Origin of the sequence: Salinicoccus halitifaciens, from assembly GCF_021026095.1 — a bacterium.
Lineage (GTDB): Bacteria > Bacillota > Bacilli > Staphylococcales > Salinicoccaceae > Lacicoccus > Lacicoccus halitifaciens.
Window position 1 is genome coordinate 57,672 of sequence record NZ_JAJNCU010000003.1, and the last position, 230,686, is coordinate 288,357.

General features: G+C 47.0%; 213 protein-coding genes, 1 tRNA gene, 1 pseudogene and 6 riboswitches (1 of these 221 running past the window's edge). Of the genes and pseudogenes, 82 read left to right on the forward strand and 133 right to left on the reverse strand.

All coding sequences use genetic code 11. The features are described 5' to 3' along the window. The first annotated feature begins 146 nt into the window (after positions 1-146). The 4 genes from LPW40_RS06835 to LPW40_RS06850 are packed head-to-tail and all read left to right on the forward strand — an operon-like array spanning position 147 to position 5,203. Positions 147-1,622: a PTS mannitol transporter subunit IICB gene (locus tag LPW40_RS06835; protein WP_230821491.1), complete on the forward strand. Its 1,476-nt coding sequence runs from the start codon at positions 147-149 to the stop codon at positions 1,620-1,622. Positions 1,623-1,668: 46 nt separating this feature from the next. Then, on the forward strand, positions 1,669-3,669 hold the full coding sequence (locus LPW40_RS06840) for a BglG family transcription antiterminator (protein WP_230821492.1): 2,001 nt from the start codon (positions 1,669-1,671) through the stop codon (positions 3,667-3,669). Positions 3,670-3,675: 6 nt separating this feature from the next. Continuing rightward, a complete protein-coding gene (locus tag LPW40_RS06845; RefSeq protein ID WP_230821493.1) occupies positions 3,676-4,101 on the forward strand; it encodes a PTS sugar transporter subunit IIA in 426 nt (141 codons plus the stop codon). A 1-nt stretch (position 4,102) separates the two neighbouring features. Further along, positions 4,103-5,203, forward strand: coding sequence for a mannitol-1-phosphate 5-dehydrogenase (locus LPW40_RS06850; protein WP_230821494.1), 1,101 nt, complete (start codon positions 4,103-4,105; stop codon positions 5,201-5,203). A gap of 247 nt (positions 5,204-5,450) precedes the next feature. On the opposite strand, the gene LPW40_RS06855 is transcribed toward LPW40_RS06850, so the two are convergent. The 3 genes from LPW40_RS06855 to LPW40_RS06865 all read right to left on the reverse strand — a co-directional run bounded on the left by LPW40_RS06855 (position 5,451) and on the right by LPW40_RS06865 (position 7,855). Then, positions 5,451-6,983 carry a BCCT family transporter gene (locus tag LPW40_RS06855; RefSeq protein ID WP_230821495.1) on the reverse strand — a complete coding sequence of 511 codons (1,533 nt, stop codon included), beginning with the start codon at positions 6,981-6,983 and terminating at the stop codon, positions 5,451-5,453. Between the two features lie 129 nt (positions 6,984-7,112). Then, positions 7,113-7,478, reverse strand: coding sequence for a fluoride efflux transporter FluC (locus tag LPW40_RS06860; protein WP_230821496.1), 366 nt, complete (start codon positions 7,476-7,478; stop codon positions 7,113-7,115). Next, positions 7,475-7,855 carry a fluoride efflux transporter FluC gene (locus LPW40_RS06865; protein ID WP_230821497.1) on the reverse strand — a complete coding sequence of 127 codons (381 nt, stop codon included), beginning with the start codon at positions 7,853-7,855 and terminating at the stop codon, positions 7,475-7,477. The genes LPW40_RS06860 and LPW40_RS06865 overlap by 4 nt, the downstream gene beginning before the upstream one ends. A 320-nt stretch (positions 7,856-8,175) precedes the next feature. Between LPW40_RS06865 and LPW40_RS06870 the strand changes: the two genes are divergently transcribed. Together LPW40_RS06870 and mgtE (LPW40_RS06875) are read left to right on the forward strand one after the other, a co-directional pair. Further along, positions 8,176-8,793, forward strand: a complete 618-nt coding sequence (locus tag LPW40_RS06870) for a phosphatase PAP2 family protein (RefSeq protein WP_230821498.1) — start codon at positions 8,176-8,178, stop codon at positions 8,791-8,793. A 56-nt stretch (positions 8,794-8,849) separates the two neighbouring features. Next, positions 8,850-9,016, forward strand: a riboswitch (M-box (ykoK) riboswitch). Positions 9,017-9,233: 217 nt separating this feature from the next. Continuing rightward, positions 9,234-10,595 (forward strand): magnesium transporter, encoded by a 1,362-nt coding sequence (gene mgtE / locus LPW40_RS06875; protein WP_230821499.1) that lies wholly within the window; start codon positions 9,234-9,236, stop codon positions 10,593-10,595. A 34-nt stretch (positions 10,596-10,629) separates the two neighbouring features. Here mgtE (LPW40_RS06875) and LPW40_RS06880 read toward each other — a convergent pair whose 3' ends face one another. Further along, on the reverse strand, positions 10,630-11,139 hold the full coding sequence (locus LPW40_RS06880) for an O-acetyl-ADP-ribose deacetylase (protein ID WP_230821500.1): 510 nt from the start codon (positions 11,137-11,139) through the stop codon (positions 10,630-10,632). A gap of 155 nt (positions 11,140-11,294) precedes the next feature. On the opposite strand from LPW40_RS06880, the gene LPW40_RS06885 reads away from it, so the two are divergent. After that, on the forward strand, positions 11,295-11,840 hold the full coding sequence (locus LPW40_RS06885; protein WP_230821501.1) for an NADPH-dependent FMN reductase: 546 nt from the start codon (positions 11,295-11,297) through the stop codon (positions 11,838-11,840). A gap of 56 nt (positions 11,841-11,896) precedes the next feature. Here the strand turns inward: LPW40_RS06885 and LPW40_RS06890 are convergent, their stop codons facing one another. From LPW40_RS06890 to LPW40_RS06905, 4 genes are all read right to left on the reverse strand, one after another. Next, a complete protein-coding gene (locus LPW40_RS06890; protein WP_330166178.1) occupies positions 11,897-12,232 on the reverse strand; it encodes an FmdB family zinc ribbon protein in 336 nt (111 codons plus the stop codon). Further along, a complete protein-coding gene (gene fmdA, locus LPW40_RS06895) occupies positions 12,165-13,349 on the reverse strand; it encodes a formamidase (RefSeq protein WP_230821503.1) in 1,185 nt (394 codons plus the stop codon). Before fmdA ends, LPW40_RS06890 begins: the two co-directional genes overlap by 68 nt. A 163-nt stretch (positions 13,350-13,512) precedes the next feature. Beyond that, on the reverse strand, positions 13,513-14,682 hold the full coding sequence (locus LPW40_RS06900; RefSeq protein ID WP_230821504.1) for a serine hydrolase domain-containing protein: 1,170 nt from the start codon (positions 14,680-14,682) through the stop codon (positions 13,513-13,515). 116 nt (positions 14,683-14,798) lie between these two features. Further along, positions 14,799-16,358 (reverse strand): ABC transporter substrate-binding protein, encoded by a 1,560-nt coding sequence (locus LPW40_RS06905; protein WP_230821505.1) that lies wholly within the window; start codon positions 16,356-16,358, stop codon positions 14,799-14,801. 190 nt (positions 16,359-16,548) lie between these two features. On the opposite strand from LPW40_RS06905, the gene LPW40_RS06910 reads away from it, so the two are divergent. Then, a complete protein-coding gene (locus LPW40_RS06910; RefSeq protein ID WP_230821506.1) occupies positions 16,549-17,151 on the forward strand; it encodes a pyridoxamine 5'-phosphate oxidase family protein in 603 nt (200 codons plus the stop codon). Positions 17,152-17,192: 41 nt separating this feature from the next. Here LPW40_RS06910 and LPW40_RS06915 read toward each other — a convergent pair whose 3' ends face one another. Further along, the gene (locus tag LPW40_RS06915; RefSeq protein ID WP_230821507.1) at positions 17,193-17,972 is read right to left on the reverse strand and encodes a formate/nitrite transporter family protein; all 780 of its coding nucleotides are present in this window, start codon (positions 17,970-17,972) and stop codon (positions 17,193-17,195) included. Between the two features lie 162 nt (positions 17,973-18,134). Between LPW40_RS06915 and LPW40_RS06920 the strand changes: the two genes are divergently transcribed. Both LPW40_RS06920 and LPW40_RS06925 read left to right on the forward strand, forming a co-directional pair. Then, positions 18,135-19,418 carry an MFS transporter gene (locus tag LPW40_RS06920; protein ID WP_230821508.1) on the forward strand — a complete coding sequence of 428 codons (1,284 nt, stop codon included), beginning with the start codon at positions 18,135-18,137 and terminating at the stop codon, positions 19,416-19,418. A 45-nt stretch (positions 19,419-19,463) separates the two neighbouring features. Then, positions 19,464-19,536: transfer RNA gene (locus LPW40_RS06925), tRNA-Ala, on the forward strand. A gap of 76 nt (positions 19,537-19,612) precedes the next feature. On the opposite strand, the gene LPW40_RS06930 is transcribed toward LPW40_RS06925, so the two are convergent. The 5 genes from LPW40_RS06930 to LPW40_RS06950 all read right to left on the reverse strand — a co-directional run bounded on the left by LPW40_RS06930 (position 19,613) and on the right by LPW40_RS06950 (position 23,321). After that, a complete protein-coding gene (locus tag LPW40_RS06930) occupies positions 19,613-20,296 on the reverse strand; it encodes a phosphoribosylaminoimidazolesuccinocarboxamide synthase (RefSeq protein ID WP_230821509.1) in 684 nt (227 codons plus the stop codon). Between the two features lie 87 nt (positions 20,297-20,383). Further along, positions 20,384-21,151 (reverse strand): ABC transporter permease, encoded by a 768-nt coding sequence (locus tag LPW40_RS06935; RefSeq protein ID WP_230821510.1) that lies wholly within the window; start codon positions 21,149-21,151, stop codon positions 20,384-20,386. Then, the gene (locus LPW40_RS06940) at positions 21,148-22,026 is read right to left on the reverse strand and encodes an ABC transporter ATP-binding protein (RefSeq protein ID WP_230821511.1); all 879 of its coding nucleotides are present in this window, start codon (positions 22,024-22,026) and stop codon (positions 21,148-21,150) included. Before LPW40_RS06940 ends, LPW40_RS06935 begins: the two co-directional genes overlap by 4 nt. A 1-nt stretch (position 22,027) precedes the next feature. Then, positions 22,028-22,225, reverse strand: coding sequence for a PLDc N-terminal domain-containing protein (locus LPW40_RS06945; protein ID WP_230821512.1), 198 nt, complete (start codon positions 22,223-22,225; stop codon positions 22,028-22,030). Next, positions 22,218-23,321 (reverse strand): helix-turn-helix domain-containing protein, encoded by a 1,104-nt coding sequence (locus tag LPW40_RS06950; RefSeq protein ID WP_230821513.1) that lies wholly within the window; start codon positions 23,319-23,321, stop codon positions 22,218-22,220. The genes LPW40_RS06945 and LPW40_RS06950 overlap by 8 nt, the downstream gene beginning before the upstream one ends. Before the next feature lie 269 nt (positions 23,322-23,590). On the opposite strand from LPW40_RS06950, the gene LPW40_RS06955 reads away from it, so the two are divergent. Then, the gene (locus LPW40_RS06955) at positions 23,591-24,070 is read left to right on the forward strand and encodes a DUF1189 family protein (RefSeq protein ID WP_230821514.1); all 480 of its coding nucleotides are present in this window, start codon (positions 23,591-23,593) and stop codon (positions 24,068-24,070) included. Positions 24,071-24,133: 63 nt separating this feature from the next. On the opposite strand, the gene LPW40_RS06960 is transcribed toward LPW40_RS06955, so the two are convergent. Further along, positions 24,134-25,639, reverse strand: a complete 1,506-nt coding sequence (locus tag LPW40_RS06960) for an FAD-dependent monooxygenase (protein WP_230821515.1) — start codon at positions 25,637-25,639, stop codon at positions 24,134-24,136. A 198-nt stretch (positions 25,640-25,837) separates the two neighbouring features. On the opposite strand from LPW40_RS06960, the gene LPW40_RS06965 reads away from it, so the two are divergent. Then, entirely contained in the window at positions 25,838-26,620 is a 783-nt protein-coding gene (locus LPW40_RS06965; protein ID WP_230821516.1) for a gluconate 2-dehydrogenase subunit 3 family protein, read from the forward strand. Beyond that, the gene (locus LPW40_RS06970; RefSeq protein ID WP_230821517.1) at positions 26,621-28,378 is read left to right on the forward strand and encodes a GMC family oxidoreductase; all 1,758 of its coding nucleotides are present in this window, start codon (positions 26,621-26,623) and stop codon (positions 28,376-28,378) included. 27 nt (positions 28,379-28,405) lie between these two features. On the opposite strand, the gene LPW40_RS06975 is transcribed toward LPW40_RS06970, so the two are convergent. From LPW40_RS06975 to LPW40_RS07030, 12 genes are all read right to left on the reverse strand, one after another. Then, positions 28,406-28,891, reverse strand: coding sequence for a peptide-methionine (S)-S-oxide reductase (locus tag LPW40_RS06975; protein WP_230821518.1), 486 nt, complete (start codon positions 28,889-28,891; stop codon positions 28,406-28,408). 19 nt (positions 28,892-28,910) lie between these two features. Further along, positions 28,911-29,576, reverse strand: a complete 666-nt coding sequence (locus LPW40_RS06980) for a YoaK family protein (RefSeq protein WP_230821519.1) — start codon at positions 29,574-29,576, stop codon at positions 28,911-28,913. Between the two features lie 133 nt (positions 29,577-29,709). Beyond that, positions 29,710-31,395 (reverse strand): acetate--CoA ligase, encoded by a 1,686-nt coding sequence (gene acsA / locus LPW40_RS06985; protein ID WP_230821520.1) that lies wholly within the window; start codon positions 31,393-31,395, stop codon positions 29,710-29,712. Positions 31,396-31,432: 37 nt separating this feature from the next. Further along, positions 31,433-32,161 (reverse strand): ABC transporter ATP-binding protein, encoded by a 729-nt coding sequence (locus tag LPW40_RS06990; RefSeq protein WP_230821521.1) that lies wholly within the window; start codon positions 32,159-32,161, stop codon positions 31,433-31,435. A 10-nt stretch (positions 32,162-32,171) separates the two neighbouring features. Continuing rightward, positions 32,172-32,951, reverse strand: a complete 780-nt coding sequence (locus LPW40_RS06995; RefSeq protein ID WP_413775999.1) for an ABC transporter permease — start codon at positions 32,949-32,951, stop codon at positions 32,172-32,174. An 86-nt stretch (positions 32,952-33,037) separates the two neighbouring features. After that, the gene (locus LPW40_RS07000) at positions 33,038-34,048 is read right to left on the reverse strand and encodes an aliphatic sulfonate ABC transporter substrate-binding protein (RefSeq protein WP_230821522.1); all 1,011 of its coding nucleotides are present in this window, start codon (positions 34,046-34,048) and stop codon (positions 33,038-33,040) included. 16 nt (positions 34,049-34,064) lie between these two features. Beyond that, positions 34,065-35,861 (reverse strand): PLP-dependent aspartate aminotransferase family protein, encoded by a 1,797-nt coding sequence (locus LPW40_RS07005; RefSeq protein ID WP_230821523.1) that lies wholly within the window; start codon positions 35,859-35,861, stop codon positions 34,065-34,067. A 71-nt stretch (positions 35,862-35,932) separates the two neighbouring features. Beyond that, positions 35,933-36,043: riboswitch (SAM riboswitch) on the reverse strand. 173 nt (positions 36,044-36,216) lie between these two features. Beyond that, complete coding sequence (locus tag LPW40_RS07010) at positions 36,217-37,602, reverse strand: flavin monoamine oxidase family protein (RefSeq protein WP_230821524.1); 1,386 nt, start codon at positions 37,600-37,602, stop codon at positions 36,217-36,219. Positions 37,603-37,875: 273 nt separating this feature from the next. Further along, entirely contained in the window at positions 37,876-38,883 is a 1,008-nt protein-coding gene (locus LPW40_RS07015; protein ID WP_230821525.1) for an aminomethyltransferase family protein, read from the reverse strand. 353 nt (positions 38,884-39,236) lie between these two features. Then, a complete protein-coding gene (locus tag LPW40_RS07020) occupies positions 39,237-40,904 on the reverse strand; it encodes a glutathione ABC transporter substrate-binding protein (protein WP_230821526.1) in 1,668 nt (555 codons plus the stop codon). Between the two features lie 192 nt (positions 40,905-41,096). Further along, positions 41,097-42,617 carry a cardiolipin synthase gene (cls, locus tag LPW40_RS07025; protein WP_230821527.1) on the reverse strand — a complete coding sequence of 507 codons (1,521 nt, stop codon included), beginning with the start codon at positions 42,615-42,617 and terminating at the stop codon, positions 41,097-41,099. Between the two features lie 190 nt (positions 42,618-42,807). Then, positions 42,808-43,218 (reverse strand): RDD family protein, encoded by a 411-nt coding sequence (locus LPW40_RS07030; RefSeq protein ID WP_230821528.1) that lies wholly within the window; start codon positions 43,216-43,218, stop codon positions 42,808-42,810. A 247-nt stretch (positions 43,219-43,465) separates the two neighbouring features. On the opposite strand from LPW40_RS07030, the gene LPW40_RS07035 reads away from it, so the two are divergent. The 5 genes from LPW40_RS07035 (at position 43,466) to plsX (ending at position 48,881) form a co-directional block, all read left to right on the forward strand. Then, positions 43,466-44,611 (forward strand): CAP domain-containing protein, encoded by a 1,146-nt coding sequence (locus LPW40_RS07035; protein ID WP_230821529.1) that lies wholly within the window; start codon positions 43,466-43,468, stop codon positions 44,609-44,611. Between the two features lie 149 nt (positions 44,612-44,760). Continuing rightward, positions 44,761-45,552, forward strand: coding sequence for a hypothetical protein (locus LPW40_RS07040; protein ID WP_230821530.1), 792 nt, complete (start codon positions 44,761-44,763; stop codon positions 45,550-45,552). A gap of 198 nt (positions 45,553-45,750) precedes the next feature. Continuing rightward, a complete protein-coding gene (gene fabF / locus LPW40_RS07045) occupies positions 45,751-46,986 on the forward strand; it encodes a beta-ketoacyl-ACP synthase II (protein ID WP_230821531.1) in 1,236 nt (411 codons plus the stop codon). A 26-nt stretch (positions 46,987-47,012) separates the two neighbouring features. After that, the gene (locus LPW40_RS07050) at positions 47,013-47,891 is read left to right on the forward strand and encodes a DegV family protein (RefSeq protein ID WP_230821532.1); all 879 of its coding nucleotides are present in this window, start codon (positions 47,013-47,015) and stop codon (positions 47,889-47,891) included. Next, complete coding sequence (plsX, locus tag LPW40_RS07055; RefSeq protein ID WP_230821533.1) at positions 47,892-48,881, forward strand: phosphate acyltransferase PlsX; 990 nt, start codon at positions 47,892-47,894, stop codon at positions 48,879-48,881. Between the two features lie 157 nt (positions 48,882-49,038). On the opposite strand, the gene LPW40_RS07060 is transcribed toward plsX, so the two are convergent. After that, positions 49,039-49,974, reverse strand: a complete 936-nt coding sequence (locus LPW40_RS07060; protein WP_230821534.1) for an NADP-dependent oxidoreductase — start codon at positions 49,972-49,974, stop codon at positions 49,039-49,041. Positions 49,975-50,485: 511 nt separating this feature from the next. On the opposite strand from LPW40_RS07060, the gene LPW40_RS07065 reads away from it, so the two are divergent. The 7 genes and pseudogenes from LPW40_RS07065 (at position 50,486) to LPW40_RS07100 (ending at position 55,784) form a co-directional block, all read left to right on the forward strand. Further along, on the forward strand, positions 50,486-50,722 hold the full coding sequence (locus tag LPW40_RS07065) for a hypothetical protein (RefSeq protein ID WP_230821535.1): 237 nt from the start codon (positions 50,486-50,488) through the stop codon (positions 50,720-50,722). Continuing rightward, positions 50,706-51,128, forward strand: coding sequence for a hypothetical protein (locus LPW40_RS07070; RefSeq protein ID WP_230821536.1), 423 nt, complete (start codon positions 50,706-50,708; stop codon positions 51,126-51,128). The genes LPW40_RS07065 and LPW40_RS07070 overlap by 17 nt, the downstream gene beginning before the upstream one ends. A 493-nt stretch (positions 51,129-51,621) precedes the next feature. Next, complete coding sequence (locus LPW40_RS07075) at positions 51,622-51,936, forward strand: YdcP family protein (RefSeq protein ID WP_230821537.1); 315 nt, start codon at positions 51,622-51,624, stop codon at positions 51,934-51,936. A gap of 14 nt (positions 51,937-51,950) precedes the next feature. After that, positions 51,951-52,328 (forward strand): YdcP family protein, encoded by a 378-nt coding sequence (locus LPW40_RS07080; protein ID WP_230821538.1) that lies wholly within the window; start codon positions 51,951-51,953, stop codon positions 52,326-52,328. A gap of 9 nt (positions 52,329-52,337) precedes the next feature. Continuing rightward, positions 52,338-53,113: pseudogene (locus LPW40_RS07085) on the forward strand (Mom family adenine methylcarbamoylation protein). Between the two features lie 24 nt (positions 53,114-53,137). After that, positions 53,138-54,826 carry a lysozyme family protein gene (locus tag LPW40_RS07090; RefSeq protein ID WP_330166179.1) on the forward strand — a complete coding sequence of 563 codons (1,689 nt, stop codon included), beginning with the start codon at positions 53,138-53,140 and terminating at the stop codon, positions 54,824-54,826. A 46-nt stretch (positions 54,827-54,872) separates the two neighbouring features. Then, positions 54,873-55,784 carry a conjugal transfer protein gene (locus tag LPW40_RS07100; protein WP_230821539.1) on the forward strand — a complete coding sequence of 304 codons (912 nt, stop codon included), beginning with the start codon at positions 54,873-54,875 and terminating at the stop codon, positions 55,782-55,784. A gap of 182 nt (positions 55,785-55,966) precedes the next feature. Here the strand turns inward: LPW40_RS07100 and LPW40_RS07105 are convergent, their stop codons facing one another. Then, entirely contained in the window at positions 55,967-58,069 is a 2,103-nt protein-coding gene (locus LPW40_RS07105) for a heavy metal translocating P-type ATPase (protein WP_230821540.1), read from the reverse strand. Positions 58,070-58,184: 115 nt separating this feature from the next. Further along, complete coding sequence (locus LPW40_RS07110; protein WP_230821541.1) at positions 58,185-58,628, reverse strand: CopY/TcrY family copper transport repressor; 444 nt, start codon at positions 58,626-58,628, stop codon at positions 58,185-58,187. Between the two features lie 253 nt (positions 58,629-58,881). Here LPW40_RS07110 and LPW40_RS07115 point away from each other — a divergent pair, with 253 nt between their 5' ends. Continuing rightward, positions 58,882-59,211, forward strand: coding sequence for a four-helix bundle copper-binding protein (locus LPW40_RS07115; RefSeq protein ID WP_230821542.1), 330 nt, complete (start codon positions 58,882-58,884; stop codon positions 59,209-59,211). 55 nt (positions 59,212-59,266) lie between these two features. On the opposite strand, the gene LPW40_RS07120 is transcribed toward LPW40_RS07115, so the two are convergent. The 3 genes from LPW40_RS07120 to LPW40_RS07130 all read right to left on the reverse strand — a co-directional run bounded on the left by LPW40_RS07120 (position 59,267) and on the right by LPW40_RS07130 (position 62,347). Then, positions 59,267-59,938 (reverse strand): response regulator transcription factor, encoded by a 672-nt coding sequence (locus LPW40_RS07120; RefSeq protein ID WP_230821543.1) that lies wholly within the window; start codon positions 59,936-59,938, stop codon positions 59,267-59,269. Continuing rightward, the gene (locus LPW40_RS07125; protein WP_230821544.1) at positions 59,931-61,319 is read right to left on the reverse strand and encodes a HAMP domain-containing sensor histidine kinase; all 1,389 of its coding nucleotides are present in this window, start codon (positions 61,317-61,319) and stop codon (positions 59,931-59,933) included. Before LPW40_RS07125 ends, LPW40_RS07120 begins: the two co-directional genes overlap by 8 nt. Positions 61,320-61,435: 116 nt before the next feature. After that, positions 61,436-62,347, reverse strand: coding sequence for a F510_1955 family glycosylhydrolase (locus LPW40_RS07130; protein WP_230821545.1), 912 nt, complete (start codon positions 62,345-62,347; stop codon positions 61,436-61,438). Positions 62,348-62,914: 567 nt separating this feature from the next. Between LPW40_RS07130 and LPW40_RS07135 the strand changes: the two genes are divergently transcribed. Next, positions 62,915-63,451 (forward strand): YdhK family protein, encoded by a 537-nt coding sequence (locus LPW40_RS07135; protein WP_435532274.1) that lies wholly within the window; start codon positions 62,915-62,917, stop codon positions 63,449-63,451. 169 nt (positions 63,452-63,620) lie between these two features. Here LPW40_RS07135 and gap read toward each other — a convergent pair whose 3' ends face one another. The 7 genes from gap to LPW40_RS07170 form a co-directional block, all read right to left on the reverse strand. Beyond that, positions 63,621-64,619: a type I glyceraldehyde-3-phosphate dehydrogenase gene (gene gap / locus LPW40_RS07140; RefSeq protein ID WP_230821546.1), complete on the reverse strand. Its 999-nt coding sequence runs from the start codon at positions 64,617-64,619 to the stop codon at positions 63,621-63,623. Between the two features lie 196 nt (positions 64,620-64,815). Continuing rightward, positions 64,816-65,337: a CueP family metal-binding protein gene (locus tag LPW40_RS07145; protein ID WP_230821547.1), complete on the reverse strand. Its 522-nt coding sequence runs from the start codon at positions 65,335-65,337 to the stop codon at positions 64,816-64,818. A 192-nt stretch (positions 65,338-65,529) separates the two neighbouring features. Further along, positions 65,530-66,234: a cytochrome c biogenesis CcdA family protein gene (locus tag LPW40_RS07150; RefSeq protein ID WP_230821548.1), complete on the reverse strand. Its 705-nt coding sequence runs from the start codon at positions 66,232-66,234 to the stop codon at positions 65,530-65,532. Positions 66,235-66,404: 170 nt separating this feature from the next. Beyond that, complete coding sequence (locus LPW40_RS07155; protein ID WP_230821549.1) at positions 66,405-67,316, reverse strand: cation diffusion facilitator family transporter; 912 nt, start codon at positions 67,314-67,316, stop codon at positions 66,405-66,407. Between the two features lie 163 nt (positions 67,317-67,479). Further along, on the reverse strand, positions 67,480-68,679 hold the full coding sequence (gene ccsB / locus LPW40_RS07160; protein ID WP_230821550.1) for a c-type cytochrome biogenesis protein CcsB: 1,200 nt from the start codon (positions 68,677-68,679) through the stop codon (positions 67,480-67,482). 2 nt (positions 68,680-68,681) lie between these two features. Continuing rightward, positions 68,682-70,325 carry a cytochrome c biogenesis protein ResB gene (locus LPW40_RS07165; RefSeq protein WP_230821551.1) on the reverse strand — a complete coding sequence of 548 codons (1,644 nt, stop codon included), beginning with the start codon at positions 70,323-70,325 and terminating at the stop codon, positions 68,682-68,684. Positions 70,326-70,336: 11 nt separating this feature from the next. Then, on the reverse strand, positions 70,337-70,870 hold the full coding sequence (locus LPW40_RS07170; RefSeq protein ID WP_230821552.1) for a redoxin domain-containing protein: 534 nt from the start codon (positions 70,868-70,870) through the stop codon (positions 70,337-70,339). A 467-nt stretch (positions 70,871-71,337) separates the two neighbouring features. Here LPW40_RS07170 and LPW40_RS07175 point away from each other — a divergent pair, with 467 nt between their 5' ends. Then, a complete protein-coding gene (locus LPW40_RS07175; protein ID WP_230821553.1) occupies positions 71,338-72,879 on the forward strand; it encodes a multicopper oxidase family protein in 1,542 nt (513 codons plus the stop codon). 274 nt (positions 72,880-73,153) lie between these two features. Here LPW40_RS07175 and LPW40_RS07180 read toward each other — a convergent pair whose 3' ends face one another. From LPW40_RS07180 to LPW40_RS13690, 4 genes are all read right to left on the reverse strand, one after another. Continuing rightward, complete coding sequence (locus LPW40_RS07180) at positions 73,154-73,402, reverse strand: copper ion binding protein (RefSeq protein ID WP_230821554.1); 249 nt, start codon at positions 73,400-73,402, stop codon at positions 73,154-73,156. 221 nt (positions 73,403-73,623) lie between these two features. Next, a complete protein-coding gene (locus tag LPW40_RS07185; protein ID WP_230821555.1) occupies positions 73,624-76,131 on the reverse strand; it encodes a heavy metal translocating P-type ATPase in 2,508 nt (835 codons plus the stop codon). A 70-nt stretch (positions 76,132-76,201) separates the two neighbouring features. After that, entirely contained in the window at positions 76,202-76,336 is a 135-nt protein-coding gene (locus LPW40_RS07190; protein ID WP_230821556.1) for a cation transporter, read from the reverse strand. Between the two features lie 169 nt (positions 76,337-76,505). Next, complete coding sequence (locus LPW40_RS13690) at positions 76,506-76,568, reverse strand: hypothetical protein (RefSeq protein WP_330166185.1); 63 nt, start codon at positions 76,566-76,568, stop codon at positions 76,506-76,508. 1,069 nt (positions 76,569-77,637) lie between these two features. Here LPW40_RS13690 and LPW40_RS13615 point away from each other — a divergent pair. After that, a complete protein-coding gene (locus LPW40_RS13615) occupies positions 77,638-78,438 on the forward strand; it encodes a tyrosine-type recombinase/integrase (protein WP_413775995.1) in 801 nt (266 codons plus the stop codon). A gap of 66 nt (positions 78,439-78,504) precedes the next feature. Here LPW40_RS13615 and guaA read toward each other — a convergent pair whose 3' ends face one another. Both guaA and guaB read right to left on the reverse strand, forming a co-directional pair. Beyond that, positions 78,505-80,049 carry a glutamine-hydrolyzing GMP synthase gene (gene guaA, locus LPW40_RS07205; RefSeq protein WP_230821557.1) on the reverse strand — a complete coding sequence of 515 codons (1,545 nt, stop codon included), beginning with the start codon at positions 80,047-80,049 and terminating at the stop codon, positions 78,505-78,507. Between the two features lie 17 nt (positions 80,050-80,066). Next, complete coding sequence (gene guaB / locus LPW40_RS07210; protein ID WP_230821558.1) at positions 80,067-81,536, reverse strand: IMP dehydrogenase; 1,470 nt, start codon at positions 81,534-81,536, stop codon at positions 80,067-80,069. Between the two features lie 66 nt (positions 81,537-81,602). Then, a riboswitch (purine riboswitch) is annotated at positions 81,603-81,703 on the reverse strand. Between the two features lie 130 nt (positions 81,704-81,833). Between guaB and LPW40_RS07215 the strand changes: the two genes are divergently transcribed. Beyond that, positions 81,834-82,214, forward strand: a complete 381-nt coding sequence (locus tag LPW40_RS07215) for a general stress protein (RefSeq protein ID WP_230821559.1) — start codon at positions 81,834-81,836, stop codon at positions 82,212-82,214. Positions 82,215-82,229: 15 nt separating this feature from the next. Here LPW40_RS07215 and LPW40_RS07220 read toward each other — a convergent pair whose 3' ends face one another. Next, positions 82,230-82,835: a YfbU family protein gene (locus LPW40_RS07220; RefSeq protein ID WP_230821560.1), complete on the reverse strand. Its 606-nt coding sequence runs from the start codon at positions 82,833-82,835 to the stop codon at positions 82,230-82,232. Positions 82,836-83,004: 169 nt separating this feature from the next. Beyond that, positions 83,005-83,841, reverse strand: coding sequence for a helix-turn-helix domain-containing protein (locus tag LPW40_RS07225; RefSeq protein ID WP_230821561.1), 837 nt, complete (start codon positions 83,839-83,841; stop codon positions 83,005-83,007). 169 nt (positions 83,842-84,010) lie between these two features. Here LPW40_RS07225 and LPW40_RS07230 point away from each other — a divergent pair, with 169 nt between their 5' ends. Together LPW40_RS07230 and LPW40_RS07235 are read left to right on the forward strand one after the other, a co-directional pair. Further along, a complete protein-coding gene (locus LPW40_RS07230; RefSeq protein WP_230821562.1) occupies positions 84,011-85,063 on the forward strand; it encodes a DUF2382 domain-containing protein in 1,053 nt (350 codons plus the stop codon). Positions 85,064-85,224: 161 nt separating this feature from the next. Continuing rightward, positions 85,225-86,625, forward strand: a complete 1,401-nt coding sequence (locus LPW40_RS07235; RefSeq protein ID WP_230821563.1) for a general stress protein — start codon at positions 85,225-85,227, stop codon at positions 86,623-86,625. Positions 86,626-86,675: 50 nt separating this feature from the next. Here LPW40_RS07235 and dmpG read toward each other — a convergent pair whose 3' ends face one another. Both dmpG and LPW40_RS07245 read right to left on the reverse strand, forming a co-directional pair. Further along, the gene (gene dmpG / locus LPW40_RS07240; protein ID WP_230821564.1) at positions 86,676-87,686 is read right to left on the reverse strand and encodes a 4-hydroxy-2-oxovalerate aldolase; all 1,011 of its coding nucleotides are present in this window, start codon (positions 87,684-87,686) and stop codon (positions 86,676-86,678) included. After that, positions 87,686-88,579, reverse strand: coding sequence for an acetaldehyde dehydrogenase (acetylating) (locus LPW40_RS07245; protein WP_230821565.1), 894 nt, complete (start codon positions 88,577-88,579; stop codon positions 87,686-87,688). The genes dmpG and LPW40_RS07245 overlap by 1 nt, the downstream gene beginning before the upstream one ends. Before the next feature lie 336 nt (positions 88,580-88,915). On the opposite strand from LPW40_RS07245, the gene LPW40_RS07250 reads away from it, so the two are divergent. The 4 genes from LPW40_RS07250 (at position 88,916) to LPW40_RS07265 (ending at position 93,223) form a co-directional block, all read left to right on the forward strand. Next, positions 88,916-89,881, forward strand: a complete 966-nt coding sequence (locus LPW40_RS07250) for a fumarylacetoacetate hydrolase family protein (RefSeq protein WP_230821566.1) — start codon at positions 88,916-88,918, stop codon at positions 89,879-89,881. Between the two features lie 189 nt (positions 89,882-90,070). Next, positions 90,071-91,282 carry an acyl-CoA dehydrogenase family protein gene (locus LPW40_RS07255; RefSeq protein WP_230821567.1) on the forward strand — a complete coding sequence of 404 codons (1,212 nt, stop codon included), beginning with the start codon at positions 90,071-90,073 and terminating at the stop codon, positions 91,280-91,282. 51 nt (positions 91,283-91,333) lie between these two features. Continuing rightward, positions 91,334-92,332 carry a catechol 2,3-dioxygenase gene (locus LPW40_RS07260; RefSeq protein ID WP_230821568.1) on the forward strand — a complete coding sequence of 333 codons (999 nt, stop codon included), beginning with the start codon at positions 91,334-91,336 and terminating at the stop codon, positions 92,330-92,332. 84 nt (positions 92,333-92,416) lie between these two features. Then, complete coding sequence (locus LPW40_RS07265) at positions 92,417-93,223, forward strand: alpha/beta fold hydrolase (RefSeq protein ID WP_230821864.1); 807 nt, start codon at positions 92,417-92,419, stop codon at positions 93,221-93,223. A 48-nt stretch (positions 93,224-93,271) separates the two neighbouring features. Here the strand turns inward: LPW40_RS07265 and LPW40_RS07270 are convergent, their stop codons facing one another. Further along, positions 93,272-95,119 carry a XylR N-terminal domain-containing protein gene (locus tag LPW40_RS07270; protein WP_230821569.1) on the reverse strand — a complete coding sequence of 616 codons (1,848 nt, stop codon included), beginning with the start codon at positions 95,117-95,119 and terminating at the stop codon, positions 93,272-93,274. Between the two features lie 268 nt (positions 95,120-95,387). Here LPW40_RS07270 and LPW40_RS07275 point away from each other — a divergent pair, with 268 nt between their 5' ends. From LPW40_RS07275 to LPW40_RS07285, 3 genes are read left to right on the forward strand one after another with little or no spacing between them, the layout of a single operon-like run. Then, on the forward strand, positions 95,388-95,870 hold the full coding sequence (locus LPW40_RS07275; RefSeq protein WP_230821570.1) for a flavin reductase family protein: 483 nt from the start codon (positions 95,388-95,390) through the stop codon (positions 95,868-95,870). A gap of 31 nt (positions 95,871-95,901) precedes the next feature. Beyond that, on the forward strand, positions 95,902-96,729 hold the full coding sequence (locus tag LPW40_RS07280) for an FAD synthetase family protein (RefSeq protein WP_230821571.1): 828 nt from the start codon (positions 95,902-95,904) through the stop codon (positions 96,727-96,729). 15 nt (positions 96,730-96,744) lie between these two features. Continuing rightward, positions 96,745-97,518 (forward strand): 2-keto-4-pentenoate hydratase, encoded by a 774-nt coding sequence (locus tag LPW40_RS07285; protein ID WP_230821572.1) that lies wholly within the window; start codon positions 96,745-96,747, stop codon positions 97,516-97,518. A gap of 22 nt (positions 97,519-97,540) precedes the next feature. Here LPW40_RS07285 and LPW40_RS07290 read toward each other — a convergent pair whose 3' ends face one another. After that, a complete protein-coding gene (locus tag LPW40_RS07290; RefSeq protein ID WP_230821573.1) occupies positions 97,541-98,767 on the reverse strand; it encodes an iron-containing alcohol dehydrogenase in 1,227 nt (408 codons plus the stop codon). Positions 98,768-98,891: 124 nt separating this feature from the next. Between LPW40_RS07290 and LPW40_RS07295 the strand changes: the two genes are divergently transcribed. Further along, complete coding sequence (locus LPW40_RS07295; RefSeq protein ID WP_230821574.1) at positions 98,892-99,065, forward strand: hypothetical protein; 174 nt, start codon at positions 98,892-98,894, stop codon at positions 99,063-99,065. Between the two features lie 1,303 nt (positions 99,066-100,368). On the opposite strand, the gene LPW40_RS07300 is transcribed toward LPW40_RS07295, so the two are convergent. After that, positions 100,369-101,019 (reverse strand): hypothetical protein, encoded by a 651-nt coding sequence (locus LPW40_RS07300; protein WP_230821575.1) that lies wholly within the window; start codon positions 101,017-101,019, stop codon positions 100,369-100,371. A 1,765-nt stretch (positions 101,020-102,784) separates the two neighbouring features. Next, a complete protein-coding gene (locus LPW40_RS07305) occupies positions 102,785-103,102 on the reverse strand; it encodes a hypothetical protein (protein ID WP_230821576.1) in 318 nt (105 codons plus the stop codon). A gap of 207 nt (positions 103,103-103,309) precedes the next feature. Here LPW40_RS07305 and LPW40_RS07310 point away from each other — a divergent pair, with 207 nt between their 5' ends. Next, positions 103,310-103,846: a hypothetical protein gene (locus LPW40_RS07310; RefSeq protein ID WP_230821577.1), complete on the forward strand. Its 537-nt coding sequence runs from the start codon at positions 103,310-103,312 to the stop codon at positions 103,844-103,846. Between the two features lie 418 nt (positions 103,847-104,264). After that, entirely contained in the window at positions 104,265-104,930 is a 666-nt protein-coding gene (locus LPW40_RS07315) for a hypothetical protein (RefSeq protein ID WP_230821578.1), read from the forward strand. Between the two features lie 133 nt (positions 104,931-105,063). On the opposite strand, the gene rpsR is transcribed toward LPW40_RS07315, so the two are convergent. From rpsR to modA, 3 genes are all read right to left on the reverse strand, one after another. Continuing rightward, a complete protein-coding gene (rpsR, locus tag LPW40_RS07320; RefSeq protein WP_097041737.1) occupies positions 105,064-105,303 on the reverse strand; it encodes a 30S ribosomal protein S18 in 240 nt (79 codons plus the stop codon). A 163-nt stretch (positions 105,304-105,466) separates the two neighbouring features. Then, on the reverse strand, positions 105,467-106,153 hold the full coding sequence (gene modB / locus LPW40_RS07325) for a molybdate ABC transporter permease subunit (protein WP_230821865.1): 687 nt from the start codon (positions 106,151-106,153) through the stop codon (positions 105,467-105,469). After that, positions 106,134-106,985, reverse strand: coding sequence for a molybdate ABC transporter substrate-binding protein (gene modA, locus LPW40_RS07330; protein ID WP_230821579.1), 852 nt, complete (start codon positions 106,983-106,985; stop codon positions 106,134-106,136). Before modA ends, modB begins: the two co-directional genes overlap by 20 nt. Before the next feature lie 170 nt (positions 106,986-107,155). Here modA and LPW40_RS07335 point away from each other — a divergent pair, with 170 nt between their 5' ends. Continuing rightward, positions 107,156-107,737 carry a Ykof family thiamine-binding protein gene (locus LPW40_RS07335; protein WP_230821580.1) on the forward strand — a complete coding sequence of 194 codons (582 nt, stop codon included), beginning with the start codon at positions 107,156-107,158 and terminating at the stop codon, positions 107,735-107,737. Positions 107,738-107,778: 41 nt separating this feature from the next. Here the strand turns inward: LPW40_RS07335 and nadA are convergent, their stop codons facing one another. From nadA to LPW40_RS07350, 3 genes are read right to left on the reverse strand one after another with little or no spacing between them, the layout of a single operon-like run. Then, a complete protein-coding gene (nadA, locus tag LPW40_RS07340; RefSeq protein ID WP_230821581.1) occupies positions 107,779-108,873 on the reverse strand; it encodes a quinolinate synthase NadA in 1,095 nt (364 codons plus the stop codon). A 1-nt stretch (position 108,874) separates the two neighbouring features. Then, the gene (gene nadC, locus LPW40_RS07345) at positions 108,875-109,708 is read right to left on the reverse strand and encodes a carboxylating nicotinate-nucleotide diphosphorylase (RefSeq protein WP_230821582.1); all 834 of its coding nucleotides are present in this window, start codon (positions 109,706-109,708) and stop codon (positions 108,875-108,877) included. Beyond that, entirely contained in the window at positions 109,659-111,224 is a 1,566-nt protein-coding gene (locus tag LPW40_RS07350) for an FAD-binding protein (protein WP_230821583.1), read from the reverse strand. Before LPW40_RS07350 ends, nadC begins: the two co-directional genes overlap by 50 nt. A gap of 80 nt (positions 111,225-111,304) precedes the next feature. Between LPW40_RS07350 and LPW40_RS07355 the strand changes: the two genes are divergently transcribed. The 9 genes from LPW40_RS07355 to LPW40_RS07395 all read left to right on the forward strand — a co-directional run bounded on the left by LPW40_RS07355 (position 111,305) and on the right by LPW40_RS07395 (position 120,474). Further along, a complete protein-coding gene (locus LPW40_RS07355; protein WP_230821584.1) occupies positions 111,305-112,387 on the forward strand; it encodes a cysteine desulfurase family protein in 1,083 nt (360 codons plus the stop codon). 2 nt (positions 112,388-112,389) lie between these two features. After that, positions 112,390-112,911: a transcription repressor NadR gene (locus LPW40_RS07360; protein WP_230821585.1), complete on the forward strand. Its 522-nt coding sequence runs from the start codon at positions 112,390-112,392 to the stop codon at positions 112,909-112,911. Between the two features lie 150 nt (positions 112,912-113,061). Beyond that, positions 113,062-114,000 (forward strand): aldo/keto reductase, encoded by a 939-nt coding sequence (locus tag LPW40_RS07365; protein ID WP_413775996.1) that lies wholly within the window; start codon positions 113,062-113,064, stop codon positions 113,998-114,000. A 170-nt stretch (positions 114,001-114,170) separates the two neighbouring features. Beyond that, positions 114,171-115,322: an aminotransferase class I/II-fold pyridoxal phosphate-dependent enzyme gene (locus LPW40_RS07370; protein ID WP_269063278.1), complete on the forward strand. Its 1,152-nt coding sequence runs from the start codon at positions 114,171-114,173 to the stop codon at positions 115,320-115,322. Positions 115,323-115,341: 19 nt separating this feature from the next. After that, complete coding sequence (locus tag LPW40_RS07375; protein WP_230821587.1) at positions 115,342-116,025, forward strand: GntR family transcriptional regulator; 684 nt, start codon at positions 115,342-115,344, stop codon at positions 116,023-116,025. Then, positions 116,009-117,619, forward strand: a complete 1,611-nt coding sequence (locus LPW40_RS07380; protein WP_230821588.1) for a M20/M25/M40 family metallo-hydrolase — start codon at positions 116,009-116,011, stop codon at positions 117,617-117,619. The genes LPW40_RS07375 and LPW40_RS07380 overlap by 17 nt, the downstream gene beginning before the upstream one ends. A 29-nt stretch (positions 117,620-117,648) precedes the next feature. Continuing rightward, positions 117,649-118,659: a DctP family TRAP transporter solute-binding subunit gene (locus LPW40_RS07385; RefSeq protein WP_230821589.1), complete on the forward strand. Its 1,011-nt coding sequence runs from the start codon at positions 117,649-117,651 to the stop codon at positions 118,657-118,659. A gap of 28 nt (positions 118,660-118,687) precedes the next feature. Beyond that, a complete protein-coding gene (locus tag LPW40_RS07390; protein WP_230821590.1) occupies positions 118,688-119,188 on the forward strand; it encodes a TRAP transporter small permease in 501 nt (166 codons plus the stop codon). Then, positions 119,185-120,474 carry a TRAP transporter large permease gene (locus tag LPW40_RS07395; protein WP_230821591.1) on the forward strand — a complete coding sequence of 430 codons (1,290 nt, stop codon included), beginning with the start codon at positions 119,185-119,187 and terminating at the stop codon, positions 120,472-120,474. Before LPW40_RS07390 ends, LPW40_RS07395 begins: the two co-directional genes overlap by 4 nt. Before the next feature lie 75 nt (positions 120,475-120,549). On the opposite strand, the gene LPW40_RS07400 is transcribed toward LPW40_RS07395, so the two are convergent. The 3 genes from LPW40_RS07400 to LPW40_RS07405 all read right to left on the reverse strand — a co-directional run bounded on the left by LPW40_RS07400 (position 120,550) and on the right by LPW40_RS07405 (position 122,633). Next, complete coding sequence (locus tag LPW40_RS07400; protein ID WP_230821592.1) at positions 120,550-120,930, reverse strand: VOC family protein; 381 nt, start codon at positions 120,928-120,930, stop codon at positions 120,550-120,552. Between the two features lie 121 nt (positions 120,931-121,051). Beyond that, a complete protein-coding gene (locus tag LPW40_RS13620) occupies positions 121,052-121,180 on the reverse strand; it encodes a hypothetical protein (protein WP_269063301.1) in 129 nt (42 codons plus the stop codon). A 52-nt stretch (positions 121,181-121,232) separates the two neighbouring features. Continuing rightward, positions 121,233-122,633, reverse strand: coding sequence for a YfcC family protein (locus tag LPW40_RS07405; RefSeq protein WP_230821593.1), 1,401 nt, complete (start codon positions 122,631-122,633; stop codon positions 121,233-121,235). A 223-nt stretch (positions 122,634-122,856) separates the two neighbouring features. On the opposite strand from LPW40_RS07405, the gene mgtE (LPW40_RS07410) reads away from it, so the two are divergent. After that, entirely contained in the window at positions 122,857-124,209 is a 1,353-nt protein-coding gene (gene mgtE / locus LPW40_RS07410; protein ID WP_230821594.1) for a magnesium transporter, read from the forward strand. Between the two features lie 351 nt (positions 124,210-124,560). Here the strand turns inward: mgtE (LPW40_RS07410) and LPW40_RS07415 are convergent, their stop codons facing one another. After that, entirely contained in the window at positions 124,561-126,231 is a 1,671-nt protein-coding gene (locus LPW40_RS07415) for a glutathione ABC transporter substrate-binding protein (protein ID WP_230821595.1), read from the reverse strand. A 187-nt stretch (positions 126,232-126,418) separates the two neighbouring features. Continuing rightward, positions 126,419-127,552, reverse strand: a complete 1,134-nt coding sequence (locus LPW40_RS07420; RefSeq protein ID WP_230821596.1) for a 5-methyltetrahydropteroyltriglutamate--homocysteine S-methyltransferase — start codon at positions 127,550-127,552, stop codon at positions 126,419-126,421. 149 nt (positions 127,553-127,701) lie between these two features. Here LPW40_RS07420 and LPW40_RS07425 point away from each other — a divergent pair, with 149 nt between their 5' ends. Further along, positions 127,702-128,616 (forward strand): LysR family transcriptional regulator, encoded by a 915-nt coding sequence (locus LPW40_RS07425; protein WP_230821597.1) that lies wholly within the window; start codon positions 127,702-127,704, stop codon positions 128,614-128,616. Here the strand turns inward: LPW40_RS07425 and LPW40_RS07430 are convergent. The 11 genes from LPW40_RS07430 to LPW40_RS07480 all read right to left on the reverse strand — a co-directional run bounded on the left by LPW40_RS07430 (position 128,611) and on the right by LPW40_RS07480 (position 140,570). Next, positions 128,611-129,060 carry a GNAT family N-acetyltransferase gene (locus tag LPW40_RS07430; protein ID WP_230821598.1) on the reverse strand — a complete coding sequence of 150 codons (450 nt, stop codon included), beginning with the start codon at positions 129,058-129,060 and terminating at the stop codon, positions 128,611-128,613. The genes LPW40_RS07425 and LPW40_RS07430 overlap by 6 nt on opposite strands. A gap of 385 nt (positions 129,061-129,445) precedes the next feature. Next, on the reverse strand, positions 129,446-130,282 hold the full coding sequence (locus tag LPW40_RS07435) for a dihydrodipicolinate synthase family protein (RefSeq protein ID WP_230821599.1): 837 nt from the start codon (positions 130,280-130,282) through the stop codon (positions 129,446-129,448). A gap of 89 nt (positions 130,283-130,371) precedes the next feature. Further along, positions 130,372-131,628: an ArgE/DapE family deacylase gene (locus LPW40_RS07440; protein ID WP_230821600.1), complete on the reverse strand. Its 1,257-nt coding sequence runs from the start codon at positions 131,626-131,628 to the stop codon at positions 130,372-130,374. A 27-nt stretch (positions 131,629-131,655) separates the two neighbouring features. Further along, positions 131,656-132,891, reverse strand: coding sequence for a M20 family metallo-hydrolase (locus LPW40_RS07445; protein WP_230821601.1), 1,236 nt, complete (start codon positions 132,889-132,891; stop codon positions 131,656-131,658). An 18-nt stretch (positions 132,892-132,909) separates the two neighbouring features. Beyond that, positions 132,910-134,502: a sodium:solute symporter family protein gene (locus LPW40_RS07450; RefSeq protein WP_230821602.1), complete on the reverse strand. Its 1,593-nt coding sequence runs from the start codon at positions 134,500-134,502 to the stop codon at positions 132,910-132,912. Next, on the reverse strand, positions 134,499-134,684 hold the full coding sequence (locus tag LPW40_RS07455) for a hypothetical protein (protein WP_230821603.1): 186 nt from the start codon (positions 134,682-134,684) through the stop codon (positions 134,499-134,501). The genes LPW40_RS07450 and LPW40_RS07455 overlap by 4 nt, the downstream gene beginning before the upstream one ends. A gap of 259 nt (positions 134,685-134,943) precedes the next feature. Continuing rightward, positions 134,944-136,257 carry a 4-aminobutyrate--2-oxoglutarate transaminase gene (gene gabT, locus LPW40_RS07460; protein ID WP_230821604.1) on the reverse strand — a complete coding sequence of 438 codons (1,314 nt, stop codon included), beginning with the start codon at positions 136,255-136,257 and terminating at the stop codon, positions 134,944-134,946. Between the two features lie 36 nt (positions 136,258-136,293). Beyond that, complete coding sequence (locus tag LPW40_RS07465) at positions 136,294-137,361, reverse strand: tartrate dehydrogenase (RefSeq protein ID WP_230821605.1); 1,068 nt, start codon at positions 137,359-137,361, stop codon at positions 136,294-136,296. Between the two features lie 24 nt (positions 137,362-137,385). Next, entirely contained in the window at positions 137,386-138,807 is a 1,422-nt protein-coding gene (locus LPW40_RS07470; RefSeq protein WP_230821606.1) for an NAD-dependent succinate-semialdehyde dehydrogenase, read from the reverse strand. Between the two features lie 26 nt (positions 138,808-138,833). Further along, positions 138,834-139,475, reverse strand: a complete 642-nt coding sequence (locus LPW40_RS07475; RefSeq protein WP_230821607.1) for a GntR family transcriptional regulator — start codon at positions 139,473-139,475, stop codon at positions 138,834-138,836. A 111-nt stretch (positions 139,476-139,586) separates the two neighbouring features. Further along, a complete protein-coding gene (locus LPW40_RS07480; protein WP_230821608.1) occupies positions 139,587-140,570 on the reverse strand; it encodes a 2-hydroxyacid dehydrogenase in 984 nt (327 codons plus the stop codon). 257 nt (positions 140,571-140,827) lie between these two features. Between LPW40_RS07480 and LPW40_RS07485 the strand changes: the two genes are divergently transcribed. The 4 genes from LPW40_RS07485 to LPW40_RS07500 all read left to right on the forward strand — a co-directional run bounded on the left by LPW40_RS07485 (position 140,828) and on the right by LPW40_RS07500 (position 145,118). Then, the gene (locus LPW40_RS07485) at positions 140,828-142,096 is read left to right on the forward strand and encodes a peptidase (RefSeq protein WP_230821609.1); all 1,269 of its coding nucleotides are present in this window, start codon (positions 140,828-140,830) and stop codon (positions 142,094-142,096) included. Positions 142,097-142,126: 30 nt separating this feature from the next. Further along, on the forward strand, positions 142,127-143,200 hold the full coding sequence (locus tag LPW40_RS07490; protein ID WP_230821610.1) for a DctP family TRAP transporter solute-binding subunit: 1,074 nt from the start codon (positions 142,127-142,129) through the stop codon (positions 143,198-143,200). 140 nt (positions 143,201-143,340) lie between these two features. Next, the gene (locus LPW40_RS07495) at positions 143,341-143,841 is read left to right on the forward strand and encodes a TRAP transporter small permease (RefSeq protein ID WP_230821611.1); all 501 of its coding nucleotides are present in this window, start codon (positions 143,341-143,343) and stop codon (positions 143,839-143,841) included. Next, a complete protein-coding gene (locus LPW40_RS07500; RefSeq protein ID WP_230821612.1) occupies positions 143,838-145,118 on the forward strand; it encodes a TRAP transporter large permease in 1,281 nt (426 codons plus the stop codon). The genes LPW40_RS07495 and LPW40_RS07500 overlap by 4 nt, the downstream gene beginning before the upstream one ends. A 272-nt stretch (positions 145,119-145,390) precedes the next feature. On the opposite strand, the gene LPW40_RS07505 is transcribed toward LPW40_RS07500, so the two are convergent. Genes LPW40_RS07505 through gabT (LPW40_RS07520) form a run of 4 tightly spaced genes read right to left on the reverse strand, consistent with a single transcriptional unit; the run spans position 145,391 to position 150,491 of the window. Next, positions 145,391-146,794 (reverse strand): sodium:solute symporter family protein, encoded by a 1,404-nt coding sequence (locus LPW40_RS07505; RefSeq protein ID WP_230821613.1) that lies wholly within the window; start codon positions 146,792-146,794, stop codon positions 145,391-145,393. Between the two features lie 38 nt (positions 146,795-146,832). After that, positions 146,833-147,780 (reverse strand): agmatinase, encoded by a 948-nt coding sequence (gene speB, locus LPW40_RS07510; RefSeq protein ID WP_230821614.1) that lies wholly within the window; start codon positions 147,778-147,780, stop codon positions 146,833-146,835. Positions 147,781-147,798: 18 nt separating this feature from the next. After that, positions 147,799-149,193 (reverse strand): NAD-dependent succinate-semialdehyde dehydrogenase, encoded by a 1,395-nt coding sequence (locus tag LPW40_RS07515; protein WP_230821615.1) that lies wholly within the window; start codon positions 149,191-149,193, stop codon positions 147,799-147,801. Next, positions 149,190-150,491: a 4-aminobutyrate--2-oxoglutarate transaminase gene (gabT, locus tag LPW40_RS07520; protein WP_230821616.1), complete on the reverse strand. Its 1,302-nt coding sequence runs from the start codon at positions 150,489-150,491 to the stop codon at positions 149,190-149,192. The genes LPW40_RS07515 and gabT (LPW40_RS07520) overlap by 4 nt, the downstream gene beginning before the upstream one ends. A gap of 113 nt (positions 150,492-150,604) precedes the next feature. Between gabT (LPW40_RS07520) and gabR the strand changes: the two genes are divergently transcribed. Next, a complete protein-coding gene (gene gabR / locus LPW40_RS07525) occupies positions 150,605-152,014 on the forward strand; it encodes a MocR-like transcriptional regulator GabR (RefSeq protein ID WP_230821617.1) in 1,410 nt (469 codons plus the stop codon). A 46-nt stretch (positions 152,015-152,060) separates the two neighbouring features. Here gabR and LPW40_RS07530 read toward each other — a convergent pair whose 3' ends face one another. The 3 genes from LPW40_RS07530 to LPW40_RS07540 form a co-directional block, all read right to left on the reverse strand. Further along, the gene (locus LPW40_RS07530) at positions 152,061-152,699 is read right to left on the reverse strand and encodes an alpha/beta hydrolase (RefSeq protein WP_230821618.1); all 639 of its coding nucleotides are present in this window, start codon (positions 152,697-152,699) and stop codon (positions 152,061-152,063) included. Between the two features lie 62 nt (positions 152,700-152,761). Beyond that, entirely contained in the window at positions 152,762-153,199 is a 438-nt protein-coding gene (locus tag LPW40_RS07535) for a VOC family protein (protein ID WP_230821619.1), read from the reverse strand. Positions 153,200-153,282: 83 nt separating this feature from the next. Next, the gene (locus tag LPW40_RS07540; RefSeq protein WP_230821620.1) at positions 153,283-153,990 is read right to left on the reverse strand and encodes a sirohydrochlorin chelatase; all 708 of its coding nucleotides are present in this window, start codon (positions 153,988-153,990) and stop codon (positions 153,283-153,285) included. Positions 153,991-154,162: 172 nt separating this feature from the next. Here LPW40_RS07540 and LPW40_RS07545 point away from each other — a divergent pair, with 172 nt between their 5' ends. Further along, the gene (locus LPW40_RS07545; RefSeq protein ID WP_413776001.1) at positions 154,163-155,278 is read left to right on the forward strand and encodes an acyl-CoA dehydrogenase family protein; all 1,116 of its coding nucleotides are present in this window, start codon (positions 154,163-154,165) and stop codon (positions 155,276-155,278) included. Continuing rightward, positions 155,278-156,204 carry a nucleoside hydrolase gene (locus tag LPW40_RS07550; protein ID WP_230821622.1) on the forward strand — a complete coding sequence of 309 codons (927 nt, stop codon included), beginning with the start codon at positions 155,278-155,280 and terminating at the stop codon, positions 156,202-156,204. Before LPW40_RS07545 ends, LPW40_RS07550 begins: the two co-directional genes overlap by 1 nt. A gap of 261 nt (positions 156,205-156,465) precedes the next feature. Here the strand turns inward: LPW40_RS07550 and LPW40_RS07555 are convergent, their stop codons facing one another. Both LPW40_RS07555 and LPW40_RS07560 read right to left on the reverse strand, forming a co-directional pair. After that, the gene (locus LPW40_RS07555) at positions 156,466-156,984 is read right to left on the reverse strand and encodes a hypothetical protein (RefSeq protein ID WP_230821623.1); all 519 of its coding nucleotides are present in this window, start codon (positions 156,982-156,984) and stop codon (positions 156,466-156,468) included. 640 nt (positions 156,985-157,624) lie between these two features. Continuing rightward, the gene (locus tag LPW40_RS07560) at positions 157,625-157,816 is read right to left on the reverse strand and encodes a hypothetical protein (RefSeq protein ID WP_230821624.1); all 192 of its coding nucleotides are present in this window, start codon (positions 157,814-157,816) and stop codon (positions 157,625-157,627) included. Between the two features lie 591 nt (positions 157,817-158,407). Between LPW40_RS07560 and LPW40_RS07565 the strand changes: the two genes are divergently transcribed. Then, positions 158,408-158,686 carry a nucleoside hydrolase gene (locus tag LPW40_RS07565; protein ID WP_230821625.1) on the forward strand — a complete coding sequence of 93 codons (279 nt, stop codon included), beginning with the start codon at positions 158,408-158,410 and terminating at the stop codon, positions 158,684-158,686. A gap of 34 nt (positions 158,687-158,720) precedes the next feature. On the opposite strand, the gene LPW40_RS07570 is transcribed toward LPW40_RS07565, so the two are convergent. From LPW40_RS07570 to LPW40_RS07600, 7 genes are all read right to left on the reverse strand, one after another. Beyond that, positions 158,721-160,127 (reverse strand): bifunctional 2-methylcitrate dehydratase/aconitate hydratase, encoded by a 1,407-nt coding sequence (locus LPW40_RS07570; protein ID WP_230821626.1) that lies wholly within the window; start codon positions 160,125-160,127, stop codon positions 158,721-158,723. Between the two features lie 8 nt (positions 160,128-160,135). After that, a complete protein-coding gene (gene prpB, locus LPW40_RS07575) occupies positions 160,136-161,047 on the reverse strand; it encodes a methylisocitrate lyase (protein WP_230821627.1) in 912 nt (303 codons plus the stop codon). Between the two features lie 18 nt (positions 161,048-161,065). Beyond that, positions 161,066-162,559, reverse strand: coding sequence for a tripartite tricarboxylate transporter permease (locus tag LPW40_RS07580; protein ID WP_230821628.1), 1,494 nt, complete (start codon positions 162,557-162,559; stop codon positions 161,066-161,068). A gap of 13 nt (positions 162,560-162,572) precedes the next feature. Then, positions 162,573-163,025: a tripartite tricarboxylate transporter TctB family protein gene (locus tag LPW40_RS07585; RefSeq protein WP_230821629.1), complete on the reverse strand. Its 453-nt coding sequence runs from the start codon at positions 163,023-163,025 to the stop codon at positions 162,573-162,575. Positions 163,026-163,047: 22 nt separating this feature from the next. Then, positions 163,048-164,031 carry a tripartite tricarboxylate transporter substrate binding protein gene (locus tag LPW40_RS07590; RefSeq protein ID WP_230821630.1) on the reverse strand — a complete coding sequence of 328 codons (984 nt, stop codon included), beginning with the start codon at positions 164,029-164,031 and terminating at the stop codon, positions 163,048-163,050. 134 nt (positions 164,032-164,165) lie between these two features. Continuing rightward, positions 164,166-164,831, reverse strand: coding sequence for a response regulator (locus LPW40_RS07595; protein WP_230821631.1), 666 nt, complete (start codon positions 164,829-164,831; stop codon positions 164,166-164,168). Continuing rightward, complete coding sequence (locus LPW40_RS07600) at positions 164,831-166,426, reverse strand: ATP-binding protein (protein WP_230821632.1); 1,596 nt, start codon at positions 166,424-166,426, stop codon at positions 164,831-164,833. Before LPW40_RS07600 ends, LPW40_RS07595 begins: the two co-directional genes overlap by 1 nt. A gap of 271 nt (positions 166,427-166,697) precedes the next feature. On the opposite strand from LPW40_RS07600, the gene LPW40_RS07605 reads away from it, so the two are divergent. Continuing rightward, a complete protein-coding gene (locus tag LPW40_RS07605) occupies positions 166,698-167,474 on the forward strand; it encodes an SDR family NAD(P)-dependent oxidoreductase (RefSeq protein WP_230821633.1) in 777 nt (258 codons plus the stop codon). A 50-nt stretch (positions 167,475-167,524) separates the two neighbouring features. Here the strand turns inward: LPW40_RS07605 and LPW40_RS07610 are convergent, their stop codons facing one another. Beyond that, positions 167,525-168,058, reverse strand: coding sequence for a DUF6241 domain-containing protein (locus LPW40_RS07610; RefSeq protein ID WP_230821634.1), 534 nt, complete (start codon positions 168,056-168,058; stop codon positions 167,525-167,527). Positions 168,059-168,261: 203 nt separating this feature from the next. Here LPW40_RS07610 and LPW40_RS07615 point away from each other — a divergent pair, with 203 nt between their 5' ends. Next, positions 168,262-170,031 (forward strand): solute:sodium symporter family transporter, encoded by a 1,770-nt coding sequence (locus LPW40_RS07615; protein WP_230821635.1) that lies wholly within the window; start codon positions 168,262-168,264, stop codon positions 170,029-170,031. Positions 170,032-170,079: 48 nt separating this feature from the next. On the opposite strand, the gene LPW40_RS07620 is transcribed toward LPW40_RS07615, so the two are convergent. The 4 genes from LPW40_RS07620 to LPW40_RS07635 are packed head-to-tail and all read right to left on the reverse strand — an operon-like array spanning position 170,080 to position 173,693. Next, positions 170,080-171,168 (reverse strand): acyl-CoA dehydrogenase family protein, encoded by a 1,089-nt coding sequence (locus LPW40_RS07620; protein WP_230821636.1) that lies wholly within the window; start codon positions 171,166-171,168, stop codon positions 170,080-170,082. After that, positions 171,161-171,919, reverse strand: coding sequence for an ABC transporter ATP-binding protein (locus tag LPW40_RS07625; protein ID WP_230821637.1), 759 nt, complete (start codon positions 171,917-171,919; stop codon positions 171,161-171,163). The genes LPW40_RS07620 and LPW40_RS07625 overlap by 8 nt, the downstream gene beginning before the upstream one ends. Continuing rightward, positions 171,912-172,691 carry an ABC transporter permease gene (locus LPW40_RS07630; RefSeq protein WP_230821638.1) on the reverse strand — a complete coding sequence of 260 codons (780 nt, stop codon included), beginning with the start codon at positions 172,689-172,691 and terminating at the stop codon, positions 171,912-171,914. Before LPW40_RS07630 ends, LPW40_RS07625 begins: the two co-directional genes overlap by 8 nt. A gap of 3 nt (positions 172,692-172,694) precedes the next feature. Further along, entirely contained in the window at positions 172,695-173,693 is a 999-nt protein-coding gene (locus LPW40_RS07635; RefSeq protein WP_230821639.1) for an ABC transporter substrate-binding protein, read from the reverse strand. An 86-nt stretch (positions 173,694-173,779) separates the two neighbouring features. Continuing rightward, positions 173,780-173,877: riboswitch (TPP riboswitch) on the reverse strand. A 167-nt stretch (positions 173,878-174,044) separates the two neighbouring features. Here LPW40_RS07635 and LPW40_RS07640 point away from each other — a divergent pair. The 3 genes from LPW40_RS07640 to LPW40_RS07650 are packed head-to-tail and all read left to right on the forward strand — an operon-like array spanning position 174,045 to position 176,281. After that, a complete protein-coding gene (locus LPW40_RS07640) occupies positions 174,045-174,254 on the forward strand; it encodes a hypothetical protein (protein WP_230821640.1) in 210 nt (69 codons plus the stop codon). 12 nt (positions 174,255-174,266) lie between these two features. After that, positions 174,267-175,706 carry a sodium:solute symporter family protein gene (locus LPW40_RS07645; RefSeq protein ID WP_230821641.1) on the forward strand — a complete coding sequence of 480 codons (1,440 nt, stop codon included), beginning with the start codon at positions 174,267-174,269 and terminating at the stop codon, positions 175,704-175,706. After that, positions 175,706-176,281 carry a hypothetical protein gene (locus tag LPW40_RS07650; RefSeq protein ID WP_230821642.1) on the forward strand — a complete coding sequence of 192 codons (576 nt, stop codon included), beginning with the start codon at positions 175,706-175,708 and terminating at the stop codon, positions 176,279-176,281. The genes LPW40_RS07645 and LPW40_RS07650 overlap by 1 nt, the downstream gene beginning before the upstream one ends. A 44-nt stretch (positions 176,282-176,325) precedes the next feature. Here LPW40_RS07650 and LPW40_RS07655 read toward each other — a convergent pair whose 3' ends face one another. After that, positions 176,326-177,132: a creatininase family protein gene (locus LPW40_RS07655; protein WP_230821643.1), complete on the reverse strand. Its 807-nt coding sequence runs from the start codon at positions 177,130-177,132 to the stop codon at positions 176,326-176,328. Next, positions 177,132-178,517, reverse strand: a complete 1,386-nt coding sequence (locus LPW40_RS07660) for an APC family permease (RefSeq protein ID WP_230821644.1) — start codon at positions 178,515-178,517, stop codon at positions 177,132-177,134. Before LPW40_RS07660 ends, LPW40_RS07655 begins: the two co-directional genes overlap by 1 nt. Positions 178,518-178,898: 381 nt before the next feature. Here LPW40_RS07660 and LPW40_RS07665 point away from each other — a divergent pair, with 381 nt between their 5' ends. Further along, positions 178,899-179,744, forward strand: coding sequence for a glycine betaine ABC transporter substrate-binding protein (locus LPW40_RS07665; RefSeq protein ID WP_230821645.1), 846 nt, complete (start codon positions 178,899-178,901; stop codon positions 179,742-179,744). Between the two features lie 59 nt (positions 179,745-179,803). Here the strand turns inward: LPW40_RS07665 and mcrC are convergent, their stop codons facing one another. From mcrC to speB (LPW40_RS07685), 4 genes are all read right to left on the reverse strand, one after another. Further along, positions 179,804-180,856: a 5-methylcytosine-specific restriction endonuclease system specificity protein McrC gene (mcrC, locus tag LPW40_RS07670; RefSeq protein WP_230821646.1), complete on the reverse strand. Its 1,053-nt coding sequence runs from the start codon at positions 180,854-180,856 to the stop codon at positions 179,804-179,806. Then, positions 180,853-183,261: an AAA family ATPase gene (locus LPW40_RS07675; protein ID WP_230821647.1), complete on the reverse strand. Its 2,409-nt coding sequence runs from the start codon at positions 183,259-183,261 to the stop codon at positions 180,853-180,855. The genes mcrC and LPW40_RS07675 overlap by 4 nt, the downstream gene beginning before the upstream one ends. Positions 183,262-183,442: 181 nt before the next feature. Beyond that, positions 183,443-184,876, reverse strand: coding sequence for an NAD-dependent epimerase/dehydratase family protein (locus tag LPW40_RS07680; RefSeq protein ID WP_230821648.1), 1,434 nt, complete (start codon positions 184,874-184,876; stop codon positions 183,443-183,445). Positions 184,877-185,013: 137 nt separating this feature from the next. Next, on the reverse strand, positions 185,014-186,051 hold the full coding sequence (gene speB, locus LPW40_RS07685; protein ID WP_230821649.1) for an agmatinase: 1,038 nt from the start codon (positions 186,049-186,051) through the stop codon (positions 185,014-185,016). A gap of 378 nt (positions 186,052-186,429) precedes the next feature. On the opposite strand from speB (LPW40_RS07685), the gene LPW40_RS07690 reads away from it, so the two are divergent. After that, entirely contained in the window at positions 186,430-187,830 is a 1,401-nt protein-coding gene (locus LPW40_RS07690) for a YjiH family protein (protein ID WP_230821650.1), read from the forward strand. A 59-nt stretch (positions 187,831-187,889) separates the two neighbouring features. On the opposite strand, the gene LPW40_RS07695 is transcribed toward LPW40_RS07690, so the two are convergent. After that, entirely contained in the window at positions 187,890-189,260 is a 1,371-nt protein-coding gene (locus LPW40_RS07695; RefSeq protein ID WP_230821651.1) for a sigma-54 interaction domain-containing protein, read from the reverse strand. 181 nt (positions 189,261-189,441) lie between these two features. Beyond that, a riboswitch (SAM riboswitch) is annotated at positions 189,442-189,543 on the forward strand. 109 nt (positions 189,544-189,652) lie between these two features. Here LPW40_RS07695 and LPW40_RS07700 point away from each other — a divergent pair. The 5 genes from LPW40_RS07700 (at position 189,653) to LPW40_RS07720 (ending at position 195,149) form a co-directional block, all read left to right on the forward strand. Beyond that, entirely contained in the window at positions 189,653-190,774 is a 1,122-nt protein-coding gene (locus tag LPW40_RS07700) for a mandelate racemase/muconate lactonizing enzyme family protein (protein WP_230821652.1), read from the forward strand. A gap of 46 nt (positions 190,775-190,820) precedes the next feature. Beyond that, positions 190,821-191,831 carry a tripartite tricarboxylate transporter substrate binding protein gene (locus LPW40_RS07705; RefSeq protein WP_230821653.1) on the forward strand — a complete coding sequence of 337 codons (1,011 nt, stop codon included), beginning with the start codon at positions 190,821-190,823 and terminating at the stop codon, positions 191,829-191,831. A 77-nt stretch (positions 191,832-191,908) separates the two neighbouring features. After that, positions 191,909-192,382 carry a tripartite tricarboxylate transporter TctB family protein gene (locus tag LPW40_RS07710; RefSeq protein WP_230821654.1) on the forward strand — a complete coding sequence of 158 codons (474 nt, stop codon included), beginning with the start codon at positions 191,909-191,911 and terminating at the stop codon, positions 192,380-192,382. Between the two features lie 49 nt (positions 192,383-192,431). After that, positions 192,432-193,940, forward strand: a complete 1,509-nt coding sequence (locus LPW40_RS07715; protein WP_230821655.1) for a tripartite tricarboxylate transporter permease — start codon at positions 192,432-192,434, stop codon at positions 193,938-193,940. 33 nt (positions 193,941-193,973) lie between these two features. After that, a complete protein-coding gene (locus tag LPW40_RS07720; RefSeq protein WP_230821656.1) occupies positions 193,974-195,149 on the forward strand; it encodes a M20 metallopeptidase family protein in 1,176 nt (391 codons plus the stop codon). A gap of 130 nt (positions 195,150-195,279) precedes the next feature. On the opposite strand, the gene LPW40_RS07725 is transcribed toward LPW40_RS07720, so the two are convergent. The 4 genes from LPW40_RS07725 to LPW40_RS07740 all read right to left on the reverse strand — a co-directional run bounded on the left by LPW40_RS07725 (position 195,280) and on the right by LPW40_RS07740 (position 202,015). Further along, complete coding sequence (locus LPW40_RS07725; protein WP_230821657.1) at positions 195,280-196,467, reverse strand: PDDEXK-like family protein; 1,188 nt, start codon at positions 196,465-196,467, stop codon at positions 195,280-195,282. Positions 196,468-196,606: 139 nt separating this feature from the next. Further along, positions 196,607-198,421 (reverse strand): DUF262 domain-containing protein, encoded by a 1,815-nt coding sequence (locus tag LPW40_RS07730; protein ID WP_230821658.1) that lies wholly within the window; start codon positions 198,419-198,421, stop codon positions 196,607-196,609. Then, positions 198,418-201,315, reverse strand: coding sequence for a DUF3427 domain-containing protein (locus LPW40_RS07735; protein ID WP_230821659.1), 2,898 nt, complete (start codon positions 201,313-201,315; stop codon positions 198,418-198,420). The genes LPW40_RS07730 and LPW40_RS07735 overlap by 4 nt, the downstream gene beginning before the upstream one ends. Before the next feature lie 49 nt (positions 201,316-201,364). Next, positions 201,365-202,015, reverse strand: coding sequence for a hypothetical protein (locus LPW40_RS07740; protein ID WP_230821660.1), 651 nt, complete (start codon positions 202,013-202,015; stop codon positions 201,365-201,367). A gap of 223 nt (positions 202,016-202,238) precedes the next feature. Between LPW40_RS07740 and LPW40_RS07745 the strand changes: the two genes are divergently transcribed. Beyond that, positions 202,239-202,418, forward strand: coding sequence for a hypothetical protein (locus LPW40_RS07745; RefSeq protein ID WP_072710960.1), 180 nt, complete (start codon positions 202,239-202,241; stop codon positions 202,416-202,418). Positions 202,419-202,485: 67 nt separating this feature from the next. Here LPW40_RS07745 and LPW40_RS07750 read toward each other — a convergent pair whose 3' ends face one another. Then, positions 202,486-203,382 carry a formylglycine-generating enzyme family protein gene (locus tag LPW40_RS07750; protein ID WP_230821661.1) on the reverse strand — a complete coding sequence of 299 codons (897 nt, stop codon included), beginning with the start codon at positions 203,380-203,382 and terminating at the stop codon, positions 202,486-202,488. Between the two features lie 111 nt (positions 203,383-203,493). Between LPW40_RS07750 and LPW40_RS07755 the strand changes: the two genes are divergently transcribed. From LPW40_RS07755 to LPW40_RS07780, 6 genes are all read left to right on the forward strand, one after another. Then, positions 203,494-205,110 carry a sulfatase family protein gene (locus LPW40_RS07755; protein ID WP_230821662.1) on the forward strand — a complete coding sequence of 539 codons (1,617 nt, stop codon included), beginning with the start codon at positions 203,494-203,496 and terminating at the stop codon, positions 205,108-205,110. 68 nt (positions 205,111-205,178) lie between these two features. Then, positions 205,179-205,284, forward strand: a riboswitch (SAM riboswitch). Positions 205,285-205,353: 69 nt separating this feature from the next. Further along, positions 205,354-205,539 carry a hypothetical protein gene (locus LPW40_RS07760; RefSeq protein ID WP_230821664.1) on the forward strand — a complete coding sequence of 62 codons (186 nt, stop codon included), beginning with the start codon at positions 205,354-205,356 and terminating at the stop codon, positions 205,537-205,539. 187 nt (positions 205,540-205,726) lie between these two features. Next, positions 205,727-205,936, forward strand: coding sequence for a hypothetical protein (locus LPW40_RS07765; protein WP_230821665.1), 210 nt, complete (start codon positions 205,727-205,729; stop codon positions 205,934-205,936). A 13-nt stretch (positions 205,937-205,949) separates the two neighbouring features. Continuing rightward, positions 205,950-206,228 (forward strand): hypothetical protein, encoded by a 279-nt coding sequence (locus tag LPW40_RS07770; protein WP_230821667.1) that lies wholly within the window; start codon positions 205,950-205,952, stop codon positions 206,226-206,228. A 74-nt stretch (positions 206,229-206,302) separates the two neighbouring features. Continuing rightward, on the forward strand, positions 206,303-206,959 hold the full coding sequence (locus LPW40_RS07775; RefSeq protein ID WP_230821668.1) for a general stress protein: 657 nt from the start codon (positions 206,303-206,305) through the stop codon (positions 206,957-206,959). 54 nt (positions 206,960-207,013) lie between these two features. Beyond that, positions 207,014-207,859 carry an SAP domain-containing protein gene (locus tag LPW40_RS07780; protein ID WP_230821669.1) on the forward strand — a complete coding sequence of 282 codons (846 nt, stop codon included), beginning with the start codon at positions 207,014-207,016 and terminating at the stop codon, positions 207,857-207,859. Here LPW40_RS07780 and LPW40_RS07785 read toward each other — a convergent pair. From LPW40_RS07785 to LPW40_RS07800, 4 genes are all read right to left on the reverse strand, one after another. Beyond that, positions 207,856-208,797 (reverse strand): cation diffusion facilitator family transporter, encoded by a 942-nt coding sequence (locus LPW40_RS07785; protein WP_230821670.1) that lies wholly within the window; start codon positions 208,795-208,797, stop codon positions 207,856-207,858. The two genes, LPW40_RS07780 and LPW40_RS07785, sit on opposite strands and share 4 nt — an antisense overlap. 12 nt (positions 208,798-208,809) lie before the next feature. Further along, positions 208,810-209,109, reverse strand: a complete 300-nt coding sequence (locus LPW40_RS07790) for an ArsR/SmtB family transcription factor (RefSeq protein WP_230821671.1) — start codon at positions 209,107-209,109, stop codon at positions 208,810-208,812. Between the two features lie 100 nt (positions 209,110-209,209). Continuing rightward, a complete protein-coding gene (locus LPW40_RS07795; RefSeq protein ID WP_230821672.1) occupies positions 209,210-210,442 on the reverse strand; it encodes an MFS transporter in 1,233 nt (410 codons plus the stop codon). Beyond that, entirely contained in the window at positions 210,439-210,768 is a 330-nt protein-coding gene (locus LPW40_RS07800) for an ArsR/SmtB family transcription factor (RefSeq protein ID WP_330166181.1), read from the reverse strand. The genes LPW40_RS07795 and LPW40_RS07800 overlap by 4 nt, the downstream gene beginning before the upstream one ends. 190 nt (positions 210,769-210,958) lie before the next feature. On the opposite strand from LPW40_RS07800, the gene pruA reads away from it, so the two are divergent. After that, complete coding sequence (gene pruA, locus LPW40_RS07805) at positions 210,959-212,503, forward strand: L-glutamate gamma-semialdehyde dehydrogenase (RefSeq protein ID WP_230821673.1); 1,545 nt, start codon at positions 210,959-210,961, stop codon at positions 212,501-212,503. Between the two features lie 453 nt (positions 212,504-212,956). On the opposite strand, the gene LPW40_RS07810 is transcribed toward pruA, so the two are convergent. The 20 genes from LPW40_RS07810 to LPW40_RS07905 form a co-directional block, all read right to left on the reverse strand. After that, entirely contained in the window at positions 212,957-214,123 is a 1,167-nt protein-coding gene (locus tag LPW40_RS07810; protein ID WP_230821674.1) for a M24 family metallopeptidase, read from the reverse strand. Positions 214,124-214,146: 23 nt separating this feature from the next. Then, complete coding sequence (locus LPW40_RS07815) at positions 214,147-214,593, reverse strand: hypothetical protein (RefSeq protein WP_230821675.1); 447 nt, start codon at positions 214,591-214,593, stop codon at positions 214,147-214,149. A 14-nt stretch (positions 214,594-214,607) separates the two neighbouring features. Beyond that, the gene (locus tag LPW40_RS07820) at positions 214,608-216,230 is read right to left on the reverse strand and encodes a sodium/proline symporter (RefSeq protein ID WP_230821676.1); all 1,623 of its coding nucleotides are present in this window, start codon (positions 216,228-216,230) and stop codon (positions 214,608-214,610) included. A 354-nt stretch (positions 216,231-216,584) separates the two neighbouring features. Continuing rightward, a complete protein-coding gene (locus LPW40_RS07825) occupies positions 216,585-218,594 on the reverse strand; it encodes a penicillin-binding transpeptidase domain-containing protein (RefSeq protein ID WP_230821677.1) in 2,010 nt (669 codons plus the stop codon). Positions 218,595-218,680: 86 nt separating this feature from the next. Continuing rightward, entirely contained in the window at positions 218,681-219,688 is a 1,008-nt protein-coding gene (locus LPW40_RS07830; RefSeq protein WP_230821678.1) for a CapA family protein, read from the reverse strand. After that, the gene (locus LPW40_RS07835; RefSeq protein ID WP_230821679.1) at positions 219,610-219,942 is read right to left on the reverse strand and encodes a hypothetical protein; all 333 of its coding nucleotides are present in this window, start codon (positions 219,940-219,942) and stop codon (positions 219,610-219,612) included. The genes LPW40_RS07830 and LPW40_RS07835 overlap by 79 nt, the downstream gene beginning before the upstream one ends. Before the next feature lie 13 nt (positions 219,943-219,955). Continuing rightward, the gene (locus LPW40_RS07840; protein ID WP_230821680.1) at positions 219,956-220,753 is read right to left on the reverse strand and encodes a M15 family metallopeptidase; all 798 of its coding nucleotides are present in this window, start codon (positions 220,751-220,753) and stop codon (positions 219,956-219,958) included. A gap of 102 nt (positions 220,754-220,855) precedes the next feature. Further along, on the reverse strand, positions 220,856-221,536 hold the full coding sequence (locus tag LPW40_RS07845; RefSeq protein WP_230821681.1) for a DUF421 domain-containing protein: 681 nt from the start codon (positions 221,534-221,536) through the stop codon (positions 220,856-220,858). A gap of 37 nt (positions 221,537-221,573) precedes the next feature. Then, positions 221,574-221,930 (reverse strand): SpoIIAA family protein, encoded by a 357-nt coding sequence (locus LPW40_RS07850; RefSeq protein WP_230821682.1) that lies wholly within the window; start codon positions 221,928-221,930, stop codon positions 221,574-221,576. A gap of 97 nt (positions 221,931-222,027) precedes the next feature. Beyond that, entirely contained in the window at positions 222,028-222,918 is an 891-nt protein-coding gene (locus tag LPW40_RS07855; RefSeq protein WP_230821683.1) for a VOC family protein, read from the reverse strand. 98 nt (positions 222,919-223,016) lie between these two features. Next, entirely contained in the window at positions 223,017-223,871 is an 855-nt protein-coding gene (locus LPW40_RS07860; protein ID WP_230821684.1) for an MBL fold metallo-hydrolase, read from the reverse strand. Between the two features lie 75 nt (positions 223,872-223,946). Further along, positions 223,947-224,780, reverse strand: a complete 834-nt coding sequence (locus tag LPW40_RS07865) for a manganese catalase (RefSeq protein ID WP_230821686.1) — start codon at positions 224,778-224,780, stop codon at positions 223,947-223,949. 161 nt (positions 224,781-224,941) lie between these two features. Beyond that, on the reverse strand, positions 224,942-225,319 hold the full coding sequence (panD, locus tag LPW40_RS07870) for an aspartate 1-decarboxylase (protein ID WP_230821687.1): 378 nt from the start codon (positions 225,317-225,319) through the stop codon (positions 224,942-224,944). A gap of 249 nt (positions 225,320-225,568) precedes the next feature. Beyond that, positions 225,569-226,111 (reverse strand): single-stranded DNA-binding protein, encoded by a 543-nt coding sequence (gene ssb, locus LPW40_RS07875; RefSeq protein WP_230821688.1) that lies wholly within the window; start codon positions 226,109-226,111, stop codon positions 225,569-225,571. A gap of 31 nt (positions 226,112-226,142) precedes the next feature. Beyond that, the gene (gene rpsF, locus LPW40_RS07880) at positions 226,143-226,451 is read right to left on the reverse strand and encodes a 30S ribosomal protein S6 (RefSeq protein WP_230821689.1); all 309 of its coding nucleotides are present in this window, start codon (positions 226,449-226,451) and stop codon (positions 226,143-226,145) included. A gap of 496 nt (positions 226,452-226,947) precedes the next feature. Further along, positions 226,948-228,048, reverse strand: coding sequence for a redox-regulated ATPase YchF (gene ychF / locus LPW40_RS07885; protein ID WP_230821691.1), 1,101 nt, complete (start codon positions 228,046-228,048; stop codon positions 226,948-226,950). A gap of 19 nt (positions 228,049-228,067) precedes the next feature. Then, positions 228,068-228,259, reverse strand: a complete 192-nt coding sequence (locus LPW40_RS07890) for a DUF951 domain-containing protein (protein WP_230821693.1) — start codon at positions 228,257-228,259, stop codon at positions 228,068-228,070. After that, positions 228,259-229,239 (reverse strand): mechanosensitive ion channel family protein, encoded by a 981-nt coding sequence (locus LPW40_RS07895; protein ID WP_230821694.1) that lies wholly within the window; start codon positions 229,237-229,239, stop codon positions 228,259-228,261. Before LPW40_RS07895 ends, LPW40_RS07890 begins: the two co-directional genes overlap by 1 nt. A gap of 12 nt (positions 229,240-229,251) precedes the next feature. Continuing rightward, entirely contained in the window at positions 229,252-230,091 is an 840-nt protein-coding gene (locus LPW40_RS07900; protein ID WP_230821696.1) for a ParB/RepB/Spo0J family partition protein, read from the reverse strand. Next, positions 230,081-230,686, reverse strand: the 3' portion of a protein-coding gene (locus LPW40_RS07905) for a ParA family protein (RefSeq protein WP_230821697.1). Its footprint extends 153 nt past the window's final position; 606 of the gene's 759 nt are visible here — the last part of the coding sequence; its start codon lies beyond the right edge, outside the window; it ends in the stop codon at positions 230,081-230,083. Before LPW40_RS07905 ends, LPW40_RS07900 begins: the two co-directional genes overlap by 11 nt.

Sequence of the window (230,686 nt, forward strand, 5' to 3'; positions counted from 1 at the left end):
GCAGGGAGCGGCTCCGGGAGGGGTGCGCTCCTTTTATTTTTGTCACGGACTTTGTGACAAAGCCGATGCGGGATTTGATTGTTTATGCGGACGATTCACCTTAAAATTGAATCAACAATAAATATCAATCTGAAGGGGTGACGCATATGGCAGAAGAAACAGCTCGAAAGAGCGGCATTCAACGTAAAGCGCAGGCGTTCGGATCATTCCTGAGCAGCATGATCATGCCGAACATCGCAGCATTCATCGCATGGGGCCTGATTACGGCATTATTCATCGAAGCCGGATTTTTCCCGAATGAGAACATCGCCGGCATGGTCGATCCGATGATCATCTACCTTTTACCGCTCCTCATCGCATTCACGGGCGGACGTCTCGTCCATGATACACGTGGAGGGGTCGTCGGTGCGACGGCGACGATGGGTATCATCGCAGCAGCGGATTCGCCGATGCTCCTCGGCGCCATGATCATGGGTCCGCTCGGTGGTTACCTGATGAAGAAAGTCGATGAGTTCCTGATCCCGAGGACGAAGCAGGGGCTTGAGATGCTGGTGAACAACTTCTCGGCCGGTATACTCGCATTCCTGCTTGCCCTCCTCGGCATGTACGGGTTGGGGCCGCTTGTGCTTGGACTGACGGAACTGCTTGGACAGGGCGTCGATCTGATCATCGGCTGGGGTGTGCTGCCGCTGGTCAGCATATTCATTGAACCGGCGAAAGTCCTGTTCCTGAACAACGCGATCAACCACGGTGTACTGACGCCGCTCGCAACAATCGAAGCGTCGGAGATGGGCCGTTCCATCCTGTTCACTCTCGAATCCAATCCGGGACCGGGCTTCGGCGTACTGCTCGCCTACATGTTCTTCGGCAAAGGCACGGCACGTGCCACAGCGCCGGGGGCGGCATTCATCCAGTTCATCGGCGGTATCCATGAAATCTACTTCCCGTACATCCTGATGAAGCCGATGCTCCTGATCGCAGTGATCCTCGGCGGCGCATCCGGCATACTGACCTACAGCATTCTCGGTTTCGGCCTGGCAGCACCGCCGGCACCCGGCAGCATCATCGCCTACGTGCTGACGACACCGGGCGGGGAATACATCCAGATGATTGCAGGTGTCGCCATCGCGACAGCCGTCTCATTCACGGTTTCCGCATTCATACTGAGGTATACGAAACAGCCTGAAGGCGACCTGACGCAGGCGACTGCACAGATGGAAGCGCAGAAAGGCAAAAAATCCTCCGTTGCAGGCACGCTCTCCGCCGCCGACGGGGAATCCGAAGCGATGAAGGCACTGAAGGAAGAGAGCACCGATGTGGATTCCAGCATCGATTATGCGAACGTCGAGAAAATCGTCTTTGCATGCGACGCCGGAATGGGCTCGAGTGCGATGGGCGCAGGCATGCTGAAGAACAAGTTCAAAAAAGCGGGCCTCGACATCGATGTCACGAACTCGGCCATCAACCAGCTGAAAGGTGATGAAGACATCATCATCACGCAGAAGACGCTGACAGAACGCGCCGAGAATAAAGTGCCCGATGCCCATCATATTTCGGTCGACAACTTCCTGAACAGCCCGAAATACGACGAATTGCTTGAAGAATTGAAAAAACATCAATAAACTGGATTTAAATCAACAGAATAAATGAATCCGGGAGGACGCCATTATGATCAGTTCAAGGGAAAAGAAAATCATCACTGAACTCATATATCATAATGGCGCCTTTTTATTGATCAACGAAATCGCTTCAAAGCTCGGCGTCTCCTCGCGCACCGTCCACCGTGAACTCGTCAATGTCAGAAAAACGCTCGATGCATTGAATATCCCGCTCGAAAGCGAGTACAGGCGCGGCATCCGCATCGACATCACACCCCTTGAGCGGGATGCGCTGACGCGCTACATCGCTGAGAACTCCGCAAAAGACTTGAGTGCGGAGGAGAAGCAGGTCGCACTGATCTACAACCTGATGCTCCGGCCGGAAGGCACGAAGAAGAGTGCCCTCGCTTTTGAACTCGGGTCGAGCGAACACGCACTGGATGAGCTGATCAGCGACTTGAACCGGGAACTATCCCCTTATGATCTTTCGATCACAAAGGACCGGCGGGCAGGCGTCCACCTGAATGGCGACACTTTGAACAAGCAGAATTTCCTCACCAACATGATGGTCGATGAACTGAATTCCAACAGCATCTACTCGGTCATCGAGAACAACTTCGTGTTCAGTTCCCTCATCAACGATAAACTGCTCGGCGTCCTTGAAGTCGACCATATCTTCAAAGTCGAGCGGCTCTTGATGGATGAACTGGTGATCCTGCCCTATCAGCTCACCGAAAACGCCTATCTGAACTTGACGCTCCATATCGTCCTCGCGATCGAGCGGACAGTCAACACCCAGGCCGTGGAAATAAGCCCCGCAATCAAGGAAGAGCTCGCGGACACCGAGGAATACGAAGTCTCAAAAGCGCTGACGCTGAAGATCGAAGAAGCGTTCGGCATCACATTCCCGGATGAAGAAGTTTATTTCATCACGATGCATCTCCGGGGCAGCAAAAGGAAGTCCCAGGCGGAGGCGGGCTCCGGCAGGACGGAGGCACAGACCAAAAAGTTCATCCGCAAGGTCGGTGAAAAGATGGATTACCCTTTTCATGCATACCCGGAGCTGCAGGAAGGCCTTGTGCTCCATATCGAGCCGATGCTGCACCGCCTGGAATCCAACATCATCACGGCGAACCCGCTGCTTGAAGTGATCAAGGACCAGTACCCCGCCCTGTTCCGGGCGAGCGGGGAGGCATTCAGGGAAGTCTTCGGCATTGAAAAGGTGGATGAATCGGAAATCGGGTTTTTAACCATCCATTTCGGGGGTATCCTGAAAGCGAACCCTCCTGTTGAAATCACGACGGTGTGTTCGTCCGGAATCGGCACGAGCCGCATCCTCTCCAATCAGCTGCGGACGCATTTCCAGAACATTCATATCAAGCGTGAACTGTCGATTTCCGAACTCGCAGACACGCAGTTCGGCGAAGATGAACTCGTGCTCAGCACCGTACCGCTCGATATCGACAATTATATACTGGTGACCCCGCTGCTCGACGACTACAGCGTGAAGAAAATTTCCGAAGCCATCCAGGAGAGCGGCACCGCGGGAGTTTACACGGCCAAAAAGTCACGGCAACAGGAAAATAAAGATATCGACATCGACAAGATCCTGCAGGCGACGGAGCTGTTCCATTTCAAAAAGCACATTGAACTGGATGAAAAGATGGAAGCACCCGCTGCAGCGGGAGCGGTTCTGGCAGAACATTCAAGCATTCAGGACATTGAGGCGATTATGAGCATTTTAAATGAGCGGTACAGGATGACTGGTTTCATCATCGGGGAATCCGGATTTTCATTCCCGCACGTCAAATCCGGATCCATTACTAAACATGAAATGCTGATCGTTAAAAATCGTGAAGGGTTCATTGATAAGAACTACCGCGGCGAACAAGTCACGGTGGAGCATCAGATCCTCCTGCTCGTGCCGGAGGCCACAAAGATCAACGAGCTGATCAGCGATATCAGCGTGCTGCTCGGTGAATATCATGAAGACATCGCTTCGCTCATCGACAGCGGAAAAATCGAAGAGACGATTAAAGACCATATCAAATACAATTACGGAAAGGACTAATGTTTTATGATCAAAAAAGAGAACATCAAACTGAACCAGAGTGCAGCTACAAAAGAAGAGGCAGTCAAGGCGGCAGGCCAGATTTTAGTGGATGCAGGTGCTGTGGAACCGGCGTATATCGATTCCATGCTTGAACGTGAATCCGTCGTATCGACGTTCATGGGCAACGGCCTTGCGATTCCCCACGGCACGGAGGACGGCAAGTCTTCAGTCAAAGAAAGCGGACTGTCACTGATCCAGATTCCGGAAGGCGTCGATTTCGACGGCAACGAGGCGAAAGTCGTGCTCGGAATTGCAGGCAAGGGGAATGAACACCTAGAACTGCTCCAAAGGATTGCGATCATCTTCTCCGAAGAGGAAAACGCCGAGAAAGTGATCAATGCATCTTCCGCCGAAGAAATCATCGAGATTTTCGAGAGCGAGGAAGATTAGGATGAAAGCAGTCCATTTCGGCGCAGGCAACATTGGCCGGGGGTTCATCGGAAAGGTCCTGCATGACAACGACTATTCCGTGACGTTCGCCGATGTCAATTTGGACATCATAGAGGCACTCAATCAGGACCGCGCCTACACTGTCCATATCGCAGAGGAAAATGGTGCCTCGTATACGATCGATGATGTGGCAGGGATCAACACCGCCCAGCATCCTGAGGCGCTGAGAGCAGCAATCATGGAAGCGGACATCATCACGACCGCCGTCGGCGTGAACATCCTGCCCGTCATCGCGAACGCCATCGCGCCCCATCTGGAAGCACGCGCAGCAACCGGGCGGCCGCTCAATATCATCGCATGCGAGAACGCGGTGATGGCGACGGATGCTTTAAAGGAAGCGATCCTCAACACCACCGGCAGCATCGATCCAGACATCGTCAGCTTTCCGAACTCCGCTGTCGACCGCATCGTGCCGATGCAGACCAACGACAATATACTGGATGTCAAAGTCGAACCGTTCTTCGAATGGGTGATCGAGGAAGACGCCTGGGCCGGTGAAGAAAAGCTTGAAGGCGTCACTTATGTATCGGACCTCATGCCCTATATTGAAAGGAAGCTTTTCACCGTGAATACCGGCCACGCCGCCATCGCCTATTACGGCCGCACGCTCGGACTTGATACGGTGTCGGAAGCAATGGGCGATGAAAGAATAGAATCATTTTTAAGGGACGTGCTGTCGGAAACCGCCGTCTACCTGACGGAAGTCTATGACTTCAGCCGGGCGGAGCAGGATGAATATATAGAGAAAATCATCGGCCGTTTTAAAAATGCGCACCTTTCCGATGACTTGAACAGGGTTGGACGCGGCGTACTCAGGAAACTCGGCCCGGACGACCGCATCATCAAACCGCTCACCTGGCTCCATGAGCACGGGTTGAAGCATGATGCACTGGCAAGACTGGTGTCTTTTGCACTGCAGTTTGATAATACTGAAGATCCCGAGCAGACCAGGATGAACACTCTGATAAGAGAGTCAGGCATCGCCGCCTTCCTCAAAAAACACAGCCGGCTGTCCGAAAAGCTGATCAGGGAAATCACCTGACATGAATATTGCCGTAGAATGAAACCCGTACATCAAAATGATGTACGGGTTTTTATTGTGTTCATCCAGGTTAATTATGTAAACTGTACCGCCGAAAACGGCACTGATTGCGAGGACCGCAACCGAAATGAGGGTTTCTGTAATGACCATGGCAGTTCCTTTCAGTTCGAATTCAGCTTTCCTCTATACTATACGTTGTCCGGCAACAATAAAAGCCCTCACTCGGAGGGCTTTCAGATAAAGAGTATCAGTCCTGCTTCTTTACAAACAATCTTCTGGTGCCTTGATTCTTGTACCTCGGCCGTTCTTCATTCAGTGATATGAACAGTGACCAGGTCATCAGTATGATGACGACCGAGAAAGGCAGTGCTGCGACGATGAGCATGTTCTGTATGGACTGCACGCCGCCGGTATAGATCATGATGACCGCAAATGCCGATAATATCACGCCCCAGCTCACTTTCACAAAGCCCGCCGGATAGTTATTGCCGTTTGTCGACAGCATACCGAGGACAAACGTCGCGGAATCCGCGGATGTCACGAAGAATATCACGACGATCGTCACCGTGAATAAACTCATCAGGTAGCCGAACGGATACTGTTCCAGCATGGCGAAGGTGGCCGTTTCAGTGGCATATTCCGAAATCTGCGCGATGCCGTTCGCCTCCAGGTTGATGGCTGAAGCGCCAAAAACGGTAAAGAAGATGAACATGACAAGTGAAGGGACGGCGAGCACACCGATGATGAATTCCTTGATCGTCCGGCCTCTTGAAACCCGGGCGATGAAGATGCCGACGAACGGTGCCCATGAAATCCACCAGGCCCAGTAGAATATCGTCCAGTCGATCACCCAGTTCATCTGCGCCTCATCATTCATCGGAAGACGGAGACCCATCTCAAAGAAATTCGCAATATAATTCCCGATCGAATGTGTGAACATGTTCAGGATATACAGCGTCGGACCGATGATGAAAAGCGCGAGTAAAACGATCGCCGCAAGCGACATATTCAAGTTGCTCAGCCGCTTGATGCCCTTGTTGATCCCCGCCCAGGCGGACCATGTGAAGAGCACTGTGGATGCCGCAATGATCGCAAACTGGACCGGGAAGTTCGACGGGATGTTGAACAGATAGCCGAGTCCCTCATTGATTTGCATCGCACCGAAACCAAGCGTTGCCGCAACCCCGGTCACCGTCGCGATGACCGCAAGGATATCAATCATCTTACCGAAGATCCCCTGCGCCCGCTCCTCGCCGATGAGCGGCGTCAGCGTGGCACTGACAAGACCCGGGTACCCTTTATGGAAATTGAAGTAAGCAAAAGTCAGCGCGACGATTGCGTAAACGGCCCAGGCATGGATACCCCAGTGGAAAAACGAATACTGCAGCGCTTCCTCGATCGCCTGATCCGAACCAGGCTGTGATACAGGAGCCGAGTTGAATGCATGGCTGATCGGTTCCGCCGTCGTCCAGAATACAAGGCCGATGCCCATTCCTGCACTGAACAGCATTGCAAACCAGGAAGGCAGTGAGAATTCAGGATCCTCATCCTCCTTGCCGAGCCTGATGCTGCTGTAACGGGAAAACAGCAGGTATACGCTGATGGCCAGTATGACCATGATCAGGAGTAAATAGTACCAGCTGAAATATGTAGAGATGAAGGCTGTAATGTCCCCCGTGACCTGTTCGGTCTGCTCCGGCACGAAGGCACCAAATCCGACAAAGATCACACAAATGGCGAGCGCAACCCAGAACACCGAAGAAACTGATTTTAAATTCATAAAAAGCTCCTCTGTTCATTTTTTAAGTACATAAGAAAACAAAGTGAAGTTATTTACATTTTTCCACTATAGACCAGATGCCGGGCTTTCTCAAGAGGACGAAGGCAGAAAACAGTGACACGGAATGGATCAGAGCGTGAAAATCCCGCCTGTAAGGAAGCCCAGGTAAACAAACAATAACCCTCCGCCATAGGTGAAGAGCATATATATCAGCAATTCCTTTTTATGCTTTTTTAAATGCAACTGAAGCACCTCATAATTCAAGGTGGAAAATGTCGTGAATGCCCCGAAAAAACCGACCCCGAACAAAAACATCACCATTCCGCCGACCCCCGCCCCTGTCAGGAGACCAATCAGAAATGAGCCGGATAAATTTACAAAAAGCGTACCTGCAGGTATTTTTAATGAACCATCTCTGTTCCACCTGCGACTGATGGCATAGCGGGCAATGGCCCCGAAAAAACCGCCGGTCCCGACCAGCATTAAGGATATCATCTCAACCGCCGCCTCCCCGTCCCAATGTAATAACCTGCATAACTCAATAAGACCCCTCCGAAGAGGCTCGCGAATATATACAGCCCGCCTGCCATTATCCTTTCCTCCTGGAACATTTCAAGTGTTTCGATGCTGAATGCCGAAAATGTCGTGAACGATCCGATGAACCCTGAGGTTACTGCAGTTTTTATATTTTCGGGAACTGAAATTTTTGTAAACATCCCGGCAGCCAGCCAGGCCATCAAAAAACTTCCGAGGAGATTCACACTCAAAGTCACTGCCGGAAAAAAAGCCCCTTCCGTGTATAACAGCACTCCGGCCGAATACCTGCTTGCCGCACCGAAAGCCCCCGCAATGCCCACTAATACATAAATCAATCGCTCTCCTCCTCACCGTTCTTTCCGAGACTCAATCATTACCATCGTCCCATACGATCCTCCGTATCATTTTAACATTTAAAGTGTGTTTTCTGCTGAGGGGCCAGTGGTTTTTTATATTTCAGCCATGCTCGGGCCGTGTCACCGGACAGACAAAAAATTGAAAAATACTACTATAAAAGCGGCTCATGTTATTGTAGAATATAAAACGTAGTAATTACGATTAATGCAGGTTATCGTCATCCAACGTCGCTTGAACCGGATGACTTTCTGCATGGATTGGACGCTTTATGATTTCAAATCGTTACAGAAACGGCATAATGATGATTTCACTCGGTATTTTCATCGTGATCACCTTTCTTTCATTACAACATCATATGGTGACGTTCGACCGCAGATTAATGCACTGGCTCACCGAAGTCACACCTGGATATGTATCCCAGTTGGTGTCCGCCTTGACGATTCTCGGGTCCGGTGAAGTCATTGTCATATTGACCTTCATCATCTTTTTAGCATTGATGCTGTATAAAAGGTTCGAGTATGCACTGATGCTCCTGATGGTCAGCATTGGGGGCATCGTGCTCAACTTTCTGCTGAAAATCCTCTTTCAGCGTGAACGGCCCGGGGATATGACGGTGATCGAAATGTTCGGCTTCTCACTTGAAGTGGCATCCTACAGCTTTCCAAGCGGGCATACGATGAGGAGCGTACTGCTCATCTCATTTCTGATCCTTTTGTCTCTGCGCCATGCAGGAGGCAAGGTCATGAAAGTCGTGCTCACATTAATGCTGCTCTGCTTGATGCTGCTCATCGCAATCAGCAGAATTCTTGTGGATATGCACTTTCCGACTGACATCCTGGCTGCTGTGAGCATTTCCGTCTTCTGGTTCTTTGCCTGTCTGGGAGTGACCGAAAGACTCATGCCGCAAAAGCGATGACTTTGATTCAGGCTTCCTGCATGCATAATCGGAAAATCATTGATTCAACCAAATGCATACATCCTCGTTAGGTGAGGCTCCTGTGCCGGAGATATGCTGCTGCCCAAAAATGTCCAAAGACGCCAATGGGTCAACAGGAACCATCGATATAAGGTGGTTTTTAATGCAGCTGGTCCATACCCTATGCCGCACAGTGCTAAAGCTCTACGAATGGAGGGGTTGCCGTCTTTCCAACGGCCTCATCAAGCATGCGCACCTTCCTTTCAGGAGAGGTGTGCTTTTTATTATGGAGGTGAGATGGATGAAGAAAAAAAGTGCCGCAGACCCTGACCCCCGACCCATAACGACGGAAAATACGAACGCTGAAAAATATGACGGCCTTCCACCATCTCACTTTCTTGTGACTTGATGGGGGCGGGCTGAAAAACCCGGGAGGATATATGACAAATACAAAAGCAAAAAATTTCGGACACTTTGAAAAACTTTTGGCAAAGCGCGCGGAGGAGGTTGATCATGCCCAATTCAGAGAGGAGTTCCTCGCTCTCCATCCTACCGATCAGGCTGCCATCTTCATCAGGTTTGATGCGGGGGAAAGACAGTCAGTCTATGACATCTTGCCCCCGGAAGAGTTCTCATATATTTTCGAAGCACTTGATGAATACCAGCAGAATGTCATATTCGATGAATTGCCCGGTGACTATGGAACATTGATGCTGAACGAGATGTTCACCGATAATGTAGCCACTTTCCTCAATGAGATGGATGATGATGGTGCTGAAAAGATACTTCTGGAGATGGATCCGGATGAAGCCGCAGCAGCAAGGGAAGTCATGGGCTATGCACCTGAAACCGCCGGTGCCGTGATGACAAAAGAAGTCGTGAGCATTTCCGCAGATGACTCTGTTGCCGAAGTTCTGGAACAGCTGCGCAGGGTCGCACCAGACGCCGAAACGATCTACTACCTTTATGTGATCGATGCCGAAAACCGGCTGGCCGGTGTCATTTCCTTGAGGGATCTGATCACTGCGCAGCCTGAAGAATTGATAAAAGATATAATGAGCAAAAATCTTGTATCCGTGAGAGAGGACGTCGACCAGGAGGATGTGGCGAGAATGATCGGTGACTATGACTTCCTCGCTGTGCCCGTCGTCTCCAAAGATGGTCAGCTTCTGGGCATCGTCACAGTCGATGATGTCATCGACATACTCGAGGAAGAAGCAACTGAAGACCTTGGTGAGCTTTCAGCCGTGAAAGGGGCCACCGATATCAACATCAGCCCCTTCAGAGCCGCGGGCAAACGCGCCCCGTGGATTGTCCTCCTCATGTTTTTCGGTTTGATCACCGCCGGAGTGATCGGCCAGTTCGAAGAGACTTTGGAGGAAATCGTACTTCTTGCCATCTTCATACCTTTGATCATGGATTCTGCCGGCAATACAGGCACCCAGTCACTCGGGGTGGCAGTCCGCGGCCTGGCGCTCGGCACCATCCAAAAGAAGACCATCGGAAAGATGCTGAGGCGCGAGCTTGGCACAGGCGTCATACTCGGGATGATTTGTATGGCCGTACTCGGCATCACCATCACTTTACTGTATGACCAGTGGCTGCTTGCCCTGGTGGTCGGCTTCTCGATTTTCTGCACACTCAGTATAGCTACCGTAATCGGGGCGACCGTACCGCTGATCATCAACAAAATCAAACTCGATCCGGCCATCGCTTCCGGTCCTTTCATCACCACCATCAATGATATACTCGGTCTCCTCATATATTTCTCCATCGCAACTTCGCTCCTCGATTTCTTTTAAGATGCAAGATAAAAATCCATCATATGGTGGATTTTTATCTTGCATTCAATTTAGCATCATATGCGGCTTTCGTCTCCTCATCAAACAGCACCCATTTGATCAGGTCGAAAGCCTCCGGCTGCGCCTCAATCACTTTCCGCACCTCATCCACCGCGATGGATGCCGCCTGATCCACCGGGAAGTGATAGACCCCGGTTGAAATGGAGGGGAATGCGATTTTCTTTATGCCATTGTCCATCGCGACTTCCAAAGACCTGCGGTAACAGCGGGCGAGAAGCGCCGCCTCCTCCGAATTGCCCCCGTTCCAAATCGGTCCGACCGTGTGGATGACGTGATCGACCGGTAAGTTGTAACCTCCGGATATTTTCGCATCTCCCGTCTCACAGCCGCCGAGCTTCTTCGTTTCCTCAAGCAGTTCCGGGCCGGCCGCCCTGTGGATTGCACCGTCCACACCACCGCCGCCCATCAGACTCTTATTGGCCGCGTTGACGATTGCCTCCACATCATTAATTTTTGTGATATCTCCAAGCTCCGTCTGAAGCATATGATCACTCCTTTAGTACAAATGTACCCGGAATCAAATATTATAATTAAATATTTCCATACAAAAAACTAACAGAAAGATGGTGATTTGTTTATGATTTCCATTTAACGTCTATAGGACTAATGCAAGCAATAATCTAAGAGGTGATTTTCAATATGGTAAAAGTTGCAGTTGTCGTGGGCAGTCTGCGCAAGGGATCTTATTCGAAAAAACTCGCTGAAAATATGGCAGCACTCCTGCCGGAAGACTTTGAAGCTGAGTTTGTGGATATCGGCAACCTCCCGTTGTATAACGAAGATTATGACGGCAATGAACCTCAGGAGTATCTTGATTTCCGTGAACAGATCAAAAGCAGTGATGCAGTCATGTTCGTCACCCCTGAATACAACCGGTCGGTGCCGGGCGTGCTGATGAATGCCATCGATGTGGCTTCAAGACCGTACGGCCACAGCGTATGGGACGGCAAACCCGCACTCGTTGCGAGCCAGTCCATCAGCAACTTGAGCGGATTCGGTGCAAACCACCATCTGCGCCAGTCACTGGTTTTTCTGAACATGCCGGTGCTCCAGCAGCCGGAAGTCTATATCGCGAACAGCCCGGAACTGTTTGATGAAAACGACAAGATCAAATCTGAAGATACAGTCGCATTCCTCCAGTCCGCAATGGATGCATTCGTGGACCATGTCAAAAAATATGTATAGATGATGAATGAAATCCCTGCCTATCAATCATCGATAAGCGGGGATTTTTCTTAATATCAAACCATCCACGGTCTTGGGTTCTTTTCCTTTTTGCGGATGTTGCTCTTCGGCAGTTCCTCCCTTTTTACAACTTTAGGCACCATGCCTTCATCAATCTTCTTAACCAGCTTCGCATCCATCTGGCTGACATTGAAAAGTGTGAAGACGCGGTATGTTTCCGAACTGCATCCCGGGCACCGGTCCCTTGCCAGATCATCGCTCATGGACTTCCAAACATCATACTCTCCGCAATTGTTACATTTAAATGTATACTGTGGCATCTGATCACTCCAGCCTCGGGATGATATTTTCATTGAAGATTTCTTTAGGCAGCGACAATGTACAGCATGCATTCGGTATATCCACGATGCCGGCGATGTGCCCCTGTACAGGTGCAGTGCCGAGCAGCATATACGCCTGTTCACCTGTAAAGCCGCATGTCTTCAGGAATTCAATTGCATTAAGGCAGGCATTCCTGTATGCGACGTGCGCATCAAGATAATTCTGGTCCCCTGAGAATTCGTTGACTGAAATGCCTTCAAAGACCAGGTACTCATTATAGTGCGGCATGACCGGTCCGGGCTGGAAGGCAGGATTCCTTTCAATCTTATGTTTCTTCATACCGCCTTTGATGACATCCACTTTAAGCTCGATCCATCCCGGGATTTCGATACCGCCGCAGAACGTTATTTCCCCGTCACCCTGGGAGAAGTGCAGATCCCCGACCGATAATTTGGCACCTTCCACGAACACCGGGAAATAAATTCTCGAACCTTTCGATAAATTCTTGATATCACAGTTTCCGCCATTCTCACGAGGCGGGACAGTCCTTGCGCCTTCTTTCGCCACCCGGTCGAAATCGTCACCTTTCAAAGTACCTGCGACGACGGAGTCCGGATCCGGCAATTCTGCCAGGGGCGGCACTCTGTCCGGATTTGTATCCACCAATGCCCGTTCACGTCTGTTCCATTCATCCAGCAATTCCTGGGAAGGCGCCACACCGATCAACCCGGGATGGATGATTCCCGCAAATTTCACATTCGGTACATGCCGGCTTGTCGTAAAGATGCCTTCAAAATCCCAAATGGATTTAGCCGCTTCAGGATAGTGGTCGACTAAGAAACTTCCGCCGTTCTCCTTTGCAAAAATTCCATTAAAACCCCATTCATGCGCACTGAAGGTGCCGATGTCCAAAATGTCCACGACGAGCAGGTCACCGGGTTCCACTCCATTTACGTGCACAGGCCCGCTCAATACATGTACACGTTTCAAGTTCACTTTCGCAATATCCGAAGGGTCATCATTATTCGAAATCTGACCGTCCGTCCAGTCGAGGCACTCCATCTTGAATGCCTCACCGGGTTCCACCGAAAAAGCTGCGGGAATATCAGGATGCCAACGATTGTGTCCGGGATGCTTCTGCTCGTGCATTTTCTTGTTCAAATCTACTTCGAAAATCTTCTTAGACATTAAATCATCCTCCTTGGTGTTAAAATACACTTATATCATACTGCTGAAAATGAAAATTTACAATAAAAAAATAAAGCGCTTTCATATTATTTTAAGAAGCCCCGAAATTTATATATAAAAAACCCATCAGCCGACAGGTATAAGTCAGCTGATGGGTTTTCTTTTACTCAATGTTCTCAATCAGATTTTCAAGAAATGACATGTCATCAACCGGCTGGGTGCCCATCGGTTTCGGGCGCGCAGATGAAATCGCAATGACGACTTCTTCCTTCGGGTCGATATGGATGACCTGTCCATGGATGCCGACTGCCTGGAAGGCTTTATTTTCTTTTGACTTCTCCGTCCATGCCGGCCACCACATCAGACCGTAATTTACTGTCTCCCCATTTTCAAGGGTCACCGGCTGCCCTGCCATCTCCGTCCAGCCTTCGGGCAAGACCTGCCTGCCGCCTGCTTTTCCGCCTTCGAGGAAAAACTGGCCGAAGCGTGCATAATCTCTCAATACGGCGGAAAAGCCGCTGCCTCCGATTTCATTACCATCCGGGGAATCCAGCCACCATCCTGCTTCACTTTCCATCCCGTACGGCTCCCATATCTTCTCATGGAGGTAATCAGACATCTTCTTACCCGTGGCACCAATGACGATTTCACCGGCCACCGTTGTCTCCCCTGTGGAATAGTTGTGGAGGTATCCGGGCTCCCCCGCACTTGGAAGACCCGCCATCACTTCAAGCAGTGCGCCCGGTTCCTGGGAGAGCTGAGCTTTCAAAAACGCCCGGCGGTCCGATTCCGGGTCGGTGTACGTCTCGTCCCACTTCACGCCGGAGTTCATCCCCAAAATATGACGGACGGTCGTGTTTTCGTAGGCACTGCCCTTCAATGCCGGTACATATTTTACCGTCGGGTCATCGATGCTTGCAATATATCCATCTTCGATGGCGGCCCCGACCAAAGTGGAAGTGATCGATTTTGCGACCGAGATCGACATCCAGCGCGTATCCGGCCCGTTGCCGCGGAGGTAGTTCTCATAAACCAGCCGCCCTCCCTTCAGCACGACGATGCCGGTCACTGAATTCAAAGTCAGGTAGTCGTATAAATCATAATTTTGATCGACCTTATCCGTCGTCCTGTCCTTGATTTTCGATTTGAAAGGCTGGAGAGACAGCCTTGACTGTTCAAAAGGCTCCGGAGTGGTTGAAGCGGGAATTTTGCGTGTCGGAAAAAGCCGTTCAATATTCCGAAATGTGTTGATAGCCAGGTCAGGGAACATATCCCCGTTATAGATATTTTCAATGGTTCCGATTTTCTCATTTGCATGTCTGTAGGAACTCATCTTCATCCTCCTTATCATTAAATATATTTTACCCTCTGCAATCTAATATAAGCACTCGAAATGGGTTGAAGATAAAGACGCTTCCAGTCATGACTGGAAGCGTCTTATACGAACTTTTACTCCTCAATGCTCACTTCATATAAGAAAAAGCTCGTGTTTGGGGAGATGATCAAATCATTCACCGATTCGTGGTATGCAACACTCACATTTGCATGATGCATCGGAATCCAGACTGCATCATTCGTCGCATATTCATTTGTCTCGTGAAGCAGCTCCAGACGCTCTTCCTGGTCAATGGTTGTGCGTGACTGTTCCACAAGTTCGTCAAATTCCTCGTTATTGTATCTCGCACGGTTGGTGGAACCTATATTGTCAGAATGCAGGTTCGGGTAGAATAATTCACTGCCGTCAGCGGTGCTGTTCGCCCAGCTGACAAATGCCATTTCAAAGTTTCCATTGGCCGCCTGCTCGAGGAAGGCGCCCCATTCCATCATTTCGATGCTTACATCGAATCCCGCTTCCATCAACTGTGCCTGGACGATTTCACTCATGAGAACGAAATGACCTTCATTTGCCACAAGCAGAGTGATCGGGGTCTCATCAAAATTATTCTCTTCTATAATTCTTTGGGCCTCTTCCAAATCATAATCGTATCCGAACTCCTGAGCGGCTTCATCATAACCGAACACTTCCGGGCCAATGATACTGTTGTTCTGAATGCCGGCGCCGTTCAGCTGCTCCACATATTCATCGCGGTCGATCGCATGGGAAACCGCCTTCCTGAATTCAAGATCATTGAAAGGCGCCTTCTCCATGTTGAAGGTCAAGTAGTTTATGCCGGTGCCGGACGTCAAATCCAGTTCAACACCATCCATCTCTTCTATCCTTGGGATATGCTCCGAAGGAATATTCGGAAGGAAATCCACCTGGCCGGTTTCCAGCATTCCTACAGCAGAAGCGTACTCAGGAATGACGTGCATGGTGACTGTATCCAATGAAGGTGCGCCTTTGAAATAATTTTCGTTCTTTGTGAGGACGATATTATCCCCGCTCGCCCAGGATTCGAATTTGAAAGGGCCGGAGCCGACAGGTTCAGTCATGATATCACCGGCTTCATCCGCTTCAGGCGATACGATTGAAGCATTGACATGGGAAAGTGCCGCAAGCAATGGACCATACGGTTCTTCCGTATTAATCACGACGGTATATTCATCCACCGCTTCAATGGATTCAACCGGCTCGAGCAGGGATGCCCTTGGTGCGGCCCTCTCTTCATCCAGCAGCTGTTCGAATGTATACTTTACAGCTTCCGCATTCAAAGGTGTACCATCATGGAACTCCACACCTTCCAGCAGCTTAAATTCCCATGTGGTATCGTCCACAGCTTCATAGGACTCCACCAGATGCGGTTCGATTTCCATCGTTTCCGGGTTATGTATAAACAGCGTATCATACAGCTGCTCAAGCATATAGGCAGACACGGAATCGTTAGTGTCTATTGGAGACAGACCCACTGCATCCGATGAGGTGGCAAATGAGATTTCCTGTGCGGATTCTCCTTCATTCCCTGCTTCACCCGACGTCTGCTGCTCCACGTTTGAATCATCATTGCAGGCTGCCAGAAATACGGAGATGATTGTAACCAGTATAATACTCTTAAAAAATTTGTTCTTCATAAAATGTCCCCTTTATATTAATAAGTTTTAGAATATTTATAATTATAATTTATATTTAATATTCATACAATATTTATTTTAGTCATCAACATTATTCAGTTCTCGTTTGTCATAAAATATCTGTTTTTCAACAGTAATTTTATACTGTTCCAATGATAGAATGGACGTTATGTATACAGGGAGTGGTTATATGTCACAAGGTGAACGGATTTTACAGGAACGTTTCAACACAACCAAACGTGCGAACGCGTTTTATAATAATCAGATGATCGACTTTCTGAATGAGGATATGCAGGAATTCATCAAACAGCAGTCTTTCATATTCATGTCGACAAGTGACGCTGCCGGCAACTGCGACTCCACCTTCAAAGCCGGGGAGCCGGGGTTCGTCCATATCATTGATGAGAAGCGCCTCATGTATCCAGAGTACCGCGGAAACGGCGTGATGGCTTCCATCGGCAACATCACCGAGAACCCGCATATCGGTTTGCTTTTCATGGACTTTACAGAACATCATATCGGCCTCCACGTGAACGGCGGGGCTGAAATCATTGAAAACGATGAGCTGCACACCGTCGTTGATGAAGGTACTGTTGAAGCATTGACGGCGCAGCATGCCGGCCGTGCAGAACGCTGGGTGCTGATTTCGGTGCATGAAGCCTACATCCATTGTTCGAAGCATATCCCGCATTTCGTGGATAAGAACGCTTCGAATGACTGGGGAACCGATGACGTGAAGAAAAAAGGCGGGGACTTCTTCAACGTCAAGGCCAATAAACACAGTGGGAATTAAAAAAGGAAGCAGTGGGATATCCCCACTGCTTCCTTTTCTTATCATGAAGTTGTCTTCGCCCTGCTCAAATAATAATATGCGCAGGCAACGAACAGTCCGCCGCCGATGATGTTGCCGATCGTCACGGGGATCAGGTTGTAGATGAACCCGCCGATGGTCACACTTTCCACGCTGCTGTGCAGAAGTGCGATGCCGAGTATCGACATGTTCGCAATGCTGTGTTCGAATCCTGTCGCAACGAATGCGAATATCAACACAAATACAAGCGCAAGCTTCGCCGCGTCGCCTTTTGCGCGTGTCGATGTCCAGATCGCAAGGCAGACGAGCCAGTTACACATGATTCCCTGGAACAGCAGATTCACAAAGCCGTCATTCATCTTATCCGCTGCGGTCGCCACAGTGAATCCATCCATTTGGATTTCGGCGAGTATACCGCTGAAGTAGATCAGATAGGAGAATATGATTGCTCCGATCAGGTTGCCGACGTAGCACCAGAACCAGATGACGAACGTATCTTTCCATGATGTGACTCTCGACAGGGCGCTGAAGGTCAGCGTCATCACATTACTCGTGAACAGTTCCGAGCCGCCCCATATCACGATTGCGAGCGCCACCCCGAATGTGATCCCGGTAATCAGGTTCAAGTATGGTGAATCGGCTGCGTACAGCGGCCCGCCCATGAAGAAGAGCACTATTACGCCGACACCGATATAGGCGCCGGCCAGTATGGAAGCCATCAGATATCTCATCCGATCGTTTTTGTATATGCTCACTTTATTCATAGCCTGGTTGTTCAATTCATCAATCGTATCTCTATACATGTCAGGACCTCCCGGTTCTCATATATGCGATAGTCATTTATCCAAGAGACATTGTAACATAACCTGCCGTTCCGCCGCCAAACATTGATAGGCAAAACCTTCTCGAGTATAGTAGAGTTGTAAGATGTTACAAAATACATAAGAAACTCGGGGGTTGTAATCATGGCATCATCAGATCGTTCGGTACAAAGCTATATTGATTCTCCTGAAAAGCAGGGGAAGCTGTACAGGCGCACGCTGATCATCATCGTCATTACACAGATATTCGGCGGGGCAGGCCTTGCTGCGGGCATCACCGTCGGGGCGCTGCTGGCCGAGGATATGCTCGGTACGAATGCGCTCGCCGGGCTTCCTGCTGCACTGTTCACACTGGGGTCGGCGGGTGCCGCATTTCTCGTCGGCAGGCTTTCCAACCGCTTCGGCAGAAGGCTTGGGCTTTCTTCAGGCTTCATCGCCGGGGGACTCGGTTCCGCCGGGGTCGTCCTGGCCGCAGTGACAGGCAGCGTATTCCTGCTCTTCCTGTCCCTGTTCATCTACGGTGCAGGGACCGCAACCAATCTGCAGGCGCGGTATGCAGGGACTGACCTCGCCACTAAGGAGCAGCGGGGTACGGCGGTCAGCCTCGCCCTCTTCTCCACCACATTCGGTGCCGTCGCCGGCCCGAACCTTGTCGATGTGATGGGCGGCTTTGCGCTGTCGGTGGGAGTGCCTGCACTTGCCGGACCGTTCATACTGGCGGCTGCCGCCTATCTGCTTGCCGGGCTGTTTTTATTCGCCTTCCTGCGCCCGGACCCTTTCATCATTGCGCGCAAGATTTCAGATCTGAGGGAGGCATCGCAGACCGAACAGGCGCCGGAGCCTTTCCAGTCCAATAGACGTCTGATCATAACCGGGGCATTCATCATGATTATGACGCAGATCGTCATGGTGACCGTCATGACGATGACGCCTGTTCATATGGGCGACTACGGCCATACGCTCGGTGCGATCGGGTTTGTCATCGGACTGCATATTGCAGCGATGTATCTGCCTTCGCCCCTGACCGGCATCCTGGTGGATAAGCTCGGCCGTTATACGATGGCCATCGCCGCCGGTGTGACACTGCTCGCCGCCGGCGTGGTCGCAGCAACCGCTCCTGGGGAGTCGTTCCTCATGATGAACGTCGCACTGATCCTGCTCGGCCTCGGCTGGAACTTCGGCCTGATCAGCGGTACTGCCCTGATCGTCGATTCGACCAATCCGGCCACCCGTCCGAAGACCCAGGGGACGGTCGATGTCTTCATCGCGCTCGGCGGTGCCGGGGGCGGCGCCATGTCCGGCATGATCGTCGCCGGATTCAGCTTTGAAGTGCTTTCGCTCGCCGGCGGGCTTTTATCTCTCCTCGTCGTCCCGATGGTCATCTGGGCCATCCAGGAGAATAAGGGAAAAGTTGAAAAACACACTTGAGTTAAGTGCCGATATATCATATAATATTATTCATGTACAGATTGAGGGGCCATAGCTCAGCTGGGAGAGCGTTGCGCTGGCAGTGCAAAGGTCAGGGGTTCGAGCCCCCTTGGCTCCATTACATGAATGATCCTTTCCACCCTTTTCATTTTGAAAATGAAAAAAGGGTGGATTTTTTTATCCACCCTTCTTCATCAATTCAACAGATATTCACCGATCTCAAGAGGGCCCACGGCTTCCCCGTCCTTGAAGACACGCATGTTGCCGCCTGAAAGTTCATCAATCAGGAGTATTTCACCGGTTTCGGCATCACGGCCGAATTCCAGTTTGATGTCGTAAAGCTCGAGGCCTTTTCTGCTGAGCTCATCCTTGACCAGTTCGCTGATCTTCACCGTCATATCGGAGATTTTTTCGTATTCGCCGGGCTCGAGTATCCCGAGCGCTTCAAGTGCCGCTTCATTGATCAGCGGGTCCTGGCGTGCATCATCCTTCAATGTGGTCTCCACATAAGCCGGAAGCGCCGCCCCTTCTTCGATATAGTTCCCGTAGCGGCGGATGAAGCTGCCGACGGCACGGTATCGGCATATCACTTCCAGCCCTTCGCCGAACACCGATATTTTTTTGACGCGCATTTCGCGTGCTTCGATATCGGCACTGATGTAATGGGTCCGGATGCCTGCTGCATTGATCTTCTCGAAGAAGAAGCTCGTCATCTCAAGGCCCGCCCTGCCGGAACCTTCCACCGTGAGCCCGACCTGGTTTTCACCCGGGTCGAACACCCCGTCCTTACCGGTCATATCGTCTTTGAAGTAGAGGATGATCTCCCCTGATTGATCCTGATACACATCTTTCGTTTTGCCCTTATAAAGCAATTCCATAAATGCCACCTCGTCTGATAAGTTATCTCCTATTATAATCATTTTCATGAAAAATGGGAAAATAAAAATGCAGGCAGCAGGACATCTTTACATTTCCGTCTTATTGAAGATGAGTATCGACAAAACAATCATCAAAACAGATGAAATGATAGTCACGATCACAGCCGGGATGATATCCCCTATTTCGAGCTCGCCGTGCACCAGCGCCATATTGCTGCCGATCAGATACTGAGGCAGGAATTCTGCGATATCCGGATGGATGCCCGCAATCATCATGATGATCACTGCGGTGAGCACCGTGATGAGCACACCCGGAAAACTCGACCTGAACACTGCGGATGCCGCCATGATCAAAGTGATGAGGAATACCCCGAACAGCCACGTCAAACCGAAGGCCCAGAAGAGATTAAGAACTTCGTCATCCCAGTAATAGATCGTGTACAAATACGTAATCAAGGCACTGATCACAAATGCCACAGTCCATGCCAGTGCAGCAAATACAGCCTTCACGAGTATGATGTTATATTTCTTGAGCCCCTTGGTGATGAGGTTGATCAGCGTATTCCTGCTGAACTCATGGGTCAGTATGCTGCCGAAGATGATGACAAGTATGACGAGCCCCATCTGATTAGCATTGCTGAAGAACTGGCTGTAGGAATCGAAGGCGGATACCGGCGGCAGTTCAAATGCGATGCCGGAATCCTCCATGACGGCTTCCAGTATATCCGGCATGAGCAGCGCCGTCAGCGGACTTACGACCCCGATGATCATGAAGACGATGATAAGGGCGAACAGCTTGAAGTTTCTGATGGACTCTATGGCCTCTTTTTTGAAGAGCGCCTTCACCTGGCTCATGACGTCACCTCCAGGTATACATCCTCAAGTGTCTTCCTCTCCCTGACGAGTTGATCCGGGTAGACATGATGACTGTTGAGCAGCTGGTAGACCTCTTCAAGTGTGCAGCCGGTGATGCGGTACATGTTATCAGCCATCCGCTCCAGAATGAGGTCACCGGCGAGCCTGTTGCGTTCTTCCGGGGTGAGTTTCACTACGATGCCTTTGTCACCAAAATTCCCATCCTTCAGGTCGATTTCCTGTACAAGTTTCCCTTCATACAAAATACCGGCCTTATCACAGATGCGCTCCACATCGGATAATATATGCGTTGAAAAGACGACCGTCGTTTCGCCTTTGACCTGGTGCAGTATATTCAGTATTTCTTTCCGGCCTTTCGGATCGAGCGCACTCGTCGGCTCGTCACAGATCAGCAGCTTCGGCCGGTTGATCAGCGCCTGGGCGATCCCGAGCCGCTGCTTCATGCCGCGTGAATAGGCCTTGATTCTTTTTTCCACGCCCTGCAGACCGACGAGTTCAAGCAGATGGTCGATGCGCGCTTTCCTATCGGCTTTTTTAATACCTGTGATTTCAGCACACAATTCCAAGTATTCCCCTGCATTCATATAAGCATAAAATTCGGGTACATCCGGCAGAAAGCCGATATGCCTGTTCGTTGACGTGTTCCCGAAGACGACCTTTTCACCGTTGACATGAATCTCCCCCGAATCCTGCTTCAGCAGGCCGAGAACCATCTTCATCGTCGTTGTTTTTCCGGAACCGTTGTTGCCGATGAAGCCGTAAATCGTATTCTCCTCGACCACGAGGTCCAGGCCGCCTATCACTTTATTGTCCCTGAAGGATTTGTGCAGATCATCAATTTTCAGGATGCTCATATCACCGGCGCTCCAGGACGAAGTAGAGTATCGGGCCGATCAGATTGAACAGGATGATGATGAGCACCCAGACCGGTTTGTTCAAGTATCTGAAAGTCTGCTGCCTGATCGCCATCACAAGGGCTGTGATCATGAGGATCAGCTGGAGCGCTGCAAGCGGGATGAGGAATGGCAGAAGCTCATTGATTTCATTATTCATTTTTTTCGCCTCCGATATATTTTTTAAGGTTATGGACGATGTTTTTAAAGCTGATGTCATCTTTGTATGCTGAAAAGACTGCACTGTTTTCGACGACATCGATCAGCTGCTCTTTGGCCAGGCCGATTTTAACCGGGGCGTCCCTGCCCGTGTCGATATCCGCGATCCACTGATCCACTTCGGAGAAGAATTCATCCCCGTGGATATAGTATTCTTTGAATAGATTCTTCACACATTCCTGAAATTCCCTCAAATAAAACAGGCATTGCTCTTTATCATGAACGTATTTCATCGCAGCAGCCAGGTAGAAGTTCAAAATGGAATTCGGATGCAGGGACTTCATGTTGAAAGTCCGGTCAAGCCCCGAACCTCTTTCAATCACTCCATCCAGATCATCATAGAGGCCGGAGTGCAGAAGCATCGTCAAATCATTCATCATATATATGACGCCCTCATATATTTGGATCTGCAGCGTCGATTTCGCTTTTTCAGGCTCGTTCATCAGCAGATATGATTGTGCCAGCACCGAACTGACCGGCAGCTTTGGAAGATTGAAGTCCTTCAGCAGTTCGCTCGCCTCCCCTGGCTGCTCTTTCATGATCAGGATCACGGCCTTGTAGAAGACCATCTCCTCCTTCAGGTGGAGCGACTCTGAAAACTCAAGCACTCTTCCGATGTAAGTTTCGGCAAGTTCGAGGACCGGATCTTTATCTTCAGTGAAATTGACATGGTTGATCAGCAGTTTGATCATTGCGGAAAGGAATGGATAACAGTTATAATACCTTTTTGAATAGCTCCGCACCCTGCCGAGCACAGCCTCGAAATCTTCACTGCTGAAAGCTTCCGCAAACTCATTGTAGATCTGCCTGATCTGCGATTTGTTGAGGTCCGGGGAAAAACCGACCAGCTCATCGAGCGAGATATCAAACAGCACCGAGAGCTCGCCGAGGTAACCGATATCGGGGATCGAGTGCCCCTTCTCCCATTTCGAGACCGCCGCCTTGCTGATATTCAGGAATTCCGCAAGTTCATTTTGGGTGAAGCCGATCCTCTTCCTGTGTGAAAGTATATTTTGACTGATGTTCATCTCTGACATACCGCACCCCCTTTAAGTCCATTTTATATCGGATGTCTTTGATTATATATTACTTCTTTAGTTACTTTTATGCATAAAAGTCAACTGTTGGTTGATTCGTTCCATGGATGATTTAAAAGTTTTAATATCACTGTCATGGTTAAAGCAAACCGCCGGTTGGAATAAAATATCCCGGAGATGTTATAATCAAAAAGCTTACATACCGGAAGGTTGTTATAACTGATTCCGCTGATACAGATTTCAATATACAATAACGGAGGATCGAACACATGGGTATTCTGCATGTACTGAAGCTGAGCCTCGCGGCACCGTCCCGGCGGGCCGTTTTTCAATTGAACCGTGTGAAGACAAAACATTTTTTCGGATACATACTTTTCCTGCTTCTGCTGATATTTCTGCCGAACGGCATCCAGCTGATCGCTGATTCCGTCAGCCGCGGCAGATTCGCACAGGAATATCTGATCATCCTGATACTGTACCCGTCGCTCGTCATACTTTTCGGCATTCTTGCGATATCATTCCTGGCATCGCTCGGCCTGCTGTTCAGGTGGCTGACAGGCAGAAAACTGGTCTATCCTCTCCTTTGGAGGATGACGGTCTATGCCCTGACGTATCCGGTCATCATCTTCACCATACTGGAGTTGTTTGATATCACATTCCCCTACATGGGGCTTCTATTGCTCATATTATTCATCATCATTTATTTCGGGATGATCCTTGCCTATCCCAAGGCCAGGAAAAGAACTTGAACATTTGAATGCGCCTGCCCCGTATTACCGGGACAGGCGCATTTTTTATTGGGAATTCAAAGATCAATGCAGGCGCCGGATGCTGTATTTCTCGACCATGGCGCGTATATCTTCAATATTTTCAGGTTTTACGGCAACTGAAATGTGGCCGTCCGGACGGATCAGATATACCGAATCCTCCTCTATCCCCGCGTCTTCGAAGGATTCTTCCCAAGGCAGATGAAAGAGCTCAAAGCCCGTCTCTTCTGCAAGGGCTGCAACTTCCTCACTCATTTCCCCATATACATGGAGCTGCCAGTCGAGGGAATTTAAGGGCCGGAAGTTGTTCACTTCACCGCGGCCGGTCCACGGCAGGCGGTCGCCGCCCTTCACTTTGACGGCTGCGCCTTCACTGAGGTCACTTTCCCGGTATTCGACATGTATTTGTGAAATCGTCCGGAAAAGCCGGTCCTTCATATTGCTGAAACGGAGGATCCGGGGGATGAACACGGGGATTACAAAATTCCTCAGGCGCTGCTTGTTCACTATGAAGTTGAACATCCGGTCGGTCGTCTGCAGAAGCGTATGTGCGAATTTGATGCGCTCTGCTTCGTACGTATCAAGGATTTCTTCTGCAGCCCGCCCTTTCAGGACCGCGCTCAGCTTCCAAGATAAATTCACTGCATCGCCGATTCCGGTGTTCATCCCCTGCCCGCCGGCGGGGCTGTGTATATGGCCGGCATCCCCGACGAGGAATACCCGCCCCTTCCTGAAGGACTCCGCCACGCGGTGATGCGATCGGTAGGAGGAATACCAGTTCACCTGTTCAATCTTGACCGGGAGGACGCTCTCTGCATAAGCAGTCATACCGGAAAAATCTTCAGGTGCCTTACCATCCTCCATATATTCATCGGGGATCAGGCCGATCAGCCTGACCTGATCCATCGTCCTGATCGGGAAACCGAGGCAGAAGTTCTCTTCGTGGAAACCGACTGCCGGATTCTCAAGAAATGTCCCATTTTCCACATCCGCCACAAAGAACACAGGGTCGTATGTGCCTCCGGTGAAATCGATGTCCAGCGCTTTCCTTACAGTGCTGGATGCACCGTCGCAGCCGCACAGATAGGCAAAATTTTCGGTCACTGTACCTTCCGGTGTCTCCATTTCAACCTCAACCGTCTCCCCATCATCTTTGAAGTTTTTCAATTCATGCTGCCATTTCACTTCATGCCCCGCCTCATGCAGGGCATCCACAAGAATCTCCTCATGGAGATCCTGCGGCAGTATCAGGATATATGGAAATTCGCTGAGGTCCTGCCCGATCAGCCCGAGCGGGATATCAGCCAGATGGTTTTTATTCCTGAAAAAATTGACTTTGTTGACGATCATGCCGTTGATGACGATTTTGTTGGCGATGCCCAGCTGTTCATAGAACTCGAGCGTCCTGGCATGGACGGCCATCGCGCGCGAAGTCGTCCCGGGCCCATCATCTTTGTCTATGATGGTGAACGGGATGCCCTGCCTGGCGAAAGACAGTGCGAGTACAAGCCCGCTCGGTCCGGCCCCGGATATCAAAACCTTTTCTTCCATATCAATACCTCCCTGTATCACTCATTCCTTCTCTCTGATTTCTTACTACATCCATACCCGTCATATGAAAAGTTAACAGTACAGGATTTCCAGGCGCCGAAATTGCTGAAACATTTTGACAATTATATGCAACAACTATACAATTCAAGTATACTAAGTTTTTTATTTTCACTATATAAGCATGAAGGAGGAATTCCAATGGCTGATCAGGAAAAAAAGTTTTCAAGACGTGATTTCCTTAAGACTTCCGGGGTCGCGGCAGGCGGTATCGTCGGCGGTGCCATGTTCGGAGGTGTAGTCGGCAGCCTCTACAGCTCCCAGGATGACACCCAGACGGCTGAACCCGGCACAGAGACTGAAGGCGAAACTGCATCGTCCGACGGTGAACCCCTGGATGACGCACGGACTTACTTCAGCAGACGTGAAGATTTTGAAACTCTTGCAGCGGCGACGGAAAGGATTTACCCGGAAGATGATAATGGGCCCGGCGCCATCGAACTCGGTGCACCTTATTTCATCGACAGGCAATGCAATGAATTCTGGGGCAGGAATGCCAGGGAATATATGATGGGGCCTTTCGACTATACGGCTTCGGCGACGCACGGCTATCAGGCGAAGATCACACGCGCCGAAATGCTGCTGAACGGTGTGCGCCGCATGCGTGAACTCAGTCTGGAAGACCACGACGATGAATTTTACAACCTGGATGAAGATACGCAGATCAGTATTCTGGAAGATTTTGAATCCGGTGATGTGGATGTGCCGGGCGCGGCTCCTGGCGACTTCTTCAATCTGCTCCGCAGCATGACGATCCAGGGTGTCTACGCGGATCCCGTCTACGGCGGCAACCGGGACTATGGCGGCTGGCGCATGATACAGTTCCCTGGACCACGCATGGGCTGGACGAATGAAATCGAATCGGAGGAATTTCAGGAGATAGAACCTGAAGGCCTGCGCACTTATCAAGGAGGAGGAATGTAGATGGCTGAAGAACTGGACAGAGTCGACGTTGTCGTCGTCGGTACCGGATGGGCCGGCGGCGTGGTCAGTGCAGAACTCGCGAAAGCAGGAAAGAATGTCGTCGCCCTTGAAAAGGGGGAGGAAAAAGTCCGCAGCGACTATATCGGTGTGAAGGATGAACTGAGGTTCGACAACCGTTACGACATCATGCAGAACTTAAAAGGTGACACGGTGACTTCAAGGAATGAAATCGATGAGACCGCACTCCCGATCCGCTCACCGCAGACGATGCAGATTGGCATCGACACAGGTGGTGCAAGCGTGCACTGGGCAGGTGCGACATACCGCTACTGGCCGTATGAATTTGAAATGCGCAGCCAGACCATCGAACGTTACGGGGAGGATAAGATTCCTGAAGATATGAACCTGCAGGACTGGGGCATTACATACGAAGAGATGGAGCCCTATTATGAGCAGTGGGAATATATGGCGGGCATCGGCGGTGAGCAGGATCCGCTCGCACCCGAGCGCAACCGTCCTTGGCCGAACCCGCCGATGAAAGAAACGCCGTCACTCAGGCTCTTCAAGGACGCGGCGACCAACCTCGGGCTGCACCCTTATCAGCTTGCCGCAGGGAACATGACGGAGAACTATGAAAATCCGGACGGTGAACAGCTCAATGCCTGCATGTACTGCTCCTACTGTACAAGGCACGGCTGCGACTTTGATGCGAAGTCGGATCCGATCGCGACGGTGATCAAGACGGCCAACCGCCATGACAACTTTGAATTGAGGCACAAGGCGAACGTGAGACGTGTGCTGTATGACGAGGATGAAAATATGGCGACAGGCGTCCTTTATGTGGATGAAAACACCGGCCTTGAATATGAACAGCCTGCGGATGTGGTCGTGCTTGCAGCATTCGCATTCGCGAACAACCGCCTTCTGATGCTGTCAGGCATCGGGGAACAATACGATCCTGAGACAAGGGAAGGCACGCTCGGCCGCAACTTCAACGGCCAGTACAACCATGCGTTCCACGGGGCGACCGGTTATTTCGAGAATGAAAAGTTCAACCTGTACATGGGGGCAGGTGCGCTTGGTGCGACATTGAGCGATTATGCCGCGGACAACTTCGACCACACGGATCTCGACTTCCTCGGCGGCGGGGCAATCGAGCTCAGGCAGTACGGCTACGCCGCCATCACCAGCAGCGGCAACCTGCCGGAAGGCACACCGAGCTGGGGCAGGGAGTATAAGGATACATCGCTGAAATATGCATACCGTACCTTGACCATCTGGTATACGGCGAATGCGATGTCCTACTGGCACAACTATGTGGACCTCGACCCGACCTACACCGACGAGTACGGTGATCCGCTGCTCCGCGTCACATATAAATTCGGTGACAACGAGAGGAATATCGGGGAGTTCGGCATCGAGAGATGCACAGAGATCATGGAAGAGATGGGTGCAGACATCGTCGAGCCCGGAACCATGCCCGAGGAGTTCAACCACGTCTATACGGGCGGACATTACACCGGCGGTGTCGTGATGGGCGACGACCCTGAAACTTCGGTCGTCAACAGCTACCTTCAGATGTGGGATGTCGACAACCTGTTTGTAGTGGGCGGCTCGGCATTCCCTCAGCACGGCGGACACCATCCGACGCCGACGATCGGGGCACTCGCCTACCGTGCCGCTGAAGGCATCCTGATGTATATGGATGAAGAAGAGGGCCAGCTGGTTCAGGCGAACAGAAAAAGCAACCTGATATGATAAAATAAGAAAATCCTTTGACTCGAGTCAAAGGATTTTTTCATTTCTATATTTATTTAACAGTCCCGCAGGTATATGGCAATAATCATCAGGATGCTTATCGAGCCTGTCCTGATGTTCTTCTGCACTTCTTACATAATTTTTAAGCGGCAGGACCTCCACCGCGATCCTCGCATGGTCTTCACGCATTTTGATGAAAACTTCCGCCCGCTTCAAGTGCGCCGGATCTTTACTGTAAAGCCCCGTCCTGTACTTCTCTCCGATATCCTCACCCTGCCGGTTAACACTGTAAGGGTCGATGATCTCGAACAGGTGATCCATGAGTGCCTCGATTGAGATGAGCGACGGATCAAACACAGTTTTCACACATTCCGCGTAACCGTCATATTCACCTTCAAGTGAGCTTGTACTGCCGTTCGCCCTGCCGGCTTCCGTCGACACGACCCCGGGCAGTGTCTTTACGAAAGCCTGGACACCCCAAAGGCATCCCCCGGCGAGATATACTGTCTCCACGTCTTCCACCCCTTCGAAATTAATCTTTTTTGATCAGCAGCCATACATAAAAAATAACATTGAGTAAAAATGCTGCCCATAGGTTCCACTGCTCACCGAAAAGCAGGATAAATGCCCCTGCACCGGCACCGACCATGAATACAAGGAGCCCTGCAAGCAGTGTCACAAAGGTGGACAGGGCTGCTCTATCATTATGGAATATGGCAAGATAGAGGTTATTCATCATGTTTTTCGCATTGCCTGTCATGATGCCGTTGTTGATGCTCGTCGTCTGGATCTTACGGAAGACGGTCAGTTCATACCCGGCAAGCAGCCCCAGCAGAAAACCGAGCGCATAGGCACCGATGACATCCTGGAACAGTGCGACAAACATCAGGAAGACCATCTGGAGAAAGAGGTAAGTGCGGTACTTCCGCCATCCATGATCCTTAAAGCGCATGACGATGCCCTGGGCCAGGAATGCACCGACGGCAAAACCGGCGAAGGATGCCACATGGACGACCGCTTCAAGAAAATCCCCTGAAAACAGCCTTGCCGACATGACGACGATGTTGCCCGTCTGGGCGCTGGCGAAGAGGCCGTCCTGGGTGATGAAGGTGAAGGCATCAATGAACCCCATCAGAAAAATGGAAAAGACGGTGAGAACCGTCAATGTCTTATCATATTCGGTCCTTTCCTGTTTCATGATCATCCTCCTGACTGGAAAAATGAGCGGGATTATACAATCAGTATACTTTGCCCTCCGATGCTGTACAACTTCATACCTTCCTTTTCCTGCGAAAAATAAAACACCCCTCCTTTGAGGAGGGGCGCTTCATTTATGCATTCTGGTCCACGGCGGATTTTTCTATTTCCATCCGTTTCAGTTCACGCCTCAGTATTTTACCGCTGATGGTCGTCTTCGGCAGTTCATCCATCACTTCAATCTCTTTCGGCGCAAGGTGTGCTGCAAGGTTGTTTCTGACGAATACACGGATCTCTTCCAGCAGTTCAGGAGATTCCACGTATCCTTCGCGGAGGACGATGAAAGCCTTCACGATCTCGCCGCGGACTTCATGCGGCTTCCCTATGACGCCCGCTTCCTGGATCGCCGGATGTTCGATGAGCTTGCTTTCCACCTCGAACGGGCCGATCCGCTCTCCTGAAGAGTTGATCATATCATCATCACGGCTCTGGAAGAACACATAGTCCTCCTCATCCTGATAAGCGAGGTCACCGGATACATACCATCCTTCATATTTGAAGTAGGAGTCGAATTTATCCTTGTTCCCCCATATCTCCTTCATGAGTCCCGGCCACGGCGTCTTCACTGCAAGCTGCCCGACCGTGCCGCGCGGCACGACTTCACCGGCCTCATCCAATATGCCGACTTCGATGCCCGGGAAAGGCCGTCCCATCGAGCCGGGCTTGATCTTCTCGCCCGGCAGGTTGACCACGAGATGCGCGCCCGTCTCCGTCATCCACCATGTATCATGGATCCTCACGCCGAGTTCTTCCCATGCCCAGTAGATGACTTCCGGGTTGAGCGGTTCACCGACGCTGAGTATGTGCCGCAGGGAGGACAGGTCATAATCCTTCAGTACATCGCCCTGGGATAAAAGCATCCTGAAGGCGGTCGGTGCGCTGTACCAGATGGTGACACCGAGTTCTGCGATCAGTTTGTACCAGTGCTCCGCTTTGAAGCGTCCGCCCTGGATGACGACCGTTGCACGGTTCAGCCACGGTGTGAACAATCCGTAGACGCTGCCCGTCACCCATCCCGGGTGCGAGGTGCACCAGTAGACGTCGTCGTCCTTGATGTCGAGCACCCACTTTCCGGACTGGTATTGATGCGTCACGACACGGTGCGCATGCAGCACACCTTTCGGCTTGCCCGTCGACCCGCTCGTATAGTGGATCAGCATGCCGTCTTCAGCATCCATCCACTCCGTATATTGTTTCCCGTCATCAATGAACGGTTCAGCCTCGATATCTTCTGCGTAAAGGATTGTCTCAAGTGTCGGAATATCCTTCTCCGGCACCCGCTTCACCATTTCCTTATCCGTGATGAGGAGTTTCGCCCCGCAGTCGTTCATCCTGTCACGTACTGCATCTTCCATGAACGCTTCGAATAAAGGTCCCGCAATCGCCCCGATCTTGATCGCAGAAAGGATCGCTATGTAGCACTCCGGGGTCTTCGGCAGGAAGATGAACACCCTGTCACCTTTTTCTATGCCGTTCTCCTTCAAAATACGTGCATAATGATCGGTCTTCTCCTTCACTTCTTTGAAGGTGTAGCTGACCCTTTCATCCCCGTTCACATAATGGAGCGCCGTCTTATGGCCGTATCCGTCCTCGACGTGCCTGTCGATCGCCTCATGGGCCATGTTCAAGCGTCCGGTCTTATTGAAGCTCAAGTCTTCACCGGCATCCTCCCATTTAAAACTTCTGCGTACTTCCGAATAATTGGGGAGGTTGTAATCCCCGGCCACCGGTTCGATGATTTTCAACTGATTCAAAGTCACAATAAAAACTCCTTTACTGAGGTTATGCATCCATCCCTTAAACCCTGCTCAAATCCAGGCTGTTCAAAATGTCCGTTTTATAATTCGCCAGTGCATTGCTGCCCCTGCGGCGCGGCCGCGGCTCATCCAAAATGATTTCCTGCCCGACCCTGCCCGGCCGGTCTTTCAAAATGACGATTTTATCGCATAAATATGTCGCTTCTTCTATGTCGTGGGTGACCAGGACGATCGTGGTCCTGTATTCCTCCCAAATTTCCAGGAGCAGGTCCTGAAGCTGCATTTTAGTGAAAGCATCCAGTGCACTGAACGGCTCATCCAGCAGAAGCACTTCGGGAGAAGTGATCAGCGCACGGGCGATGGCGACACGCTGGGCCATACCGCCGGATAATTCCTTCGGGTAAAGATGCTCACTGCCCGCAAGACCAACATCCCTCAAATATTTTCTCCCAATTTCATCCTTCGATTCCTTTTTGCCTTTCAAACCGAACGTGACGTTCTCCATCACATTCAGCCATGGCATGAGACGGGGTTCCTGGAATATGAATCCTGTGGACGCCTCGACTTTCCTCGATGCTTTTCCGTTGATTTCAACCTCGCCGCGGTACCCTGTATCCAGGCCGGAAATCGCCCTGAGGACAGTACTTTTACCGCATCCGCTTGTCCCGAGTAACCCGACGATTTCACCCGGATCTGCTTCGAAAGAAACATTTTTCACGACTTCTTTGCCGTTGAAGGACCGGGAAATATTATTGATGTTCAGACTCATCTGATCCCTCCTAAGCTTTCACAGCATTATCCTGCCAATGCAGGGATTTCTGTTCCACAATTTTTAAAAGCCAGTCGGTTGACTTGCCGACCACCGCAAAAAGAATGATGCTTGCCAAAATGGTCTCAGGGGACAATGTATTCTGGCCGAGCACAAGCAGATAACCGAGACCTGAACTCGCACCCATGAGCTCGGCTGCCACCACAAACATCCAACCGAGGCCGAGGCCGCTTCGGATCCCCGTCAGGAACGACGGCAGGGATGCCGGGAGGATCACACGTCTGATCAGCTCGAATGTATTCAGGCCGTACATCTTCCCCACCTCGATCAATTTCCGGTCCACACCGTTGATGCCGCTGACGACATTCAGATACACCGGGAAAAAGACACCGACAGCAATCATCGTGACTTTTGAAGGTTCTCCGATGCCCATCCACAGGATGAACAGAGGCACCCATGCAAGGGAAGGGATTGAACGGAATGCCTGTATCATCGGGTCGAACAACTGCTCCGCCTTCTTATAGAAGCCGACGATCGAACCGAGTATCACCGCAAATGCCGTACCGATCAGGAACCCTATCAACACCCTGTACAATGTGATGCCGACATGGCCCCACAGGCTGCCGTCGGCGGCGAGGCCGGCGATGGTATCCAAAATGACCGTCGGTGCCGGCAATTGATAAGAAGGGAAAACCTCTGCACGGCTCAGCAATTCCCATGCAATGATGAGGATGATCGGCAGTATGCTCCCGAGTATGACGGTCTGCACCCTGCTCTTTTGAGATTTCAACCCGCCCCTGCCCTGTGGTTTGGTGCCATGCAGCTCACCTGCGGTCAATTCCGAACTTTTTTTCACTAAAATCACTCCGTTCCACTCTAATTCGAAGATTCTATCGTTTCTTCTGCGTATGACGGGTCAATCAGGTCATCCGTCAGCTGTTCCACATCAATATCCGGTCCGATGGCATCCGAATCCTGGAGTATCCTGCCCGCTTCCAGCACCGACTCATGCTGGGCAGCGCCCGGGACGGGGCTTGAAAAATCGTTTCTTTCAAGCTGCTTTTCAGCAACAGCCTGATCAATTTGAGCCTCTTCCATCAGTATTTCAGCTGCTTCTTCGGGGTTTTCCTGTATCCATTCCCTCGCTTTTTCATACACTTCAATCACGCGTCCGACATGTTCAGGGTAGTCTTCTGCGAATGCTTCCCTCACATTCAAGAAGCCGTAAGTGTTGAAGTCAGGATTCCTGTAAAACAGCTCCGCGCCTGAGTCGACCTCAAGGCGTGCCATATGCGGATCAAGCCCCGCCCATGCATCCACGCCGCCATTATTCAGCGTTGTTGCGCCATCGCTGTGCTGCACGTTGACGATTTCCACGTCATCCTGGCTCAGCCCTTCCTCGGCCATGGCTCTCAATAAGAATATGTAGGGGTCTGTTCCGAGGGTCGCCGCCACCCTCTTACCTTTCAGGTCTCCAATCGATTCAATGTCCGACTCTGCACTTTTGACGAGCGCCGTCCATTCCGGCTGGGAATATATATACACGTTTTTAATCGGTGCGCCATTCGCTTTGGACATCAGTGCAGCAGCCCCGGCGGAAGAACCAAAGTCGACGCTGTTGCTGTTCAGAAATTCGAGCGCTTTATTGCTCCCGTGGCTGAGTGTCCATGAAACATCGATGCCGTCTTCTTCAAATTCCTCTTCGGCCCAGCCGAACTCCTTAAGTACGAGGCTCGTTGGTGAGTAATAAGCATAGTCCAGGCGTATCTCTTCCGGTCCTTCCGCTGAATCCGAAGATTCAGCGGCGCCGGAGGCGCATCCCGCAAGGAGCGCAAGTGAAATCAGTACGGCCGGCAACCTGTATTTACCGTTCAATATCTTCTTCATTCCGGTTCCCCCTCAATTAAATCTCGCATGCATATGTTGATATCGTGCCGCGGAGGCGCTGCGCCTCCTTATATGTGCAGCGGTTGTGGACGACCTGGAGGCCGCCGTCTTTTGCGATATCTGCAGCTTCAGGCGAAATCACGCCCTCCTGCAGCCAGAATACTTCAGGCTTCACTTCGACCGCCTCTTTGGCAATGCCCACCGCCGCTTCAGGGCTTCTGAACACCTGGACAACATCGATATGTTCTGGCACACTCTTCAGATCCGGATATGCCTTTTCACCGAGTATCTCGGTTTCCCTCGGGTTGACCGGGATGATTTTATAGCCGAGCCTCTGCATCTTCCGGGCGAGCCTGTAGCTCGGGCGTGATTCCTTGCCGCTCAGGCCGACGACCGCCAATGTCTTCTGGCGGGTCTTCTCCTCGCCGTCCTCCGTCACTTTCTCAGTCGCTGCGTTCAATATCCTCTTGATCACGCCTTCATCGTTGATGACGATCTCTTCCGCTTCGCCTGTATCAATTCCTGTCGCTTTCGACAGTGCCTGGCTCAGGTCGTTCTGGATGTCCCTTACGGATTCGATGCCGACCGACAGGCGCACAAGTTCCTCGTATACGCCCGTTTCATCGAGCTGTTCTTTCGTCATCTGCTGGTGCGTCGTAGAAGCCGGATGGATGATCAGTGATTTCGCATCACCGACGTTCGCGACATGTGACCACAGTGCCACACTGTCGATCAGCTTCTTGCCGGCCGCTTTGCCGCCTTTGATGCCGAATGTGATGATGGAGCCGTAGCCGTTTTTGAAGTACTTCTTCGCAAGGTCGTGGGAAGGATGCGTTTCAAGGCCCGGGTAGTTGACCCATTCCACTGCCGGATGTTCCGTCAAAAACTTCGCCAGCTTTTCAGCGTTTTCATTATGGCGTTCCACACGGACGTGCAGTGTCTCAAGCCCCTGGATCAGATTGAATGCGTTCTGCGGGCTCAGTGTCGCACCGAAGTCCCTGAGGAGCTGCACACGGATCTTTGTGCTGAATGCAAGCGTGCCGAAGTCCGCTGCATAGCTTAGGCCGTTGTAGCTTGGATCCGGCTCCGTGAATTCCGGGAATTTCTCCGTATTCCAGTTGAAGCGTCCGCCGTCGACGACGACCCCGCCGATCGAGGTGCCATGCCCGCCGATCCATTTTGTTGCGGAATGGACGACGATGTCTGCGCCGAGCGTGATCGGCTTACATGTATGCGGTGTTGCGAATGTATTGTCGATGATGAACGGCACGCCCGCCTCATGTGCGATATCCGCCACAGCCTCTATATCGAGGACCTGCAGCCCCGGGTTGCCGATGGTCTCACCGAAGACCGCTTTCGTCTTGTCCGTGATGGCTGCCCTGAAATTCTCAGGATCCGTCGGATCGACGAACTTCACATTGATGCCGTAGCGCGGCAGCGTCACTGCGAACAGGTTGTATGTACCGCCGTACAGGTTCGCACCGGCGACGATTTCATCCCCTGCACTTGCCAGGTTAAGGATGGACAGTGTGATTGCCGCCATGCCGGAGGAAGTCGCCACTGCCGCCACCCCTTCTTCAAGCAGTGCCATGCGCTTTTCAAACACTTCCACCGTCGGGTTTCCGATGCGGGAGTAGATGTTGCCCGGCTCATCCAGCGAGAACAGGCTTTCCGCATGATCCGTATCCTGGAATACGTAAGAAGTCGTCTGGTAGATCGGCACCGCCCGCGAGCCCGTCGTCGGGTCCGGCGCCTGGCCTCCGTGCAGTGATATGGTTTCGAGATCGTATGTTGAGTTATGTGAATTTGACATGTCCATTCCTCCAATTTTTTATGTAATGAAAAAGCCCTCTTCTTTTGTGTATAAGAAGAGAGCCTTTACTCCTCTTATCTTCCAGGATGAAAATCCTGCAGGAATTAGCACCTTTTTAAGCAATGCTGCCTAATGGTTGCCGGGCGTCACAGGGCCAGTCCCTCTGCCTCTCTTGATAAGCTGGTTCATTATTTTATTAATGCATATTACAATACTATGATTATATGGATTTGTCAAAGTATTTTTTAAATATTTCGTTTATATGAACAATTGGGACAACCGGACATCAAAAATCTTACAGCAAAAAACAAACCCTCCGGGACAGACCCGGAGGGTTTGGAAAGTTCATTCAGGTTCAGTCATCCACCTGGGCAAGGTTTTCATCTTCCAGGTTTCCATCTTCCAGATTTTCATTGAAAGTCTGTGCCACCTGCAGGAACTTGGACACTTCCCTGCTGGTCGTGAGTCCGGTCTCGATGGCGCCGTCCATATAGCCGGCCCAGCCGTTCGCAAAGTCGGAGCCCGCCAGGAACACGCCGCCTTCCGGCCGTTTCACTTCCTGGCCGTACTTGGTCAGCTGCTCTTTTTTGATGACACCCCACGTGCCTTTGGCGAATTCGTCCTCCACCCAGTTATGGCCGGCACTTTCAATGACTTCGAGGTCCGGAATCCAGACCCTGAGCGCCTTCTCGACTGCTTTCGGGTCGTTCATATCAAGCGTGGAATCCGAGCCGAAGCCCATGATGATCCCCTCATCCCCTGCTTCATTGATGAATTCCGTGTGGGCAAGGTTGACCGGGAATTCGGCCGTCGCCTTGAAGGTGGACGGTCCTTTCAGCCCGCGGACTTTGGCCCATACTTTGATGCCCTCGCTCGCCTGCTTCTCTTCGGAAAACGCACGTTTTTCCTCCGAAAGTTCCGGTGTGAACTTGATATCGTTCAGCACGTTCACCGGCACGGCAACGACCACCGCCTTACAGGTGAATTCCTCACCTTCCCTTGAGACGACTTTATAACCCTCGGTCGTCTTAACGACGGAGTCCACCGGTGTGGACAGCCTGAGTTCCGACTTGCTGTCGGCCATCATGCTCTCAATCAGTGATTTCGTTCCCGTCTTCATGCTGTACTGCTCGAATGTCGCCTGGAACTCCTGCATATCATGCCCCGTGAGCGCAGCCCAGCGGTAGGCATGGGCAAGCCCCGGCGCCTCCAGATTGGAGGTGCTCGTATAGCCGCTCCACAATGAATTCAGTAGACCGTTCATTTCAGGCGTGACTGCATGCTGGATTTCCCTGAGCTTATCCGCCACCGAATACTGGTCGACCGCTTTCAAGGAATCGTCATGATAAGGATTGAAAGGACGTTCGAAGTACCGGTTTGCAGCCGCATCCGCCAGGAACACCTCCATGCCTTCCATCAGTTTCTGAGTCATGAATTCCTGTGTATCGACGATGACCTTGTCTTTCGTCGCAAGATACGCATGCTCTGCCGACGGTGACTCCTTGACCTCAATGCCGTAACGTGTGATCTCAGCCCACATATGCGGCTGGTTCCAGTGGATGTAGGTGCCGCCCATCTCAATTTCCTTGCCCAGTCTTTTATCAAACCATGTCCGTCCGCCAATGCGGTCCCTCGCCTCCAGGGTCAAAGTGTCATACCCCTTGTTGCTCAACTCCCTTGACGCGGTCACTCCTGCAAAACCGGCACCGACAACGATTACATCATAGTTATTTTTAGTCATTGAATATCTTCCCCTCAGATATTGGATTGGAGTGATTAATATAGTCCAAAATTACTTCGTTCTAAATTAACCAATGTGCGATATATGCTTCTGCATCTCAACATTTCGTGTTAATTCCCAATTTTGATTTCACTCTGACTTTATTGTGTTGTCGTTTGAATTGTACCTTCATCATCAATGCAGGAATGCCCCTTATACATAAACAGTCCCCCGGGACATCAAATGTTCTGCATAAGGGTCATCAGGCAAGGGAACCGGATCATCGCTCTTCGTTTAGTGCGTTCCGGCAGTGCTTGAAGCTGTGTGGAATACTCTATCCTGTAAGGTCGTCTTCACTTCACCGTCTGCTGATTTGATGGTGATTTCGTCACCTTTTTGGACCTTGCTGTCCACCAGTGCATAGCCGATATATTTCCCCACGGAGAAGCCATATGTGTAATTGGTCACTTTACCGACCTCTTCACCGTTCGCTTCCACAACATCATCTTTTTCAATGTTCACACCGTCTTCTTCCACCGAGAAGCCGAGCAGGCATCTCTCAGGCCCATCGTTCTTATAAGAACATGTTCTTTCTTTCCCGATGAAATCCTTTTCACAGTTCACAGTCCAGCCGAGCCCGAGTTCAACAGGATTTGCACCGATGAATTCACTGTCTGCGATGAAGCCTTTTTCAACAGGCAGACTGCCCAGTGTGACCTCTTCAGCCGTGATTTCTTCAACGCCTTTTCCTCGCAGTTCCTCTGCGATCTTCTCCATGTTTTCCGGGTTGAAATGCAGCTCATATCCGAGCTCACCTGTGAAGCCGACCCTTGCCGCCATGACTTCGATGCCGCCCGCAACCGTCGTGTTTTTGAACTTGAAAGTGTCAAGATCGTTCAAATTGTCCTCCAGAATACCGTTCAGGATCTCTTTTGACTGAGGTCCCTGTACCGCATAGATGCCCTTCTCTTCAGTGATGTCATTGAACTCGACTTCTTTGTCCCCGACATGTTTACCGACCCAGTCCTTCATCTGGTCGATCATGCCGGTGGTGATCCAGAACGTGTCCGATGAACGGCAGAACATGATGAAATCATCCAGTGTATAACCGTCTTCATCCAGCATGGATGTATATAGAGCATCCCCTTCGTTCATATTGGCAACATCATTCACAAAGATGTAGTCCAAAAATTCCCTTGCATCTTTGCCGGTCACTTCCAACGTCTCCAGTGTGAAATCGTAGAAAGCCACCTTTTCCCTTACCAATTCATGTTCTTTCCTTAAAGTTTCTGAGTTTCTCATTTCCATCCCCCTAAATAAATTGAGCCGGCTTACAATATTTATATCTTTTTCTAATATCAGTAATCCAGCTTTCTTACCATCATTGTATATGAAAGCGTTTCCCTGTCCAAGATAAAAGACGCAAATTTTTGAATTTTCAATTATATAAAATGTCATTTTAATATTAAAGGGTAATATTAAACTATTATATGTAAAAAATTATTACAATATACTTTATCACTGGGTTAAAATAAGCTCTTCGCCTTAAAAGTCAGTACCTTCACACATTCACGGAATGACAAAAAACCTGCCGGGTTCATCCGACAGGTTCCTGAATATTATTATTAATATTTGCTAACCCTCTCCTGTAAAAACTATTCTGAAATGGTGACATTCCGGAAGTCCGGCCTGTTGAAGCTGTCGATATACAGCCCTTCCACTTCCTCCCTGTACGCATTCATGCTTTCAGTCTCCCTGAAATAAATCATCGGCGCTTCCTCTTCCAATATCGCCTGTGCTTCTTTATAGATTTCTTCGCGTTCTTCGTTGGAAGTCGCTTCCCGACCTTCCTGGAGCAGCTGATCAAAGTTTTCATTATCAAAGAATGTGCGGTTGCCCTGTTGCCCTTTCATGGAAGAATGGAAAACATCCCACAACATCTGATCCGGGTCGCCGGTCGCATTCGGTGCACCTTGTATGAATATATCGTGCTCACCCTGTCCTGCTTTCTCGAGGAATGCACCCCACTCCAACTGCTCCACGCTCGCTTTGACATTGATTTCTTCCAGGGCTTCCTGTAAATAAACGGCGACATTGATGCGTTCGTCGTCATCGTTCGTCAATATCGATATTTCAAAGCCATCTTCATAACCCGCTTCTTCTATCAGTTCCTTCGCTCTTTCCACGTCGTATGGATAACCTTCCAGACTATCGTCATACCCCAGCAGGTTGGACGTCACGATGCCTTTCGGCAACCTGCCCGAACCGCTATAGATGCCGTCGATGATTTCCTGCCTGTCCACCAGGTGGGAAATTGCCTGCCTTACACGTTTATCATCCAAAGGTTCGCGCTCTGTGTTGAATCCGATATACTGCACAGCCATATTATAAAGAGTGTATGGCTCCATCACGTCACTCTGCTCGATCTGTGAAAGGTGGCTGCCCTCATAGCCCATGATCATATGTGAATTCCCGGTTTCCAAATCTGCAATCCGTGAATTCGTTTCAGTGATGATTTTAAAAGTCACAGTGTCCAGGCTCATCGGTTCACCCCAATAATCATCGAACCGTTCAATGACAGTCTCCTCCCCCGGCAGCCGTGAGGCAAAAGCTGCATAATTTGTGCCGGTCGGATTCATTTCCACAACTTCCCCGATATGGTTGGAAATATCATCTGCGATATCTGAATACTCTTCCTCGCCTGATTCCCTTAAGTCATAATACTCAGCAGCTGTTATTTCATATCCTGCGCTCTCCAGTGCATTTTCATAATCCTCACCAATGACTTCTTTACTGATCATTCCGCCGCCGTTATGCGTCAGGTGGTTCAGGAACGGCGAAAAAGGATATTCCGTCACAATCTCCACAGTGTAATCATCGATGACATTCACTTCGTCAATCATCTCGAATATGTTCAACCGTGCAGATGCCACCGCCGGGTCAGTCACCCTTTCCAGGTTCGTCTTGACGACTTCTGCATCGAATCCGCTGCCATCATGGAACACTACATCGTCCCTGAGGGAGAATCTCCATGTCAGCTCATCGACCTGTTCATAATCTTCTGCAAGCAACGGAACGATATCCATGTTTTCATCCAGTTTGAGTAACCCTTCATAGATGGTATTCCTCACCTGGTCGGAATAAAGATCATTGCTGCCATGTGGATCCAACGACACTGCATCAGTGCCCGTCGACACGATGAAATCACCGCCTTCCGGAATATCTTCCCCTTCTGCTGCCGCACTGCCGTCGATTGCATCATCATTCGTACATGCTGCCAGTATGCTCACCATCAACATCAGCATGATAATATACTTCTTCATTATGTATATGCTCCCTCTCTAAAAGTCATAGCAAATAACTATGTTATTAAAGTATATCTTACCACTGGGAATTGATGATGTTCAACTGTCTTTTTTAATAAGCTTCCAACGATGGCCATCAATCGGCAAAGATTCAATAATGAAAAATATGCCACAGGAAAAGATTCCTGCAGCATGTCTTATAAAATCATATTATAAAATCGGTGAAATCAGATTCGCCAATACTTCCTTCAGCTTGATCCAGTTGCTTCTTGATTCATATTTCTCCTTTGTCAGCAATGTGCTCGATTTCATATCTTCCTCAAAAGTATGACGTTGACGTACCGCTTCTTCTTCATCAAAGATGAATGCATTCACCTCGAAATTCAAATAGAAGCTCCTCACATCGAAGTTAGTGGTGCCTATGCTGACCATCTCATCATCTATCACTATCGTCTTGGCATGCATAAAGCCCGTTTCATAAATATAGACTTCTGCACCCAGGTCGACGAGTTCACCGGCATTGGCATAAGTCGCCCAGTAGACGAACGGATGGTCCGGGTGGTCCGGTATCATCAGATGGACTTTGACGCCCCTTAAGATCGCCGACTTGATCGCTTCGTATATTGATTGATCCGGGATGAAATACGGTGTCTGTATATAAAGCGTTTCTTTTGCACTGTTGATCATATCAAAGTAGCCATTCTTGACCTGCTGGAATTCTTCATCGGGACCGCTGGAAGCGATCTGCATGGCCACATCGCCATCATACTCGACCGACGGGAAGTAATGTTCTTCCCACCTCAGATTGCTCCGTTTATTGTGGGAGTTCCAGTCGAGCATGAACCTGAGCTGGAGCAGTTTGACGGCATCGCCTTCTATCCTCAGGTGCGTGTCACGGCGCGGCGGTAGCTTGGCTTCATGCCATTCCCCTTTATGTTTATCGAATCCCACATATTCATCACCCACATTGAAGCCGCCGATATATCCGGTGACCCCGTCGATGATGACGAGCTTCCGGTGGTTCCTGTTATTCAGGCGGGGGTTGATGAGTGGCAGGACGCTCGGGAAGAAAGCCGAGACTTCACCGCCCGCTTTCCTCAATTCTTTAAAGTGGCGGTTACCAAGACTTCTTGAACCGAGATCGTCATAGAGGACTTTCACTGCAACGCCTTCTTTTTGCTTTTCTACGAGGGCATCGTAAATTTCCCGTCCGATGACATCCATCCTGAATATGTAATATTGAAGATGGATATGGTCTTCGGCATTCCTGATATCCTCCAGCAGATGGTCGAATTTTTCCCGGCCGTTGGTGAATGTTTTGACACTGTTATTGTCAGTCAGAAAAGTCAGATGGCTTTTCAGCATCATATGGATGAAGGCTTTGTGCTTTTCAGTGACTGTGTTTGGGAATTCGCCTCCCCGGTCCTGCAGTTTCTCCAATTGATCATCAACGATGCCTTCAAGTCTCGCCTGCTCCTCTTCATCCATCTGGAACAGGTTCTGCCTGTAGATCGTCCGGCCGAAGAGCATGTATAATATAAAGCCGACAATAGGGATGAAGAGCAGGATCAGCAGCCATGCCCACACGCTCTGCGGGCTGCGGCGCCTTTCAAGGAAAATCAGGCTGATTGCGAATATGATGTTGATGATGAAGAGGGAGATGAGGATGATATCCAGCAATAAATAGAGATTTATGTAATTGGACAGATTTTCAAATGTCAGCCATGCCATATCAGATCCCCCTCAAGTTTTATCATGTAAATCATACATCTATTCCCTCAGCACCATCAGAGCAAACGTTGATATCATAAGTTCAACATCCGCCTCAAGCATTTCTCAAAGACTGAATAAAAAATCCCTCCCGGGCCGCGGCCGGGGAGGAAAGCATTCACTGTCCACAACTACACGGGTCACGGCACATCTATGCTCTTCCGTAGACCACTTTCGTTTTAGCGATCAGGTCATGTATCGATTTCTTATCTTCGCGCAAACCGATCATGAATCCTGAAACAATCACGCCGATGCCGAGTGTGATACCATACAGCAGCCCGACGAGGAATTCACGTATCACCATGGTGACAAGATTCACTTCACTGCCGTCATCACGTACAATACGGATGCCCAGCAGCCACTTCCCGACTGTATGCCCGGCCCAGAGCACAGGAACCAGCACAAAATAAAGGATCATCAAAAGGCTTTCACCAGCCTGTACTGCCGGACTCTGCGTGTCGAGGGTGAACAGGATTATGAGCAGGTACACCACAGCACCCATCAACAGCCCGTCCACTATCCTGGCACCCAGCCTGATCCAAAAACCGCCTCTTCTTTCCATCATATACCTCCTTGAATGCTTTATTCTTTTTTTGCTTTAATATTACTGTATCATATCAAAAGCCCGGGGCACACCCGCCCCTTATGTGGCACCCGCGCATTCCGGCCCTCTTCACTTGAGATTGGGGATATCAATGAAGTAAAATTAAATACAACATAAAAGTAGATCTTTGATTTACGGTTCATAAATCAACTGTGTTTCTCATTCTTAATGAAATGCAGTTGGTTTATTTTTTTATATAAGAAAGATGGTGGTTGATATTTTAAGACGTTTATTTCTTGTACTCCTGCTTATGGCGGGAGCTGTTTTCACAAAACCATATTGGGAAGAACCTGTACGGCAGGTCATGCCGGAGCAGCTTTCAGAAGCGTTCGATATCGCAGGTGAGTTCACCACGGGCGTGATTGAAGGCATCGACTTCGATGCCCTGCAGCAGCGTGCTGCCTCACTCTTCTCCGACATCACATCTACCGAAGGCGAAACCGATGATGAAGAAGTCATGCTCCCGGAACTATCAGCCCCGGATGAACAGTTCTTTTCCGTCGGGAATATTGAACTTGGTGATTCACGGGAAGCCGTTGAGGAAATGTACGGTGCACCGGAGCGTGAGAGTATGAATGAATATGGCGTGGAGTGGTCCGCCTACCATGAAAATTATCAGAACTTCATGATGGTCGCATATGATGAGGAGGACACGGTCCGCGGTTTGTACACCAATCATGACCTGATTTCTTCCCGGTCCGACATTTCGCTCGGGACTTCCCAGGAGACAGTGAACGGGATATTGGGCAAACCCGAGGAAACGATTCAGAGCGGTTATCATATTTATCAGCTCGATGAAGAAAGTGCATATGACTTGTACCTGTTGGAGGGTGTGCACACCACTATTTTCTATGACATCCACCGGGAAGATCAGATGACCGCCATCCAGCTGATCGATGAATCGCTTGAAGCATCGAAAGACGGACTCTTTGCGCCAGCCAGTGAGTCATTGGGTGAGGGCCTGGAGTACCAGTTATTCGACCTGACCAACGCCGCACGCGTGAAACACGAGCTGCCGGTTCTTGAATGGCATGGGGAAGTCAGCGTCACCGCAAGGGATCACAGTGCGGATATGGCCGAGAACAATTATTTCAGCCATCAGAACCAGGAGGGACAGTCCCCGTTCGACCGGATGGAGGAAGATGGCATTTCATTCAGCACCGCAGGTGAAAACCTCGCCGCCGGCCAGCCGAGCAGCATCTTCGCCCATCACGGGCTGATGAACTCCGAAGGGCACCGTGAGAACATACTGCACAATAGATTTGAAGAACTCGGCGTAGGCGTCGCCTTCAATGAGCACGACCAGCCGTTCTATACAGAGAAATTCCTGACCCGTTCGTGGTTCAATTGAAGGGAAAATGATTTAATTCCGTCGAATTCATCCGACCCTCCTTCATCAACTGTCAACATCTGCTAAATCTTAAATAATATTTTGAAAATTCAATTTTCTATGGTATCATTAGTGTGAATATACCCTTTTCCTGAGAGGAGACTGCTCTAATGAAGAAAGGATTTTGGCTGTTCCCACTTTTTGCTGCACTCGCGCTGATGGTTACAGGGCTGGATGACACGGCACAAGCGAACGAGACAGAAGGCGCGAAGACGGTCTGGGGAGAAGTACTCCCTGCTGAAACGGATCCCGACGGTGACGGCTGGGCGAACACCGATTTTGATTCAACGTGGATGTCACAGGAAGCACAGAACGAAATCAGCCAGCTAGCTTACGACAAGGATTTCGGCAATTTGTCCCAGGTTGCATTCAATGAAGCTGTTGCGATGATATGGCAAAGAGAAGAAATGCAGATGTCAGGACACGACGACGGGTATTATGACTACTCAGACGATTATTACTACGATGACTATTACTATGGTTACACTGACTACGAAATGGGTTACGATGATGGCTGGTATGACGGCTATTACGCCGGTTACGACGATGGCTGGTATGATGGTCATCACGGCTATGATTATTTTGACTATCCCTATGACCACGACCTGAATTACTATGACTACCCTTACTACTATGATTACCCTGATGATCATTATTATGACGATGACTACTATTACGACTATCACGGTGACAAGGTATGGCATGATGAAATCCATCCAATAAATGTCGATATTTCATATGACACCCTGGCTTATCTTGCGATGCATGAACCTGAAACATTGAATTCGGGACCGCTGAATGCACATCCTTACGAACACTATTTCATCCATGATGGTTATGAATACCACTTCATGTTCGACGGTGTTTGCTGGATCTGGTCGTATGCACCTGTAGGTCATTAAAACACATAATGAATTGAATTAATTTCATAATCAAAATAGGACATGCTGCAGTCATCACCTGCAGCATGTCTTTTTTATTTTATTTCACCCGCCTCCCTCATGAATCCTCCCCGCTTCAGTCTCTCATCTCTGAGTGTTACAATGAAAAAGTGAATGTTTTCTTAATATACATACAATGAAAATTGAAGGAATGATCAAATGGTTCGAGTTGTGGTAACAGGTATGGGTGCAGTCACCCCCATTGGAAACAACCTTGCAGATATGTGGAAGAATATCCGTACATACAGGCACGGCATCAGGCTTGCGACTAAAGTGAACCCGGATGATTACAGGACGTCGATGGCGGCAGAAGTGAAGGGCTTTGATCCGGGAGCGGTGATGGATAAGCGGGAAGCCAAAAGGATGGATTTGTACGCACAATATGCGGTCGCCGCTGCAGATGAGGCATTCAAAATGAGTGGCTTTGAAATCAACAGTGAGAATGCATTCGATACCGGCGTCATCGTCGGTTCCGGCAGCGGAGGGTATACCGCCATGGAGGATAATGTCAGAAGAATGCAGGAAAGAGGTCCGAATAAAGTCGAACCCCTCTTCCATATCAAGACGCCCGTGAACATGGCAGCTGCGAACATCGCCATGCGCTTCGGCCTGAAAGGTGATTCGATGTCCGTCTCATCGGCATGCGCAAGCGGCAGCCACTCGATCGGGGAGGCTTTCATGAAGATCAGCCAGGGCCAGCTCACTGCGTGCCTTGCCGGCGGCGCCGAAGCGACTTTGAATGATTCTTCATTCAGCGGATTCTCCGTCCTGAAGGCAATGTCGGCACAGTCCGATCCGGGTAAAGCCTCCCGCCCGTTCGACAGGGAACGCGACGGCTTCGTGCCCGCTGAAGGTGCCGGCATACTGATGCTTGAGTCACTGGAATCCGCCCAGGCCAGAGGTGCGGAAATATATGCAGAAATCACCGGCTACGGTGCGACCACCGATGCACATCATGTCACCGCCCCGCTGCCTGACGGCCGTGCTGCAGGCACTGCCATGAAGAAAGCGATGCGCATGGGCGGCATCACGGCTGAAGCGGTGTCCTACATCAATGCACATGGCACAAGCACACCGGCAAATGATTCAAGTGAAACAGAGGCGATAAAATACGCCTTGGGAGAGGCAGCTTACTCCACACCTGTTTCAAGCACAAAAAGTTACTTCGGCCACATGTTCGGCGCCGCGGGCAGCACCGAAGCGATCGTCTGCATACAGGCACTAAGGGAAGGATTCATCCCGCCGACACTGAACCTTCAAAACCCGGATCCGGAATGTGACCTTGACTATGTGCCTTTGACAGGCAGGGGACAACCGCTTGAATACGCCTTATCCAATTCAATGGGTTTCGGCGGCCATAACAGCTCACTGCTCATCAAGTGGTGGAACGGCTGACATTCAAACATCAGGAGGAATGATTTATGAAAGCAGCGATATTATGCGACAGCTCAGCTTATCTCGCTTCACCTTTAAAAGACAGAAACGATATATATCACGTTGACTTCACCCTTGCACTTCCAAACGGTGAAGTCATCACCGAGTCGACGGAGGAGAGACATCTCGAGAAATTTTTCGATGAATGGATGCAGGAAGGCACGGCACAGCCCAAGACGGCGCAGCCCGGTATCCGGGATTATCATGATGCCTTCCAAAAAATCATCGATGCAGGTTACGATACCGTCTTCGGTGTTTATTTAAATTCCGGTGTCAGCGGCACATTCCAGACCGCCCGTTCCGTCAGTCAAGAGTATGCAGATCAGCTGAATATCATCAATTTTGATGCGGTCGGATTATCCGTGAATATGGAGCAGCTGATACAGCAGATTACCATCATGATCGACGCTGGAAAACCGGTTGAAGAAATCAAAGAAACAGCCACATGGCTGAATGAAAACAGCTGCTTCTTCATCGCTCTCGAAAAGCATGACAACCTGATTAAAGGCGGCAGGGGTGAATCTTTAAAAGAGCTGGAAGACAACGCGTTCAAGACCCTCCCCCTCCTTGAGTACATACCGGGAGATACGCCGGTCCTCACAGAAACGTACCGTACAAATAAGCAGCGGAATAAAAAGCTTGCAGAACTTGCGGCCGGGTATCAGGCACAGTATCCCAACCAAAAAATCCAAATCGGCATAGGCCATGCACTTTCAGAAAATAAAGCTCTTAAACTGAAAGAAGCCATCCAGGAACTGCTTCCGGAACAGCCTGTTGAAATACGCATGATCGGCACAGCATTCTGTTCTCATCTGGGCAGAGATGCATTGTCGTTCGGACTGATGCCAAAGTGCGGGGTGGAGTAGATGGTTAAGATTGCAGTCGACACGGCAGGCGGTGACCACGGCGCGGGAACGACGGTTTACGGTACCTGTCTTGCGATGCGGGAGGATCCGGAGCTGGAATGCCTTTTATTCGGAGAGCCGAAGCAGATTGAAGATGCCCTGCCAGACTTTGCGGATACAGAACGGATCGAAATCATTGCGGCAGACGAGGTCATCACCGATGATGATGACCCGTTGCGTGCCGTGCGCAGAAAAAAAGACTCCACGATTGTGAAGGGTCTGAAGGCTGTTGCGGAAGGTGAAGCCGATGCCTTCGTCTCCGCCGGCAGCAGCGGTGCGATTTACGCCGGAGGGCTGTTTTTGATAGGAAAAAAACCGGAGATCACACGTCCGGCAGCAGTGTCGATCCTGCCCACGGTTTCAGAGAATTCCCCCTACTACATGTTGATCGATTCAGGCGCAAACATTACGGCAAAACCTGAACATCTCGTGGAATACGCGAGGCTCGGAAGCAGAATGGCCGAACAGTTCCTCAATAACCGGAATCCACGGGTCGGGCTGCTCAATATCGGTTCGGAACCTTCCAAAGGCAATGCCTTCTCAAAAGAGGTCTTCCAGATGCTTGCTGCAGAGGATGATTTGAACTTCACCGGCAATGTTGAGCCGTCCGTCCTTTTGAACAGCACACATGATATTGTCCTCGCTGACGGTTTTACGGGAAACATCATGTTGAAGAGTGTCGAAGGCACAGCAGAAATTTTGTTAAATGATCTGTTAAACAATGTTAAGAAAGACGAACAATTGGATGAAGATGCAGTGCAGGTCATTGAAAAAGCGGTAGATGCACGCATTAAACGCTACACCAATGTAGACATCGGAGGCGGCTTCATCCTCGGAATCAATGCCCCCGTCGTCATCACCCACGGGGCAGCAGATGAAGTGATGTTCAAGCACAGCGTGGAGATGGCAGCCAGGCTGACAAACAACAGCATCTTTAATGATCAACAGTAAACATTGTTTTAATCATGGAACCGGAAATTAAAATTCAGATGAATCTTTAATGATGGATTCACAGAAGAAGCAGATATGATTGATTTCCCAAATATCAAACCACCCACAGATTTCGCAGTCTGCGGGTGGTTTTCATTGTTCTGATATTCTATTTTGTTCATTTGATCTTTACGATGATTTTACCTTTTGCATGTCCGGATTCACTCAGTTTATGCGCTTCCTGCACACCTTCAACAGTGAAGGGGAATATTTCACCGACAGCCGGCTTCACCGTTCCTTCCGAGACCAGCCCCATAATCTTTTCCAATTGATCGACTTTGGTGGAGGAATTCAGATACATTGCAGTCACACCCTTCTCTTCAGCCAATTCTTTATCCGGCTTTCCTGCAATGGATACCAGTCTGCCGCCCGGTTTCAGGACATCATAGCTTTTTTCCTGTATCTCTCCGCCGAGTGTGTCCAGCACGACGTCGAACTCCATTTTACGTTCAGAAAAATCTTCTTCCCGATAATTGATCACCGTATCTGCACCCAGATTTTTTACGAACTCTGCATTTTTCCCGCTTGTGGTCGTTGTGACTTCTGCTCCAAAATACTTGGCAAGTTGAATCGCAAAGCTGCCGACACCGCCTGAACCTGCATGGATGAAGACCTTCTCTCCGGCTTCGATTTCCGCCTTATCTTTAAGCATCTGCCAGGCTGTCATACTTGTCAGCGGCACCGCAGCCGCCTCTTCAAAAGACACATTCTCAGGCTTACTCACAAGAAGTTTATCTTCCATTACGATGTATTCCGCAAATCCACCCGGCTTTTTAAGTTCTGCTTTGCCGACTACTTCATCTCCGACTTTGAATTTTTCAACAAGTCCGCCCACTTCTTTTACAGTCCCTGAAATATCCCATCCAAAAATAATGGGGAATGATAAAGGTATCACTTTCTTGAAATCCCCGGCACGTACTTTCACATCCATCCGGTTCACAGCTACTGCATGAACCTCCACAAGCACTTCATTTCCTGTCACCCCCGGCGTCTCCAGCTCGGCTGCCTTGAACTCTTCTACACCGCCATATGCTTCTGTTATGATCGTCTTCAATTAAATTCTCCTCTCATGGTAATGTCGTAAAATATATTTTTGCTTTATCCTTTTAATATTCATCTTCATTTTCAAGTATACCCATCCATACAACGCTTCACAAAGATGATGATCATGTTGCCAGGGAAAGGCTGGTCCAAACCTTAAGGGATGAAGACGGTATGCGGGATTTTATTTTCAAGGCGATTTATAATATTGTCATAACAAACGATTGCAAGTTCGGACAGAAGGGCAGGGAAATACAGAAAATATGGAGACAAACCATCTTTTTTATAAAATACATAAAGGTACAATCACGGCCCGGGATTATATCAATTGGTCCCACACATTATTAAGTGAAGGTACTTCATCGCCTTCATTGAAAATCATTTCATCATTTTCGCCTTTGGACAACCTCTTTGAAATAGAGTCTTATTTTAAACGATCATCAGAGGAGCTGGGAACAAAGCAGCCGTCGTTTGAAACATGTGCGAGAGCACATATTGATTTCCTGGCGTCACAAATCATTGAAGTGGATGATTATAGACAGATCTATCACCTGACTGATAGGATTTTCAAAGTTGCTGTTGCCGAACTGAACTCGCCGGATGATCTGCTGCACTGGCTCCATCTCTATGAATTGATGGACAGAGTGGACTATCATTACGATAAAGAAGTCGTGTCAGAGATTAAGCATGAAGCCCGGTCAACGTCTGATCTGGGACATCTATCGAGATCGAGGCATAAGAAAAATGACAGTAACTTTTAAATTAGGGGAAGTTATTTTTTCACCGCTGCATCTCAATATGGAGTTGATAGTATTGATTAAAAAAGAAATCCAGATAGAAGTGCTGCTGTATGGAGACCCATTTGGTTTTGCCTGTGAAATGCTCGATGTTGAAAATATGAGGAGCAACAGTTATTCCGAAGTTTTCACTGTTAATTTTGAAGAAGTGTATGAGTATATTCAGTTACACGGGCTTCCACAAACTGAATCTTCGAGCAGGCATCCCATGACTGAAGGCTTTCATTATTATAAAGAAAACGGCAGATGGCACACTTTCTTTAAAGAAAGAGGTTGCATCTTCGATGAGAAAAGCTTTGACGAAGATGAATCCGGAAAAAGGTACATCGTCCGGACACTCCTCAAGCTGAGAGGTACCGATCTATTCTAAATCGACTGTAATTATCACGGCATGAAAAAAGCTGCAGACCTTTGAATTCAAAGGTCTGCAGCTTTTTATACTATTCCCACTCTATACTTCGCCAATACAATATGGTGCAACATCGTTGATATGACAGACTTTTATAAAATATCAACAACTATAAAAACATTCAATTTGATATGAAGTGTGCCACGACTGTGCCACAGATTTTAATAAATCATGAAGCTGAGATGAGAAATCATTTCGGCTTTTTTATTCTTAAATAGGAAGTAATGTTCTATGAAATATAACATTCTTATATACAATTTGCCACGATGGAAATGACTCGTTCAATATCATCTTTCTGTTACGCATCTTGATGAAATATTTAATTTTACTAAATAACCTTGCTAAGGAGGTGCTAGATTATGACCACTTTTTATTCTCGCTCCCCTCCCCCTTCTAATTTGTTGTAAACATCTCCATCGTAATAAAAATCAAATTTAGAAATGAGGTCAAATTAATGGAACTAAAATATGTGATTCCGAACATGGCACAGACATTTGGCAATTTAGAATACGCCGGAGAAGGCAAAGTGGAACAACGCCGCGTCAATGGCCGAATGACAACACTCTCCCGTCGCTATAATCTATATTCGGATGTCCAACGGGCGGATGATGTGGAAGTCATCCTCCCCCAGGAAGCCGGAGAAAAATTCTTTGAACATGAAGATCAGGTGAAACTGGTCAATGCACGCATCACCGCAGAAGGCTATAAAATTGGAGAACGGGGCTTCACAAAATATATTCTACATGCTGACGACATGGTCAAAGCATAAGAGGAGGAAATCATATGAGACTCGCACAAGGGATTGTCATCAATAAGGAAGATACATTCGGTCTATTGAAGTTTTCGGCGTTGCGTCGGGAAGTCTTTCTACAAAATGAAGATGGGACGGTATCATCCGAAGTCAAAGAACGCACCTATGATTTAAAATCGAAAGCCCAAGGCCGCATGATTCAAGTCAGTATTCCGGCATCGGTCCCGTTAAAAACATTCGATTATAACGCAGAAGTGACGATCATCAATCCAGTGGCGGATACGGTCGCCAATGCAACGTTTCGCGGCGCCGACGTCGATTGGTATATCAAGGCCGATGACATTGTATTAAAAGAGGCCCAAAAACCACCGCAGAAGCCGAAGAAAGATGAACTGGACAATGAAAAATAGGCATTGCTTATGACAAAAACACCACTGGCGATCAAAGAAATCCCGAAAGATGACGCCATTAATTTTATCCGTCACTATCACTACGCTAAAATCATCCCGAAGCTATGTAAATATTTCTTAGGAATTTTTTCAGAAGAAAAGCTGTTGGGGGTTGTTGAACTGAGTTGGGGCACACAGCCCTTACAGACGATTCGTAAACTCTTTCCAGATGAAAACCTTCAAACCAAAGATTATTTGGAAATTGGCAAAATGTGCTTTTTGCCCGAGATGAACCACAATCAATATTTTGGCAGTCGCGCACTTTCCACGCTGATTCAGTGGTTAAGAAAGCATACCGACTGCCTATTTTTATATACACTCGCCGATGGCATCGAAGGTAAATGCGGCTACGTGTACCAGGCATCGAACTTCTATTATTGTGGGCATTTTAAAACCAGTGTCTATCGGGACGCACAGACATACGAGAAAATTCATCCACGAAGTGCCCGATTGTTATTAGAAAAAAATGCGCGTTTTGATAATGTGGAGAAAAAGCATTGGCTCACGCAGGATTTTTGTGAATATAGAGGCATTGAGAAAATCAACAGCCGCATGTTTCGCTATATTTATCCGCTGACGACCGATGCCAACGCCTGTTAGCTCCTTATCCCTACCAACAAAGGGACTATCCGAAACAGAGAGATTTGTTGTTTGAAAAGCGGATTGCCCACCGGAAATATGAACAGATATCCCAACCGACGTTTGATAAACACGTTGCTTTCTATAATACGCAAAAGGTGCATTAAATTGAATTTTTGAAAGGAGGGCTTATGAAACTCTTTCATTATAAAGGCAGACGTATTAAACCCAGCGATCAGTATTTGGTTTACCGCTTTGTGACGGGTGCATTAGTGGGCATATGGCTGCTTGCCTTTTTACCGTTTCACCTCCCTTTTCTATGGTCGAGCACTTGGACACTTGATGCATTTCAAGCCCACTTCATCCGGCCACATGGCCTCGTGACGCTATGCATCAGTCTGTTCATCACAGCGGCCTGTGCGTTTTTGTATTACCGATATCACCATCGGCATTTCAAACAGATCATCCATCGCCAGAAACTGGCTAAAATGATACTCGAAAATGGGTGGTATGAAACCAAAAAAGTGACATCAGACAGTTTCTTCAAGGATGCTCCCAGTGGAAAAACCAAAGAGACAATCAGTACGTTTCCAAAAGTGTATTACCGGCTTAAAAATGGGCACCTCCATATTCAAGTGGAAATTACATTGGGTAAATACCAGGACCCCTTATTGAATTTGGAAAAGAAACTGGAAAGCGGCTTGTATTGTGAACTCGTATCCAAAGAGCTCCATGATGCGTATGTCGAATATGTGATGGTCCATGATATGCGGGCGAACCGGATTTCGATTGATGCGGTGACGGCGCAAAATGGCCGTTTGAAATTGATGAAATCCCTCTATTGGGAATATGATCAGTTGCCGCACATGCTCATTGTGGGTGGCACCGGCGGCGGAAAGACGTATTTCATCCTGACTTTGATTGAAGCCCTATCCAAAACGGATGCAAAGTTATATGTGCTCGATCCGAAGAATGCGGATTTGGCGGATTTATCGACGGTGATGCCTGATGTCTACCATACAAAAGCCGACATGATCACATGTATTGACCAATTTTATGCAGATATGATGACGCGGAATGAGAATATGAAAGACATGCCGAACTACAAAACCGGGGAAAATTATGCATATTTCGGCTTACCGCCGAATACGTTGGATACGGAGGCCTCCATTGAACAAGGCACTCAATATCTGGCGACACTCCTAAAAGATGCTGAATTGAAAGGTGTGGATGATGAAACTGTCCTTCAAGCCTATAATTACGGCGGTGGCTTCATTGATTATGTCGCTGAACGCGGCAGTACCTATTCATTTGAGCTGGCCGAAGCATTCGCAGAAGCACAGTCAGACGGGGAAACAGTCTCTTACAACAACCCTGTCGCCGTGGCAGAAAATGGCGGGTGGCGTTATGGCTACGGCAACATGTTTTATGTCGATCATGTGCTTCAACATTTAAATCATACAGATGATGACAGTAATGAAAGTATAGAACGTATAACAGATGGTGAGTTTCCCACACCCGATCCGTCCGATTACAGTGGCATCCATCCTGAAGGCGAATGTACGTACTATGTCGATAATCGCAGGCGAGAGATTGGTGCGCCTTTAGAAAATTCACGATTAGGCGATGCCGGTAGTTGGACACCAAAAGCCAAAGCGTCGGGGATGTCGACCGGCAGTGAACCCAGAGCCGGCGCCGTCATGGTCTATGGTTATTGTCAATTGAATGTCAGTTGCCGGTATGGGCATGTGGCATTTGTTGAGACGGTGAATGATGACGGCTCCGTCGTCGTCTCCGAAATGAACTGGGAAGCGCATAACGTCATCAATTACCGGACGGTCTCCGCTTCAGATGCCAGTCAACTCGAATATATTTATTAACCTTTAAGTCGTCCCAATTAATGAATTAAAGAAAGGATGAGACAGGATGAAATTACCTTTTAGACAAAAAGAAAAAACGAGACAACCGACCGAAGAGAAAAGAATGAAAGTGAAGACAGTGGGTACCCGGAAAAAATCAGTACTGATTTTATGGGTGCTCTTAATCAGCAGTCTCGCATTTGGGATTTATAAGAACTTTACGGCGGTTGACCAACATACGGTGCATGAAAAGGAAGTCATAGAAACAGAGATGATCGATACGAATGCGATTGAGAGTTTTACCCATAATTTTGTGGCAGTGTATCACTCGTGGGAAAATGAAACGGCAGCATTGGAAGCCCGCACTGTCGAACTCAGTGAGTATATGACCGATGATTTACAGGCATTAAATGCCGATGTGCTTGGAGAGGACACACTCACAAGCGCGGATGTCATAGATGTGAGCATTTGGTCGGTGGCCGAAGAAACGGAAAATACGTATGCCGTAATCTATTCTGTGCACCAAGAGATTACAGAAGATGATGACGACATATCCACCCGATCGACCTATCGCATTGTACTGCATCAAGATGAAACAGGTAATCTGGTCATCACCCAAAATCCAACCCCGTGGAATGACATACAAAAATCAGATTATGAACCAGAAACCGTGGAAAATAATAACTCTGTCGATTCCGAGACGGAAGAAGAAATCATCGCTTTCTTAGAAACTTTCTTTACCGCTTATCCGACGGCCACAGAGCAAGAACTCAGCTATTATGTCAAAGATGATGTCCTGCCACCGATTAATGAAAACTATTCGTTTTCTGAACTGATTGACCCGGTCTTCCAAGCACACGATGGGCAGATCAAAACATGGGTCACAGTGAAGTATTTGGATGAAACTACAAAAGCCAATCTATTTTCCCAATATGAACTGATACTAGAAAAAGATATGAACTGGATGATTGTTGAATAAAAATATTATCATTGTGAGTATAAAAAGAATAACATCAAATTTAATTTTATAATTTGACTATCAATAATAAATTAAAAAATGACCCCGGTTCAATACCCCGAGGTCATCTACTCACAGCTTAACGTTTTTAAATGTCTAAATTATGAGTTACAGTTCACAGTGGCTCACAATCTGCTTTTTTACTAGTTCAACTTTAGTGTCATTGCATTCAGTGCAACAACCACTGTGCTGATCGACATCAGTATGGCACCGACAGCGGGTGAAAGGATGAGCCCTGCTCCAGCGAGCACACCTGCTGCAAGCGGGACTGCGACTATGTTGTACCCTGCTCCGAGCCACAGATTCTGTACTGTTTTACTCATCGTCTTCTCTGCCAGTGATAAGAAATTCATGATATCCGACGGGTCACTCTTGACCAGTATGACGTCTCCGGATTCGACTGCAACATCCGTACCGGCACCGATCGCCACGCCAATATCTGCACGTACAAGGCTCGGTGCATCGTTGATGCCATCTCCGACCATCATCACTTTCTTACCCTGTTTCTGATATGACTGAATCATTGCCTCTTTATCTTCAGGCATCATCTGCGCATGGACATCAGTGATGCCGAGTTCTGCTGCGACGGCTTCTGCCACCTGTCTGTTGTCCCCAGTCAGCATGACCGGTTCAATCCCCCGGTCGAGCAGGTCTCTGACCATGCCTTTCGAACTTGCCTTGATCTGGTCACCCTGTGCGACGATACCGCTGTTTACACCATCTATGACAAGGAAGCTGACCGAGTTCCCCTGGCCGGCAAGGGATTCGAACTGGTCTTTGTCATAATCCATATCATTATCTTCGAAGTATGAGACACTTGTGATTTTCATATCCTTGCCATCGATGGTGCCTTCCAGCCCGATACCCGGTATGTTGTTGACATTTTCCGCCTGCGGGATGTTCACATCTTCTTCTGCTGCTTTGTCCAATATCCCCACTGCAAGCGGGTGACTCGAACTTTTTTCTATTGCCGCCATGAAACCGAGCACCTCTTCATCGGAATATGCATCATTGAAACTTTCAAAATGGTTCACTGCAAAGTTGCCTTCTGTCAGCGTACCTGTCTTATCCATCATGACTACATCCAAACGCCTGGCCGTTTCCAGGGACTCACGGTTTTTCACGATTAAGCCGTTTGTCGCCCCGATTGAGGTCGAACGTGCCGTCACCAGTGGAATGGCAAGTCCGAGCGCATGCGGACATGCGATGACCAATACCGTCACCAGTCTTTCAAGTGCAAAGTCGACATTGTTCGAAATCATCATCCATACTACAAATGCAATGAAACCAACACTGAGCGCAAAGTAGAATAAATACCCTGCAATCCTGTCGGCCATCAGTTCTGCGCGTGACTTATCACTTTGGGCCTGACTCACCAGTCCCATCACCTTTGACATATAACCGGTTTCTCCGGTCCCTGTCACTTTCACCGTGATCGTACCGGAACCATTCACCGATCCGCCGATGACGGGATCATCGATTGTTTTTTCAACATTCCTTGATTCTCCCGTGACCAGAGATTCATCCACCGAAGTGCGTCCGGATATGATGGTGCCATCCGTAGGGATATTGTCCCCTGCGCCCACCTGAACGACGTCACCTTCGTTCACATCAGAGAGTTTGACTTCTTTCGTGTTGCCGTCCTCATCTACTATGACAGCAGTATCAGGAAGCAGTTCGGCCATTTTCTTCAAGGCATTTCCTGCTTGGCCTACAGCATTCATCTCAATCCAATGTCCAAACAGCATGATGAGGATCAATGTCGCGAGTTCCAAAAAGAAATCCATCGTGTGCGCATCCGGGGCAACGAAATTATTCATGATGAATGCATACAGACTGTAGAAGTATGCAACGGAAATCCCCATTGAGATCAGCGTCATCATGCCCGGTTTACGAGCTTTCAACTCTTCTTTGGCTCCGCTTAGGAAAGGCTGACCGCCGTAGAAGTAAAGAATGGTTGCAAGCACCAGAACCACCCACTCAGAGCCTGGGAACGTAAACTGGAACGGAAGTTCTAGACCCATCATCGGGGCGAGAAAGATGATCGGTATACCAAAAATCAGTGAAATAAAAAACTTTTTCTTGAAATCTCCGTGGTGGTGGTGGCCGTCGTGGCCATCATAGTCTCCGTGGCCATGGTGGCCATGCTCGGCGTGGTCACCGTGCTTCGCGTTACCGTTATGGTCGTCATGATGATTATGATCGTCATGGTGATGCCCATGATGTTTATGATCATGTTCTGACATTTTTATCCCTCTTTTCTTTTTATTAAGGAGAAGCATAGTGAAATTATCTCCTTCACTTCAATACCCTCACGGGGTATTTAAAACTTAAAGTTACCATTTATATACAATCACTTTCTCAATGATGATGCGATTGACATTTGCACTGCCCGGGTGTACAACTGCACGGCACTTCCTTCACTGCGTCTTTTTTCTTCATCTCTATCGTTCTTTCAAGTTGCTCAATATCATCAAAGCTCAAAACTGACTTTTCAATCAAGCCTACGATCGTATTTCCCGCGTCCTTATCACAAATATTATCGAAAGTCTCATCCAGAGTGTAACTGATGAATTCATTCTCTTTAATACTGGCTGAGTACAAAAACTTCTTTCCATCTTTTTCTGTCTCAAGCATTCCTTTTTTAACAAGCCGTCCGATAAAAGTTTTAATCGTTGCGGTGCCCCAATCCTTCTTCTGCTGCAGTACTTCTATGATTTCTCTGCTGGCCATCTTATCCTGCGCCCAGACAGCACGCATCACTTCCCATTCGGACTCGGTAATCTTTAAATTCTGCTGTGGCATATTCACCTCTCCAATCGTTTACATTTGTATTGTTCTTAATTAAAGTTTACATTTGTAATCAATAAATGTCAAGGCCTCCTTGCTTTTTTATGAATCAAAATCGGAGATTTAGGTATTAGGTTTTACAGTATATGGTCATAGTATTAAAGTTTTGTGCAGTTTCTATGGAGTTCATCATAATCGGTTTAAGTACAAGATAAACGGGAATTCGCTTCATGTAAGAGTTTTTAAAATTCATAGGAGGGATTTTTACATGGCTCACGAAAAACATCAACAACTGATTCAAACGTTACATGAATGTATGGCCGCGTGTAACCATTGCTACGATGCCTGCTTGAAGGAAGAAGACGTAAAAATGATGGCAGAGTGCATCCGCCTGGACCGTGAATGTGCAGATATGTGTGCATTTCTGGAACAATCGCTGACGAGGAATTCACCATTTTCTGCTGACTTGGCCGCAGTGTGTGCCAAAATATGCGAAGCATGTGGTAATGAATGTCAGAAACATGATCATCATGACCATTGTAAAGAATGTGCCGAGGCATGCTTCAAGTGTGCAGAAGCTTGTAAAGAAGTCGCATAATCAAGTTTACCCAGTAAAAAGTGGCATACTGAAAATACATCAGGATGCCACTTTTTTATTTTCTTATCCATTTATAGCCGACGCCCCAGACGGTGTGAAAATGTTCATCAATGGGAAAACCGCTTTCCCTTATTTTCTCACGCATATTTCTTACGTGCGAATCTACAGTCCGACCTTCAGTTTCAGAATCCATACCCCATATCAAATCAATTAGTTGATTTCTGGTGAACACTCTATCCGGATTTTTCATAAACAATCCAACGAGTGCAAATTCTTTTGGTGTCAACTTGATATATCGACCCTTATAAGAAAGTTCAAATCGATCTTCATTCCATGATAAACCGCCTATGTCAAACTGACTGCCGGTCTGGGTCCGCCTTAACAAGGCTTCAATCCGTGCAATCAGTTCAGCTTCATCAAAAGGTTTTGTAACATAGTCATCTGCGCCAAGTTTGAGTCCTTTGACGGTATCCTCTTTCTGTTCGCGTGCAGTCACCATGATGATCGGCACATCTGAATATTGCCGGATTTCCCTGCAGGCCTGCCAACCATCCATTTCAGGCATCATGATATCGAGCAATACTATATCAAAACTTTCTTCTTTGAGATATTTAAGCCCCTCTTTTGCACCTAATGCTTTTCTGCAATCATACTGGTAAGGTTCCAAATACAAAGCCAAGAGTTCCAACATTCTTTCTTCATCATCGATTAATAGGACTTTATTCATTTGCATCTCCTTTAGGTAAAGATATGATAAAAACAGTCCCCTCCCCCTGTGTAGTCTCCACTGTGATGTCACCACCGTGCAGTTCCACAATTTCTTTGGCGATGGCGAGGCCAAGACCGGAGCCGCCGCTAGATCGTGATCTGGATTTCTCTGCCCGATACAGCCGTTCGAATATGTACGGTACGTCTTCTTCAGGGATGCCTTCTCCTGTATCGGAAATGGTTATTACAGTTTCATCTTTATCTTGACTTCCTGTCATAACGATACTGTTTCCTTCATTAGTATATTTCATCGCGTTATCTAATATGTTCAGCAACACCTGTCTGATTCTGCCGGGGTCGACATATGCAACCAGATCGTCTGGATAATCGACAGTGAATCTTATGCCTCTTTTATTAATAGCGGGTTGAATGTTTGCCACCACAGTTCGAATCAAATCGCCAAGCATTATTTTTTCTTTTTTGATGGCAAATTCATTATAATCTATTTTAGCCAATTCAAATAGATTTTGAATCAGTCCGGCTAAATGTGTTGTTTCTTCCTGAATTATTTTTATGTATTGTTTCCTGCTCTCTGTAGTTGTGTCTTGTCGGTTGATGATATCCATATACCCTTTCATATAAGTTAAGGGGGTGCGGAGTTCATGTGAAATACTTCCTAAAAATTCGTTTCTTTCATTTTTTAAACGTTCCAGATCTTTTGACAGCCTTGAAATTGAAGTTGCCAGTTCACCGAGTTCATCCTTCCGATGGGTATACAGCTCCACTTCATGATGCCCTCTGCTTAATTGTTCCGTCGCTTTTTTCATTTTCAGTAACGGTCGTGTGATGACTCTTGAAAGTATGAACACAGTAAAGATTGTTAAGAAAACAGTGAGCAGACCGACGAATAAAAATTGTTGGCTGAGTTGATCGATGATTCTTTTAATATTATTGCTGTCAGCAAACATGAATACATGCCCTACATGGTTTTCATTTATGGTGACCGGACTGTCTGTAGATACATAGGGTTCATTAGACCAGTCTGATTCAAGGATGGCCCCTCCCTCCGGAATACCATCATGATCAGTATGTTGAACAACTGCTTCCAGTTCTGGTTCAATCGGATTCGAACTTGTGATCACCTCTCCGACATCATCTGTTACCACGACTTTAAATTCAGATTCGGATTCCATAATGGCGACATGCTCTATAGTGGAAGAAGTATAGTTTTCTTCCAGTACGTCGCTGTGGGCGTTCCCCCGTGCCAGTAGGTCTCTCATCACTTCTTCAACACGATCGTCGACCAGGTTAGTGTATAAGATATAAAACAGTATAATCTCCACTGTCAATATAACCAGGAAAAACAAAAGCCCTATTTTCAAAGATAATTTGTTTAACATAACAACCCTCTTTTTTATGATATATCGATAAACTATGAATTTTGAAAACAAGTCTCTTTAAATGTTTTATTAAAGCGTTCAATCATGGATGTTTGAGTACTATTAAATTTTTTCACTCATTTGACCTCTCCTTCCTCCAAAATTTTCTCCCATCGCTCTGATTGGCCATCTTTAGACAAGTAAGCATCACCATCTACAGTATATATTGCTAGTCCTTCTGTGTCCTGCGGGTTTTTCGTAATATATAAAATCCCATCATCCTCCATTTTAGGTATAGTAATAGCAATCTCATCCTCATTTCTGACATTTCTCTTAAGCAGATTCCCATTCTCCCCATATGTTGCATAATATAAATCATCCTCAAAGAAATATACAGCTGTGCCTGAATGGCCGGCATCCGTTAATACTTTAAAGTCATTTCCACCATTCTTTGACAAATAGATCCCTTCGGAAGTGGCAGCTGCAATAAAATTAGAGTCCGCTGGATGCATTGCAAATGATAACACGCCTCCTTCTAACCCTTCAGCATCTACTTCCTCCCAAGTTTCTCCTTCATTCAGACTTCTATAAAACCCTTTCTCCAGTTCTGAGTTTCTTTCAGGATTCATGAGAAAAATATCGTGGCTGTTATACCCTACTGCCATGGCATGGAAATCTGTTTCCCCCTCGAATTTAATATGCTCAAGAGTCCGTCCCCCATCGAAACTGCGTTGAATACCAAATGGGTCGAGTATATCAGAATCTCCTCCTGGATGGCCAGAAGTGTAGAAACCTTCGTCCACGGCATTGAATCCCATATAGTCATTATAATTTCTAGTCGTTTCATACCATTCACTATCGCGATATATTTTCAGGCCACCATGGGTCGCGAAGTATAATCCATCAGTTTGACCTGCATATCCCATTCCATGAATATGCTCTATTTTGTCATTAAAAACAACTTCAAAGTCTCCCTCTGAATTACTGGTACACCCTGACAAAAAAATTGCCGATATTATTATATTGACGAATAGTCTTTTTGACCTCATTGTTATTTCCCCCTGAACTTATCACAAAATTAATGCTGTAGTACCCTCATACATTCTATTATTATTATGTGGATTTTTTGTGCAGATGTGAGCAGAGATGTGATATATCAAACCTTTTTAAAATTGTCCAAAATTCAAGGTACTGCAAATGCAAAGAGCTCTGCTTTTTTAAATACATATAATTTTCATGAAACCTGCACTTAAACTGCACAATATAAGTGTATGGTTTTAGTATCTCAAAAATTGGAGGCTAGGTAGATGAAACAATTTCAAAAAATCTCTTTATCAGGTGCAATGATTTCCGCATTAGTTTTGGGGCTTAGTACAGGAGCAGCAAACGCAGGTGGTTCTGATACTACTGCCCATGAAGACGGAAGTTATTACTACTATGAAGTGAACGAAGCTGGAGATAAGACGAAGTACATCGATGGTTTGACCAAAAAAGAATTGGAAGATAAACTTGGTTTCCCTTATAACGGAGAGAGCAGCCATTACTACTATGAAGTGAATACATCCGGAGAAAAAACGAACTATATCAATGGATTGACCAAGGCAGAACTGGAAAAAATGTTACATCACTCCGACATGCAATCTGAACCACATTTTGAAGGAGACGTGAGTCACATGGAACACATGGAAGGAATGGAACACATGGAACACTCAGCTGAAGAAATGTCAAGTTCCGGCGAAGTCCCAGAAGACCTAGAACTGGCAAAAAATCCAACATATGAAGTTGGTAGCCAGGCAATCATAGAGGGGGCCCACATGCAGGGCATGGACGGTGCTGAAGCAACAATTTCAGGCGCATTTGATACTACAGTCTATACTGTCTCGTATATTCCAACAAACGGTGGAGAACTTGTTGAAGATCATAAATGGGTGATCCATGAAGAATTGGAAAATCCGGGAGATGCCCCATTGGAACCAGGAGATGAAGCAGTGATGAATGCGACGCATATGGAAGGCATGGAAGGTGCCACTGCAACAATTGATTCATCAGAAGAAACAACTGTCTATATGGTGGATTTCGTGACCACAGATACTGAAGAACAAGTTCAGAATCATAAATGGGTGACTGAAAGCGAACTTGCACCTGTAGAATAATTTATCACAACAAATAGCATGAACGATATTAAAAACCCCAGGTTCACAGATGATACAAAAATCTGTGACCCTGGGGTTTTATTTCGTCAATCCGTTGTTTTTCAGTCTTCTTGCAGGTATCCATCATTACCATACATATAAGTTTGAATCATCTTATTTTCAGTAATAATTATTCAGTGTCGGCAAAATGCTCGGTCAGACGGACGAGATTAGATACAAATCCATATTCACTATCATACCAGGAGACGGTCTTTACAAGTTGACTGTCGCCATTATTTACAATGTCTGTGAGTGTTGCATCAAAAATACCACCGGCTGACGTTCCGATGACGTCTGAAGATACAATTGGTTTGTCAGAGTATTCAAATGATGGATTGGATGCTTTTTTCATCGCTTCATTCACTTCTTCAACTGTCACTTCTTTTTTCAAATTGGTATAGAACTCAACCAATGCACCACCTGCAAGCGGCACTCTTATGGCTGAACCATCAACAATCCCTTCAAGTGCAGGGATGACCTTCCCCACAGCTTTTGCTGCTCCGGTGGAAGTTGGAATTGCATTCATCGCTCCAGCTCTGCCACGCCTTAAATCTTTGCTGGGACCATCATGCAATGATTGCGAAGGTGTATAGGCTTTCACTGTCGTCATATAGCCATTCACAATTTCAAAGTTGTCATTTAAGACTTTAGCAACCGGAGCTAAATCATTGGTTGTACAAGAAGCAGAAGATATGATTTTATCATCTTCAATGTTATCCTCATTGACCCCATGTACAATCATCTTTGTTTTTTCATCCGCCGGTGCAGTTATGAGGACTTTAGCAGCACCCGCTTCCAAGTGTGCTTTTGCCTTATCCTCAGTTGTATACAAACCGGTTGCTTCCAGTACGATATCTATCTCCAATTCCTTCCACGGAAGATCTTTTGCGTCGGCTTCCTGGCAGACCCTCATTTCACTTTCTCCGACGACCAAAATATTATCGCGTACTTCCACATTACGCTTCAACCGGCCGTATGTCGTATCGAACTCCAGCAGATATGCCAGGTTTTCAATATCAGCAACGTCATTTACAGCCACCAGTTCCAGTTCTGAATCTGTATCGAGCAATCTCCTTAACACTGTTCTTCCTACACGTCCAAATCCATTAATTGCTACTTTTGCAGTCATATGATTTCCTCCAATAAATAAGTCGATTTGATTATTCTACAGTTAAAAGACCTTTAAAGTTACAAGCGATTTGAATTTTTCTGAAATATCACATATAAATAATTATATCTTATATTTATCCAGAAACCATCCAGATGATTTGAAATGAAAAAGCAGCAGGTCCACATTTTTCAGTTGATCTGCCACTTTTTGATTTTTAATTAAGTTGTAAATCCGTCAAACAGGTATTATCGCCCTCGAAAGTGGAAAAGTCATGTTCGAGAGTATTACCTTCATAATTGACTTCCATTGTGTAATTCTTATCCCTCGGCAGCCAGAAATCCAAAAAGCCGTTTTCCAGCGTCGTCATTGTTTCGTCGATGTGAACTTCACCCTCCTCATCGGTGATTTTCACTTTCATTTCCTCATTTGCAAGTTCGCCCTGGCATCCTGTCAGACTATGTACTTCACACGGATGCGTATATGTCATGTAAGGTGCCGCTGATACAAAGAACTCATCTTCAGGAAGCTCGTAAGTATCTTGATCCCCACCGTCTTCTACTAAAAGATTTTCATCATCAATAGAAGCAGATTCCACTATATTGCTGGCACTCAATTCTGCAACGAACTCTTTGACATCTATTTCACTTGAAGTTGATTCATTTGAAGCTGAATCATTACCGCAACCAGCTACAATTAAAGTTACACTCAGAAAAGCAAATACCAAATATTTTTTCATTTAAAACTCCTCCTTATATTTTATTATATCGATTCGAATGGGATACTTTACACGAAAATATAACAAATATTTGAAATTTTGATCTTGAAAAGGTAACACCATTGCTTTTCACTTTCTTTTTCCCTTAGTAATTTAGCAGTCCGTTTTCCAGCCTAACTTCATACTTGTTTTTTCCAATATCTTTATGCATAGCTAGAAGCCTTGGAAATCTCCGAAGAATGGCTGGAGCCAAATAATAATTTGTGTCAGACCGTCGAAGTACAGCAGCACGCCCATCAAAATCATGATGACACCACCAACTTTCATAATTACGTTTGAATATTTCAACATCCAACGTGTACGGGATACAAAGAAACTCAAAATGAAGAATGGTATTGCGAACCCAAGACAGTAAACAATCATTAAAGCTAGAGCATTATTTGGTGCTGTTGCACTCATAGCAAAGATAGCACCGATAATTGGCCCATTACAAGGTGTCCATCCAGCACCGAATGCCGTCCCGATAAAAATAGAACCTAAAAATCCAGATGGTCTGTTCTTAAACTGTATCTTTCTGTCTTTCATCAGGAAATTGAAATTAATCACACCTGTAATGATGAGTCCAAATACCACTATCAGTATGGAGCCGAGCTGCCTGATCAAATTCGAATGCTCGACAAGGAACCCACCGAGAAACACTGTACCAAAACCAAGTGCAATATATACCAGGCTGAATCCAATAAGGAAAAATAGTGTATGTAATATCGCCCTTACATTAAATTTTTGATTTTCCACTTCATTATAGCTCATACCTGTAATGTATGAGACAAAAGCAGGAAAGACCGGCAACACACAGGGCGAGACAAAACTTAAGAACCCGGCTCCGAATGCAAGGAGAAACGTTACTTCACTTCCCATGCAAATACCTCCTTTGCGTAATTTATCTTAACAGAAATGGTAAGTACAGTCTCATGCCGTTAACTTATACTTAAAAAGTTTTTATTACAATTTGCATAATAATATAAAAATATATCGGTGGTTTCACTTTTCTCAGTTATTCTGAGGGTTTTCCCCTAACATCTTTATATTTAAATCTCATTTTCATCTTCCTGATCATACGGATCAACATGGACATGGACGTTTCTCACTATATCATGTTCGTTGATCAGCTTTTGTTTTACATTCCTCGTGATTCTGTGACTTTCTTCCACAGTGGTGTTTGGTTCTACCGAGATATTCATTTCCACTACCACATAGGAGCCATGAGAACGTGCACGCAGGTCGTCAACTTGGATCACTTTGTCCACAGACGTGGCTGTCTTCTTCATACCAGTCGTCTCTTCTTCATTCAAAACCACTTCCAAAGTTATACTCACTGCTTCTTTGGCCAGCTTGAAACCCATATACATTATGAAGATTGCGATACCTGCACCTGCAATGGGGTCAAAAAGACTTAAATATGGTATACCGTAATGGGAACCGACTAATGCGAGACCGACACCGACCAGTGCAACAGCTGACGATATTGCATCCGAACGATGATGCCATGCATCTGCAATAAGTGCAGGACTGTTCAATTTGGTGCCTGCCCGGAACTTATATTGGAAAAGCAGCTCTTTGACGATCAACCCCAGTATAATAATATAGAGCACCATCATTGAAGTGACTTCACTCGTCGTACCCGTCCAGATTGATTCAATGGAGGTATACCCAATTTCAAAGCCGATTATAATTAAAATAATAGCCACAATCAGTGTTACAACATTCTCTGATTTTCCGTGACCGTATGGATGCTCTTTGTCCGGTGGTTTCTGAGCAGCTCTGAGACCGATCATTACAGCAATCGAACTTACTTGATCCGAGAGAGAATGTATAGCGTCTGCAATGAGCGCACGACTGTTGCCTGCAATTCCGCCAATAAATTTAATGATGGTCATAATGATATTAACCACCATGCTGATTATTGTAATCTTCTGAGCCTTTTTGTATCTGTTAGTCATTTATAGAGACCTCCTTATGAAAATAATTCATAGAATTTATAAACTTCCGGTACACTGCCATAATTGTGGAGATGATGTATAATTTCATTAATAATATTTTTTTAATAAACGGGATATATCATCAACAATCAGAATCTTTTGTCATATCAACCCTCTTCTTTAATTATGCATATGAATGAAGTCCTGCAACGATCAGATTGATTGCAATAAGGTTAAAGAGTATCAGTACGAAGCCGATTACTGCCAGCCATGCAGATTTCTCCCCTTCATATCCTCTGTTCAGTCTCAAATGTAAGAAAATAGTATAAAACATAAATGTGATGAAGGCCCAGGTCTCCTTGGGGTCCCAGCCCCAGAATCTGCTCCAGGCAATCTGTGCCCAGATGGCCGCAAAAAAGATACCACCGAGTGCGAATAATGGGAAACCGATTATGACCGAACGGTAGCCGATTTCATCCATCAAGTTCAAGTCCGCTTTGTTTGCAAGCGGCTTAACCAATGCAGTCAGTCGTTTTCTTAAGATCAGAAGGAGTATGCCGTATACGATCAGACCAAGGATGACTGACCAGATTACTGTGTTCAATGATTGGGAATTGATTACAGGCGGCAAATTGATGCCGGTATGGAAATGATCCGCAGGTTCATATTGATTATCTCCGATATGTTCGACCGGTACTGCGTCTGCGTAGTTGATGAGACTTGGCAGATGGTACTCTGCAATCATCGTTTCCCCGCGCTGACTGGTATACATGAACTCATCACTGTAACCGACTGCACCTTTCATGACCAGCGTCGTTCCGATATAAACCAGAACGATCACTATACCCACCATGATCATCTCCAGAGTACGTGCCCGCCACGACTTCTCATTTTGTGGTATCGCTTTGAGCAGATAGATCAATCCTGCAACCGCACTCATGGAAAGGATACCATAGGATATTGATACAGTAATCACATGAATTGCAAGCCAGTTACTCTGCAATGATGGAATCAAAGGATTGACAGCGGTAGAAAACAAACTGCCGTAAGCGATCAAAAGCAATGAAACGGGAATCGCAAACAACCCCAGGACTTTCGTTTTATAATAATGATATGTAATCAAATAACCTAAAATAATCATGATTGAAAACGTTGCGATGAATTCATACATGTTGGATACCGGTGCTTGTTCAGTTGCAACCCATCTCAATATAAAATAGCCAATTTGCATAAGGAATGCTATGACAGTCATTAAAATGGCCAGTTTCTCAGATTTCTTCTTCTCTGTTTTCACACTGAGTGCAAGTGGCACCAATGCAATCAATAGAATGAAAAATGCGCCCGTAATCAGACCGTTACTTATCGATAAAAGTGTTGATTCCATAATTAATTCTCCTCATCAGTATTTACGCTGTCATTTTCATCTTTGCCGTCTCTGTCAAAAATGTGATTATAACCGTTTTCTTCCAACACTGGATTGATCTCTTTTTTCAAACCAAAATAGTTTTTATTTGTATGGGCACTGATATTGAACCCATTTTCATCATTGATCCATATACGTCTATGGTTGATGTATGAGCCGATAAAGAGACCGATAAGAAAGATGACGAAACCTGTCGCTATAAGTGGCAGGGTCAAGTCTTTTTTCAATGTTAGAACGGTGGCCCAGTGATTTTCATTTTCAACGAACTTGACACTGTATTCATTGTCCGGGGTGATGTCGGTTGAGCTCATGATTTGCAGCAGACTAAGTTCACTGGAAGTATCATCTGTCACCTCAAATATAAACGCTGGATTTACCGGCGTGGGTGTCTCAGAAATCAATGCGCCGTTTTCATCTATTTCCAGGAAGTCCGGTGCATAAGCGCGTACCTCCACAGCCAGCCCCTCACCTACCTCATAAGTGCTTTCGAGATTATCCAGAGCGACAGTGAATCGATCGCCGACAGTTTCTCCGTTACTGTCTTCCAGCTGGAAAGTCATGGACTTCATCTGGGTGTTATCGTAACTCGACTGATACAGTTCAAACTGCTCAAACCGGTATGGATGGTTGACTTGGAGGCTGTAATCCTCGACCACTTCAAGGTCGGGGGACGCTCCGACGACATCTAAATTCTGATTCTCATAGAACGTGATGTCCGTCTGGTAATTACTGACGATGGTTTCATTGGTGTTCTGGACGGTCTCATCAAATACTGTACCTTCCTCTTCATAAATATCCACTATGAAGTCATTGTTCTCCACATAATACTGGCCTTCAGTCTCAGGAACCTGAACCGTATCACCTTCGGTGATATAGATGAGCTCATCCACATACATCCCGGGGAAAAACCGTAACATGCTGCCGGCCAGAAGGAGAATCAGTCCTGTGTGGTTTATGTATGGGCCCCATCTTGAAAGCCTGCCTTTCTCAAGAAGATGATGTTTATTGTCTGATTTGACTTTATAACCTTTTTTCTTCAGTCCTTCTATGACCCCATCAGTATTCTTCGTGTTTGCCTGCTGCAAGTTTAAGCGCTGCCTCTTGTAGAAAGTCGGATGCTTTTTGGCACGCTGGTTCTTTAAAGATTTATACAACGGCACACCTCTGTCAATACTTGCTGCAATCAACGACAGTGCCAGCATGCCGATCAGCACGATGAACCACCAGGAAGAGTAAAGATTATGGAAGCCAAGCTCATAATACAGCCTGCCCAATGTGCCGTAGTTCTCCGTATAATATTGCAGCGGATCCGCACCGACGGGTATAAAATACTCTTGCGGGAAGATCGTTCCGATGGAGGAAGCAATTGCGATGATAAGAATGATTGCCACCCCGACTTTTATGGAAGTGAAGAAAATCCAGATCTTATCAAAAATACTCTTTGATTTTGTCTTTGATCGGATGGCACTGCCGTCATAACGCATGAGGTCTTTTATTTTCTTTTTATCATAATCACTGTTGATCATCTTTCCGCAAGACTGGCACAGCTGGGTGCCCGGCGGATTAACATGACCACAGGACCCGCATTTTATCTCTTTTAATTCCACAACACTTCACCCTATTCCGAAGTTGCAAGTTCCACAAAACGATAAATATCATCTATGGAAAGCTGATATTCCTGTTTATCAACGACCACTCCATTTTTATCGATGGCAATCGTCGTCGGCAACGGTCCGATCTGATACGCTTTAGTCACATCCCGGTTACGGTCGAGCGCAATTGGATATGATAGTTCATCATCAAGACTCGCTAGAAATTGATTGATCTGCTGCTCGCCTTCAGATACGTTCACAGCGATCAGCTCATAGTCGTCATGCCCTTCATTATAAACTTCATTCATATCCGGCATTTCCTCGCGGCAGGGTTCACACCATGTACCCCAGAAGTTCAGGATGACACCTTTATCTTCATTGATGTCCGACAGTTGTACAGTCCCCCCGTCGAGTGTTTCGAGCTGGAAATCGACTGCTTCATCACCGACTTGTATTGCCTGTATATCCGAAGTTAAATTGAACCATAAAGTCACACCAACCAAAATGACAATACTTGATATGATAGTGATCCTGAGTATATTTCTTGTTTGCTTTTTCATATATTTCACCTACTTCACATTTTCCTATATATCATTCATAGTTAAATAGATCTTCACTATCCCTGATTTCCCTTAACAACTTCTATGTCTACTTTAGAAAAACCTCCTAAATTAAATATTGTGTAATTCTGATATTGATATGGCAAAAATTGTTCAGACCATAACATTAGATGATTATATAGTATATTTCTGCAGAAATTATCCAGATGCTCGGAAGTGAAGAAATAGTAGCCTACTTTAAAAACAGTTGATCTAATCCTTCATTGAAATTTAGTTAAGTTTTAGGTCTTTCAAACAGGTATTACTTCTTTCGAAAATGGAGAAATATTCTCAAGAGTTTTCCTTAGGGATTAACTTCCTCTTTAGTCATATTAAATACTTATTTTATGCATAATTTCTCGAAAATTTTAATCTAGCATGATACATGGCAAGTTTCTTGCAAAAGTCTAAAGAAGGAGTTGTGTAATATGAGGAGAAATAAATTTTTAATCAGCATGTTTTTTCTAGCAGTAGTTGCTTTATTATCAGCTTGTACAAACAATGCTGGAGAAGCATCTGCAGAAAACGAAGGAATGAATATGGAAGGACACGATGAAAGTTCCATGGATGAAAGTATGGACGATCATTCCATGGAAGAGGAAATGGAGGACGAGTCTATGGATGGGCATATGGATCATGATAATGTGGTAAGTCTGAATGATTCGACAGGAGAGAATGAACTGGGCATCCCACCTTTACTACAAAGTGAAAGTGACGCAGAAACCGAGTATACAATACGCGCTCAAAAAGGGGAAACAGAAATATTTGACGGTGTTCAAACGAAAACATATGGCTATAATAGTTCATTTCTTGGCCCAATGCTCCAATTTGAAAAAGGAGAGACAGTGACTATAAACTTAATCAATGAACTTGATGAAAATACCACTTTTCACTGGCATGGACTGGAAGTGGCGGGAAGTGAAGATGGCGGACCACACGAAGTATTGGAACCGGGCGATGAAGATACCATTCAATTTGAGGTAACACAGGAAGCTGCAACTTTATGGTTCCACCCCCACCCGGAGGGAGACACCTCTGAACAAGTATACAATGGTCTTGCCGGCTTAATATACATCGAAGATCAAAATTCAAAAAATCTTGAATTACCAAGTGATTATGGAAAAAATGATATTCCACTTGTTTTCCAGGACAAAATATTTGATGATGAAAAACAATTGAACTATGAAGCAGCGGCAAATGAAGACGGCACAGTTGGCGATACATCGTTAATTAACGGCACGTTGAACCCAAAATTGACTGTAGATAAAGAAAAAGTAAGGCTTCGACTGTTAAATGGCTCGAATGCAAGAAACTATACCTTTAAATTGAATACGGAAGATGATTTTGTACAAGTTGCAACGGACGGTGGCTTCTTGAATGAACCGGTCTCAATGAATGAGTTAACGCTCACACCTTCAGAAAGGGCTGAAGTAATTATTGATTTTTCAAAAATGGACAGTGATGAAAATATAGCTTTGATAAATGAAGATGGTGCTACGCTCCTGCCTTTTGAAATTACAGATCAAACAGGTAAAAATACAGAGATACCTGATGAAATGAATGACTTTTCAGTCACAGAAGAAGAAAAGAGCTTGCCGGTGACAAAAGAAATCGAACTGTTCGGAATGATGGACATGGTGACGATAAATGGTAAAAAGTTTGACCCTGAAAGAATTGACTTCACTCAGGAACAAGGTGTTACGGAAGTATGGGAAATCTATAATAAACCTGATATGATGGGCGGGATGATTCATCCATTCCATATCCACGGGGCTCAATTTAAAATCCTTTCAAGAAACGGAGAGACACCACCCAAGAATGAAAGAGGTTGGAAAGACAGTTTTTCCATCGCCCCGGATGAGACTGTAAAAATCGCCATTCAATTTAAAAATAAAGGCGTATATATGTTCCACTGTCACATCCTTGAACATGAAGACAATGGGATGATGGGACAGGTCAAGGTAGAGTAAAATCGAATATTTCAAATAAATGAATAAAGATCATAAAAAATTCAGGAAGTGACTTCCTGAATTTTTTATAGCTCATATGGAGTTATAAAAATGAAATTGGATTCGACTGCATAGTGGCAATATGTTCCAAACGTTCTACGCCTATTCAAACTAAAACCTCCCAAGTTCAAAGATCATCTCTTTCCTGTGTGAACTTGGGAGGTGCTACTTTATATAGTAATGTCTTTTCTATTTTTTATTTTACCTGGTGTAAGATGGCTCCAACTCTTTTGGATTAGTGACAACATGAGCAACTGTTGCCCGCCTTTTCAGATTCATCCATAACCTTGTAACCTGTATCTTCAATAGTACTTTTAATTTCTTCTAATTTAACATCATTGTCATTATATGACACATCAACTTTTCCATCTGAAAGCAGCACTTTTACTGATTCAACTCCACTAATCTTGCTGACGTTCCCTTCAACTTTATTAGCACATCCACCACATGACATTCCTTGGACATTTAATGTTTTTTGTTGCATATACATTCCTCCTTTTAATTTTCTATTAATGTAACACACTTTGTGCCTTACCGCGGTAAAGTATTCAAATGTTAGAATAATGATTATTTTGCTGAACTTACAGAGCCACCCCCTTACAATCATTTAAGATTCATTTCATGGCAGAGAATCTGTTGAAATATGAGTACATGGTTCTCTTATATAATTCAAGTTAAAATTTATCTATCACTCCACTTTATCCTTCATTGAGCAACAGACGGGCCAACAGAAGGACCAACAGACGAATCATCAGACGAATCAACAGACGGTTTAAATCGTTTTAAACGCAGTGCATTGAGTAACACGGATATCGAGCTGAAACTCATCGCTGCTGCTGCAAACATCGGGCTCATCAGTGGCCCGCCGAATAGGAACAGAAGACCCATTGCAACTGGTATACCCGCTGTATTATAAGCAAATGCCCAGAACAAGTTTTGTCTGATATTTCTGATGGTGGACTTGCTTAGTTCTACTGCAGTCGGAACTTCCATTAAATCACTTCTCATGAGAACAATGTCAGCAGATTCCATAGCTACATCCGTACCGGAGCCAATGGCAATGCCCACATCTGCCTGAGCAAGAGCTGGTGCATCATTGATTCCATCTCCCACCATGGCTACTTTTTTACCTTCATCCTGAAGTTTTTCCACTTCACTTGCTTTATCTTCCGGCAACACTTCACTCATGACCCGGTCAATCCCGACTTGCTTGGCAATTGCTTCCGCAGTCCGCTTGTTATCACCAGTTATCATTGCCACTTCTATGCCCATCTCATGCAGTTTTTGAATCGCTTTTAAGCTGCTTTCTTTTACCGTATCTGCAACTGCAATAATCCCGGCAATTTCACTATTGATTGCTATATACATGGGTGTTTTCCCTTGATTCGCTAATTCATCTGAAGTGCTTGCCAGTGCTCCTAAAGCAATGTTTTGATCATCCATCAATTTCCTATTACCCAGTAACATATTTTTATCGTCAACCATCACTTCAATGCCGTGACCTGTTATTGCATTGAAATTTTTGGTTTTTTGTAAAGCTAAACCTTTATCTTCGGCACCATTGACTATTGCTTCACCAAGAGGATGTTCCGAACCTTTTTCAGCGGATGCAGCCAACATCAATAATTCATTCTCTGAAATCCCCTTAGCAGTAATAATATCAGTGACTTTAGGTTCCCCTTCTGTAATTGTTCCTGTTTTATCAAAAACTATCGTTTGAAGTTTATGCGTGGTTTCAAGGGCAACACCGCTTTTAATTAATATACCATTTTCAGCGCCCTTACCTGTTCCAATCATAATGGAGGTCGGAGTCGCTAAACCAAGTGCACATGGACATGCGATAACCAACGTGGTGATGAAAACAGTTAAAGCAAAGAGTACTGACTGTCCACTTATAAACCATGCCAACCCTGCAAGGATGGCAAGTCCAATGACAATTGGCACAAAGTATCCAGAAATAATATCAACCAGCTTTGAAATAGGTGCTTTTGAACCTTGTGCATCTTCTACCAGCTTTATAATTTGAGACAATGCAGTGTCTTTTCCGACCTTAGTCGCTTCATACTGAATTGATCCATTTTTATTGATACTCGCTCCAATGATATTATCTCCACTGGTTTTTTCTACTGGAATACTTTCACCTGTCAACATGGATTCATCCACTGCAGTCATACCTTCAGTAACAACACCGTCAACAGGCATTTTTTCTCCTGGTTTAACAATGATTGTGTCACCAACCACCACTTCATCAATTGATATTTCTATTTCCTGTCCATTTCTTACTACAATCGCACTCTTAGGTGCGAGTCCCATTAGCTTCTTGATCGCATCTGAAGTCTTTCCTTTAGTTAAAGTTTCCAAATACTTACCTAATGTAATCAAAGTTAAAATTACTGCTGCCGTTTCAAAATATAAATCATTTGCAAAACTCACATCACCGGAAAAGATCATAATTGCTGCAAAGATACCGTACACGAATGCTGCACCAGTACCGACAGCAATTAAAGAATCCATATTTGGATGTCCGCGAAATAATGTTTTAATACCTGATGAATAAATGCTTCTAGCCATATAGACTACAGGTAAAGTTAGTATGAGTTGTATCATCACAAACCCTACTGGATTGATTGCCGGGTCAATAATTTCAGGTAATGGTGCGCCTATCAGATGGCCCATCGCAATGTATAATAGAGGTGCAGTAAATATCGCGGATATCAAAAATCTTTGCCAAAGACCTTTTATAGCTTGCTGTTTTTTATTACGATCTTCATCAACAGATTCTGATGAAGATATATCTTCATGGGCTTCATAACCTGCATTTGATACTGCATCCAGAATATCTGAAACTGAAGCCACGGATGGATCATACTCAATATTCATTTTTTCTGTAGCTAAGTTAACGTGGGTATCCAACACGCCATCAAGTTTTCCTGTGGCCTTTTCAATGGTTTGAACACATGATGCACATGTCATCCCCTCTATCTTAAATGATTTTTGTTCTGTATCTGTTAAAGCCTTATACCCGGCCTTTCCAACTGCATCTTGGATTTCCTGTACAGAGAGTGCATTTTCGTCGAAACTGATATTCAGTTTTTCAGTAGCCATATTCACGTTTGATTCTTTAACACCTGGCAACTTCTTGGTCGCTTTTTCGACTGTTTGTACGCATGATGCACAGGACATACCTTCTATATTAAATGATTTTGTTACCATTTATTATCAACTCCTTTTCTAATTGATTGATTCAGCTTCATAACCAATCTTCTTTATAGATTCCCTTAAACTATCTACTTGCCCGGACGGTTTCATCAAATTTAACTCTGGCTATTCCTTTTTTCAAATTGACTCTTGCATTTTCCACATCTTGCAAGCTTAGCAATGTCTCTTCAATTTTATTCACGTAGTGAGCACAGTTCATTCCCGTAATCTTTAAAGTCCCTATTCCATAATTCTCATTCCTTTCTAAATATTTAAAATTAATTTTTCTATTGTCTTACCAGCATCCCCGTTAAAAATATTAGAGAAACTTTCATCCAAACTACTTTTCATAAATTCATTTTTCTTTATATTAGAGAAATAAGTATACTTTACTCTTCTTTTTCTGTACAAAGCATTCCTTTTTTAACAAGGCTTCCGATAAACGTTTTGATTGTTGCCGGTTTCCATTTTTTCTTCTGCTGTTAAACTTCTACAATATCATTGCTTATAACATTGCTCTGCACTCAAACAACACGCATTACTTCCCATTCGAAATCGGTAATCTTAGAATCTATTTCAGAATGCATAATCTTCCTATCTACTTTGTTTACATTTGTAATCTATTTATATACATTTAGTTTACAACCGTAATCATAATTTGTCAAGATTTTTTCTATAATTCCTTCTCCTATCAATTGCTTACATTATTAACGATAATATAGCGGTAGTAACCGGAATCGAACACGGCGATCAAGGCTTCGCAGACCTTTGCCTTAGTTCTTGGCTACACAGCCATGAATTTAAACTAAATATTTAAGTGGATATAAGCAAAATGGATTAGTTGATTCATTTCAAATGGTTTCAAATGGAATCAACTAATCCATTCATTTTTATTTATATGAATAGGACTGTGTTAGTCATTTCTTATACTATGGATTAGATTAGAATAAGCCTTCTGTTATGACATAAATTAAGAAACAATCGAAGAGTTTATTTTTATATACAATGTTTTAAAATTTAAAATATAGGGAAATCTATTTAATAAGTAAATAATTGTAAATTAATAGAGCTTGAAGCCCAGTGGGAGAGAGTAATCAAGCTAATGTTTTTAGAGGTGATAAAATTAATTCATTTAAATAAATTCAGGTAAATAATAAAGGATGAAAATAAAATGAAAAAATTATAAGTGAGGGGGGACTAATAGCCCTCTGATACATAATTATTGCTACATAGCGTCAAAATTATTCTGTTAATTCTTTATAAGATTAAAGCTGATTCTATTGTTACTTTAAGTACTTTGAATATAGCAATAATATTAAACGATATTGATTCAACCTTATATTTTTCACTCATGATATTAAGGGTCGGAAATAAATTCAGCTGTTTATTCTTCAGCTGGGTTTATTTTTTTCTGAAAAAAATCTTTAAAATCTTTGGCAATTTTGAAGTTTCTCCCGTTGAAGGATATGAAAGGAGAAATCATCGCCCACCTTTGCAGTATTGCGAAGGGAGATGACACGCATGATAGAATCCGATCGTACCGAATGGCAAATACGCTGTGCGTTTAATGCGTTCTGTAAACGGGTGTTAAAGAGTGCCACCATTGATATCTACAATGAGCGGCGCCATCAACAGTCTAAAGAGATGACGTTTTCTGATTTAACACCTCAAGAAGCTCATCAGCTGTACTCCGTCGATCACTATAGTGAAGACAATACAGAAAAGTTTCAACTTGCAGACAAGAGAATTACGACACATTTGCTTGCAGAAGCGATGCATACATTGCCAGAAGAAAAGCGCAATACAGTCCTCTTATACTATTTCCTACAACTATCTGATCAGGAAATTAGTGAACAGCTTAAGGTGCCACGTAGCACTGTACAATATCGACGGGCGAGCGCTTTAGACTCAGATACATTACGTTTATTACAAGAATGGCAGGCTGTCCAGGAGAACCAATGTAAGACGCATTTCATTTTATCGTATAACGGCATGCCCACTCAAAAACATACCATATCCTATGCGATCACTCGCTTTGCCAAGGCTGCAAATATCCATCGCATCAAAATTCATGGACTCAGACATTCCCATGCTTCTTTGTTAATTAGTATGGGGGAAAATCCTTTGGTGATTAAAGACAGACTGGGACATGAAGATATACAAACGACTTTAGGTACTTACGGCCACCTCTATCCAAACAGTAATTTTCAAGTTGCCGATAGATTAAGCAGTCTTGTTCAACTAAAAACAAGTGAGCATACCCAAATCGAACATTACAGCAGCAACCAATTTGTAAACACGACTTTTCAAAGTGTGCCATAACTGTGCCACAGAAAATATAAAAGCCCTAAAAACCCAGTGTTACCAAGGCTTTTAGGGCACCTAATACTATTCCCACTCGATCGTCGCTGGTGGTTTGTTCGTTATATCATATACGACTCTGTTGACGTGGTTGGATTCATTCACGATCCGTTTCGAAATCCTGTTCAGCACTTCCCAGTCGATCCTCGCGAATTCGCTGGTCATGCCGTCGACGCTGGTCACGGCCCGGATGCCGATCGTGTAGTCATACGTCCGGTAGTCGCCCATGACGCCGACGGAGCGGATGTCCGGGAGTACGGTGAAGTACTGCCAGATTTCACGCTCGAGGCCCGCTTTCCTGATTTCATCCCGCAGGATCCAGTCGGTTTCCCTTACGATTTCAAGTTTTTCCTCGGTGATTTCACCCAGTATCCTGATGCCGAGCCCAGGTCCCGGGAACGGCTGTCTCCATACGAGGTGTTCTGCGATGCCGAGTTCGATGCCGAGCAGACGCACTTCGTCCTTGAATAAAGTGTTCAGCGGCTCGATGAGTTCGAACTCCATATCTTCAGGGAGACCGCCGACGTTATGGTGGGATTTGATCGTCGTCGCCGTTTCGGTGCCGGACTCGATGATATCCGTGTACAGCGTACCTTGTGCAAGGAAGTCGACTTCTGTCAGCTTCGCCGCTTCATCGTTGAATACGTAAATGAATTCATTGCCGATGATCTTGCGTTTCTGCTCAGGATCGGAAACGCCCTTCAGCTTTTCCATGAAACGGTCTTTGGCATCGATTTTGATGATGTTCATATTGAAGCCTTCACCGAACTGCTCCATCACCATCTCGCCCTCGCCTTTACGCAGAAGGCCGTGGTCAACGAAGATGCACGTCAGCTGATCGCCGATCGCTTTGTGCAGGAGCACTGCAGTGACGGATGAGTCCACGCCGCCGCTCATCGCACACAGGACTTTCCGGTCACCGACCTGTTCGCGGATCTTCTCGACTTCAATGTCGATGAAGTTCTCCATCGTCCATTCGCCTGTACATCCTGAGATGTTCCTGATGAAGTTCTTCAGGAATGTATCACCGTTCAGGGAATGTTTGGATTCCGGGTGGAACTGTACACCGTACAGCGGTTTCTCATCGTGTCCAATTGCTGCATACTCGCAGTTTTCGGTATGCGCGATTTTACGGAAGCCTTCCGGTATCCGGGTCACTTTATCGCTGTGGCTCATCAGCATGATTTCATGCGTGTTCAGCCCTTTGAAGATTTCTTCTGCCGGGTCCAGGGTGAGGTCCGTTGCACCGAACTCCCTGCCCGGGGAAGATACGACTTCCCCGCCGAGGGTGTCGACCATCAGCTGCATGCCGTAGCAGATGCCGAGGACCGGGACGCCGAGGTTGAAGACCTCCGGATCCACTTTGTAGGCATCGTCGTTGTAGACGCTCTTCGGCCCGCCGGAAAGGATGATGCCTTTCGGATTGAGTTCTTTGATTTCTTCTATTAAAATGCTCGGATTGTGCAGTTCGCTGTATACGCCAAGGTCACGGATCCTCCGCGTGATCAGCTGGTTGAACTGGCTTCCAAAATCTATTACTAAAATAAGTTCCTGTTCTTTTGCCATATCCATTTATAAAAAACTCCTGTCTAGGTAGTGTAGTTCGGTGCTTCTTTAGTGATCTGGATGTTGTGCGGATGACTTTCCACTAAACTTGCACCCGTGATTCTTACAAACTGGGAGTTTTCACGTAATGCTTCAAGATCTGCACTTCCTGTATAACCCATGCCGGACTTCAGTCCGCCCATCAGCTGGTAGATTGTATCCTCGACCGGCCCCTTGTACTCGGTGCGGCCTTCGATGCCTTCCGGAACGTACTTTTTGGACTCCTTGTCCTCCTGGAAGTAACGGTCTTTCGAGCCCTGGTCCATTGCGCCCATCGACCCCATGCCGCGGTACGTCTTGTAGCGGCGGCCCTGGAACATTTCAACTTCGCCCGGGGATTCGGTCGTGCCTGCAAGCAGGCTGCCGAGCATGATTGCATGTCCGCCTGCAGCGAGTGCTTTCGTGATGTCACCGGATAATTTGATCCCGCCGTCCGCAATGATCGCCTTGCCGCGTCTTCTTGCTTCAGTCGCCGCGTCGTAAACTGCAGTAATCTGCGGCACACCGACGCCTGTGACGACGCGTGTTGTACAGATCGAGCCCGGTCCGATGCCGACTTTCACGACATCCACCCCTGCATCGAACAATGCTGCAGTGCCTTCTGCAGTGGCAACGTTGCCTGCAATCAGGGTGATGTCCTGATGTTTGTCCCTGATGTCCTTTATCGCATCCAGCACACCCTGGGAGTGGCCGTGCGCAGTGTCGATGACAAGTGCATCCGCACCCGCTTTGACAAGTTCTTCAGCGCGTTTCTCGGTCTCTTTGGCCACACCGATCGCAGCTGCGACAAGCAGACGCCCCTGCTCATCTTTTGCGGAATTCGGGAATTCGATCACTTTCTCGATATCTTTGATTGTAATCAGCCCCTGCAGTACACCATTGTCATCCACAAGCGGCAGTTTTTCTATGCGGTGCTCCTGCAGAATGCGACTTGCTTCCTCAAGCGTCGTACCCACTTTGCCGGTCACCAGATTATCTTTCGTCATCACTTCATCAATCGTCATCGAATAGTCTTCAATAAAGCGCAGGTCACGGTTCGTGATGATGCCGATGAGCTTCTTCTCTTCAGGGTTGTTCACGATCGGCACACCGGAAATCCGGTATTTGCCCATCAGATGCTCCGCCGCAAAAACCTGCTCCTCCCTGGTCAGGAAGAATGGGTTTTTTATTACACCATTTTCAGAACGCTTGACCTTCTCCACTTCCTCCGCCTGTGCTTCGATCGACATGTTCTTGTGAATCACGCCGAGTCCGCCCTGCCTCGCAACCGCAATAGCCATAGCCGACTCTGTGACAGTGTCCATGCCTGCACTCAGTACAGGAATGTTCAACTTGATTTGCGGTGACAGTTGTACGGATAGATCAACATCTTTCGGCAGCACTTCTGAATGCGCAGGGAGCAGCAATACATCATCAAACGTCAAACCTTCTTTTTCAAACTTTCTTTCCCACATATTATTTGCCTCCAAAATTTGATGATAACCTCCAATAAATGAATATGACGAAGAACAATTAAAGTATTCGATTAATTGTTATCTCATAGTAGGTTTTTTTAAGGAAAACCCTAGAAACTCACAATCCATATTATTGTGATTATATGAAATAAATAATTACTTATGATAACAAAAATCATGATGGTATACAACTTTATTGTACATGATTATAGTACAAATATCTCCCTTGTGAAATGAGTAAAATTCGAGGGGCGGGGGTAGATACATAATAATACATTAATGACCGGAGGCATCGATATGAATTATTATGAGTTTTTTCCAAACAGAGATGAGTTACTTGAGGAAATTGAACTGTTGAAAGCAGAGGGTTATTACGAATCGGATTTCCATGTGCTCGCCGTCGAAGAGGCGGACCCGGATGAAATGCAGTGGATCAAATATACGGATATCAATTTCCATCCTTATTTTTCCGAGGGCGAAGGGTTGAAATCGATATTCTCTGCCAATGAACCGGCAAAGAACTTCATGCAGAGGATTGAGCTGAGTGATGCGACATCGGTGGAGTACCTGGAGAGGATCCAGGGCGGGGAATTTTTCCTCTATTATACGGATGAAGATAAGTATGCCAGGGAAAAAGATGCCGGCCGCACACCGGACGCCGGTGCCGAGTCACCATAATGAAAAACGCCCGCATCATTTATGATGCGGGCGCCTGTTGTTTTCGGGCTTCTGAACTCCCGAACTTTCATCCTGCACTGAAAAGAGTTCAATCAGCTGCTGCTTCGTTATGTAAGTCGGGATGCCAACTTTCGGCATGCCGAAGTCCTTGAATTTAAGCAGCATTTTACGGTACGTTTCAATATCTATATCCGGGTTTTCAATGACCCGCGGCAGCTTCTGCTGCTCATGCTTCTTCAGGAATCTATAGTAGCTCAAATATTTATGTTCCCCTTCGATATCGCTCCTGAATCCTGCAAAATCTATAATATACTTCTTCCGTAAACACTGCTGATCGGAATGGCTTAAAAATTCGAATGAAGTTTCGACGCAGTGATACATCCTTAAAATGATCTCGACTTCTTCACTCACCTTTTTGGAAATCCCCTCGTCCATATGATGAATATGCTCAAAAATCTCATCATATTTACCTTCGATGCCGTTGATCACGATGTCGATGTAATATTCATAATTCCTGTAATTCTCGCTGCCTTCATTATACCGGTCGCGCCGTTCCATCAATAATAGATATACGAGCAGGCGTTCTTCCTTGCGACTGAGCGGCTTATCTTCCATCCTCATCTAAAATTCACGGTCCGGCAGGTTATAGTGTGCTTTTTTAAATCCCATTTGCATCAATTTTGCGGTGAATCCATTCGAGAAAAGCTTGTCTTCTTTGTTCATGATTAGTGAACCCCCTTTATTAATATAAATAATAAATGAGAGTTGCATGCATTGGAATAGTATGTCTCTAATTATTCACAGCTGGATAATTTTCTAATTTCTCCCACATATCCAAACAACTGTGCTGCTCAAAAATGATATGTGTCCGGCATCTCAACCTGGTGTACTCCTCTTCTTCATTCAGACCGGCCAGGGCTTTAAACCATAAATCATAGATATCACACATCATATATGATGAGAAATTCCTGCTCAATATGTTGATTGCTTTCTTACATTTCAAAATCACCTGATGGTGTTGCCCTTCATTGCTGTTGCAGACGATGAGATGATAGAGGATTTTTATTTCCAGCCTGAAATCGGTGAGGTTAAGTTCCCTGTAAATTTTATATGCCCCCGTGTAATATTTCAATGGCGGCTCTTCAAGGAAGTGCTTTATGTCTCCCATCGTCATATAGAGCTCAGGGAGATGATTTCTGAATTTGAATTTTTCAGCTATGTAGATTGCATGCCTCAGCTGCTTCTCGGATTCCCCGTAGTCTTTTTTATGTAAAGCCACCAGACCATGATGCCATTTCATATACATTATGGATTTTTCGCCGGGCGCCTTAATCCCATGATGATGCCTTAAAATGGCTTCCATGCCATCATAATCATCGTGATGCCTTGTTTTATCAAGCCCCTTCAGGAACGTCTCCCCTTTGACCGTTCCTTCGTCTGCCGCCAGATCCATGAATGACAAACCCAATCTTTCCAAAATCTGATTCACCTTCCTCATTGAAAGGCTCATATCGTTGTTTTCCAGCCTGGAGAGGCTGGATTGTGAACATATCCCCAGGCTCAACTTCTTCTGGGAAATCCCCTGCCTTATGCGTTCACGCCTGATCTTATCCCCTATTGTCTTCAATACACTGCCCCCTTATTATAATAATTCAAATATATATTGCCGGACTGTTTTGTCAACAACTATTTTCATTCCTGTTTAAGATTTTCATGAAAGGGTATCTTTTCTATAGATCAATTTAAGTTTGGAATCACTTATTGAGAAAATATAATTATGCCTGGAGGGGTACTGAATGAGCAAGATTGAAAAGTTCAAAAGTGAACAGGAACTCGTTGGAAGAATCGAACAACTGCGTGCCGAAGGGGTACGCGATGATGAAATCACGGTATTCTCGAAAGACTCTTTGGAAAATACATCTTTAAACTATACTGATGTCAATTTCAAAGATGCAGAAGGTTCTGCATGGGATAAATTCGCTGCATTCTTCACGTCAGAAGAACCCGAAGAGCGTGTAATGAAAGATTTGAATTTAAGTGAATCGGAGCAGCAGGAATACATTAACGCCATGCAGGCCGGAGATATACTGCTGTATGTTGATGAGGCGACACCGCCTGCATCAGAAATGGGCACAGCTGCCGGAGCCGGTACACACGAGACGACGGAATCAAGCGTCGCTTCAACCAGCAAAGGTGACCGGGTGCCGGACCCTGCGGATGGCGATGCCGTCGCTCAGAATGAAGGGACGTTAAGTGACCGTGCCGGCCTGAAAGAGAATGAAGCTCTGAAACCTTCGCCAAACACTGCCGAGGGCAACCGGCCGGATTCACCGAACACCACTGACAACGACATGCAGGGCAAGGGCTATGAAGGCACTATGCGTGCAGAAGATGATGTTACGGGCACCGGAACTGCAGGCAGAACTGCAGGCAGAGGCGAGGAAGAAACGCTGGAACTTCATGAAGAGCGCCTGAATGTCGATAAAGAGAATGTCCAGACCGGTGAAGTGCATGTGGACAAACACGTTGAAACCGAGCGCCAGGAAGTCGATGTCCCTGTCGAGAGGGAAGAAGTGGAAATTGAACGCCGTCCGGTAGCCGGTGAAAGAAGGGAAGGCGGTTCATTCGATGACACGACCCGTGGCGATGAATCGATTGATGTCCCTGTCCATGAAGAGAAAGTGAATGTATCAAAAGACAACGTCGTCGATGAAGAAGTCGTCGTCAAGAAAAATAAAGTCACTGATACTGAGCATATCGAAGAGGATGTCCGCCGCGAAGAAGTGGATATCCGTGAAGAAGATTCCACACTCGGCCGTGACACTGATAGAGACAGAGATAAATTCTAATCGTTCAAAAATGATTCCCATCTCCCTGAATTCTTTCAGGGAGATTTTTTGTATCCGCCGGCGGGAGCTTCATCGTTTTATCCGCACGGTGAAAGGGTATCGTGGAAGTACACGATGTTTCCGATTATCTAATAATTTTAATCATAAGTGGAGGGATTTTGATGAGCAAGATTGAACAATTTAAAAGCGAACAGGAACTCATTGGAAGAATCGAGCAGCTGCGTGCGGACGGTGTCAATGACGATGACATCACTGTCTTTTCAAAAGAAAAACTGGAGGGTACATCCTTAAACTATACCAACGTCAACTTCAAAAGTGCAGATGGAACCGCATGGGATAAATTCGTTTCATTTTTCACTTCAGAAGCGCCTGAAGAACGGGCGATGGCGGATCTTGGCCTGAACGATGAAAATAAGCAGGAATATCTTACAGCCCTGCAGGCCGGCGATATTTTACTGTTCGTCAGTGAAGAGACACAGGGTGCTTCCACAGAGAACATGGAGGATGAAACAACTGAGAGAAACAACCAAAGCGATGATAACGCGGTCGGCGGCAAGGCCCACGATGCTGAATACACTTCGGAAGAAGATGATCCGGGTCTGCCGGGCACGAACAGGCGGGAGGCCGTTTCAAGTACAGATGCCGTTGGCGGATCCACTTTAAGTGCAGATGCGAAAGGACATGGCCATCTTGGACTCACGGGGGAAAATCAGTCTGTTGAAGAAGGGCTCGCGAGGGATATTGAACAGGATACAGATCAGCGCGATATCGATCCTTCGAATGTGAACGAGCGCGGTGATGTGCGTGATGAAGAAGTGAATGTGGATGAGCGCGGCATCAGTAATCAGCCTGGTACGAATTCGGACGGCAGTACACGTCAGGATAAAGATGTAAGCGGCTACGGGCATGATTCCGATGACTCCGGCAGGACAAAAAGACTGAAGCCGAACGAGACATATGTCGTCGGTGCCGGGGGTGATGGAGGCGATGCTGCACGCGCCTCCGGGTCAGACGCACGGATTACTGAAGTGGAAGCGGATCAGACGTACGGTGAGGGCTCAGAAGATAAACAGGATGAAGATTATGAAGGCACGATGCGCGCCGGAGGCGACGGAGACGATGCTGCACGCGCCACCGGGTCAGATGCACGGATCACTGAAGTGGAAGCAGATCAGACGTATGGTGAGGATTCAGAAGATAAACAGGATAAAGATTTTGAAGGCACGATGCGTGCTGGTGGCTATGAGGGTGAAGACCAGGACGACGAGGTTATCATCCGTGATGAAGATATTGAAAGGGATGCCCGTGTCGTCGATGAGGAGCCGTTCGAGGAGTATGTGACCAACGAGACGGCAGAGAGGGTCGATGTTTCCACATACGGTTATGATGACACGGTCAACCGCGACGATATCGAAACGTCCAGCGACGGCGGCAACGCTTTGACAGATGAAGACCTGACAAGGGATGACCGCGCAATAAGGAACAAATATAAGTCCCAGGAAGTCAGGGACAGTGAATTTACTGAACATGACCCGGACCGCCGCAATTTCAACACTGATTGAAACAAAAAAAGAATGTAAAATCGGAGTCGATTTTACATTCTTTTTCATTTTTATTTACCTGCAGCAAGTTCCTGTGCCACACCGACGATCCAGTCTTCCTGGCCGCCGACAGCACCCATTTCTGCGATGCGCGTCAATATGTCACGCGGGTCCACACCGTACTCCTTGCCTGCACGCTCGGCGAACAGGAGGAAACTCGAGTAGACGCCGGTATAACCGAGGGTCAGGGACAGACGGTCGATCTGCACCGGGCGCTCCATCATCGGTTTCATGAGGTTCTCAGCTGCATCCATCGTCTTATACAGATCCAGGTTATGGTCGATTCCCATCCGGTCGAGCACTGCCACAAGCTGCTCCGTCGCTGTATTGCCGGCGCCTGCACCCATTCCTGCCAGGCTTGAATCGATGCGGTTTGCACCTTCTTCGATCGCCACCACCGAGTTTGCCACAGCAAGGGAGAGGTTATTGTGTCCGTGGAATCCGACTTCCGTCTTCTGATCAAGGTTGTTCCTCAATAATGAAACCCGTTCTTTGACACCATCCATCGTCAATGCACCTGCAGAATCCACTGCATATACTGTGCCTGCTCCGTAAGATTCCATCTTCTTCGCTTCTTCAAGCAGGTTTTCAGGCGATGTACGGTGGGACATCATCAAAAATCCGACCGTATCCATGCCGAGCTCTGCCGCTTTTCCGATATGCTGCTCGGAGACGTCCGCTTCCGTACAATGCGTCGCAACACGTGCAACGCTCGCACCCCAATCATGCGCCTGTTCCAGGTGGTCGATCACACCGATGCCCGGCAGCAGAAGAACAGCCACTTTGGCGTTTTTCGCATTCTCGACCGTCGTCCTGATGATGGTTTCCTCACTCTCTTTTGAAAAACCATACTGGATGGAACTGCCGCCGAGTCCATCACCATGTGTCGCCTCGATGATATCTGCACCGGAATCGTCGATCACACGGGTCAGTTCAGCAATCTGTTCTTTTGAATACTGATGGCGGATGGCATGCATGCCGTCCCTTAAAGTCACGTCATTGATCAATATTTTACGGCTCATTATACTCTCTCCTTCTGAAGCATACTTTTCGCGATGACTTCGCCCGTTTTAACTGCAGCGGCAGTAATGATGTCGAGGTTGCCTGCATAGTTCGGCAGGAAGTCCCCGTTGCCTTCAACTTCAACGGAAACGGTCACGATATCATCCTTGACCACCGGCTGTGCCTTATAACGGTAGCCCGGTACGTAAGACTGTACGGTTTCAACCATATTGTCCAGTGATTTGAGGATGGCATCCTTCTGCTCTTCTGCGTTGCCCGCTGTCTTCAGATGAATCGTATTCCTCATCAGGATCGGCGGGTCGGCAGGGTTTAAAGTGATGATCGCCTTCGATTCCTTGGCGCCTCCGACTTCCCTTAGGGCATTCGCAGTCGTCACCGTGAACTCATCGATGTTCTGTCTTGTTCCCGGTCCTGCACTTCTGCTGGAAATGGATGCGACGATTTCTGCATAATCCACTTCAAGCACGTCCGATACCGCTTTCACAATTGGGATCGTCGCCTGGCCGCCGCATGTCACCATATTGACGTTATCAAGCTGAGGAATCTCCTCTTCCTTCAAGTTTACGGAAGGCACCAGGAACGGGCCGACTGCCGCCGGTGTCAGGTCGATCGCCTTCTTGCCGAGCTCCTTCAAAATTTTCGAGTTGTGCAGGTGCGCTTTTGCCGACGTCGCTTCATATACGATATCTGCAAGATCCGGATTCTCGACCAGTCCGTCGATGCCGTTCGATACTGCTTTGACACCGTGCTTCTCCGCCCTTTTCAACCCTTCAGATTCAGGATCGATGCCGATCAGCGCCGTCACTTCCAAATACTCGTTGTCCAGCAATTTCATCATCAAGTCACTGCCGATGTTGCCGGAACCTATGATTGCACATTTCACTTTTTCCATTTTCTCATCCCCCATAATTTATGGTTATTTTTTACGCATGAAGTGTCCGTTTCTTCCAATTCCGCTCTTTACCTTAATTTTCTGAAATGTTAACATTTATATTGTGAAGTGTAAGGCAACACAGCGCATTTGTCAATTCTCAAAATAAAATTCTTGCTTTTCGAGAATAAAAAACTGGCTGATGGAGGCACTTTCCTCATATATAGCACTTTTTCACTGCCGTTGAATAGTATGAATAATACTAATTTTTAAAGCGCTTTCGCAATACCCTCCGTTTGACACCCCCAAGTTTCAATAGTTTAATATGAACTAATTTACATAAAGGAGTGTCTAGAAATGGGAATGCAGATAGTGAGATACAAAAGTAACGGTGATATAAGATGGGGCGTGCTCTCCGGAGACCGTGTCCATCATATCGAAAACGATGCTTCGACGCTTGCCGGGTTTTTGAGTACCGGCCCCGATCAGGCCAAAGCTGCGCTTGAAGATGACCAGGGGGAAACATCCGCTCTGAATGAGGTCGAACTGTTGAGCCCTGTAACAAAGCCGTCCACGATAACATGCCAGGGTGCGAATTATTCGAGCCACCGCGAGGAATCCGGAATGACCGCCGAACGTCCCGAGTTCAATCTGATTTTCGGGAAGGCGGACAGTGCGCTGTGCAGCCATGACTCGGACGTCATCCGTCCGGAAGGCGTGAACTTCCTGGATTACGAAATCGAACTCGGCCTCGTCATCGGAAGCGAAATCGACAGCCCGGTCGATGTGACGAATGAAAATCTCCATCAGTATGTCGCAGGCCTTGTCATCATGAATGATATTTCCGCACGTGATGTCCAGCTGCCGGAAGGCCAGTGGCTCCGCGGGAAAAGCTACCGCACTTTCGCACCCACAGGCCCTTACCTCTATATCCTTGATGAAGATGAATACCCGAAAATCCATGACCTGGAACTGAACTTATGGGTCAACGATGAGCTTCGCCAGTCTGCCAATACAACTCAGCTGCTGTTCAAACCAGAAGAGACGTTGACCGAACTCTCCCGGGTGATGAATTTTGCGCCGGGTGATGTCCTGCTCACAGGGACACCCGGCGGCGTCGCTATGAATCTGACGAAGGAAGATATGGAAGCTGCAACGAAAATCACAGCGCCGTTGAGTGAGAAAGTGAAAGTCTTCAACGCGTCCCAGGCGGATAATGAGAATTACTTAAAAGATGGCGATGTCATCCGCGCCGCCATTAAAAGCCCGGATGGCTCCATCGATCTTGGTGAACAGATGAATACGGTCACTTCAGAAAAATAATGTACTCCGTCCAGCACCCGTATGGGTTCAGTGCTGGACGGATTTTTAATTTTCTGAACTTTTAGTACAAAATATGTCAAAATATTTGAAGTATTCGTAGGAAACGTATGTATATTTTATCCAAAGGCTGTTCTATACTTCGATATAAGCCATTAGGTGATAGCGCTTACAAATAGAAAGGGGATTTTTATGAGTAGCACAACTAGCACAACTAAACAAAAAACAGTCAGTCGTGAAGAACTGCTGAGAAGAGCTAAAGAAATCGGCGAACTCGCTGAAAAATATGCAATGCAGACAGATGAAGACCGGAGGCTCCCTGAAGAAGTCATCCAAAAACTGAAGGAATCCAACTTCCACCTGCTCCACCGTCCGAAGGCATACGGCGGACAGGACCTGGACTTCGAAACATTCGGAGACATCATCCGCACCGTCGCATACCACAGTGTTTCGGCGGCATGGGCGACATATTTCGTCATCATCCACGAAACATGGCCTTCATTCATACCTAAAGATGCGCGGGATGCAATGTTCAACAGCAACGAACTGATGGCGGACGTTTTCGCACCGGTCGGTAAAGTGGAAGATGCCGATGACGGCAAAGGCTACCTGGTCAGCGGCCAGTGGAACTTCTGCAGCGGTGTGTTATGGTCCGACTGGATTGCCCTCGGTGCTTTCCATAAGATGCGGGACGGCGACAAACCTGAACTCAGCCTCTTCATAGTCCGTAAAGAGGATATTGAAGTCGTGGACAACTGGGATACGATGGGCCTCCGCGGCACGGGAAGCAATGCAGTGAAGCTGGATCGCAACTATGTGGCGCCGGAATATGTATTTCCGCTCGGCAGAGTCGTCGAAGGTGCAACTGCACCGGACGGAAACTATGAAGAAGATTACCTGCTGTTCAACGTACCTTACATCGCCTACTTCCTTTCCGGGTTCTCACAGATCCTGGTCGGCGGACTTAAGAGACTTGTCGATGAGTTCGTTGAAAGGACACAGAACCGTGTCAGAGTATACAACAACAATTCACAGGAGAAGGACAACAGCAGTGCACAGAGAACACTCGGCGAAATCAAGATGGAGTACAACACTCTTGAGAAGATTGCCGATGACTACCTTGTAAGGATGCAGGGCTATGCTGAAAAAGGCGTCCGTGTCCTTGAAGAGGAAGAGCGTCAGGAACTGTTCGCAATGCGCGGCTACGTCGCAAAACATGCACCGCTCATCGCCACAAGATTGCTGACGGTACTCGGTGGAAACGCACTTTACAGAGAGTCCGGTGCAGAAAGATTCGTCCGTGACCTCATCGCCGTTTCATGCCACCCGACCCACCTGTACGAAGATGCAATGGTCGGTTACGGCAAGACGATCGTCGGCCAGGACGGCCACCCGATGTGGTAAAAGCTTTAAAACTTAAAATAAAACTATATTGATATTAAGGGAGAAATGAACATGACTAATGAAGAAATTTTAGATATTGCACATTTGGCACATATGGAAATCTACAGCCCTAAACTTGAAGAATCAGTATCATTCTTCAAAGAAATGCTCGGTATGATTGAAGTAGAGCGGAAAGACAAATCCGTCTACATGCGTGCTTACGAAGATCACTACCATAACTCACTGATCATCACGGAGCACCACGAGGCAGGTCTCGGCCACCTTGGACTCCGTACGAAATCACCGGAGGCACTCGAGAAACGTGCAGCTGCAATCGAAGAAATGGGCTACGGCATCGGATGGGTCGACGGCGATATCGGCCACGGCCGTGCATACCAGTTCCAATCACCGGACGGCCACAAGATGGAAATCTTCTGGGAAGTTGACTACTTCGACTGCCCTGAAGAGGAAAGAACAGAATTGCTGAACCGTGCGCAGAAGCGTCCTAACCGTGGTGTACCGGTACGCCGTATCGACCACATCAACCTTCTTGCCGGCGATCCTGACAAAAACGTTGAGTTCATGCAGGAAGCACTCGGCTTCAAAACACGCGAACGTATCGTGAACGAAGATAATACGCATGTTGCAGCATGGCTGAGCGTCACAAACCTTGTACATGATGTTGCGATCATGGGAGATGCACTCGGTGAAAAAGGCCGTCTCCATCACATCTGCTACTGGTACGGCCAGCCTCAGAACTTGATCGAGGTTTCCGAGCTGCTTGTTGAAGCGGGCCACCACATTGAAGTTGCACCGATCAAACATGGTATTTCCCAGGCATACTGCATGTATGTGTACGAGCCGGGCGGCAACCGTGTTGAACTCTTCGGTGACTCAGGTTACCTCATCTTCGATCCGGACTGGAAGACAGTCGAATGGAAAGGCGAAGATGCAGCGAGAGCAATCCTTTGGCACGGCGGCAGCAACCTGCCTGAGAACTTCTTTGCATACGGCACGCCTGACAGACAGCCAGCCGAAGCAGAAGTTGAAGAAGAAGTCACTAGCAAGTAATATAGAAGTTATCAATAACTAATACATTCGGAGGTAATGAATTTGGCAGTCAAAGAAGCAAACTTGCAGGAAATAGAAAAACAGATGACAGTTGACGGCATTGAAACAAACTACCTTGAAGCAGGCGCCGGCAATAAGGAGACCATGGTCCTGATCCATGGCTCCGGCCCCGGGGTCTCGGCATTCGCCAACTGGAGACTGGTGATACCACGCCTGAGCGAGACATTCCACGTCTTTGCACCGGACGTGATCGGTTTCGGCAAGACCGCGAAACTCGAAGAGAACGAGTATGGACTCGACGTATGGGTGAACCACCTGATCAACTTCATCGAAGAAGTGGCGGACGGCCCTGTCCATATCGTCGGAAACTCATTCGGCGGCGCGATGGCACTGCAGATTGCCCATAGAAGACCTGATCTGATCAATAAACTGATCCTTATGGGAACAGTCGGCGTGAAGCATGAACTGTCCCCGGGACTTCAAAAAGTATGGGGTTATGACCCGAGCATTGAAAACATGCGCGAGCTGATCAAGTTGTTCTCGTATAACCAGGAAGCTGCAAACAATGAGGAACTGGTCAGATTGAGATATGAGGCGAGCATGGAGCCGGAATCCAAAGAAGCTTTCCATAACATGTTCTACAACAACCAGCAGGAAAGGCTGGACGAGCTGTCCCTTGAAGACGAGGAGATCAAGCAGATCGAAAAAGACACCATCCTTTTCCATGGTCTTGAAGACCAGGTCATCCCATTTGAAGCGACAAGCTACAAGCTGATGAAATTACTGCCGAATGCAGAATTGCACCTGTTCAACCAGTGCGGTCACTGGACACAGATTGAAAAGACCGAACCATTCATCGACCATATCCTTGCCTTCACAAAAGGTGAGTAGAAATTAAAAAAGCACGCGTCCCATAGCCGGGATGCGTGCTTTTTTGCATTATGATTTCTTCTTGACCTGAGCTACATTCAACGCCATATAGATGGAGAACAACGCTTTGGTATCATCCATTTCAACACCCAGGAGGTCACTGATCTTTTCCAGCCTGTACCGGAGGCCGCTGATCGACATCGCCATCGCCTTTGAAGTTGCATTGATGCTCATGCCGTTCTCGATGTAATATTTCAGAGTATCGGTCAATTCATCATGCTTGTCGGCCTCCAACAGATCCCCGATCTGGCTCTCGACGAACCTGTTCAGCATCGACTGATCGGAAATCTGGAACAGCAGCTTTTCCACACCGAGATCGTCGTAATAGAGGATATTGCCCCCGCTGTCATCCGTCCTGGTGTTCAGTGCAATTTCCGTCTCTTTATAAAGATCCGGGATGGAACGGATATTGTTCTCAACGGAACTGACGCCTACATCGAATTTGTAATTTTTATATTTTTCTTTGCAGTGCTTGAGCAGTGCGTTGATCATGCCCGCCTTATCCTTCATCATTATATTATCCGGCCGCTCTTCAAGTGCAACGATCAATTGGCTGAACTTATAGGAGGCAAAAGTTTCAATGCCCCGTTGCTTGAAGAACAGGTTGACGTGTTTCAGCACCTTCTCATTCGCTTCTATCTCAAGATTCAGCTCGTCTTCGTTACCTATCTTCTCCATCGTGAAGACCCAGTAATCCCCTTCCGGATCGAAATCGAGGTACTTTGCGACCTTGTACAGTTCATCCTCATCCATTTTTTCATCGAGAATATCAGCAAGGAAACTCCTTCTGATATTCTGGGCTGTCTGGATCCGGATATTCTCATGGAGCAGCACTATGGAGGCGGTGAGCGAAGTCTGGTCTATGATCATATATTCAAGCGGTGTCGGCCTGCTTCCCCCGGTATAGATGAATGAACAGTAGCCCCGGATTTTATTTTCAAAGTAGATCGGGGTCCTGAGCAGCCCTTCACCGCCGGATAATTCGAAGAAATGCGTGACCCTTGTATCCAGTTCACTCAGATCGAAATCGATTGTTGTGCCATTGCACTTTGCTGTAATATTGTGATTCTCATCTTCGATGAAAATCGGCAGACCTGTCGTGTTATGCAGCAGTTCGGCGATGTTCTCAAGCTCCTTTTTCGACAGGATGATTTCCATCATCTGCTTATGGACATCATGTGCCGTCGTCAAATAATCCCTTTCCCTTTTCAGTTTTGCAGTGACTTCATCAAGCTCCTCTATGACACTCGAGGACTGGTAATATGTGTTTTCATGCTCATCTGCGCCCCAGTCTTCAATGGGTTTGCAGACCATTTCACAGTTATCATCCCCCACCGCCATGCATTTCGTCTCCTTGACGAGCATCGGCCGGCCGAGTGCACTGGATAAGTAACCGCTTGCAAAACCGCAAAGCGTATGGCAGACCGGCTGATCGGCGGGCCCCGCAAATTCCAGCTGCTTTTCAACTTCATACGAGTTGTACCAGGCGGCACGGATGTAGTTCATTTCCTCTTCATCATCATATTTCATCTCTTCGACGATGACATCATCCAGATGACCGTGCATTTTATGAAGCATCGGGCCGGCCCTCACAAGTTCCTCTTCACTTTTCCAGTTCAGTTCCCTCATCTTCTGCCCTTCAGTGACGCCTGTATGCCAGCCATATCTTATAAATACGCCCTTCGTCCGGTCCTCCCCGATGCTGAAGACCAGCTCCTGCCTTAAAGCATGCAGCGCGGAGACCGGTATGCTCACTGTGCGGTTATGGAAGATACGGGACAGCTGATCGTCCGGCAGCTTCAAAACTTCCTCCAGATCCCTCACTTCATTTCTTTGGTCATTCACATTGTAAGTCATAAACCAAGCACCCCTTTGTAAAATATGTCGACTAGACAGAATAGATTTAATTATTAGTATATTCTGTACTAATCATACTACCTTTTTAGCATAGTTGATAGCTTATATTTACATTCAGCCGGTGGTAGCATGTAAGTATCCTATCCAGAGGGCACATATCAGAAATCACACTGAGTTGGTAGCGATTTCATTATAGGCAGTAGAAGCATATTATGCAATCAATAGCACACTCGGATAATTATTAAAAAAATTCAAGGAGGCAATTATAATGGAAGATCGTCAATTCAGAAACGCAATGGGTAAATTTGCTACAGGTGTCAACGTAATCGCAACGGAGGTGGATGGTGAAGCATACGGCATGACGGCCAATGCATTCATGTCCGTCTCACTCGATCCAAAGCTCATCGTCATTTCAATCGGAGATAAAGCAAAAATGCTCGAGCGCATCAGGGAGAGCGGCAAGTTCTCAGTCAACGTATTGTCATGCGAGCAGCAGGAAGAATCCATGCGCTTTGCAGGCCAGAAGCAGTTCGAGGACAAGTTCGAATTCGGTGAACTCGCAGGTGTGCCGGTCGTTGAAGACGCGGTATGTCAGCTGTCATGCGAAGTGTACAACGAGCACACGGAAGGGGATCACGTCCTCTTCATCGGCAAGGTCAACGACCTGACATTGACCGACGGCGAACCGCTCATCTTCAACTGCGGCAAGTACAGGGAGCTCAAAGAACTGGAACTGGAAGAAGTCAGATAGACGCACTTCACTTTTAAGGGGGATGTTGGAAATGGAAATCATACACCTGAAAGATACCAATCTGCAGTATTGGCAAACACGTTCAAGGGAAAATGTTGTCGCACTCGGCTTTTTCGACGGGGTGCATAAAGGTCATCAACATGTCATTGATACAGCCAAAGCAGCCGCGGATGAGAAGAGCGTATCGCTCGATGTCATGAGTTTCTTTCCTCATCCCAAGACAGTGCTCTCAAACGGCAAAATCGTCGTCCAGTATCTGATGACGCTGGATGAAAAGGCGAAAGCATTGGAAGCGATGGGCGTGGACCGGTTCTATATCGTCAATTTCACCAAAGCCTTCGCCGCGCTGCCGCCGGAGGAATATATCGAAGAATATCTCTACAAGTTCGGTACGGTGCATGCCGTGGCAGGATTCGATTTCACATACGGTTCCAAAGGGGCAGGCACGATCGGCACGTTGTACGAGACATCCGGCCGCAGGATCACAGCGACGGAAATCGGCAAAGTGGAATGTCACGGCGAGAAAGTGAGCTCGACACTGATCCGGGAGATGATCCTCACCGGGCGCATGCAGAAAGTGGAGGAGTTGATGGGCAGGCCCTTCACCACCCACACCCGCATTTCAAACGGCTACTTTCAGCATCAGCCGGCATTCATACTGCCGGAGAGCGGCTACTATGACGTGATGCTCGAATCACGGTTCCACAAGCTGAAGTGTACATTATATGTAGATAATGAGAACAACCATATCGGCTTTACCGACAAGACGCTGTTGAAGCATTTCAACAACAGGAATATCAAGATCACATGGTTCAATAAAACAGCTGCATTTGCGTACAAGCAATATGCCACCGTGTAGAAGGAGATCAGCATAATGCCAGATATCAAGAAATTAGCAGATGAAATATATGAAGCAGAAAAGACGGGCGCACCCATCCAGCCGCTCACCAAAAGGCATCCGGAGCTCACAGCTGCGGATGCTTATGCGGTCCAGCTGAAATATGCCGGACGCCGGATGGATGACGGCGCGGTCGTCAAAGGCAAGAAGATCGGCCTGACGTCCAAGGCTATGCAGGAGATGCTCGGCGTCGATCAGCCGGATTACGGTCATATCTTCGATGATATGATCTACAAGGAAGGCGAGAAAATCGATGTCGGCCGGTTCATCCAGCCGAGGATTGAATTCGAGATCGCCTTCGTGCTGAAGGCAGACATCGATGCAGAGAATATCACAGCGGATAATGCAGCGGACTACATCGATTACGCGGTGCCGGCTGCGGAACTCATCGACAGCCGGATCGCCGACTGGAAGATCAAGTTCGAGGATACGGTATCCGACAACGGCTCCTCCGCCGGTGCACTGCTCGGCGAAAAGCAGCTGAAGCTTGACGATATCGACCTGCCGGCAGAACGGATGGAAATCTTCAAAAACGGCACGAAGATCGATGAAGGCTACGGCAGCGCGGTGCTCGGCAACCCGCTGGAAGCTGTCGTCTGGCTTGCGAAGTCCCTCGACGAGTACGATATCGGCTTAAAAAAAGGCGAGGTCGTCTTGGCCGGGTCACTGACCAAAGCGATGGACGTGGAAGCAGGCGATGTATTCGAAGCACATTTTGAGAATCTTGGCCCGGTCAAGGTTGAATTTTAAATTGAATTTAAATGAACGGACCTCAGTTTGACTGAGGTCCGTTTTTTACTTTCATATACATTTCCCTGAATTTTTCCCTCGTGAAGATCACCGGCACCGGGTAGAGCGGATTGGCTTCGGCATACGAATGTTCAATCATCTCATCTATATCATCCTCTTCGATTTCGGGGATCGCCTCCCTGATGCCGAGGGCTTTATTCAAATCCCGGATATGTTCTATGAACTTCTGCGCTTTTTCTGCGTCTCCCTGCCCGTCCCGGGAGATTCCCGCTGCATCCGCAAGCCCTGCAAGATCCTTATGGGCCGCTCTTCCGTACTCTTCAAGGATATAAGGCATGATGATTGCATTCGCCTCACCGTGCGTCACCGGATACCGCGCGCCGATCCGGTGCGCCATCGCGTGGACGTTGCCGACGTAACCCCTCGTGAACGTCCGCCCTGCAAGGTATGCCCCGTACAGCATATTATCGCGCGCCTTTTTATTATTCCCATCGCAGTAAGCAATAGGCAGATTCTCGAACAGAAGCCGGATCGCCTCTTCCGCCATGCTGCGCGTCGCTTTCGTATTGCTGCGGTTGATGTAGGCTTCGACGACATGGCTCACTGCATCCATCCCGGTGTGCGCAGTGATCTCGGGCGGGAGGCCCGTCGTGAGTGAGGCATCCAATACGGCGATTTCAGGCACGAGTGCCGGGTCCATGATGGCGTACTTCGCCCTGCTCTCACTGTCTGTGATGACCGCAGCAAGTGTCCCCTCACTCCCCGTGCCGGCAGTCGTCGGCACCGCGATCACCGGCGGCAGTTTCTTGCGGACTTTGAGCAGACCGTGATACTGTTTAAGATTCTTGTGTTCCGCATCCACCATCACCGCAGTCCCCTTTGCGCAGTCCAACGGAGAACCGCCGCCGAAACCGATGATGGCGTCACAGTTGTTTCCATTATATATATCAGCCGCTTCGATGGCGTTTTGATCGGTCGGATTCGGCACCGTACCGTCGTAGATGAAATACTCGATATTCTGTGACTTGAGGTCTTCAAGTAAGTCGTCCATCAGTCCGAGGTTTCTGATGCCTTCATCCGTCACGATAAGCACTTTATTGTAATTCCTTGCTTTTAGAGTTTTGGGAAGAAGCTCGAGCATCCCCTCCCCGCGCAGCAGTACCGGCGGCTTCCAATCAAGGAACTTCACCGCCTGTCTGAGGATCGCCTGATAGGTCCGGGCGTAGGTTTTGTAGATTTTGTTCTCCATCTGATCACCTGTCGTTTTTTATAATGCTCTTTCCCTTCGGATGAATGCTTCTAACATGCTGTGGTGTGTAATTTATTGGTATAAAGGGTAAATTGTATGTAACATTTCTTTAGGAGTGATATTGATGCTGATGCGGAAGTTTCTGATGACCGGCGGACTGTCGGCTGTTGTGGTGCTTGGTGCCTGCGGCGGTGAAGAAAATATCGAGACGGACACTGAGACCGAGCCGATCGAGCAGGAGGACAGAGGCGAAGATATTGAGGAAGAAGAAGGCGAAGACGATACTTCGACGGAGTAAGGTGATCCGGCCGGCACAGGAAGTGCCGGTTTTTTGCTGGTGCGGCGGCATAACTTGGTTGATTGAAAGTGACTTATTTCATTACTTCCACTAATATACAATATGTCAGCAAAAGAAACCCGACAAGACAACAAACTTATTGGGTCACACTATTTATAAATATAAAACGCACGGAGATATCTCTCGTCTCTGCGCCTCGAGCAGCCGAGATTAAGATGGGAGTAGAGGCAAGAGAATCTATGACAGGGATTGCAATATTACTAAATGGTGTAACCTTTCATTTTTCTTCAATTTTTGCTGTTATGTATTTGAGAGTAACTACATTAAATTATTTATAACATCGATATGATATTTTACCTACTAGGACAAAACTGTTTGCTCTTTCAAGAAGTTTATTATTAGATGAATCTCTTATATAATCTTGAATCCTTCTTACGAAATCAATATTATGGTCAGAAATCTCTACATCTAAATATGTTCATAAATCGACTAAAATACCTTTTAGTAATGATGGTAAATCATTAATTAATGTAATACTAGAAATAGTATGGATTCCTCCCTCCTCTTTGAACCTATTTATTGATATAATATTGGAAACGAAGGAAGTTTAATATTTCTATAATATTTTGAATATCCTGATAAATGAGTAGATTGAAATATCATAAGATAAAACTAATTCATTAAATTTTAAAGAAACTACTTACTTTAAGACTTCTTAAATTGCTCCAGCAGATGTATGAATAACATCGCTCAAACTTATGTTATATTAATGGTCAACAGTTCAGTCATAATTTGGACGACTGCCTAGAGGTGTATTAATTACGAAGCCTTCTATAAAAGCTAAAACCCATTAACTTAAGAAATTTTAAAATTACTTATGAAGGTCATATCCTTTTAAATTCACTCAGTAAGTTATCAAAGGATATATTAAATAAACCCTTATCTGAAAGGAAACAGATGTAAGTTCCCTGTGATTCAAGCTGTGAAATCATAATTCGAATTCTAATATCAGCTTTAAATCTTCTTCGTTCACTAACTGGATTTGCAGTACTTCTATATCCAACACTTATATGACAAATTTTCTATTAACAATTGATATCAAAAATAACTACCTTGCCCTTCAAAACTAAGATGTTATTGAAAACTATTGAGGCTTCACAATATTTTATCATGAAAGGAAGAAAAAGATGTCAGCTAAAAAGGTGAATAACAAACTAAAAAAGTCAGCAAGCACTAAACGGAATTTTGGTACAAAAAGACCACCAGCTAAACCTCCTAAAAAAGCAGGTAAAGGCAAAAAAAGTTAATCCTCTATATCAACATGAAGTACATAGTATTTTAGTTTATTTACACTATCAAGAACAATCTGGGCTTTTTCAAAATTTTCGTCACACTGCTCATTAAAGAGCTCTACGACTTCTTCAAATTCGCTTCTTTCATTTTCCTGTGGGCCATAAAATTGCAGTATGTCATCTTGTCCTATATATCTAACCGGCCCCTCAATAATGTTATTATTTTCAAAATCAAACACATAAACATAAGGTGTATAAGTTTCAAAGTTATATGTGGTTATTGCCTCACTTAAGGCTGATTTTGAATCTTGAAAAAGGGACTTGTTAAAATTAATTTTATTTAATGGTTTAATAATTAATGGCAATATCCAAAAACCTAGGATTACTGCTACAAGTAATGAGGTCCCAAAAAATGCCAACAACTTTAAACCTAACCTCAGATATTGACTATCCGGTATTATCTCTCTTATAGAATCAATAGAAATTATAAAACTTAAAGCAATCAGGGTGAGAGCAAAAACTAAGACAGTATAAAGAGAAATCAAATATACTTTATTATGAACATTATATCTATGTTCCGAAATTAGAACTTTTTTATATAGAATACTATAGACTATAAATCCGGGTACGCCAGATGTAATTAGCATCAAGATTATGTCCAAGTGATAATCACCGTCCTTGTATATTTATTTTATCAATAATTAAGACCTATTACTTACACTAGGGTTAAAAATTTTTTAGTAGTTTCATGTGCTTAAGTAGGCTATTTTTGTGGAATCATAATAAATACATAAATAATGAATTGAAAATAGCGAAAGAGAATTAATGAGATAGCAATTAAAAGATTACCTAAAACAGTAGATCTATTCTTTCAATCTTATTTAAAATATATAAGGAAAAGCAGTTTCAAGGTATAAGAAAAGAGAAACAAGAAGCTTTGTTTTTGCAAGAGAAACCGGTCATCTTTAATTTCCAGAGCTCAATATAAATAATTTAATTGATTTATTTGAGAGAATACCTCAGACATGACTTAATCTATAATCATTCAAATAGTTATATCTTTGTTATTGATACATTAGCTCGTATGTACAAATATGTGTATTATTGTCGTCCTCAAAATTGTGTCTACCGATACTCTGCCTTGAAGACTAAAAAAGACATAAAAAAAGCTCCTTAAGACGTCGTTACATCAAGAGGGTTGCACTTAGATTACACTATTATTATTCTTCTTATATGTAAAGTGGATTAAAAAGCGTTTAGATTTAACCACGATGTTGTGATACCAATTCTTTCCGGACTATCTGTGAAATATTCATCCTTAGATTGTTTATCCTTAATTAGAAAGTTAATATCTTAACCTTTGTATAATCTTAGTCATTCTATCTACATCCCGTCGTGTTATGACTCCCATGTAAGAGCTTGTTTTAAAGTTTAATTTATATTCTATCTTTGGTGGTGTCCTTAAAACAATATAAGAAAGAGTTGGCATCAATTTTTAAGATTTCTCACTCACTATATGCGTTTTAAGCGTCTTAATCCTTGTAAGATAAAGATTCCCGGTTATTAAACCATCCAACGCGCGGCATCCTCAGCAGTCGGACTTTACATAAATCAAAAAAGGAAAGTTTTGCATGCTTACTCGGGTTGAGTTATTTCTTTGTAATAATGTTTCTGCATCTTTTTAAGGTGCCTGCTTTATCCGATTCTTCTTTATTTCAATGTTTTATAAGACATCTTAACTATATTGGCATAATAGTGATTATTATGTATCACGGAATTCCCTTTCATAAGAGAAGTTATCATCATCCGTAAGTTGCCTACCCAGCTGCTTCACTTCGATATGCCCTTGTTGAGATTGTATCAATCTCTTATTGGTCTTGTCTGTTTCTCAAACGACTTTATGCCTCTTCTCTTGAAAAGTTAATTTATCAAGAGCCTCAGTGTTCTCTTTCATACGGTCGTTCTGACTGTGTGGGATTTCTCGAAAGAATACATAAATATTATATATAAATGAATTATTTTTATTCCGATTTTTCATTTATATATCCATAATCCAGTGACTCTTTCCGGTATTTGTAAAATCTTTTCTCTGATATACCCATTCCATCTAAAATCATATTTAAATGAAAATATGCCCTGCTACTGTTGCGAGTAAAAGAAGACAGGTATGATTTTATAACTTTTGCTTCAGGACTGAACCGATCACCCCTCATTAATATTTTAGGAATTAAACCATAACTGCCGCCGTCATACATACCTCCTTATATAGTTTCTTTGTTCATAGCATAACTCCGAATCCCTCGATGATCTAAATAATAATATCGCTGAAAATCAATTTTAGAGGTCGTATAATGTTAGTTATGGTATCTATACAACCTCATAAATTGAAGTAAGATAACACTCATGAACCGCCTGCACTCGGCTTTTTTATTGTTCCTTCTGCTCTTCCAGGTGCTTCATATTATGTTCCTGAGCAATCTCTATCAAGCTTCTTAACTGTGCAAAGTTACTATTCATGTAGTCGTTAGTGTTTGATTTGCCGGAATATTTATTCAACATCTGATAAATGCTCTCCACCTCCTCCATCTGTAGCTCGACATGTATGAGTAAATGGTGCAGTTGCTCCTTGTTTATTAAAAGATCATTAACTTCATTTTCTCTTTCGATATACTTCTCTCTGAAATACTTTACGTCAGATAGTTTGGTTTCATTGAATTTGTTCATCTCAATTTCTTTATAATTCATTATTACTACTCCCCTCGTCGATAATTTTTAATAATTTGAATGGTATAAAAGCTTCCTTCACTTCATTTCATTTTCTTCAATATTGTATTTTTAAATCCTAATTAAACCAATGCATTTCTAAGTCTTATAAGCTTTAAGAAAAATTCTATACATTTTAATCGTCTCCTTTTGATATAATTTAATTAATTTATTTATGAGGTGATACTAGTGGAACAAGACATAATGACATGGATTACTCTTATAGCTGCAGTAGCTAGTGCAGGGTTTTCAGGTTGGGCTATATTCAGAGATATCTTAAAAGATAGAATCAAAATTGAAATTTCAAATGTGGATGTCATAATGGACAAGGTAGACAAACAAGTCAAATATAGCTTTTATGTAAATAATTTATCTGAGCATCCAATTGTAATAACCGACGTTAAACTTTTTAAAAATGATAAAGAATTATTGGATAATGGTCATGATCCGAGTCCTAATAAGGTCCCTCTAGGGCCTCCAGATATATTTACTGGTCAGCAACGTTATTCTGAATTTCCAAGGATTGGAATGGACAGTTCAAATTTCGATAGTGATTTGGTTCTCTTCCCTCATGACTCTGTTCATCTCTCGTATTATTTAGATGAATCTCCTAATCGATTAGAGATTTATACATCAAAACCAAAACAATCTAAACATTCTATTAATGTAGACTTCGAAAAGGAATTGGATAAAGAGATTAGAAAATTGGTTAAATCTAAACAATAGCTAGCTTCAATTTTATCTGCTTTATTTACATTCAACTCAATCTGTTGTGCCAGTCCTTCTTTCAAACATGTCATCAATTCTCTTTTGTCCTACGGGTCGGTGCCTTCATACCGTTTACATACTTTCATTTTTATCGCCTCATCTCTGTATATACTTTTAATACTCTAAGATGGTTAGTCATACATTTTGGACTACTCATGACAGTGCTTCCTCAATGTTGGCATTAAAGCGCCCATGGACCATTTCGGCTACTCTAATTACAGGACATCTTACATATATATACCCATGTTACGAAGAAGATGAATGAGACAATGATAGAGAAATTTGAAAAAGAGAATTACTGGCCCTTGGGATTGATGTTTTGCCAGGTATTTCTTTGATACAATTAAAGCATTGAACATGGAGAGGATGCTATATATTGGAATGGTTTGAATGGGCTTTTGTTATACCAATAATCGGGTGGTTAATTAGAGAAATTTGGGCGAAGATTTCTCAAGATAAATTTATAAGAAAACAAGCTAATGTGGAGCATGAATATTATCAAAAGCGACTATTATTTGATAGTAAATATGATTTGTATAAAAGCGTATATGCTAAAATGAAGTACTATCACGGGAGTCTGGCAGCATTTAATCCCGATCATCTCGAAAGAATATTATTTTCAGTACAGAAGGATGCAATAGAACATTACAAAGAATTTTTGATTGACAATGGTGCCCAAGAAAATGAATTAAACACCTTTGAACTGGATTACAATAGAGAAGAGAATAAAAGAATCGCAGCTAATTTTGATATGACTATGCAAAAAATAGAAGACGGCAGGAGAGATTTTAACAATTATTTGACTATAAATGAGTTCATGTTTAGTGAGGATGAAATTAAAATTATTAGAGCCTTTACTAATTTAGGAATGAGAACGGAACAAATACTATATGATGCTGAAAATATTCTCGAAAAGCCTTTGGAGGAGCAATATAAACTTTTGCTTGATCACTTAAATACAGGTTATAAAAAAAATACTACTGGAATGTTGAGTTTAATTTCATCTTTTGAAAAGACTATAAGGGAAAAACTGAGTCTCTAGACACCTTCTTATAAGGTGTCTTTTCTATGGAACCTCTCACACTTTGGCCCGAAATTGCCCTGAAACCGATATTTAGACAAAAGAAAAAGCCCTCAAACCATTGGTTTGATAGGCTTTATGAACATATATACTATTATGCTTCTTCTTTAACGTATGGTAACAATGCCATGTGACGTGCGCGTTTGATCGCTACAGTCAATGGACGCTGATACTTCGCGGAAGTACCTGTTACACGTCTAGGAAGAATTTTGCCACGTTCTGAAATGAACTTTTTAAGCATTTCTACTTCTTTATAGTCGATGTGCGTAATGCCGTTTGCTGTGAAATAACAAACCTTTTTACGACGACGACCGCCTCTTCTTGGACCTGCCATGAGAAAAGCCTCCTTTAATTACAGATTGTCTGGTGAGCCTCGTGTGTGTGGTCGGCTCATGACCTTACGAATCCATAATTTCGTTCATCACGTGTGAATATGTCCTGTGTGTATGTGCACGATTAATAATACAATATTGAAGGGTCATTGTCAATATACACAATTATGATTCATTCGCTTTCACGCGGATGAACATCAGCATGAAGAAGGACAGGATGACGATGACGATCACCCATGCCCAGGCGAGTGACATGTTGCCGGATTGGAGTGCGACGTATATCGCGGTGGGCAGTGTCTGCGTGCGCCCGGGGATATTGCCCGCGATGATGATGGTCGCACCGAATTCCCCGAGCGCCCGGGCGAAGCTTAAGAGCGCTCCTGTGATCAGGGCCGTCCTGGCAAGCGGCAGGGTGATCCTCGTGAATACCTGCCAACGGTTCGCCCCGTCTACCCGCGCGGCGTTCTCTATATCTTCATTGACATTGAGGAATCCGCCCTTCGCTGCCTGGTACATCAGCGGGAATGCCACCACCGTGCTCGCAGCCACCGCCGCATACCATGTGAATATGATGGTGTCGCCGTAGATCCACGCGATCGCCTCCCCGACGACGCTGTTGTTTCCGAACAGCACGAGCAGCAGGAACCCGACGACCGTCGGCGGCAGCACAAGCGGCATCATCAGCACCGTCTCGACGACGATCTTCCCTTTGAAATCATTCCTCGCCATAAAGCGCGCAATGATGATGCCGAGTATCAGGACGATGACGAGCGCGATAAAGGCGACCCGTAGGGAAAGCAGCACCGGCGTCAGGAACTCCTGGGCCGTGATGTTACTGGACAATAAAACCATATTCATTGAAAACCTCACCGGCTTCTTCACTCTGCATGAACTCGAAGAAGGCAAGCTGGGCCGCTTCATTATCCGTATCGTTCATCATGCCGAGGGGATATACGATCGGCGAATGGGCATCTTCCGGTGCCGCATCCACCACATCGATCCCGTCACTCATCATCGCATCGGTATGATACACCATCCCCGCATCGGCATTGCCGGTCTCGACATAGTTCAGCACCTGCCTCACATCTTCGGCATAGACGAATTTCGATTCGATTCCTTCCATTATATCCATGTTTTCGAAGGCCTCGACGCTGTACTCGCCTGCAGGCACGGATTCAGGGTTACCGATTGCGATCTGATCTGCGTTTTCCAGATCATCAAAAGACGTCAACGAATCACTGTCCGACGGTACGATCAGAACGAGCTCGTTTGTGAGCAGATCCACCGAATTTTCCTCATCGATGTACCCTTCATCCATGACCTCCTGGAAGTGATCCACATTGGCCGAGAAGAATAAATCCACCGGCGCCCCCTGAATGATCTGCTGCATCAGTGCACCCGAGCCGCCGAAATTATAGTCCACCGTGACATCCGGGTATTCTTCATTGAAAAGTGTGGTGATCTCCCCAAGCACATCCACAAGGCTCGCTGCAGCAGAGACCGTGATTGTACCTTCAACATCAGTTGCCGTGTCTTCAGGCGCTTCTTCGGGCGATTCAAGCGTCGTATCCGTCGAATCCTCATCATCTATGATATTTTCGTCCACTTCACCGTTCCCGCATGCCGCAACAATGAATACGGCGAGGAACAGCATCAAAAACTTCAATCCATCTGCAAATTTCATTTACCGGAGCCTCCTTTCACTGAGTTTATTTTATTCAAGTATATTGGTTTGGTTTATCAAAGTAAATCATGGAGGGGAGCTCCATTTGACAATACCCGCAATTTATATCGCTTTACCCGCACCAGTCCCTCCCCTACAATTGAATGAAGAATAAATTTAGGGGGATTATGATGACGAATGAAAATGCAGTGGAAAGAGAAGCGGGCGCACAGTTCAACCTGAGCGTGATGAGCGACGACTTTGCCGAAGTGATTTTAAGTGCCCTGGATGCAGTGGATGCGAAGAAAGTGTGGATGAAGACGGATGATGTGGCAACCGCTGCGACCGGCAGCATCGCGGATGTATTCGACGTGGTCAAGGCCATCTACCTGAATGCGTCAAAGACCGGCCTGCATGTGGAGATGAGCGGGAACATCGTCCTTGGCGGCTGCAACACGGGAGAGGATGAGAATGATAAAAACGAAGTCCGCCTGAATGATGAGACATCTAGACGGATTTCCCAAAAGGCGGGCTGCAGATTTTCAATCTATCCCCTCGGCGAGACAGGTTATATTGAAAAGATCACAAAATCAGTGGAGAAGCTGCCGGATTACGGTGTCGAGGTCAGCATGGTGCCTTTTGCGACCCGTATCGACGGTGAAGTGAATGATATTTTTGAAGCTCTGGAAGCGACATTCACCGAGATTCAGGAGACGAGCGAGCACGTGGTCATGCCTTTCACGATTTCGTGCAACAGTCCGTCAAACCGATGAACATGAAAAAAGCGCAGGTCCCAAGTGACCTGCGCCTTATTTTATACGATCGACAACATTCTCTCGAGGCTCTCCTTGGCGTACCGTGACGTTTCCCCATCAACTTTTATCAGATTCTGCGTATCACCAGCCACAATCTTATCCAGACACCATGCGAGGTGGGGCAGGTCGATGCGGTTCATCGTCAGACACGGGCACATGATCGGATTGAGCGATTCGATATGCAGATGCGGGTTTTCCTCCTTCAGCCGGTTCACCAGGTTCATTTCCGTGCCGATTGCCCAGCTTGTACCCGGGGCGGCATTATTGATCATGTCGATGATGTACTTGGTTGAGCCGTCATAATCCGCCATCTGTACGACTTCATGCGTACATTCAGGGTGTACGAGGACATTCACATCCGGCATCCTCTTCCTGATATTCTTGATATGTATGGGCCAGAATTTCTCATGGACGGAACAGAACCCTTTCCATAAGATGATTTGGATATCCCTCCTGTCCCCCTCGAACTCCAGCCTGCGGTTGACGGGATTCCACACAGCCATCCTGTCCAGAGGCACCCCGAGTTCAAAGGCCGTGTTGCGCCCGAGGTGCTGGTCCGGCAGGAATAAAATCCTCCGACCCTGGGCGAGCGCCCACTCGATGACTTTTTTCGCATTGCCGCTCGTCACGCATGAACCGCCGCGTTCACCAACGAAAGACTTGATCGCGGCACTCGAATTGACATAAGTGAGCGGCAATACACTTTCCCCGAAAATTCCGGTCAGTTCCCTGTCGCAGATAAGGGCCTGATCGATGTTTGCCATATCAGCCATCGAACAGCCAGCATTCAAATCCGGCAGATAGACTTTTTGATGATCCGCAGTCAGTATATCAGCCGTTTCCGCCATGAAGTGCACCCCGTTGAAAATGATGTATTCCGCCTCATGCTCTTTACATATACGTGCAAGCTGCAGCGAGTCTCCCATCACATCCGCAAATTGCGCCACTTCATCTTTTTGGTAATGGTGAGTGGGCATGAAGAGTCTCGCACCCATTTCCTCTTTGATGCCGGAGACTTTTTTCTCCAGTTCCTCCGTCGTTGCCTCCAAATAGTATTCAGGTATGCGTTCAGGCACCTGAGTCATTATATTCATGTCATTTAACCACCTTTAATGTAATATCCAGCGCTTCCTGATGATGGAAAAGCGCGCCGACCGATATGTAGTCCACACCGGTTTCCGCATATTCTTCGACCGTGGCCAGGTTGATGCCGCCGGAGGCTTCCGTTTGAATATGTGCCGGCACCAGATGGATGTGTTCCCTGATCCATCCGGGCGCGCAATTATCGAACATGACGATGTCGACCTCATTGTCCACGGCTTCCTTCAGCATTTCCACGTTCTCGATTTCCACTTCGACCTTGTCCATCGGCCCGGTCAGCCTCCTCGCCCGGTCGACTGCTGCGGTCACCGAACCCATGAAATCGATATGATTGTCTTTCAACATCAGTCCATCGTTCAATGTCCGGCGATGATTCCGGCCGCCCCCGGCGATGACCGCATACTTTTCGAACATGCCAAGGCCCGGTGTCGTTTTTCTCGTATCAACGATTTCAGCCCCTGTGCCGGCAGCCTTCTCCACATACTCACGCGTCTGCGTCGTTATTCCCGACATTCTCTGGACGAGGTTTAGCACCGTCCTTTCCATCGTCAGGATTGCCCGGACGCTGCCGCTGATCCTGGCGATGGTATCCCCTTCACTGACTGCCCCGCCATCTTCCAGCAGCACTTCGACTTCCATATCCGGATCGATCATCCTGAACCCTTCTTCTATGATTACGCTCCCCGAAAAGTAGCCACTTTCCTTGGCTTTCATTTCCGCACGACCGGTCAGATCCGTGTCAAAAATCTGTGTGGAAATATCACCATGATGATTATCTTCAATGTAGAATTGTTTGAGCTTTTCCCTGACGTTCAATATATTGAGCATCCATTTTTCCCTCCTTCATACTCACGACCGTGTCCATTGGCGGACCGGGGGCGGCGTCCGGGAAGTCTGTTCTGCGGTGGCCGCCCCTCGTCTCTTCACGAAGCAGAGCAGATTTCACCACGGCTTCGATCGTCTTCATTTCAGCATGGACTTGAAAATTTTGATTCGTTGCGGTGCCTGTTCCCGCCGTATGATGTGCCTCTTCAATTAAATGGAGAAGTGTCTCAAGCTGACCGCCATTTCTGATGATTCCTGCTGCACTCATCGCCCGCTCCTTGATTTCATTGAACATGGATACATCATATACCGGCACTTTGACCTCGCCTGTAAAGATCTTGTTTTTTGGTCTGTGCATTGTCTTGTTGATCTTTTCGGCCGCCTTCCTGCCCATCACGAGCGCCTCCAGCAATGCATTGCTGGCCAGGCGGTTCGCACCATGAAAATGTGTGTTCGCCGTTTCCCCGATGACGTATAAGTTCGGAACCGCTGTGCTGCCGTCGATGCCGGCCACCGCTCCGCCCATCGTGAAATGTGCACCCGTAGCCACGGGGATCCGTCCCTTTTTCAAGTCCGCTTTGAAATGCTTTTTGACATTTTCATGGATTACCGGGAAATTTCCCGGGAAATCCTTCACACCGCCGATATCCAGATATATCTGTTCACCTTTTAATGCCCGCTTATGAATTTCATAACTCGTTACATGTCTCGGGGCCAGGTCTTCAAGTGGATGCACATCCTTCATGATCCGTCTGCCGTATCCATCTCTCAGCACGCCACCCGCACCCCTCACCGCTTCAGAGACCAATCCATACGTCTGTCCGGCCGTGCCGAGCAATGTCGGATGAAACTGGACCATTTCCATCTGCCGGAGTGAGATTCCAGCGTCAAAAGCGAGTATATGACCACTGCCCATCCGGGGTGACGCACCGGAGTTTACAGTGTAAAGTCCGCTGAACCCACCGGTCGCAAGGATGACCACATCACAAAAATGCTGGTGCTGCACATCTTCACTGTCCACAGTCACCACCCCGGCAGCCCCATCCTCACCGGTGATTACTTTGATCACCGTCTCACTTGTATGTATTTCCATCCTGACCCGGTCTATTCCTTTCGCGAGAAAGCGGCACAGATGTTCACCCGAACGGTCCCCGCCTGCATGGAGGATCCTCGGCGAGTGATGTCCGCCTTCCAAAGCAAAATCCAACCCGCCGGAGTCATCCTCATCAAACGCCATTCCCCCGGCAATCATTTCTTCTATCAGCGGATGGCCTGCCCGGATCATTTCACCGATCACTTCTTCTGAACCCAGTCCATCACCCGCTGTATATGTGTCTTCAACATGCCCCGCCCCGCCGTCGCCCTCCCTGCCCGAGTGGCAGATGCCGCCCTGGGCCAGGTGGCTGTTATTCTCTTCCATCCGGTCTTTTGTGAATAAAACCACTTCTGCTTCCCCATCCAGATGACGGATGCAGCTGAGCGCGGCAAGACCGGCACCGACAATGATTATCTTTTTCATAGTTTACACCTTTATTTACAGTATAGTTTACATTAATATAGACATTAAAGGAAAAACAAAAATAAATCAAGGAGATTCATATGATATATTTCGATAATGCTTCAACCACCCGGGCGTCAAAAGCAGTTTTAAAAAATTATTTGGAAATATCCGAAAAGATGTATTTCAACAGTGAAAGCATCCACGGTGGCGGCCTCGATACAGCGTTCATACTGGACAATGTCCGCAATTATATCCGTGAATATTTCAATACTGATAAGCATGTCATCTTCACACGGAGTGGTTCACATTCAAACGATATCGCGCTTCAATTGCTGCTTAAAGACAAAAAAGCAAATAAAATATTGGTGTCGCCCTATGAGCATATGTCCATTTCAGCGAGCCTCCATCACTACAGCCCCCTTTACGATATTGTTCATATGCCGACGACACATGACGGTGAAATTGATATTGAAACACTCAAAGACATGATGGCAGATACACAATGCATCATTTCCGCCCATGTCCACTCTGAGACCGGCTACAGGCTGCCGGTTGAAAGGATTGCCGAACTCGCCGCTTCGCACCGGGTTCCTTATCACATTGACGGCGTGCAGGGCATGTACGATAAACTGGAGCTCGATGTCCTGTGCACCTCACACAGCTTTTCGGCACATAAAATTCATGGTGTCAAAGGGGTGGGCGTGCTGATGGTGGATTATGAACACCTCACACCGCTCAACCCCCATTTCCACCATGAATACGGCACACAGAACGGCACCTTGGACGTAGCGGGTATTGCGACGATCATCCAGGCCCTTGAAGAAATCGGCGACCCCCGCCCCATTAAAGAAATGAGGGACCAGTTGAACACGTCTCTCTCTGCCTTGGGTCTCAGAGCGCTGGATCTGAATCATCATGCGGATCACATCTCGAGTTTCATCGTGCCGGGTATGGAGGGCCAGTACCTGATGCAGAGCCTCTCCAGCAGGAACATTTATATCTCGACAGGCAGCGCATGCGGCCACGGTGTACTTGTCAGCCGCGGCCTCGGGAAACTGATCGCTGAAAGATATGGTGCATCGGCGGATCAGTATATACGTATTTCATTATCACGGTATAATAATATGGAGGAAGTTCGGCAACTGACCGGATATGTAGAAAAAATCGTCAGGGAGGAATGAGCATGAGTAAGGCAGAACGGCGCCGCCGGAGTATACTCGAAGATCTGATGCGGACGGATGCTGCCGTCAGCGGTGCATCACTCGCAAAAAAGTATGATGTATCACGGCAGATCATCGTCAGGGACATCTCCATTTTGAAGTCGCAGAAGCATGAAGTGGTCTCCACCAGCAAGGGATACGTATACCAGCCGGCGGGTGAAAAAGGAAGGCCGGTCAAGAGGGTCATCGCCTGCCGGCACAAGTTCAGTGAGATGGAAGACGAACTGTCACTGATCCTGGATAACGGCGCGATGATCGATGACGTGAGCATCGACCATCCCGTCTACGGTGAACTCGTCGGGGAGCTGATGATTGAAGATGCCGGAGAGCTGCAATCTTTTCTGAAATTGATGGACAGCAATAAGAGCAGGATGCTCGCAGATTTGACGGATAATGTGCATCTGCACACGATTTCCGCCCATACCGAAAAGATTTTGGATAACGCAGTGGATGATTTGAGACGACATGGATTTTTGTTGGAATGATGTGGACAATAGGGTGAAAAACCAGGCCCGGCAGATGCCAGTGATGAATAAAATAGCAATAATTTTCATAAAAATAAGTGTTAATATTTCAATCCTTTGAATATTACATTTATAATGAATGTAAGTCTGATTTCAGAAAGGGGTATTCATTTGGCACAACTTGCAGGACTTGGGAAGTCAGGTATTTACGTTCACCCTATCGCACTCGGGACAAACTTTGTAGGTGGACACAACTTGTATAAGAACGTGGATGAAGAAGCGGGCAAGCAGACGGTGCGCGATGCACTTGATAACGGCGTGACAATGCTTGATACGGCGCAGTCGTACGGGCCCCACCGCTCGGAGGAGCTGGTCGGTGAAGTATTGAAGGAGTATCAGAGGGACAAGGTCGTCGTGGCGACGAAAGCCGAACGCCGTGATGATGGGAACGGCGGGAAGGTCATCGACAACAGTCCGGAGTTCCTGAAGCAGAAAGTGGATGAGTCGCTCCAGCGCATGCAGCTCGATTATATCGACCTGTTCTACATCCACCATCCTGATCCGGAGGAGAAGACGCCTTTTGATGAAGCGGTCGGTGCATTGAAGGAAGCGAAGGATGCGGGTAAGATCCGTGCCATCGGGGTGTCCAATTTCACACTTGAACAGCTGAAGCAGGCGAATAAGGATGGCCATGTCGACGTCATCCAGAATGAGTACAATTTACTTAACCGCGAAGCCGAGAACGGCATGTTCGAATACTGCAAGGAAAATCACATCACCTTCATCCCGTTCTATCCGCTGGCGGCCGGGCTGCTTGCAGGTAAGTATGATGCAGACTCCAAGTTTGATGATCTGCGTTCAAAGCTGCCCTTCTACCAGGAAGATCAGTTCAGGGAGAACCTCGAGAAGGTGGAACAGCTGAAAGAAGTTGCGGCAAAGTATGAGGAAGACGTGGCCCAGATTGTACTTGCGTTCTATCTGACACGCCCGTCCGTCGGCGTCATCATCCCGGGGGCCAAAAGAGGCGCCCAGATCAAGGAGAACATGCGGGCTGCTGACATTGAACTGAAGGATGAGGATATTCAGAGGATCGATGAAATTTTCAGCTGATATATAAAACAAATGGGAATGGACCGGACACCGGCGCCATTCCCGTTTTGCGTTCATCTCCAATATTTCTGCCATTATCCTTGAAATTATCTAAACTCTCCCAATCTTTACAATGTTCGACCGTTATATTATCATTCTCGTATACAGTATACAAAAGGTGGTCGAACATTTTGGATAATATAAATCAAAGAGTGACGGCGCTCGAAATCCCCGGCACACGTCAATTCTCGAACAGGGTTTCCGCATTCAGGGACGGCATCAACTTCACCATCGGGGAGCCGGATCTCCCGACGCCCTATACCGTAAAGCAGGCAGCCATCAAGGCGATTGAAAACAACCGGACCGGTTATTCACATAATGCGGGTCTGTTTGAATTAAGGGAGAGCATATCAAACTTCTTCAAGGATGTCTATGGCGTCAAATATGACCCCGAGGATGAAGTCGTCGTGACGACGGGTGCAAGTGAAGGGATCAGATCCGTTTTCGAAACCATCCTGAACGAAGGCGATGAAGTCATCATCCCTGCACCGTGCTACTCGGCCTACGAACCGCTCGTCGACCTGCTCGGGGCAAGCGTGAAATATATGGATACGTCGGATACTGACTTCGTGCCGGACCCGGCACAGCTGAGAAGCATGATGACCGATAAGACGAAGGCCGTCCTCCTCAACTTCCCGTCCAACCCGACGGGCAAAGTGTTATCCGAAGAAGAGATGGCACCGCTCGTCGAGGAGCTTGCAGGCCATGACATCTTCGTCATCGCGGACGAGATCTACAGTGAGATCACTTACGATGCGAAGCATACTTCATTTTCGGAGTATCCGGAGCTCCGTGACAAGCTGTTCCTCATCCATGGACTCTCTAAATCACATTCGATGACGGGATGGCGGCTCGGCTACGTCCTCGGGCCCGCCGCTTTGATGCCGTATGTTTTGAAAGTGCATCTGTACGATACGATCTGCGCTTCGCTGCCGAGCCAATATGCAGCTATCGAGGCGCTGGACAACAGCCGCCACAGCCCGCATGAAATGGCCGCCGTCTACCGGGAAAGGCGTGATATGATCATCGAAAGGCTGACGGCCCTCGGCTTTGAAACGAAAGTGCCGCAGGGTGCGTTCTACGTCTTCCCTTCGATAGAGAAGTTCAACATGACTTCGTTTGATTTTGCGGATCAACTGCTTGAGAAGGAACACGTTGCGGTCGTTCCCGGCAGCGGCTTCACGGAGTTCGGGGAAGGTTTCATCCGGATCTCCTATGCCACTTCAATCGAGAACATCAACGAAGGGCTGAAGCGCATCGAGAGGTTTATCAACGCACTTTAATGAATCTGGAGGCGAAGTCATGAAAACTGTAAAGACGAAAGTCTCTCTGGCCGAACAGGCATTCAATATATTGAAAGAAGAGATTGCGACAGGCCGGCTGCAGGTCGGCGATCCGCTTCCGGAGGAGAAGATATCGGCCCAGCTCGGCATCAGCCGGACACCGCTCCGGGATGCACTGAAAAAACTGGAGAATGAAGGCCTGGTCACTGTGAGTGCGGGCAAGCCGGCGACGGTCGCCGGCTTTTCAAAGGCGGACTCCCTCGACCATATCGATATGCGCCGTATTCTTGAAGTCAAAAATCTCGAGCGGATCATCGAAAAACTCGATGATGAAACCATGGAGAAGCTCAGAGACAACTTAAGACATCAGCAGGAGGCGATGGATCACGGGGATCATCAGCTTTATCTGGAGCTCGACAGCACGTTTCATATACTGCTCACCGAAGCGAACCCCAATCATTTATTTTATGAAATGGTGCGCAGGCTCGGCACGGGCGTATCGAGGGCGTTTTTGACGCTCTCCAATACGATTGAACCGAGCCTGGAAAGCGCCTTTGCCGAACATCGGGCGATTTTAAGCGCTTTGGAGGCCCGGGACCTGCCTTCGGCCAAAGAAGCGATGACCCGGCACCTGGACAACGTCGAAGCACGTTTCCTTAAATTTTATGACGACAAGAGGGATGACGATGACAGCTTCAAATGAACAATGGCAGACGCCTGAACAATTATATACACTGCTCGGCCGATTGGTCAGTTTCGACAGCAGGTCCGGCACCGAGGGGGAGATCGGCTTCCCCCATTTCGTGAAGGAGAAACTGTCCTCCCTACCCTATTTCAAACAGAATGGGCACCGCCTGCGACTGGTTGATGCCGGGGCCGGGCGGAACGCCCTTGTCGCCCATTACAGTCCGGGTGATGTGAAAGACACCATCATCCTGATCAGCCATTTTGATGTCGTACATACCAAGGAATTCGGCGATCTTGAAGATACCGCCTTTGACATCGAGGCATTGACGGAAGCGTTCAAGGAGAGGAAGGACAGTTTCAATGCGGCAGTCCAAAAAGACATCGAGTCGGGTGAATACATATTCGGCCGCGGTACGATGGATATGAAGATGGGTCTTGTTCTGCATATGAGCTTACTGGAACTCGCAAGCGAAGAGGAATGGCCGCTGAACCTGATACTTGTCACCACCCCCGATGAGGAAGTGAACTCGGACGGGATGCGTGCGGCTGTGAAATACTTATCCGAATTGAAAGATTATGAAGAACTGGATTTAAAACTGGTGCTGAACGCAGAAGCATCATTCAGCAGGCATACCGGGGACACCAATTACTACATCTACTCGGGCAGCATCGGCAAGATCATGCCGTCTGCCTTATTTTACGGGGTCGGCACACATGCGGGCGAACCGCTGCACGGCATCACGAGCCATTTCATGAGCGCTTATTTGACGAAGGAGATGGAGTTCAACCCCGCTTTCCATGAAGAGAAGTACGGCGAGGCCACGCCCCCGCCCGTCTGCCTGCAGCAGAACGACTTGAAGGAAGATTATTCCACCCAGACCTCCCACCATTCCTATGCGTTATACAACGTCTTCACCCTGGAGCACAGTCCGAGCGAAGTGATGGAAATTTACCAGGGTGTTGCAGAACAGGCGATGGCGCAGTGCTATGCGGATTACACCGCCCGCTGCAGACAGCTTGATGCAGAGCCGCTTCCCCGCATCAATACGTTGACCTTCCATGAACTCAGAGAGCATGTCATCTCAAAATCCGGGCAGGAACAGTATGACCTGATCACCCGCAGTATATTCAATGATGAGACACTCAACATCCGTGAAAAAGCGGTCGAAGTCGTCGACCGGCTGATGGGTTATGCGAAAGAGCTGGTGCCGGCAACTGTGCTGTTCCTCGCCCCTTCCTACTACCCTGCCGTCAATGCTTCGGACGACCCGGCATTGCAAGGGAAAATAAAGGACATACAGGAGATTTTCGCGTCCAGGCACGGTGTGGATGCGAAGCAGATACACTATTTCAACGGCATCTCGGATTTGAGTTATGTCAATTACACCGGAAGTGACGCAGGATGGATGTCGTTCAAAGAGAACTTGCCCGTCTGGGGTGAACCTTATACGATTCCATTCAAGGCGATGCAGAATCTGCAGGCACCCGTCCTGAATGTCGGGCCCTACGGCAAGGATGCCCACAAGATGACGGAGCGGCTGCATAAGGACAGTGCATTCATCCACACCCCGGATGTTTTGAGGGAACTGGTCAAAAGTTATATACATTGAGCACCGACAGAAAAAGGGAGGTTTTTTATATGAGGAATTTGAGCTTCATCATGCTGATCGCTGTATTGGTGTTATCCGCCTGCGGCAGGCCCAATATAGACGAACAGACCGGTCAGACGACGATCCGCATCGCACACCTGGTCAATCCGACCCAGTCTTCCCATATCCTGCTGGAAGCATTTCAGGAACAGGTCGAGGAGGAATCCGGCGGGGAGCTGCGGGTCGAGATTTATCCGGCGGGGTCTTTATTTCCTTCCGACAGGGAAGCGATAGAAGCGGTACAGCTCGGCAACGTCGAGATGACCGTCCCGGCACTCGCCAGCCTTTCAGGCTTCCATCAGGACTTCATGATCCTGGACCTGCCGTACCTGTTCGAAGATGAGGAACAGGCCTATTCCGTCCTGGATGGTCCGTTCGGACAGGATCTGCTCGACAGCCTGGAGGCGGTCAACATCAAAGGCCTGGTCTACGGCGAGAATGGATTCCGCCACATCACCAACAACGTCCGTCCGGTCTACACGCCGGAGGATATCGAGGGCCAGAAGCTGAGGACACTTGAGAGTCCGGTACATACAGACTTCTTCAACGCCTTCGGTGCGAACGCCTCACCGTTCGCTTTCGGCGAGATGTACTCCTCCCTCCAGCAGGGCTCCTACGATGCCATGGAGGCGCCGATCGCTCTGATGTACACGAGCAGGCTTTTCGAAGTTCAGGAATATATGTCATTCACTTCACATGTCTACATGCCGATCGCCTTGCTGATGAACGACGATTTCTTCCAATCACTTGAAGAAGAACATCAGGGAATCCTTATGGACGCCGCTGAAATGTTCAGGGAGGAACAGCGGATCCTCGAACAGGAACAGAGCGTCGAGTACCTTGAGGAAATGAAGGAAGCCGGCCTCCAGGTCAACGATTTGACAGATGAAGAAAAACAGGCATTCAGGGACAGGGCGGAACCTGTCTATGAGAAATACCGGGACATCCTCGGCCCTGAACTGTTTGAAGATTTGGAAGCAGCAATTGAGGAAGCAGAGTGAATCTGTCATTAAATGAGGGGGTCTGAATATGAAAAGAATATTTCACAGGTTTGAAGAAGGTTTCCTGATCGCCACGCTGGTGCTCATGGTCGCCCTGATTTTCGGCCAGGTCGTCGGCCGCTACGTCTTCCAGAGTGCACCGAGCTGGACGGAGGAATTCGCAAGATACATCCATATATTCCAGGTTTGGATCGGTGCAGGATATGCAGTCAAAATACGCGAGCATATCCGTGTCACCGCCTTCGTCGGGATGTTCAACGGCACACCGCGGAAAGTGATGGACATCGCAGCGACGGTCATCTGGTTTTTATTCGTCGTCCTCGTCGCAATCTTCGGCACCCAGCTCGTGATGGCCTCATTCCAGTATGAACAGGTCTCGCCTGCGTCGCAGATACCCATCTGGATCGTCTATCTCGCAGTGCCGCTCGGGGCCGTCAGCATGACTGTCCGCCTCATCCAGCAGTTCGTTGATATTTTACGCCGGGATTACTCCAACATCAAAGAAGAGGAAAAGGAGGCACCTCTATGAATATAATGCTCATACTGTTCGGCGTTCTGATCGTCTGCTTTTTGATCGGGGTCCCGATTGCGATTTCACTGGGTGTCTCGGCACTCGTTGCGATATGGTTCGGCACGGATCTGCCGATCAACCTGATTGCGCAGAAAGCATTCACGTCCCTCGACTCCTTCTCGCTGCTCGCAATCCCATTCTTCATCCTTGCAGGGGTGCTGATGGGAAGGGGCGGGATATCGAGACGCTTGCTTGACCTTGCGACCGCACTCGTTGGCTGGGTCACAGGCGGGCTGTCGCTTGTGACGATCGTTGCATGCATGTTCTTTGCCGCGATCGCAGGGTCCGGTCCGGCCACCGTCGCCGCCATCGGAAGCTTCATGATCCCGGCGATGATCGCCAATAAATATCATGTGGGCTTCTCTGCCGCGGTGCCTGCTGCAGCCGGATCCATCGGTGTCATACTGCCGCCTTCGATCCCCTTCGTCGTCTACGGCGCGGTCGGGAGCGTCTCGGTCGGTGCGATGTTTCTGGCCGGCATACTGCCGGGGCTGCTGATCGGCACTGCACTCTTGATCACAGCCTACCTGATCTCGAAGAAGCGTGACTACAAGCCGCAGGAAGGTGCGGAAAAGTTCGTCTTTAAAGATGTGCTGAAGGCGACGTGGGAAGCCAAATGGGCGCTGCTCGTCCCCGTCATCATCCTCGGCGGTATATACGGCGGCATCTTCTCGCCTACCGAGGCTGCGGTGACCGCGGTGGTCTATGCGGTCATCGTCGGTGTATTCATCTATAAGGAACTCGACTGGAAAGCGTTGTATGATGCTTTCATGGAGACGATCATCATCAACGTGACGACGATGATCATCATCAGCTTCTCGGTGTCGTTCGCCTTCTTCATGACGCTTGAACAGATACCGAATATGATCGCAGAGAACTTGATGGCGCTCACATCAAATCCGATTTTCATACTGACTTTGATCGTCATACTTCTGCTGATCGTCGGCATGTTCATCGATACGATTTCTGCACTGATCATCCTGACGCCGATACTGCTGCCCGTCGTCACATCCGTCGGCATCGACCCGGTCCACTTCGGTGTGGTCCTTGTCGTGGCACTTGCGATCGGCTTCGTCACACCGCCGCTCGGGGTGAACCTGTTCGTTGCTTCAAGCGTCGGCAAGGTCAAGTTCGAACAGGTCGCCGTCGGCGTGCTGCCTTTCGTTGCAGTGATGATTTTATGCCTGCTCATACTCGCATTCGTGCCGGCAATCTCGATGTTCCTGCCGAACCTGGCGGAATAAGCGTCGGCAAACTGAATCAGCAGGTAGTGGATATCCACTCCCTGCTGATTTTTTATATATTCAATTCCCTGCTTCTTATCCGGCTTCCTTCACCGCAAAGTAGTTATCCTCATCATCCGAAAAATTGAAGACGCGCCCGTCCGGGGTTTTGACGATCTCCCCGCACCGGATGCCTTTATTGTTCAAATCGGCATACAGCGCATCCAGATCTTTCACTCGGAACATCAATGAAGGGGTATCGAGATTCACTTCATGGCCGGTTTCCCTTATGAATTCCTTGTCGAAGATCACGATACTCGTCTCTGAATTCAGGCTCGGTGCCACTTCGACCGATTTATAATCATCGTAGATGAGATCCTCCGATCTGATGACGAACCCGAGGTCCTTCGTCCAAAACGCCACGGACTGGTCCTGATTATCCACATACAGCATGACACTTTCCAAACCGTCTATCATACAAACTCCCCCTCCTAAGTACTGCCTTACAATTCAATTATAAGTATCAGTTTACTATTACACAAATTTAAATAATAAAAAACAGCTCCCCGCCGGCATGGCAGGGAGCTGCTCCGTATATTCATTTTTTCTGGACAGAATGGATGATTACATCTTCACCGTGACGCCGGCGGCTGATTTTCCTGGCATCGGCAGAACTGCGTGCTGGGATTTCATAAGTCTCTTTCCCGCCGTCTTTTTCCATCGTCACGATAAAGCATTTGGTGCCGCATCTCATGTTCATGCACCCTTTCATTCATGATTTAGAACGGGCCGTAGTCAATGAAGAACGCAATGACCAGGAACACCGCCGCTGCCCCGTACCACAGCAGAAGCAACGGCCAGATGAACTTCAGCCAGTCCGTATACTTGATCTGTGCGATCGCAAGTGCCGCCATGAAGTATCCGGATGTCGGATAGAAGATGTTTGAGAAGCCGTCACCGAACTGGAAGGCAAGCACCGCGGTCTGTCTCGTCATTTCCGCAAGATCCACGAGCCCGACCATGATCGGCATGGTCGCAGCCGCCTGTCCGCTTCCTGAAGGGATCAGGAAGTTCAGGAGGCCCTGTACGATCATCATGGCGACCGGCACAAGCCAGTCCGGCAGGAACGTAATGACGAGGCTCAGTCCGTGGACGACGGTGTCCATGATGGAACCGTCCTCGAGCACCACGGAAACCGCACGGGCGACCCCGACGATCAGGGCGCCGAGAAGGATGTTCCTGATGCCTTCATTCATCGCTTCGGCAATTTTTGAAGGTCCGAGCCCTCCGATGAGGCCGACGATCAGCCCCGTCATGATGTAGAAGCCGGCAAGTTCGATGAAGTACCACTGGTACTGGAAGATGCCGAACAGCATGAAGCCGAGCGCCGCGATGAACACCCATGTCGCAACGACCGTGCGCGTGCTGACTTCCCTGATGTCGTCGTCCTTTTCGGTGAACTGCGAATCGTCCACATCATCCGTGATCAGAGATTTGCTGGGATCTTTCTGTACACGTTTGATGTAGTAGGTGACGAACAGTATACCGATGATCGTCATCACAAGCAATACAATTGCACGGTAACCCATACCCGAGAACAGCGGAAGCTCCGCAATCGTCTGGGCTGTTCCAAGGTTCGCCGGCGCCGTCAGCGCCACCGAGAAACCGACGACGGTCGCGATCAGCACCGTCGCGGTCGCCGCCATCCTGTCAAAACCGAGCCGCAGGAATAAAGGCAGCAGGGCAGGCAGGAAAATCAGCGATGATTCTATGTTGCCCGTCAATGCCACGAAAAGGGCAAGGGGCACAATGATCGTCGGGATGATCAGGAGACCTTTATCCCCGAACTGCTTGATCAGGAAGTTGATGATCAGATCGATGACCCCCGCTTTTTCAATGACCCGGAACATTGCACCGATGGCCATGATACCGAAGATGATGATGACCGTCTGCTCCACACCGCGCGGGATGGCCGTCATGAATTCGAATATCCCGACCGGGCTCTGTTGTATGTATTCAAAGGTGTTCGGGATGATGACGGAGCGCCCGTCCACTTCCTCACGGTCGAACTCCCCCGCCGGGACTATGTATGATGCGATGGCGCCCAGGGTGATGAGGATGAAGAGGATGACGTAGATATGCGGCATCTCAAATTTGCGTTTAGTCGTACTTTTTGCCAATTTTAAAACCTCCAATCAATATTTTAAAAATTAAAACAACTCACATAAAAGCTATTATTACACAAGTTTCCGGTAAATGGGAGGTCATTTCAACTTTTGATTTAAAAATTCGTGTAAATTTATAAAAATGGGAAATTTAATTTTTATATGATGAAGGGATATATTTATTGACGTAAAGGGTAACATTAGATAGAGGGGTGGGCGAAGAGAGGGAGGATTCTTAATGGAGCGAATCATCAGTTATCATCATGAGATTGAAATGGCACTGGAGAAAAAGGACGGCCCGGCTTTCAGGGATGTATTCCTGAACCTGCATCCGATGGACCAGGCCGCCATATATCTGGATCTGGATGCCCGTGACCACCGCCAGATCCAGGAGTTCCTGTCCCCGAAGGAGTTTTCCGCCGTCTTCCAGGCACTCGACTTGGAACATCAGGAAGTCGCCGTCGAAGATATGGATGACGAGTACATCGCGCACATGTTCGATGCCATGTATGCCGATAATGTCGCCGATTTCCTCGAGGAACAGACACCTGGTTACCGGGAGAGGGTCATATCCCTCATGTCCCGGGAGGGCAGCGAAGAAGTGAGGGAGCTCCTCAACTATACGGAGGACAGCGCCGGGACGATCATGACCAAAGAGTATATCACCGCAGGGGAACATGAAACCGTCGGCGCGGTCATCGAGCAACTCAGGGCGGAAGCCTCACACGCCGAGACCATCTATTATGTGTACATCATTGATGAGGCCCACCGTTTAAAAGGCGTCGCTTCATTGAGGGACATGCTCATGGCCGGTGAAGACGATGAAATTGGGTCACTCATGCGGACCAACGTCATTTCGGTGAAAGTGGACGACGACCAGGAGGATGTCGCCAAAGTGATACAGAAGTACAACTTGAGCGCCCTGCCCGTTGTCACGGAATACGGACTGCTTGCGGGCATCGTCACGGTGGATGATATCCTCGATGTCGTACATATTGAAATCGAGGAGGATTTCGGGGAACTTGGTACGACAAGGGGCGCGATGGACCATAAACTCACCATCTTCCAGTCCGCAAAAAAGCGCGGTCCGTGGATTCTTGTCCTGATGCTTCTCGGCATGATCACGGCAAATATCATCGGGGCATTCGAAGAGACGCTGGAAGCCGTCGTGCTGTTGTCGGCGTTTATTCCCCTGATCATGGATTCCGCCGGAAACACCGGCACCCAGGCCCTCACCGTCGCCGTCCGCAACCTGGCGCTCGGCAACATCGGCCCGGGTACGATACTCCGGACACTATGGCGGGAACTCGGGACGGGATTCCTGATCGGGCTGGCATGCTCGGTTGCACTGATGATCCTCATCCCGATATTCTATCCCGACGGCGGCATGATCTTCGCCGTCATCGTGGGGCTGACACTGGTCGCGACGCTGAGCGTTTCCGCCGTCGTCGGCGCCGTCATCCCGCTCATCATCAAAAAACTGAACATCGACCCGGCGGTCGCATCCGGCCCCTTCATCACCACGATCAACGACATCATGGGGCTGCTCATTTATTTCACGATCGCCACGACGATGCTCAGTTATATTTGAAACTCCGCCCGGCAGGCGGGGTTTTATTGGGCCTGGCGGGAGTTTGCGGTATAACTTGGGTGGCGGGTTGTGAGTTATGCCGCAAATGCCCTCGAAACGACATAACTTGGCTGTCAGAGCACTACTTGTGTCACAAACGCCCTCTAAACGACATAACTTGCCTGACAAGGTACCACTTATGCCGCAAATGCCTTCCAAACGACATAACTTGCCTGTCAGTACCTTACTTATGTCACAAATGCCCTCGAAACGACATAACTCGGGCTGCAGGAGGTAACTTATGCCGCAAGCGTCCACCAACAAAAAAAGAGGCCGCGCATTCGCGCAGCCTCCAGTAGATGGGGGGGTTAATCATTTTACATTTTTAAAATCGAATTCGCCGTATGGACTGATGCGAATATCTTTTATATGATCTAAATGTGCATTATAATCTGTCGGATGCAATATAAAGATTGCGGGTGCTTCTTCAATAAGGATTTCCTGCACTTGTTCGTATATTCCTTGACGCTTCTCGAGATCTGCTTCCTGTCTGCCCTCATCCATCAATCTATCTGCTTCATCATTGCTGAAGTACATGAAGTTTGCACCAGGATTACTACTGTCTGAGTGGAAAACCGGTCGGATGCCATTGTCCGGGTCTCCCGTGGAATTCCCCCAACTCATGATATAAAGATCATGTTCCTGGTTGCCGAGAGCGTCCAAAAATGAACCCCACTCCAGCTGGACAATTTCAAGATCAATACCGATTTCCTGAAGAGATTCCTGAAGCCATACTGCTGTATCAACACGCTGCGGGTTGTCATCATTTACATACATTTTCAAACCGAAACCATCCCCATAGCCTGCTTCCTCAAGCAATCTTTGAGCTTCATCCAAATCATACTCTAAAGACTTCAATTCTTCATGATGTCCAAATATTTCCGGGGCGAGCGGCGATACGGCTTCAATTCCCGCATCATCGTATACCCCTTCAATAACCGCTTCCTTATTGAATGCATGAGTGATTGCCTGACGAACTCTTTTATCCTGGAGAATTTCACTTTCCGTATTCATCCCGATATATTCGAGTGCCACCGTCTGAGTTTCTACAAGTGCCGTATCTTCGTTCGACTCCAGACGTTCCTTGTCACTTGGCGGTACATCACCAATAACCTCTGCTGCATTGGTTTCAATCTCTGCGATACGGGAACCCGTTTCCGGTACTACCCTGAGTATCAACTGATCGATATTCACTTGTCCGTTCCAGTATTCGTCATTTCTCACAAGCACAGTGCTTTCGCCCGGCGTACGTGCATCAAACTCCAAATATCCTGTGCCGACTGGATGTTCTTCCACGACACTACCTGCAAACTGAGAGATTTCTTCTGCAATTTCCTGGTATTCTTCTCCACCCTCAGCTCGGATTTCATAATACTCCTCCACTGAAATATCGATTTCTGCTTCTTCCAAAGCAAACTCGTAATCTTCATTAATCTGTTCCCTGGATATAATATCCCCTGCACCGTGACTTAAATGACTTAGAAGCGGCTGAAACGGATATTCAGTTTTTATTTCTACTATGTAATCATCAATCACTGTTACCTCTTCAATCATTTCAAGAACATGAGCGCGTGAAGCAGCACGTCCCGGGTCGAGCAGGCGATCAAAATTTGCTTTAACGACTTCTGCATTGAACTCAGACCCATCATGGAAAGTCACACCTTCCTGCAAAGTGAATTGCCAGGTCAGCTCATCAAGTTGCTCCCATTCAGTTGCAAGTGAAGGAATAATTTCAAACTCATTATTCTGTTTAACAAGTCCTTCAAAGATATGTTCTCTGATTCTTTCAGATGGCGTATCGTTACTTCCATGAGGGTCAACGGAAACAGCGTCTGATGGTAATGACAATTCAATGGACCTATCCCCGGTTTCTTCTTGTGCTCCCTCTGCCTGTGCTTCTTCCTCCATGTTTCCATCATCAGAGCAGGCCCCAAGAATTAAAAACAGCGCGAGTAACAAAGTTACTGTTGAAAATCTCTTCATTTCTCAATCCCTACCTTTTTAATACGCTTTATATCCTATATTATCACTATGAATTAGAAAGAAGTCAATCATCTTCAGAGAATTTCCGGTAATTCAGGGAAATAAAGTTTTTCAAGAAGTTTTGCCACAAGCGTCCACCAACAAAAAAAGAGGCCGCGCATTCGCGCGGCCTTCGTTCTTTATTCCATTATTTACCCCAGACTTCGTCTGCAATCTCCTTGACGAGTTCAAGCTTCGCCCACTGTTCCTGCTCAGTCAGGTTGTTGCCTTCCTCAGTGGAGGCGAATCCGCACTGCGGGCTGATGCACAGTCTGTCCTTATCGATATACTTCGCCGCTTCCTCGATGCGGCCTTTGATTTCTTCCTTATCTTCAAGCTCCGGCACTTTCGAAGAGATCAGGCCGAGCACGACCACTTTATCGCCGCTCACTTTTGACAGTGATTCGAATCCGCCGGCACGCTCCGTATCGAATTCAAGGTAATAGCCTTCCACGTTTTCTTCGCCGAAAAGAATATCCGCAACTTTGTCATACGCCCCGGAGGATGCCCAAGTTGAACGGTAGTTTCCGCGGCATACGTGCGTGGTGATCACGAGGTCTTCAGGTGCGCCTTCGATTGCCTTGTTGTTCACGCCCACATATTTCCGGCTCAGGCTTTCAACCGTGAAGTCGCCCGCCATGTTCTTCCAGTAGTCCTCATCGACGATCATGCCCCACGTGCAGTCGTCGAGCTGCAGGTTGCGGCAGCCTGCGTCATACAATTCTTTAATAAACGTCTGATAGGCTTTCGCAATGTCCTCGAGCAGTTCTTCTTCATTCGGATAGATTTTCTCGGTCGCTTCCCTGTTGTCCGGACGGAGCAGCTCCGCCAGGAACTGGGCCGGTGCAGGAATCGTCTGTCTTGCGATGACTTCATCATCCGCAAACTGATTGACGAATTTGAAATGCTCGATGAACGGATGCCCCGACCCGCCGAGCTTGCCCGTCAGACGTGCGGACTCTGCGCGCGTTTCGACTTCAGCGAACTGGTAGCCTTCATCGACTTCCACTTTCTCCATGCCTTCAAGGCCCCACATGAAATCAAGATGCCACCATGATCTGCGGAATTCCCCGTCCGTGATTGCCTTCAGGCCGATCTCCTTCTGCTTCTCGATCAGCTCTTCGATCGCTTCATCTTCAACCGATTTCAGTTCCTCTGCAGAAATCGTGTTTTTGGCGAATGCATCACGTGCTTCCTTCAATCGCAGCGGGCGCAAAAAGCTGCCCACGTTATCAAATCTGTAAGGTGCAGTTTTTCGTTCATTTATATTTTTCACAGTCATATCTGGCCACTCCTCTATTGTTTATTGGTATCTCAAGGTTAACACACCCCTGAGAGATAGCATAAGAGTTTAAATTCATGTCTCGCTATAGCTTTAAGCTATATCTTAAGGTATAATTTTATTCATCAAATTTGAAAGCGAGGGGTTCCATGACGATACAACAGTTGAAATACTTAATAGAAGTGGTGAACACAGGGTCGATCAATGAAGCGGCCAAAAACCTCTTCATCTCACAGCCGACATTATCCAAGGCGATCAAGACGCTCGAGGCGGAGATGGGGATCGTCATATTTACGAGGACTTCCACAGGCATGGTCCTCTCATCCGACGGCGCCGAATTCATGAGCTATGCCAGACAGGTCGTCGAGCAGGTGAATCTGATGGAGCACCGGTACCTCGATTCGCCCTATCAGGAACGGCTGTTGTCGGTGTCCACCCAGCACTACTCCTTCTCCGTCGATGCGATGGTCCGGATGATCGACCGGTACGGCGGTGATAAATACCAGTTCACGCTGCGCGAGACGAAGACGTTTGAAATCATCGACGATGTGAAGAACCTGACGAGCGAAGTCGGCGTGCTGTACATGAACAGCTTCAATGAGCAGGTCCTCTCCCAGCTCATCCGGGAGAACCAGCTCGGCTTCGAGCCGCTGTTTTCTGCAAATCCCCACGTCTTCATCAGCAGGGACAATCCCCTTGCGGAGAAGGACCTCGTCACCATTGAGGACCTCGAGCCCTACCCGAGGCTGTCATTCGAGCAGGGGAAGAACAACTCCTTCTATTTCTCGGAAGAGATTCTGGGGACGCTCGACGTCCCGAAGAACATCCTCGTCAGTGACCGTGCGACTTTATTCAACTGCCTGATCGGCCTGAACGGCTATACGATCTCGACCGGAATTTTAAGCGAAGAACTGAACGGTACGGATATCATCCCGGTGAGGCTCGATATCGACGATCAGATCACGGTCGGGACTTTGACCAATAAAAAAGCACAGCTCAGCCGGATGGCGAAGCTGTACCTGGAGGAGCTTGAAAACTGCATCGAGTCCTATGAGATTTTATAGGAAGAGTTTCATGCCTTCATGCGTCACCTTAAAGCCGAGCTTTTCGTAGAACGCATGTGCACCGCTGCGCCGCTTGTCCGTCGTGAGCTGGACGATGCCGCAGCCGTTCTCTTCAGCGAGCCGGATCGCCTCTTCAAATAAAGCCCGCCCCACACCTTTGCCCCGATGGGACTTATGCACCCGGACCCCTTCGATTTGGGCGCGCTTCTGTCCCCCGCGCGCAAGCGTCGGGATGAACGTGAGTTGCAGACAGCCGGTGATCGCGTTGTCTTCGGTGGCAAGCAGGATCTGATTGCCCGCCTGCGCCCTGATATCCCTGAACGACTGTATGTACTTCTCCTCTACTTCATCAGCGACTGCTTCACGCGCTCTGCCCAGCTCATCATCCGCAAGCATCGCCACGATTTCCTGCAGATCCCCTTCTTCCGCCATTCTGAAATCCATTGCCTCACCCCTTTTTATTGGAGTATAGCAGGATTTCAGGGGGATTTCATTTTGGGGGTGATATGGAATGCCTTCCCGTGACACGAAACATCAATTTTCACTGCCCTCGTGTCACAAAACGCTTCCCCGTGACACGAAATATCAATTTTCACAGCACTCATGTCACAAAACGCTCTCTCGTGACACGAAACATCGATTTTCATAGCTCTCGTGTCACAAAACGTCTCTCCGTGACACGAAATTCCGATCTTCACTGTTCTCGTGTCACAAAATGCCCCCTCGTGACACGAAACTCTAATTCTCACCCCACTCGTGTCAGACTCCAATCCTTTATCTCTCAAGTCATAAATAAAAAGAGACAAAACCGAAGTTTCGTCTCTGAATATCATCGAATAATTCCTCGATTACCTATAGGGCTCCTGCAAAGCCATGCTTCATCATAATCATCGGCCAGTGTCTTCTTTATATTAAATATGGCGTTGCCTTTAAAGATTTCATTTCTGATCTCCTCTAAAACTCTGACATCGTCTTCAGGTATGAAATCATTTAATATCAACTTCTCGAACCAGCTTTTCACTTCCTCAGGGTAGATATTGCCTGCAATTGATGAAAGGCGGTTATATCCCCATGATATTTTATCTTCCAGCTCCATCTCCCCACCGGCATAAAAAAGAAAGTCACCTTTGATTCCTTTTTTCAGTATCTCCATTTTATCTCTGTCACCGGGGTCTTTTATTCCTATGACCAATTCGTTTTCACTCAATGTGATGATACTGTCCGCTGATAAATCAAAACCTGTCCTTTTAGGGTTGTTATATAAAATAGCAGGCTTGCCAGCCAATTTTATGATTCGCTCCGAGTAGGACAAAGCTTCTTCTTGTGACGGGATTATATAAGGCGGATATCCCAACATTATTGCTGAAATACTTGATTCATTTATCCTGGTTGCCAATTTCTCTGCATCTTTTTGTCTGATTGATGAGACGCCCATAATAATTTCCATGTCTGTCGTCAATTCAGGTTCTTTCTCAATTACCTCAAGTATTTCTACCTTCTCTTCCAAACTCAGGCTATGCTGTTCACCGGTGGTGCCACCTATCAAAACAGACTTCACACCTTTATCATGTAGTAATTTAATATGGTCTATAGTTTTGTCAGTCTCCAGAACTTCATGAAGACCAAATGCCGTAGGTACAGCTACATGCATCTTTTCTTTCAGCATTAAAGAAACCTCCTCTTTCGATTCTATTTTAATTAGTGAATAAACACTAAAGGAATAAGGCTCCAAAGCCTTATTCCTTCAGCTGCCTTCTATTGATTACACCAATTCTTTATAAAATACGCAATTACTTTCGTGGTGTATCTTAAACTGTCCAAATCAATATATTCATTGGGAGCGTGCATGTAATTTCCTAAAGGACCGTAACATGTTACCGGGATGCCAAATTCATCAAATGCCCTGACATCAGTAGTAGCTGTAAATGAAAGGTTCTCCACTTTTTCCCCGGTCACTTCCTTATGACTTTCTGCCAATATCCTATATAAATCATTTTCAATATCCATTTCGAAGCCATGCGCCTTGAATCCAAAGAATTCAATTTCAGGAAGGTTGTCCTTCAACCATTCATCTTTCTCACAAGCTTCGATGATCCAATCTCTGACTTCTTTTTGGATGTCTGCCGGATCAGTACCAGGATAGCATCCGATTCTTGCTTCAAATGTGGTTTCCACCGGTACACTTGATGTCCAGTCTCCACCTTGAATTTTCCCAATATTAATGTTCAATGGGTGTGGATGATGCTTGAATGCTTCATGTTTTTCCTGACTATTGATGAATTCTCTATATTTTTCAAGGGCTTCAATAATCTTAAAAGCATTCATTGTAGCATTAACCGCTTCATCTGCTTTTTCAACGTGGGCGCCCACACCTCTGACAGTCACTCTCAGATATATGACACCGACTTGGGAAGTCAAGATTCTATGTTGTGTAGGTTCCGGTATCAATGCAGCATCAGCGGTATAACCAGCTTGCAATAAAGCTAATGCTCCATTCCCAGTTACTTCTTCCTCGATAACGGTCTGAATCTGCACCTCTCCATGAAGTGGTTCATTCATCTTTTCCAACGCTTTCACCGCAAATATGTTGGCAGCAAGTCCACCTTTCATATCAAGGATGCCTCTGCCATACATCTTATTGTCTTTTACGGTTGGAATGTAAGGTTCTGTCTCCCAATGACTCTTGGGTCCCGCATCCACCACATCAATATGAGCCTGCAAAATCAAACTTTTACCGTCATTAATTTCTGGTTTTTTCGAACCCACGACTACCGGTCTGTCCTTATAATCGATCACCGGTATTCCATGGTTCTTATAATTGGAGATCTCATCATTATTTACATCAAAAGAAGCTGTTTCAAAGTCCATATCTTTGAGATAGTTTTCTATGAATTGTTGAACTCCTTTTTCATTGCCAAGCGTACTGTCAAAAGAACCAAGGGTTTTTAAAAACAATAACTCTTCATCCCATAAGTCGTCTATTGCTTTCTCTAACCTTTCATCAAAACTCACAAATCCAACCCCCATTAATTATATTGCTCATTTATTCGCTAATTCGAGAATTACTTTCAAAAGAAGATTACCGCAAATATTCAGATATTTTTCCTCGGTATGTTCTTTTATATCATGGCTTATCCCCGCTTCACTCGGCATGAAAATCATGGCTGCAGGCGCGATATCATTGATATATCTTGCATCGTGGCCGGCACCACTGATGATTTTTCTGCTTTTATAGCCCGATGCATTACTATTGTCAGTAATGAGTTTTATAATCTCTTCATCAAATTTAACAGTCGGGGACTCCCACAATTCATGAATTTCAGCATTGACTGCGCGGTCATGGCTGACAGCTTCGACTGTTTCTTTCATTGCTTCAATAAATTCTTCCCTCAAGTAATTTTCATCAGCCCTGACATCTACAGTGTACTTGACCTTTTTAGGTATTACATTCGGTACATTCGGTTCTGCGAGGAATTTACCGATGGTCAGCTTGACGGCTTTCTCTTTAGCCAAACCTTCCAATCTATGAATGATTTCAGCAACTGCGAGCATAGGATCCCTTCTCACTTCCATAGGCGTCGTCCCTGCATGATTGGAATCTCCTTCAACAGCTATCTCGAACCAGCTCGTACCCTGGATTCCGGTAACAATACCCACATCCAAATTTTCGTCAGCAAGAATCGGACCTTGTTCTATATGGGCTTCCACATAAGAATGAATTTCTGCCAGTCTATTCTCTTTCCGCCCTTTATATCCGATTCTTTCCAATTCATCTCCAAAACTCAGGCCATCTTTATCTTTGGTTGAATATACATAATCTCTGGTGAATTCACCTGAAAGTACGCCTGAAGCCATCATGGGAGGAGAAAACCTCGCTCCCTCCTCGTTAGTGAAGTTAACAACTTCAATAGGCCTTTTAGTTTTAATGCCATTCTCTAAAAGTGTCTCAATGACTTCCAAGCCGAGCAACACACCTGCTATACCGTCGTATCTGCCACCATTAGGCTGTGTATCGAGATGGGATCCGACCACCACAGGAGCCAGATTCTCTTCCCCTTCTTTTCTGCCATATATATTACCAACGTCATCGACTCTTACACTCAAACCCAGGTTTCTCAAATACTCAGTGAAAACGTCTCTCATTTTTTTGTCTTCATCTGTAAGTGCCAGTCTGTTAAGGCCTGTTTCGTAGACTTTTCCTATTTCAGAACTGTTGTTTAAATTAGCAAGAAATCTGTTGAAGTCAATCTCCAATTCCTTATTGATATCTTCCATCAATGAACCACCTTTTTATTAAAGTCCTAGCATAACGAAGAAATAGCCCCAAACTGCAACTGCTATAATCGTCATGACAACTGCGGTTATTTGGATCTGCTTGTATTCCTTCTTTATTTTGACCAATCCATCTGGTTTGCTCAAATACTCATTAATAGTGATTTTAGCCATACTGTTTGACTTCATGTCATAATACGATTCGAGTTCATATTCTTTTGGTTGAGTGAGTAGTGCTACTATAATTAAACTGGCTACAGATAAAACAAGGGCAATCATCAACTCATCAATTCCTTCAGGAGGCACGATAATTCCTTGTCTGAAAATCTCACCCAGCGCTACAAAGGAAATGACACCAATCAGCATACTGGCAACGGCAGCTTTGCTGTTCATCCTCTTCCATTCAAAAGAAGCGACGATGGTCGGCAGCCAACCGACCGCAAAAATCGAACCTGCGTATATAGAAATCCAATAAATTGCAGAAGGTCTCATAATAGTTATTATACATACAATTATTCCTACTATGATCTGTCCAACACGCGCCGCTGAAAGACTTTGCTTTGAATCCAGCTTCTTATCAAATAACCTTTCATATAAATCTCTCGATAAAGCAAAACCGACTAACACAAATAGGGTTGATGCGGTAGACATTATAGAAGCCATCAGCGCTGCTAATCCAATACCGGCAATTGCTGGAGGGGTGAAATCCAAAAATCCGCTCACCATTGCATAATCTGGATCAGTGATGTTAGGATCAAGCACTCTTATTGCTGCAGCTGCAATAAATACTGTCAACTGCATGAAAGGTGCGAAAAATACCCCTATAATCGCCACTTTTAAAATGACGAAGTCATTCTTTGCAGGGAAAACACGAGATACAAGTGCAGGTATACATGCGAAGAATAGTATCCATACTAAAAATTGTGATATAGACCAACCAATATGTCTATCTTCTGTACCGGCTATCGACCAATAACCCGGAAGAGTGTCAGCCAGACCCCTCATCTGATCGAATCCGGCTTGACCAATCAGAAGCGGAACGATGACAATAGATATCGTCAGCATTGTAAAAAACATCAGTGTGTCCGTGACAACTATTCCATACATGCCCCCAATGGCAGTGAAAGCCAACATAGCCAACGTAAAGAGGATGACTATCCACCTGTAATCAATACCTGTAACCTCACTCAGCACAATTCCCGCACCAATAAATTGGATTACTCCATAACCGATTAGTCCTACAATCATTATAATGATTGCTATTACACTGACCCATTTGCTCTTGAACCTTTTATCAAAAAAATCTGGCATGGTCGTACTGCCGTACGCTTTCATCTTTCTACCGACATATACCACTGCCAGCAAAGTACCGATCCATGCACCAAATGACCCCAACGCAGAAATGACAAGGGGACCTTCAGTATAAGACTGTCCGGCGATACCCAGTAAAGTCGTGGCACTCAAATATGTTGCTGACAAAGTTCCAACAATCAACAACGTGGATCCCCGACCACCCATAATGTAAAAATCGTCCTCATTTTTAACAACTTTTACTAACGAAATCCCAACTGCTACATAGAATATGAGCACTGCCACCATTATACCTATGATCATGCCTTGTCTTCCCCCTTAACCTCCGATTCCTGCTCACTAATACCGGAGGTGTCCCTTTGCTTTTTCTCTTCTTCTTTGATGACAGGTAAGTATTGTTTCCTCAGTATTCCCAGAACGATGACACATGATAATATGGTCACGAATGTGGCATTGAAAAATAGAATAAATACATCAATATTCATTAAAACTCCCCTTTGCTCTTTAAATCAAATTCACTATCAACAAGTATTTTATATAGAAATATACTTCAATACCTTCAGGGTCGCTAAATGGTGCCTCATGATTCTATCTAGTGAATTTGGAAGTAAGTTTATTAGCTACGAACATCTCAACATACATATTTTCTTTTAGTAGATGAATTAATTCCTTCTAAATTACTTATAAGATAAAAGAATAAAACCCATGCAGGTTTTATTCTTTAAAATCAATTTATTTAATTTTTTATTGACTATATACACTTTCAACATTCTTAAATGCCTTTTCCAACACTTCAAGGCCCTTTTCTAATTCTTCGTTTGTGATTACAAGCGGAATCAGGAAACGGATGACATTATCAAAAACACCTGCTGACAAGAGTACTAAACCATTCTCATTTGCATAATTTGTGATTTTACTTTTTATTTCTTTATCCGGTGTATTCTTCTCATCATCTTTCACAATTTCTACTGCAACCATTGCTCCTAAGCGCCTGATCTCTCCAATGAAAGAGTAATGCTCTTGGTAAGTTTTTAGAACATCTTCCAAACTTTGTCCAATTTTTTCTGCTTTATTGCAAAGATCCTCCTCTTCAATAACATCTAAAACTGCCAGACCAGCTGCACACGCGACTGGATTACCAGCGAATGTTCCACCAATTTCACCTGTTGCAGCTGAATCTAAGATTTCAGACTTGCCAACTACACCACTCAGAGGTAATCCTGCAGATAGTGATTTTGAAACCACCATTAAATCCGGTTCTATTCCAAAGTGTTCAGAAGCAAATAGTTTACCTGTGCGACCGAAACCTGTTTGAATTTCATCAGCAATAAAAACAATACCATTTTCTTTGCAGAACTTTGCCACAGCATTCATAAAGCTTTTAGGAGGAATTAAAAATCCTGCCTCACCCTGAACTGGCTCAATAACTACACATGCTACATTTTCGGGTGCAACTGTTTCAATGAAGAACTTATGAAAATCTTCTATTATCATTTCAGTATATTCTTGCTCCGTCAGCGAAGGGTGCCTACGGTATACATTAGGGTAAGGAGCATGATATATATCTGAAGCAAAGGGACCGAAACCATTTTTATATGGCTTAACTTTACTGGTCATGCTCATCGTCAGGTTTGTACGACCATGAAAGCCTCCTTTAAAGGAAACAATCGCCGACCGGCCGGTATACTTCCTTGCCATCTTTACTGCATTTTCTACCCCTTCCGCACCAGAATTAAAAAATGCAGCTTTCTTATCGAAGTCCCCTGGTGTTAAACCACATAGCTTTTCGGCCAGCTCTATATAACTTTCATACATAATACAATTGAACCCCGGATGGAGAAATTTCTCAACCTGATTTTTAACTGCTTCTGTAACCTTGGAATGACTGTGCCCAACATTCAGGACCCCAATTGCCCCTCCAAAATCAATCACTTCATTACCTTCAGGGTCGGTAATCGTTGCACCCTTGGCATGAGCTGCTATGCTTTTATTTCCGTTACTGATACTTTGAGAAACGAATTGTTCTCTTTTCTTTTGAAGCTCTTGAGTTCTATTCATACAAATGTAACCCCTTTCATATTCTTTTAAAATTTTTTATTTTATTTCTAATAACTCAACAAAATAATCTCCGACCTCTGAAGTCGATGCACTTCCTCCAAGATCTCTTGGTAAAAATTCCTTATTCTTTAAAATAGCGATTATTGATTCCAATATCTTTTCTCCCCATTCTTCCTCTTCAAAATAATCCATCATTTGACTAATCGACCAAATTGCAGCTAATGGATTTGCAATGCCTTCTCCCGCAATGTCGGGTGCTGACCCATGGACGGGTTCGAACATTGAGGGATATTTCTTCTCAGGATTGATATTGGCTCCGGTAGCTAAGCCGAGACCTCCTGTGATGCCGGCACCTATATCTGTTAAAATATCTCCAAAAAGATTGGAAGTCACAACGATTTCAAATCTTCCAGGATCTGAAACAAAGTACAAACTGGCTGCATCAACCAAATATGAGTATGTCTTAACATCAGGATACTCTTTCCCTACTTCTTCAAAAACTTCATCCCAGAAGACCATAGAATAATTCAAGGCGTTACCCTTACTAACACTGGTTAAAGTTTTAGCTTGTTTGCGTGCCTCTTCGTATGCATAACGAATAATCCTTTCAGTACCCTTTCTGGAGAACACACCTGTTTGTAGTACAACTTCTTCAGGCTTTCCTCTGTATAACCACTCACCCGCACCAGAATACTCACCCTCACTGTTTTCTCTAATCACTAAGAAATCAATATCCTCTTCCCTTTTGTCTTTAAACGGTGTAAGTTCCTCATTTAATAATGTGATTGGCCGAAGGTTAACATACAAGTCAAACTCCCTTCGTATTCTTATCAACAAATCTCTTAGAGATATATGATCGGGTACCCCAGGGTAGCCAACTGCTCCAAGATAAACTGCATCAAAACCTTTCAGCTTGTCAATACCGTCTTCATCCATCATTTTTCCAGTTTCCAAATAATACTCACAACCCCAGGGAAATGTCTCAAAAGAAAATGATAAATTGTCATCTAATTTTTCGATAAATTTTAAAACCTTTACGCCTTCATTTATTACTTCAACACCTATTCCATCACCAGGTATTAGCGCGATGTTAAAATTCTTCATATTCTACCCCTTAAATGTTACATATTAAATACCTATCGATACATATTGCATCTCTAAAAACTCATCCATTCCCTGATGCCCACCTTCGCGACCTAATCCACTTTCTTTCAAACCTCCAAAAGGTGCCTGAACCGCTGAAGGAGCACCGTCATTCCAACCTACTATCCCAAAATCAATTTCTTCTATTATTCTTGTCCCATTGGATATACTCTCTGTAAAAACATAAGCTGCTAAACCAAAAGGTGTATCATTGGCTAAGTGCACCACTTCATCAATGGTTTCAAATTTTTGAATCGGGGCAACAGGGCCAAAAGTTTCTTCATTCATCATCAACATATCATTTGTAGCATCTTTGATAATTGTGGGAAGGTAATAGTTCCCCTTCTCGGAAGGTTGCTTTCCTCCATAAACTAGTTGCGCCCCTTTTTCCAGGGCGTCCGATACATGGGTCGATACCTTTTCCACACCCGCTTTATTTATTAACGGCCCGATGTTAACTCCTTCCGCCATACCGTTGCCGACCTTAAGCTCCCTTACTCTTTCAGTCAGCAAATCGATGAACTTATTATAGATTTTTGATTGAACATAAATTCTATTACCACAAACACAAGTCTGCCCTGAATTTCTGAACTTTGAAGCTATAGTACCTGCCACCGCTCTATTAATATCCGCATCATCAAGTACAATGATTGGTGCATGGCCGCCAAGTTCGAGACTAAGCTTCTTTATAGTTTCGGAACCTTGTTTCATCAAAATCTTGCCCACTTCCGTCGAACCGGTAAAGGTGACTTTTCTTACCCTGGAATCAAGTAAAAGTGCTTCGCCAATTTCACTGGAAGATCCTATAACAATATTAATCACTCCCTTAGGAAATCCTGCCTCTTCGGCGAGCTGTACGAGTTTGATTGCTGTTAAAGGTGTCTCACTAGATGGTTTAATAACAATGGTGCATCCTGCAGCCAAGGCCGGTCCCATTTTCCTAGTTAGCATCGCAGCCGGAAAATTCCATGGGGTAATTGCTGCAACTACGCCTACAGGCTTCTTCCATAATTGAAGGCGCTTATTCGAGTCATGTGTTGGAATTGTTTCTCCATAAACTCGCTTCGCTTCTTCTGCATACCATTCAATGTAGTTTGCTGCATAATGTACTTCACCCCTCGCTTCTGATAGAGGTTTACCCATTTCGCTCGTCATCAGTTCGGCCAACTCTGTTTCATTCTCAATCATTAATTCATAAAATCTTTTCAAAAGCTTTGCTCTTTCAAATGCAGTTGTCTTAGACCAAATTTTGAATGCGTCATCCGCTGCTTCAATGGCTGCCACTGCTTCTTTCTTTCCACCTTTAGGAACTTCTGATATTAATTCTCCTGTAGCTGGGTTATGAACCAATAATTTTTCTAAAGCCTCTCCAGTCCACTCACCGTCGATATAAAGTAAATTATGCATGACTACACCTCAATTTTTTAAATTTATTATCCCAAAAATTTTCCTTCGACATATTTGATATGAGTATGAATCTTATTTTCTACTATTTTCGGCTCTTTTGTTAACAGTGCTTTCATAAGCTCCTCCTGTTCTTCATAGAATGCCTTGGGACTGGTATAGTATTCATCCAAATACAATAGAAAAGTTCTTATTTGCACTTTAATCGATTCATACAATTTAATAATCCTCGAATTCCCCGATAAGTTAACGATATAGCTGTGAAATTTCATATCTAGATCGAATAAGTCAATCCAGTCTTCAATACTATTTTTGTCTTTCATTTCATCCAATATAGTCTGCAGCTCAGCAAATTCCTTTTCTCCTAGATGGGGAAGCGCTTTTAAAAAGGCATAAGATTCGACCATCAGTCTCAAATCAATAATCTCTTTCCAATCTTCATTAGAAAAGTCAGAGACATATGTACCTTTTCTAGGTTCTATGATTACCATCCCGTCGTTTTCTAATATTTTTAAAGAATCCCTGATGACATTTCTGCTTACATCGTACTTCACAGACAGTTCATTCTCGATTAACCTTTCTCCAAACTCTATTTCTCTTTTCCAAATGCTTCGTCTCAGTTCTTCGGCGATAATTTCTCCTAAAGAACCTTTGATTATATTTGATTTCATATGATTAACCCTTCCTTCAACTTTTAAAAGAGCTAACAGTCGATTGTCGACAATTAAACTTAAATATACAATAGACTATGTTAAAAATTCTGTCAAATATATTATTTGTAATCAAATATCATCATCATTTATTACTTCTTGATTTATTAAATTTGGTGGAATTTCGTTATTTAAACCTCTGATAAGATTCTTTTGTGCTAACCTGGACATCGCTAATTCATTTTCTATTGTTGCTGCACCTAAGTGAGGCAAAGTAATTACATTTGGTAACGATAATAATGGATTATCGGTTCCTACAGGTTCTTTTTCAAAGACATCAAGTGCTGCAGCTAATATTTCATTGTTTTTCAAAGCGTTATATAATGCATTTTCATCGATGTTCATTCCTCGAGAAGCATTAACGAAAATTGCGCTTGTTTTCATCTTTTTAAAATGTTCAGCTTTAATAAAATGTTTTGTTTCTCTAGAACCTGGAATCATCAAAACTACAAAGTCCGATTCTTTCAATAAATCCTCCACATTATGAAAAACAGCACCATAGCTATCCTCCACTTCCGGTTTTCGTGATCTATTATAATATAGAATTTTCATGTCAAAACCATAATGACATCTTTTAGCAACAGCCTGCCCTATCGCTCCCATTCCAATTATTCCAATTTTTTTATGATGAACATCGGTCCCAAATCGGTCTAGTTGAAGGTATTCTTTCCATCTTCCTTCTTTAACGAATCTATCGAGCTCAGGTATTCGTCTTGCCGAGGCTATAAGCATCCCCACAACTGCATCTGCCACTGTATCAGTTAAAACCCCTGGTGTATTGGTTGCCATTATTTTACGTTTGGTCATCTCTGGGAGGTCGAGGTTGTCGTATCCAACTGATACATTGGAAACAATCTTTAAATTGGGCGCAAGTCCCAAAAGTTCTTTAGTCACTTTTAATTCCAATCCTATAATTCCTTCGGCTTCCCCAAGTGCTTTTCTAAATTTTGCACTTTCCAGATATTCATAGTTTTCAAAATACGAGACATCAAATTGTAATTTCAAATCTTCTATCACGGGTTTGGAAACTCTTGTATAGGCTATTATTTTTCTCACTCTATTCCTCCTGTCCTTCTTTTATAAATTGACATCTATATACTAAAATAGTCATTGAAATTGAACTTTGTCAATAAGATAATCTTATTTATTAGATTATTCCTAATTTCTCAAATATTTAATTATCTAGTTGACATTAAAATTTCCATAGTCTAACATTAGTATTAATAATTGTCGACAGTCTACAAATAACTTTTGTAAGCGCTTGCTTTTGCCTCTCGATTTTCATTACATATTCATAAGGGGATGTTAGCAAAATGAATCTGCAAGAAGCGATTAAAGAAAAGATAAATTCAAAAAGAGAAGAGTATACCCAGTTTTTACAGAGCGTAGTACAACAACCAAGTACAACTGGAAATGAATTAAAAGCACAAACCATTGTCGCTGATCGATTAAAAGAATTAGGGCTAGAGGTGGACGTATGGGTTCCGGATTTTGAGGAATTGAAAAAGAGTGAGTTCTTCAATCCTCGTAGAGATAATTATGAAAACAGTCCTAATGTAGTTGGTATTTTGAAAGGTAAGAAGAATGGACGATCTTTGATTTTAAATGGACACATCGATGTTGTGCCAGCTGGAGACGAAAGTAAGTGGACTGATCATCCTTACTCCGGAAAAGTTATTGAAGGTAAATTATACGGCAGAGGCACTACAGATATGAAAGGAGGTAATATGTCTACTTTGATAGCACTCGAAACGATAATCGATCTTGGTATAGAACTAAAGGGTGATGTAATTTACGAAAGTGTGATTGAGGAAGAAACTGGAGGAGCAGGAACACTCGCTGCAATTCAAAGAGGGTATAAAGCTGATGTTGCATTAATCCCAGAACCTAGCGAGATGAAAATATTTCCCAAACAACAAGGTTCATTGTGGTTCGAAGTAACTGTAGAAGGTGTATCGGCTCATGGCGGGACCAGATATGAAGGTGTGAGTGCTATTGAAAAGGGATGGATTGTATTTCAAGAAATTTTACGATTAGAAGAAACAAGAAATAAACCTTTGCGTAAAGATCCCCTCTACAAAAACAACCCCATACCTATTCCTATTAATATCGGACAATTTAATGGGGGTTATTTCCCTTCGGCAGTCCCAGAAGAAGCAAAGATTCAAGGTCGATATGGTATAGCTCCAGGGGAAACTATTACAGAGGCCAAAGAGATGTTTCAATCAATGTTAGAAAATTTGAAGTCTATTGATGAATGGTTCGAAAAGTACCCAGTATCCGTTGAATGGGGAGGCATCCATCTCCCACCCGGTGGGTGTGACGACGACCACCCCATGCTGGAAGTCCTTAAAAATAACTATTATAAAGTTGAAAAGGAAGAGCCTATAATAGCCGGTTCTACTTGGGCAACCGACGGTGGTTTGCTTACACAAGCAGGAGGAATTCCTTCAATAGTTTTTGGTCCAGGTACGACAAGTATGGCTCATTTCACTGATGAGTATGTCGATTTGGAAAAAATGTTTAGAACTGCTGAAATTACTGCACTATCAATAATTGAATGGTGTGAAATCAACGAATAAAATTATCAAGTTATAGAAGGGAAATATATTATGAAAAATTTACTTAGCATATTAGGTTTAATGACTGTACTACTATTATTAAGCGCATGCACAATCGGTTCAGAGGAGAACGGAGATACATCAGCGGATTCGGAAGAGGCTTCTGACTCAAACGAAACTACAGAGGGTGATGAAGCTACAGGATCAGGTGAGTACTCAATAAGCGTATCTTATACTACACCAGAATCTGGTTCTACTCATATAGGGATGGAGAATTTTAAAGAGTTGGCAGAGGAGAAGACGAACGGGGAAGTAGTTATAGAATTATACCCTAATGGACAATTGTATGCTTCTGAACGTGAAGCGATCGAAGCTGTACAGTCGGGGACTGTTGAAATGACTGTTGCAGCCTCAGCACCTGTGGTTGGTTTTGACGAAAGATTTTTAGCAATAGACTTACCTTTCATTTTTCCAGATCATGAGACTGCTTATGAAGCTCTAGATGGCGAATTAGGACAAACCTTGCTGGATGGTCTTCCTGAGATAGGCCTCACAGGATTAGCTTATGGAGAAACTGGAATGAGGCAAATAACAAACAACAGTCATCCTATTGAAGCTCCTGAAGATCTAAATGGTTTACAAATCCGTACTATGGAAAATGACGTGCACATAAATACATTTAATGAATATGGTGCCAGCGCCTCCCCATTTGCTTTTGGAGAGCTATATAGTGCATTACAACAAAATATGTATGATGGTATGGAAAATCCGATTAACTTAATAGACCAAATGAACTTTTACGAAGTTCAAGAATATTTAACTATTTCTAATCATGCTTATACGGCTACCGTAGCTTTTATCAATAACGATTACTTCGAAAACCTACCTGAAGATATTCAAGCTTCACTGGAAGAAGCCGCTCTCGAGTCCATGGATTATCAAAGAGAAGTAGCAAGACAGCAAGATGAGGAAGGTATGGAAAATATCGAAGGTCACATGGAAATCAATGAATTGAGTGAGGAACAGAGACAACAATTTATTGAAGCAGCTGAACCAATCTTTGAAAGATATGAAGATGAAATTGGCAGTGATTTAATGGAATTGACACGTTCATATTCACAATAATTTCAGCTCATTACCAATATAGTTATTTCGAAGTTTAATTTGTATGGTTGGAAAAGTATAGACTATCTCTTCCCGACTATACTTATTAAACTTCTTTTTATAGCTAATTGGATTTCAATTAAAAGTGAGGCGTAGATATAATGGATTTAAAAAATCTCTTTGACAAACGCATTGAAGAATTCATCCTTGTTCTAACGATGGCTCTTATCGTTGCGATCCTTTTCACTCAGTCCATTCTAAGATTTTTTGGAGGATTTTCTTTAAGCTGGGGAGCTGAGTTAGCACAGTTCCTTCATATCTGGCAGATATGGATTGGTGCTAGTTTGGCGATTCGCTTACAATCCCATATAGGCGTTGATGTCTTTGTGAGATTATTTCCTTATTTTATACAAAAAATCTTCAGAGTCATAGTAATCATTTGTTGGTTTGTATTTGCTGCTTTTCTGGCAATTGCTGGAACACAATATATTTTAGATATAATGAGTAGTGGCCAAACAAGCCCCTCACTTCGCATACCAATGTGGATTCCATACCTGGTAATTCCCATCGGTGGAGTATTAATGATTATTAGGTTAATTCAGCAACTTTATTTATTAATCACTGATAAAATCAACTTAAACGAAACGGAGGAAATAGAATGACTGTAGCCCTTTTATTTATTTCTTTTTTCCTCCTGATGCTTATAGGTGTCCCTATTGCACTTTCCCTGGGTATAGCATCATTGGTTACAATGGTATTTGCGACAGAGAATTCTCCAACCATAATTATACAACAAGCTTTTACATCTCTTGACAGCTTTCCTCTGATGGCAATCCCTTTATTTATATTAGCTGGTGTCTTGATGAGTACAGGCGGAATTTCAGAACGGTTATTAAATCTAGCTAATGTATTAATAGGCTTTGTTGCTGGCGGGCTGGCAATGGTAACCGTTTTGGCAAGTATGTTCTTTGCCGCTATTTCCGGTTCAGGCCCCGCAACGGTAGCTGCAATCGGTTCGTTCATGATTCCCTCAATGAGGGAAAATAATTATGGTAGTGGCTTTGCTGCAGCTATCACAGCTTCAGCGGGCTCCATAGGCGTATTAATCCCTCCAAGTATCCCATTTGTCATGTATGGGGTCGTGGGGACAGTCTCAATCGGTTCCATGTTTTTAGCGGGTATCATTCCCGGTCTGATACTTGGCTTCGCATTGATGGTGATCTCTTATATTAATGCCAAGAGAAATGGGATTGAGGGATCCGGCGTGACGCCTTCATTCAGAGATGTTTTAAAAGCGTTGAATGAAGCGAAGTTTGCATTATTAGTCCCGGTTATTATCTTAGGCGGAATCTATGCAGGTTTATTTTCACCAACAGAATCTGCGGCAGTGGCATCGGTATATGCACTTTTTATAGGAGTTTTTGTTTACAAGGAACTGACATGGAAATCTGTCTACCAGAGTTTTTCCTCCGCTGCCCTTACAAATGCTGCCACAGTAATCATTATAGGGTTTTCAGTTTCATTTGCTTATCTGATGACAAGAGAAAGAATCCCGTCCATCGTAGCAGATTTTATAGTCAGCCTATCAGAAAACCCTCTTGTCATAATGTTAATTATTAACATTTTTTTATTAATTGTAGGCATGTTTATTGATACAATATCAGCAATAGTTATTCTGACTCCAATCTTACTTCCAGTCGTAACGAATATTGGATTAGATCCAATACACTTTGGGGTAATACTCGTAATGAACCTCGCCATTGGGTTTGTCACTCCACCACTTGGTGTCAACTTGTTTGTCGCCTCAAATGTAGGTAAGGTTCCATTTGATAAGATTGCTAAAGGGATGATTCCTATTTTAGTTGTCATGCTGATTGCCTTAATGATTGTAACTTATTTCCCTCCATTATCAACTTGGATTCCTAGTTTACGAGATTAATAAATGCCCAGAAGACTAATTAAAAAAACAACTCCTTATAGAATGAAATTAGTTTTCCATCAAGTCTTAGGTAGAAGAGGTTCTTGAGCTAAGTAATATAAAAAACTGAGATTAATCTAGAGCGCCTTACAAACAATCGATTTTTAATAAAAACGTTCAAGTTGGTCAACAAATAAAAAAAGACAAAATTTATTTTTGTCTTTTTTTTATTACTCGTTGATAATGATTTTTATTGTGCCGCCTATAAAATCTATCTATGAAATTTTTTAAGTTCATTCAATTCTATATTGATTCTCTCTTTTCTTCCTGCCGCCTTTATCAAAATAAGAGACGGTAAGAATCACTATTATATTAACGACAATACCGTAAATTATAGGGTTACTGGCTCCAAGTCCTTCCACCCATAACCCAATCAGTACAGCAAAGGCTGAAAGCAAGATAGCGGAAAATGCCGCATTCGCTGTAACCTTTTTGGAGAAAAGTCCGAACAGGATCGGAATGAATATTGAACCCGCTAAAACTGCGTAGGCAACATCGATTGCCACAAGCAGCTCCTCAATCCATAAGGCAATTATAATTGCGAATATGGCTAATGTAAAAGTGGTTATCCTTGAAAGCAATAAAAATTGCGTGTCATTGATTTTCGTAAAGAAATGGTCTTTCAAAATATCTTTGGATATCAATGTTGAAGATGCGAGTAATGTTCCGGAAGCAGTGGACATAATCGCTGCCGCCACTGCTGCGAATACTATACCTAAAAATCCAGTTGAAATTGTCTCAAAAGCCATCGTTGTGAAAACATCCTGCGTGTTCTCGATTCCCGGGAGCACGACGAGTGCCGCCATACCTATGAGCACCATGGCCAGTGAGTACAGAAGACTGTATACGCCTACCAAAACCCCGGCAGTTTTAGCAACTTTCGTATTTTTAGCAGTGAAGTACCTTTGCCAGATGTCCTGCCCGACCATCATTCCCAATGTATAAGTCAATAAATATGATAGTATCTCTCTAAAGCCAATCTCCGTGACATTGAAATAGCTGCTTGGCAAGTTCGCAGCCAACCCTTCAAATCCGCCGGCCGCGCTTAAGCTTTGAGGCAGCATGATTATAAATATCCCTAAAGTCATTATGCCAAACTGGACGACGTCGGTTATAGACAGTGTCCACATCCCTCCTAGTATCGTATAACCGAATACAATGGCACCGCCGACCAGTATCGCTTGTGTAAGACCCCAATCAAAAACGCCCGAAAGCAGTGCCCCGATTGCGATGATTTGTGTCACACTGATAAGTAAAGTATAGATGGCTGCGACGACCGCTCCTATAAGCTTGGATTTGGTGCCGAACAATCTTCCTAAAAGTTCACTGATCGTCAGGAGTTTATACCCCATCACCCGATCAAGGAATAGTAAGCCGAATAAAGTGATACCCAGCCCCATCGAGAATACAAACCAGATGCCTGAAAGGCCCATTTCATAACCCAGCTGCGAGGAGCCGATGGTGGATGAACCGCCCAGGAATACAGCGGTCAAGCATCCAAATAACATCCAGACGCCGAGGTTCCTGTCTGCCACCATATACTGCTCACTGGTTTTCGCCCTCATCATTCCAAGCACGCCTACACTGATCAATAGCAGGAAATATACCGCAAATACAAGATAGTCTAAAAATTCCATAAATCCTTATCCCCCTGTTTGTGTGAGCTGTCTCATTTCTAAGATGAAGAATCGCGTTTATTGATTGCTATCAAGCTGATCATCTCAAAAATGATTGATGAAGCTGCTACAGCGGTAATCTCACCACTATCATAAGTCGGCAACACTTCCACCAAGTCAAAACCTTTAATATCCAATCCTTTCAGATTTCTTACAAACTCCAGCCCTTCAAAAGATGTCGGCCCGCCGACTTCCGGCGTTCCTGTGCCCGGCGCGTACGCAGGGTCCAGAAAATCGATGTCATAAGAGACGAATGCTTTCGCATCTCCAACTCGTTCCCTGATTCTTTCCGATACTTTATCGAATCCCATGTTTCTTGCTTCCCTCATGGTGATCACTTCAAAGCCTAAATCTCTTGCATCCTCAATGCAGCCGGGTCCGTATAATGGCCCTCTCATTCCAACCTGGATTGAATGCTCCGTGTCAATGAGCCCTTCTTCGACAGCCCTTCTGAATGGCGTACCGTGCATATATTTCTCCCCATAATAGTTGTCCCAAGTATCTCCATGTGAATCAAAATGAATCAATGCAACCGGTCCATACTTCTTGTGAAATGCCCTGAGATGACCGAGGGAAATGGAGTGGTCTCCACCCATCATGACGGGCGTAATGCCACTGTCCAGGACCGGGGTCAAAGACTCCACTATATTGTCATAAGTTGCATGGATGTTACCCGGTATCACATTGATGTCTCCATAATCGACGCCGGAACAATAATCAAATATGTTTATATCCTGGTCAGGATTATATGGTCTGAGCAAAACTGAAAAGTCCCTGATATGCTGGGGGCCGTACCTCTGCCCCGTCCGATTCGACGCTGCGGTGTCAAAAGGTACACCGATGACAGCGAAGTCCACATTTTCTGTCGTTCTGATATTCTCCAATCTCATAAAAGTTCTTGGTCCCACAAAGCGTGGTGATTTTGATGAATCTATTGGCTTATACATAAATATCCTTGCTCCTTCTTAAATCAAATTCCCTATCGACAAGTATTTCGTATCCAGATATGCTTCAATGCCTTCGGGGCCGCCTTCCTTGCCGAGGCCGCTCTCTTTCAGGCCGCCGAATGGTGCGTGGGCGGCGGATGGTGCGCCGTCGTTCCAGCCGATGACGCCGAACTCGAGCTGTTCGGACAAATAAAGCCCCATCTTGTAGTCATTCGTGAAGTAATATGCAGCAAGTCCGAACGGCAGGCTGTTCGCAAGCGCCACCGCTTCGTCCACTTTCGAAAACGGCTGGATCGGAATCAACGGGCCGAACGTTTCCTCGTTCATGATCTCCATCTCCTGTGTTGCGTTCTTTATCACCGTCGGTTTATAGAAGTAAGTCCCCTTCTCCTCATCCGCGCGACCCTCGCCGCCGCATAAAATCTCCGCACCGAGCTGCCTCGCATTTTCAGCCTGGCCGCTGACCTTTTCATACGCCTGTTTGTTGATGAGCGGGCCGACCTGGGTGCCTTCCTCAAGTCCGTTGCCGACTTTAAGCCCCGAAACTTTCTCACTCAGCTTCCGCGAAAATTCATCCACGATCGACTCATGGACGAACAGCCTGTTCGCGCAGATGCACGTCTGTCCGGCATTCCTGAACTTCGATGCGATGGTCTGGTCGACCGCGATATCGATGTCCGCATCCCTGCAGACGATGATCGGCGCATGCCCGCCGAGCTCCATCGACACATGCTTCACCGTATCCGCGCTGTTTTTGATCAGCGATTTGCCGACCGGCGTCGAGCCCGTGAAAGTGATCTTCCTGACGAGCGGACTGTCGGTAAATATTGACCCGATTTCCCTGCCGGAGCCGTTCACCGCCTTGAAGACATTCTCCGGCACACCCGCCTCATATGCGAGTTCCACCAGCTTCATCGTCGTGAGCGGCGTTTCCGCCGCTGGTTTTATTATAAAGGAACATCCCGCCGCAAGTGCAGGTGCCACTTTCCGCGTCAGCATCGCCGCAGGGAAATTCCACGGTGTGATGCCCGCGACCAGGCCGACCGGCTGCTTTTTGATGATGATGTTTTTATTCGGTGAATTGGCAGGGACCGTCCGGCCGTAGATGCGCTTCGCCTCTTCAGCGTACCATTCGATGTAGGCATTTGCGTAGGCGACTTCGCCGAGCGCCTCGTGAAGCGGTTTGCCGCTCTCCTTTGTGATGATCTCAGCCAGTTCATCCTTATGTTCATTGATCAGGCGGAACCATTCCTTAATGATCCCCGAGCGATGGTGGGCATCCGTTTTGCGCCACGCCTTGAAGCCTTCGTGGCATGCCTCGATCGCCGCCTGGACCTCCTCCTTCGTATTGACCGGCAGAGTGTCCACGACTTCACCCGTCGCCGGGTTCTTTATTTCGAAAGTCTGCGTCACTGCACTTCACCTGCCTCTTCAAGTGCTGCATCCAGTATATCGAGTCCTTTATTGAGCTCATCGTCCGTGATGACGAGCGGCATGAGGAAACGGATGACGTTACCGTAAATGCCGGCGGAAAGCAGTATCAAACCGTTATCGTTCGCATACTTTGCGATTTTGCCTGTGCGCGCCTTATCAGGCGACTGGTCGTCATTTACGATCTCGACCGCCACCATCGCACCGAGGCGTCTGACTTCACCGATGAATCCATACCTGTCCTGATACACTTTAAATATATCTTCAAGCTTCTGACCGATCCGCTCAGCCTTATTGCATAAATCCTCTTCTTCCACCACATCGATGACGGCGAGTGCCGCCGCACAGGCGACCGGGTTGCCTGCGAATGTACCGCCGAGTTCACCCGGTTCCGCAGCATCCAGTATTTCCGCCCGGCCGACGACACCGCTGAGCGGCAGTCCGGCTGCGAGTGATTTCGACACGAGCATCAAGTCGGGCTCGATATCGAAGTGTTCGGATGCGAACCATTTACCTGTGCGGCCGAAGCCCGTCTGGATCTCATCCGCAACGAAGATGATGCCGTGTTCCCTGCAGAATTCCGTAACCGCCTGGACAAAGCGCTTCGGCGGGATGATGAAGCCGCCCTCGCCCTGCACCGGCTCCATGACGACGCACGCGACATTTTCAGGCGCGACCGTCTCGATGAAGAAATCATGGAATTCCTTGATCGTCTGGTCGATGTATTCCTCCTCGGAGAGTGACGGGTGCCTGCGGTAAGTGTACGGGAACGGCGCCGGATAAATATCCGAAGCAAACGGTCCGAAGCCGTTCTTGTAAGGTTTCACCTTGCTCGTCATGCTCATAGTGAGGTTCGTGCGGCCGTGGTAGCCGCGCTTGAAGGAGACGACCGCATTCCTGCCCGTATATTTCCTGGACATCTTGACCGCGTTCTCCACCGCTTCCGCACCGGAGTTCAACAGGATCGCCTTCTTATCGAAATCCCCCGGCGTGATGCCGCATAACTTTTCCGCAAGTTCGATATAGCCGTCATACATGATGCAGTTGAAGCCCGGATGCAGATACCGGTCGATCTGGTTCTTGACCGCCTCCGTCACTTTTGGATGGGTGTGGCCGACGTTCTGTACACCGATGGCACCCGCGAAATCGATGAAAGTTTTCCCTTCATGGTCGGTCACTGTCGCACCATGTGCCTGGTCCGCGATGGCCAGATTGCCGTTGCTTACGCTCCTTGAAACGTATTTCTCCCTTTTTTTCTGTAATTCCTCGCTTCTTGTCATAATTTGAAACCCCTTTCACTTCATTGATTATAGCCATTATTTCAAAAATTGGTATAATTGAAAGTACCAATTTCGTAAAAGTTTAGGCACCAGATTTAAAGGGGAGGCAGGCCATGCTTGAAATCAGATTGTCGGAAAGCCATTCGAAGTATAAATACCGTCAGATATATGAAAGCTTAAAAGATATGATCATCTCCGGAAAGATACCGAAAGACTACAGGCTGCCTTCAAAAAGGGAGCTCGCCAAAGATTTGGACGTAAGCGTGAATTCGGTCGCCACGGCATACGATCAGCTGATCGCGGAGGGGTATGTATATGCCGTCGAAAAGAAAGGTTATTATACGGAAGCGATTAATAAATACAATCCGGAGACGAAGTTCCCGGAAGCACTGCCGGAGTCATTGGAAGAGGACGAAGTACAGAAACGGTATCAGTATTCCCTCTCCCATATGACGGTGAACAGCACACACTTCCCATACAAGAAGTGGATGAGCTTCCAGAGGGAAGTGATCAACAAGCACCAGTTCGACATCTCGCGCCTCAATCATCCGCAGGGGCCGCTTGAAGTGCGGGAATCGATCAAGAACCTGATTTCCGTCACACGCGGCATCAACTGCTTCCCGGAACAGATTGTCATCGGCACCGGCACCCAGCCGCTGATCAGCCAGCTCATCGATCTGTTTGAACCCGATGTCAAAGTCGGCATTGAAAACCCGGGGTACTCCAGGGTGCGGGATATGCTGAACGACAAGGGCATCCATGTCGTCAACATCCCCCTTGATAATGAGGGCGTCGACATGCAGAGAATGGAGGAAGAAGACCCGGCCATCCAGTTTCTGACACCGTCCCATCAGTTCCCGCTCGGCATGATCATGCCGATATCGAAAAGGATCGACCTGCTGAACTGGGCGTCCGAAAAAGAGGGACGCTACCTCATCGAGGATGACTATGACAGTGAATTCAAATACGGCACCGACAACATCCCCTCACTGCAGAGCCTCGATAAAAACCGGAAAGTGATCTACATGGGGACATTCTCGAAAACCCTCCTGCCGAGCTTCAGGATCAGCTATATGATCCTGCCGCCGGAGCTGCTCGAAAAATATAAGGCGCGGTATAAATACTGGCTTCAGGGCAATGACAGCCTCCAGCTCTACACGTTGAAATACTTCATCGAATCGGGGGAATACAGCCGGTACGTCAAAAAGATGAACAGCCATTATGAGAACAACAGGACCATCCTGATCGATGCGCTCCGGAAACGCTTCGGAAAAACAATCGACATCGTGGATGTTCCGGCGGGGCTCCACTTCATCGCAAAATTCAAAACGTCCCGTTCATACGACGATGTAAAGGCCCGTGCGGAGGCCGCCTCCCTCGAACTGTATGACATCAGACGCTTTTCAACCGGGTATGTCGCAGATGACGATAAGTGGAAAGATTATGTACTCGGATTCGCAAACCTCGATACGGAGGAAGCCGATGCAATCGCGGCATGCCTCCACACCGTGATTTTTGAATAAAGAAGGCCCTGCGGAGTTTATTCCACAGAGCCTTTCAAAATGGTTTCTAAATTTTATCGCGGAGCCACTGCACGGCGTCCGCCTTGTTTTCGTCACCGATCGTATGTCCCGTGTCGTAAGTCGTATACGTGACGCTCGCGCCCTTTTCCTTGAAGTACGCCGCGTTTCTGCCGCCGACTTCGGGCGGGAATAATTCATCCTCCCTGCCGTCCGAGAGGAAGACATCGAGATGGCCGACATCCTTCACCCCGTACCGCTCCTCCAGGAAGTCCGGCACGTAGCCGTTCATGGAGACGATGCCGCTGATCTTACCGCCGAGCAGCAGAGCGAGTGTGTTGGAGAGGATTGCGCCCTGGCTGAAGCCGCCGAGGTAAACGTGATCCTCATCCACCGGATATTCCTTGATCAGTTCTTCGACGAACGCCGGCAGCTTCTCCATGCAGTCATCGAATGTTTCCATATCCGGCTTGCCGAACCCTTCCAGATAATAAAAGGCATAGCCGTTGTTGTAATTCAGATGGCCGCGTACACCGACGACGATGAATTCATCCGTCAGCTCATCGAATGTGTTCCATGTAAAGCTTTCGTTATGTCCGATGCCGTGGAACCCGACGAGCATCGGGTATTTTTTGCTTTCATCATAGTTCTCGGGAGTTCTGACTTCGTAGTGAAAAGTATCCTGCACAGTGATGCCTCCTATAGTCGTTATAATGCATATTATATTGAATTCGGGCATGGAATACAAAATTATTCCGCGCTGATCATCCAGTCGACGCCGTATTTATCCGTGAATGCGCCGAAGAGCTTCGACCATTCAACCGGCCCGAGGGGCATGCTCACTTCGGCAGCCGCCGCGGATGCCTTCTCAAAAAACGCCGTCACCGTCTCCACCGCCTCTTCGTCATCGCCGTCGAAGATGAAGGCCACCTGCGTCCCTTCATTGCTGATCTCCTTACCGCCCCATGTGCTGCTGATGTAGATCGGCTCACCGAGTATCCGGATTTCAGCATTCATGATGAACTTCTCCGCTTCCTCTCTGGTCATATTCATTTCATCAAGCGAACCTTCGAACATCTCATGATCCTCCTTCGTCACACCCACCACTTCTGCATCAAAATACTCCACATAATAATCGATCGCCTCGAGTGCATCCTTGAAATTGAAGTATGGCACTGCCTTGAACATGATATCCCTCCTGTGAAAACGTTTTTTAACGGTTTTATTATACAACGATTTCACTTCAAAGGGAATTATTACACCAATCCCATTTACATCAGCTGCCCGTCTATATGATCCACAATCACCCGGCCGAGCAGCGGGTCGAAATTCAAGGAAGGCGTGACTTCATAAGATATCCCCAGGTCGAGTGATTGAGCAGCGCTCTTCACCTTCTCCGTCATCACACCATCATATAGAAATAAAGGCACGATGATCATGTGATCATACCGTCCAGCTATTTCCGTGAGCGCTTCTTCAAGGCCCGGGTCTCCGTACAGCGTCATCGGGTGTGCAGGATACCCCGCCTCCAGTGTTTCAGTGAACGCGGCAAGTGCTGTCTCAGCATCCGGATAGTCCGGGTTGCCGTGCGCCACCACGGCAATGCCCGTGTTACCCTTCTCCTCAGCTTCACTGATCCGTTGCCTGACGATTTCCTGAATCAAAGGATGGCCCACAAGCGCCGGACGGATATCGATCTTCAGCCGGGGATATGAAGATCTGAAATACGATGCGATCTCGGGGATATCCTTCTTCAGATGGGAGGCCGGCAGCAGGAGAAGCGGTGTGATGACGATATGCTCTGTCCCTTCATCAATCAGCCGTCCGATTACGGTATAGGCATCCTCGGTCTCACTCTCCAGAAATGCGATTGAAAATTCCGCTTCATGCGGTGCCATCACATCCTCAATATGCGACACCAGTCTCTTATTCAGGCCGCCCCGTCGTGTACCGTGAGCGAGCAGCAGATGTTTCAGCATGGGCCATCCCCCTTTCAATGAAATTATACACTATACCCATGTTCTGCACCTTTGATTAAACCCGCACGCTGTGAAATAATTATAAGGATATATATTTTAAACATGAATGTCCGGGAGGAATACGACCTTGGAAACATTGAAGGATCTCGACTATGAACAGCGCATACAATTGATGGAAAAAACGGCTGAGCAGTTCAGGGAAACGTCACAGCAGCATGATGAAGACCTGACCTTCCCTTTTGAGAATTTCGACAAGCTGAAGGCGGTCGGCTACCCCGCACTGTCCATCCCGAAGGAATACGGTGGCGGGGGCATCAGCCTCACCGAACTGATGAAGCATCAGGAAACAATCGCAAAATATGACGGTGCGACGGCACTCTCCATCGGCTGGCATATGGGCATCATCATGGACATCGGTGAAAAGAAGACATGGGATGAAGAAAATTATAAAAAGGTCGTCGCCGACGTCATAGAAAACGGCGCCCTGATCAACAACCTCGCGACAGAACCCGCGACGGGCAGCCCGACACGCGGCGGGAAGCCGGAGACGACCGCCCGGAAGCAAGGTGGGCAGTGGATTTTGAACGGTAGGAAGACGTTCTCCACACTCTCCCCCGTCCTGAAATATGCCATTATCGTCGCCTCAATCGAAGAGACCGATGAAGTCGGTGAATTCCTCGTCGACATGGCACTCCCGGGTGTCAAAATCGAGGAGACATGGAATTCCATCGCCATGCGGGCGAGCGGCAGCCATGATGTCATCCTTGAAGACACTGTGGTGGAAGAAGAAGACCTCGTTGCCTTCCGGACACCGGGCAAAAAAGATCCGTCGGGGTGGCTCCTGCACATACCTGCCTGCTACCTCGGCATCGCACGGGCCGCACAGGAAGCGGCGTTGAAGTTTGCCAAAAGCTACTCCCCCAACAGCATCAAAGGCACGATTTCGGAGCTACCGAACGTACAGGAGAAGCTCGGCAGGATTGAACTGCTTGCAATGGAAGCTGAGGCGTTTCTTTATTCTGCTACAAATGAATGGGATCAGGCGGATGCAGAGGCACGCAGAGACATGGGGCCGAAGCTCGGTGCCGTCAAGACATCCATAGTCAACAAAGCCGTGGAGATTGTCGATCTCTCCATGCGCGTCGTCGGCGCAAAGAGCCTAAATGCGGACAATGAGCTGCAGCGCCATTACAGGAACGTGCGGGCCGGTCTCCATAACCCGCCGATGGATGATATGGTGATTGTGAACCTTGCGAAACATTCGCTTGAAAGGACAGATGATCAATGATGAAGAAAGTCATAATGGATGTGGATACGGGCATCGATGATGCCCTTGCGATACTGTATGCCATTGAGAGCAAGCAGCTCGATATCCTCGGCATCACGACCGTGAACGGCAACGTGCCGCTCGATTACGTGACAAAGAATACGCTAAAAGTGCTGCACCTTGCAGGGGAAAATATCCCGGCATACCCGGGCGCCGTCGAGCCTTATTTGAGGGAAGCCGTCCATGAGTTCAAAGTGCATGGCAATGACGGCATCGGCAACGCACTCGACGATATGACCGTGACGAAGGAATTGGAAGACACCTTCGCTGCCGATTTCATCATTGAGAGTGCATACGAGCACAATAAAGACCTCACCCTCATCATGGTCGGGCCGCTGACGAACCTGGCCCTCGCCCTGAAGAAGGATCCGGCCATCAAGGATATGATCGGGGAAGTCGTCATCATGGGCGGTGTGGTGTCGAATGCCGGACACGGCAATATGCTGCCGACATCCGAGTTCAATATATTCGCAGATGCCGAAGCGGCGAAAGTCGTCTTCCATAAGGGGCTCGACATCACCCTGGTCAGCCTCGACGTCACCCATCAGGTCATGATGACGGATGAACATGTGGAGAAACTTAAAGATACGAAGTATTACAACTTCGTCAAAGACGCGACGGACGAATATATGGCATACGGCCTGAGACTCTACGGCAAAAGGCAGTGCGCCCTGCACGACCCGCTCACCGTCGGTTATGTGCTCAATCCCACACTCCTCACTACGGAGAAGTATTATGTAGATGTCGAAACCTCAAGCCCCCTCAGCTACGGCCAGACCATATGCGACTTCAGGGGCCTGCTTGGCAAAGAGCCAAACGTAAACATCTGCCCCGGGGTCGACAGTGAACGGTTTCTGGAGGATTTCATTGGGACGTTGAACTTATAATTAATTTCATCAACTAGAGTTTAATTGTCACACGAAACAACAGTAAGTTTAGATATAGGAAATGAAGCTTATACAGCTATAAAGGCTTATGAGAAGGATTCTTTTATGCCAAGAATGCTTTTGGTGAAAAAAGCACTCCTGAATAAATTAAAAAGCTGTCGGTAGGCGGATACTATGAAGTATCAAGATCGCCTACTGATAGCTTTTGGGTTTTAAGGTGGCCGTTGGTTCACACCAAAAGGAAATTGGAAGAAACATTACTTAAAAGATATCTAATAAATCTTTAGCAGCTGTTATGATTTTTTTGTTTTGTTCTTGGTAGATATCTTCTTCTTTTGGATATTGTTTTAACATGGCACTTCTTAAATTATCGTCAGTTATGTATTCATTTAATAGTCCTATCTGTGCTAATAAGTGAAGAGATTGTGATATTGATTCTGATAATCTCTCTGTATCTTCTAAACTTAACTGTTCGATTCTTTCTTCTTTGAATTTTTCAGTATTTCTTACGTATTGGACAGTATGATCATATATATCTTTCTGCTCAATATATTTATAAATTTTTTTAGGTTCATTGATTGGAGTTTCCAACATACTCAATACAAAAATTATATTAAAATAATGACTGTTTTTACTTTTGTGTAAATCCATTAATTTTATACTGAATTCATCTTTTTCTATTTTCTTTTCGTTTATTGTTGTTCTATGGGATTTAAATGCTATATAAACACTAAGTATTGCAGTTATGGAGGTAGTTATTGCTGTAAAAGCTTCTAACATTTCGAACTCCTTCTTTATTAGTTTTGAACTATTCTTTTTTAACTTAATATTAAATACTAAGGGTGACATCTTCGGTTTACGACTGGTGATCTCTCTGCCTTAATATACCTATATTTAGTATAAAAAATAGGTATACTTCTTTACTTCTATTGCAAATGTTATGTCAGAAAAAATACTTGAACGTAAAAATGAATTCAAAGATATTGTTAAGGAGAGTAGTGGTTTTTATATAAAAAGAACTAATCCTTATTTTTTAAAATTTTTATAATTACCCATACTGGGGAAACTAAATAGGCAATTATTAGAGAATAACGAGAGCTTAAAGGTTCCCAGCTTGGAGTTTTTTCTTCAGTTTCTATACTGACTATAGGGAATGTAAAAATAGAAATAAAAAAATAGATTGTCAGTATTATATAGGGGAAGCTCAGGACATCGTGATCAAGTATCGAATTTACTATTACGACATAGAACAAGAAAAAAACAAAACCAATTATGAAACTAAGTATCTGTGCAAATCTATCACTCATGTTATTAAAACTCCTATTCTCCCTGACTATTAGCGGATGTATTCTATTTTAAACATAAAACGGAAGCTTTTGAAGTGACTGTTGATTCATACAAAAGGATCTTGGAATAAATTTTATTTTTCTTCCTTATTCATTGGATGAGAATCAAAAAAAGCAGTTGTTAACATCATGACTATAGCCATAATGGTTGCTGTTAAAATATGTGAAAGCTCAAAATTTCCGTCATTCAAAGTGACTCTGGAAGTTAGAGTGATAGCAAACATAGTTAATCCAATAGGGATGTACTTCTTTAGTAATCGTTTCATTTTAAGACCTCTGTTATTATGGGTTATGTCTTTAATGTATTCAGATCATGTAAGATAAAAAGGGATATTTTTTAAAAGGGAAAACCGTTTTTCATATGAAATATATCATCCTGTAATGTGTACTTTATCAAAAGGGAGTAAGTAAATAAAAGAGGAGAATGGTAAAATGTTCTTTAAAGAAAATCCGATTTTAAGATATTTTATTATATATAATTATATTTATTATAATAATAGCTTTAGATTATATTTTTTCCAGTGAGATAGACCTATTTAAAGCTTTTTTCGGAGCTTTATTGGTTGTAATTCTTTCTGCTGCTTTTAATAATAATGATAAAAGGATTAAAGAAATTTAACTCCTATTTTCAACCCAGGAACTATAAATGAGAAGAAACGATATATTTAGGAAATTTAAAAGCGATTCGAACTCTATTTCTTGCACAATTATCTTGGATGCTTTTATGTCTTTAGTTATAGGATTTCCTTTGAGTACTGGAGCAGGAGTTGCGATTGGAGAGTTAAAAAAAAGCCATAATAAAAGAAGAGATAAAAATAATTGAATGTACAAAATACCATGACTTTATCTAAGTGTCCATGGATGAATATATGACATACGGTCTCAGGACCTACGGCAAAAGACAGTGCGCACTGCATGATCCGCTTACCGTCGGCTACGTGCTCGATCCCGCATTCCTCAAGACGGAAAAGTATTATGTAGATGTCGAAACCTCAAGCCCTCTCAGCTATGGCCAGACCATATGCGACTTCAGGGGACTGCTTGGGAAAGAGCCGAACGTAAACATCTGCACCGCAGTGGACAGCGGACGGTTTCTGGAGGATTTCATCAGGACGTTGAACATGGAAAGTAATTAAAATGGAGCATACATTGGTATGCTCCATTTTTATATCAATCATCTAAAAAGTTATTCCAGAACTCCGAGATTTTCATTTTTTCAAGCGTTTCTCTGTCTTCAAACAGACCCAGCAAATCTTCTATCTTTTCCCCGGAGAAAAAGTCTTTCAAATTATCTTTGAATTTCGCACCAAGGATCGGCCTGACTTCATCTCTTCTGAACTTATGGCCGACCGGATATTTCACTTCAATTTCCTCGGATTCCGTGCCGTCTTTGAAGATCAGCTGCACGGAATTTGCGATGGATCGTTTATCCCTTTCAAGATACTCCCTCGAGTAATCCTTACTTTCCGTCACATCCATCTTCCCGAGCAGATCATCGATGACAGGAAAACCTTGATGATATTCATCATAATAATATTCCGTCTTCAAATCCCCATTCAATAAAGAAACTGCGATGATATATTCCAGTGAATGGTCCCTGTCCGATGGATTATCCAACTTATCCTTATGCGCAATGATCCGGATGGCGGATTCATGGGTTTTGACTTTGATCGTTTCAATGTCAGCAAGCCTGTCCCCATACTTCCCATGGAGTGCCATCGCCGCTTCTGCCGCAGTCTGTGCATGGAATTCTGCAGGAAATCCTGCTTTGAACAATATATTGTTGATGACGTAGCTGTTCATTTCTTGAGTCACCGTAATATCTTTACCGTTCATCACCACGTTGTTGAAGCCCCAGTCTGCATCCTCCAGAACATTCAAATAGCCTTCGCTCATCTTCCTGTTCAACAAGGACAGGTGGACGCCGCGTGCAGTCGCATCTCCTGCAGCCCAGGATTTACGCGTCGTGACATTCGGTGAATGCCTGTAGATCCTGAGCGGTCCGGCATCGATAAATACATTGGCTAAAACGTTTTTGATTTCTTCTCTGCCGCCGCCCATCATCTTTGTGGTGACGGCCGCTGTGGCGAGCTTGACCAGGAACACATGGTCAAAGCCGTTCCTGTTGAGACTGTTGGAAAGTGAGAGGACACCCTGAATTTCGTGTGCTTTCACCATGTAGCCCAATACATCACGCACGGTCATGCGATGGCCGCTTTTCTCCAAGTGGAGGGCTGTCGCAATAATGCCGCCGAGGTTGTCCGATGGATGTCCCCATTCTTCCGCCAGGAAACAATCGTTATAATCCAGCCAACGTATCAGTGTGCCGATATTCCAACTGGCATCGAGCAAACTCATTGGCTTGTCGATCCCCGGCACCTTAATACCATTTTCCCTGAAGTCATCTTCCTCCAGAGGACCGATCATCATTTGGCACTCCTCGTTATCCAAAGACTTAATCATACAGCCGAGGCTGTCCTTCAGAACTAAATTGGCTATTTCCATCGTTCGGCCATCAAACTCGATATCCTGATCACAATAGGCAGCTATATTTTCCAAAATATCGGAATTCCCCACTTGATATGTCACACCTTATCTTGAGGAAGGATGGTCTTGCTGATATTATTGTCCATCTCCTCATATTCTCTTAAGTTCAATATTTCATATAATTCTTTCCGTGTCTGCATCTTGTCGAGGAAGGGCTTCTGTGAGCCTTCCTCCAATATGGTTCTGTAAAGCTCTTTTACGGATTGTGCCGCTGCTCTTAATGAAGAAACCGGATATATCACCAGATTGATGCCGATCTGGTCGAAACTTTCTTTGGAAATGTAGTCCGTTTTCCCAAATTCGGTCATGTTCGCAAGAACAGGAATATCTATGGAGGATTTAACCTTTTTAAAATCTTCCAAATCCGTCATCGCTTCAGGGAATATAATATCCGCCCCGGCTGCAGTATAGGCTTTGAGCCTGTTCAGCATCCCTTCCATCCCTTCTATCGCAAAGGCATCAGAGCGGGCGACGATTTTCAATGAAGGGGAGATTTTTTTTATCATCTGTAACTTTTTGACCATGTCTTCCTTCGTAATCAGTTGCTTTCCGTTCAGATGCCCGCATTTCTTCGGGATTTTCTGATCTTCAATCTGGATTGCGGCAACTCCGACTTCCACCATCTGATGACAGGTCCTCGCTACATTAAGCGGCTCGCCGAAGCCATTATCAATATCCACCAGCACAGGCATATTCGAAGCTCTGATGATCTCCTGTGCCTTGTGAGCGACATCATCAATCGTCAATAAGCCAATATCAGGTATCCCTTTACTCGCTGACAGTGCACCGCCTGACAGGTAAAGCGCCTTAAAGCCGCTTTCCCTGGCCAGCAGGGCGCTCATTCCATCATGGGCGCCGGCGACCTGAAGTGTCTCTTCGGCTTCCACCTGCGACATGAATTCTTCTGCAAGTTGCCGCTGGTCTTTCCTTTCTTCCGTCAACCATGTCATGATTTTCTTCCTCCATAATTAAACTTTCGGTTTGGCTAAGTAATTTAATATTTTTGGTAAGAATATCGACAGGATCGTCAACGCAGCAAAAACCATTGCGATGGGTGAAGCCGTCAATATATCCATGAAACTGTCATATCTGACATTCGCCATACGGAAATTCTGTTCCAAAGAACTTCCTATAATTACTGCAAGAATCAACGGGGCCGGCGGGATGTCCAATAATTTCATGGCCAGCCCCAGAAGACCGAAGATGATAAGTATATAAAAGTCGATGATGTTGTAACCCAATGTATAAGCGCCTATGAAACCCAGCACCAAAATAATCGGATAAAGTATTTTGGACGGTGTTTTGAGTATCTTAATCAGAGCACCGACCAACGCCAGGTTGATGATCACGAGGACGATATTCCCGATGAATAGACTGTTGATGAACGTCCAGGCGATTTCAGGCTGATTTTCAAATAACATCGGTCCCGGCTGCATACCGAGCATGATCAGGGCACCAAGTATCACCGCTGTCGTACCCGATCCCGGAATGCCCATCGTCAGTAAAGGAATGAATGCTCCCACTCCGGCAGCGTTATTTGATGACTCAGGCGCCGCCAGCCCTTCCGGTGCTCCTTTACCGAATTCATCTCTATTTTTTGAAATCTGCTGCTCAGTCGAATAACTGATCATGGAGGCGATGGAACCGCCTGCCCCGGGCAGTATTCCTATCAGGAAACCGACAGGCCCCTGACGGATTGCAGGACCGAGCATCCGCTTCCACTGTTCTTTCGTGATCCAGACTTTACCGACATCCGACTTCACTTTTAAATCTTCGTTTTTTATATTCAACAAATTATAAAAAACTTCACCTACAGCATAAATACCAATGATTATAATCAGGAAATCCACACCATCACTCAAGTGAGGTATATCAAATGTATAACGGTAAACACCTGACTGGCTGTCGACTCCCACGGTGGTCATCATCAGTCCAAGGAACATTGAAATGAAACCTTTGATCAAATTCCCCCTGGATAATGAAACAACTGCGGATAAAGTGAACAGCAGCAGGAAGAAATATTCAGCCGGACCGAACTGTAGTGCAAAACTGGACAATGGTTCCGTCAGGAACATCATGCCGATGATTGCAAAGAATCCGCCGATCAATGAAGCCAATGTCGCCAGAGTCAATGCCTGACCGGCCTGACCTTTCCTGGTCATCGGATAGCCGTCGAATGTCGCTGCTATTGATGATGCATCACCCGGTGTATTGACAAGAATCGAAGATCTCGATCCTCCATACATCGAGCCGTAGTATATTGCACCCATCAGAATCAACGCACTTGTCGGATCCATACCGAAAGTGATCGGTATCAGGACTGCCACTGCAGTCGCTGCACCAAGACCCGGCAGCATACCGACCACTGTACCGAGGAAACCGCCTATGATGATGAATAACAGGTTTTCAAATCTCAATGCTGTAGTCAAGCCTTCCAAAAAGCTGTTCCAATCTATTCCCATGTTCCCCCTCCTTCTACGGTAAGCTGACACCTAACAGTTCTGAAAATGAATACCATGTAGCGAATGAAAATGTGATTGCTACAATGATGTTGATGAGCCATTGCTTTCGACCATTCACCACGAATAATAAAGCAAGTAAAAATAATGAGGTCGAAATCAGGAAACCAACTTGTTCAAATATCAATGAATACACTATGCAAAGTCCCAATACGATAAGAAACTTCACTGTCAGCTCCTTATCTTTGAATACGTTATAATTATCGAATTTTTCTTTTCTGCTTAATTTATACTCATTGAGCAAATACAGTATAGAGAGGATTAATAATGAAAATCCTATCAGCAGCGGATAGTTCATCGCTGCTGTAGGATTACCTATATTTGCCTCAGGAAGGTTGAATGTAAGAATTAAATATACTGATGCTATGAGTATAAGAAAGATTGGCATGATATATCTGATGACATCCACCTTCTTTTCTTAATGATAAGTATTACTCAGTCATACCGGCTGTATCCAGCAGTTCTTCATACATCTGATCCTGTTCTTCCAGGAATTCGACTGATCCTTCGTGATCCAGATAGAAATCATCCCAGCCTTGGTTTTCTAATAATGTGCCCCATTCTTCAGTCTCAACCATCTGGCTGAAAGTATCATTCCAATAAGCGATTTCTTCATCAGTCATATCAGCCGGACCCATGATGCCTCTCCAATGAGGGAAAGTGTAATCGATTCCCTGGTCCTGCCAGGAAGGGATGCTTTCATCTTCCGGTATCGGTTTGTCCGCAGTAGTCGCAATTATTTCAATCTCACCATTCAAATGCTGTTCCAATGATTCAGAGAGCGCCATTGTCGCCACATCCACATGGCCGCCTAAAAGTGCAGTCAATACATCTCCGCCGCTCTCATAGATCATGAACTCCAGCTGCGATACATCCACTCCATATTCATCCGCGACACTTACAAATGACAAATGGTCATTATTGCCGAGCGCCGGGCCGACTGCGATATTCAATGAAGTCGGGTCCTCTTTCAGGCGATCCAGCATATCGATGCCATTTTCAATATCGGAATCGGCCGGTACGGCAACTGATATCCATTCAGTCGCCAGTGTTGCGAGCGGAGTGAAATCTTCATGTGTCAATTCACTTTGCCCCAGCAGATTGTTCGTCAGCAAAAGACTTGAGTTGATGGATATAGCATGGCTGTCCTGCTGCGCCAGGTACTGCCAGCCGACTTCTCCGCCGCCGCCCGGTTTATTGGATACGTTCATATTTTCTTCTACAAGGCCGTTTTCATCCAAAGTATTCTGAATACCACGAGCGGTGGTATCCCAACCGCCACCCGGAGTGGCCGGTGCAACGATTTCAATGTTTCCATTTGGGTATTCGGCTTCCCCTGAAGCGTTGCCGCATGCAGCGAGAACACCCATCATTCCCGCCATCAATAATCCCAAAAATTTGGTATTCCTTCTCATAAAGATCGTCCCCTTTTTCATTATATGTACTGCTTATGTTTAATTACTCTAGCAAAGGGATTCATATATGTAAACGCTACCAATTTTAAGAATATAAAAAACTTTATGTTAATTAAAAACATAAAGTTCATGGGTTATTTTTTCTTATATTTTTTCTCCGGTCTTCCCTTGTCTCCATATTCCTGGCTGACTTCTAATTTGCCGGCGCTTTTCAAATATTCCAGGTATCGCCTGACTGTGGTCCTCGATGTGCCCAAGTATTCCCCGAGTGTTGATGAAGTCCATTCTTTTTCTTTTTCAAATGCTTCTTCTACCACCCTTAAAGTGACCGGATCAACGCCTTTCGGCAAAAACTCTTCGTTGGGTATTTTTTTATTTTGTCCAAAGTATTCATCGATTTTGTCCTGATCTATTTCGTGTGTTCCCTGGATGAACTTCCGCTTTTCCATATAATTTTTTACAGTTTCTGCCAGTCTTTGGAGCTTGACGGGCTTCACCAGATAGTATTTTGCCCCGAGCTGCATCATTTTTTTGAAGACTTCCCCTTCTTGGGCGGCGGTGATGACGATGAAATCCATATACGGATGTTTTCTGATGACTGCTTCCATGAGTTCGTCGCCCAGCATATCAGGCAGGTATATATCTACAAGCATCAATTCCATTTCTACTTCCTCAAGAATTTTCAAACTTTCGGAAGCGTTGTTTGCTTTATGGACTTCAACTGATTTCAAATGTTGCTGTAGATATTCTTTATACAAATCAGCAATCCTGAAATCGTCTTCGACGATTAGTATCTTCATTATTCATTCCCCTCTTTCTGATATGGAATTTCTGCAATGAAACGTGTCACACCATCTGTGTGGGAGAAATCCAAATAACCGTTTAAAGCATTTATATTGTTATTTACATTATAAAGACCATAACCCCGCTCCTCTTTGGTACCTTTTGTAGAGAAACCTTTCTCAAAAAGTTTTCCTTCGTCGTCAAATCCGCTGCCGTTGTCTTCAACAATGATTTCCATCCACCCTTCAAAGTTTCCTATATAAAAATGAACTTCAGGATGCTCTATCCCGGCAACCGCCTCAATGGCGTTATCGATAAGATTGCTTATGATCGTGATCAAGGGGTTGATCATCCCCTCGCTAACAGCTGCCTTATCCAACTGACTCTCCTCGTTTATATTAAATGGTATCCTCTTTTCTGATGACTTATTCATTTTGGCGATCAGCAGGGCCTTTATATGCTCTTCCTTGATATTAACCAGGCTGCTGTTATAAGAATCGAAATTGTCTATTTCGTCATTCAGCACTTCACGTATCTGTTGGTATTTATCCATCTCCAGCAACCCTGAGATCAAGTGCAGTTTATTCTTATATTCGTGGCTCTGGGCTCTTAAATCATCAAATAGAGACTCCACCACTGTAAGTTTATTCGTCAATTTTGCGATTGCCGATATATCCCTCAGAATGAAAATACGCCCGACTGCTTCTTCTTTTTCATACAGGTACTTCATTAAGATCACTATTTCTCTCCCATCGATGGTGACTCCGAAATACCTTTCTGCGATTGATTCCTCTTCTTTCAACATCTCGCCGACTTCAGGGGGCAGTGCATGGAAGATATTATTTGCACCATCATGATTGGAAGGCAGGAAACTTTTTCCTGATTCATTCGCGTAGGTGATATTTCCTGAATGATCCGCAGCGATGATCCCTTCATCCAGTGAGGAGAAAATCTTCTCCCTATTCTTCAATATAGTTGTAATTTCCCTCGGTTCATATCCCAATGTCTGGGATTTGATGTACCTCGTGAAGAGTCTACTGACGAGCATGCTCAGGAGAAGAAAAACGACTACGATAATAATCAGAGTGGATAATTTATCCAATATATTGCTGGTGATGGAACTCTTGAAGTATCCTGCTTTTACGACCCCTTCAAGCACCCTGAATTCATCCCCCTGGTAGATTGGTGCAGTGGATACGATTGCCGGCTCCTGATACCTGCCAGTTTCATAGGTGAGATAAGCTCCGAAAAGTTTAGTTTTAGCATCGTGCTCATCATAAGCTTCGTATTCTCCTATGAATTCCGGGTCAGGATGTGTGACGATTATTCCATCACTATCTTTTATGATGACAAAATCTATATCGTTCTCAAAGATGTATTGATTGGCAATTGACTGCACCGCCTCTTCGGACAGACCCTGATTGTTAACGAGGGAAGGAAGAAACGAGATAGTCTTTGCCGACTGCAACGACAATCTTTCAGCGTTATCATAATATTCATTAGTGGAATCATAAAGTACAAATACAGAGATGATCACGACAATGGATGTGATGATTCCTATCAGTATCCCATTGATTTTGGCTTCAAGCCCCATATTCAATAATTTCCTCATTTTATCAGGCACCCATCATCATTTGAAATTCAAATCTGGAAACGTATTTCTATCCTCTTTCTTCATTATATGAAAATTGCGACACATAACAATAGTATTATAGAAATAATGCTGGCACAATCACCTTTCTTTAACTCACGGTCAACTATGCTTAGTACCAATAGTTACTTTAATATACTTCATATCATTTTAATATAAGCATATATTTTGAAACTGAGATGAATATTCTTTAACATTGATAGTAGAAACAATATAACTAGGAGGTTACATCTTGGGAAAACTGTATGAAGATAAAGTTGTATTAATTACGGGCGGTGCCGGCGGTATCGGACTGGCATCAGCGAAGAAATTTGCCGAAGAGGGCGCAAAAATCGCTTTGGTCGATTTGAATAAAGAATCCGTCGATAAAGCGGCGGAGGAGATAAAGGATGCCGAAGTCATCACTTTCGGCGCCGATGTGACGGATGAATCGGAAGTCGAGAAGTTCGTTAAGGAAACGAAGGACCACTACGGTCGTATTGATGTATTCCTGAATAACGCGGGCATCAATGGCAAGACGGAAGATCTCGTCGATATCACGCAGGAGAACATCGAAAGTGTGTTTTCAGTCAACGTATTCGGTGTGTTCTACGGATTGAAACATGTGCTCCGTGTGATGAAAGAGCAGAAGAGCGGCTCGGTCATCAATATGGGTTCCATCGGAAGCTGGATCGGTTCACCGTCCATGAGTCCTTATGTCGCATCCAAACACGCGGTCGTTGGCATCACGAAATCAGCGGCGCTTGAAGCGGCGGATTACGGTGTGCGTGTGAATGCTGTATCACCGCATGCGGTCGAGACGGAAATGATGAGAAGGATTGAAGCGAACCGGAATCCTGAAGAAGCGGAAGCTGCGAAAAAGGCGGTCACCGACGGCATACCATTATCCAGATACGCACAGTCTGAGGAGATCGCAGATCTCGTCATCTTCCTTGGTTCCGACAAAGCATCCTTCATCACCGGCACTTACCAGAGGATAGACGGCGGCGCATCAGCGTTGTCATCGTAAACACCATAAAATATGAAACGGCAGTGGATAATAAATTCCACTGCCGCTTTTCATTCAAAATGTTCAATTATGTAATTCTGCTCTTCGCGCGGCGACAACAGTCTCTCGGCTTTGCCGATGGTGCCGTGGTTCGCATTCCAAATGATGTTATGCACCTTCACGGCGTTGTTGAAATCCCCTGCCTGCCACCGCTTCAGTGTATCGATATAAAAATCTTTATACTCATAATTGGACTCTTCAGCGATTCTGAGCATCTCCTCGATACTCTCCTCCGTTATCCGCTTATGCCCCCACTTCTCTTCCGCCATGACTTTCTGATGCGTCATCTTATGTAAATCATCGGCGAATGCCTTTTCACTGATTTCATTCCCCTGCCGGGCGCGGGATACTTCAAATTCCTTTTCACCGCGTTCCAGCTGTGCGAGTTCTGAATCAGCAGGTCCCGACAGATTTTCAAGAGGATTCGTGCCATCGGCAACATTTTCAGTTTCGGAACCTGTCACATAAAAGAATATACCTAAGGAAATGGAAGCAAGGAAAATCGTGGAGAAGAAGCCAAGGATAAGCTTCAATGATGTACTCAAAAATATGCCTCCTGTAAAACTGATAATACCTTTATATAGAAATATTATCATTAACTGGTTATTAATGAAAAGAGCCTTTTAACCTAGATAGGAAAATTTGAGATAAAACGACTTTTTATATGTAAATTTCGTCCCCCCTAGTTTAAGTTGTAAATTTACGTGAATAGAGAAGTAAATTGCGAGATAAAACAGGGGGTATCCATATGGGAGAGTTTTTGTTCACCGTCCTATCCGCTGCGTTCTTCATGTTTCTGGTCGCGTGGTACTCTTATCTGAAGACAAGGAACACCATCGGTGATTCGACCGGCTACTTCCTCGCGGGGCGGGGCCTGACGGGCGGTTTCATCGCCGGGTCGCTCATCCTCACCAACCTCTCCGCAGAGCAGTTGATCGGGCTGAACGGCCAGGCCTACAGCAGCAACATGACCAATATGGCCTGGGAGGTCACGGCGGGCTTCTCCGTGATCGTTCTGGCACTGATTCTGCTGCCGCGCTACCTCGGCGGGTCGTTCACCACACTGCCTGAATTCATCAACGACCGTTTTGACCGGGGCACGCGCATCCTGGTCGTGCTTTTGTTCATGCTCGGCTACGGGCTCGTGACCATACCGTCGGTCCTCTACTCCGGTGCTATCGCCGTGCTTCAGCTCTTCAATGTGCCGGAGGCGCTCGGCATCACTTTCGAGCAGTCCATGTGGCTCACGGTGTGGATCATCGGTATCATCGGATCCTGCTATGCAATCTTCGGCGGGCTCCGGGCCGTCGCGATTTCGGATACACTGAACGGCATCGGGCTCTTCATCATCGGGCTCATTGTGCCCGTGCTCGGCTTCATCGCCCTCGGGGACGGTAATATGCTGGACGGGATGCGGACGATCACGCTTGAAAGTCCGGAAAAATTGAATGCCATTGGCGGAAGCGATGACGGCGTGCCGTTCGGTACGATTTTCACAGGTATGATTTTTGCGAACCTATTCTACTGGGGGACGAACCAGTATGCCATCCAACGTACGCTCGGCGCACAGAGCCTCGCAGAAGGTCAGAAAGGCGCTTTACTTACAGGTTTTTTGAAGATACTCGTGCCATTTATGATGATGGTTCCCGGAATCATCGCATTCCATCTTTACGGTCCCGGCCTTGAAACGATGGACCTGGCATATCCTGCGCTGATATCCGATCTCCTCCCGACGTTCCTGAGCGGCTTTTTCCTGGCCGTGCTGCTCGGTGCCGTGTTTTCGAGCTTCAATTCGCTGCTCAACAGTGCCGCTACGATGTTTGCATATGACATTTACAAGGTTTTAATCAATAAAAGGGCGACGGACCGCCAGATGATCCGCATCAGCCAATGGTTCGGCGTGGCGTTGTCGCTCGTCACTTTCTTCATTGCGCCACTCCTGCTCAACGCACCGGACGGGCTTTGGACGGTCATCCGCGAATTCACCGGTTTCTTCAACATCCCGATTATAGCGATTGTCCTCGTCGGTATATTTTCAAAATACATTCCGCCGATTGGCCCGAAGGTCGCGATCATCGTCCATGTCATCAGCTACTACATGCTGATGTGGGGCCTGCCGATGTTCTTCAACATCGAAGTACCGATCAATTTCATCCATATACAGGGCATACTGTTTGCGGTCGCAGTCCTCATCATGCTGATGGCAGGGCTCATCAAACCGTTGTCGGAGCCCTTCAGGTTCAGACCGAATGCATCCGTCAGCATGGTCCCATGGAAGTATGCCATCCCGGTCACGGTCATACTGTCCAGTGCGATGGTGTTTGTATTTATACTCTTCTCCACAATTGGCCTTGCGAGCCCTGAAAACATCGTATCCGGCTGGTTCCTGCCCGTCGTTGCAGGCCTGATCATTGTCACAGTCTTATTGTACATGTTGGCCCTGAAATCCTGGAATAAAAAATACCAGAACTTCATCGTCGGCAGGCATGAGGAATTCGTTGAAGAAGCGGAACGGTAATACAAAAATGCTCCGGGCTCATTGTGCCGGAGCATTTTTTCATGGAATTCATTTCCGCTGATACCCTTCCAGCTCCCCTTCCGAATCCACAAGCAGTGCATGCTGAGAAGCGGTGAGCAAATCACGGTAGATGCGGTTCAGCGGATGGTGCCTCATAACGATATCCATCCCAAAATATGAGTAAAGATTCTGTACACCCCGGATGCCAGCGCGGGCAGCGATTTTGCTCTGCATTGAGATGTCCGTCATATCTGCCGCGTCAGCCGTCCTTGAGACATGGGCTTTCCACGATTTCTCAACGGAATGGTAGAAATCTTTTCGTGCTTCGAGGAATGCCGCTTCGTTCTTTTCCAGTACTTCAACCGCATGACCATAACGGCTGGAGCCTGCTTTGCCCCATGCGTCTTTTTTGGATTCGATGTGTTCACGCGCCGCTTCAAAGAAATGTCTCGCAACCCCGATCGCGGTCGAGGCGATATTCGCCGTCGCAAAAGCCCTGAATGGATAATGATAGACTGGGTCATCGAAATAAAAATGCGGACGAGTCACATCAAAACGGCGGCTGGCGGGGACGAAAGCATCCTCCACACGAATCGTATGGCTGCCGGTCGCCCGCATCCCGAATGCATCCCAGTCCCGTTCAATCGTCACCTGGTCCGGCGTGAAGGCGAAGGCATACAGTTTCCCGTTATCCTGGTCTCCAGATTTTATCCTGCATGTCGCAGTGAACAGGCTTGCATGATCTGAACCGCTTGAAAAAGGCCATGTTCCATTCACGATATAGCCGTCATCAACTTTCCGCGCGGTACCTCCCGGCCGGTCACTGCCTGCGATGTAGAAGTCGCGTGCGGTGAAGTGTTCCCTCACCTCATCCGGTTCCATCGTCACGGCGAAGAATCCGGCGCCAGAACCGATCTGCACGAGCCAGCCGAAACTGCCGTCCGCACGGGCTGCTTCCTCGAATATCTTCAATGCTTCCGGGAGCGGCTGCATATTGCCGCCGGTTTCTTCAGGTAAGAATAATTTGAACAGCCCTTTATCGTATATATATTGGAGCACCTCATTGGTGAGCCTGCCTTCCCGCTCCATGCAGGGCGCCGCTTTCCGGATCATTTCAATCATGTTTTCATCAATCATCGTGGAACCCCGCCTTCAATAATCCGTAGATTTCCCTTTTCAGCCGAACGAATTCATCATCAAGCGTGATGTCGTGATGCCTCGGCCGTTTGAAGGGCACCTTAATCTCCCTGATGATCCGCGCCGGTTTATCGGACAGGATCAGTATGCGGTCGGATAAGTACAGTGCCTCCTCGATGCTGTGGGTGATGAACAGCACGGAGCGGCGGTCAGCTTCCCACATCCTGAGCAGCCAGTCCTGCATGTCGAGGCGGGTCAGCTCATCGAGCGCACCGAATGGTTCATCGAGCAGCATCAGATCCTGCGGGCTGAGGAGTGCACGAATGAAGGCGACCCGCTGCCGCATGCCGCCGGACAAGGTATCGGGACGTGCCAATTCATAGCCGGCAAGGCCTGCACGTTCCAGCAGCTTCCGTGCCGCCTCCCGGTCGACTTTGCCGTTGATTTCCTGGACGAGGACGACGTTGTCCTCCACCGTCCGCCATGGCAAAAGCGAATCCTGCTGGGGCAGGTAGCTGATGTTGCCCCGCGTGCCGTTGGCGCGTTTCCCATCAATGTATATATCACCCTGATCCGCTTCGATCAGCCCGCCGATGATGTTGAAGATCGTGCTCTTCCCACTGCCGGAGGGGCCGATCAGCGTGACGAATTCACCGTCCGCCACATTGAGCGACAGCTTATCCAGCACGCCTTCGGCCGACTCCCCGTCGAACGTATGAGACAGGTTCACAACCTGCAGTTTATCAGCCATTCCTTCCACTCCCTTTCTCATCCGCATTCCATGGGATCAGCCATTTCTCAAGCAACAGTATGAAACCGAACAAAGCCAGACTGATCATCATGATGACGAATATCGATACGAACACCTGGTCCGTCCGGAATGCCGACGAGGCGACGGTCATAAAGACGCCGAGCCCCTCTTGTGCACCGAGCCATTCGGCGATGACCGCGCCCATCACACTGTATGTGGCGGAGATTTTAAGCCCTGAAAAGAAATACGGCAGTGCACTCGGCCATTCCAGCTTGAAGAAAATCTGCCGGCGGCCTGCACCGATCATCCGCATATAATTGAGCAGCGTCGGGTTCGTCTGCCGGAACCCGTCGATCAGCGAAACCGCAATCGGGAAGAAGCAGACGAGTGTGATGATGAGTATTTTCGGCAGTGCGCCGAAACCGAACCACAGCACCAGGAGCGGTGCGAGTGCGATGATCGGCACGTTCTGCGAAAGAACCATAAGCGGATATACTGCCTGCCTCGCCCGCGGCATCAGATGCAGGAGAACAGCGAGGATGAGCCCCACCGATACGCCGATCGCAAATCCGCCCAGTGCGATGGTTATAGTCGACATGCTGTGGCTGAAGAGGCGCGGATAAATCTCGATGCCTTCCTGTATGATCTGAAGAGGCGCCGGCAGCATCCACGCTTCGATATCAAAAATGCTGACAGCGGCCTGCCAGATCACCAGTACAATAAAGATCGCAAGGACCGGGGCGGCCACATTCCACGAAAACAGCCGGCGCATCACCTATTCCCCCGCTTCGCCGGGCAGGAATTCGTTCGTGAACGCCTGATCGACGTCCAGTTCCGATTCGATCAGATCACTCTCATACATCCAGTCCATATAGTTCTGCCAGACATCACGTTCCTGATGTCCCCAGTAAGGTGCATCACCCTGGTAGACATCGGCGAGCCACTCCTGGCTTGCCATGACGAGTTCCTCATCGAGGTCAGGTTCGGCCTCAAGCAGATGCTGTGCCGCCCGTTCCGGATCCTCCATCGCGAGTCTGTACCCTTCCGCTGTCGCATGGGTGAACGCCTCGACCATCTCCGGATCATCTTCAATCAGACCTTCATTCGTGATCAGCACGGGTGTATAGAAATTCAGTGCATCCGAGTATTCTGTGAAGTCGATCAGGTTGAGCGGCATATCACGGAGCTCGGCTTCAATGCCCGTCCAGCCGTAATAGATCCATGCGAAATCCACATCCCGCTGTACGGTCGTGAAGAAGTCCACATCCCCGACGTTCAGGATCTCAACTTCACTGAAGTCGGCACCGTCCGCCTGCATGATTGACGCGATGGTCTCCTCCTCAATCGGGGAGCCATAGCCGCCGTATGTGTGACCCTCAAGATCTGAAGGCGTCTCAAGGCCGTACTCCTCAGGGGATGCCAAATATGAAGTATTATCTTGGATGATTGCGGCAAGCGAGACGATTGATACATCCTGCAGGCGCGCCTGCGTCACGTTCTCCTGGGCACTGATGCCGAAGTCCGCATTGCCGGTCGCAACTGTCTGCTCGGCCCCCGCCTCACCTGGCAGGACGATCTCAACATCAAGGCCCTGGTCCTCGTAGTAACCTTCAGCTTTTGCGGCATAGATGCCCGTATGGTTTGTGTTCGGTGTCCAGTCGAGCACGAACGTGACCTCGGTCAGTTCGGCCTCGTCCGTGGCTCCACCGCCATCCTCTCCGCCGCATGCTGCAAGCAGCAGAAGCAGGACGATTGGAAAAATAAACTTAAACATATGATGAACGCTCCTTTCAAAAACGGCATAAAAAAACGCCTTCCCGATCCGGAGGCGTCAAGAACAGCGGGGACGGACCATAAGCAGTCCATCCATCACACATTCCCTACGCTGGTATTATCCAGATCAGGTCAAAGGGTCAGGATTCCTCCTTCTCAGCCGTACGGCTCCCCTATGTATCATTATTCACTTGTGAAATCAGTATATCATGATTGCGGTGCAAGTCAAAGCGCTCGGGAGACTGTTATGACGGGCATCCAGATTGGTCATTGAAAGTGCTTTCCCGGTTATATATAATTAAATTACGCAATTGATTGAATACACCAAATATTCAAAAAGGGGATGTTACACATGGCGCGAAGATCAAAGTTCAAAGATCCGGGGCTCTTTATGACCCTGATCATCATCATCTATTCCACCATCGTGTTCGCATGGTGGCCGACCGACATCTATATGGCCGGCATATCGCTGGTTGCATGGCTGATGTTCTTCGGTCTGTTCCTATGGTTCATCATCACCGCAGCCTATGTCGTATGGATTGAAAAAATTGAGAAGGATTAGGGGGTATGGGACATGCAGGTTACTGAAGGAATCATTTTATTAATCTACCTTGTCTTCATGACAATCATCGGCATCTACTTCTACAGGCGCGCCCGCCAGAGTGAGAGCGACTACTTCACAGCCGGCCAGAGCATCAATACATTCGTCGGTGCTTTCGCAATATTTGCAGCCATCGCGAGTTCAAGTTCATTGATGGGCGCGGTCGGTTCCGGTGTCACGCTCGGGCTGCCGTACTATTTCACGTACGCATTCGGGGTGCTTGCGGCACTGCCGCTCGCGATGTTCCTAATCTCCGGCCAGGTCAGGCGTTCCGGTGCCAAAAGCATGCCGGACTTCTTCCATCAGCGGTTCGGCACATCGGTCCAGATATTATCCGCAATCATCGTCGTGCTCGCCATGACGTTCTATATGGTGCCGCAGCTGACTGCAGCCGGCATCATCGGTTCATACGTCCTCGGCATTGAGTACGCGACGGCGACCATCATACTCGGACTCGGGTTCACCATATACGCAGCACTCGGCGGCATGTGGGCGATTACATACACCGACCTGTTCCAGGGTATGATCATGCTTTTCGGTGCGGTGACGCTCGCTGCCATCATCTGGGTGGACTTCGGCAGCATCGGCAATATGCTCGACAGCGCGCTTGCCACGGACCCGGCCTTCGGTGACGTGACACAGCCGTGGATGTCCTACTTCGGACTGTTCATCGCCTTCATCTGGTTCGGCATCATTTCACCGTCCGTCGTCATGCGTAACTTCGCATCACGCGATGCACGGACCGCACGCCGCTCCTCGATGTGGGGGACGTTCATCTACATCATCCTGTTCCTGAGCGGATTCTTCATCACCATCGCCGGTGTCACACTCGGTATCGTGGGGACGCTCGAGAACACGGATATGATCTTCGTCTCCGTCGTGGAGGAATATCTGCCGCCGATACTCGGGGGCATCATGCTTGCAGGGCTGCTTGCCGCCATCATGTCTTCAGCCGATGCGATGCTGCTCGCGATCTCTGCAGGTATTGCACATGACGTCTATAAACAGCACATCAACCCGAATGCGACCGAACGTTCCGTGACACTGCTCGGACTGATCACGATGTTCGTCGCCGTCATCATCGGCATCGTCATCGCCATCAACCCGCCGGGCATCATTGCGGTCATGGTCGGATGGGTCGGCGGATTCCTGTTGTCATCATTCGGATTTCCGTTCGTCCTCGGCATATGGTGGAAGCGCGCGAATAAGATCGGGGCATTCACCGGCATGCTCGGCGGTGCGGTTTTATTCCTCATACTCGTCGCAAGCCAGGCACTGCCGACGAACGCAGAGCCGATCATCGCTGCACCGGTGTCGCTCATACTGGTCATCGTCGTCAGCCTGATGACATCACCGCCGCCGAAAGAACAGCAGGACAGGGTGGACATGTACCACACACACCTGGATAACTGATGGAAAAGGATGACATGATGATAAAACGCATCGGCAGTAAAAATATATCCGAAAAAGCATTATACCGGGCGATATATAAAAGCCTGGGACTGAAGGCCCGTATGAATAAAACCATCACACCCGGGCATCTTCAATCACACACAGTGAGCAAAACGCTGATACACCATCCGTTCTGGATGGTGAAGAGCATGGTGCTTGCCGACCGGCCGCCCTTCCCGCCGAGGAAGATTCCGCGCATGATTTTCGTGGACGCGGTGTCGGGCTACAGGGGCATCTTCTCACATGTACCGCCCGTGACCGAAGAAGCTCCGGGTGAGAAAATTGAACCGCATATCACAGAGGAAGACCTGCAGAAATATGTGGACGATGTGAGGAAGCGGCAGATCGACAAGCAGTATATGCTGAAGAAGCCGCGGCATGAAACAGTCGAGACCACATTGGCACATCTGCCAGTTTATGAGGTGAAGGTGGAGAGTGCTGAAGTGGACGAAACTTTCTACATCAATGCCAATACGGGGGAAGACGAGCAGTTCCTGAGTGAGAGATGGACGAGTAAAAAAGATTTGCTCGGATAAATAAAACGGAAGCAGGATAAAGTCCTGCTTCCGTTTTTTAATGCTTACAAAGGTATTTCCTTTTTCCTGATCTCGACTTCCAACTCTTCGAGATACTCAACAAACTCGGAGATGTTGTCCACCATCCGCTTCTGGTATTCCTGTCCCTTATCTTTATCCGCAGGTGTTGCATCCCCCATCACGCCCACACCATTTGTCGCTTCCCTGTAGTGGGCGACGTCGCTTGCAGTGAGTATCTTATCCGTCAGCACGTTCGGATCGTGTTGTAAAAACCTGTTATGGTCTGACGGGATGTTCTTGACGGCAGCTTCCGGGCTGCACAGCTCAGCGTGCCTGTCGTACATGATGGATGTTTCGAGTTCTTCAGCGTGTCCGATGCCGCCGGGTTCGACTTCACTCAGTTCCCTGCCCGCAACTGCATTGATGTAGAACGGATCGGCGATCCCGACGAAGGCGCCGGTGTTATTCCTGACCCGGGTCAGGGCGATTCGGAGCGGCGGCAGGTTCGCTTCCCTGTGCCCGTTGATGATCAGTATCTTTTCGAATCCATGATAGATCAAAGAATTCAATACATCCTCCACGACATGCGTCAATGTCTCCGGCCTTAACGTGACCGTGCCGGGGTAGGCCATATGGTGCGGTGCCCAGCCGTACCACAATGGGGAGGCAATGAGCACACCGGTCTTTTCGGCCACATCCATCGCGATGTCCTGGGCCAGCAGTGAATCGGTGCCGAGCGGCAGATGCTTTCCATGCTGCTCCACACTGCCAACGGGCAGAAGGATCGTCTTCTTCTCCTTTAGATAAGCTTCCACGTCTTCCCATTTATTTTCATGCAGATAATATTTCATCATTTCTTCTCCTTTACCCATAGATTCTCGACATCCTCCGGACTTAAAAACTTCCAGCGCTTCCTTGCATAGGCGAAGTACCATATGGTGAGGAGCACGATCCATCCGACGCCGATTGCGATCGCAATCGGATTGACATAGGTGATGATCACCAGACAGCCGAGGGAAGCGACGATTGCCAGGACAGGCACGTTTTTGATGTTGAACGGATACCTGAAACGTGGGCTCCAGTCCGTCCTCGTTTTTCTCACAACGATGAGTGCGATATTCATCAGGATCATCATAAGCCAGTTGGAAAACACCGCGGCACTGATCAATATGCCGAGCACTTCCGCGTAGCCGAATATGCTCATGAATGTCGCGGCCAGCGCAAGGATACCTGTCGCAAGCACTGCGTTATAGGGAATCCCGGCTTTCGATAGTTTCGCAAACACCGGCGGAAAAGCATGCTCCCTCGCCGCAGCATACAACATCCTCGAAGCGCCGAGCAGACAGCCGATGGTCGATGTTGCTGTGGCGGTCAGGGCCGCAATCGCAATCAGCACGGGACCGTATGACGGCAGCACATTCTCCACCGCAAGTGCAAGCGGGGCGGCGGATTCTGCAAGGTCCTCGATCGGTGTACTCGATACCACGCCGTATCCGACGAGCACATATAAGATGACCACGGTGACGAGTGCCGAAACCTGCGCATAAGGCAGATTGACCCGCGGGTTCTTCGCCTCCTCACCGAGTGTCAGCACCGCTTCGACCTGCATCTGGCCGAAAGCGATCAGCGCCACGGCGGCAAACAGGCCGGCGACGCCGTTCGTGAACAAGTCCGTATATGTAAACGGCCCTGCCGGATTGCTCCCTATCGTGAAGAGCGCAATCGCAAACAGTGAAATGATTTGTATAATCGATAATATAGTATTGACCTTACCGGTGAAATTGATGCCGTAAAGCAGCATCAAAGTGATCAATACGGAGATGACCGGCCCGGAAATGAATGGCGGCACACCCGGCACAAGCACCGTCAGGTAGCCCGCGAACCCGAGGTTCACTGCGCCTGCGGCAAAAGAAAATGAAAGAAAATATAATCCTGAACACCACAGTGCAATCAGTTTCGACAAATCTTTTGAAATCGGAAAGAAAGCAAATTTGGAATAAACATATGAAGCCCCCTGATACGGCCAGCTTGAAGCCATCTCGGCATAGCTCATCGATGACATGATCGCCAGAGCACCCGCAATCAGGAAGGCGATGAATAAAGCAGGCCCCGTCTCGGAAATCGCCGGACCGATGACGGTGAATATTCCGCCGCCCACCAAAGCACCCACACCGATGGACCATAGGTCGATGAAATTTAAACTCCTTGATATTGAACGATCAGCAGCCCTTTCCATAACCCTCACCCTTTCAGCAGCAATATACCCACTTATAATATATGAATGTTTTGAATAGTTCAAATTATTTTGGGGACAATTAGCGAGGATAAAAATATAGTTCCCAGCTGAAAGCAGGATGACAAAGCGGTCTCAATATATGCTACGGGACATCAGAGTGATTTAAGAGCTTTATTGTTGGTGAAATTTCCTTTTGCACCAGTGCTTACATCATAATATTGGGAATTAAATCACATGATTGTTATAATATATCCGAAGCTTTCATAAGCTCTATCATCATTAAAAAGGAGTCTATGCAATTTGTTCAATTTCAATTTCATGAGATTCATGCTGGTTGGAATTTTATTTTCATCACTTTTTGCAGCAGGCTGCAGCATTAACATGACAGAAGCTGATGATATCAGCGATAATGCCGGAAATGGGGATTACAGTCAGGAAATGGATTACACAATCACCGGAGTTGAACCCGGCGCCGGACAGACTGAAGCGATCAATGATGCCATAGAAACATATGACAGCCTGGATGGATGGGAACAGAAGACTTCATCCGCCGCTGCAATGCTCGCCGAACTTGATGAGGCCTTTGAAAATGAAGCACCGATTGCCGTAGCTGCATGGTCACCCCACTTCAAGTTCTCACAGTATGACCTCAAATATTTGGAGGACACTGAAGGCATCTTCGGGGAAGAAGAGGCCATAAGGACGATAGCCAGAACGGACCTCGAAGAAGATCTGCCTCACGCCTACAAGATCCTGGACAGGATCCAGTTTGAACCTGAAATGATTGAGGACGCAGTGGCACAAAATGCAGGCACGGATGCGGACTATACTGAAGTCGCCCGTGAATGGGTGAATGAAAATGCGGATACGGTTGAGGAATGGACAGCAGGCGCCACACCTGCAGCAGGTGAACCCGTTAAACTCGTCACCACACACTGGGATGATTCACTATTCACCGCAAACGTCGCCGCCGTTGTTTTAAGCGAGCATGGTTTTGATGTCACGTTGAGTGCAGTGGATACACTCGCCTTGTTTGAAACCATTGCCGCAGGTGACGCGGATGCATCCCTCTCACCATGGCTCCCTGTAACAGACGGCACCTACTATGATGAATACGCAGATCAGATTGATGACCTCGGGCCGCATACGGAAGGTGCCAAAATAGGCATCGCCGTCCCTGAATATATGGATATCGATTCAATCGAAGATCTGAATCCAAAAGAATGACATACTTAAAACACCCCTGAAAAGCTTTCAGGGGTGTTCTCTTGCAATGGGAATCTGACTTAACCTTCCAATTCATCAGCAATGGCATTAAGCTGAGCAGCTATTGCTATAAACTCCTGGTTTAAATCCAGTGTTTTTACACTAATTTTATTACCACTCATCCTATACTCATTATCGGGTTGTACCGCTTCATCCGTACGGGCATATAACAACATCCCGGAAATTTCCCGGGAGCTCGTCTTTTCTTCATAGGCCTTATTCTTTACATAAGCAAAAATCTGGTACATGTTACTCGAGTGTATTTTATTAGGACCAAAGTACGATTGGGTGTTATGAGCATAATATTTAGCATCGATTATCAGCACTCTGTTGCCATATGTCAGTGTGATGTCGCTTTGCATCACAGGCAGCATGTCATTCATATCATCGTCAATACCCCAGGGGATTTGAGAAGACCTTACATCAAAGTGAGGATATTCTTTTCGGTAGTATTCAAGAATAAATTTTTCATACAAACGGCTCATCCTCTGTTCGTCTATGAACGTAGCCATCTTATATCCGCCTTTATCCGTACTCAAAAGCATCCCCTCGATGATGAATCGGCATATGGAGATCAACATCCGATAAGCCTGCGTGTTACGGTGAAAACGAATAGTTGACCAGTTGATGGCACCTGGCTCAATCATTTCCACATCAGAAAAATAAAGCATTTCCTTCTTCAGAATACTTTTGTACTCAATGTCTACATCTGCATGGCGAATCAGCATCAGAACTGTGGTTTTTATTATTTGGTTTAAAAGGTTATTTTCGGAAAGTGCATCATAATTGCATGTGAGCATCTGCTTTCTCGCAATTTTATTCCGGATGGTGCCCTGCATGTCAATCTTGCCGTGCATTACAGCCAAATCTTCCGTTTGATTCGTATATTCCCGGTATAATCCCTGCTTCAGCTGTTGGCTGAGACCCTTTGAAAGGATAGCGGCAAATAAATTATGAATATTATCAAAGTCTTCACCTTCTATTTCATCATAATTCGACTGCTTCAGAACAGAGAAAGCATATGATAGCATATAATAGGTATTTTTTATGAATATCGTATTATCTTTCTTCATCGGAACACACCACGTAATGTGCTCTCCCATGATTTCAACTTGTCATCATCGTCAAACCAGTACTCGCGTAACATAGGTAAAATATCATATTCGACGATGAACCTCATCCATTCATCAGTATTATTGTCCTTGTCTTCCGGATTAATGAAATAGCTATGTCCAATACGAAAACCTGAACCAAGGGACGGATCCGTTGCTATTTCCTTATTTAATTCTTGCACTTTTGTTATCAAAAGATCAAAAGTTTCACTTTCCAGTTTCTCCTGGTATCTCTTAAACCCTTCTGATTCGAAACCCGGTTCCATATCAAAAAAGCTGAAACGTCTTCGCAGCGCATAATCAATCATGGCGAGACTGCGGTCAGCCGTGTTCATCATACCGATGATATATAAATTCTCAGGCACCGAAAATTTTTGTCCATTGTATGCCAATGTCGCTTTCGTTCCTCTGTAGTCACGTTCAATCAACATCAATAATTCACCAAATATCTTACTCATATTGCCACGGTTGATTTCATCAATGATAAAATAGAAATCTTTCTCGGGATGGTTTGCAGCCTTTTGACAAAAATGATAGAAAATCCCGTATTTTAATTCAAAAGTGTCCCCCGCTGGCTTATAACCCATCATGAAGTCTTCATAAGAGTAATTCTGATGGAACTGGACAAATTTAATACGTTGATCGTCCTCAATTCCCATAATTGAATACGCAAGGCGTTTTGCAGTAAATGTTTTCCCGACACCCGGCGGACCTTGCAGGATAATATTCTTCTTATTCTTGATCACTGTCACCAAAGTATCGTAGGCATTTTCTGACATAAAAACTTCATTGAGAAAATCATTTTTACTATACTCCACAGATTCTTCTTTCAATTCATAAGGGTTTTCCTCACGGATCAAGTCCAGAATAAAATCGTATTCACCCTCTTTCACTTTAAACAAAGTGCCATTAAGGTTGAGATTAAACTCCATATCTACAAGTTCTGGACTATTTTTGATTACTTGATAGTCTATTGGTACAGCAAGACCTTCAAGCTTTTTAAAATAGATTTGGTTATTCTCTTGTGCTTCAAGGACCTCAGCCAACGCCACAATTTGTTTAGTTGGATGGGATTCATACACAATTACTTTCTCACCCGGTTTTGCATCCAAGAAATTTTGAAAGATGCGTCTCTTATTACCACGTTCGTTATGGAGAGAAAAGGATTGTGTTTCTCCTACTGCTATATCAGAAAAACTCCAGATGGCTGGCTTGGTGTTCAGCCACCAGTAATTTTCATTCGTTTCGCTTGAAGGGTTTGTAATATACAATTCCACTTCAGAAAGATCTACCTTGTCGAGGGCTTCAGAGAGTTCATCGCGTAGTTTCCAAATATAGGAACCCTTCTCCTTATCGTTTGTGCGCTTACCGATATAAAGGATTGGCCACCACTGGGAATTATCAGCATCTTTGGGCATCAAAGGACACTTTGTTATCTTTGCTATGCGCTTTGCAAGATGCACTGAAACATTATTATAAAAGTTTGGCGTTTCACCATATTTTTCAGAAAGTTGCTTACAGGTCGCCTTCCCCCCGTAATCTTTAAGGCGTTTCATTACTGCAAGGCTGCTGGAGTCGAAAATCTCTTCATCTCTGATCAGTTCAACCCATCTATCTACAGTAAAGCCAGGCGAGTAATCTGAAGGAAACCACTCCTCCTCTGTAGAGGGGGATTCTTTTTGTATATTGAGTTTCCGACTGATGTAATAACCCACATCAATTGTTAATGTGCAGAGCTCAGGATCTGGATAACAGTCAGCAGTTAATTGTGATTTCAATAAATTAACCAGTTTACCATCCTTCTTTAGTACTCTTCGAATTTCATCATAGAGTGCATAGAAAGTACGAAGATTAGTTTCATATGCCCCTTTTTTTATACTCTCTTCGCTTCTGAGTTCTTCTATAACCCTTTTGATTTCTGAGAATTTATAGATGTAGTACTTATCTGGGTAACGCAACCATAAATATGTACTTATCGCGTTTTCATTTTGGTAATGTTTTTCAAGCCGCTCAATATTATAGTTCTCAAGAAGAGTCTTGGATTTTTCTTTGAAGTCGAGAATCCTGGTGACTACATCCTGGCTTTCATCAAAAAGATTAATGAACATTGTCCGTACTTCTTCGGGGAAAGCCTTGGCAAAATTTTGTATCATTGATGCCGGAAAGTTACCGGATGAAGCCAAAAGATTAGAAGTTTTTCTCAGAGATTGGGTCAACATTTCAGGAAAATCGGGCGCATTTATGTCCCAATGATCTTGGAACCATTTTACTGCTTCCCACTTATATTTTTCTTCAGGCCACTGTTTACTTACAAAACTTTCTTTGTAATTCACTAGTATTGTATCAAGCCGAGATGTATCAAACATCCAATCATCCTTCCATCAGTGAAGTTTATACAGGGATTTCTTGAGCTTCTTACAAAGAGACTATTCTATACTCTTTTTATAATTACTAAAATCAGCTACTCCCTGCACGCACTCCTTACTTTAAATAAGATTCTACACGACAAAAAACACACTTTCATCTGAAAGTGTGTTTTATCTTTTCTTAAGTCCTTCCGGCATGCGGGCTGGATACGTATCTTGCATACCTTGAACCGAGCATATTGGCAAGGAGCCTTGTCTCGAAGCCGAAGGCCTTCATGACGATCAGGTGGATCTTCGCTTGGGTGAGCGTATAGACGAACCACGGCAGCGTCGGTTCGTACTCATGGAGGGCGATGAGCACCTCATCTTTATCCAGCACCCGGCGGAATTCCATACGGGCGCGGCCCCCTTCCCGCTCCTGGGAAAACTGACCGCCTTTGATGTAGAAGAGCAGCCTGTCCTCATATGACCGTTCCTCCGATTTTTCGAAGATCAGTATCGGATCTTTGAAGAAAGGCAGCGTGATGGAAGTCTCCTTATCATCGACGCTCGTATTGATCAGCCTGCCGCCGATCCTCGACAGCCAGTTGATGTAGTAATCAGCCGTATCCTCGACCGACCACTGCTCCGGGATTTTGATGCGCTGGATGGATTTCACGTCATTTTTCTGCACATCCTTCTTCTGCAGTATGCCGCCTGCTGAGGGACTGCTCTGATCCAGTTCCCCGTCGAGCGCGATCCTGACGCTTTCCTTGAAGGTGGTCGGGGCGTTGGAGATGCCTTCGACGTAATTCTCCTCCCGCATGACCATGTCGTGTGTGAGGCTCTCGAGCAGCGGATAGACCATCTCCTTCGGTTTCTGTGCAATGAGGCGCACCCACAGTTTCGACAGGAAGATCGGTATGATCGGCAGGTCCACCATCGGCAGTTTCTTGTCCATGACTTCCGCCGTCTCCTCGAACAGCTCCCGGTATGTCTTCTCCTCCGGCCCGCCGATATCGATGGATTCATTCTGCTCAGGTTTCCGTTTGACGACCTCCATCAATCCGGACAAAACATCTTTCAAAGCCACCGGATGCGTCCGATTGTATGCCCATGCCGGCAGGAGGAGCGCCGGCAGACGCTTCACAAGGTTATGGAGGATTGGAAACGACGATCCCTTCGGCCCGACGATCAACCCCGCACGCAGTGTGGAGACAGGAATGCCGTATGACCCGAGGATTTTTTCACACTCAAGACGGCTTTCCAGATGGGCCGACAGCTCATCATCGTCCGGGATGATCCCGCTTAAGTAGATGATCCGCTTCACACCCTGCTTTTTCGCCGCCCAGGCGAAATTATCCGCGAGAATCGCGTCCTTATCACCAAACGTCCCCTGGTCGAGCTTCGACGACGGCTGCATGGAATGGACGAGGTATATCGCGATATCCACGCCTTCCATCACCTGCTCGATGTCCAGCTGCGAATAAAGATCCGCCTCCTTCCAGGTGACGTTCTCTTCGTCTTCCTTATTCGATGTGTTCCTTGATATTGCGATGATTTCATATTCTTCCTTCAGGCTTTCCATCAGGTTTCCGCCGATATATCCTGATGCGCCGGTCAACAATATTTTCATGTCAGCACCCCTTATCATTAGTTAGGTACTTATACCCCACAGTCCGGGATGTATGTATGCATAAGGAATGTATCAACTTGACCTGACAAACGAAAACAGCGCAGAAGCCTAAGCCTCCACGCCGTCATCTATATATTTTATTTTCTATCCTGGGCAGGCATCACTTCAAGGCTCAATGGTTCGCGCGTGTAACGCTTGCCTTTCTTTTCACCCTTCAGTTCCTTCTCCTTCAGGACATAGCTCAACAGATCAAGCATGATCCTTGCCGCCGTCTGTCCTGTCATCCCTGTCGGGTCATACTGCGGTGCAACTTCGACCAGGTCGAACCCGATCACTTCCCCGTGGCCCGCAATCGCCTTCAAAAGGTCGTTCACTTCATCATAGAGCAGTCCGCCCGGTGAAGGTGTGCCCGTCCCCGGTGCTATGGAAGGGTCGACACCGTCGATATCGATCGTGATATAGTACTTCTCACCCGCCGGGATGAGGTCGAGCAGACCCTGGATGCCCTTCTCGCGCATCTTTTTAGGCGACAGTATTGTGGAACCGTAATCCCTTGCTGCATCGACGTCTTCCTTCTTGCTGCTGCTGATGCCGCGGATGCCGAACTGGTAGATGTTCTCCACATGGTCAAGCTCCGATAATCTCCGGATGCAGTTGCCGTGGCCGTAACGCATGCCGGATCTGTGATCCGCCCAGTCAAGGTGTGCATCCAGCTGGATGACGTGGAACGGGCCGAGTTCCTCAAGGCCTTTGCCGACAGGTGCCGTGATTGAATGGTCGCCGCCCATGATCACCGGCATAGCGCCCTGTGCCACGATCTTACGCACCATTTCTTCAGTGTTGTCATGGCTCTGCATGATGTCCCCATGGACGATGTCCACATCACCGCAGTCCAGCACTTTCCAATCAGGTCCGAGGTAAGTGATGTCATTTTCGATATCATACGCACCTTCCAGGCCGAAACTGTATAATGTCGAACCTTCGCGAATCGCCCTCGGGCCCATTCTTGCACCCGACTTCCACTGTGTCCCCATGTCGTTCGGTACACCGATCACTGCCACATCCGCCTCCATCTCGGAAAGCTTCTCCACCTCATCACAAATCGGATACTTTCCAAAAGTGCTGATGCCTGTGAACGGCAGATTCAAAAATTGTTTTTCATCCGGTCTTACCATGATACATTCCCCCTGTTTTATATGAACATTAAGTTTCTGACTTTTCTTAAATCTATCAGTGACTAAAATCTATCACGGTTTCTCCATAAATACAATACAAAAACGCAAAATAATTTCATTAAAATGATAAAAATAATAACATAAATGCATTATTGCATCAAAATGCAGAATTACATTTTAACTGATAAATATCTATAATAAAGCCTTTTATAAATAATCTATGATAAAATAAATGCATTATTGCATTTTAAAAGTTTTGTTTTTATAAAATTTTATGTCGGAAAACCCTTGTTAAATAATATGCTCCCGTGCATAATGGTTTCCAGGGAGATGGGTTTCTGAAAATAATGAATGTTTAATTAACAAGGGGGACTGGACATGAATGATCCATTCAATAAGGCGGGAGTTGCACTCAGTAGAAAGCGCTATCTTACAGGGGTAAGCAGATTCATATTTTTCACGAGCATCGCAGTGCTGGTATTCTTCATACCTTTTGAAATCAACGGCAACAGGGAGATACTTTTCGGCTTCATCTATAATACACTCATCGATCTATTCGGCATCCTCGGCATATGGATGATCAGCATCATAACAGCGGGGAACGCCCTGCTCAGCCTCGTCGGTAAATTCGTATCGAAGGAAGGCACGAAGCTGCACAGCTATTACGCAAAGGATTCAAAAATATATATTCCTATATACTTTCTGGGGGCGGCGTACTCCATACTATATACACTGCAGGTTTCCATACCGGCCTTCAACGGTCCGGAGGCGATCGTCGGATCGAGCACAGGTGAACTGATGTCCGGCATCGCACTTGCGGTCATGTGGGTCATCCCGCTCGGTGCGATATTCATACCGTTCTTCGTCAACTACGGATCGATCGATTTTGTCGGCACACTGCTTCAGCCGATCATGCGCCCGGTCTTCAAGGTGCCGGGCAAGAGTGCAGTGGATGCCATCACTTCATTTCTGACATCGTCATCGGTGGCGGTGCTTTTCACCACCAAACTGTATAATAAGAAGTTCTACACCAAGAAGGAAGCAGCCGTCATCACGACGAGCTTCAGTGCCGTCAGCATCGGATTTGCGGCCGTCGTCATCGATACGGCGGGCCTGATGGAACATTTCGGTAAAGTGTACTTTTCGTCGTTCCTCGTGGCGTTCATCATCGCGTTCATCATGATCCGCATCCCGCCGCTGTCCCTCAAAAAGAATGTCTATATCGATGACACCGAACAGACGCCGGAAGAGAGGGTCGCAGAAACGTACAATAAAAACACGCTCGGCATCGCCGTCAATTCTGCGATAGACCAGGCTGCCGATGCGAATGATTTCTTCTCTGAAATCAAGGAAAGCCTGAAGGAAGGTCTCGCGGTTCTGCCGAAAGTGCTGTCCATGCTGTTCGCCATCGGGGTGTCGGTGCTGATACTCGCAGAATACACGCCGACATTTGAGATCATCGGCGCCGTCATCGCACCGTTCATCCAGCTTTTACGGGTACCGGATGCCGCATTGATCGCACCATCCCTTGCACTTGGACTTGCTGAAATGTTCCTGCCGGTGCTCTACATTGCCGATATGGTGGGTACACTCGATGTACAGGCGAGATACTTCGTCACTGCGGTTTCAATGGTGCAGATCATATTCTTCGCTGAGACGGGTGCTGTCATGCTTTCGACGGGACTTCCGCTCAAACTTTGGGAACTGATCGTCATCTTTACATTGAGAACGCTGATCGCAATGCCACTTGTCGCTGTATTCATGCATTTATTATTCTGATCAAACTAAAGAGTGGCTGCACTTCCATTTTGGAAGCACAGCCACTTTTTATATGAACTTCATTTGAATTTGATGCCGTACTTATGGAACTTCCGCCGGATCGTCGTCGGGTCGACTTTGAGCTTCTTCGCCATGTCCGCAACATCACCGCCCGCCTCCATCGCATTCATGAGCACCTGCTTCTCAAAATTCGCCATGATGTCGGCAAGCGACTGCGTGCCGTCCATCTCCATGAAAGCAAGGCTGTCGACCTGGGAATTTTTGATTTCAAACGGGATGTCGATATAATCAATGACGGACTCCGGACTCGTGACAACAAGCCGTTCAACGATATTCTCAAGCTCCCTTACGTTGCCCGGCCAGTGATAGCCGGTCAGGGCATCCATCGCCTTCGGGTCGAGCCGTTTATCGAGCCCGTATTTTTCATTGACCTTCTTCAGGTTCTGCATGACGAGCGGATAGATGTCATCCCTTCTCTTCCTGAGCGGCGGGATGTCGATCGGAATGATGTTCAGGCGGTAGTAGAGCTCCTCCCGGAACCGCTTCTCCTTCACCATCTCCTCGAGGTCTTTATTCGTCGCGGCGATCACCCGCACATCGATCGGGATCTCCTCATCACCGCCGGTCCTGGTGAACTTCTCTGCCTGGATGGCCGCAAGCAGCTTGCTCTGGAGGGAGAGCGACAGCTCGTCTACATCATCGAGGAACAAGGTGCCGCCGTCCGCAAGCTCAAATAACGCTTTCCTCACGCTGCCAGTGCCGTCTTCACGGCCGAACAGTTCCGCTTCAAGCAGCGTTTCCGTGATTGCGCCGCAGTCGAGCTTCATGAACGGTTTATCCTTCACCGGGCTGTAGCTGTGGATCAGGCGGGCGATGACGCCCTTGCCGACGCCGGGCTCGCCCTGGATGAGCACCGACGATTTGACCGAGGCGACGCGCATGACCAGCTGGATGATCTTCTCCATCGTCGCATCCCTTGCGATGACGGCGCTGTCTATCTCCCGGTACTTCATCTGTTCGAGTTCCATATGGTAGTTTTTGCTGAGGTGCTTCGCCTGCTCCAGCTCATCCCGCAGATTGTTGAGTGAGGTGATGTCCCGTGAGTTCACGACGACCCCCTTCATCCGCCCTTCCCCGTCGAAGAACGGTGTGGCACTTGCCATGACCAGTTTGCCGTTGATGTTCTGGAACATGTTCACACGTTTTTTCTTTGCGATCGCAGCAAGGGTGATCGATTCCGGATACACCCCCGTATCCACAAAATGCTGCACGTTCTTCCCGATGATGTCCTCACGCCTGATGCCTTCGATCTCCTCACACGCCTTGTTATAGAAAAGCGTCACCCCTTCGGCATCGGTGATATGTATCCCGTCGTAGGAAGAATCGATCAGGGACTGGAATTCCTCCCTCGTAAAAAGCTTCTCCGTCATGTCCTCCACCCCCTTTTAAAGTATTGATCTTATCCACTTAAATATAACACAAGCCTTCAAGTGTCGGTATTCGCAGGAGACATCCAAATGTCATAAATAAATGTCAGAATTCAATTGACAAGTCTGATTATTTAGTTTAACATTACTTGACTAAATCAATAAAAGAATAGAATATTCATGACACTTATCCAGAGAGATGGAGGGACTGGCCCTTTGAAACCTCGGCAGCAGACTGTTCAGTACTGTGCCAATTCCAGGAAGCCGAAGGCTTTGAAGATAAGAAGAGCATCAACCAGTCGGATCCGGCCTCTTCTACATATAGAAGGGGTCTTTTTATTTACTGATGGTCTCATGAATATCATTCATATACATAAAGGAAGGAATGGTCGAACATGAAAATAACAGATGTGATCGTCAAAAGGTATTGGGATAACCAGCGCCCGGATATGAAGCACGCCGACGGCTATGAAGTCATCACGGTCGAGGTGCAGACGGATGCCGGCATCAGCGGCACAGGATTTCTTTCACTGCCCGTCTTCTCCCACGGACATATCGGCGATGTCATCGCCACCCTGATCGGGCGCAACCTGCGGAACGTCGTACTGGGTGAAAACCCGCTCCATACTGAAGATGTCTGGCAGCGCATGTACAGCACCACTTGGAAACTCGGCGGAAAAGGCATCTTCCGTAAATGCATCGGTGCCATCGACATCGCCCTCTGGGACATCAAGGGTAAAGCGGCGAACTTGCCGGTCTCGGGATTGTTCGGCGGACATAAGCAGCATGTGAAGACTTATGCGAACGTCGCCCACCAGCTCCCGCCGGATGAACTCGCAGCGAAGGCTGTGGAATACACGGAGCAGGGGCATACGGCCCTGAAGATCCGCTGCGGCACCAGCGCCGTCCCGATCGAAGAGGCGGATGAGCGGGTGCGCCTCGTCAGGGAAGCCATCGGACCGGACATCAAGCTGATGGTCGACGTCAACGGCTCATGGGATGCAGAAACCGCCATACAGCAGCTGAAGAAATGGGAAAAATATGACCTCTACTGGCTTGAGGAGCCGGTGCCTTACGAAGACACCGCCGGATATGCGCACGTCAAACAGTTCGCAGGCAGCACCTACATCGCGGGTGGCGAGCAGCATGAAGGCCTGGATGAATTCAGGCACCTGATCGAACGCAATGCCCTCGATATCGCACAGCCCGACGCTGCAACGACCGGCGGCATCACTGACTGGATGAAGATATATAATTTCGCGACGATGCACAACATACCCGTCGCTCCGTGGAACCTCCAGCAGGTCCATATCCATATGGCCGTCGGCCTGCCGAATGTACAGTGGATCGAGTACTTCACGCCGGACCGCGGCTTCTTCCAGAACAGGCTGTTCGACGGCCCTGCGCTGAAGGAAGTCAGGAAAGCGGACGGCATATACTTTGAAGCGCCGGACGTGACCGGTCTCGGCATGGAATTGAATGAGGCAGTGGCGGAAGAGACGCTGCTCGACGAATAAACACCAATAAAATGCCCATGGGGCATAAATGAAAAGGAAGAGGTAAATGAAGAAGAACCATATACTATTTTCGGCACTTATATTTTTGTCGGTGATTTTCCTGCAGGCCTGCGGCAACGGCGGCGGGGAAGAGGCATCAAACGGGGAAAACGGTGATGCCGGCGGTGAAGCGGCGAACTACCCTGAGCGTACGATCGAGCTTGTCGTCGGATACGGCGAAGGCGGCGGTACGGACAACTTCGCACGCCTTGTCGGCCAGAAGATGAGTGAAAAACTCGGCGAAAACGTCAACGTCGTCAACCAGCCGGGTTCACGCGGTGCAATCGCGGAGGAATATGTACAGAATCAGCCGGCGGACGGCTATACGATCTGGGTGGCGACACCGGATATACTCGTCAACATAGCAACGGATTCAACGCCGTATCCTCTGGAGGACTACACACCGCTCGGACGCGGCCAGCTGGATACATACACCATCCAGACAAGCTCGGACAGTGAATTCGATGATATCGATGCAGTGATTGAAGCGGCCGAGGAAAACCCGGGCACCATCACCATCGGCGGCACTTCCGCCGACGGTTTCGATGAACTGAGTGCCAACAGGGTCATGGAGGACCTCGGTGTTGAACTGAGATATGTGCCATATGACGAAGCAGGCATGATGCACAGTGATGTGCTCGGCGGACACACCGACCTGATGCTTGAAGAGATCGGTCCGGCAAAAGCGACGATCGAGTCAGGAGACCTGGATGTCCTTGCGATCTTCATCGATGACGAGGAAGTCGAAGGCTTTGAAGATGTACCGACCAACCCTGAGAGGGGCTGGGAATTCACCGACGGCAACGCCAGGAGCTTCTACGTGAAGTCGGATACACCTGAAGAGATCATCAATGTACTGGAAGAAGCGTATGCGGAAGTCATCCTTGAAGATGAGGAGTACCTGCAGTATGAAGAGGACAACTACCTCCATATCAGAGAAGACGGCTACCTGCCGCGCGAAGAATATGAGCAGCTCAACGAACAACTTCTGGAAGAATATGAAGAAACCCTGAACTAAAGATCACACACCACTTGAAAAGAGAGCGGCCGTCACGGCTGCCCTCTTTTCAAAATTTATACATGGAGGTCGACCCGATGCGGAATATAGGCATTTCCATTATCATCATTTTGTTATCCGTCTTTTTATTTTATGACACTTTCAGCATTGAGGTTGCAGAGAGTGAGGAAATCGGCCCGGTGATGTGGCCGCGCATACTGCTGATATCACTCTTTGTATTCGGCTTCACCCTGCTGGTCCAGTCCCTGTACCGTCTGAAGAAGGAGTCGGCGGAAAAATCCGGGGACCGGTTCGATGCCGTGAAGTTCTGGGGTTTCCTGATACTCATCATCCTGTACATCCCCGCACTCACATATATCGGCTTCATCATCGCAACACCGATCTGGATCTTCATACTCGCATTCATCGCCGGCATGCGGAAGGTGCTGCCGCTGATACTCACGCCTTTGATCGGCACGGCAGTGGTGACATTCCTCTTCCCCGTGCTGCTCAGGATTTCCATGCCGCGGGGTGTCGGAATCATGCGGGAAGTTTCATACTTTTTCTATTAAGCAATTTTTTAATAAAATTCATCGTTCTGAATAAAAGGAGGGAAAAATCATGTTCGAAGATCTGTTGAGTGGTTTTGCGAATGTATTCACACCGATCCATATCATCATGCTGTTTGCGGGGGTCTTCATCGGCATCCTCGGCGGAGCCATACCCGGAATCAGCGGCACCATGCTGGTCGTCATACTGCTCCCGGTGGCATACGGCCTCGACCCGATCCCGGCTCTTTTGCTCCTGACCGCGGTCTATACGACGTCCGTGTTCTCGGGTTCCATCAGTGCCATACTCTTCAATACGCCGGGGACGCCGGAGGCTGTTGCGACCGTATTCGACGGGTACGAAATGACAAAGAAAGGGAAGGCAGGCGAAGCACTCGGTGTCGCCATCTTCAGTTCCGCAATAGGCGGACTGATCGGATGTCTGTTCCTGATCTTACTCACGCCCGTGCTCGCTTCCTTCGCGCTGAACTTTTCCTCCCCTGAATACTTTGCACTGATATTCCTGGCCCTCGTCATCGTGAGCGTCCTCGGCGGAGGGAGCTTCGTCAAGGGGATGATCGGTGTACTTATCGGGCTGCTGATTGCGACCGTCGGCCTCGACAGCAGCTCGGGCGTTGCACGATTCACGTTCGATGTCACCGGGCTCCGCTCCGGAATCGACTTCGTTGCGGTCATCATCGGTCTGTTCGCACTCGCGGAAGTGCTGCGTAAAGTGCAGGAAGATTACTTTACGAAAGATAAGACGGCCAGCCCGAAGACGAAATTCCCGGGGCTCGGCCTTTTGAACAGGCTGAAGCGCACCATCGGCCAGTCGTCCCTGCTCGGCTTCTTCATCGGCGTCCTGCCGGGTGTCGGTGCAACGACCGCATCCTTGGTGAGCTACAGCATGAGTTCGAGCTTCGCAAAAAATTCGAAGGAGTTCGGTACGGGCATACCTGAAGGCGTCGCAGCACCGGAATCCGCCAATAACTCTGCAGCCATGGGCGCCATCGTCCCGCTGCTTGCACTCGGGATACCCGGAAGTGCAACGACCGCCGTCATACTGGGCGCATTCATCATGAACGGCATCCAGCCGGGCCCTTTATTGATCGAACAGCAGGGCATGCTCGTCTACACCATCATCGGCGGCCTGCTGCTGGCGAACCTGTCGGTCATCATCTTCAGCAAGCCGTTCATCCGCATCTTTTCGTATGTACTGAAGGCGCCGTACTACATCATCGGACCGATGATCGTCATCTTCTGTTTCATCGGTACATATGCAGTTCGCAACTCGATGATCGACCTCGTCGTCATGGTCATTGCCGGCATCGTCGGCTACAATCTGACGAAGGCGAAATTCCCGCTTGCCCCTATGATACTCGGACTCGTCCTCGGCACCATGATCGAGGACCATTTCAGAAGGGCACTCATCATCTCCGGCGGCGACTTCAGCATCTTCTTCACCCGCCCGATCAGCGCCGTGCTGCTCGCCCTTGCATTCCTGAGCCTGCTCATCCCGGTGTTCAAGTGGTACCGGAGACGGATCATGGAGAAGAAGGATAAGGCCCTACCGGGTCAGTAACGGAACTTAAGTCTCATCAAAGGATGGTTTTATATGTTGGATCAGGAAATAAAAACAGTCGGACCCGAAGTCATCGAATGGCGCCGCACCATGCACAGGCACCCGGAGCTCTCCTACCAGGAACACTGGACGAGCAGCTATATCGAAGAACAATTAAAAGAGATGGACGGCATCGAAATCAGCCGTCCGACAAAAACCAGCGTGCTCGGCATCATCAGGGGAGCGCACCCCGGAAGGAAAGTGGGCTTACGCGCCGATATCGATGCACTGCCGATCCAGGAAGACCGTAACGACCTCGACTTCACTTCCGAAATCGACGGCAGGATGCACGCGTGCGCCCACGATGCCCATGCGGCGATGCTCTTAGGTGCCGCCAAAGTGCTTTCTCAAAATAAAGATCATATCCACGGTGAAATCTACCTAATTTTCCAGCATGCCGAAGAAATGCCGCCGGGCGGTGCACGGGAAATGGTTGCGACGGGTCAGTTTGACGACCTGGATGTCGTCTTCGCCCAGCACATCATGACCACCCTGCCCGTCGGTGAGATCCATATCAAGTCGGGACCCGTGACTGCAAACTCGGATATATTCAACCTCACCATCACCGGCAAGGGCGGCCACTCCTCCCAGCCGGAGAACTCGATCGATCCTGTACTCATCGGCTCCCGCATCGTCTCACAGGTGCAGGACATCGTCTCGCGCCTGGCAAGCCCCTTGGATAACCTTGTCGTGTCAGTCACGAACTTCCATGCCGGCACCGGTGCGGAAAACGTCATTCCGCAAACCGCGAAGATCAGCGGCAGCGTCCGCTCCGCGAGCAAAGAGATGCGCGAACTTGCAAAAGAGAAAATCGAAGCCATAACAAAAGCCAACTGTGAAATCTACGGTGCTGCATATGACCTTGATTACACGTACGGTGTCACCTCAGTCATCAATGATGAAGCGGAAACTACAAAAGTAAAGGAGACACTGACCGAAACCTTCGGAGCTGAGAGAGTGAAGGAAATGATCATGATGATGGGCGGCGAAGACTTCGGCGCATTCACTGAAAACCTCCCCGGCGTCTACATCATGATTGGCACGTATAATGAAGAAAAAGGCTGCATCTACCCACACCATCACCCTAAGTTCAAGATTGATGAGGATGTCTTGATTGATGGGGTCAGGACACATGTGAATGTGGCGTTGGGGTTAGGGAGAGATAGATAGGAGATAGAAAATAATATTATGAATATGGTTAAACCCCTGAAGTGAACTGTACTTCCTAAGTTTGAAGGTACAGTTCACTTCAGGGGTTTTTTAACTATTTATAATTCGACTATCTAGAACTGTCTATTTTTTATAACATGTATTCATTTAATAATATCTTTTCGACATCTTTCACTTCATTATCAAAAATCTTATCCAATCTTAATTCCAATGTAGTTTTTAAATTTTCATAATCAACTTCATGAGTTTCATCGTACACAATTACTCTCTTCGAATAGAGTGAAGTGTATACAGGTTTAAATTGTCTGTTCCGGCCTTTGAACACTGAAGGATTGCGTGTGGCTATTTCATAGATATGCTTTCTAATAGACTCTTCGCCTGGTCCTATAATAAATTTAAGAGCCAGTTTATCTCCGCGATTCTGGAATTCGAAAAGTGGGATTCTATGTGATTTTGTCCACCCTTGACCCTTCTGTTCTACTATTTGGTCTATGACTTCAGTAGTAAAGCGTATGTAGGTTTTATTGCTTCCATCAAGTATGAACCCTGGCTTGTTTCGAATAATTTCTTGAAGGATTTCTGCTACCTCTGAATAAATATCCGGTTTAAACTCAAATATGAGATCTAAGGCTCTTTTATGCTTAAAATATATATCCCTACATGCCTTTTCAAGTTCATAATCTCCCACAACATACCTCCTCAATGTCTCAATATATTGTTGAATGAATAATTTAACACTTGTCTCCATCACATTTGCTTTAAGATTTAGAGAGGATTCTATCATTTCAATAATTTGAGTGTAACTTAAACTTTTCCATAAATCTGGATTACTAGCTTCATCTCCAAAAGGAGTAAGATAAATAAATAACTTCTGATAGTCAGGGAATTCACTCTGTATGATTTCTTGGTATTTCTTCAACTGATGTTTAGACTCTTTGCTCCATACCTTATTCTCTATAACAACGATAAACTTATTCGATTCGGAAATAGCCAGTAGATCTATATTGCGCCATTCTCTTCTTACTGTCAGGTCATGATAGTCCCATAATAATAATTGTAAGGGATCATGACCAATCAAAGTATCTCCATAGATTTTAGTTATCTCTTGGAGCATCTTTTTAACGAAAGCTTCTCCCAAGCCATGTTGTTCATTAGGTGTCATCAACCATCCAAGTACATTACTGTGACGTATTTCCTTATTGACGATCCCTAAAGTTTCAAAAGCATTGAATGTAGAAGTCCTCTCTTCTATCTGATCCAGTTCATCTGTATCCATTAAAAATTTTTGGAGTGCTTCCCTTTCTTCTTTACTAATCATTACACTCACCCTTTTTGTACGTAAAGTAAAAAGTATGTGCTTTAGAAAATTTAGATGAGAATACTACTTTAGGAGAATGTTAAAATTACACAAACAATCTTTACTTTCAAATAAATAGTTGTAGGAAGTTAATAAATAATTAGAATGACTTCGATAAATTTTCCTTTAAGTTTGTAATAACTTTCTTAGACCTATTTTCAATTTCCTTCTTCACTTTTTCCAGGTCTTTTTCCCTTAAGTCATCACTAAGAGAACTTAAAACATTAGTATTAGGGTATTCATGTATCTCTATGAAATCTTTTTTTAATTCGCTTATATTAACTAAATTACCTAGAATATGGTTGTCTTTTTTTGATCTATTAATACCCTTCTCCAATAACATGATATTACCTAAGCTTCCTAAAGGAATTCTAAAGTCTTTATAGTACTTATCGAATCTAGCTTTTGGAAAAATATGTTCGTAATCATAGCTGTTTTCATTGTGATTATTTATATAGAAAGATAAATAGATTATATATAATGTTTTAGCAATATTGTCATGTCTGATAGAGCTTTTATTCAATTGCTCTTCATTCCAATTCATTATTTCTATTTCCAAATCTTCTAACTCTATAGGGTATAAATATCTTTCATTGTTATTGATGTAAATGTCATTTAATTTTTTATCACCAGTCCCTGACCATCTATAAATAACCAAATCATGGATGAAATATAATAGGAAGTTTTTAAGGTTCTCATCAAATTTTTTCTTATATCCCTGTTTCTCTGTTACAATGCCACTTTCTTCATCATAATTATACTTAGTCACCCAGAGAGCAGCAAAATAAGATAATACTTGGAAATTAGAAGCTACTTTTGCCTCATATTTTTCAGCAGCCCCCGGGACTCGCAAATATTTTTTGAAATGATTATTTATATTTTCAAAGATACTTAATGCACTACTTACTAATACTTCAATTTTATACGGATCACTGAAAAAATTTCTTCTACTTGGGATTGCATGTAATTTATTATTACTGACAGAGAGTATTATCCCTAACGAAGAATATCCAATTTCATTTGCAATATCTTCAAGATTGGAAGAATTTTTAGACCAAAAAACATTCATTTTCTCAATAATTAAAATGCCTAGTGCATAACAAAACTCAGACAGATTAATCTCTCTTTTGGTTCTCATTTCACTTTCATCAAAATCATGTATATCAACGTTTCTGTTCTCTGTGAGTTCTGTATATCTATTTATTACAATTTCTAGTATTTTATTATTATATTTATCTTTACTTAATTGTGACGTATAATTACTCCATTGTGCTGAAAAGACTTGATATTTAGAAAGTTTCTTACCTCCTCTATTCAAATTTTGGAAAACATTCGCTAACTCTGTTTCATCTCCTGTAAATTCGATACATGGGATCTTAATATCATTTACATTTAAATATTCATCTACATGATTCAATATTTTATCTTGTTGTTCATATATAAACTCTTTGTACGGCACGATATTTTCTCTTATTAATGAATCGTTGGATAAAATATTATATAATGTATTGTATTTCCTTTCTTTTACCTCATACTTTTCGAACAATTTATTAACAGCATCGCTAATATGTTTTTTATAATTATTTTTAGTATTTGCGCTAATCCCGTCATCTACAATTCGATTATTAATATCATCAATGAATTTATCGATATCTCGAATATACTTATGTGGATTTTCATTAAAATCTTCCATAGTAGTGTACCTTTGTAAACCATCAATTATGCTAAACTTTTCTTCTCTATTATCATTTGGATATTTATAAATAAGAATAGATCCAAATGGATAACCTTTTTTTAAGGTTTCAATAAAAGCTATTTTTTCTTTCTCAGACCATACTAAGCGTCTTTGAAATTTGTTTACTGTAGCTTTTTCTTGAAGCTCACTAAAGTTAACCATGTCAGTTCTATACTTCATTTTTCTTCCTCCTTTGATTTTTTATTCTCAAAATATCTATATATCCCATACTCTACTGGCTGCTCTAATATAAGGTTCATCTTCGCCACTTTATGCTGCCCGTTCCCTATCCCATCCTCGACATTCTCGACTGAATTCAAATCGATATCTACTTCCCCTAAATAATAATGTTCCGCTTCTGCCTCATCTTTTTTCACAAAAAGATGCAACGTCACTTCATCATTTTTATAATCCTCTATAATCTCTTTGTTAATCTTCGAGTTTAAATCCGTGCCTTTTCTGGTAAACCATTGGAACACATGTGAGTCTAAGAAACGATCATCATATTTAACTGATTCATCGATCTTTTCACTCTTGTTGTAGTTAATGAATATCGGCACTGTATTATGCTTATTTTTATAACCATACATCACGCTCGACTCGTCCTTATCCCAGTTTAGTACTCGGCAGACGTCTTTCCTGCTGTATTTTTCATTCAGCGTCAGCGGCTCGCTCTGGTCATAGTCTTCGGACTGCAATACTGCGAGGGCTAAAACGTCTTCCACATAAGCCTTGAAATACCCATCTTTCAAAGCATCATTAAATTCTTTACTCAAGGTAATTTTATTACCCTCTACTTTAATTAACGGATATTTATATTTGTTAACTGACTGACTTGTATAAAACTCTAATGTTAACATTCTTAAAATAGAGCGCATTGTACGGTCAGTCATATAGTATCCTTTTTCATGCATCTCCAATTGAAAATCGGTTTTATGGATATGACCATTTACGAGCAAGTCTTGCAACAAAAGTACTTCTTGCACTCTTTTACCATCCACGACTTCTTTCGATAAAAATGTCAGGATCTTATCCTGCCCATTTGTCAGCGCTTCTACAGGCTCTTTCAATTTCTTTAAAAATGCAGGATAGTGATTATACTTATTCAACACAAGCATCGGACTCATAGCGTCCTGGTCATTATATAAATCGACAAGTGATGGTATATGACCTAGCTTATCTTTTGTATAAGCATACATCTTCCTCAGATTAGAAAGATCGCTCGCACGGTTTTTGGAAATCGACTTAAATATCCGTTCTTGTGCAATTCTTTCAAAATTAATTGTCGATTCTCCGGAGATCATATTGCGATTCATTAAGTTTCGACGTAAATTATCTTTGTTAAATGACTTATCACCTGTTAAAGCGACTGGGATCAAATAGTTATTTTTGTAGTTACCGATAAAATCGATCACAGTAAGGAACTCTTTACTTTCATGTCTTCTTAAGCCCCGGCCAAGTTGTTGAACAAAGATTATGCTCGATTCCGTCTGTCTTAACATTACCACCTGATTGACTGAAGGGATATCAATGCCTTCATTAAAAATATCTACGGTAATCAAATAATCCAGCTGGTTTTTCTCAAGCTGTTTTACCGCCTTATCCCGATCCTCTTGTGAATCCAACCCGGTTAGTGATTTTGTTTTAAACCCTCTCGCGTTTAGTAACCGGGATAGTTCTGCTGCTTCTTTTCTGTTAGAGACGAACATTAATCCTCTGACTTTTTCACCAGCATGGGAATAATAGTAGAGCTTATCTATAATATGGTCGATCCGATCCTCATGGATCAGATCTGTTAGCACACTATCATCAGTAATTGTTTCTCCATTACTTTCAAAATCAGTAACACCAAAGTAATGGAACGGTGCGAGTATTTCCGCTTCCAATGCTTTCTGCAGTCGGATTTCATAAGCAATATTGTAATCAAACAAACTGAATATCTCTGTGTTATCCGTTCTTTCCGGTGTTGCTGTCATACCCAGCAAAAACTTTGGAGTAAAGTAATTAATAATTTTATGGTATGAATCTGCCCCACTTCTATGCGCTTCGTCTATCACAATATAATCAAAATCATCTTTGTTAAATTGGTACAGATGATCTTCTCTTGATAATGTCTGGACCGTCGCAAAAAGATATTTTGCACTCTTATCTCTGGCAGTCCCACTGTAAATTCCAAAGTTTTGAGGTTCAGAATCAATTAAATCCCGATAGTCCTGTAATGACTTCTGTAGAATTTGCTCACGATGTGCAATGAATAATACCCGTTCGGGGTTGAACTGTTTTACATCAAAAGCAGATAAGTACGTTTTACCGGTACCTGTCGCAGAAACAATGAGTCCTTTATCTTCTCCCCTTAACCTCAAACCCTTTAACGATTCCAATGCTTCTTTCTGCATTATATTTGGCGTAACTTCTTTCGGATCATTGTTTGTATAGCGGTACGGTTGTTTATTCTCGATTAAATGTAGTACTTTATCGTCATGCTTCAATTCTTTATATAGATCTTGATAATCTCTAATCCACTCATCAGAAAGCGCTGTAGAATTTTCCCAAAGTACTTCAAACTGTTCTTTAAAATTATGTATGACTTCCCCGTTATCCAAAGAAGTGAGCTTCAAGTTATACTCATAATTCTTCTTTAAAGCCGAATCCGTTAAATTCGAGCTGCCGATAAACATGGTGGAATATCTGCTGTTATCAAATATATAACCCTTCGCATGAAAGCCTGCCTGGTGGGTAATCCGTACATCGATATTGGGTATTTTAAGCAGCTCTTTAAACACTGTCGGTTTGTTGAAATTTAAATATGTAGACGTAATAATTCTTCCGCTGACACCGCGTTTGTTTAACTCGTAAAGTGCCGTTTTTAAAGAAGCAATGCCACCTTCAGTGATAAAAGCCACAGAAATCACAAAAGACTCACATGACTCCAGTGCATCCAACATAGGTGAGAGCACATTTTCTTCTTTTGAATTGATGATCAACTCCGGCGGATGATGAGACACTTTACCGGTATAGCGATCAATAAAGCCCCGTTCGTATGCATTCAATAAATTGTTTTGTAAATGCTCCATATAGTTCACACCCGCACTTTAACTTACTATAATTATTCTTTTGCAAAACTCACTCGAATTCTTCTTCATAGTACCTATAAGCATTTTCATAGTTTCTTTTGGAGTTTGAAATATATAAATCTGTATTATTTAAGTCCGTATCATATATGTCTAAATATCTGAAAGCATTAGCCAAGTTACTACAACTCGAAGATACACTAGTCATAAAAGCACTATCTCCAATATTAGTAGCTAAAGAGTCTTCTAAAAACAAAGTGTCACATTTCTCATCAAGCTCGAAATATAATAGCTTAGATTTTTTGTGAACTATCTCATAGTCCTCTGAACTCTGAAATTCTTCATTAATAGTATCCAGGTGATTATTCTCTAGTTCTTTATATTGTTCAAAATAGTGATCAAAATCTGTCTCTAAATATTCTATTGTATTATCCATTCTATACATGAATTCTTCTTCGGACATCTCACCATAGTAATAATTTGCAATATCTTTTGGTTTTTCAAACTCTAATATATCAATCCCCGCTGTAGTATATGTAACGTCACTTTTCTCTTCGACTATAGTTTCTAAGTCACTGATTTCTTCTCTGAGTTTGTTATTCGTTGTTTGTAAGTTTTCGTATTCTTCAATCGAAACTTTCTCTTCATTATTACAAGCAGCCAAAGAAAATAAACCTAAAAATATAATTAAATATTTTTTCAATTTATTAAAATCCCCCTTCAAGCTCTATGAATTGAAATTAATTCCGTATATTAATGAATTTAGATGTTACTAGAAAACATATTTCCTATATTTTACCATAGCTCTTTTTTCTTTTCAGGATATCATTTTATTTTCCATTGTTTATCTGGTACCCTAAAAGTGTCTATTGTCACTTCCAATGAACAAACAGCGCGGGCAGTAAAAATCCATGGGAGGTATATGAATGGCCACCAGGGAAACGGGAAACGCAAAGCACAGGATCAACTATGTAGGCATCTGCATAGTCACAGGCACGGCTTTTGGCATCTCACTCGGCGGCATGTTCGACAGTACGATACTCGGCATGGTGACGGGTTCCGGACTCGGCACTGTAGTCGGTTATCTCTACAACAGTAAAAACTGACTTCCACGTCAAAAAGTGCAGGCCTCCGGTCCGCACTTTTTCTCGTTTTAGAGCAGGATTATTAATCCTATTTATCCCTCACCGTCCTGAATCCCATGTTCCCGGTCGAGCTGTCCACCGTGTTGGACGATCTTGCTGCGACCCTGTAGCGGTTACAGTAGGAGTGATGGCAGAGGTATGAGCCGCCCCTTATGGCCTTCGTCTGCCGGGTCTCATCAAACCAGTTGCCGCACCACTCCCATACGTTGCCTGAAGTGTTGTAAAGCCCGTAGCCGTTCGGTTCGAAAGAATCGACCGGTGCTGTGCCGATATAGCCGTCATCTTTTGTGTTATCCATCGGGAACTCGCCCTGCCAGATGTTGCACATATGTCTGCCCGGTTCGAGGTCGTTCCCCCAGGGGAACCGCTTCTGTTCAAGCCCGCCGCGTGCGGCATACTCCCACTCCGCCTCAGTCGGCAGCCGTCCTCCGGCCCACTTGGCATAGCTTTCCGCGTCATTCCATGATACATGGACGACCGGGTGATCCATGATGTCTTCAATAGTGGAGGATGGGCCGTAGGGGTGTTTCCACGACGCGCCTTCCACCGCAAGCCACCACGGGGTGTTCGGCAGCTGCCCCTTCACATGTTTATCATCCGCTTCCGCAAGCAGCATATGGAATACGAACGACCATCCGAACCGCTCCGCATCGGTTACGTAGCCCGTCTCATCGATGAAGGCCTTGAATTTCCGGTTGCTCACCTGGTACTTGTCGATATGGAAGCCTGCGACTTCGACCTCCCTTACCGGGCCTTCGTTGTCCCCCTCGTTCGCATCCGCATCTTCCGAACCCATGAGGAAGGTGCCGCCCGGGATGAATGTCATATCTTCCGTATTTTGGTTTTCTTTATCTTTAATTTCCTGTATCTCCCTGATTTCATCCGCACCCCTCGACGGGGCGCAGCAGCTTTTATGTTCTTTCATGCTTTTCCTCCTCACCCGTTATAAGGGGTTCTGCTTCATAAGATTTCCAGCTTCCTTTATAATCATAATTGTATGATAACAGAATATATCAAAAATTTAAGGAGTGTAGACATGTCTGAAAAGAAACCGAACATAGTACTGATTTTTGCGGATGATCTCGGGTATGGGGACGTCTCCTGTTTCAATGAAAATTCAAAAGTGAAGACGAAGCATCTGGAGGGCCTGGCGGAGTCCGGGATGATCTTCACGAATACGCACGCAACCTCCGCCCTGTGTACGCCGTCCCGCTACGGCCTGCTCACCGGGCGCTACAACTGGCGTTCAAAGCTGAAGAGCTACGTGCTGCCCGGCGATTCGATGCCTTTGATCGAGGAGGACCGCCGGACGCTTGCGCATATGCTCAAAGACGAAGGCTACCAGACCGCAGCCATCGGGAAATGGCACCTGGGGCTCGGATGGCAGCTGACGGATGAGCCGGACTTTGAGAAATACGGCCTCGATCCTGAAGATTTCCCGCGCATGGAGAAGCGCCACGGACGGGCCGGCATATTCGACATCCGGGCGGGGCTTGCGGATTTTGAAGGTCTCGACATCGACTACTCCAAGCCGATCACTTTCGGCCCGAATGAGCTCGGATTCGATTATTTCTTCGGCACACCGGCTTCCCTCGACCAGCCGCCGTTCGTCTACATCGAAAACGACCGTGTGACTGCGGAACCGAATGGCACGACGGGCGTGTCGAACCTCGACCGCCTCGGTCCGAACAACCAGACGCAGTGGCAGAACGGCGTCATCGCACCGGACTTCGTCCATGAAGAGGTGCCGGACGTCATGCAGGAAAAGGCGCTTGAGACGATCGATAAATTCACTGAGGGTGATGATCCATTCTTCCTCTACTATCCGAACCATCTCGTCCACGGGCCTTTATTGCCGAATAAGGAATTCAAAGGGAAATCCGGCATCGGCTTATACGGCGACTTCATCCTGCAGCTCGACCACTACGTCGGGGAGATCATCGACAAGCTTAAAGAGAAGGATATATTCGACGATACAATCTTCATCTTCACAAGCGATAACGGGGCTTCCGGCGTTGCCGGCTTTGAGGCATTACATGCCAAGGGGCACTACCCGAACCATGTATTCAAGGGCGCAAAAGGCGATATATGGGAAGGCGGCCACCGGGAGCCGACGATCATCTCATATCCGTCGGCGATCGAGGCAGGCGGGGTGTCGAACCACCTGATCAGCTTATCCGACCTGTACCGCACGATCGCCGAACTGATCGATGCGGATGTGCCGGATGATGCGGCGGAGGATTCCTACTCACTGTCGCCGATATTCGAAGGCCGGACGGAGGAGGTCCGGGAGGACGTCGTCCATTCCTCGGCCAACGGCGGGCTCGCCATACGCCGCGGGAAATGGAAGCTCGACCTCGTTGAAGACGGCGGCGGCATGGAAGTGACGCAGAGGCAGATGCAACGCGGCGAACAGCCTTCCTTCAAGCCGACCGAGCTGTATGACCTGGAAGCGGATATCCGGGAGCAGAACAACCTGATTGATGAACATCCGGATTTGGTTGAAGATATGGTCGGCTCGCTTGCAGAATACATCCGCCTCGGCCGTTCGACGCCGGGTGAACCGCAGGAGAATGAGGGCGGCAACGACTGGCCGCAGTTCGGATGGATCGAAGAGTACAGGCAGTACGTCGATCATTTCCAGTATGACTGATCATCAAATGAACAAATAAGATGAAATAATTAAAGCCAGGCAGTATAATACAATTAAATAAAATAGTTCTCTTATTAAGAGTGAGTGAAGGGACTTGGCCCTGTGAAGCTCCGGCAACAGCTTGTAAAAGCGATGTGCCAAATCCAACAGTTTCTATAAACTGGATGATAAGAAGTCGTGTTAAAGCTCTTCTTAATTCAGGAAGAGCTATTTTATTTGAAAAAATAAAAAGGTGGTAATCAAATGAAAAACGTACGCGAACTATTTTCAGAATTGGACGATTGGAAGGCCTACAAACCGGCCAGCACGATGAGCAGCATAGCGAAGTCGAATCATATCAGCAGTCTGGAGCGGGAAATCAAAGAGCGCATCGACATTGAAGATTACAAAGATTATATATTATCCAAAGAAGGAAGCCGGTCGCTTTAGAGCTTAGGAAAATCCGGATATCGCTATCCATCCTGTTCAAACCGGCCTGGACATCTTAAATCAGGATGACCGGGCCGGTTCTTTTACTGCTTCAAGGCTTTTGTCCCGGCTTCTTTTTTATATATTCTTATATAGAGATTTCTGCTATAATTTAAGTGAATATTCTGTCATTCAAGGGGATGAGGCAATGGCGAATGAAAAAGATGAACGGCATGAAGATCAGGCAGGCACCGGGGAGGTGGATGCAAAATATCTTGCCATCGGGCTCGCACTCGGTCCTGCTTTCGGAATGGTGATCGGCATGCTCGCCGGCAACGTCGGAATAGGGATTTCGCTCGGGATGAGTTTCGGTCTGCTTTTCGGCACGGCGCTTGGCGCAATGAAAAATAACAATTGAATGGACTGATATTATGTGGATACTCGTCATCGTACTTGCAGGCATACTCGCAAGCGTCATCAGTGAATACTTGAAGCACCGCAGGAAAATGGAGCAGATGCGGCTTGACCACATCGATAAGGAAATCGAGCTGGAGCGGATGAAGCAGGAGAACTACCTGCTTGAAAATGAGGAGATGCGCACCGTCCTCGACCGCATCAAGGCGGACAATAAACGCCTCGAAGCCCAGAAGGACTCCAAATGGCTGATTCAGGAAACACGCGAACGGCAGCTTGAGGAACGGGACGCGTAAAGACGTCCACCCAGTTTATATGCTGCCGGAATGGGTACTGAAAATTGAATGGATCAAAGACGGGAGGGATGATCATGAGCCGTTTTGAAAAGTTTGCCGCTGAACGGGATGTCATTGAAAGGATAGAAGCGCTCCGGGACGATGGTTTCCGGGATGATGAGATCACGGTGATTTCAAGGCAGAAGCTGGAATACGCCTATATGAAGTTCAGGGATGTCAATTTCAGGGATTCCGAAGGTACGACATGGGATAAGTTCATCTCCATGTTCTCCGATGGCGGCCCTGAAGATAAAGTGCTCGGTGACCTGGACATCTCCGAAACCGAAAAGGAGCACTTCAAAGAAGCGCTCGACAGAGGCGAGATACTGCTGCTGAAGGACGAGTACGGTGTACGTGAAGAAGGCTACGTCCGGAATGAGACCCGGGACTTCCATGAAACCCAGCGACAGGATGCGCAGGGTCTTGAATCCGAAGCGATGCGGGATGAAAGGCTGGAAATCCAGAAGGAAATGCGCCGACGGTATGATGATGCGTCGTATGACTATCCGGATGCATCACGCGCTGCCGGGAAGGAAGAGAAGACCGCCGTCTACCGCAAAGTGGACGATGGAGAGTACGGCTACAGTTCGAAGCCGTATAAGCAGAAAGACCGCCGGTACGGCAATCTCGACGAAAGCGAGTACGGGTATAAAAAAGTGCCGGGCAGTGAATACGGTTATAAGAAAAAATAAGAACACCGGAAGGCTTCCGGTGTTCTTACTTTTACCCTTGAGGATGTGTGAAGATTGAACCTCGATGCGATAGATGTGCTGTTTATGCATTACATCACCGGCAGGACGCCGGATGAAGTGAACAAATATGATTTCTGGCAGCTGCAGTACGGCAGGAGACCGGATGATCTGCTCAGGCGGCTGATGGAAGCGGGCGTCATATACGAAGACGACAGCCTGCCGGCGACCCTCCCGAAGCTGAGGGTCTTCGAGCTGAAATTCATCCTGAAGCGGGCCGGCCTGAAGATTTCGGGCAACAAGCCGGAACTGGTGAAAAGAATACTGCAGCATGCCGGGACGATCGATTTCACGGATGTGCCGCTGAAGAATGTGTATGTCCTCTCAGACAGCCATGCAGACTTTTATTCCGCCACGGGATTTATGAACTTCTTCCACTTCAACGGCAATTTCGACCTGCATGAAGTGTATGATTTTTATCTCGAGTCCGGTGAGCCGGATCCCCACCGGACCGCTGTCTCGTTTTTGGAAGGGAAGGCGGCGCGTCATTTACACGATGCCAATAAATACACCGCAATCAAGGCATATTTCCTCTTGTCGAATTATGCCCTGGAAGAAATGCGGGATATGGAGGCATCCATATATCACCTCAACCATTTCGTGATGCTCATCGTCCTCCAGACGATGGAGGGCGGAGGCGGTGACGGTTCCGAGCCGCACTTCTATATCGATGCGTACACGCGGTCGCGCTACAGGGCGTATATGGAGGCTGAAGGGATTGATGCTGGTGATCTGGTCCAGTACCTCACCGTATCCACCGGAGATCTGCCCTACCCGGAAGAGTCCCGCAGAGAGGCGGCGGCACTCATCGCAAGCTTTATAGAAGCGCCTGATTTTTATTAATGGACGTGGCCGTGGTGGGAAGTCTCGGTCTGGAAAGCCATGTCGCAGATGATGTCCTCCCCGTGGGCGTGGTCCCCGCATTCGATCTGGATCGTCACATGGCCGATGTTGTGTTTTTCGAGGCCGTCCTCGATTTTTTCAAGCAGATGCTGGGACTCGTACACCGTCATATCACCGTCCACGACGACGTGGGCGGATAAGGCGTTCATGCCGCTTGTGATCGTCCAGGCATGGAGGTCGTGGATGCCCTTCACTTCATCGATTGCTTTGATCCTGGAGACGATCTCATCAAGGTCGACATCGGCGGGTGTGCCTTCCATCAGTACATGGAGCGAATCTCTCGTCACCCGCCAGCCGCTGATCAGGATGAGCACGGCTACGATGACGCTCGCCAGCGGATCGGCGATGCCCCAGCCGAAGAATATCATAAGGAGTGCGGCAACGATCGCCCCGACCGAGCCGAGCATGTCGCCGATGACGTGCAGGAACGCCGCCCTCATATTGAGGTTGTCGCCCGTGCTCCCGCTACGCATCAGCATCCATGCGACGAGTATATTGACCGCGAGGCCGACCGTGGCAATGGCGAGCATACCGTAGGAAGCGACTTCCGGCGGGTCCTGGAACCTGCCGGCGGCCTCGTAGAATATAAAGCCGGAAATCAAGATGAGCGTCACCCCGTTGAAGACAGCTGCGAGTATTTCAAACCGTTTATAGCCGTACGTCTTGCTGTAGTTCGCGGCCCGCTCCCCGAGTGTCAGGGCTACGACCGCCACCCCGAGGGAGATCGCATCACTCAGCATATGCCCCGCATCCGCAAGGAGCGCCAGGCTGTTGGTGAGGAAGCCCCCCACCGCCTCAACGACCATGAAGAAAGTGATGATCAGGAATGCTATGAAGAGCGTCTTTTTATTTTTATCGTGTGAATGATCATGGCTCATTGTGAGTCCTCCTTAATCGTGTTTCACGTGGCTGATCATCTGATCGAGCATCGTCATCACGTGCGCATCATCGTGGGAATAGTAGATCGTCGTCCCTTCCCGCCTCGATTTGACGAGCCTCAAGTTTTTCAGCGTCTTCAGCTGATGCGACACCGTCGACTGTTTCAAGCCGAGCGTCTCAGAAATGTCGCCGACCGAATGCTCATTATTGAAAAGATAAGTGAGTATCCGCATCCGCGTCGGATCCCCGAGTGCCTTGAAAGTCTGCGTCACCCGTTCCATCGTATCGTCATCCAATGTTTTGTAATCCATCTGGTCACCTCTGGTTTTTATTATGTATATCATTATATTAACATATGTTCATATAAGAATGAAGCAGGACGGCAGGAAGGTCCACCCTCCCTGCCGTCAATCACGCCTGGTTCCGGAACTGTGCGTTCTCTTTCAGATGGAACAGCGTCCAAAAGAATGCGAGCAGTAATAAAATGACGGAACCGCCGATATAAAGGTAGGAGAACCCGTATTCCATGCCGATGATCATAAAGCTCACAAACGGCCCGATGGAGGCACCGACGTCCTGGATGATCGTATAACCCGTCAAAAAGTTCATCGATGTTTTCTCATCATCGATCGCAATGGCATCATTCAGTGTCGTCATGACGGTGGCACCCGCCATGACAAGCAGTGTGATGGCAATCCAAAAGATGATCGGCAGATCAAAGGCGATCAGCCCGTACAGCACGCCGGTGAAGACGAGTGAGCAGATGAACAGCGGCACCCTGCCGATCCTGCCGTCCGACCATATGCCGATCTGCCTCGCCAGGAAAGGTTCCCAGAGCCACCTGCATGATTGAAGGAGGCCGGACAGGAAGGCCGCGCTCACCACCACCTGGAACAGTGAAACGAACTCGCCCCGGCTGCTTTCGATCACCGAGCTCAATGTGGAGGCGAGGACACCCTGGATCAGCATCGTCATGAAGAATCCGGTGATGCAGACGAGCAGCAGTTTATTCCTGACATGCACCGTTTCGGCGGCGGTGAATGAAATCCCCGGCATAGGGCCGGCGGTGACCGCCTTCCCGCTGTCTCTTTCCATGTAGATGAGGATGATGAACAGACCGCACAGAGTCAGGATGCCGAAAGTAACAGCCACCGCCTTCAAACCGATGATCGGGACGAAAATCCCGCCCAGCAGCATGCCGAATAAACTGCCCAGCCGGTGCAGCCCGTTGTATGTACCCATGGATTTTCCCAGTTCATCCTTTTTTGAATAAACGGAGACGCTCGCCAGGCCGCCGATCCTGAAAAACGACCAGGCGACGCCCCACAGGCTCCGTAGGATGACCCATGCGATGAAGCCGCTGAAGAGTCCGTATCCCAGAGTGGTGAATGCACCGAGCAGGGTCGCGATGATGAGACCCGTCTTCAGTGAGATCCGCTTATACAGCCAGCCGACGAAGGGGGCGACGGGCAGTCTGACGAAACGGTTGATCGACAGAAGCACACCCACCTGCCACAGTGACTCAAGCCCCGCCTGCTCCCAGTAGATCGGCAGGGCGATATACAGCATGGAGTCACCGAGCAGGCTGAGCGCGGTCACCAGCGCGACGACTTTTATCGTGTTCGGGTTTTTATTCTCCTTCATTTTCCGGCGGAACTTCTTTTTATCCGGGGATTTTGGAAAATGCCGTCTGAAAGCACCGCGCTGATGTTTTCATCATTCAAGGAGTAATAATGCCATGTCCCCTTTTTGGTCTGGTTGATCAGACCTGCCCTGAGGAGTATCTTCAGATGATAGGAGAGCTTCGATTGCGCCATCTCCATATCCTCCGTCAAATCACATACGCATTGTGATTCCAGTGGTGAATCTGCCAGCAGATGAAGTATCTTCAGCCGCTTTTCATCCGCAAGCGCTTTGAATATCTGCTCATATTCTTTTAAAGGGTCGCTTTTGACCATATCCTTCTGCATGCTGCATCGCCCGCTTTCCATATCCATTCATTCTGATGTGTTCAGTATATATCAAAAATATTTGATGTACAAAGACGGGCCCTTTGATGAAAGCGCTTAACTATATGTTTTGCATAATTTACTTTATATGGGGTAGAATAAATGTATGAGCTTACAAAGCGATATTTTCATTCAATAGGAGGAATTTTCAATGGTAACGCCTTATAAAGCAGAGCCTGCAACCGATTTCACGGTGGAATCAAACAAGCAGGCATTTCAGCAAGCCCTGAAACAGGTCAAGGAACAATTTGGTGGAGATTATCCACTCATCATCGGCGGTGAAGAAGTGATGACGGATGATAAGACGACCGTGATCAACCCCGCCAATAAAGAACAGGTCCTCGGAAATGTTTCAAAATCGAAGCCTGAGCATATAGAGCAGGCATTCGAAGCCGGCGAAGCGGCTTTTGAATCATGGAGCACCTGGTCAGCGAAGGAACGTGCCGATCTTCTTTTAAGAATCGCGGCGATCATCCGCCGGCGCAAGCATGAATTTTCAGCACTGATGGTTTATGAAGCCGGCAAGCCTTGGAACGAAGCTGACGGTGATACGAACGAAGCGATCGACTTCATCGAGTATTATGCGCGTTCATGGATGGATCTTGCGGATGGCAAGCCGACAATGGATCGTGAAGGTGAATCCAATAAATATTTCTATCAGCCGATGGGCGTCGGGGTGACGATCTCACCTTGGAACTTCCCGTTCGCCATCATGGCGGGCACGACGATTGCACCTGTGGTCGCAGGAAACTCCGTACTTTTGAAGCCTTCCAGCGATACGCCGATCATTGCGTATAAATTCATGGAAGTCCTTAAAGAAGCAGGGCTCCCTGACGGTGTGGTCAACTTTGTGCCAGGTTCTTCAAGGGACATCGGCGACTATATGGTCGAGCACCACAAGAATCACTTCATCACGTTCACAGGTTCGAAATCAGTCGGCCTCCACATCACGGAGATAGCGGCCAAAGTCAAGGAAGGACAGCACTTCCTGAGACGCACGATTTCCGAGATGGGCGGCAAGGACACGATCATCGTCGATAAGGATGCAGACATCGAAGTTGCAGCCGAGTCGATCGTCCATTCTGCGTTCGGTTTCTCCGGCCAGAAATGTTCAGCCTGCTCGCGTGCCGTCGTTCATGAGGATGTGCATGATGAGGTGCTCGCAAGATCGATCGAACTCGCGAAGGAACTGACAGTCGGTGACACGACGGAAAACACTTATATGGGACCTGTCGTCAACCAGAAGCAGTTCGACCGCATCAAGGACTATATCGAAACCGGCAAGAAGGAAGGCAAGCTTGAATTCGGCGGTGAAACGGATGATTCCACAGGATTCTTCATTCATCCGACGATCTTCTCAGACCTCGACCCTGAAGCGGTCATCATGCAGGAAGAGATTTTCGGACCTGTCGTCGGCTTCACTAAAGTGAAGGACTTCGACGAGGCACTGGAAGTTGCGAACAACACCGAGTACGGCCTGACCGGTGCAGTCATCACCAATACGCGTGAGCACTGGCACCTCGCATGCCGCAAATTCGATGTCGGCAACCTTTACCTGAACCGCGGCTGTACCGCAGCGGTCGTCGGATACCACCCGTTCGGCGGATTCAAACTTTCAGGTACCGACCAGAAGACAGGCAGCCCGGACTACCTTCTGAACTTCGTCAACCAGAAAGTCGTTTCAGAAATGTTTTAGGATGTTTTAGGATTTGGAAGCGGGAACCCCCTTATATCCATGGATATGAGGGGGTTTTTATTTTTCTTTTTAAATTGAGTTGGGAGCGGGGGGGCGGAGGACGGCTTGTGACATAAGTCATCGCCTGGGACTGAAGTTGTGTCATTCGGGAACTTGCTGTGACACGAAACGCCCGTCACAGACCATCTCATGGCACAAAACACGCTCCCGTGACACGAAATACCTCCCACAGACCATCTCATGGCACAAAACATGCTTCCGTGACACGAAACACCCTCCAGAGACCGCTTCACGCCACAAAGCACGCTCCCGTGACACGAAATACCTCCCACAGACCATCTCATGGCAAAAAGCACGCTCCCGTGACACGAAACGTCCACAACAGACCACTTCACGCCACACACAAAAAACCCGGACGAGCAGCACACGCTCATCCGGGCATAATTATGAAGTTTATTTTCCAACGATCAGGTCGTTATGGTCTTTTGTGAACGGCGTTAGATATTCAAAGCCGTCTTCTGTGACGAGGATGCTGTCGCCGACCTGGGTGCGGTAGTCTTCAGAGTCCGTACCGCCGTCGACGGCAAATACCATGCCTTCTTCAAGAACGGCTTCGCTGTCCTTGGCGAGTTCGGGATAGGCGGTGTATGAGAAGCCGAGGGAACGGCCGGCCCTGAATGGTACAGGGTAGCCGTTGTCTTCAATGACGTCTGCATATGCCTTGAACACATCTTTGGCGTATGCCCCGGGCTTGATTTCGGATAAGGCCGCTTTCTGTGCTTCTTCCGCAATATCCAGCATCTTTTCGACTTCTTTGTTGATGTCGCCGACGAATAAAGTGCGGTCGAAGCCGACGAAGAAGTTCTTGAACTCTGCAGTGCCGCAGTGGCAGATGAAGAGCGGCTCACCGTGCTCGAGCTTCGTCATGCTGCTTCTGTGATGGGTCATCGTGATGTCGTGGCCGGAGCCCATGATCAGCTTATTGCCGATGCCGGGGTAGTTGAACGGGTCGGCCTCCTGGTAATGTTCTTCCATCAGTTTTGCGGCGTGGCGGGTACCTGCCTGTTTTGAAGCGAGTTCCACTTCATATTCATATACACCCGGTGCTGCGACTTTCATCGCACCTTTCAGCATCTCCACGGCCACTTCGCCGGCATGCCGTGCAATCTGTATTTCCTGCGGATCCTTGACGCTCCTCAGCCTGTCGATCTCCTGGCCGATATCGGATATACGGTCTTTTGGAATCACTTCACCGATGTAGTCCCAGACGATTCTCGGGAACGACATGTAGTCGACGGCGACTTTATCATTTTTATATTTCTCCAGATATTTCTTCAGAGGCGGGCGCCATTCTCCGTCTGTGCCGTCGGTCCACGGGATCACCGTGGCGACATCAGTCTGGCGCTCTGCCATCTCCTCTTCCATGGAGGGTACGATGAGCACCGATTCCCCGTCCACGGTCTGGATGAAGATGTTCGGCCTGCCCCAATCGATGCCGAGGGCGGCGTGATAGCCTGTCAGGTAGTATACGTAGTTCGGGTCCATCACAATTGCGACGGCATCACCCTGCTCCTGAAGTTTGTCGATGACGCGTGACCTTCTCGATTTGAAATCAAACATTATAACCCTGCTTTCGTTTGGAATTATAAGTCCTCGCCCGTCAGTCCTTTGACGGTGTCGACGAGGATTTCCCTGCCGTCCGCTTCAGCAAAGAAAAACGCTTTATGGACTGCCTGCTCCTTCACGATTTCAATTTCGGGATTCTTAAATGCATGGAACTTGAACATCACCCATCTCAGCACCAGCTTGCGGGCTTTTTTGATCGCCTCTTCATGTGAGACGACGGCCGGCACAAGTGCCGATGGTTTGATATTGATGTCCACCGTTTCCGGGAATATGTTCGAACGCAGCGGCACACCTTTGACAAGGTCCACCGTGATGACCGTCCATGCGATCCTCGGTTTCATGAACATCCGGGGCATGGACACTTTACAGAGTACGATAAGATAAGGATAACAAACCAGTTCTCTTCCATTCAAGTCCATCGGTGTCTCTATCAGGGAGACTGATTCATATTCTGCGTTATCCATACCGCTTCATCCTTTTATCCATTAGTCTGAAATGTGCTGGCCGACTTGAAGTCACGGTCGATCAGCTCCATGATGATTTCCTTCTCCGTCTTGTTATCGAGATTGCTCGATTTCAGGTTCCTGATGACTTCTTCATCCGAAGGCAGGAATGAGAATCTGCCGAGCTCGTTCTTCTCGGAATACTTATCCCACAGGCGTTCGAAGTCATCACCTTCAGGCGGCTTCGTCATCAGGCTGACGATCACGATCGTAAGCATCGCCGCGATGAACGCCGGTCCGCCTTCATAAATGTCGACCGGCGACCAGAAATACCAGATGACGGTGACTAGAGGACCCACGATCATGCCGGCGATTGCGCCTGCCTTCGTGACCCTTTTCCAGAACAGGGAAAGGATGATCGGCGGGCCGAAACATGTCGCAAGCCCCGCCCATGCGAAGACCGCAAGCCAGAACACCGTATCCAGCGGGTTCAGGGCGATGATGATCGCCAATACACCGAGGGCCGCCGTTGCGATTCTTGAGATGAGGATCGTCTTGTCTTCCCTCAGTTCACCTTTTTTGAGTATTTTATTCCACAGGTCTTCTGCGATCGTCGACGATGCGATCAAAAGCATCGAGTCGATCGAAGACATCATCGCCGACAGTGCGCCTGCGATGATGATGCCTGCAAGCCACCATGGGAACAGTTCCACGGCCATCGTCGGGAAGATGTGCTCAGGATCTGCAAGGTTCGGGAATAAAGCAAGCCCCGACAGGCCGATGAGCACCGCACCGTAGTATGCGATCATCATCCATACGATGCCGATCATCGCGATGCGCTTCACGTCGCGCGTATTGCGCAGTGCCATATAACGCACGAGGACGTGCGGGGAACCGTTGAAACCGATACCGATGAATAAGTAACTGATGATTGCGATGAGACCCGCCCATGTCAGTGCAGAACTGCCGAAGAACGGTGCCAGGAACTCCTGACCCATCATATCGGTGAGCTGATAACCCAGTTCGTTGAATCCGCCGAGCTCGGTGATCGCGAGGATCGGCAGCACCAGGAATGCGAACGCCATCAGCAGGCCCTGGATGAAGTCGGTCAGTGACACCGCAAAGAAACCGCCCATGATCGTGTAGATGATCGTGACGATACCGCCGACGACCACACCTGTCGCAAAGTTGACGCCGAGGACGACTTCAAATAAAACACCGAACGCGACAAACTGGGCACAGACGTAGACGGTCATGAAAACCGTCATGACGATGATGGAGACCCATCTCATTATATGTGTATCATCTTTGTAACGTGCCGACAGGAAATCCGGCACCGTGATTGAATTCTGAATTTCCGATAAGCGTCTGATCCTCTTCGCAAAGAACAGCCAGTTGAAGATCGAGAAGACACTTGATACGGCGTTCCACGCCGCACTCATACCCGTCGAATATGCCTCACCCGGCAGCCCCACGGTCATGAAACCGCTCGACTCGGATGCTTTCTCACTCATGGATAAAACCCATGGCCCGAGTTTCCTCCCGCCGAGGAAATATGCGGCGGAACCCTGTGAACTGATCCTCGCCGACCAGATGCCGAGGGCGAGAAGTAATATCATGTATATGATCACTATGCTTAATATGCCAATACCACCCATACCCTACAACCCCTTGTCATCATATTTTTTTCTGAATAAATCATTTTCCAGTTTTTCCATCTTCACTTCACGTGCATACCATATGGCTACGGAACCTATCATAAGAATAGGCGGCAGAATCAAAATCAGCCACCCGGATATTGGAAAAGCGTCCATCATGAACATCCCCTTTCCTCTATATTTTTAATGTTGAATCCCACGGTAAGCTGTCAAGCGAATACACCGGATACTTCTGATAATTATAAAAATCGTAGCACATTGAGCGGCCTTAGTAAACCGCGGGATGGATTATTATGCAGTCAAAAAACAGTCCTATGCCATATATTTATTGGCACAGGACTGTTTTAAATTTTATCATTCCAGGTCCCTGTAAGCATCGTGGATATCTGCAAATTTCTGTGCAGAGTATTCACTCATGCCGCGGTCCTCGACATCCTCGACATAGAGGGCGAGCATCATATCCTTCTCATCCTGGTCATAGCCGATGAACCAGCCGGTCTCCGATCCTCTAGTATCCTGGGACATTTTATTCTCGCTTGTCCCCGTCTTGCCGGCAAAGGATGCATAATCCCGTTCCATATCATCTGCATGGTAATCGGTGACGACACTTCTCATCGCATCTTCCAGATATGCAAGGTCATCCGCTTCCGCGATGCCTTCCACCTGGATTTCGGCCTCAGAATCTGCGAGTATTCTCGGGACGTAGACGTCCCCGCCGTTGACCACCCCTGAATAGATGGCGGTGATCTGAAGCGGCGAGATCAGGAGCTCACCCTGCCCGTATGCACTGTCTGCAAGCAGTATTTCGCTTTCGATGGTGCCGTCGTTCGACACCTGGCTCGTGTAGATCGGATAGTCGCTGTCGTACTCCTCACCGATGCCGAGTGCCTCCATCCCTTCGACGAAGCGGTCTGCACCAAGGTCAAGCATGGTCTGGGCGAAGTAGATGTTGTCGGAACTCGTGATCGCCCGGGCGAGGTCGAATTCACCGTCTTCCACATGGTAGCGGTTCACGGTATACCCGCCCCATGATTCATCCGCCTGCCAGCTGCTTCCGGTGATCGTCCGCGTCGCATCACGGTCGAAACCTTCCGTATTCAAAGCCACGAGTGCGGAGAGGATCTTCTGGGTGGAGCCGGGTGAAGTCGCCCGGTTGAATTTGCCGAGCAGCGGGTTTTCTTCATCCTCCTCGAGCGCATCCAGTTCCTCCTGCGTGATGCCGAACATGAAGTCATACGGGCTCGGGGCCGGATAGCTCGCTGCGGCAAGGATATCCCCGTTGTCAGGCGCAAGGGCGACACTTGCACCTGAATCCTCTTCAAGCTCGCCGTGGATGATTTCCTGGAGGTCCCCATCAATGGTGAGCACCACATCCGAACCGTCCTCGGCCTCTTCGCTGAACAACGTGTCGACGGCATCACCGTTCACATCCGCGATTGTTATTTCATATCCGCCTGACGGCTGCAGGCGCTCATCGTATAATGATTCAAGCCCCCGCTTGCCGGTCACATCACCGGCAGCCAGGTAATCCGACGCCTCGATCTCCTCGGCACTCGCCGCCCCGACGTAGCCGATCAGATGGAAGGCTGCCTCATCCAGTGGATATTCACGTGACGGCTGTTCCTGGACCTGAAGACCCTCATAGCTGAATTCTGATTTTTCCTTATCGGAGAAGCGGTGGGCTTCCTTCACAGGCACGAACATGCCCTCACCGATCCATTCCTGGTTGAATGTGTTCTCGAGTGATGCCTCGCTGACTTCCAGCACATCGGCAAGGTCGGTCAATTCCTCTTCGGTCATTTCACCCGCCGTGAAACCGACCACTTCCTTACGGCCGTTGAAGGCGAGCGGCTCGCCGGACTGGTCCTGGATCTCACCGCGCACGCCGCTCGTGAAATTGAAATCAAGCGTGCGGTTGCCGTTCAGGCCGGGGATGATCATATCCGGCGTCCATTCCACATGCCACGCATTTTCCGCTTCATCGTAAAGCAGGCTGATCACAATGTCCCGCGTCAGCTCGCCGTACGCTGTCTCCACCGTCCAGTCGCCTTCATAGAGCTTATTCTGCTCCGTCGATTCTTCCTCATTCAATTCAAGGTTGTCGATGGACCGTGACTCGACCCCGAGGTCCTCATACAGCTTCTCATATCTTTCGGTGACCTCTTCAGGCCCATATCTCTCCTGCCTGTCGATGTGCAGCGATTCATATATCTCTTCGTAGTTCCCGGCTTCATACTGCGATACATAATCATCCAGCGCCGCTTCCTCGCCCGCCTGGAATATGTTCGTGTAATTGATCAGCAGAAATGCGGCCGCTGCGAGGAGGACGATGCCCCCGATGATGATTCCAATCCATTTTTTCATTTTAACACCTGCAATCTTCCGTTATAAATTAATAAACGAACAATGACCAGCCATGCGGCTGAGCCATCGTTCGTCCGTGTTCATTTTTACTCCAGGTTCAGTCTTGAATGTGTGCGTTCAAGCGAGCGGTCCAGACGCTCACGTATATCTGCGGGCAGGTTTTCATCATCCTGGAAATCCTCCACCGGCAGTATTTCATAATCGAACGGTGTGTCGTTCGTATCGCTGTGGCGGTACACCCACGTCGGTGTATAGTGCACATCAGCGATGACCGTCTCACCGGACTCGTGGTCTTTCTCAATATCAAAATTCAATATGACGCCGTCCTCATTCGGCTCGAAGTCCGGGCCGATCGTCTCCAGACGCTGGTTGGAGATGAAGTTGCCGAGGGAATAAACGACGAATGACTCGCTTTCCCCGTCGGCTGATTCAAGGTATTCCGCCCGTTGGATGACATGCGGGTGGGAACCGATGATCAGATCCACGCCCTGATCCGCCAGGAACTGTGCATATTCCTTCTGGTAGTCGCTCGGCTCCTCGACGTACTCAGGACCCCAGTGCATGTACGTCAATATGATGTCCGGATCGTCCGCCTTCGCCGCATCGATCGCTTCCGTGAGATTCTCCTCGGAAATGACATCGATCATATTGTACACTTCCTCATCGGTGTAAGGTCCTTCCATGCCGTTCAGCATCTCCGTGAATGCAAGCATGGCGACTTTGATGCCGTCAATCTCCCTGATCACGTGCCGCTCTTCCGGTGCGCCGTCATATGTACCGACCACATCAAGGTCTGCGTCCTCCAGCATCTGCACCGTGCGTTCAAGGCCCTGTGCGCCCATATCGAGGCTGTGGTTGTTCGAAGTGACCAGGGCATCGAACCCTGCATACTTCACATCCTCAACAATCTCATCCGGCGTGTTGAACAGCGGATAGCCTGTGTAGCCGCGGTCTTCACCTGCGACCGTCGTCTCGAAGTTGCCGATCGCAAGATCCGCTTCCTCTAGATAAGGCTTCACATGCTCAAACCATGGCTTGAAGTTATATGAATCCGTCTCTTCGACATAAGCACCCCAGTACTGCTCATCATGCACCATGATGTCGCCGACGGTTGAAATAGTGATTTCACTCGTTCCTTCCTCAGCCGCCGCTTCTGCATTCCCTTCCGTATCATCCGCCGCACCACTGTCCGCCCGCCCTCTTCTGAATCTTCCACTGTTTCTTCCTCTCCAGCCGTCTCTTCCACTGCCGCCTCCTCTTCAGATCCATCATCTGAAAAGCTGAAAGCCATAAAGACTGCACCGGCTGCAATGATCAGCAACAGTATCGGCACCAGTATCTTCAACATCGATCTGTTTCCGTTATTCTCCGTCCTCTTCAATATCCATCCCACTCTCCCTGATATATTCTTCGTACGTGAGACCGCTTTCGTAAATATCGGAAGCGAGTTCCGCCCCGAGATACCGCAGATGCCACGGCTCATATAAATAACCCGTTATTTCTTCCTTACCTTCAGGATACCGGATGATGAAGCCGTGTTCATGTGCATTTTCACGCACCCATATCCCTTCATCCGTCTCCCCGAAAGCTTCAAGCAGCTCGTAGTTCACGCTTTCTGCCGTCACATCCATCGCAAGGCCCGTCTGATGCTCGCTCGCACCCGGCGGGGCGCTGAAACGGTTGGCCGCTTCCTCACCGTGCGCCGCCCTGTAGCCGTCATAGAGGCTTGCCTGCGTATTGTAGGAACGGTAGCCCGACCGGGCATATAAAGTGATGCCTTCTGCGAGCGCCGCATCGAACATCTCCGTCAGGGCATCCGACGCCTCCTGCCTCAGCTGGTTGATCTCCGGGCTCTCGAGCACGGTCGGCACTTCGACGGGGACGAGGTCCTCCGGCACATAATCCGCACTCAGATGATGCTCTTTATTGACGAGGGCCTGGATGCTTCCCTCATCGGCGATATCCTCCTCATCGATGAACGGTTCCGGCTCCTCGGAATTCATTTCCTCGGATTCCGCTTCCTCATCCGGTGATTCATCCGCCTCCGATTCCGTCTGTTCCTCTTCCGGCACGGCTTCCTCTTCCGTCCCGCCGCAGCCGGCAAGGAGCAGAATCAGGAGGAGTGCACCGGATATTTTTCCATATATGGTATATTTCATCAGATTCACCTTAATATTTTTTACTTATCCCCATTTAACCACAGCACAGCGCCCGATACCACAACCAATACGAAAAAAAGACCCGGCAGCCGGGTCTTTATATCAGTCAAGATCATATGAATTGTTGTCGTAATCCTGGATATGCCAGCCGATCTCAGGGTTCCATTCGGCGAAATAAACATCTTCAATGCGTTTGCCTGTCTCTTCCAGGGATTCCTCGACCCAGCTCTTGTCCCGGTCCAGCTCCTTCAGTTCATAGTCGATGATCTTACCGTCGGCGACCAGTGTATAGGAGGGCACATCAACGACCTGGTCCTGTTCCGACCGTTTTTTAAGTACCGTAAGCTGTCCGCTGTTTTCAAACATGGCGTAGTTCACTTCCCTGAAGGAGAATATGCCCTGCTCCCTGAGCAGCTCACTGAGTTCCTCCAGCTCCAGGTTCAGCCGCTGCATCTGATCACGGCGCAATTTTCCATCTTTGACGAGGGTGATGGGCTTGCCTTTGATGACATGGCGCAGCACGCCCGACTTCTGGGTGAGTTTCTCGAATATATAAATGAGCGCACTCCAGACGGCGAGGACGAAGAGCATCTGCGGTATCGTCACCGCCGGGTCATACATCGCATCCTTGATGACGCCGCCGAGCACCAGTGCATAGACGAAGTCAAGCAGCGTCACCTGCGCCATCTCTTTTTTGCCGAGCAGGCGGATGACGATGATGACGCCGATCAGACCGACGATGAGTTTTGATGCCATATGAAGATATTCCGTCATTACATCCATCAGCATTCATTCCTTTACTTTGTCATATCATGATGACTTATTCTGCAACCCAGCGCCAGGCGTCATCGATTTCCGTCTTATTGAACGATTTGACGCTGATGCCCGGCAGCATGTCCGCAAAAGAACCGATTTTCTTGAGCATTTCATCATCCGCCACCACCGCAAACTTGTTGAACTGGTTCCAGTGCTGGACATCGACCGGTATGCCCCGGAGCGCACCCCCGGGTGTCACACCTTCCAGCTTTTTGACGTAGATGAGCGCGTTCAGTTCCGCATCCTCACCGTAATGCTCTTTTATGAAGGCTTCTGATTTTTTGGCATCTATATCCATCACGTTGCCGTCGACCTCCACATGGACGACGTTTGGAAATTCACTTTCCGATAATTTCAGCATGTGATCACTACTCCCTTATCAGTTGTTATATAAACGCTACCCCTTAATTTCCCGGGAGAAACATGCCATGAGAAAAGCACCCCCGCGGGTGCTCCACTCAGCCTCGATATGCCGCTTCCAATTCTTCGATGTCGAATTTCTTCATCTTAAGGAAAGCTTCGGTGACACGCTGCAGTTGCTCTCTTGAACCGTCCCTGACCATGTCGTCCATCACTTTGGGAATGATCTGCCATGATACGCCGTACTTGTCTTTCAGCCAGCCGCATATCTCCGCTTCCGGCACATGGGAGAGTTTACCCCAATAATAGTCGATTTCATCCTGGTCATCGCATTTGACGATCAATGATACTCCTTCGGAGAAGTCGAAATCATGCTTTTCCGCTGAATCCATGAAGGCGAATGACAGTTTTTCGAGCCTGACTTGGCCGTGCATGACATGCTGCTTTGAATCAGGCCCATCATTTCCCGGGTAATAATGGATGCCTTCTATTTCAGCATCATGGAAAATCTCCATATAGAACCTCATCGCCGCTTCGGCCTTCCCAAGGTTGTCATTGATGAACATGAGTGTCGGGATGATCCTGGCCTCAGGCTTTTCCTCCGACAAATAAAACTGCCACGACACCCCATATTTGTCATCCAGCCATCCGTACAGCTCACTGAAATCGTACCTTTTGAAAGGCATCCGGATTTCAGCTTCATGAGTGAGCGTTTCCCATATCCTTTCGAATTTTCCCCGCTCTTCCGCAGTGAAGAGGATCATGAAGGAGATTGACGGGTTTTTAGTGATTTCCGGGCCGGCACTGATGGCCATGAACTGATGCCCCATGATTTCAAAATCCACCTGATCGGCATCCCCCGACGGGGTACCTTCCAGGGCGTTGGTGTAATGCACCTTTGAGTCCGGAAACAAATCTGCGTAAAATTCAGCGGCTGCGGCAGCTTCCGTATCAAACCATAAATGCGGGACTATTTTCTGATAGGTCACAATAAACACCCCTCCAATATTGATAGTATAATTTTACACTATAAGTTCATGGAGGGGTAGTGATGTCATCCGGGTAATATCATACGCTTTGAATCTTTTTATTCATCATCGACGTACTTGCCCTTCTTGGGCTTTGCGATCTCGTCGAAATTCTGGACCAGCTCACCCAGCTGGTCGCCGAGCGCCTTACCGGTGAGCGGCGGGCCGTGGCCGGTGATGGCATATTTCGGTGTGAGGTCATGCAGTTTCTTGACGGATTCATATGCAAGGTCCCAATCCGTCGTCAAATATCTTGGCGGACCGTAGATGCTCTCCTTCTGCGAGAGGACGTTGTAAAGGGCGTCCTGTTTGACCGTGACGAATGCATCGCCTGAAATCAGTGCACCGTCCTCTTCCCTGAACAGCGAAACGTGTCCGGCTGAATGCCCCGGTGTATGGATCCATTCAAATCCGGGCATATGCGGTACACTGCCGTCTTCAGGCAGTGCCTCGACATTGTCACCGAGATCGATCGCCTTGCGCGGGAAGGCAGGCGCCATTTTCGGCACCATACCGCCGTCCACGGAAGGATCCGGCTTCGGATAGTCCTCTTTCCCCGTCAGGTAGGGCAGTTCTTCTTTATGGGCGTAGACCGGCACATTCCAATGCTCGACAAGCTCTATCACGGCGCCGACATGGTCGAAATGGCCATGTGTCAGGATGATCGCCTTCGGTTTGCTTTCGGTGCCGAACCTCTTTTCCGCTTCTTCAATGATGTCTTCGGATGATTTCGGCATGCCGGCATCGATGATGACGTAGTCTCCGTCTCCTGATTCCGGTTTGCCGTAAAAGGCCATGTTCACGATCTGCACCGTATACTGATACAGATCCGGGAGCACCTCCACACCTTTGCCGCTGTTGACGGATGTCACCGGCAGCTTTTTGTAGTCATCGCCATATTTCATCTTGTCCATATTGATCCTCCTAAAAACAAAACACCGGTTCCCCGATGTTTTGTTGTATTTATTTTATTTGTATATTTGCCGATATTAGAGTTTATCTTCAGGCAGCGTATTGTGTACGGATTTCGGTGAAGGCTGGATGGCCGGAATTTCACCCTCGAACGGCGGTTTCTCGACATAGCTGAAGTGGCCGTCGCCTGCAGGGGTCTCCCCTTCGGCCCAGCTGCCTTCCTTGCTTTCTTCAGACTGCGAATGGTTGTACAGGCTGAATGCGATATCCTCACGCTGCTGTGCACGGTCGAATGTGGTCGGTACAATCTTGCTGCCTTCTTTTTCTTCCAGTTCCTTGATTGCCTGCATCCACAGGTTCTGGTGGTAGGAATCGCGGGCAATCAGGACTGCCAGCATGTCTCTCAGTCCAGGGTCATTCGTCATTTCATAAAGGCGCACTGCCTGGATGCGTCCCTGTGATTCCGCGCTCAAGTTTGAACGGAAATCGGCAAGGAGGTTCCCGCTTGAAATGATGTAGTTGCCCTGCCACGGATTGCCGATGCTGTCCGCAGGACGTGCGTTCAGGCCGGAGACGATTGCGTGCTGCGGGTTCATGCCGCTGAGGACCGCTGCCGTTGCAGGGTCTTTCATCGCTTCTTCCTGATGGTCGAGGGAAGTGCCCTCAAGGAGTCTCGCCACCATTGTCGCGAGCATCTCGATATGGCCGAGTTCCTCGGTACCGATATCAAGGAGCAGGTCCTTATATTTCTCGTTTCCTGCACGTACACCCCATCCCTGGAATAAGTATTGCATCGCAACCGTCATCTCTCCGTACTGTCCGCCGATGAGCTCCTGTACTTTTTTCGCCATTAATGGATCCGGATTGACCGGCTTTGCTTCGAACTGTAGATGTTTATCATGTAAAAACATGTTACCCCTCCATTTATTTAATGATTCAAACATTATTTATATACCCGGCGCATATATATATAAACAGGGAATCTGAAAATCATGGAAGCGGGGGCGGATTTCCGGTGCATAAAAAAACCGTGACAGGAAAGATTCCCTTGTCACGGACCACTGCCGACACCTTATCCCCAGTGGAGTTCGTGTGATTCAACATGTGTGATTTGGTTTTTTTCATCGACGAAGACGACATGCGGCTCTAACGCCTCCACCTCTTCTTCGGACATCTGCGCCATGCTCAGTATGATGACAAGGTCCCCCTCTGAAAAAAGATGGGCCGGCGGGCCGTTCAGGCAGATTTTCCCCGACTCCGCTTCGGCGGGCAGTGCATATGTCTTCCATCTTGTGGCATTCCTCAAGTTCGTGATCTGCACCATTTCATACGGCCGTATGTCCGCCGCCTTCATCAGCTTCGAGTCGATCGTGATACTGCCCACATAATCCAGATCCGCCTCCGTCACGGTCGCACGGTGGATCTTCCCTTTGCACATCAGTCTTAACATTCCATTCTCCCCTTTATTTGGAGTCCGGGATATATCCCGAACCGGATGATATTCAATGTCACATTACCATAAATAGTACTGTATGTGATAATCATATTATCCTGCAAATAAAAAAATCCCGCGGAATATATCCACGGGATTCACACACATATTGGACATCCACACACTTGAATGTCCTTTATTTTACACACACAGTTCACACACGTAATTCGAAATCATTTCTATATCATTGAATATCTTCGCTGCATCTTAGAACGGAAGATCGTCATCACTGATATCCACCGGGCCGTCCGCATTCGCAAACGGGTTCTCCTCGGTTCTGTTCTGTCCCTGTGATGACTGCGCTGGTCTTGAACCGGTGGACTGGTTTCCGAAGCTTGCCGCTCCACCAGCCGCGCCGCCTCCGCCATAAGCGTTCGCATAATTATCTGCTGAGTTATAGTTGCTTTGAGATTGATTACTGCCCTGTTGACCTTTCGGCTCCAAAAACTGCACGCTGTCGCACACCACTTCGGTCACGTAAACTCTCTGGCCATCTTTGTTCTCGTAGTTCCGCGTCTGAATCCTGCCGTCAATGCCGACAAGACTGCCTTTTTTAACATACTGATTGACGTTTTCCGCCTGTTTGCGGAAAGTCACACAGTTGATGAAATCCGCACCACGTTCACCATTCTGTCCTGTGAAAGGACGATTGACCGCCAGGTTGAAAGTTGTGACAGATACATTATTCTGACTGACTCTAAGTTCCGGATCGCGGGTGAGGCGACCGACCAGTACAACACGGTTTATCATGCAATCAACTCCATGTCATTATTTGACTAACTTATTTTTGCTTGTTTTCTTCTGCCTGCTCATCACGGACAACGATATGACGAATGATATCGTTGCTGATTTTTGCGAGACGTTCGAATTCCTGAGTAGCTGTTCCATCATCATTCACTTTGATGATGTGGTAAAAACCATCTTTGAAATCATTGATTTCATAAGCTAAACGACGTTTACCCCACTCTTTTGATTCGACGATTTCCGCACCGTTTGAAGTCAACAGGTCGTCAAAACGCTCTACTAAAGCTGTTTTTTCATCCTCTTCAATGTTTGGGCGGATAACATATAAAATTTCATATGCTCTCATCTTCTGCACCTCCTTATGGACTTTGGCGGCTGATGACCATAGGCCATCAGCAAGGAATAATTTTCATTACTCACAATCAGTTATTATATCAGTAAAGAGGAGTTATTACAATATTTTTATCGCATTTAATTGCGATTTCAATATGGTGAATTTATTAGCCGTCTTGCCGGGGAATTGTATCGGAGGGGAGGTGGCATAACTTGATGTCATATGCCTGACTTATGTCGTTTTGAGGCCTTTTACGGCATAACTTGCAGTTCCAAACCTGACTTATGTCGTTTGAAAGCCATTTCCGGCATAACTTGCAGTTCCAGGTCTGACTTATGTCGTTTCGAGGCGATTTGCGACATAACTTGCCGCTTCAAACCCAAGTTATGTCGTTTGAAAGCCATTTCCGGCATAACTTGTCTCTCTCGCCATGACTTATGCCGCTCCCGCAAAAAATACATCACGAAATAAAAATCACCGCAGCTCACAAGGGCCGCGGTGATCTTTATTATACGTTGAACCTGAAATGGACGACGTCGCCGTCCTTCATGATGTAATCTTTGCCTTCAAGGCGGACTTTCCCCGCTTCTTTGGCTTTCTGCTCGCTGCCTGCTGCGACGAGGTCGTCATAGGCCACGGTTTCTGCACGGATGAATCCTTTCTGGAAGTCCGTATGGATGATGCCGGCGCATTCCGGTGCGGTCATCCCTTTTTTGAATGTCCATGCGCGGACTTCCTGCTCACCTGCAGTGAAGTAAGTTGCGAGGCCGAGCAGGTCGTAGGAGGCGCGGATCAGTTTATCCAGACCCGACTCTTCGAGGCCCAGCTCTTCCAGGAACATATCTTTCTCATCATCGTCCAGCACGGCGATTTCCTCTTCGACTTTCGCCGAGATGACGATGACCTGGGAGCCTTCCTTTTCGGCATACTCATTGATTGCGGCCAGATACTCATTGCCGGAGAGGTCCATCAGATCGTCTTCCGAGACGTTCGCCACATACAGCATCGGTTTAGCCGTCAGGAGATGGAAGTGTTTCACTGCAGCCTGCTCCTCCTTGGAAAATTCCAAAGCACGGACCGGCAGCACCTCTTCCAGGCCTTCCTTGATCCTTGTGAGCACGGCGTGCTCCGCCATTGAATCCTTGTCCTTCTGCTTCGCCATCTTCTCGAGCCTCGGCAGCCTTTTCTCCACACTTTCAAGGTCCGCGAGGATCAGTTCCATATTGATGACTTCAATATCCTCGATCGGATCGACTTTCCCCGACACATGGGTGACGTTCTCATCGTCGAATGCACGGACGACCTGGGTGATCGCATCCACTTCGCGGATGTTTGCGAGGAATTTATTCCCGAGGCCTTCTCCTTTTGACGCACCCTTGACGATGCCTGCGATATCCGTGAATTCGAATGCCGTCGGCACCGTCTTCTTCGGTTTCACGAGTTCGGTCAGTTTTTCAAGACGCGCATCCGGCACTTCGACGATGCCGACGTTCGGATCGATTGTTGCGAAAGGATAGTTTGCAGCCAGTGCACCCGCCTTTGTGATTGCATTGAATAATGTGGACTTGCCGACGTTCGGCAATCCAACGATGCCTGCTGTTAAAGCCATAATTTTTCTCCTTTAATTGTCATTGTTTTTTTTTGATGATACGTTTCATGCGTTTCTCGAAGTCGCGCCTTGTCATCATGATGGTGCGCGCGCACTCTGTACATTTTATCTTTATGTCCGCACCCATCCTGGTGATCTGGAAATTACTGTTGCCGCATGGGTGCTGCTTCTTCATCTCGACTATATCATTTAATTCGTATTCTTTTTTCATCACTCTTCACCTTTTCTCGCCGTCTCATCAAAATCCTGGATGTCCATGGTCGGTACGGAAATCTGAACGCCGTTCTTCTCAAGGTGTTTCTTGATTTCTTTCCTGACCCGTCTCGTCGCCCCGAAATGCTCCATCGGTTGTGTGACGATCATCACCCTCATGATCGCTTCACCGTTGACAATGCCGTTCAGGCCGAGCACCTGCGGTTTCTCGACAAGCGTCTCCTCAAGCGCCATGGCAGTTTCAGCAAATCCGTTGAGCAGGTCTTCGACATGGTCCAGATCTTCATTCAGCGAAAGATTGATATCCAAAAATGAGATTGAATTGTATTTCGAAAAGTTGATCACTTCATTGATGGTACCGTTCGGGATGATGAACAACTCACCTTCGTACCCTTGAATTTTGGAGATGCGCAGCCCCATGGACAGCACTTCACCTTCAGCAACCGTCGTCCCCGACGTATTGATGCGTACAAAGTCACCGGTGTCGAACTGGTTTTCCAGTAAAATGAAGAACCCGGTCAGCATATCCTTGACGAGACTCTGTGCACCGAAACCGATGGCAAGGCCCACGACACCGGCACCGGCGAGCAGTGTGGCGACCGGCACGCCGAACGTTTCCAGAATCATGACGAATACGATGAACCATACGACGATGCTCACTGCATTCTGGAGCACATTGATCAGTGTCCTGTTGCGCTTTTCATTATTTTTTCCGTTCTTGCCGTTCTTACGTTTTCCATTGGCTTTCAGAGCCGCTTTGGATTTGAATGTAAAATAATTTTCGATGATGCGGTTGACTACTTTGATGATGATGCCTGCGACCGTAATCAGAACGACGGCAAACAGTACACTCATGCCGATATTCATCCACAGCTCCGGGTCACTCATCTCCTCAGCGATTTCCTGGAAGAATGTCAGCGATTCATCCACCCCGCTCTGCGCGGTACTTAATATATTGAATAAAAACGATAAAACCAATACTAAGCCTCCCTATGATTCTTCAAACAATTTCATCAATCGGTTGAATTCTTCTTCATTTTTAAATTCAAAGGCTATCTGGCCCTTGTTGCGGGTCTTTTTTATTTCGACGGCTGTCCCGAACTTCTCCTTCAGGCTGCTCTCATGCCTGAGCAGGAATTTCGGTTTATCCTTTGGCGCCTGCTTCTTTTTCATCGTCTGCATGCTTCTCACATACTCTTCCAGTGCACGGACGCTCATATCTTCCGCAACGGCTTTTTTAGCCGCCGCTTCCTGTGAAACTGGATCTTTCAGGCCGAGCAGCGTCCTGCCGTGTGCACCGGACAATTTCTTTTCATTGATCAATTTTTTGACCGCTGCCGGGAGGTTGAGTATGCGCAGCATATTGGCAATGTAGGGCCTGGATTTGCCCAGACGTTCAGCGGTCTCAGCCTGTGTAAGGCTGCGCTTCTCCATCAATTGCTTATAGCTCATCGCTTCCTCCAGCGGATTCAAATCTTCACGCTGCAGATTCTCAATGATGGCAAGCTCCATCATGTCGTCATCCGACAAATCCTTCACTATTGCCGGGAGGGTCTCCATTTCTGCAAGTCCGGCTGCGCGGTATCTTCTCTCCCCGGCGACGATGTCGTAGCCTTTGACCGATTTCCTGAGTATCACCGGCTGCAGGACCCCATGGGTGCGGATGGAGTCCGCAAGCTCTTCCAGCTTTGCCGGATCGAATTCGACCCTCGGCTGATACGGGTTTTTGCGGATTTCCGAAAGCTTCACCTCGGTCACCGCTTCCGTATCGGCTGTATCCGTATTGAACAGGGCATCGAGCCCTCTGCCGAGCCTTTTTTTACCTGCCACGTGCAATCACCTCTTCGGCCAGACGTGAATAGTTTTCAGCACCCTGGGATTTCGGGTCGTACACGGTGATCGGCTGGCCGTAGCTCGGCGCCTCGCCGAGACGGACATTCCTCAGGATGACCGTATCATAGACCTTCTCCCCGAAGTGGTGCCGAACTTCTTCGGAAACCTGGGCACCGAGGTTCGTCCGGGAATCGAGCATCGTGAGGAGGACCCCTTCAATTTCAAGGTCCGTATTCAGATGGCGCCGGACCAGTTCGATCGTATTGATCAGCTGGCTCAAACCTTCAAGTGCATAGTACTCCGCCTGCACAGGGATGATGATGCTGTCTGCAGCCGTGAAGGCGTTGATCGTCAGCAGGCTGAGTGACGGCGGGCAGTCGATGATGCAGTAGTCATACCCGGTGAGCTTTTCAAATGCCTTCTTCAGCCGCAGTTCCCTGCTCATCGCCGACACGAGCTCGATCTCGGCACCGGCAAGCGAAATGTTCGCCGGGATGAGGTCGAGGTTTTCATTCGGTGTCGAAAGCAGGACATCATCCACGTCCGCCTCATCCATCAGTACATCATATATGGACTGCCCGAGGTCATTCTT

Bases quoted from the DNA above. Each gene is read 5' to 3' on its own strand.
- LPW40_RS07125 (WP_230821544.1), bottom strand. From the start codon at position 61,319: ATGTTAAACAAATTATCTTTGAAAATAGGGCTTTTGTTTTTCCTGGTT.
- LPW40_RS07715 (WP_230821655.1), top strand. From the start codon at position 192,432: ATGTTCGAAGATCTGTTGAGTGGTTTTGCGAATGTATTCACACCGATC.
- LPW40_RS07645 (WP_230821641.1), top strand. From the start codon at position 174,267: ATGCAGGTTACTGAAGGAATCATTTTATTAATCTACCTTGTCTTCATG.
- LPW40_RS07130 (WP_230821545.1), bottom strand. From the start codon at position 62,347: ATGAGGTCAAAAAGACTATTCGTCAATATAATAATATCGGCAATTTTT.
- LPW40_RS07265 (WP_230821864.1), top strand. From the start codon at position 92,417: ATGACAGTTGACGGCATTGAAACAAACTACCTTGAAGCAGGCGCCGGC.
- LPW40_RS07745 (WP_072710960.1), top strand. From the start codon at position 202,239: ATGGCCACCAGGGAAACGGGAAACGCAAAGCACAGGATCAACTATGTA.
- LPW40_RS07170 (WP_230821552.1), bottom strand. From the start codon at position 70,870: ATGAAAAAGCAAACAAGAAATATACTCAGGATCACTATCATATCAAGT.
- LPW40_RS07245 (WP_230821565.1), bottom strand. From the start codon at position 88,579: ATGGAAAAAGTGAAATGTGCAATCATAGGTTCCGGCAACATCGGCAGT.
- LPW40_RS07110 (WP_230821541.1), bottom strand. From the start codon at position 58,628: ATGCCACAGCAGAATTTAAAGATTACCGAGTCCGAATGGGAAGTGATG.
- LPW40_RS07675 (WP_230821647.1), bottom strand. From the start codon at position 183,261: ATGTTTGATACATCTCGGCTTGATACAATACTAGTGAATTACAAAGAA.
- nadC (WP_230821582.1), bottom strand. From the start codon at position 109,708: ATGCTCAATATATTGAACGTCAGGGAAAAGCTCAAACAATTCTACATT.
- LPW40_RS07650 (WP_230821642.1), top strand. From the start codon at position 175,706: ATGGAAAAGGATGACATGATGATAAAACGCATCGGCAGTAAAAATATA.
- gabT (WP_230821604.1), bottom strand. From the start codon at position 136,257: ATGAATAGAACTCAAGAGCTTCAAAAGAAAAGAGAACAATTCGTTTCT.
- plsX (WP_230821533.1), top strand. From the start codon at position 47,892: ATGGTTAAGATTGCAGTCGACACGGCAGGCGGTGACCACGGCGCGGGA.
- LPW40_RS06845 (WP_230821493.1), top strand. From the start codon at position 3,676: ATGATCAAAAAAGAGAACATCAAACTGAACCAGAGTGCAGCTACAAAA.
- LPW40_RS07800 (WP_330166181.1), bottom strand. From the start codon at position 210,768: ATGCAGAAGGATATGGTCAAAAGCGACCCTTTAAAAGAATATGAGCAG.
- LPW40_RS07145 (WP_230821547.1), bottom strand. From the start codon at position 65,337: ATGAAAAAATATTTGGTATTTGCTTTTCTGAGTGTAACTTTAATTGTA.
- LPW40_RS07735 (WP_230821659.1), bottom strand. From the start codon at position 201,315: ATGGAGCATTTACAAAACAATTTATTGAATGCATACGAACGGGGCTTT.
- LPW40_RS07665 (WP_230821645.1), top strand. From the start codon at position 178,899: ATGACAGAAGCTGATGATATCAGCGATAATGCCGGAAATGGGGATTAC.
- LPW40_RS07625 (WP_230821637.1), bottom strand. From the start codon at position 171,919: ATGGCTGATAAACTGCAGGTTGTGAACCTGTCTCATACGTTCGACGGG.
- LPW40_RS07335 (WP_230821580.1), top strand. From the start codon at position 107,156: ATGACGAATGAAAATGCAGTGGAAAGAGAAGCGGGCGCACAGTTCAAC.
- LPW40_RS07690 (WP_230821650.1), top strand. From the start codon at position 186,430: ATGAATGATCCATTCAATAAGGCGGGAGTTGCACTCAGTAGAAAGCGC.
- LPW40_RS07840 (WP_230821680.1), bottom strand. From the start codon at position 220,753: ATGAAATATACCATATATGGAAAAATATCCGGTGCACTCCTCCTGATT.
- LPW40_RS07820 (WP_230821676.1), bottom strand. From the start codon at position 216,230: ATGGGTGGTATTGGCATATTAAGCATAGTGATCATATACATGATATTA.
- LPW40_RS07490 (WP_230821610.1), top strand. From the start codon at position 142,127: ATGAAAAATTTACTTAGCATATTAGGTTTAATGACTGTACTACTATTA.
- LPW40_RS07705 (WP_230821653.1), top strand. From the start codon at position 190,821: ATGAAGAAGAACCATATACTATTTTCGGCACTTATATTTTTGTCGGTG.
- LPW40_RS06915 (WP_230821507.1), bottom strand. From the start codon at position 17,972: ATGTATAGAGATACGATTGATGAATTGAACAACCAGGCTATGAATAAA.
- LPW40_RS07850 (WP_230821682.1), bottom strand. From the start codon at position 221,930: ATGCTGAAATTATCGGAAAGTGAATTTCCAAACGTCGTCCATGTGGAG.
- fmdA (WP_230821503.1), bottom strand. From the start codon at position 13,349: ATGTCTAAGAAGATTTTCGAAGTAGATTTGAACAAGAAAATGCACGAG.
- cls (WP_230821527.1), bottom strand. From the start codon at position 42,617: ATGGCATGGCTGACATTTGAAAATCTGTCCAATTACATAAATCTCTAT.
- LPW40_RS07090 (WP_330166179.1), top strand. From the start codon at position 53,138: ATGAAACTCTTTCATTATAAAGGCAGACGTATTAAACCCAGCGATCAG.
- LPW40_RS07865 (WP_230821686.1), bottom strand. From the start codon at position 224,780: ATGTTTTTACATGATAAACATCTACAGTTCGAAGCAAAGCCGGTCAAT.
- LPW40_RS06970 (WP_230821517.1), top strand. From the start codon at position 26,621: ATGGCTGAAGAACTGGACAGAGTCGACGTTGTCGTCGTCGGTACCGGA.
- LPW40_RS07105 (WP_230821540.1), bottom strand. From the start codon at position 58,069: ATGTCAGAACATGATCATAAACATCATGGGCATCACCATGACGATCAT.
- LPW40_RS07220 (WP_230821560.1), bottom strand. From the start codon at position 82,835: ATGAGGATGGAAGATAAGCCGCTCAGTCGCAAGGAAGAACGCCTGCTC.
- LPW40_RS07590 (WP_230821630.1), bottom strand. From the start codon at position 164,031: ATGAGAAGGAATACCAAATTTTTGGGATTATTGATGGCGGGAATGATG.
- LPW40_RS07275 (WP_230821570.1), top strand. From the start codon at position 95,388: ATGGAAGATCGTCAATTCAGAAACGCAATGGGTAAATTTGCTACAGGT.
- LPW40_RS07755 (WP_230821662.1), top strand. From the start codon at position 203,494: ATGTCTGAAAAGAAACCGAACATAGTACTGATTTTTGCGGATGATCTC.
- LPW40_RS13615 (WP_413775995.1), top strand. From the start codon at position 77,638: ATGATAGAATCCGATCGTACCGAATGGCAAATACGCTGTGCGTTTAAT.
- LPW40_RS07260 (WP_230821568.1), top strand. From the start codon at position 91,334: ATGACTAATGAAGAAATTTTAGATATTGCACATTTGGCACATATGGAA.
- ssb (WP_230821688.1), bottom strand. From the start codon at position 226,111: ATGATAAACCGTGTTGTACTGGTCGGTCGCCTCACCCGCGATCCGGAA.
- LPW40_RS07355 (WP_230821584.1), top strand. From the start codon at position 111,305: ATGATATATTTCGATAATGCTTCAACCACCCGGGCGTCAAAAGCAGTT.
- LPW40_RS07595 (WP_230821631.1), bottom strand. From the start codon at position 164,831: ATGAAGATACTAATCGTCGAAGACGATTTCAGGATTGCTGATTTGTAT.
- dmpG (WP_230821564.1), bottom strand. From the start codon at position 87,686: ATGAGCCGTAAAATATTGATCAATGACGTGACTTTAAGGGACGGCATG.
- LPW40_RS07710 (WP_230821654.1), top strand. From the start codon at position 191,909: ATGCGGAATATAGGCATTTCCATTATCATCATTTTGTTATCCGTCTTT.
- LPW40_RS07420 (WP_230821596.1), bottom strand. From the start codon at position 127,552: ATGACTGTGAAAAATATAAATGAACGAAAAACTGCACCTTACAGATTT.
- LPW40_RS07070 (WP_230821536.1), top strand. From the start codon at position 50,706: ATGACAGTAACTTTTAAATTAGGGGAAGTTATTTTTTCACCGCTGCAT.
- LPW40_RS07350 (WP_230821583.1), bottom strand. From the start codon at position 111,224: ATGAAAAAGATAATCATTGTCGGTGCCGGTCTTGCCGCGCTCAGCTGC.
- LPW40_RS07135 (WP_435532274.1), top strand. From the start codon at position 62,915: ATGTTACATCACTCCGACATGCAATCTGAACCACATTTTGAAGGAGAC.
- mgtE (WP_230821594.1), top strand. From the start codon at position 122,857: ATGGAGCGAATCATCAGTTATCATCATGAGATTGAAATGGCACTGGAG.
- LPW40_RS07255 (WP_230821567.1), top strand. From the start codon at position 90,071: ATGAGTAGCACAACTAGCACAACTAAACAAAAAACAGTCAGTCGTGAA.
- LPW40_RS07720 (WP_230821656.1), top strand. From the start codon at position 193,974: ATGTTGGATCAGGAAATAAAAACAGTCGGACCCGAAGTCATCGAATGG.
- LPW40_RS07485 (WP_230821609.1), top strand. From the start codon at position 140,828: ATGAATCTGCAAGAAGCGATTAAAGAAAAGATAAATTCAAAAAGAGAA.
- LPW40_RS06990 (WP_230821521.1), bottom strand. From the start codon at position 32,161: ATGAGTCTGAACATCAATAATATTTCCCGGTCCTTCAACGGCAAAGAA.
- LPW40_RS07860 (WP_230821684.1), bottom strand. From the start codon at position 223,871: ATGGACAAGATGAAATATGGCGATGACTACAAAAAGCTGCCGGTGACA.
- LPW40_RS07360 (WP_230821585.1), top strand. From the start codon at position 112,390: ATGAGTAAGGCAGAACGGCGCCGCCGGAGTATACTCGAAGATCTGATG.
- rpsR (WP_097041737.1), bottom strand. From the start codon at position 105,303: ATGGCAGGTCCAAGAAGAGGCGGTCGTCGTCGTAAAAAGGTTTGTTAT.
- LPW40_RS07230 (WP_230821562.1), top strand. From the start codon at position 84,011: ATGAGCAAGATTGAAAAGTTCAAAAGTGAACAGGAACTCGTTGGAAGA.
- modA (WP_230821579.1), bottom strand. From the start codon at position 106,985: ATGAAATTTGCAGATGGATTGAAGTTTTTGATGCTGTTCCTCGCCGTA.
- LPW40_RS07815 (WP_230821675.1), bottom strand. From the start codon at position 214,593: ATGGATAACGCAGAATATGAATCAGTCTCCCTGATAGAGACACCGATG.
- LPW40_RS07010 (WP_230821524.1), bottom strand. From the start codon at position 37,602: ATGACTAAAAATAACTATGATGTAATCGTTGTCGGTGCCGGTTTTGCA.
- LPW40_RS06965 (WP_230821516.1), top strand. From the start codon at position 25,838: ATGGCTGATCAGGAAAAAAAGTTTTCAAGACGTGATTTCCTTAAGACT.
- gabR (WP_230821617.1), top strand. From the start codon at position 150,605: ATGCTTGAAATCAGATTGTCGGAAAGCCATTCGAAGTATAAATACCGT.
- LPW40_RS07810 (WP_230821674.1), bottom strand. From the start codon at position 214,123: ATGTTTGATTTCAAATCGAGAAGGTCACGCGTCATCGACAAACTTCAG.
- LPW40_RS06935 (WP_230821510.1), bottom strand. From the start codon at position 21,151: ATGAGCCAGGTGAAGGCGCTCTTCAAAAAAGAGGCCATAGAGTCCATC.
- LPW40_RS07375 (WP_230821587.1), top strand. From the start codon at position 115,342: ATGAAAACTGTAAAGACGAAAGTCTCTCTGGCCGAACAGGCATTCAAT.
- LPW40_RS06840 (WP_230821492.1), top strand. From the start codon at position 1,669: ATGATCAGTTCAAGGGAAAAGAAAATCATCACTGAACTCATATATCAT.
- LPW40_RS07380 (WP_230821588.1), top strand. From the start codon at position 116,009: ATGACAGCTTCAAATGAACAATGGCAGACGCCTGAACAATTATATACA.
- LPW40_RS07695 (WP_230821651.1), bottom strand. From the start codon at position 189,260: ATGACGGAGAAGCTTTTTACGAGGGAGGAATTCCAGTCCCTGATCGAT.
- LPW40_RS06940 (WP_230821511.1), bottom strand. From the start codon at position 22,026: ATGAGCATCCTGAAAATTGATGATCTGCACAAATCCTTCAGGGACAAT.
- LPW40_RS07560 (WP_230821624.1), bottom strand. From the start codon at position 157,816: ATGAAACGATTACTAAAGAAGTACATCCCTATTGGATTAACTATGTTT.
- LPW40_RS07565 (WP_230821625.1), top strand. From the start codon at position 158,408: ATGGATGAATATATGACATACGGTCTCAGGACCTACGGCAAAAGACAG.
- LPW40_RS06945 (WP_230821512.1), bottom strand. From the start codon at position 22,225: ATGAATAATGAAATCAATGAGCTTCTGCCATTCCTCATCCCGCTTGCA.
- LPW40_RS07660 (WP_230821644.1), bottom strand. From the start codon at position 178,517: ATGGAAAGGGCTGCTGATCGTTCAATATCAAGGAGTTTAAATTTCATC.
- LPW40_RS07475 (WP_230821607.1), bottom strand. From the start codon at position 139,475: ATGAAATCAAATATAATCAAAGGTTCTTTAGGAGAAATTATCGCCGAA.
- LPW40_RS07445 (WP_230821601.1), bottom strand. From the start codon at position 132,891: ATGGAAGATATCAATAAGGAATTGGAGATTGACTTCAACAGATTTCTT.
- LPW40_RS07385 (WP_230821589.1), top strand. From the start codon at position 117,649: ATGAGGAATTTGAGCTTCATCATGCTGATCGCTGTATTGGTGTTATCC.
- LPW40_RS06880 (WP_230821500.1), bottom strand. From the start codon at position 11,139: ATGCTTCAGACGGAGCTTGGAGATATCACAAAAATTAATGATGTGGAG.
- LPW40_RS07120 (WP_230821543.1), bottom strand. From the start codon at position 59,938: ATGAATAAAGTCCTATTAATCGATGATGAAGAAAGAATGTTGGAACTC.
- LPW40_RS07075 (WP_230821537.1), top strand. From the start codon at position 51,622: ATGGAACTAAAATATGTGATTCCGAACATGGCACAGACATTTGGCAAT.
- LPW40_RS07285 (WP_230821572.1), top strand. From the start codon at position 96,745: ATGCCAGATATCAAGAAATTAGCAGATGAAATATATGAAGCAGAAAAG.
- LPW40_RS07845 (WP_230821681.1), bottom strand. From the start codon at position 221,536: ATGGATGTAATGACGGAATATCTTCATATGGCATCAAAACTCATCGTC.
- LPW40_RS07825 (WP_230821677.1), bottom strand. From the start codon at position 218,594: ATGAAAAAATGGATTGGAATCATCATCGGGGGCATCGTCCTCCTCGCA.
- LPW40_RS07080 (WP_230821538.1), top strand. From the start codon at position 51,951: ATGAGACTCGCACAAGGGATTGTCATCAATAAGGAAGATACATTCGGT.
- LPW40_RS06960 (WP_230821515.1), bottom strand. From the start codon at position 25,639: ATGGAAGAAAAGGTTTTGATATCCGGGGCCGGACCGAGCGGGCTTGTA.
- LPW40_RS07470 (WP_230821606.1), bottom strand. From the start codon at position 138,807: ATGCATAATTTACTTTATATCGACGGTGAGTGGACTGGAGAGGCTTTA.
- LPW40_RS06955 (WP_230821514.1), top strand. From the start codon at position 23,591: ATGGGTATTCTGCATGTACTGAAGCTGAGCCTCGCGGCACCGTCCCGG.
- LPW40_RS07765 (WP_230821665.1), top strand. From the start codon at position 205,727: ATGGCGAATGAAAAAGATGAACGGCATGAAGATCAGGCAGGCACCGGG.
- pruA (WP_230821673.1), top strand. From the start codon at position 210,959: ATGGTAACGCCTTATAAAGCAGAGCCTGCAACCGATTTCACGGTGGAA.
- LPW40_RS06950 (WP_230821513.1), bottom strand. From the start codon at position 23,321: ATGTCAGAGATGAACATCAGTCAAAATATACTTTCACACAGGAAGAGG.
- LPW40_RS06900 (WP_230821504.1), bottom strand. From the start codon at position 14,682: ATGAGTTCCTACAGACATGCAAATGAGAAAATCGGAACCATTGAAAAT.
- LPW40_RS07100 (WP_230821539.1), top strand. From the start codon at position 54,873: ATGAAATTACCTTTTAGACAAAAAGAAAAAACGAGACAACCGACCGAA.
- ychF (WP_230821691.1), bottom strand. From the start codon at position 228,048: ATGGCTTTAACAGCAGGCATCGTTGGATTGCCGAACGTCGGCAAGTCC.
- LPW40_RS07730 (WP_230821658.1), bottom strand. From the start codon at position 198,421: ATGAAGTATAGAACTGACATGGTTAACTTTAGTGAGCTTCAAGAAAAA.
- LPW40_RS07465 (WP_230821605.1), bottom strand. From the start codon at position 137,361: ATGAAGAATTTTAACATCGCGCTAATACCTGGTGATGGAATAGGTGTT.
- LPW40_RS07505 (WP_230821613.1), bottom strand. From the start codon at position 146,794: ATGGAATTTTTAGACTATCTTGTATTTGCGGTATATTTCCTGCTATTG.
- LPW40_RS07150 (WP_230821548.1), bottom strand. From the start codon at position 66,234: ATGGGAAGTGAAGTAACGTTTCTCCTTGCATTCGGAGCCGGGTTCTTA.
- modB (WP_230821865.1), bottom strand. From the start codon at position 106,153: ATGGTTTTATTGTCCAGTAACATCACGGCCCAGGAGTTCCTGACGCCG.
- LPW40_RS07580 (WP_230821628.1), bottom strand. From the start codon at position 162,559: ATGGGAATAGATTGGAACAGCTTTTTGGAAGGCTTGACTACAGCATTG.
- LPW40_RS07035 (WP_230821529.1), top strand. From the start codon at position 43,466: ATGGTGGTTGATATTTTAAGACGTTTATTTCTTGTACTCCTGCTTATG.
- LPW40_RS07175 (WP_230821553.1), top strand. From the start codon at position 71,338: ATGAGGAGAAATAAATTTTTAATCAGCATGTTTTTTCTAGCAGTAGTT.
- LPW40_RS07700 (WP_230821652.1), top strand. From the start codon at position 189,653: ATGAAAATAACAGATGTGATCGTCAAAAGGTATTGGGATAACCAGCGC.
- LPW40_RS06905 (WP_230821505.1), bottom strand. From the start codon at position 16,358: ATGAAGAACAAATTTTTTAAGAGTATTATACTGGTTACAATCATCTCC.
- LPW40_RS07455 (WP_230821603.1), bottom strand. From the start codon at position 134,684: ATGAATATTGATGTATTTATTCTATTTTTCAATGCCACATTCGTGACC.
- LPW40_RS07635 (WP_230821639.1), bottom strand. From the start codon at position 173,693: ATGTTTAAGTTTATTTTTCCAATCGTCCTGCTTCTGCTGCTTGCAGCA.
- LPW40_RS06920 (WP_230821508.1), top strand. From the start codon at position 18,135: ATGGCATCATCAGATCGTTCGGTACAAAGCTATATTGATTCTCCTGAA.
- LPW40_RS06980 (WP_230821519.1), bottom strand. From the start codon at position 29,576: ATGAAACAGGAAAGGACCGAATATGATAAGACATTGACGGTTCTCACC.
- LPW40_RS07280 (WP_230821571.1), top strand. From the start codon at position 95,902: ATGGAAATCATACACCTGAAAGATACCAATCTGCAGTATTGGCAAACA.
- nadA (WP_230821581.1), bottom strand. From the start codon at position 108,873: ATGAATATAATGACTCAGGTGCCTGAACGCATACCTGAATACTATTTG.
- LPW40_RS07400 (WP_230821592.1), bottom strand. From the start codon at position 120,930: ATGATAGACGGTTTGGAAAGTGTCATGCTGTATGTGGATAATCAGGAC.
- LPW40_RS07750 (WP_230821661.1), bottom strand. From the start codon at position 203,382: ATGAAAGAACATAAAAGCTGCTGCGCCCCGTCGAGGGGTGCGGATGAA.
- speB (WP_230821614.1), bottom strand. From the start codon at position 147,780: ATGTATAAGCCAATAGATTCATCAAAATCACCACGCTTTGTGGGACCA.
- LPW40_RS07435 (WP_230821599.1), bottom strand. From the start codon at position 130,282: ATGCTGAAAGAAAAGATGCATGTAGCTGTACCTACGGCATTTGGTCTT.
- LPW40_RS07835 (WP_230821679.1), bottom strand. From the start codon at position 219,942: ATGTTGAAGATACTGGTGCCGATACTGTTGCTGATCATTGCAGCCGGT.
- LPW40_RS07795 (WP_230821672.1), bottom strand. From the start codon at position 210,442: ATGAAGGAGAATAAAAACCCGAACACGATAAAAGTCGTCGCGCTGGTG.
- LPW40_RS07790 (WP_230821671.1), bottom strand. From the start codon at position 209,109: ATGGATTACAAAACATTGGATGACGATACGATGGAACGGGTGACGCAG.
- LPW40_RS06870 (WP_230821498.1), top strand. From the start codon at position 8,176: ATGATGATTTCACTCGGTATTTTCATCGTGATCACCTTTCTTTCATTA.
- LPW40_RS07030 (WP_230821528.1), bottom strand. From the start codon at position 43,218: ATGGAAAGAAGAGGCGGTTTTTGGATCAGGCTGGGTGCCAGGATAGTG.
- LPW40_RS07770 (WP_230821667.1), top strand. From the start codon at position 205,950: ATGTGGATACTCGTCATCGTACTTGCAGGCATACTCGCAAGCGTCATC.
- LPW40_RS07000 (WP_230821522.1), bottom strand. From the start codon at position 34,048: ATGAAGAAGATATTGAACGGTAAATACAGGTTGCCGGCCGTACTGATT.
- LPW40_RS07185 (WP_230821555.1), bottom strand. From the start codon at position 76,131: ATGGTAACAAAATCATTTAATATAGAAGGTATGTCCTGTGCATCATGC.
- LPW40_RS07250 (WP_230821566.1), top strand. From the start codon at position 88,916: ATGGGAATGCAGATAGTGAGATACAAAAGTAACGGTGATATAAGATGG.
- LPW40_RS07295 (WP_230821574.1), top strand. From the start codon at position 98,892: ATGCTGATGCGGAAGTTTCTGATGACCGGCGGACTGTCGGCTGTTGTG.
- LPW40_RS07620 (WP_230821636.1), bottom strand. From the start codon at position 171,168: ATGATTGATGAAAACATGATTGAAATGATCCGGAAAGCGGCGCCCTGC.
- LPW40_RS07040 (WP_230821530.1), top strand. From the start codon at position 44,761: ATGAAGAAAGGATTTTGGCTGTTCCCACTTTTTGCTGCACTCGCGCTG.
- LPW40_RS07500 (WP_230821612.1), top strand. From the start codon at position 143,838: ATGACTGTAGCCCTTTTATTTATTTCTTTTTTCCTCCTGATGCTTATA.
- rpsF (WP_230821689.1), bottom strand. From the start codon at position 226,451: ATGAGAGCATATGAAATTTTATATGTTATCCGCCCAAACATTGAAGAG.
- LPW40_RS07775 (WP_230821668.1), top strand. From the start codon at position 206,303: ATGAGCCGTTTTGAAAAGTTTGCCGCTGAACGGGATGTCATTGAAAGG.
- mgtE (WP_230821499.1), top strand. From the start codon at position 9,234: ATGACAAATACAAAAGCAAAAAATTTCGGACACTTTGAAAAACTTTTG.
- LPW40_RS07180 (WP_230821554.1), bottom strand. From the start codon at position 73,402: ATGCAACAAAAAACATTAAATGTCCAAGGAATGTCATGTGGTGGATGT.
- LPW40_RS07305 (WP_230821576.1), bottom strand. From the start codon at position 103,102: ATGAATTATAAAGAAATTGAGATGAACAAATTCAATGAAACCAAACTA.
- LPW40_RS07655 (WP_230821643.1), bottom strand. From the start codon at position 177,132: ATGAAATATTATCTGCATGAAAATAAATGGGAAGACGTGGAAGCTTAT.
- LPW40_RS07430 (WP_230821598.1), bottom strand. From the start codon at position 129,060: ATGGATTTCAGAATGGCGGAAGAAGGGGATCTGCAGGAAATCGTGGCG.
- LPW40_RS07115 (WP_230821542.1), top strand. From the start codon at position 58,882: ATGGCTCACGAAAAACATCAACAACTGATTCAAACGTTACATGAATGT.
- LPW40_RS07600 (WP_230821632.1), bottom strand. From the start codon at position 166,426: ATGAGGAAATTATTGAATATGGGGCTTGAAGCCAAAATCAATGGGATA.
- LPW40_RS07015 (WP_230821525.1), bottom strand. From the start codon at position 38,883: ATGAGAAACTCAGAAACTTTAAGGAAAGAACATGAATTGGTAAGGGAA.
- panD (WP_230821687.1), bottom strand. From the start codon at position 225,319: ATGTTAAGACTGATGTGCAAAGGGAAGATCCACCGTGCGACCGTGACG.
- LPW40_RS06910 (WP_230821506.1), top strand. From the start codon at position 16,549: ATGTCACAAGGTGAACGGATTTTACAGGAACGTTTCAACACAACCAAA.
- LPW40_RS07450 (WP_230821602.1), bottom strand. From the start codon at position 134,502: ATGATCATAGGTATAATGGTGGCAGTGCTCATATTCTATGTAGCAGTT.
- LPW40_RS07425 (WP_230821597.1), top strand. From the start codon at position 127,702: ATGACGATACAACAGTTGAAATACTTAATAGAAGTGGTGAACACAGGG.
- LPW40_RS07545 (WP_413776001.1), top strand. From the start codon at position 154,163: ATGGAAAAAACGGCTGAGCAGTTCAGGGAAACGTCACAGCAGCATGAT.
- gap (WP_230821546.1), bottom strand. From the start codon at position 64,619: ATGACTGCAAAAGTAGCAATTAATGGATTTGGACGTGTAGGAAGAACA.
- LPW40_RS07555 (WP_230821623.1), bottom strand. From the start codon at position 156,984: ATGTTAGAAGCTTTTACAGCAATAACTACCTCCATAACTGCAATACTT.
- LPW40_RS06850 (WP_230821494.1), top strand. From the start codon at position 4,103: ATGAAAGCAGTCCATTTCGGCGCAGGCAACATTGGCCGGGGGTTCATC.
- LPW40_RS06890 (WP_330166178.1), bottom strand. From the start codon at position 12,232: ATGCATGCTGTACATTGTCGCTGCCTAAAGAAATCTTCAATGAAAATA.
- gabT (WP_230821616.1), bottom strand. From the start codon at position 150,491: ATGACAAGAAGCGAGGAATTACAGAAAAAAAGGGAGAAATACGTTTCA.
- LPW40_RS07890 (WP_230821693.1), bottom strand. From the start codon at position 228,259: ATGAAAAAAGAATACGAATTAAATGATATAGTCGAGATGAAGAAGCAG.
- fabF (WP_230821531.1), top strand. From the start codon at position 45,751: ATGGTTCGAGTTGTGGTAACAGGTATGGGTGCAGTCACCCCCATTGGA.
- LPW40_RS07020 (WP_230821526.1), bottom strand. From the start codon at position 40,904: ATGAAGAAGTATATTATCATGCTGATGTTGATGGTGAGCATACTGGCA.
- LPW40_RS07215 (WP_230821559.1), top strand. From the start codon at position 81,834: ATGAATTATTATGAGTTTTTTCCAAACAGAGATGAGTTACTTGAGGAA.
- LPW40_RS07540 (WP_230821620.1), bottom strand. From the start codon at position 153,990: ATGCTGAAACATCTGCTGCTCGCTCACGGTACACGACGGGGCGGCCTG.
- ccsB (WP_230821550.1), bottom strand. From the start codon at position 68,679: ATGGAATCAACACTTTTATCGATAAGTAACGGTCTGATTACGGGCGCA.
- LPW40_RS06860 (WP_230821496.1), bottom strand. From the start codon at position 7,478: ATGATATCCTTAATGCTGGTCGGGACCGGCGGTTTTTTCGGGGCCATT.
- LPW40_RS07640 (WP_230821640.1), top strand. From the start codon at position 174,045: ATGGCGCGAAGATCAAAGTTCAAAGATCCGGGGCTCTTTATGACCCTG.
- LPW40_RS07235 (WP_230821563.1), top strand. From the start codon at position 85,225: ATGAGCAAGATTGAACAATTTAAAAGCGAACAGGAACTCATTGGAAGA.
- mcrC (WP_230821646.1), bottom strand. From the start codon at position 180,856: ATGAAGAAAGATAATACGATATTCATAAAAAATACCTATTATATGCTA.
- LPW40_RS06930 (WP_230821509.1), bottom strand. From the start codon at position 20,296: ATGGAATTGCTTTATAAGGGCAAAACGAAAGATGTGTATCAGGATCAA.
- guaB (WP_230821558.1), bottom strand. From the start codon at position 81,536: ATGTGGGAAAGAAAGTTTGAAAAAGAAGGTTTGACGTTTGATGATGTA.
- LPW40_RS07495 (WP_230821611.1), top strand. From the start codon at position 143,341: ATGGATTTAAAAAATCTCTTTGACAAACGCATTGAAGAATTCATCCTT.
- LPW40_RS07415 (WP_230821595.1), bottom strand. From the start codon at position 126,231: ATGAAGAGATTTTCAACAGTAACTTTGTTACTCGCGCTGTTTTTAATT.
- LPW40_RS07725 (WP_230821657.1), bottom strand. From the start codon at position 196,467: ATGATTAGTAAAGAAGAAAGGGAAGCACTCCAAAAATTTTTAATGGAT.
- LPW40_RS07155 (WP_230821549.1), bottom strand. From the start codon at position 67,316: ATGACTAACAGATACAAAAAGGCTCAGAAGATTACAATAATCAGCATG.
- LPW40_RS06885 (WP_230821501.1), top strand. From the start codon at position 11,295: ATGGTAAAAGTTGCAGTTGTCGTGGGCAGTCTGCGCAAGGGATCTTAT.
- guaA (WP_230821557.1), bottom strand. From the start codon at position 80,049: ATGGATATGGCAAAAGAACAGGAACTTATTTTAGTAATAGATTTTGGA.
- LPW40_RS07290 (WP_230821573.1), bottom strand. From the start codon at position 98,767: ATGGAGAACAAAATCTACAAAACCTACGCCCGGACCTATCAGGCGATC.
- LPW40_RS07630 (WP_230821638.1), bottom strand. From the start codon at position 172,691: ATGCGCCGGCTGTTTTCGTGGAATGTGGCCGCCCCGGTCCTTGCGATC.
- LPW40_RS07190 (WP_230821556.1), bottom strand. From the start codon at position 76,336: ATGAACTGTGCTCACTACGTGAATAAAATTGAAGAGACATTGCTAAGC.
- LPW40_RS07680 (WP_230821648.1), bottom strand. From the start codon at position 184,876: ATGAAAATATTGTTGACCGGCGCATCAGGATATATCGGCGGAAACCTG.
- LPW40_RS07050 (WP_230821532.1), top strand. From the start codon at position 47,013: ATGAAAGCAGCGATATTATGCGACAGCTCAGCTTATCTCGCTTCACCT.
- LPW40_RS07760 (WP_230821664.1), top strand. From the start codon at position 205,354: ATGAAAAACGTACGCGAACTATTTTCAGAATTGGACGATTGGAAGGCC.
- LPW40_RS07270 (WP_230821569.1), bottom strand. From the start codon at position 95,119: ATGACTTACAATGTGAATGACCAAAGAAATGAAGTGAGGGATCTGGAG.
- LPW40_RS07395 (WP_230821591.1), top strand. From the start codon at position 119,185: ATGAATATAATGCTCATACTGTTCGGCGTTCTGATCGTCTGCTTTTTG.
- LPW40_RS07390 (WP_230821590.1), top strand. From the start codon at position 118,688: ATGAAAAGAATATTTCACAGGTTTGAAGAAGGTTTCCTGATCGCCACG.
- LPW40_RS07785 (WP_230821670.1), bottom strand. From the start codon at position 208,797: ATGAGCCATGATCATTCACACGATAAAAATAAAAAGACGCTCTTCATA.
- speB (WP_230821649.1), bottom strand. From the start codon at position 186,051: ATGGTAAGACCGGATGAAAAACAATTTTTGAATCTGCCGTTCACAGGC.
- LPW40_RS07615 (WP_230821635.1), top strand. From the start codon at position 168,262: ATGGGAGAGTTTTTGTTCACCGTCCTATCCGCTGCGTTCTTCATGTTT.
- prpB (WP_230821627.1), bottom strand. From the start codon at position 161,047: ATGACATGGTTGACGGAAGAAAGGAAAGACCAGCGGCAACTTGCAGAA.
- LPW40_RS07550 (WP_230821622.1), top strand. From the start codon at position 155,278: ATGAAGAAAGTCATAATGGATGTGGATACGGGCATCGATGATGCCCTT.
- LPW40_RS06835 (WP_230821491.1), top strand. From the start codon at position 147: ATGGCAGAAGAAACAGCTCGAAAGAGCGGCATTCAACGTAAAGCGCAG.
- LPW40_RS07535 (WP_230821619.1), bottom strand. From the start codon at position 153,199: ATGTTCAAGGCAGTGCCATACTTCAATTTCAAGGATGCACTCGAGGCG.
- LPW40_RS06855 (WP_230821495.1), bottom strand. From the start codon at position 6,983: ATGAATTTAAAATCAGTTTCTTCGGTGTTCTGGGTTGCGCTCGCCATT.
- LPW40_RS07005 (WP_230821523.1), bottom strand. From the start codon at position 35,861: ATGTCAAATTCACATAACTCAACATACGATCTCGAAACCATATCACTG.